Source organism: Streptomyces sp. NPDC101234 (assembly GCF_044767525.1).
In the GTDB taxonomy this organism is placed as follows: Bacteria; Actinomycetota; Actinomycetes; order Streptomycetales; family Streptomycetaceae; genus Streptomyces; species Streptomyces sasae.
The window spans coordinates 55896-277614 of sequence record NZ_JBIWOA010000013.1; the positions used below are offsets into that span (position 1 = coordinate 55896).

The window sequence follows — 221719 nt, forward strand, 5'->3', positions numbered from 1 at the left end:
CCGCTACGGCTTCCACACCCGTATCCACCACCGCGACTGGGACCCGGTGCCGCTGTCCCCGGTGGAGGCGGTGCCGAGGATCGCGCCCACCCCGCTGCTGATCGTGCACGGCGACAGCGACGGCTACTTCCCGGTCGACCATCCGCGGATGCTGGCCGCCGCCGCGGGCGACGGCGCCGAACTCTGGCTGGAGCCCGGCATGGGCCACGCCGAACACGCGGCGGACGAGGCGCTGCTGGCCAGGATCGGCGACTGGGCGGCCTCCAGGGCGGGCTAGCCTGACCCTGTACACAGCCGACTGATGAACTTCCGATTCTCTTGAGGAACCGCATGCCCAAGGTCACGGTGCGCTACTGGGCCGCCGCGAAGGCCGCGGCCGGCGTCGCCGAGGAGCCGTACGACGCGGACACCCTCGCCGAGGCGCTGGACGCGGTGCGCGCGCGACACCCCGGGGAACTGGCGCGCGTCCTGCGGCGATGCTCCTTCCTCGTCGACGGTGACCCCGTGGGGACGCGGGCGCATGAGACGGTACGGCTGGCCGAGGGCGGCACGGTCGAGGTGCTCCCGCCGTTCGCAGGAGGGTGAGCGAGAGCGATGACCAACCAGCCGTACGAGGGCTACGACCCGTACCAGCAGCAGCCCCAGCCGCAGCAGCAGCCGCAGTGGGGGTACGACGAGCAGCAGTACGCCACGCAGCAGTGGCAGGGGCAGACGTGGGAGACGCAGACCCACGCGCCGGTGCCGGCGGCCCCGCCGGCGTCGGCCGCCGAGCCGGCGTACACGGCGCAGCAGCAGTACGCGCAGCCGTCGGCACAGGCACAGGCACAGCAGCCGACGTACACCCCGCCCGCGCCTGCCCCTGCGCCCGCACCTTCGCCCTCCGCCGAGCCGGACGCGGGGTACGGTCCCGCGACCCTCGCGGGCAACGCGCGCATCACGGACGCGCAGCGGGCGCGCATCGAGGGCCGTTCGCCGATCATCGAGCCCGGCATGCAGCCGGCTCTGCTCACCGCCCTGCTGGGCCTGCTGCTCGCGGCGACGGCGCCCCTCTCCTCGTACGCCCTGGTCGTCCCTCTGGTGATCCTCCAGGCGGTGACGGCGGCGGGCTGGTTCCGGCTGAACGGCATGTGGCCGGCCCGCCAGGGCATCGCGCTCGCGTTCCTGGGCGGGCTGGCGGCGGACGTGGCGGTACTGGTCGCGGGCCGTGACCAGGCCCCGGCGGCGATCCTCGGCCCCCTGGGCATCTGGGTGCTCCTCACCCTCGTCCTCCAGCTCCGTTCGCACGCGGACCCCGACACCCGTATGTACGGCCTGATGGCCACGGTCGCGTCCTCCGCCCTGACGATCATCGCGACGGGCTACCTGGGCGCCGACCCCGACGCGGTGTCCGTCGGCGGCGCCGCGGTCGCGGTGGCGGTCCTGGCGAGGGCGCTTCCGCTGCCGACGCCGGCATCGGTGATCGTGTCCCTGCTGGCGGCCACCGGGGCGGGCATCGCGGTGGGCGGCATGACGGGGCTCGGTACGACGGGTGCGCTGATCGGGGCGGCGGCCGCGGCGTGCGCGCTCATCGGCCACCGGGTGGCGAGCTACGACTACCCGTCGAGGTTCGTCCACTTCACGGCAGGCGTGGCACTCCCCTTGGCGGCGGCGGCACCGCTGGTGTGGGTCCTGCACTGATTTCGCCCACCCACCCGACTCGGTTGGCGGAGGAGCGAGGCCGAGGCAGCGCGGACGACGCTTGCAAGGTGACCGCCAGACACTCCGGCCGCGCGGAGGCTCTGACCGCGGTCCGGGCAGTCAAACCCAGGGACGCGGGGCTTTCGAACGCGGGTCGGTGCCCGACCTAGGGCGCGTGGTTTCGAACGGGGGTCGGTGACCGACCCAGGGACGCGGGGTCTTCGAACGCGGGTCGGTGACCGACCCAGGGAGCGCGCGGGCTTCGAACGCGGGCTGGGCAGCTGGCCCAAGGGGCGCGGGGAACTGCGCGACCAGCCCCCAGGCCCGCACCGGCACGACCACCCGCAGCGCCCCCTTCCCCTTCCCCATCCCCCTGCCCACTGTCACAGCTGCTCGACAATCCCCCGTCGGCCCGCTCCCGCGGGGTTAGCGTGAGGGAACCGACGTGCCGAGCCGACCCGGGGGACCCCACCACATGCGCGCCCTGCGAATACTCCTGATCGTCGTCGTCGTTCTCGGCGTTCTCTTCGTGGTCGTCGACCGCGTCGCCGTGCACTTCGCCGAGGGCGAGGCCGCCGGCAAGCTGAAGACGACCGAGGGACTGGCGAGCGACCCCGACGTCTCCATCAACGGCTTTCCGTTCCTCACCCAGGTCGCGAGCGGCACCCTCGACGACGTCGAGGTCAGCATCAAGGACTACGACGCCACCACCGGGACCGCCGGCAAGACCATCCGCATCGACGACCTGCACGCCGACATGAAGGACGTCTCCTTCTCCGGCGACTACAGCTCCGCCACCGCCGAGTCCGCCACCGGCACCGCGCTCATCTCCTACGCCGAGCTGCTGAAGAACGCCAAGGCCGCGCCCACCGACATGGGCCTCGGCTTCACCGGCCAGGTCGTCGGTCTCGCCGACGGCGGCAACGGCAAGATCAAGGTCACCCTCGACGTCACCGTCCCCGGCGTCAGCGCCCACCAGAAGGTCCCTGTCCTCAGCACGGTCACCGTCAAGGACAACACCGTGCAGGTGCACGCCGACAACCTCCCCAAGCTCACCGGGGTCAGCCTCATCGAGAACCGGTTCCGGCAGGCCTCCGACTTCCGGCAGGCCATCGACCAGCTCCCCGGCGGTGTCCAGCTGGACAAGGTGGAGGCTGTGCCGAATGGTGTGGAGATCGCGGTGAAGGGTTCGAACGTCAAGCTGGCCGGGTAGTAAGCGCGACGGCGGCGGCTCCCAGGAGAGTCCGACAGGCGAGACGGCGACGTCCGTACCGTAGATGTGACGGCGGTGACAGTCGCCCGCCCGCCCCGGAACCACGCACTCGCCCCTCCTCCTATCTCGCAATCCGGACGATCGTGTCTCAACATGCGACATGCCGGTGACATGCCCGGTTATCCGTCCCTACGATCGAGCCCATGAAGCGACAGGCGGATCTCACGAAGCGGCGGGCAGTCGACCTGTGCCGCGTCGCCGCCATGCTCTGTCGCCCCTTCTGACGTGGAGGCCGCTGCCTCCGCATCCCCCTGCCCTCCCCTGTCGAGGGCATCCGTGCGCCGCGCCGCGCACGCACCCGCACTTCGCACGCCCCGCCGCAACTGCCCCGGAGGAGAAAGAGCATGAGCCGCAGCGACGTCCTGGTCGACGCCGACTGGGTCCAGGACAACCTGGACAACCCCGAGATCGCGATCGTCGAGGTGGACGAGGACACGTCCGCCTACGAGAAGAACCACATCCGCAACGCGATCCGCATCGACTGGACCAAGGACCTGCAGGACCCGGTCCGCCGCGACTTCATCGACCAGGACGGCTTCGAGAAGCTCCTGTCGGCGAAGGGCATCGCCAACGACACGCTGGTGATCCTCTACGGCGGCAACAACAACTGGTTCGCGTCGTACGCCTACTGGTACTTCAAGCTGTACGGCCACGAGAACGTCAAGCTCCTCGACGGCGGCCGCAAGAAGTGGGAGCTGGACGCCCGCGAGCTGGTCGAGGAGGTCCCGGACCGCACCGAGACCACCTACAAGGCCAAGCCGCAGAACACCGCGATCCGCGCCTTCCGTGACGACGTCGTCGCCGCGATCGGCTCGCAGAACCTCGTCGACGTGCGTTCGCCCGACGAGTTCTCCGGCAAGCTGCTCGCCCCGGCCCACCTGCCGCAGGAGCAGTCGCAGCGTCCGGGCCACGTCCCGTCCGCCCGCAACATCCCGTGGTCGAAGAACGCCAACGACGACGGCACGTTCAAGTCGGACGACGAGCTCAAGGAGCTCTACGCCGAGGAGCAGGTGGACCTCGCCAAGGACACCATCGCCTACTGCCGTATCGGCGAGCGCTCGGCCCTGACCTGGTTCGTCCTGCACGAGCTGCTCGGTGTCGAGAACGTCAAGAACTACGACGGCTCCTGGACCGAGTACGGCAGCCTCGTCGGCGTCCCGATCGAGCTCGGCGCCAACAAGTAAGACCCCCAGCAACACCCTCAGCCCGACCTTTCAAGACCCCATCCTCAGGAGTACGACATGTGTGGAGCGAAGGCCGGCGGCCCGGACCCCTCGACGATCAAGCCCGGTGAGACCACGATCCAGGGTCAGGTGACGAAGGACGGCGAGCCCGTGGTCGGCTACGTCCGCCTGCTCGACTCGACCGGCGAGTTCACCGCGGAGGTCCCCACCTCCGCCACCGGACAGTTCCGCTTCTACGCGGCGGAGGGCACCTGGACCGTCCGCGCCCTCGTCCCCGGCGCCACCGCCGACCGCACGGTCGTCGCCCAGCAGGGCGGCCTGGCCGAGGTCGCGATCGCGGTCTGAGACCAGCACATACGGCCAAGGGCCGCACCTCCGGTGAAAACACCGAAGGCGCGGCCCTTCGCCACATCCGGCCCGACCCCGCGCCGGACTCCGTCCGTCGGCCCCGGAGCGGGCCCGTCCGCCTTCTCCGGTGCCGCGCTCATTCCCCTGGGCCGACCTGCTCCGGACGCATGCCGGCAAGGCGCCGTCGCGTGGCCGCTTCTTGATGCGGCTCTCGCACTGCTTCGCAGGCTTCGGTCCGCTGCGCCGGACTCCGTCCGTCGGCCTTGCGGCGGGCCTGTCCGCTCTTCCCGGTGCCGCGCTCATTCCCCTGGGCCGACCTACCCTGGATGCATGCTGGCAAGGCGCCGTCGCGTGTACTTCGCCATGATGGGGATCTGTATCGGTCTCTTCGTCCTGGCGTGGGCAGTCGTACGCCTCTGGTCCGTCCCCGCCGCCGTGGGGATGTGTGTGGTGGCCATGGTCATCCCTCCGGTCGCCGCGATGGTCGCCAACCGCCGGGGGCCGGACGACCGCTGGTGGGACGATCCCTCCGGCGATCCGCAGTCCGACGAGTGGTGGGACGAGCTGGACGGGAAGAAACCCCCTCGGCCTTAGTGCCGGGCGCGGACGCGCTGCGTCAGGAAGAGGGCCGCGCGGTCCAGTGCCTCGTCGGCCTCGTCGAGGACACCCGCGAACGACTGGAACACATGCGGGACGTCGGCGGTGATGTCCAGGACGACGTCCACTCCGGCGGCCCTCGCGCGCGCGGCCATGCGCGTGGAGTCGTCCAGGAGCACCTCGTTCGTGCCGGCCTGCAGGAGCATCGGCGGGAAGCCGGTCAGGTCGGCGTGGACCGCCGGGCTGAGCAGGGGGTGGTCCGGGTCCTGCCCGCCGCGGTACATCCGCCCGGTGTGGGCCAGGGACTCCCGGGTGAAGTACGGGTCGATACCCGCCTTGGTGTCCATGCTCTCCCCGGTGCGCGTGGCGTCCAGGCCGGGCGAGAACGCCACGATCGCCGCGGGCATCGGCAGCCCCGCGTCGCGCGCGGCGAGGCAGGTGGTGACGGTGAGGCCGCCGCCCGCGGAGTCCCCGGCGAACGCGATGGACGAGGGGTCCGCGCCACTGTCGAGCAGCGCACGGTACGCGCCCACCGTGTCCTCGATCGCCGCCGGGAACGGGTGCTCCGGGGCGAGCCGGTACTCCAGCGAGTAGGCCCTGAACCCGGTCCTGGCCACGAGGTTGCCCGTCAGCGACAGCGCGGTCTCGGGGGAGCCGAACACATAGGCCCCGCCGTGGAAGTAGAGGAGCGTCCCGGGGCGCTCCCCGTCGGCCGGCTCGACGCACAGCGCGGGGCGCTCGCCCAGCGTCGTCGCCGAGGTGCGGATCCCCTCCGGGACGATCATCTCGGCCATCAGCGCCCTGAACCCGGCGCGGATCTCCCCGACCGACGGAGCGCCCACGGGCCTCGGCTGCCGCACCCTCGCGTCGATCATCGCGCGTTGTTCCCTGCTCATACCTGCTCCCCTCGCATGTACATGCCGCTACAGTATATGCCGTGGCATATAAATCGGGCGGTGACAGCGCCGACCTCCTGGGTTTCTTCCATGACCTCGTCCGTTGCGAGACGCGGCTCTACAACGCCCTGAACGATCGCCTGCGCGAGCGGCACGGCATTGTCACGTCGCAGTTCGAGTTCCTGCGTCACCTGCGTGACCACCCGGGCTCCCGGGTCGGTGACCTCGCCGCCGGGTTCGCCATCGGTATCGGGGCGACCAGCAAGAGCGTCGACCGCCTGGAGAAGCAGGGCTGGGTCGTCCGTCAGGCCAATCCGGCAGACCGCCGGTCCTCGCTGCTGGCGTTGACCGGCGAAGGCTCGGCCCTCGTCGACGCGGCGGAGGCCACCGTCACCGAACGGCTGGCCGAGCTGATGGGAGAGGCGCTGGGCGGGTCCGCGCCGGCCGTCGCGCTCGCTCTCGCGAAGCTCCGCTCCGTCCTGGAACGCGACGGGATCGGCACCCCGACGGGCTGACGCGGGTTGCCGGTCAGCCGGGCCGGACGAGCCGGGTCTCGTACGCGAAGACCACCGCCTGGACGCGGTCCCGCAGTTCCAGCTTGAGCAGGATGCGGCTGATGTGCGTCTTGACCGTCGCCTCGGCCAGATGGAGCGTCTCGGCGATCTCCGAGTTGGACAGACCCAGGCCCACCTGGGTGAGTACCTCGCGTTCGCGGGCGGTGATGCGGTCCAGCCGGTTGTCCCCGAACGCACCGTCGCCGGACCCGGTGGGCAGCCGGTGGGCGAAGTTCTCCAGCAGGAGCCGGGTGATCCGGGGGGCGACCACCGCGTCGCCGGCGGCCACGCAGCGGATCGCGGCCAGGAGTTCCTCGGGCAGCGCGTTCTTCAGCAGGAAGCCGGAGGCTCCGGCGCGCAGTCCGGCGAAGGCGTACTCGTCGAGGTCGAAGGTGGTCAGGATCAGCACCTTCGCCTCGGGGTACCGCGCCACGATCCGCCCGGTCGCCTCGATACCGTCCACGCCCGGCATCCGTACGTCCATCAGGACCACGTCGGGCCGCAGTTCACCGGTCAGCCGCACGGCCTCGGCGCCGTCACCGGCCTCGCCGACGGCCACCATGTCGTCCTGCGCCTCCAGCACCATGGAGAACGCCATGCGCAGCAGCGGCTCGTCGTCGACGAGGAGAACTCTGATCGTCATGGCTCACACTTCGTTTCCGGACAGGGCCAGTACGGCCCGTACCTGCCAGCCGCCGTCGTGGCGCGGCCCCGCCTCGAACTCGCCGCCGTACACCGCGGCCCGCTCCCGCATCCCGTGCAGCCCCTGTCCGCTGGTACCGTCCGGCAGTTCCGCCACGGGACCGTCGTCGGTGATGCGCACGGTGACGTGCTGCGTGGCGCAGCGCACCCGGACCTCGGCCCGGGTCCCCGGCGGGGTGTGCTTCAGGGTGTTCGTGAGCGCCTCCTGGACCAGCCGGTAGACGGTCAGCTGCGCCGGGACGGGGACGGCGGCGGGGTCGCCCGAGACGTCGAGGCGGGTGGGCAGCCCGGCCGCGCGGACCTGGTCGGCGAGCGGCTCCAACTGGGCGATGCCCGGCATCGGGTGGCGCAACGCGTCGGGCTCGTCGGCGCGCAGTACGCCGAGGAAGCGCCGCATGTCGGTGATCGCCTGCCGGCCGGTCGTCGACACCTGCCGCATCGCCGCGGTGGCCCGCTCCGGGTGCAGCTCCTGGGCGAAGACGGCGCCGTCGGCGAGCGCCACCATCACCGACAGGTTGTGCGTGACGATGTCGTGCATCTCCCGGGCGATCCGGGCACGTTCGCCGGCGACCGCCAGCTGGGACTGCTGGTCGCGTTCCCGCTCCAGCCGTACGGCCCGTTCCTCCAGGAAGGCCAGATGGGCGCGTCTGCTGCGCATGTTCATGCCGATGACGGACGCGGCCACCACCATCGCGGACAGTCCGACGAACGACTCGACGACCCGCTCCGGCGGAGCCCAGCGGACCGACGCGAGCAGCGCACCGGTCTCCAGGACGCCGACGGCGAGCCAGGTGTGCCGCTTGGACGCGTGCGCGGCCACCGTGTACAGCGCGATCAGCAGCGTCATGTCCGCCGGTGTGCGCAGGTTGAGGCACCACTGGACGAAGGCGACCGCCGACATCGCCAGGAACGCCACGAGCGGTGCCCGCCGCCGCCATACGAGCGGCAGTGCCAGCAGCGCGTTGAACAGCAGCGGTTGCCCCAGGAAGGGGTGCAGGACACGGTGCATCGCCCCCGTCAGCAGCGCGCAGACGGCCGCCGCGAACAGTGCGTCCACCGTCTGCGGCGACAGCCGTGCGCGCAGCCGCAGCCGGGCGCGGTCGGCGACGGCGCGCCACGACCGGGCCCGGACCCGTACGGCCTGGGGCAGGGCGTAGGTCATCGACGCGCCCCGGCCCCGACGGTCGCGGCCGCCATCAGGCGTCCCGCCGCCTGAGCGCCACCGCCGCTCCGGCCAGCGCGATCACCGCATACAGGCAGAACACTGCGAAACCGGTCCATGGCGCCAGCGTATTCGGCTCGGCGTGGACGTGGACGAGCCCCTGCCCCGCCGTGCTCGGCAGGTACTTGTTGATCGCGTCGTACCAGGAGGACGGCAGCGCCTCGGCGAGCACCGGAACCACCAGCAGCACACCGAACAGGGTGGCGATGCCGCCCGCGGTGTTCCGGATCAGCGCACCCAGCGCCACCCCGATCAGGCCCACGCCCGTCAGATACAGACCGGCACCGAACACCGCGCGCAGCACGCCCGGGTCGCCCAGCGAGGTCCCGAGATGCTGCCCGGACAGTGCGGCCTGCCCGACGAGGAAGGCGATCAGCGCGGCGGCCGTCATCAGCACCCAGGCGACGACCCCGTACACCAGCGCCTTGGCCCACAGCACCGGCAGCCGCCGCGGCACCGCGGACAGCGAGGCGCGGATCATCCCGGTGGCGTACTCGCCGCTGACCACCAGGACGCCCAGGACGCCGACGGCGAGCTGGGCCAGGAAGAAGCCGCGCAGGCTCGTCAGCGTCGGGTCGAAGTGCAGCCGCTCGTCCGGCGGCAGATGGGACCAGCGGTCGGCGGTGAAGTAGCTGAACAGATAGCCCAGGCCGATCATCGCGACCACCGCGGCCAGCAGTGTGAACAGCGTGGACCGCAGCGACCGCAGCTTGATCCACTCGGAGTGGATCACCTTCAGCTGGGTGACCTCGCCGCGCTCCGCCTCGGGGATCACCGTCGCCGTCACCGTCGTCATGCCGCACGCCCTTCCGTGCCCGCGCCGACGCCCTGCGCCGCGGGTGCCTGGTACTCCACGGCGTCCCGGGTCAGCTCCATGAACGCCTCCTCCAACGACGCCTGCTGCGGGGTCAGTTCGGCCAGGGCGATGCCCTCCTCGGCCGCGACCCGCCCGATCCACTCGCTGGTGATGCCGGTCACCAGCAGCACCCCCGGCTCCTGGGAGGATACGGTGACGTCCGGGCCCGCCAGCAGTTCGCGCAGCTTCTCCGCCTCCTTGGTGCGTACCCGCACCTGGTCCCCGGCGGCCTGTGCGGTGAACTCCGCGACCGACGTGTCCGCGATCAGCCGCCCGCGTCCGATGACGATCAGGTGCTCGGCGGTCAGTGCCATCTCCGACATGAGGTGTGAGGAGACCAGGACCGTACGCCCCTCGGCGGCCAGTCCCTTCAGCAGGTTGCGGATCCACAGGATGCCCTCGGGGTCCAGGCCGTTGACCGGCTCGTCGAGGATCACCGTGGCCGGGTCGCCGAGGAGCGCGCTGGCGATGCCGAGCCGCTGTCCCATGCCCAGCGAGAAGCCGCCGACGCGCTTCTTCGCCACCGCGCGCAGCCCGACGAGGTCGATCACCTCGTCCACGCGGCGCACCGAGATCCCGTGGGTGGCGGCGAGCGCGAGCAGGTGGTTGCGGGCACTGCGCCCGGTGTGGATGGCTCGGGCCTCCAGCATCGCCCCCACCTCGTGCAGCGGTGCCCGGTGGTCGGCGTAGCTCTTGCCGTTGACCACGGCACGGCCCGAGGTGGGCGTGTCCAGACCGAGAAGCATCCGCATCGTGGTGGACTTGCCGGCCCCGTTCGGCCCGAGGAAGCCGGTGACGGCGCCGGGCCGCACAGTGAAGCTGAGATCTTGCACGGCGGTGCGCTCACCGTAGCGTTTGGTGAGGGAGTGGGCCTCGATCATGAAGAGTCCTCGTCGGAACTAGACGGAAGTCGTCGGGGGCGTCCGTTCGCGACCGGACCTGCATCACGCTAGAACCGGGGCCCACCCGAATCGACAGCCCGTGGAGCGACGTTCCGACGCCCGCGTCTGCATCCGCGGGCTGAACGACGTACATCCGTCGATGTACGTGCCGACGGTGGGGCACAGGCCGTGAACCCCACCGGACACGCTGCTCGCGGTCTAGTACACGAGCGCCTGCGTCCCGTCCGCCATCGCCTCCTGTACGAACACCTGCGCACCCGCGATCCGGACGCCCTCGATGACGTCCTTCTCCGTGATGTCCCGGCGGGCCGCGCACTGTGTGCACAGCGTGAGCGTGCCGCCGGCCAGGATCGAGTCGACCAGGTCGGGCAGCGGGGCGGCATGCGGCAGCTCGAACTCGGCGGCCCGCCCCGGCAACGCGAACCACGCGGACTCGCCGGTCAGCCACATCGACACCTCGACGCCACTGGCCACGGCCACCGCCGCCACCGTGAACGCCTGCGAGCACCGCTCCGGGGCGTCCACGCCCGCCGTCACCTTGATCACGAGCTTCTTAGCCATGCGAGCAGCGTAATCCGACCGTCGGAGGCGCGGCGGTTCACGGCAGGTGCGCCGCGCGCTGGTGCTGGCGCAGCAACACGTTCGCGTCGGTGGCCGCGCTGTGGTCGTGGCCGGCGCGGGCGGTCTCCCGGCGGCCGTCCAGATCGCCGCACTCGACACAGCCGGGGACGGGCCGGGGCGGGCGGCTGAGGTCCTCCGGGTCCGGCGGCACGGCCCACGTACGGTCGTTCGCCGCGCGTACACCCGCGCTGATCCGCTCTCTGTCGGTAGCGGGGCGTAGCGTCGCCGGGTCGGCCTGCCACTCCCTGCCGCCGCCGACGGGGCGCAGTATCGCGTACGGCCCCGACTGGTCCTGGTACTCGCCGACCTGTTCGGTGGCGGTGTCGTAGAGCAGGGTTCCGGGCTCCATGGCATTCGCTCCTTTCGTCCAACATCTATACGAAATGCGAGAGTTGGACTACTCTGCGTGTCGAGGCTGCTACGAGGATGGCCCGGGGGCGGGGTAGGCACGCCGATGACGAGCGGTTCTTCCGCCATTGGCAGCGCTAATTCCACACATTCCACAGGGAATCAGGGAGGGGCGCGGTGCCGCAGAGGCGCGTGGTGACGGGGCGTAGTCAGGAGCCGAGGCAGCGGTTCGCGGAGGAGCTGCGGTTGCTGAGGGCGGAGCGGGGGGTGAGCTTAAAAGGACTGGCCGAGGAGCTGGGCTGGGACGCGTCCAACTTCGGGAAGATGGAGAGCGGGCGGAGCCTGGGCAGCCCGGAGATCGTGGAGGCGCTGGACCAGTTCTATGGGACGCCGGGGCTGTTGCTGGCGCTCTGGGAGCTGGCGGTTGGGGATCCGTCGCAGTTCAAGGAGCAGTATCGGCGGTACATGAGGTTGGAAGCGGAGGCGGTGAGCTTGTGGCACTACGCCGCGAGCTCACCGCCGGGTCTGCTTCAGACGGCCGGGTACGCCCGTGAGGCGCTCGCAGTGGGCTGGATCGACGGCGCCGAATTGGAGCAGCAGGTGGAGGCACGCGTCGGGCGTCGCCAATTGCTGGAGGGCGATGACTCGCCCATGTTCCGCGTCATCCTCTCCGAGGCTGTACTGCGTACGTCGTTGCGCGATCCGGTGGCTTGGCGGGAGCAGCTGGAGCACTTGGTGGAAGCCGCCGAGCGCCCGAACATCACGCTCCAAGTGCTGCCGTTCAGTGCCGGACCTCACGGCCTGATGAACACCTCCGTGAAGTTCCTGCGGTTGCCGGATGGCCGGACGGTCGCCTACACCGAGAACGATTTACGTGGTGAACTGGTCGAAGAAAACGCCTCAGTTGAGCTGCTACTGCGTAGGTACGATGCGATGCGCGACCTGGCGCTGCCACCGGCCGAATCGCGCAAGTTCATCCTGCGGATGTTGGAGGAAGTGCCGTGCGAGTCGTCGACCTGAGTGGCGTGACGTGGCGCAAGAGCAGCTACAGCAACACGAGCGGCGGCGACTGTGTCGAGGTCTCCGACGATCTCCTGGCCTCCGCCTCCTGGCGCAAGAGCAGCTATAGCAACTCCGACGGCGGCCAGTGCCTCGAAGTCGCCCCCGGCATCCCCTCCCTCGTCCCCGTCCGCGACAGCAAGGCCCCCGCCCGCGGGAACCTCCTCTTCGGCGCCTCCTCCTGGTCCGCGTTCGTCGCGGCGGTCAAGGCGGACGGCGTCTGAGCCGCCCCGTACGCCTCCGTCGCCACCCGCACGAACGACCGCAGCAGCGGATTCCCGTCCGCCTCCTTCTCCTTCCATGCCAGCACCACCCGGCTCGGTGGCATGTCATCGACCGGCACCACCGTGAGACCGTCCCCCGGGTCATGGTCGGCCAGGGTCATGCCGACCGTGCCGTTCCAGAGCACCATCTGCCGGCATTCCTGGACCGCGCGCACCACCGGCCCCTCCCGCTCCTCCCCGCCGTTCCAGTACGACTGCCAGAGGCGATCCGTGCCCGCGGGGAACCGGAACCACCGCCGGCCGGCGAGGTCGGCCAGCTTCAGGCTCTCCCGGCGGGCCAGCGGGTCGTCGGCGCGCAGCAGCGCCCCCATCGGGTCGGCCCGCAACTCCCGTACCACCAGCCCGGTTTCGTCGAACGGCGTGCGGGTGAGGGCGATGTCGACGAGCCCGGCGTGCACGCCGCACGTGGGGTCCGTCAGGTCGGTCTCGCGGATGCGGATCTCCACGCCCGGGTGGCGTTCGCGGTACGCGTGTGCCAGTCGCCTTACGCCCGGATCCGTGCTGTCGCCCAGGAGGCCGACCGTCAGAACAGCGGTGCCGGCCGCCCCGGCGACGCGTACGCGCAGCCTGTCGGCCTGGTCGAGGAGTGCGCGGGCCTCGTCCAGCAATACCGCTCCCACCGGGGTGAGTGCGACGCCGGCCGACGACCGTTCGAAGAGGGCGGCCCCGATCTCGGCCTCCAGGCCCTTGATCGCCCGGCTCAGCGGAGGCTGGCTCATATGGAGTCGCGCGGCGGCCCGGCCGAAGTGGAGTTCCTCGGCGACCGCCACGAAATAGCGCAGCGTGCGTAGCTCCATACAGCAACGATACCGATCGGGTATGGAGAGGGCGGAACAGGTCTTGGACAGCCGTACCGCCCCGGCCGTCGAATCGAAGCATGACGATTCACGACCACGACCATGGCAACGGCAACACGCCCGCTGTATCCGTCGTCGGGCCCGACGGCGGTGAGGTGCTGATGCTCGGCACCACCCGGATGCGCGTCCTGGAGGACGGCCGTACCACCGGCCACCGCCTCGGCCTCGCCGAGTCCGTGCTCGCACCGCACACCCCCGGCCCGCCGCAGCACCGGCACGCCCGGCACGACGAGGGCTTCTACGTCATCTCCGGCTCGGTGCGTTTCACGGTCGGGGAGGAGGAGTACGACGCCACGGCCGGGACGCTCGTCATGGTCCCGCCCGGCGTCCCGCACGCCTTCGCCAACGTCACCGACGAACCGGCCGTCATGCTCAGCACGTTCACGCCCGACCTGTATGTGCAGTACTTCCGCGACCTGCGGGGCATGTTCGCGACCGGCACGGCACCGACCCCGCAGGCCCACACCGAGGTGATGAGCCGGTACGGCACCGAACTCGCCACCTCATGAGCGTCGCCTACTGGATCGTGGCCGGCCTGCTCGCCCTCTTCTACCTCTACGCGGGCGGGATGAAGGCCGTACGGAGCCGGGAGCGGTTGCGACCGATGATGGCGTGGGTGGACGGCATGCGGATGGCGGCCGTGCGCGCGATCGGGGGTGTCGAGGTGCTGGGCGCGATCGGCCTGGTGCTGCCACGGCTGACCGGCATCGCGCCCTGGCTGGTCCCGGTCGCCGCGGTCGGCTTCACCGTTCTTCAAGTGGGCGCGATCGGAGTCCATGTGAGGATGGGAGACCGACAAGTCGCCCTCAATACAGTGCTGTTGCTCACGGCGGCGATGGTCGGCGGGCTCGCGGCGGTGTCCTGATTGTAATTAATCCCTGTACAACTCACTGAGTTGACCATGAGTCTCCTGTGGAGCGTGGATCAAGGAATCCACGCTCCCGTTGCCAACAGGGGGACGAATTGGACTCACCGGAAGCACCACCACCTGAAACACCACCTGGAAGACGGAAGAGTGGCCGTACCGCCGCACTGATCGCCACCGCCGCCGTGCTCGGCGTCGTCGCGGGCACCTGCGTCGGCTACCTCGTCCAGGCCGACCGCGAGCCCACCGCCCTGCCGTCGCTCTCCCAGTCGTCGATCGCGCAGGCGAAGGGCGCCGGTCCCGAGCCGCTGTCCGCCGCGCAGGACCGGCAGGTCAAGGTCGACGGCGATCTGCGCAAGCTGCTGCTGGAGAAGCCGAGTGGGGCGCGCAAGGAGCCGGTGCAAGTGGGCGACGACGGGTGGATGAACGTGGTCGAGTACGCGGAGACGTACCAGAACCCGGTCGGCGCCTTCCGCAGCCTGGTCGCGGGCGACGAGTTCCGCCGGACGGCCGTCACCGACTGGCGTGAGGGCAGCACGTACAGCGTCGAGATCGAGTTGACCCAGTACCGCCAGGACGAGTCGGGCGGCGAGGCCTCCGAGGCGGCGGGTTACGAGTACGACGCCCGGTCGGCGGACGGCCACGACACCCGGAGCTGGCCGATACCCGGTACGGGTGACGGCATGGCCTACGTCCACGAGCGGCCGGACACCTCCTACGACGTGAGCCTGTACTCGGCGGAGGCGCACGCGTGGCGCGGGGACATCGCCATGGACATCTGGGTCTACGACACGAAGCCGATCCCGAAGACGAAGGTGCTGGGTCTGGCGACGCGGCAGATGGAGCGGCTGTGAGCGAGAACCCCGAGAACCCCGAGCCGGCCGTGGTTGAGCTGCCCGCCTCCGAGCTGTCCGTCTCCGAAGCTCCCGTCTCCTCTGAGCCGGTCGTCTCTGAGCCGGTCGTCTCCGAGCCGGTCGTCAAGAAGCCGCGTGACCGCCGTCGTATCGCCACCGTCGTCGCCACCGGTGTCGCACTCGTCGCCGTCGTGGCCGGGGCCGCCTGGACCGTCGTCACCGTCCGCGGCGCGGACCGCGACGCCGGTGCGGCCACGTGGCGGCTGCCCGAGGCCGCCGCGGGCACGAAGACGGACAAGGCCACCGGCCTTCGGGGAATGCTGCTGCCGTACGGCAAGGACACGTACGGGCGGGGCCCGGACATGGCCCAGTTCGGGTCGGACGCGGAGCTGTCCGGCGCCCAGGCCGCCGCGCTGCAGAAGGAGTCGCTCAAGGACCTGCCGCGCTCGCAGCGGCGGGAGCTGGAGCGGCAGATCGACAGGAACCCGGTCAGGGGCGTGGCCATGCGCAGCTACGTGAACACGGCCGTGTCGCCCGGCGCCGAGTACACGATGCAGATCGAGCTGGCGCAGATGGAGAACCAGCGGACGGTCCGTTCCGTCGCGGCGGCCCAGAGGCAGCTCCTGGGCGCGCTGAAGGTGCTCCGGAAGGGGCCGGAGATCGAGGGCTACAAGGACTCGACCGCCTGCTTCCTGCCGGTGGCCGACTCGGCCGAGAAGCTCGACACGATGATCTGCACCGGCTATGTGGGCGACGTGCTGGTCACTGGCACGGCCATCGCGGCCAAGCCGCTGGACAAGAAGAGCGCGGCGGACATGCTCCGAGCCCAGCTCGACCGCATCAAGGACCCGGGGGCGGCCGTATGACCATGGACGTGAACCAGCCGAAGACCACCGACGGGCCCCCGGAGGGCGGGCCGCAGACGCCGGAGGCTGCGCCCCAGGCCTCCGGGACCGGCCCGCAGACGCCGGAGGGTGAATCGCAGGCCCCCGAGGTCGCGCCCCGGACGCCGGAGGTCGAGTCGCTGACCCCCGAGGCTGCGCCCCAGGCCTCCGGGACCGGCCCGCAGACGCCGGAGGGTGAATCGCAGGCCCCTGGGGCCGAGCCCCAGCTCCCCGAGGCCGGGCCGCAGATGCTGGACGCCGAGCCCCAGTTCTCCGAGGTCGGGCCGCAGATGTTGGACGCCGAGCCCCAGTTCTCCGAGGCCGGGCCGCAGATGTTGGACGCCGAGCCCCAGTTCTCCGAGGCCGGGCCGCAGATGCTGGACGCCGCGGTCCAGTTTCCCGAGGTCGCGCCTCAGGCCCCGGTGAAGGGCCGGCGTCTGCTGCGCGGCGCCCTGCGGTGGGTTTCCGCCGTTGCCGTCTTCGCCGTCGTCGGGTCCGGGACGGCCTACGGCATCACGCGGCTCGACCGCACCGACGTACCCGGCCTCGCCACCCACTCCGACGGCCGCTGGGACTACCCGATCCTCGTGAAGCCCCCGCTGCCCTCCGGCAGCCCGGGCCCGAACGACGACACCCGCAACCCGGCCGGCACCCACTACGCCGACCTGCGCAGACTCGTCCTCCCGGCTCCGAAGGGCGCCACCGTCGACGCGTCCCTCAAGGGGACGGACGGCTGGCTGCCGACCAAGACCTTCCTCGCCGAGTTCGCCACCGCGCACGACCGCGAGGAACTGGGCCAGAAGCTCGTCGACAACGGCCTGCGGCACATCGCGGCCCGCGGCTGGACCACGCCCGACGGCACCCGCACCCGGATCTATCTCCTCCAGTTCGGTACGGCCGCCGTCGCCGACGACATGCTCAACAAGCAGCTCATGAACCAGGCGATGCCGACCTACGCACTGCGCGACGGCGACTCGTACGAGCTCGACGGGCACTACCCCGACCAGGCCCGGATGGACGACGTCCTGCTCGCGCCGTACCGGGAGCTCCAGCCGTACGGCGCCGCGCAGGCCCGGCAGGCCTATCTGGCCACCGGCGACACCGTCGGCGTGGTCATCCAGTCCCGCAAGGGCGAGGCACTCGCCGTCCCCTTCCAGCAGACGGTGACCCTGCAGAGCGAACTGCTGAGCTGACCTCGCCAAGAGCCACGGGCCCCGGCCGCGTAAGCTGGGGCCCGGCTCTTGTACGTACGCCCACCCTCGCTCAAGGAGCACCCGTGGAAGCCTTCTTCGAAACCCTGCTGGTCCTGGTCTGCGTCGGCGTCATCGCGTTCGCCGGGCTCACCGTGAAGAAGCTGTACCAGGGCCAGCGCTGAACCGCATCGTCCAGTAGACCCGTCTAGGAAACCGCCGCCATGATCGAGATTCCGTCCGACCTGCACAAGGACCTGGTTCCGCTCGCCTTCCTGCTCGGCAGCTGGGCCGGCGCGGGCGTCCACGACTTCCCGGGCTCGGAGAAGTGCAACTTCGGCCAGGAGGTCACCTTCGGCCACGACGGCCGGGACTTCCTGGAGTACCACTCCCAGACCTGGGTGCTGGACAACGACGGCAACAAGGTCCGCCCGCTGGAGACCGAGCACGGCTTCTGGCGCATCGACGCCGCCCGCAAGGTCGAGGTCACGATGGTCCGCGACGACGGCGTGATCGAGATCTGGTACGGCGAGATGGCCGACAAGAAGCCGCAGATCGACCTGGTCACGGACGCCGTGGCCAGGACGGCAGCCTCCGCGCCGTACACCGGCGGCAAGCGGCTGTACGGGTACGTCAAGAGCGACCTGATGTGGGTGGGCGAGAAGCAGACCCCCGAGGTCGAGCTGCGTCCCTACATGTCGGCGCACCTGAAGAAGGTCGTCACCCCGGAGGACGTCGAGCGCTGGGCCAAGGCCCTTCCCGACGACATGCCGGACGACGGCATCGCGTTCTTCAAGTAGTTCCTAACTTTGGAAGTGGTTCTAGACTTTCGGTGTGGTGAGCACCGACTGGAAGAGCGACCTCAGGCAGCGCGGCTACCGGCTGACGCCGCAGCGGCAACTCGTGCTCGAAGCCGTGGACACCCTTGAGCACGCGACCCCCGACGACATCCTCGGCGAAGTGCGGAAGACGGCGTCGGGGGTCAATATCTCGACGGTCTACCGGACCCTGGAGCTCCTGGAGGAGCTGGGGCTGGTCAGCCACGCCCATCTGGGGCACGGGGCGCCGACGTACCATCTCGCCGACCGGCACCATCACATCCACCTGGTCTGCCGCGACTGCGAGAACGTGATCGAGGCGGATGTGGCGGTGGCCGCGGAGTTCACCGCCAAGCTGCGGCGGGAGTTCGGCTTCGAGACGGACATGAAACACTTCGCGATCTTCGGGCGTTGCAAGGACTGCGCGCCGAAGAGAGCCGCGGCGGCAACTGTCCAGACTTCAATTACCGAGTCGTAGGCTTATGTATATGAAGAGCCCTCTGCTGTCCCTGCCCGGTGCCGTCCCCGCCGAGGGCGTGGACGAAGGCGTCGCCGCGCACTACGGCGATCTGTTCCGCGAGCAGCGTGCCCTGGCCGGCGGCGCCGGTTTCGTCGACCTGTCCCACCGGGGCGTCGTCGCCGTCACCGGCGAGGACCGTCTCAGCTGGCTGCACCTCCTGCTCACCCAGCACGTCAGCGAGTTGCCCGTCGGCGAGGCCACCGAGGCGCTGATCCTCTCCGCGCACGGCCATATCGAGCACGCCCTGTACCTGGTCGACGACGGCACCACGGTCTGGGCCCATGTCGAGCCCGGCACCCAGGAGGCGCTGCTCGCCTACCTGGAGTCGATGAAGTTCTTCTACCGGGTGGAGGCCGCCGACCGGACCGCCGACTTCGCGGTCGTCCACCTGCCGGCCGGTTCGATCGCCGAGGTCCCGGACGGCGTCGTCGTACGCGAGACGGCGCACGGCCGTGATCTCTTCCTGCCCCGGGCCGACCTGGAGGCGTACGCCGAGAAGGCGGGCCCGGCGGCCGGGCTCCTGGCGTACGAGGCGCTGCGCGTCGAGCAGCACCGGCCCCGCCTCGGCTTCGAGACAGACCACCGCACCATCCCGCACGAGCTGGGCTGGATCGGCACCGCCGTGCATCTGCAGAAGGGCTGCTACCGGGGCCAGGAGACCGTGGCCCGGGTGCAGAACCTCGGCAAGCCGCCGCGCCGCCTGGTCTTCCTCCACCTCGACGGCAGCGAGGTGCACCTGCCGCCGCACGGCACGGAGATCCGGGTGGCCGACGAGGGCGAGGACGGCCGGCAGATCGGCTTCGTCACGACGTCGGTACGGCACTTCGAACTGGGGCCGGTCGCCCTGGCGTTGGTGAAGCGCAACGTACCCGTCGACGCCCGGCTGATGGCGGGGGAGACGGCGGCGGCCCAGGAAGCGATCGTCGAGCCCTAGGCGTTGTCCGCAGGTCTGTCGGAGGCCGTCGGATCCGGCAAGCACGCTGCGCGAGTTGCCGTTGCCAATCCATAATTGGCAACGGGCAGCGACCTTTGGGACACGGCGTGCACGTGTCCGGCCTCATCGAGCGGCGTGCCCCTGGGGGAGGAGCAGTGACACCGCAGGAGGAGTTCGCCGAGGCGCTGCGGGTGCGCCGGGAGGCCGCGAAACTCTCCCTCGCCGAACTGGCGGAACGGGTGCACTACAGCAAGAGCTACCTCAGCCGGGTCGAGAACGGGCTGCGGCCGCCCGGCCGGCTTCTCGCCGAGCGCTGTGACGCCGCGCTGCGGGCCGACGGCGCCCTGCTCGCCCTGCTCCCGGCCGGGCCCGAGAAGCAGGAGGCGCACGAGGGGCGTGAGGGGCGTGATGAGGCCGGCCGGTCCGGGCGTGTGGTCCCGCGACGCCCGCACCCCGACCTGATCCCGTCCCCGTCCGCCGGGCCGAGCGGCTACGGCGCCGAGTTCGACCAGCACATCCGGCGCGGCGACACCCGCCATCTGCTCGGCGAGATGTACGAGGCGGGCCGGCACTACCAGGCGGCCTACGAGACCGCGGGCGAGGACGAACTGGCCCGCTCCTACGCCGTGGTCCGCTCCGCCCGCCGCTGGTCGGACCCCGGGCAGGTCGACCGCGACCTGCTCTTCCGTATCGACGCCTGCCTGGCCGCGCTGGCGGACCGCGAGGATCCGCCCGCCGTCGAACTGCGGCTGCGGCTCACCGTCCACCGGGCCAAGAAGATCGCCATGGCCATCGGCGACGACACCGCGGTCACCGGCGCCGAACCCCGCACTGGTGCCCGGCTGGCCCGCCAGGCGCTGGCGGAGCTACGCGAGCGTGGCCGCCGGTCAGCCGGGCAGATCGGGGACGAGACCCGCTGCGAGGTGCTGACCGAGAGCCGCTGGGCCCTGTACGACTTCGCACCGGCCCGTGAACTGCTCGTCCTCTCCACCGAACTCCGCGACCTCGCCGTACGGTCCCACTCCGCCTACTTCCAGGGCGAGGCGCTGGTGGCCCTCGCCATCGACCAGCTGCGCACCGGCCGGGTGCCCGCCGCCGAGGCGACCGTCAGCCTCCACCGGGAGTTCGCCGCCCGGCACCGCAGCCGGCTCGCGCACTGGCAACAGGGCACGCTGGACGCCCTGATGAGTCTGTGGCGCGGGGAGTTCGGCGCCGCCGAGGGCTGGATCCTCGGGGAGGCCGGGAGGGTGGCGGGGGCGATGGAGTCCGGGCTCTCCATGCCCGCCGACACCCTCAGCCAGACCGTGCTCGGCCAGGAGTACTGGCTGCGCCACGAACAGGGCCGCCTGGCCGAGCTGTTCGCCTCCCCGCGCATGGCGGGCGTCCAGCGCCGGGGCTACTTCCCGGTGTGGCGGGCGGGCCTGGCGCTGGCCCTGTGCGAGACCGGACGGTACGAACAGGCCGTGGACCAGGTACGGGCGTTCGCCGCCGACGCCGACGGGTTCACCCGCTTCCCGCCGAGCGGCTGGGCGCTGCCCACCGCGGCGATCCTCGCCCAGGTCTGCGCCGACCTGACGGAGCGCACGGACCGCCGTGCGGAGATCTCGGCGTACCTCCCACCGCTGCGCGCCCTTCTCGACCCGCACGGCGACGAACTGGTGCTGGCCGGCTGGCCCACCGTGCTGCTCGGCCCCGCCGCCCGCTTCAGCGGACTGCTCGCCCTCGCCGCCGGCGAACCGGACACCGCGCTCGCGCACCTCGCCCGTGCCGGACGCCTGGTCCAGCGCTACCCGGCGCAGATGGCCCGGCTCCGCCTCGACGAGGCCCGTGTCCGGCTGCGTACCGGCTCGCCCGCCGCGCAGGACCTGGCCAGGACCGCGCTCGGCATCGCGGAGGAACTCGGCATGGCGGCCCTGGCCCGGGACTGCCGTGAGCTGCTCACATCTCCAGCAGGACGGTGAACGGCCCGTCGTTCGTCAGGGACACCCGCATCTGCGCCCCGAACCTCCCGGTCGCCACGGTCGCCCCCAGTGACCGCAGCTGCGCCACGACCTCCTCCACCAGCGGCTCGGCCACCTCGCCGGGGGCCGCCGCGTTCCAGGTCGGCCGCCGCCCCTTGCGCGCGTCGCCGTACAGCGTGAACTGGCTGATGACGAGCAGGGGCGCGTCGATGTCACTGCACGACTTCTCGTCCGCCAGCATGCGGATCGACCAGAGTTTCCTGGCGAGTTGGGCGGCCTTCTCCTTGGTGTCCGCATGGGTCACGCCGACCAGGACACACAGCCCCTCGCCCTCGATCGCGCCCACCGTCTCGCCGTCCACGACGACACTGGCGCCGTCCACCCGCTGTACCACCGCTCGCATGCGCACCATCATGCCCGGTGCGGATCCCCGGTACGGAACGGGCACAGCTCAGGCCGAACTTCTGTGTGGTGGCGCCGTTGCAGTCCCAGATCTGGAGGCGGGTGCCGTTGACGGTGGCGCCGCTGGGGGAGTCGAGGCAGCGTCCGGACTGGGGGTTGAGGAGGGAGCCGTCGGTCTGCTGGACCCATTTCTGGCCCCCGACCCCGTTGCAGTCCCACAGCTGTACGGCGGCGCCGTTGGTGCCCCTGTCGTCGGAGGCCACGTCGACCACGGAGATCCATGCGGTTGGCGAGTTCATGACATTCCGGCGACCGAATAAGGGTCCGTGCACGACAAGTCCCTTCAAGGCTGGAAGTGGCCCGGAACCTACGCACCATGTTCGAGTGCGTCAATATTTGTTTCCTTTTTTGGTGCAGACCACAGCGGGAGCGGGGACTGGAAAAGGAGGCCCATTATTGATCCTTAACATCCCAACTAGGGCCGTTCGGGGGCACTCGGTCACATTGCGGCCACTTGGGGTGGCACCATGCTTCCACACGCCGGTCGAGGGGACGGTAGAGGCGTATGAGCACACCGAGTACCGGGCGACTGAAGGTGCAGGGCACGCAGAGCGCGCAGAGCCTGCCCCGGCCGCCCGCACAGCGAGGCGAGGGCGTCCCGCTGCCCGCGGAACCCCCGGAGCACGATCTGACCCGCCTGAGCCTGCCGGAGCTGCGCGTCCTGCGCCGGGACGCCCAGCGCGACGAGGCCGACCTCAGTTACGTACGACGGCTGCTCCAGGGCCGTATCGACATCCTGCGCGCGGAACTGGCCCGCCGCTCCCCGGCGGGCGCGGCCTCCGTAGTGGACCGCCTCCCGGAGATCCTCACGGACGCCCCGGCCCGCCACCGCTCCTCGGCCCGCCATGTCACGCTGGGCACCCCGCACAACGAGGAGTACGGCCGCCTGGCCGCCGAGATGCTGGCAGAGGTGGAGCTGTCCGACCTGGAGGCCCGCACGGACACCGAACTGAACACGGCGATGGGCCGCCTGGTGCGCTACGAGCAGGAGGTGTCGGGCAGAAGGCAGCGCCTGCAACGCACGGCCGACGACTCCAGCGGAGAGATCGCGAGGCGCTACCGGGAGGGCGAAGCCCAGGTCGACGATCTGCTGATGTAAGGCTTGAGCGCCCCTTCAGGGGCGCGGGGAACTGCGCGACCAGCCCCCACCGGCCGGCACCCGAAAAATAGATCGGCACCACGGAATCAAACACATACCGTGCTGTCATGACCGACGCCGTCGAAGTCCGCCCCATAACCGAACCCGAGTTCGCAGACTGGCAGCGAGCCCTGATGACCGGCTTCCTCCGGCACCCCACGCTGACAGCCGACCAACTCGACGCCCGCCGAAGGCAGTTCGTCCCGGGCAGACTCCTCGGCGCCTTCGACGGCCCCCGCTGCGTCGCGACGTTCCGCTCCTTCACCCAGGAACTGACCGCGGTGGGCGGCGCCACCCTCCCCGCGGACGCCGTCTCGAACGTCACCGTCACCCCGACCCACCGCCGCCGCGGCCTGCTCACCCGCATGATGAGCCAGGACCTCGCCGCGGCGAAGGAGCGCGGGGACGTCGTCGCGACCCTGATCGCAGCCGAGTACCGGATCTACGGCCGCTACGGCTTCGGCCCCGCGACCACGCTGACCGAGTGGGCGATCGACGTTTCGCGCACCGGCCTGGACCCCCGCTGGTCGGGCCCAGGAGACGGCGGCCGGATCGACCTCGTCGACGGCGAGGACATCCGCAAGCTCGGCCCCGAACTGCACGAGCGCGTGCGCCGCGGTACGCCCGGCGCGGTCAGCCTCAGCGAGCTGTCGTGGCAGCTGCGGACGGGGGCGGTCCGCTTCGACTCCACATGGACCGAGCCGTACTTCGCGGTGTACCGGTCGGCGGCCGGCGAGGTCGAGGGCATCGCGTCCTACGATTCGGACGACAACTGGCACGACAAGCAGCCGCACAACACCGCCGACGTGCGCTGGCTGCTGGCCGCGACCCCGGCGGCGGAACGCGCGTTGTGGCACTACCTGTGCTCGATCGACTGGATCACCAAGGTGAAGAGCGGCTGGCGGTCGCCCGACGACCTGCTGCCGCACCACCTTCCCGACCCGCGGGCCGCGCGGATCACCACCCAGGCGGACTGGCTGTGGGTGCGGATCCTGGACGTCGTACGGGCCCTGGAGGCGCGGACGTACGACAGGGCGGGTTCGCTGGTGCTCGATGTGGTGGACCGGCAGGGGCTGGCCGGCGGCCGGTTCCGGCTGGACGCCTCCCCCGAAGGCGCGTCCTGCACCCCGACCACCGACACCCCTGAACTCACCCTGGACATCGCCGAGTTGGCGAGCGTCTGGCTCGGGGACCAGTCCGTGGCGCGGTTGCACGCCCTCGGACGGGTCCAGGAAGAGCGAGTGGGCGCCGCCCGGGAGGCCGACGCCCTGCTGCGCGCGTCCGGGCGTCCTTGGTGCCCGGACATCTTCTGAGACGGTCTCCTTCCTCCTGGTGACGGTGCCTGATTCACCTTGTTCAGTTGTCCGGCTGTGCTGTGGTGCTCGATGGTGCTCATCCGTAGCGAGCTGTGAAGTTGTGACTGTGCGGGTCCAGCCGTATTCGGTTGTCGGTGTTCAGTTGTGACTGTGCCGGTGTGCTGTGGGCTGGTCGTGCGCCTCGACGGCCGCCCTGAGTGACCGGGCTCCCGGCTCCCCTCCGGAAGGGAACCCGGTCGGCCAACCGCCGAGGAAGTTTGACCATGTTGTAAGAGTTGGTGACCAACTCCACTGTACTTATCTCCGCTTGGAAGCGACTCATAACCACCTTCCCGGGAACTGCCGGAAGATGGCGGGAAGTTGTACTGTTTGTCCGTGGACCCGGAACACGCCTCCGCCAATGGACGGGCGAGGTCACAGCGGCCCCAGGCGTCACATCGCGAGGTGGCCGACGAGCTGCGCATCCGGATCAGGTCCGGGGTGCTGCGGCCGGGCCAGCGCATGCCCACGCAGGCCAAGCTGGCCGACGAGTTCGGCGTCGAGCGGGGGGCCGTACGGCAGGCGCTGCGCATCCTGCAGTCGGAGCAGCTGCTCACCAACGTATCGAAGGGCAGTCCGGCAACGGTGGCCCCGGTTCCGGGCCCGGTGCGGTTCGCCGTGGGGCCGGAGGCGCCCCCGCAGCCCACGATGGTGGCGCTCACGCCCCGGATAGAGGCGGCCTTCGCCGCACCGCACGTGGAGATCGACGCGCTCTGCCTGACCTCGGTCTCCCTCAACCTCGCCCTCGGCGAGCCGCTGCGGCTCATCCATGCGGGGCGGCTGGAACCGGCCAAGATCGACGTCCGGGTGCTGCTGCCCAGCCGGAACATCGACCTCGCGTTCCCGACCGCGGTGGACGCGTCGGCGGAGGACGCGGTGCACAACCGCTGGCTGGCCCAGCGCAACGCGCAGGGCCAGGTGCTCCAGCACAACCTGCAGGCACTGCGCGCCACGCACGGCGTCGATGTGCAGGTGACCTTCCGGGCCCTGCCGTTCACCCCGCCGGTCAAGCTCTACCTGCTCAACGGGGTGGAAGCGCTGTTCGCGTACTACACGCTGGGGCGCCACGAGCGGGAGATCGGCCACGAGCATCTGCAGACGTACGACGCCGAGGGCACGCGGTCGATGCTCTTCGCCTTCGAGCGGGGCTCGGGGCTGCGGGACACCACGTTCGTGACGCAGTCCCGCCTGTGGTTCAACGCGCTCTGGGAGACGATCAGTTCGGAGCTGAAGCTCACGTCCTAGCCGCCGCCGGACCGGCGAGCACCAGGGCGAGCAGGACCGCGCCGGCCGCGCTGAACGCCGGACTCTTGGCCTTGATCCCCACGGTGAGCAAGAGCAGGCCGATAATGCCAGTGGCACCGTACTTCGACTGGACGATCTGTTCGAAGCCGACGACGAAGACGGCGGAGAGAAGAGTGAGGGCGGCGGGCATGGTGGTTCCCCCATCGTCGGGAAGCAAAGCTTCCACCAACTCGACCAAGTTGGCAACCAACTCTAGTTATGTTGTTCCCAGTTGGTTGTGACTTATAAACAACCTTCAAACAACTCCCGCCAAGTGGATCAGAGTTGTAGCGTTTGGTCGTGACTCAGGAGAACGTGGCAGTGAACGGCGGAAGCAGGCTCACGCACCAGGAGATCGCCGACACCCTGCGGGAACGCATCCGCGCGGGTGACCTCAAGGCGGGTGACCGGCTGCCCACCCAGGCCGAGTTGGCGGAGGAGTTCGGCGTGGAGCGCGGCGCCGTACGCCAGGCCCTGCGCGCACTCCAGGACGCCGGTCTCCTCACCAACGTCAGCAAGGGCAGCCCGCCGCGGATCGCCGAGCGCCCCGGCCCCACGCTCGACGAGCCCCAGCCGACCATGGTCGGCCTCGGCCCGCGTATGACGGAGGCGTTCGCCTGCCCGCATGTGCGCGTCGACGCCGCCTGCCTGACCGCCCAGAGCCTGCTCCCGGCGCTCGCCGAACCGCTGCGCATGATCCACGAGGGCCGGATCCGCCCCGAGCGCATCGACTTCCGGGTCCTGCTGCCCAGCCGGGAGATCAACCTCGCCTTCCCGGTGTCGGTCGAGGGCGACGGCGACGCGGTCCACAACCGCTGGCTGGCCATGCGCAACGCCCAGGGCCAGGTCCTGCAGTACAACCTCCAGGGCCTGCGCTCCACCCACCAGATCGAGGTGAACGTCACCTTCCGGGCACTGCCGTTCACCCCGCCGGTCAAGCTGTACCTGCTGAACGAGGCCGAGGCGCTGTTCGCGTACTACATGGTCACCCGCCGGGAGGAGCAGACGGACTCAGGCCCGCTCGACATGTACGACGCCGTCGGCTCCGAATCCCTCCTCTTCTCCTTCGAGAAACGGGCCGGGCACCGGGACGCCGCGTTCGTGGAGCAATCGCAGAAGTGGTTCAACGCCCTCTGGGAAACCATCACCACGGACCTGACACTCTCCTAGTGACTTCTGATACGACGCAGACTGAACAAGTGACGGAAGAGACGGCACACGAGACCGGGAAGCTGCGAGATCTGATCACCCGTGCCCAGGTGGTCCTGTGGGACTTCGACGGGCCGATCTGCCGGTTGTTCGCCCGGCACCCGGCGGCGCGGGTGGCGGACGAGCTGGTGGACTGGCTGGCGAGCCGGGGCCTGCGCGGCCTGGTCACCGACACCGAGCGGGACTCCCTCGACCCGCACCTGGTGCTGCGCGCCGTGGACCGCCGGCATCCCGGCAGTGACCTGGTCACCGAGTTGGAGGAACGTCTCACCAAGGAGGAGCTGCGGGCCACGTCGACGGCGATGCCCACGGCGTTCGCGGACATCCTCATCCAGACCTGGCGGGCGCGCGGCGTACGCATGGCGGTCACCACCAACAACTCCCCCCGGGTGGTCCGCGCCTACCTCGACGACCGGGGCCTGACCCCCTGCTTCGCCCCGCACATCTACGGCCGCACCCAGGACCTGCACCGCCTCAAGCCCGACCCGCACTGCCTCAACCGGGCCCTCAACGCGATGGGCGCCGCCCCCGACGCGGCCCTGATGATCGGCGACTCCCCCTCGGACCTCGAGGCGGCCCACTTGGCCGGGGTGCCGTTTCTGGGCTACGCGCGTAACGAACGGAAAGCCAAGCTTTTGACCGGGGTCGGTGCGGAGTGCGTCGTGGACTCGCTGGAGCCGCTGCTGGCACTGGTGCGGGACTAGCGCCAGCCGTCCGGTCACGCGCCCGCTGCCGGCGCCTGCGGACCCACGCCGTCATGGACACCAGCAAACCCGCTGTCCAGAAGACCAGTTGACTCAGATCGTCGATCTGCACACCGATTCCGAGCACCCGGATGGTCATGGCTTTCCACCCCCCTCGCCCCGCAGGTTCCAGTCAACCTCTCAAGTCCGACAGTTGACTGAGAAGTTGACTGCTCTTGTCAGGGATGCCCGGTCAACTAGATCCAGTAACGCCTAAGTTGACTGGCCAGTTGCCTGACTGGAAGTTGTTTGCCGAGGGCCCGCACGCGGTACGTACGACATGTGACCGAGCGGACGAAGGACGGCGGCGCGTTCCAGCGGGTCTCGGAGGAGCTCCGGGTCCGGCTCTCCGACGGCGGCTATCCGCTGAACTCCTTCCTGCCGTCCCAGGGGACGCTCGCGGAGGAGTTCGGGGTGTCCCGGGACACCGTGCAGCGGGCCTTGCGCGAACTGGGCAGCGAGGGGTGGATCGAGTCCGGCCGGGGCAAGCGTTCCAGGGTCGTCATGCGCCAGCACATACAGTCCTCGGCGCCCCGGGCCAGCCGGTCCCGGCATCATCCGATGACGCTGGGACCGCTGATCGGCGAGGCCTTCGAGCGGGACGAGGTCACCCTGGACATCGCCACCCTGACCTCGGAGAGCCTGGACGCCCACATCCGCATCCAGGCCGAACGGATCCGGGCGGGTGACATCTCGCCCCGGCGGATCCACCTGCGGATGCTCCTTCCGGCCGAGTCGCACCCCATGCCGTACCCCCGGGCGAGGGACGACAAGGACGACCCGCGCCTGCCGGAGCGGCTGCGCGCCATCACCGAGACGCACACCGCCTCCCTGCACACCGTCCTCGACCAGCTCCACACCGAGAAGCTGGTGCCGAACGTGAAGCTGGAGGTCCGCCGCACCGAGCTCACCCCGACCTTCAAGCTGTACGTCATCAACCACGACGAGGTGCTGCACGGCTTCTACGCGCCGATCGTGCGCAAGGTGATCCTGGCGGACGGCACGGAGGTGGAGGCCGTGGACGTCCTGGGCTTCGGAGCCACCCTCACCCACCACGTCCGCGACCACTCGGACCCGAAGTCGTCCGGTTCCGTCTTCGTCGCCAACGCGGCCAAATGGTTCGAGTCCGTCTGGAGCCTGCTCGCCTCCCAGCCGTAGCATTCGCGTGATCCGGAGGGGTCTTTGGTGCGCTAGAGTGCCGATCCATCTGAGCAACCGCTCGGTTGCATGCGTATGAGTGGATGGCTAAAGAGCCGGCCTCGGACGATCGTGCTGACGGGTGACCGCACAACTGAGCGACCATGCACCCGCCCGGGTCACTCAGCCACACCTTGAGTCGTGTCGTGTGTCACCTGGCAATACCGTTTCCCTTCCCAATCCACGCGATATTGCGCGCGTACCACCCCCGGAGCGACCAGTGGGTGCACCACCTGTCCCCCCTGGTGCCACCGGGAGAGACGCCGGCAGGCCTCTGCCCGACGACGAGTACGAGGCGTTCCTTGGGCATGCGGCGGAACGCGGGCTGGCGAGCAACGGCTTCCACAACCAGAACTATGTCCTCCCCCTGACGGAGCCGATGGCCCGGCTGCTGGGCCTGCAGTCCGGCACCGCCGTGACCGTCCGGGTGCGCAGGACCGACGCCCTCTCCGTGGTGATCCGGACCTGGGCCGACGAGGCGCAGATCCTGCGGGCGATCCAGGGTGTGCTGCCCAATGTGACCGAGTGCCTCTTCGAGGGGAACCGCTTCACCATCCACAGCTTTGTGGACGGAGTCCCGCTCTCCAGCGTCTGCGAGAACGGCAAGCCGGTCGACGCCGTCCTGCTGAAGGATCTGATGGCGCTGTTCGCCCGCATGACCCAGGTGCGCGGTGCTGCGCTCCCCACGCTGCCGTCGATGTGGCCGCGGAATCACACGGACAGCCAGGGGTTCCTGCGGACGCTCGCCCGGATGGCGGACCTCCAGATCCGCCAGGCCAACGAGGACGTGTTCGGCTGGCTGTTCGCCGCCCTGGGGATTCCCGAGGACGCGCTGCTGCGCTTCGCCGACCGGGTCCCCGCGCTGACCCGGCGCCCGTACAGCCTCCTCCACGCCGACCTGCACCGCGACAACCTGATCACCTCGCCGACCGGCGGACCGCTGCTCACCTGCGTGGACTGGGAGCTGGCCACCTTCGGCGACCCCCTGCACGACCTCGCCACCCACCTGGTCCGGATGCAGTACCCGGACGACCAGTGGGACGAGGTCGTCGAGGCGTGGGTGGGCGCCATGCGGACGGTACGGTCCACCGCCACCCATGGGGTGACCAAGGACCTGCGGCACTACGTGGACTTCGAGCGGGCCCAGTCGGTCTACCCGGATGTGATGCGGGCCGCGAAGCCCTTGCAGGAATCCTTCGACGAGAAGAACCTGCAGGAGGCGACGGCGGCCGTCCGCCGGGCACTGTCGGCGGGCGCCGAACCGCTGCGGCTGCACACGGTGCCGGGCGACCGCGAGATCGAGCAGGTCCTGTTCCGTTGGGCCGCCGCCACGCCGGTCGCCGGGCCCGGCCGGCGTCGCCGGATCGCCGAGGTGATCGAATGGCGGCAGGACCGGCGGGTACCCGAACACCCCGACTTCCCGCACCGCGCGGTGCGCGCCGCCCTGTTCCTGGAGGGCACCGCGCCGGCCCGCCAGGTGTTCAAGGGCACCGCTCACCTCAACTCCGTGATCCGGGTGCCGGACATCGACTTTCCCGTGGTGATCCGCCGCAAGGTGCCGCACGTCCGCCGGCTCGAACGCAGCTACCTCAGTGAGCACGCAGTGCTGCGGGCGATCGAGGGCTCCGGGGCGCCGGTGGCCGCGCCCCGCGTCCTGGCCCTGGGGGAGAGCCGCTCCCGCTACCTTTTCGCCTACTCCCGGGACCGTTTCGCCATCCACACCTACGAGGGCCGGACCGACCCGGACCACAAACCCGACCACCCCGTGCACGGTCTCCTCCCGCACGAGGCCGACGGGCTCGTCGACCAACTGGCCGCACTCACCGAGGTCGACCACACCCAGGTCGACCCTGCCGCCGGTGAACTGGGCTTCTACGGCTGGCTCATCGAGCAGCTCGTCAACCTGGTCGCTGCGCTCCCCAAGGAATCCCAGCAACTGGCCCGTTTCCTCGGCCTGCCCAACGCCCCTCGGCTGCGGGAGATCCTGGCCCGGCACCCGGTGAGCGATCGCCCCCCCGCCCTGCTGCACGGCGATCTCAACCCCTGGAACCTGGTCCGCAGGGACGACCGCCTCGCACTGACGATCATCGACTGGGAGATGGCCCTGGTCGGCGACCCCCTCTACGACCTGGTCCGGCACATGCATCTGACGCCGACCCGGCCGGAGATCCGCGACCGGATGTTCCGGCGCTGGGAGCGCCGGCTGGCGCCCAGGTTCACCCACGACTGGCAGCAGGACTGGCGGGTGTACCGCTGGATCGAGATCGTCCGCTCGGCCTATGTCGACCTGGACCGCCTGATCACCGGAGCGAGCCTGGACGCGCCCAACGTCCGCCGGGCCGTGGACTCGTACGCCATGACGCTGACGGCGGCCAAGGGTTCGCTGGGCCTCTCCACCCGTACGACCACGAACCCCCATCTTGCTCGTGCTCTGGCCTAGGAGGACCATGGCTGGACCGAATATCCGTTTGCCCATGGGCCGGTAGCGGCGACCGGGCAGCACGGCGCGGAGGGGGCGTGCATGTCCGGGGGGAACGGCGGTTCGGCGGGCGGTACCGGGCCGTCCTGGCGGCGGCGCTTTCAGGAGCGGGTCGAGCCGGTGGTGACTCGTGCTCTCCTGCTCGGCATCTTCGTCACCGGTCTGATGGCCCAGTTCGTGAAGCCGGTCGGTGACGCCCTGGAAGGCAAGGCCTATCTCGGCGGCGCGTTGCTGAGCCTGGTCGGCTATGTCCTGTACGACCAGGTGAAGGAGCTGACGTCGTCGGTCCGCGCCCCGGCCCGGGCGCTGGTGAACTCCAGTCAGCTGGACAGCTTCGTCAGCGAGGCCTTCGAGGCCCGAAGTGTTGAGATCAGCTTTCTGGGCTATACGGGCGAGACGCTCTACCACGCCTTGTTCCACCGTCTGGAAGACCTGTCCGACCGCCCCGGGCCCACCCGCAGAGTGTCGATCCGCATGCTGGTCCCGGATTTCGGGCAGCCGATGACAGTCCCCGCCAAGGTGGGGGACCTGGACATGCCCGTGGACGACGTCGACTTCCGTAAGCGTATGGAGCAGCGGTGCCGTGAATACGACGGCATACTCTCCGAACTCGCGGAACGGCTCACGGCCGGGGGCCGGGTGAGCGTCGAGTGCGAGTACCGCTTCTACCCCGGTATCCCGCGCGACAAGATCTGCATCTTCAACCGGCGACAGGTGCTGCACGGGCTGTACGACCTGTCCGCGCGGACGCGGCTGCACCACATGGGCGACGAGTACTACGACCCCAAGGGGTACCGGACCGACCTGAACGTGTGGTCCCGGGACGGTGCGGCCGAGGCGGCCGTGGCGACGTGGACCAAACACTTCGACGATCTGTGGCACCTCGCGAAACTCCCCCAGTGGCGGCAGGGCGTGTCGGCCTGAATGCCGCTGCGTAGGCTCGTCCCATGGGTGAGATGGGCCTGCGTGAGCGCAAGAAGCGGCGGATGTACGAGGACGTGTCGGACATCGCCGTACGGCTGTTCCTGGCGAAGGGGTTCGACGCGGTCCCGGTCGCCGAGGTGGCCGCCGCGGCCGGGATCTCCAAGCCGACGCTGTTCCGGTACTTCCCGGCCAAGGAGGACCTGGTCCTGTACCGGATCGCCGACCACGAGACGGAGGCCGCGCGACTGGTCGCGGGGGCCTCGGGCGCCGAGTCGCCGGTCGGTGTGCTGCGGGCGCGCTTCCTCGACGGACTCCGGCGCAGCGACCCGATCACAGGGCTCAACGACCATCCCGCGGTCCTCGCCTTCCACACCCTGCTCAACAGCACCCCGACCCTGGTCGCCCGGCAGTACGCCTATCTGGAGCGGTCGGAGGCCGCGCTGGCCGAGGCGCTCGGCTCCACCCTTGAGGCCAGGCTGGCCGCCGGCCAGATCATCGCCGTACAGCGGATCCTCGCGCAGGACAACTGGCGGCGGATCGCGGCCGGGGAGCGGGTCGAGGACGTACGGGAGGACGCCGTACGGGCGGCGGAGCGGGCGTTCGGGCGGCTGGAGCGGTCCCTGGCCGAAGACGGCTGAGCTGCGGCCGGGCTTCGAACGGAGTCCGCTGAGCTCCGGTAAAAAATTTAACCGGGTCACGTTTTTTCGTTTACGCTGTCTCCATGCAGCAGGAACTCGACCTCGAACGCGCCTACCACGACACCTGCCGGGCCGCCCTCGACCGCATGGTCGAAGGCGCCGCCGAACACGTCGTCACCGGCGAGGACGTCTCCGCCTCCGGCGCCGACGCCGAGGTGCTCGGGTACCAGCTGCGCAGCCACGCCAAGGAGATGCGCGAGCTGCCGGAGGGCCCGCTGTTCTTCGGCAAGCTGGACTTCGAGGCGGGAGAGCACGCCGGGCAGAGCTACCGCATCGGCCGGCTGCGGATCAGCGAGGAGCCGACCGCCCCGCCCCTCGTCGTCGACTGGCGGGCCCCCGTCTCCCGCGCCTTCTACCAGGCCGGCCCCGACGACCCCCAGGGAGTCGCGGTACGGCGCCGGTTCGGCTGGGCGCCCGGCAGCCGCGGCGACTCCGCCGACCTCACCGGCCTGGAGGACGAGCATCTGAGCAAGGGCGAGGCCGGGACCGGAGCACTGCTCACCCACGAGATCGAACGACCCCGCGTCGGCCCCATGCGGGACATCGCCGCCACCATCCAGCCCGACCAGGACGACCTGGTCCGGGCCGGCCTCGCCGACTCCGTCTGCGTCCAGGGCGCCCCCGGCACCGGCAAGACCGCCGTCGGCCTGCACCGCGCCGCGTACCTCCTCTACACCCACCCCCAGCGCATCCGCCGCTCCGGCCTCCTCATCCTCGGCCCCAACCGCACCTTCCTCTCCTACATCTCCGAGGTTCTCCCGGCCCTGGGCGAGACCGGCGTACGGCAGACCACCCTGCCGGAGGAGATCGGCCGCCACCCGGCCACCGGCACCGACTCCGACCGCACCGCCGCGCTCAAGCACGACCCCCGGATGGCCGAGGTCCTGCGCCGGGCGCTGTACTCCCGTGTCTCCACCGACGGCATCGACGCCCTCTCGCTCTCGGACGGCACCTACACCTGGCGGGTGCCCGCGGCCGTACTGGCCCGGATCGTGGAAGGGGTGCGGGACGAGGAACCGCCGTACGCCGTCGGGCGCGAGCGGGTGCGGGGGCGGGCGATGCGGGCCGTGCAGCTGCAGGCCGAACGCCGGGCCGGCCCGCAACCGGCCGCCTGGACCCGGCGCCTGGAACGTTCCCGTGCCATGAGCGCCTACCTCGACACCGTCTGGCCCAAGGTGCCCCCGGAGGAGGTGGTCGCCGAACTCCTCACGGACGCCGGGGTGCTGGCGCGGGCCGCCGAAGGCCTCCTGACCCCCGACGAACAGCGGGAGCTGCGCTGGCCCCGCCCGCCCCGCTCGTACAAGTCCGCCCGCTGGTCACCCGCCGACCTGGTCCTCCTCGACGAGGTCGCGGGGCTCGTCGAACACCCCGAGGGCTACGGCCATATCGTCGTCGACGAGGCCCAGGACCTCTCTCCCATGGAGTGCCGGGCGATCGCCCGCCGGGCCGTCTTCGGCTCGCTCACCGTCCTCGGCGACCTGGCCCAGGCCACCACGCCCTGGTCGGCGCGGAGCTGGGGCACGGTACTGCGGCACCTCGGCAAGCCGGACGCCGCCGTCGTCCCGCTCACCACCGGCTTCCGCGTCCCGGCCGCGGTCGTGGACCTGACCAACCGGCTGCTGCGGCACCTGGGCACGGACGTGCCCCCGGCCAAGTCCTACCGGGCCGACGGCGAGCTGACGATCAGCCCGACGCGGGACGTCCACGCCACGACGGTCGCCGCCGTACGGCGGGCCCTCGCACACGAGGGTTCGGTGGGGGTCGTGGCGGCGGACCCTGAGGTGACCGGGGTGCGCGCCGCCCTCGAGGCCGCCGGCATCGACCCGGCGGACCCGGACCGACTGGGCGCCCGGGTGGCGGTGGTCCCGGCGAGCATGGTCAAGGGCCTGGAGTACGACCACGTGGTGGCCGTGGAACCGGCGGCGGTGGCGGAGGCGGAGGAGCGCGGCCTGCACAGGCTGTACGTGGTTCTGACGAGAGCGGTGTCCAGGCTGGATGTGGTGCATGCGAGGCCGTTGCCCTTCTGAGGGACGGCGGCACCAACGCGCCCCCCAAGGGGTGCGGGGCTGTATTCGATGTGCGGCTACCGCCGCGTGGGCGCGACCAGCCACAACTCACCCGCAGCCGCGCTACTACCTCTCCTGGCACTCTCTTGCGATCCTGTCCCCGATGCTCCTCTTCCTAGACATCGACGGAACCCTCATCCCCTTCGGCGCCCCGGCCGGCCACCCCTACCCGGTCTACGGGACCGACCCCACCCCCTCGGCCCCCCTCCTCACCCGCATCGACCCCGCCCTCGGCCCCCGGCTGGAAGCCCTCCGCTGCGACCTCGTCTGGGCCACCACCTGGATGGACGACGCGAACGCCGTCGTCTCCCCCTGGCTGGGCCTGCCCCCGTTGCCCGTCGTGGAGTGGCCGGACGAGGACGGGCCGCCCTCGCTGCTGCACTGGAAGACCCGGGCGCTGGTGGCATGGGCGGGGGAGCGGCCGTTCGTCTGGATCGACGACGAGATCACCGAGGCGGACTCCGCCTGGGTGGCCATCCACCATCAGCACCCCGCCCTTCTCCACCGTGTCGACCACGAGTTCGGCCTGACGGACGCGGACTTCACGGCGCTGCAGGAGTGGCTGCGGGCGAACCGAGGGCCGCGGTGACGGTGTCGGCGGCAAATCCCCGGGATTGACGGGGAGTTGGGGCACCGGGATGATCGGCGGCGATCCGAGCGACGGAAGGACCGGCCCGTGTCCGTACCCCCTGCCGCCGAGGCGGTAGCGCTCCTCCATGAACTCGGCGCCGCCGGGATCGCCCATCCCGGAGGCACACTCCTCGCCCATCTCCTGCGAGTCCACGACCAGTTGGCGGCCTGGGACGCCCGTCCGGCCCTCCGGCTCGCGGGTCTGTGCCATGCCTGCTACGGCACCGACGGCTTCCCCACCGCACTGCTGGCCCCGGACCGCCGCGCCGAACTCACGGCGGTGATCGGCGCCGAGGCCGAAGCCGTCGTATACCTCTACGGGGCGTGCGACCGGAAGGCCACCTATCCGGTGCTCGCGGAGCCCGACGCCCCCGTCCACGACCGCTTCACCGGCCGCCCCCGCATCCCCGAGCCCCGACTCCGCCGGGACCTCGCCGAACTGACCGCCGCCAACGAACTCGACCTCGTCCGTATCGACCCGTCCTTCCGGGAACGGTGGGGACCCGGACTCCTCACCCTGTTCACCCGCTTCCGCCCCCTGCTGAGCCGGCCGGCCTGGTCGACCTGCCACGCCCTGCTCACGGAGGGCTGACGGCCGATCGCCGGGCCCGTCGGCGACGAGCCCTCAACTCGGCTCGGCGGGGGTGTCCGAGGGCGTCCCGGGCTTCCCGTGCAGGACCTCCCGGGCCTGGTCCGCGGCGCGCGCGATGCTCTCGGAGATGAAGTCGGTGAACCGGGCGATGTTCTCGAGGCGGCCGGCGGCCGGGGTGCCCGGACCGAGGACGGCCACACCCTGGCGTGCGGTGTCGGCGAGGTGGGCGGTGGCGCGGGCGCTGGCCATCGTCGACTGGTACATGACGTCGTCGTCGACGAGGTAGCGCTCACGACGGCGTTCGTCGCGTTCCCTGCGGATGAGCCCCTGGCTCTCGAGGAACGCCACCGCCTTGGAGACGGAGGCCGGGCTGACCTGGAGGCGCCGGACGAGTTCGGCGGCGGTGAGGCTGCCCGCGTCGGTGGTGTAGAGGCAGACCAGCACCCGGGCCGTCATCTTGGACAGGCCCGACGCCATGAAGATGGTGGTGAAGACCTCCTCGTACGCGTGCACGGCCTCGGCGTCGCGTCCGTGGGCCTGCGGGGGAGTGCCCGGGTCCCGGGGCGCGGCCTGCCTGCGGCGGTGGGTGCGGTGTTCGGTGGCGCGGTGGGCGAGGTCGGCGCGGTAGGCGGTGGGGCCGCCGTTGCGCATCACCTCGCGGGTGACGGTCGAGGTCGGGCGGTCGAGGCGGCGGGCGATCTCGGCGTAGGCGAGGTCGTCGGCCAGCCCCAGCGCGATCTGCTGACGCTCCTGCTGAGTGAGCCTGCCTCCCGGCATCGCGGTCTCCTCGGTCTCCTTCGGGGTGTGCGGTGCGTTCGAGTATAGCGTTCACTCTTCATTCATTGCAACGCGCGGGAGCAGGTTCTGTTGCGTTAGATTCAAAACCATTGCAACGATTATCGACGCTGACCTGCATATACATAGCTGCGGTGCAATGAATCCGTTGCTGAATCCATGAATGCAACGTAGCGTTTCTCTCGTCGGAAACGGCGGCCCGAAAGGGGACCGCCCTGTAGATGAAGGAGTGCGCGATGCAGAAGTTCGACACCCCCGCCCCGGTCTTTGTCGTCCTGGACATCCCCGCGGGACTCATCCGGTTCATCGCCGCCGACCGGGCCGACACCACCGTCGAGGTGCTGCCCTCGGACGCCGCCCGGAGCCGTGACGTGAAGGCGGCCGAGCGGATCGAGGTCGGCTACGACGACGGTGTGCTGCGGATCGGGGCCGCGGCGGCGAAGAACCGGATCCTCGGCGACTCCGGGTCGGTGGAGGTGACCGTCCAGCTGCCGGCCGGCTCGCGCGTCGAGGCGAAGGCGGCGCTCGCCGAACTCCGGGGCGTGGGACGGCTCGGTGACGTCGTCTTCGAGGGTGCGCAGGCCACGGTCAAGCTCGACGAGACCGACGGCGCCCGGCTCACCCTCCAGGCCGGCGACATCTCCGTCGGCCGGCTGGGCGGTCCTGCCGAGATCAGCACCCAGAAGGGCGACCTCGACATCACCGAGGCCGTGCGCGGCGCGGTCGTGCTGCGCACCCAGCACGGTGAGATCTCGGTCGGCGCCGCCCGCGGGGTCTCCGCCTCCCTGGACGCGGGCACCACCTACGGCCGTATCAACAACACCCTCAAGAACGACGGCACCCCCGCCCTCGACATCCGGGCGACCACCGCCTACGGCAACATCAGCGCCCACAGCCTGTGAGTCCGGGCGCGGCATGCACCGGACGGGGGGGGGGGGGGGGGGGGGGGCCGGGGGGGGGGGGGGGCGCCCCCCCCCGGGGGGGGGGGCCCCCCCCCGCCCCGTCCGTACGGTCTTGTTCGCCCTTCTCGGCGAACAGGTCGACCAGGCCCTGGGCCGTGTTGTCGGCGGAGTCGATCCGGTGCACCTCGGCGCCCTCGTACGTGGCGACCTCGGCGCTGCGCGGGAACATGGCCCGCTCGTACTCGGCGAGCGCGGCCTCGGTGTCGTCGGCGTGTGCGGCGAGCGCCTTGCCGAGTTCGGCGCCGTCGAGCATGGCCAGGTCGGCGCCCTCGCCGTTGGGGGCCTGGAGGTGGGCGGCGTCGCCGAGCAGGGTCACCCCCGGCACCCGACCGGCACCCCTCCGACAACCGACCGACACCCCACCGGCCCTCTCTCGGCCTGGCGGACCGTCACTCCGCGCGGTCCTCGGCGGTCGGTATCCCGTCTGTCCTGTCTTGGACAAGTCCGGGCATCGTGCCGCGTTGACCTCCGGGCAGGGGTTGCGCTCGCATCGTCAACGGGGTGTGGCCGCCCTTGTTGTGATGGATGGGGTTCCGCAGTTGTGGCGTCGAGGGCGGTCGGAGGGGGCTAGACGACCGCCGGCAGGACGGTCAGCGTTCCTGTGGTCGTGTCGATCGTCGCCTGGGTGCCGAGGGGGATCGTCGGGGGGTTGCTGCCGTGCCCGGCGGGGAGCCCGCCCAGGACCGGGACACCGAGCCCGGCGAGTCGGTCGCGCAGGATGTCGCGGATGCCCCAGCCACCCAGTGTCGGATCGCCGGCGTCGCGGTCGAAGCCGAGGAACTGGCCGAGGGCGACGCCGCGCAGGCCGTCGAGTGCCCGGGAGCGGATGAGCTGGGTCAGTGCGCGGTCGACCTCGCCCAGTCCGGTTCCTCTCTGGTGTTCGAGGAAGAGGACGGCCCCCCGGAGGCTGGGCAGGCCGGCTCCGGTCTCCGTGCGGATCGCGCTGAGGTTGCCGCCCATCAGGATGCCCGTCGCCGTGCCGTCCACGGTGACGTCCGCGGTGGCCTCGGACGGGTCGCGGTGGAGGGTGACGGGGTCGGTGGTCATCAGCGCGCGGCGCAGGGACTCGGCGGAGGCGGGCCCGGTGTAGGTGTCGTCGCGTTTGGCGAAGGGGCCGTGGAGTGTGGCCAGGCGGCATCGTGACCACAGGGCGAGGTGGAGGTGGGTGATGTCGCTGAAGCCGACGACCGGCTTCGGGTCGCGTGTGAGGGTGTCGGTGTCGAGGTCGTCGACGATGCGGTAGGTGCCTTTGCCGCCCATGGCGGCGATCACGGCGCGGACCCCCGGATCGCGGAACGCCTCGTTCAGGTCGGAGACGCGGTCCTCGTCGCGGCCGGCCATGTAGCCCCACTGGTCGAAGACGTGTTCGCCTAACTCGACCTGAAGGCCCCAGGAGGTGAGCAGGTCAACGCCCCGGGCGACTTCTTCCCGACTCGGCGGACAGGCGGGAGCGACGATCCGCACCCGATCCCCGGGCCGCAAGCGCGGCGCCCGCAACGACAACGGATTCTGGTGGTCATCCATCCGACGATTCTGCGTGCAGACACCCGTCTCTGGGCCGTCCGGGTATGGCGCGGCACACTTTTGCAAGCAGGTGCTTGCAATTGTTAGCGAGGGTGCTGCAAGGTGGAGGCATGGCATCGCTCAACGTCGGCAATCTCGGTGAGTATCTGCGCGAACAGCGGCGCAACGCGCAGCTGTCGCTCAGGCAGCTCGCCGACGCCGCCGGGGTGTCCAACCCGTACCTGAGCCAGATCGAGCGCGGGCTGCGCAAGCCGAGCGCGGAGGTGCTCCAGCAGGTCGCCAAGGCCCTGCGGATCTCCGCCGAGACGCTGTACGTCCGCGCCGGCATCCTCGACGCCGAGCGGGATCTGAACGAGGTCGAGACCCGCGCGGTCATCCTCGCCGACCCCACTCTCGACGAGCGGCAGAAGCAGGTGCTGCTGCAGATCTACGAGTCGTTCCGGAAAGAGAACGGCTTCGGGTCAGGCTCCGGCGAGGAGAACGCGGGCGACACGGACACCGCCGGCGCCAAGGACGACGCCGCCGACGACGACGGTGCTGCCGACAGCGGTGCCGACAGCGAGACCGATCCGCGGCGGACGGCCGGATGAGCCGGCCAAGCGCGCCGACCGCCGCGCCGCGGACCACAAAACCCTCAGCCGAAAGCGAATCCGGGAGGACCATCACCATGGCCATCACCGACGACCTGCGCAAGACCTTCAGCGACCCGACTCCGCTCTACTTCGCCGCCGGCACCGCCGACCTGGCCCTCCAGCAGGCCAAGAAGGTCCCCGGCCTGGTCGAGCAGCTGCGTACCGAGGCCCCCGCCCGCATCGAGGCCGTGCGCAACACCGACCCGAAGGCCGTGCAGGAGAAGGCCACCGCCCGCGCCAAGGAGGCCGGTGTCAAGGCCAAGGAGGCACAGGCCAACCTCCAGTCCAAGGTCAACGACTTCATCGTCTCCCTCGACGGCGACCTCAAGAAGCTCGGCGAGTCCGCCCAGGACTTCGCCCTGCGCGGGGTCGGAGTGGCCGCCGAGTACGCGGTCAAGGCCCGTGAGACCTACGAGAAGGTGGCCGAGCACGGCGAGCAGGCCGTGAAGACCTGGCGCGGTGATGCCGCCGACGAGATCGAGGACCTGGCCATCGCCGTCGAGGGCAAGCCCGAGCCGGTCGTGGTCAAGGACGAGGAGAAGAAGGCGGAGGAGCCGAAGGCCGCCGAGACCAGGCCGGTCGCCGTGAAGAAGGCCCCGGCCGCCAAGAAGACCCCGGCGCCGCGCAAGGCCGCCACGGTCAAGAAGACCACCCCGCCGGCCAAGTAACCGGCGGGGCGACGACGGCTACGGGCCGGGCACTCCTGGGGTGCCCGGCCCGTTGTCGGTGTAGCGGGAACGCCCGAGCGGGTACGGTGACCGCATAGGGACAAGCCGAGTCGGGTGGTGGACGTTGTGCTGATGCAGGGCTTCACGAGTTTCCTGGGGCTGCTCTACCTCGCCATGCTGGTGCTGGCCGTGGTGGCTCTGGTCATGGCCGCGCTCTTCCGCGACGACGCCTACCGGGCCGCCAGCAAGCAGAACAAGGGCTTCTGGCTGATCATCCTCGGCATCACCGTCGCGGTGAACCTCCTGGTCCCGATGCTCTTCCTGCAGCTCGCGGGCCTGGTCGCCACGATCGTCTTCTTCGTCGACGTCCGCCCCGCCCTCAGGCAGGTCTCGGGAGGCGGCTTCGGCCGCCGCCGCGGCCGGGGAAGCAGCAGCGACGGCCCGTACGGCCCGTACAACGGCGGCCGCTGACCTTCCAGGCCGCTGACCTTTCAGGACGCGCCCGCTGCCCCGCGCCCCCAAAGGGGCGCGGGGCGGTATTGATTTGCGGCTCCGCCGCGTGGGCGCGACCAGCCACGACCCACCCGCAGTCGGCCGACGGCAGCCCGCTCACGGCGAGCAGCCGCTCAAACCCCCCGATCCAGCAGCACAACAGCCACGTCGTCCGTCAGTTCGCCCCCATTGAGCTGCCGCACCTCGTTCACCGCCGCCCGCAGCAACGCCTCCCCGGTCAGCCCGGAGGCACGCTGGCGCCGCACCATCTCGACCATCCCCTCCTGACCGAGCCGCTCTCCGCCCGAGCCCACCCGGCCCTCGATCAGCCCGTCGGTGTAGAGCATCAGGCTCCACTCGGCGCCCAGCTCGACCTGCATCCGCGGCCACCGGGCACCCTTCAGCAGCCCGAGCGCCGGTCCGTTGTTGTCGTAAGGCAGCAGCTCGGCCGGCCGGTCCGGCCCGGCGACCAGCGGCGCCGGATGCCCGGCCAGGCACAGCCCGGCCGAGCGCCCGTCCGGCGCTATGTCGACCGTGCAGAGCGTCGCGAAGATCTCGTCGTCGGAGCGCTCGTGCTCCAGCACCTCCTGCAGCGTGCCCAGCAGCGCGTCCCCGCACAGCCCCGCCAGGGTCAGCGCACGCCAGGCGATCCGCAGCTCCACCCCGAGCGCGGCCTCGTCCGGCCCGTGCCCGCAGACGTCGCCGATCATCGCGTGCACGGTCCCGTCGGGCGTGCGCACGGTGTCGTAGAAGTCGCCGCCGAGCAGTGCCCGGGAGCGGCCGGGGCGGTAGCGCGCGGCGAAGCGCAGTGCCGAGCCGTCCAGCAGGGGCGTGGGCAGCAGGCCGCGCTCCAGGCGGCGGTTCTCCTGCGCCCGCATCCGCCCCTCCGCGAGCTTGCGCTCGGTCGTGAGGGAACGTTTGCGCTCGACGGCGTACCGGATGGCGCGGCTCAGCAGCCGGCCGTCCAGTTCGTCGCGGAAGAGGTAGTCCTGCGCGCCGACGCGCACGGCCTCGGTGCCGCGCTCGGCGTCACCGGAGGCGGTGAGCGCGAGCACGGCATGGCGGGGCGCGAGCTGGAGCACGTGCCGGAGCACGGCGAGCTCGTCGGTGCCGGCACCGTCGCCGGTGGCTGCGCTCGTGCGGCCCGGCGCCGGCAGCGCCAGGTCCAGCAGGATGCAGTGGACGTCGTCGGTCAGCAGCCGCTCGGCCTCGGTGAGGTTGCGGGCGGTGCGGACGCGGATCGAGGTGCCGGACGCGTCCTGCAACTCGGGCAGGACCGGCGAGCCGGCCGGATCGTCCTCGATCAACAGCAGGGTGAGAGTGGTGCCGCCGGTGTTCTGTGCGACGGCTTCCGTGCGGTTGGCCTCTTCCTTGAGGGGGCCGCCGCCCTGTGCGGGCATGGCGGCCGGCGCCTGACCACTCTCCACGACCGGGATCGCTCTCTGCCGCGGTACGGGTACGGGCATCGTGTTGGGTTCCTTCCCTCCCCCCGAGGGCATGGCGGGGCGAGGGACCTCGACCCACCCGACGGGGACCATAGCGGTACTGGCCACTTCAACGGAATGGTGTGAGCCACGTCGCCCTGTCTCAGGCCGGTGGCATATGCCGCATGCCGTACCGCAGTTGGGTAAGAAATGCGTCGGAGGGGGATGACGAAGGTCACGTGCCGCCGGAGTTTGAACGGGCGTTGGCGTGCACTGGGTCACATGACCCAGCTCACGAAAGGGACATCACACCCAAAAAGAAAGGTCAGGCGTCCGGGCGTACCACTCCGAGGATCGGCATCGAACCGGCGCCGCCGATCGACACCGTCCGCCCCGGGCGCGGGGCTTGGATGATCGCGCCGTCCCCGATGTACATCGCGACATGGCTGGCGTCGTCGAAGTAGATGATCAGGTCGCCGGGGCGCATGTCCTTGACGTCGATGTGCTGGAGCTGCTTCCACTGCTCTTCCGAGGTGCGCGGAATCGGCCGGCCGGCGCTCGCCCAGGCCTGCGAGGTCAGCCCCGAGCAGTCGTAGGAGTCCGGGCCCTCCGCGCCCCACACATACGGCTTGCCGAGCTGGGCCGTGGCGAACGCGACCGCCTTCTGGCCCGCCGCGGACGCCTTGCTGTGGATCTCGTCGAGTATCCCGGTGTCCAGCCAGGCGGTCTGTGCGTTGTAGGCGGCCTCCCGCTCCAGTTCGGCGAGGCGTTCCTTCTGCTTCTTCTCCAGCCGCGATTCGAGCTTCTCGGCGGCGGCGATCCGCTCCGTGATCTTCTTCTTCGCGGCGGCCTTCGCCTTGCGTCCCGCCTCCAGCTTGTTCCACTGGTCGGCCGCGTCCGCCGCGTACTGCTTCAAATCCTGCTGGGTCTGGGTCAGTTGCCCGATCAGGTCCTTGTAGGCCCGGCCGCCCTGGAGCGCCAGCCCGGCCCCGTCCAGGAACTGCGAGGGGTTGTCGCTCAGCAGCAGCTGGGCGGTGTCCGGCAGCCCGCCGGTGCGGTACTGGGCGGCGGCCGCCCGGCCCGCGCGCGCCTTCAGCCCGTCGAGCTTCTGCTGGCCCTCGACGATCTTCTTGGCCAGCTCGACGATCTGGGCGGACTGCTGCTGGGAGGCCTCCTGGGCGGCGTTGTACGCGTCGGTGGCGACGGCCGCGTCATGGTAGAGATCGTCCAGTTTCTCCCGTACGGCCTCAAGGTCCTTGTCGGCCGGGAGAGTCACGGAGGGGCTGGGGGAGGCCGAGGCGCCGGGAGCGGCCGAGGTGCTGGAGGACGGTGTGGGGCTCGGTGCCGCGAACGCCGTGCCGGGTGCCGCCAGTACGGTCACCGCGCAGACCACGGTCACCGCCACCATCAGGATCCGGCGCCCGCCCGGGTGGGCGGTGTGCTTGTCCGGTCCCATGACCCGACCCCCCAAAAAACTGATTAACCGTCAGTAACTTATGGCACGTGGAGGATCGTGCCACGTCGCGCCGCAAAGCGACAGAGGTAGCAACAGGTGGGTTCCTCCCCTGTTTCCCCCCGAGCATGACGATCTCCCCGCCTTTGTGACGTACGACTCACCGAGATCGTTCCATCCGCCTGCCATCAGGCAAGCGGCGCCAATGCCCCCCACGCCACCGTCACTTCTCCCTGCCGCCAGCGCACCGCCGAGTCCGTCACGGGCCAGTCGGCCGTCAGGTCCCGCACCGCCCGGATCCACCGCTGCCGGGCGCCGTACGACGCGTAGGGCGCGGCGGCCGCCCAGGCGCGGTCGAAGTCCCGCAGGAACGCGTGCACCGGCTCGCCCGGCACATTGCGGTGGATCAGCGCCTTCGGCAGCCGCTCCGCGAGGTCCGAGGGCCGCTCCAGCGACCCCAGCCGGGTGGCGAAGGTCACCGTCCGCGGCCCCTCCGCCCCGAGCGCCACCCACACATGACGCCGCCCGATCTCGTCACAGGTCCCCTCGACCAGCAGCCCGTCGGGCGCGAGCCGCGCGCACAGCCCCTCCCACACGCCGGCCACCTCGCGCTCGTCGTACTGCCGCAGCACGTTGGCCGCACGGATCAGCAACGGCCGTGCGGGCACGGGGATCTCGAACCCGCCGTGCCGGAAGGTGAGCCCGTCACGCTCGTAGGGCCTGGCCGCGACGACCCGGGCGGGCTCGATCTCGACCCCGACGACACGCGCGCGTGGAGCGACGGTACGCAGCCTGCCGAGCAGTTCGACGGCGGTCCAGGGCGCGGCCCCGTAACCGAGGTCGACGGCGACGGGATCGCCGGCGCGCCGCAGTTGGGCACCGTGGGTCGCGGCGATCCAGCGGTCCATACGGCGCAGCCGGTTGGGGTTGGTGGTCCCGCGCGTCACCGTTCCCACGGGGCGGGAGGCGCGGGCAGTCATGGATACGAGGGTAAGTGGGAGCGCCCCTTCAGGGGTGCGGGGCCGGGTCGATATGCGGCTACCGCCGCGTGGGCGCGACCATCCCCCACTCGCCCGCGCACAAAACACAAGCGCACCACCCCACGCATCCCACCATCGAACGGTTGAGCGAAATTCAGTAATGTGTCAGTAAAATCGACACCCTCCGGAATGGGAACCGGCCCCTCCGCTGTTCCACTCCTGGAGGACGCTCGACGCCCTCCCGACGGCATGCCCGCACCAAGGAGGACCGCCACGTGAGCCAGTACGCCAGCAGGCTCGGGCGCCGCTCCCCGTCGGCCGCCACCCGGCTCCTCCGCCCCCGCCGCCCCCGCCGGGTCGCCATGCTCTCCGTGCACACCTCACCGCTCCACCAGCCCGGCACCGGCGACGCCGGCGGCATGAACGTCTACATCGTGGAGCTCGCGCAGCGCCTCGCCGCGATCAACATCGAGGTCGAGATATTCACCCGGGCCACCTCCGGCGGCCTCCCGCACACCGTCGAACTCGCCCCCGGCGTCCTCGTCCGGCACGTCGACGCCGGCCCCTACGAGGGCCTCGCCAAGGAGGACCTCCCGGCCCAGCTGTGCGCCTTCACGCACGGCGTGATGCAGGCCTGGGCCGGCCACCGCCCCGGCTACTACGACCTCGTCCACTCGCACTACTGGCTCTCCGGCCACGTCGGCTGGCTCGCCGCCCAGCGCTGGGGCGTCCCCCTCGTGCACGCCATGCACACCATGGCCAAGGTCAAGAACGCCAGCCTCGCCGACGGCGACACCCCCGAACCCGCCGCCCGGGTCATCGGCGAGACCCAGATAGTGACCGCGGCCGACCGTCTCATCGCGAACACCTCCGAGGAGGCCGACGAGCTGGTACGGCACTACGCGGCCGATCCCGCCAAGGTCGCCGTCGTCCACCCCGGAGTGAACCTCGACCGGTTCCGCCCCGCCGACGGCCGCGCGGCCGCCCGCGCCCGCCTCGGCCTCCCGCAGGATGCCCTGATCCCGCTCTTCGCGGGCCGCATCCAGCCCCTGAAGGCCCCCGACGTGCTGCTCCGCGCCGTGGCCGTCCTCCTCGACGAGCGCCCCGAACTCCGCTCCCGGATCGTCGTGCCGATCGTCGGCGGCCCCAGCGGCAGCGGCCTCGCCAAGCCGGAGGGGCTGCAGAAGCTGGCCGCGCGGCTCGGCGTCGCGGACGTGGTCCGTTTCCGCCCGCCGGTCGGGCAGGAGCAGCTCGCGGACTGGTTCCGGGCGGCCTCCGTCCTGGTCATGCCCTCCTACAGCGAGTCCTTCGGACTGGTGGCGATAGAGGCCCAGGCGGCCGGGACGCCGGTGCTCGCGGCCGCCGTCGGCGGCCTCCCGGTGGCCGTCCGGGACGGTGAGACCGGCTTCCTGGTGCACGGTCACGACCCTGCCGACTACGCGCGCGTGCTGCGCTGTTTCGCCGACGACGCCACTCTGGCGGACCGTTTCGGCAGCGCCGCCGCCCGGCACGCCCAGTCCTTCGGCTGGGACACCGCGGCCGCCGCCACCGCCGACGTCTACATGGCCGCGAACCAGTCCCACCGCCGTCGCGTACGCTCCCCCCATGGGTGATGCTCCACAGGAACGGCAGGCCGCGCAGGTCATCGAGGGTGTCCTGAAGGACGCCGAGCTGGAGTGGGAGAGTCCCGAACCCGGCAACTACGTCGTACAGCTCCCCGGCACCCGCAAGCTGAAGACGACCGTCTCCCTCCTCGTCGGCCGCCACTCCCTCTCGCTCAACGCCTTCGTCGTCCGCCACCCCGACGAGAACGAACCGGCCGTCCACCGCTGGCTCCTGGAGCGCAACCTCAAGCTGTACGGCGTGGGTTACGCCGTCGACCGCCTCGGCGACGTGTACGTCACCGCCAGGCTTCCGCTCGCCTCCGTCACCCCCGACGAGATCGACCGCATCCTCGGCCAGGTCCTGGAGGCGGCCGACGGTGCCTTCAACACCCTCCTGGAGCTGGGCTTCGCCTCCGCGATCCGCAAGGAGTACGCGTGGCGGGTGTCCCGCGGGGAGTCGACCCGCAACCTGGATGCGTTCACGCATCTGATCGAGCGCTCGGCCGACTGACCCAGGTCCGTACCTGAGCCCGATTGACCTCTGCACGACCCTTTCGAGGCGGCGGGGTGCCGTGCCATGCTCACGCCAGACGCAGATCTGAACGTCGTTCACATCCATGAAGAGTCGCATGGAAGGACGCACGGAATGAGCACCGCGCACCAAGGCATGACCAACGGCACGGCCAACGGCATGACCAGACGGACCCTGCTCGCCGGCGCCACAGCGGTGGCCGCCGCCACCGTGACGGGCGGCACGGCCCACGCATCGGACGGGGTCCACGCATCCGACGGCCAGGTCCCCTCCCTCTGGCGGGAGTTCACCCGCACCCCCTTCACCCACCCGCAGATCCCGTACATCGGCAGGGCCGGCGCGGCACGCGTCCGCCGCCTCCCCGTGGTCGCCGACGTCCGCGCGTACGGCGCCGTGGCCGACGGAGTCACCGACTGCGCCCCCGCGATCAACCGTGCCATCGCCGCTGCCGCCAGGGCCGGCGGTGGCACGGTCACCATCCCGCCCGGCACCTTCCGCATCGACGGCCTGATCCAGCTCGGCCACGACAACGTGGTGCTGCGCGGCGCCGGCAGCGGCCGTACCACGCTCTACGCGACGAAGAACCTCACCGAACTGATCGGCCCGTACGGCTCCCGGTACGGCGGCACGAAGTCGGCGTGGTCCTGGGCGGGCGGGCTCATCTGGCTGGCGCCGAAGGCCCGTTGGGACTCCCTGACGGCCGCCATCAGGGCGCAGGCCTGGCCGTTCGAGGGCTGGACCGGCAACAAACGGGACGAGTGGGAGCAGTTGACGCCCGTCGCCCCCGCCCGCCAGGGCGACCGGACGGTCACGGTCGCCGACCCCTCCCGGCTGCGCCCCGGTTGCCTGGTCCTCCTCCGCGTGGACGACGACAGCGCCCACACCCTCCTCCAGCACATGTCCGGCGGCGGCCCGGGCCCGGCGTCGTACTACTGGGAGGACAAGACCAAGCTGCTGTCGTACGTGCCCTACGAATGGCCCGTCCGCGTCACGGCCGTCCACGGCCGCCGGGTGACCCTGGAGCGCCCGCTCCCGGTCGACCTGCGCCCCGAGTGGAACCCGCAGTTCACCACGCACGTAAGGGCGTTGACCGGATCCGGGGTGGAGGGCCTCACCCTCGACGTGATGGAGACCCCGCAGTCCCCGCACCTCCTCGACAAGGGCTACAACGGGGTCGTCCTGCAGTGCGCGTACGACTGCTGGGTGGACGACGTCACGGTCCGCAACGTCGACAACGGCTTCGGCCTGGTCGCCGCCTCCGCCTGCACCCTGCGCGGCACCCGGGTCGGCGGCCGGGGTGAACACCACCCGTACTTCTGCCGCGAGGGCTCGCACGACAACCTGATCGAGGACTTCACGATCGAACAGCGCACGGTCCCGGCCCCGTCCGACACCCAGCTGCACGGCATCAACGTCGAGGGACTGTCCTCCTACAACGTCTGGTCGCACGGCGAGATGCAGATGGGCACCTTCGACTCCCACCGCGGCCTGCCCTTCGCGAACGTCCGTACCGACATCACCGTGAACAACAACGGCCGCCACGGCGGCGACGCGAACGCGGGGCCGTTGTTCGGGGCGCGGTTCACGCACTGGAACGTCCGGGTGACCAACGGCCGCGCGGGCCTGATGCGCCTCGACGGCCTCGCCCCGTACTCCGCCACCGTCGGCCTCGACACGGTCACGGACTTCGACCAGATCGACGTACCGGACTTCACCGGCGACCTGCACTCCCGCCTGGAGCTGTACGGGACATGGGACGCGGTCCGGCCGCGGAACCTGTACGAGGCTCAGCGCGAGCTGCCGCTCCGGTAGCGCCCGGGGGTCACCCCGACCAGCCTCTTGAAGTGCCGGGTGAGGTGGGCCTGGTCGTAGAAGCCGGTGGCGGTGGCCGTCTCGCCGGGCGGTACACCGTCGAGCAGCAGCCGGCGGGCGCGGCCCACGCGGCGGGACATCAGGTACTGGTGCGGGGCGATGCCGTACGCGCCGCTGAACGCCCGTACCAGGTGGGCGGGGTGCGCGTGCAGCAGCCCGGCGGCCTCCTCCAGGGCGAGCCCGTCGGCGACGCGCTCGTCGAGGAGCTCGCGGAGGGCGGTGGCGAGGGCCGGGCCGGCCGGCCTCTCGGCCACGAGACGGGGGCGGAGCAGGCCCCGCAGCCGCTCGCCGATGAGGGTGAGCCGGCTCTCCGCCTCCAGCTCGTCTCCGGGGCGGGCGAGGGAGGAATGCAACTGGCCGACGCGCCGCCGCAGCAGCGGGTCGCGCAGGTCGGGCCCGTCGACGGCGGCACCGATGAGCTCGTCGCCGAGCAGGGCGCCGTCCAGATAGACCACCCGCTTGCGGAAGCCGTCCGCGGTGGCCGGGGAGCCGTTGTGCGGTACGTGCGGCGGCAGCAGGGACACGGTGTCGCCAGGGGTGCCGTGCTCGTGCCGGTCGAGGTCGTACCGTACGGCGCCGTCGTCCACGATGAGCAGCGTCCAGGCGTCATGGACGTGCATCGGGTAGGCGTACTCGGTGAAGTGCGCGTGGAAGACCTCTGCGACGCCCGGGACACGCGGCCGCCAGGCGGTGACATGCTGCGTGGCGGCCGGCGCGGCGTGCGGCCCGGCGCCCTGCGTGACGTGCTGCGGGACGTGCTGCCGGGGGGCCATGCAAAGAACGTACAAGACGGGGTCGTACCGCGGTCGGCAGTCTCATGGCATGAGCACTGAACCCCTCCGCTTCGATACGAAGATCGCCGTACTGCTCCGCGAGGACCTGGAGCCGTGGCAGCGTCTCAACGTGACAGCGTTCCTGGTCAGCGGACTGGGAGCGACCCTCCCCGAGGTGGTCGGGGAGCCGTACGAGGATGCCGACGGGGTGGCGTACCTGCCGATGTTCCGGCAGCCGGTGCTGGTCTTCGAAGGCACGAAGGAAGTGGTGCAGGCGGCCCACGCCCGGGCCCTGAGCCGCGCCCTGCCCCGGGCCGTCTTCACGGCGGACCTGTTCTCGACAGGCAACGACCGCGACAACCGCGCGGCGGTGCGCGCCGTACCCACGGCCCAGCTGGACCTGGTGGGGCTCGCGGTGTACGGGCCGCGGAACGGGGTGGACAAGGTACTGAAGGGGGCCCGGATGCATCCGTGACCTGCGCTGTCCGCCGACAGGAGGAATCCCGTCGGGTGACCGGGTGATCTGATAATCGCAATCGATGCGGTTCAGGCTGAATGTCGTATTTCAAACTCATGCGATACATCAGATTCTTCAGTGCGGCCGCAGCTGCGGCGGCGCTCGTCACGGGCCTGACGAGCGGACCGGCGAGCGCCGCGGAGCCGGACCGCATCGCCTGCAGCGGGACGGCGCTGGCCATCGCCATCAACACCGCGCAGAACGGCGAGACCCTCGAACTCCGCCGCGACTGCACGTACCACCTGACGGCGCCGTACACGGACAGCGACGGTCTGCCCGCCATCGGCAAGAACCTCACGATCCGGGGCAACGGCGCGACGATCGTCCGCGACGGGTCGAGCACCGCCCCGTTCCGGATCTTCGACGTCAACTCGGGCGGCAACCTGCGCCTGGAGAACCTCACCGTCCGGGGCGGGTATCTCAATTCCACCACCGCGGACGGCGCCGGGATCCGGGTCAACGGTGGTGGCGCACTCTCGCTGGTGAAGGTCGATGTACTCGACAACACCACCGGGGCGAACGGCGGCGGCATCGCGGTGGAGGCGAACGCCTCGGCGGCCATCAAAAACAGTTATGTGGCGTTCAACAACGCGAACAACGGCGGTGGGCTCTACACCGCGGGGGCTGTGACCATCGAGAACTCCGAGTTCGCCCGCAACCACGCCCGGACCTCCGGCGGCGGGATCTACCAGGCCGGCGGCACCACCTTCATCGGCGGGAGCGTGATCCGGCGCAACACGTCGGCCGGGACCACCCGCGGCGGCGGCATCTACATCGCCGGCGGCACAGTGGAGATCTGCGAGACCAAGATCGCGAACAACACCGACACGGGCAACAGGGGCGGCGGGATCTACAACAACGGGAACCTGCGGCTGGTGAGGTCCCAGGTCAGCGGCAACGTCGTCGGAGGCGCGAACGGCCTGGGCGGCGGCATCTTCAACACCTCCTCGGGTGTGCTCACCCTCAAGGGCAGCGAGGTCTTCCGCAACAGCGCGAACGGACCCGGCACCTCCGTGGGCGGCGGCATCTACAACGACGGCGGATCCGTCACCCTCGACCACAGCACCGTCAGCAACAACGCCTCCACGGCGGCGCCCGGCGGCGTCTTCACCAGTAACGCGGTCCTGGTGACGGACTCGAAGGTCGTCCACAACATCCCGACCAACTGCACCCCGAGCCCGGGCCTGGTGCCCGGCTGCACGGACTGAGACCGACGGACCGAGGCCCTACGGACGGTCCGGCCCCCTGCTCTCGGAAGACCGAGGGCAGGGGGCCGGACCCGACGACCGGGCTGGTCGGACGGCACGCAGGCCGGTCAGGCGGCACGCACCTCGGCGCCCTTCGCGGGAACGGCCGCCGGCCGCTGCACCGGCAGCCGCCGCATGAGGACGCCGTACCCGAGACCCGCCCCGGTCCCCACGACCGCGCACACCCCCCACAGCCACTCCGCCCCGAACCGGTCGATGACGACTCCGGACATCAGCGGCGCGACGAGCGCGGCGGCGGACCACGACAGCGTGTACATCCCCTGGTACCGCCCCCGCCCGTGCACCGGCGAGAGCCGGACCACCAGTCCGGTCTGTGTCGGGGCGTTGACGATCTCGGCGAGCGTCCACACGCACACGGTGAGCGCGAAGACCCCGACCGACCCGGCGAAGGCGGTGAGCCCGAAGCCGTACCCGGCCAGCAGGGACGAGACGACGAGCAACGACCGCGGATCCCGGTGCTCGATGACCCGGGTGACCGGGATCTGGAGCACCACGATGAGCACCCCGTTCACGGCGATGGCCATGCCGTAGTCGGCGGGCGTGAACCCGGCCTGTCCCATCGCCACCGGCAGCGCGACCGATCCCTGCTGGAAGATCAGGGCGACGAGGAAGGACAGCCCGACGACGGCCATGTACCGCCCGTCGCGGAGCACGCTCGCGAGACTGACGTCGTCCTCCTTCGCGACCTCCTTGGCGGCGCGTTCCGGCCGGGACTCGGGCAGCTTGAGGAAGACCAGGACCGCACAGACGGCGGTCATCCCGGCCTCGATGAGGAACCCGGCGCGGTAGCTGACCTCGGCGACGAACCCGGCCCCCATGGACGACACGGCGAACCCGAGGTTGATGGCCCAGTAGTTCAGCGAGAACGCCCGGACCCGGTCCTCGGGCCGCACGATGTCGGCCATCATCGCCTGTACGGCCGGCCGGGAGGCGTTGGAGGCCATGCCGACGAGGAAGGCGACGCCGGCGATGGCGACGGGATCGCTCACGAACCCGAGCAGCGCGACGGCCCCGGCGGTCGAGGACTGGGCGACGAGCAGAGTCGGCCGCCTCCCCAGCCGGTCCGCCATCACCCCGCCCGCCAACGACGACACGACCCCGCCCAGCCCGTGCAGGGAGGCGACGAGCCCGGCGTAGGACGCGCTGTAGCCGCGGTCCAGCGTCAGATACAGGGCCATGTACGTGGCGACGAAGGCGCCCAGGCGGTTGACGAGGGTGCTGGTCCACAGCCACCAGAACTCGCGGGGCAGACCGGAGACGGTCTCCCGGGCGGCGCGTCGCAGGGCGACGGACGGCATGGCTCCCCCAAGGCAAGGTGTAAGTGCTGCGTGGCTTGACCGGACCTTACTTACACGCCGCTCGCCTGAGCCACTCAATTAACAAATGCAGTCAACTGTCCGCCCCCTGGGACGGCCCCCGGGCGCCCGCCCTCTGCCCCGAATACGTGGATTACGCTCTGTCCCATGGCCGACGCACCGTACAAGCTGATCCTCCTCCGCCATGGCGAGAGCGAATGGAACGCGAAGAACCTGTTCACCGGCTGGGTGGACGTCAACCTCAACGAGAAGGGCGAGAAGGAGGCGGTCCGCGGCGGTGAGCTCCTGACGGACGCCGACCTTCTCCCCGACGTGGTCCACACGTCCCTCCAGAAGCGGGCGATCCGCACCGCCCAGCTGGCCCTGGAGGCCGCGGACCGCCACTGGATCCCGGTCCACCGCAGCTGGCGCCTGAACGAGCGCCACTACGGCGCGCTCCAGGGCAAGGACAAGGCGGCGACGCTGGCCGAGTTCGGCGAGGAGCAGTTCATGCTCTGGCGCCGCTCGTACGACACCCCGCCCCCGCCGCTGCCGGACGACTCCGAGTTCTCCCAGGCCGCGGACGCCCGCTACGCGACGATCCCGCCGGAGCTGCGCCCCCGCACGGAGTGCCTCAAGGACGTCGTCGTCCGCATGCTCCCGTACTGGTACGACGGCATCGTCCCCGACCTCCTGGCCGGCCGCACGGTCCTGGTCGCCGCCCACGGCAACAGCCTCCGTGCCCTGGTCAAGCACCTGGACGGCATCTCGGACGCCGACATCGCGGGCCTGAACATCCCGACGGGCATCCCCCTCTACTACGAGCTGGACGCCGACTTCAAGCCGGTCACCCCGGGCGGCCGCTACCTCGACCCCGACGCGGCCGCGGCAGCGATCGAGGCGGTCAAGAACCAGGGCAAGAAGAAGTAATTCTGCACGATCAAGCCCCTCACCTGCGGTTTCGCTGCGGGTGAGGGGCTTGTCGCCATCCCGGGGCCGTCCGCGGGCCGTCAGGTGCGCCGGCGCCAGCGGCGGACGCGGATGTCGAAGGCGATCAGGAGGGCCGTCGGGACGGCGATCTTGGCCGGGGCGTTGGCCCACGCCGACGCGTGGGACCATGAGTCCTCCAGTTGTGCTCTGTTCCACGCTGCCCCCTGCCACCTGGCTCCGCGCCGCCCCCTGGGTGCTGCTCCAGGTGTGGGTCGACGGCGGACGGGATGGGAGCTGGGGGAGTAGTGGGCCGAGGTGTGTCACCAACCGCCGTTGGTTCCGACGTGGAACCTCGCCAGCGCAAAGATGATCAGAAGGTCAAGTGTCATCATGGGGATGGCCCACAGCGGGTAGTACGGAACGAACATGAACTGGGTGATCAGGCTGATCGCTGCCGCCGCTGCACCAGCCCCGCGACCCCAGCTCTTGTTTGTCACGACCCCCATGCCGGCAATGACGAGCGCCAGTCCGACCACAATGTGGATCCAGCCCCAAGCGGTGAGGTCGAACCGATAGGCGTACTGGGACGACGCGGCGAACAAGCTGTCCCCTGCGATGCCGGCTGCCCCCATGAGAATGCTGAGCGGCCCGCTGAGCATCAGCACGGCCCCGGCGAACAGGGACGCGCCGCTGAGTCTTTCGCTGCTGTCCGGCCCCCCGTGCCCTCTCCGGGCCTCGTTCGACATCGCTGCCATGGCCGTTACCTTCCTGTGTAGCGCGCTCACCGACGCACAACGCCCATGCGACGCCAACCACGCTCCCCTGACAGGATCACCGCGATGCCTCGGCACCGCGACCGCAACCCGCCATGGGGGCGTGGACTCCGACCGCACTGGCCGGTGACCTTCGGTTACTGAAAACGGGCCCGCCAGACCCGGGGCAAGAAGAAGCAGCTTTCCTGATCATGCCTCTGAGCTGCGCTTCCGGCGCGGACCAGGGGTATTTTCACGGTCGGGGAGCCTGTCCGGCTGCGCTTGCGCGGGAGCGCCCCGCGGCGTGTGGCTGCGGGGCGCCCTGGGGGGTCAGTCGACCGGCTGCCCGTCGTGCGTACCGCCCTTGCAGAGGTTGCCGGGCTCATTGATCGCGGGCATTCCGCCGCCGTCCCTGCACTGCTTGGGGGTGACGTAGGACGTGGCACCCTGTGCGGTGGCGGTGGCGGCGCTGGTGAGTCCGAGTCCGGCGAGGGCTGCCGTGGCGATGACGGCGGCGAGGATTCGTCGAATGCGCATCTGGTTCCCCTTTCACGGATTGCCTCCATTGGGGCACTAGACAGCTTGATCTTCACCCATGTGGGTGGCACGCCATGTTGGGCCATTCGGGTGACATTGCTGCGGGTGCGGGGGCGGCTACGCGTCCCCTGACCTCTGCCCTGTCTCTTCCTGCTGGGGTATGCCGTCGTCGCCGTCACAACGCCCTGCGTTGTTGCCTGATCGGTTCTCCCACCCGGTGCAGGTGGGTCAGGGCCTCGCGGTAGGACTGGATCAGGCCGGTCTCGTGGTACGGCACCCCGATCTCGGCGCAGTACTCGCGCACGATGACCTGGGCCCGCCGCAGATGGGGCGTGGGCATGCTCGGGAACAGGTGGTGCTCTATCTGGTAGTTGAGCCCACCGAGCAGCACGTCGACGAACCCGCCGCCGCGCACGTTGCGGGAGGTCAGCACCTGGCGCCGCAGGAAGTCGGGCCGCTCGTCGCCGGTGAACGTCGGCATGCCCTTGTGGTTCGGGGCGAACGTGCAGCCGAGGTAGACGCCGAAGAGACACTGGTTCACGGCGAGGAACGCCACCGCCCTGCCCGGAGAGAGCACCAGGAAGAGGGCGGACAGGTAGCCCGCGATGTGCAGGAAGAGCAGGGCGCCCTCGATGAGCCGGTTCTTCATGGCCGGCGAGCGCAGCGCCCGTACCCCGGCGACGTGCAGGTTGAGGCCCTCCAGTGTCAGCAGGGGGACGAACAGGAACGCCTGGTGGCCGCCGATGAAGCGGGCCAGGCCGCGGCTGGAGCGGGCCTGTTCGGTGGACCACAGCAGGATGTCCGGGGCGACATCCGGGTCCAGTTCCTCGTGGTTGGGGTTGGCGTGGTGGCGGGTGTGCTTGTTCATCCACCAGCCGTAGCTCATGCCGATGCCGAGGTTGCCGTACAGCCTGCCCCCGATCTCACTCGGCCGGCCGCGCCGGAACACCTGACGGTGCGCCAGATCATGTGCCACCAGGGCCGTCTGGCCGAAGACCACGGCGAGACAGGCGGCGACCGCCAGTTGCCACCAGGTGTCACCGAGGGCGAAGAAGGCCACCCAGCCCGCCGCCAGCAGGGCGGTCACGAGGCCGAGACGCAGCGTGTAGTAACCGGGGCGCCGCTCCAACAGGCCCGCTTCGGCGATGCGTCGGGAGAGCTTGGCGAAATCACTGCCGGTACTGGAACCGGACCGGTGCGGACGGGCGGCGGCGGATGCCCTGGCCGCGATGGACGCGTCGGTGGAGAAGGTCATGCCGCCGAGTCTGCGGACTGCCGTCCGGCCGGGGCAGCCTGCCAGTCACCGTATGCCCATGGGGGCTGCCCCCATGTCGTTCCAGGGGGATGTCACCACCCCTGTGCCGTTGACCAGGCCCGGGACAGGATCCACGGCCATATCGACCTTCCCCCGCACGCCGTTTCCTGCGCATGCCGATGTGCCTTACGGGTGAATCGGACGCTCGTCGACCGGCGGCCGACGCGACAGCGGGAAGGCCATTCTGCAAACCGGACACGCCACGGGCAGGGAGAGCGCCCCTATGCCGAAGTTCCTCATCCAAGCCGCCTACACACCCGAGGGGACGAAGGGTCTGCTCAAGGAAGGTGCGAGCGGCCGCCGCGCCGCCGTCGACCATGTGGTCGCCGGCCTCGGCGGGACGGTCGAGGCCATGTACTTCTCCTTCGGAGAGGACGATTTCGTGTGCATTCTCGACTTCCCCGACCCGGTCTCCATGGCCGCTGTCAGCCTCAGCGTCAAGGCCAGCGGCGCGCTCCGCACCCGGGCCACCCCCCTCCTCACCCCCGACGAGATCGACGAAGCCGCCCGCCGGCAGGTCGACTTCCGCCCTCCCGGCGCGTAGGCCGGGACAGCCTGGCAGGGGGCGCGCCGGACGCATGCCGGTGGACCCCTCACGGCCGACCCCTCCCAGGGCCGACCCCTCACGGTCGACTCGTCACGCCGGCACGTGTCCTGGCCACCCGCCCCGTATTTCGCGCGACCTGCGCGAACCCCGCGACCTACGATCACCCGGTACGGCTGCCGGAGGGGGCGGGGAGGGGCGGGAATGCTCGACGGCATGGAGGACGGGACGACAGCGGCGACGCGGCTCGCGGAAGGTGCGCCGCTTCGGAGCACGCTGGATGTCACCGACCCCGGTGACTGGCTTCTGCTGGACGCAGGAGTGCGCGAGGTGGCCTGGTACCGGGACCGGTCCCGGTACCGGCCGTGGCTCATGCCGGAGTGGGAGCCTTCCGCCCCGCTGCCCGCCGACCTGACCCGGCTCGGCGAGTCCCGGCTCGCACTCGCCCTCTGCCACCGCGACGGGCGGATACGTCAGGAAGCGGTGCGCCGGTCCGCCGAACACCCCGGCCTGCTGCCGTTGGTCGTGATCCGCTGCGCCGACTGGGCCGTCCCGGTGCGCGAGAGCGCCCGGCAACTGCTGCGCGAGGCCCTGGACATGGACTCCGCCCCCGGCCTCGCACCGATCGTCCTCCGCGTCGGCCGCCGGGACAGAGGCGCTTTCGGCGTCGATCTGCTCGGCCGGGTGCTGCGCCGGGCGTCCCACGAGCGGCTTGCTGCGCTCTTCACCGACCCCGACCGCGTCGTCCGGCGGTTCGCGTACCGGCTGGCCGTCGAGGGCCGGCTGCTCGGTCCGGCCGAGCTGGCCCGCGCGGCCGCCAGGGACGAGGACAGCGTGGTCCAGGACCTGTGCGCCACGGCGGCGCTCACGGCTCTGGGAGACGAAGGGGCGTACGAGGAGGCGTACGAGGACGTGCTGCCTCTGCTGCTGTCCGCGCGCAGCCCGCGTACCCGCTCGGCCGGTGTCACCGGGCTGCGGCGGGCGGGGCGACCGGCGCAGGCGGAGCCGTTCCTCAGCGACCGGTCCGCGCTGGTGCGCGCATGCGCCCGGTATGTCGTACGGCAGCAGCAGGAAGGCGATCCGGCCGCCTGGTACCGGGACCGGTGCTCGGCACCGGACGCCCCGGAGCTGCCGCCCGGCGCGGTCATCGGGCTGGCCGAGTGCGGGAACCGCGCGGACGCCGGGCTGCTGAGGCCGCTGCTCGCGCACCCGGCGGCCGGAGTGCGGGCGCGGGCGGTGGCAGGGCTGCGGGTACTGGACCGCGTGGATACGACGCTGCTGCGGCCGCTGCTCGACGACCCCGCCGCCGGTGTCGTCCGCGAGACGGTGGTCGCCCTGCTGCCCTCGGCAACGCAACTGCCCGCCGACTGGCTGCTGGAGCGCACCGGCTCCGAGTGGCCGCGGCACGTCCGCGTCGGCGCGTTCCGGCTGCTCGACGCGCGCGGCGGCATCGTGGCGCTGCGGGCGGCGGTCGGTCTGCTGGCGGACCCGGACACAAAGCTGCGCACCTGGGCCGGCCTGTCCGTGCAGCGCTGGCATCCGTCGGCGGATGTGCGCGGCCATGAAGCGGAGGCGGGGGAACTGCTCGACCGGAGCCGACACCTCTTCAGCGACCATGTGCTGCGCCGGCGCAAGTGGGAGGCCGGGGCGGACCGCTGAGTACGCCTGGAGGCGACGGCGCGCTCCGCGCAGCGGACACGCCAATCTCGCGCCAGTTCGTACGACCGTCTGCCCGGCCGCTCGGCTGTCCGAGGTGTTCCGTTGCGCCGCACAGGCGACCTGTCCGTGCCACCTCGCTCCTCCGTTCGTATCGCGCGCATTGACTGCCCCGTGCCGCGCTACGGAGATTCACGCGATGCAGTCCCTTTCGCGGCGACCACACATGCCCGCGTATCCGGTGCCGTTCCGGCGCCGGAAGAGAAGGGAATCGGATGCGCGCACTGCGACGTCTCCTCTGGAGCGCACTTGCGTCGTCGCTCGTTCTGATCGGAGCAGCACCAGCCCCCGCCCAGGCCGACGAGCCCCACCCGCAGAACGGCAGCAAACACAACTGCCCGATCGAACACCGGACGGCCAGCACGACCAAGGCACCGCCGACGGGACTGCAGGACTACTACCACGGTGACTGGCGGCTCGGCCCCAGCTACCTCGGGACGACCGGGGTCATCGGACGGATGCTCCGGGGCTACCGCCCGCAGGACAGCACCTCGCAGTTCTGGTTCCTCGGCTGCTACTGGCAGACCGACCAGCAGAACCAGTCCGGCTGGTGGTACCCGGACAACAACGGCTTCGTCCTGCGCGACGGCCGTCCGGTCGAGGCACCGAAGACCCTCCGGGTGGGGCAGCGTGTCGACCTCTTCGGCAGCGGCAACGGCTTCTTCCTCGCACCGGAGGGCACGCCGTACACGAAGCGCGCTCTGCCGCCGACCAACCTGGACGAGTACGACCCGAAGAACCCTCCCTTCAACTACCACCTGTACCGCGTCGTCAAGCCGCTCACGGTCCAGGCCGGGCCCATCAGGCCCTGGTTCGGCCAGGAAGGCCTCGGCGAGCAGTTCGTGACCAGAACCAGGGTCTCCGCACTGGCCGCGCCGGGCGGGTATCTGAAGGAGATCGCCCCGCCGATGCAGCATCAGCAGTCGCAGCACCAGCATCAGCAGTCGCAGCACCAGCACCAGCAGCAGCAATCGGAGCACCAGCAGTCGGAGCACCAGCAGAAGCCGCAGCAGCAGTCGCAGCATCAGCAGAAGCCGCAGCAGCAGTCGCAGCACCAGCAGAAGCCGCAGCAGCAGTCGCAGCATCAGCAGAAGCCGCAGCAGCAGTCGCAGCACCAGCAGAAGCCGCAGCAGCAGCAGTCGGAGCACCAGCAGTCGCAGCACCAGCAGCAGCACCAGTGGGACCACCAGTCGGACCACCAGTGGGACCACCAGCGGTAGCACCAGTCGCCATACCAGGGGGGCGCACCGTGCAGCCCCTACCTGCCGCTTCGTGGTGGGTAGGGGGCCGTTCGCTTTTCCGGGACCGCCGTCATGCCCGGTGAGGTGGTCACGCCGCGGTCGGTGTTTGCCGGATCGGCAAACGGGGTCGTCCGACCGGGACGGGGTTTCGCATGATCGGTGGTGCGGCGGCGGCACCTGCGCTCGAAGCCGCGTCCGACGGATCCGCGGCCTTGAGGAGGGCGTATGGCACAGCATGCCGAGATCGGTCACCGGGTGGTTTCCTCCCCTGCGGGGCGGATCCATCTCGTCGAGCAGGGCGCCGGGCCGCTCGTGCTGCTCGTCCACGGATTCCCCGAGTGCTGGTACTCCTGGCGGTACCAGCTGCCCGCGCTCGCGGCGGCGGGGTACCGGGCGGTGGCCGTCGATGTGCGCGGGTACGGCCGTTCCTCCAGGCCGGCCGCGACGGACGCCTACCGGATGACCGAACTCGTCGAGGACAACGTGTCCGTCGTGCGTGCACTCGGCGAGGAGTCCGCGGTCGTCGTCGGGCACGACTGGGGCGCGACCATCGCCGCGAACTCCGCGCTGCTCAGGCCGGAGGTGTTCCGGGCCGTGGGGCTGCTGAGCGTGCCGTACGCCCCGCGCGGCGGGCCCAGGCCCGGTGACGTCTTCGCGCGGATGCGTGCCGGTGGCGGGGACGAGGAGTTCTACGTCCCGTACTTCCAGGAGCCGGGGCGCGCCGAGGCCGAGATCGAACCCGATGTACGAGGCTGGCTCGCGGGCTTCTACGCCGCGCTGTCCGGCGACACCATGCCCGGGCCGGGCGCTCCCGACCCGCACTTCGTGCGCGCGGGCGGGACCCTCCGGGAGCGGTTCCCCGCCGGGCGGGCACCCGCGTGGCTCGGCGAACGGGACCTCGACGTCTTCGCGGGGGAGTTCGAACGCACCGGGCTGACGGGCGCGCTCAACCGGTACCGGAACATGGACCGCGACTGGGAGGACCTCGCCGCCTACGACGGCGCCCCGATCACCCAGCCGTCCCTGTTCGCCGGCGGCAGCCTCGACGCCTCGACCACCTGGCTGGCCGACGCCATCGAGGCGTACCCGGTCACCCTGCCGGGCCTGGTCTCCTCCCACCTCCTCGACGGCTGCGGACACTGGATCCAGCAGGAGCGCCCGGACGAGGTCAACCGGCTGCTCGTCGACTGGCTCGCCGGCCTGCCCGGCTCCTGAGCGGAATCCTGAGCGGAAGCGCCCGTCCGGCCTCCGGGACCGTCACCAGATCGACAGGGGCACCTCGTGGATCTCATCGGCCGGATGGCCGGTGCGTTCGTGGACGCGCCTGACCGCCTCGGCCGACGGCGCCTCGGAGAGGCAGTAGACGTTGCCGGAGTCCGGGTCCGCCCAGGCCCGTTCGAAGTGCACGCCCTCGTCCTTCTCGACGGCGAGATCGGCCTCGTGGGCCTCCTGGAGCTGGTCGGCGGTGATGCCCTTCATCCCGTGGTGGACGTCCATGAACTGCGGCATGGCTGCCACCTCCTTCGCCTTGTCCGTCTCCCCTCCATGCTGCGCCCGCCGCCGCGGCACGGCATACGAAGGGCCCCGGACCGCAGTCCGGGGCCCTCTGCCGTAGCTGAGGTGTCCGCTCAGCCGCACTGGCAGGGGCTGCCCGACTGGCAGCCGCAGCCACAGCCCGAGCCGCACCCGCAGGCGCCGATGACCAGGAGGTTCTTGATCTCGGTGGGCTGCTCGGTCTCTCGTTCCTGGGTGGGGTCGGGTGTGGTGCTGGGGGATTCGGCCATGGATCCCTCCTAGAGGTCCCTAGATTCCCGGCCCCTGGATTCCCTAGAGGCAGGGCGTGGTGCCTTTGCCCATTCCATGCCCGTTTCGCTGGGCGCATCAACAGCGCACGACAGCGCACAGATGCGCTGCGAGCCTGCCCTGCACCTCGCGAGCCCCCTCGACCGCCGGAGGTGCTACGCCCCCTCGGCGCCCGTCACGGCTGGATGTCGGACTGCAGCTCGTCCGCGTGCTCACCGGTGACCAGGAAGACGACGCGCTTGGCGACGGCGACCGCGTGGTCGGCGTACCGCTCGTAGTAGCGGCCGAGCAGCGTCACGTCGACGGCGGTCTCGATGCCGTGCTTCCAGCGGTCGTCCAGCAGGTGCGAGAAGAGCGTGCGGTGCAGCAGGTCCATCTCGTCGTCGTCCTGCTCCAGCTGCAGCGCCAGGTCGACGTCCTTGGTGACGATGACCTCGGCGGCCTTGGCCATCAGGCGCTGCGCGAGCTGGCCCATCTCCAGGATGGTGGCCTCCAGGTCCCGCGGGACCGCGCGCGACGGGAAGCGGAGCCGGGCGAGCTTCGCGACGTGCTGGGCGAGGTCGCCGGAGCGCTCCAGGTCGGCGGACATCCGGAGCGAGGTGACGACGATCCGCAGGTCCGTCGCCACCGGCTGCTGGCGGGCGAGCAGGGCTATCGCGCGCGCCTCCAGGTCGTGGTGGAGTTCGTCGACCTTCTGGTCGTTCTCGATGACGCTCTCGGCAAGCTTCAGGTCGCTGTCGAGGATCGCCGTCGTGGCGCGCCCGATGGCCGAGCCGACCAGCCGGGCCATGTCGACCAGGCTGTCGCCGATCGAGTCGAGTTCCTCGTGGTACGCGTCCCGCATCAGGGTTCCCTCTCGTGCGTGTGTCCAGGGGTTTCGGGGGCCGGGGGCCGTGGCCGAAACCAGCTGCGAACCCCACGCTCCCACGTTCCGGTCCCAACGCGACCGTTTCTGCCACCCCAAATGAACCAATACTGGCTCCAAGGTGAACTCTGGGCGACGAGTGTTCGAGCTCGCACTCCCATGGCTGTGGGGATGTCGTACGCCCTGCTTAACCTGTTTGCATGGACGTGAACGCGGCGGTCGCCGCAGCGGCAGCGATCGCCGGGGTGCTTACCGGTGTCATCGCCATGCTGGCGTTCCGCTGGAGTGAACGCGACCAGAAGCGACCGACCAGGACTTCTCTGCACACCGACCCCGTACTGCCCCCGGGCGTGGACACCGTACTGAGCGTGCTGCGCTCCTCCGCGGTCGTCCTCGACGAGGCCGACGCCGTCGTCAAGGCGAGCTCGGCGGCGTACGCCCTCGGACTCGTGCGCGGCGGCAAACTCGCCATCGAGCCGATGCTCGGGATGGCCCGGGACACCCGGCGCGACGGCGAGATACGTCAGGTCGAGCTGGACCTGCCGCGGCGCGGCACCGGACGCGGAGAGGCCCTCGCCGTCTCCGCCCGGGTGGCGCCCCTCGGCTCCCGGCTCGTGCTCCTCCTCGTCGAGGACCTCACCGAGGCCCGCCGCATCGAGGCGGTACGACGTGATTTCGTGGCGAACGTGAGCCATGAGCTCAAGACCCCGGTCGGCGCACTCTCCCTTCTCTCCGAGGCCGTCATGGACGCCTCGGACGATCCGGAGGCCGTGCAGCGCTTCGCCGGTCGCATGCAGATAGAGGCCACGCGCCTGACCAACCTGGTCCAGGAGCTCATCGACCTGTCGAGAGTGCAGAACGACGACCCGCTGGAGGACGCCGAGCCCGTCCGGGTCGACGAACTGGTCGCCGAGGCGATCGACCGGTGCCGCCACCAGGCCGGCACCAAGCAGATCACCATGGCCGCCGGCGGCACCGCCGACCTGCACGTCTGGGGCAACCGCGGCCAGCTCGCCGCCGCCCTCGGCAACCTGGTCGAGAACGCCGTCAACTACTCCCCGGCCCGCACCCGGGTCGGGATAGCCGCCCGCCGGGTCAGCGCGCCCGGGGGCGACATGATCGAGCTCGCCGTGACCGACCAGGGCATCGGCATCACCGACAAGGACAAGGAGCGCATCTTCGAGCGCTTCTACCGCGTCGACCCGGCCCGTTCCCGGGCCACCGGTGGCACCGGCCTCGGCCTCGCCATCGTCAAGCACGTGGCCGCCTCGCACGGCGGGGAGGTCACGGTGTGGAGCGCCGAGAACCAGGGCTCCACGTTCACCCTCCGGCTGCCGGAGGCGGGCGCGGTACGCGACCGCGCGTCGCAGCACCCCGACCCCGACCTCGACGACGAGGCCGGCACCACCGAGTCATCCCCGTACGAACCGCTTCCCGCCCCGGAGGTCCTTCCGTGACCCGTGTGCTCGTCGTCGAGGACGAGGAGTCCTTCTCCGACGCCCTGTCGTACATGCTCCGCAAGGAGGGCTTCGAGGTCGCCGTGGCGGCCACGGGCCCCGACGGACTCGACGAGTTCGAGCGCAACGGCGCCGACCTCGTCCTCCTCGACCTGATGCTGCCGGGGCTGCCCGGTACCGAGGTCTGCCGCCAGCTGCGCGGCCGCTCCAACGTCCCCGTCATCATGGTGACGGCCAAGGACAGCGAGATCGACAAGGTCGTCGGGCTCGAAATAGGAGCTGACGACTACGTCACCAAGCCCTTCTCGTCCCGCGAACTGGTGGCCCGCATCCGCGCGGTGCTGCGCCGCCGCGGCGAGCCCGAGGAGGTCACCCCGGCCGCCCTCGAAGCGGGCCCGGTCCGCATGGACGTCGACCGCCACGTGGTCACCGTCTCCGGCTCCAAGGTCGACCTCCCCCTCAAGGAGTTCGACCTCCTGGAGATGCTGCTGCGCAACGCGGGTCGCGTCCTGACCCGTATGCAGCTCATCGACCGGGTCTGGGGCGCCGACTACGTCGGCGACACCAAGACCCTCGACGTCCACGTCAAGCGCCTGCGCGCAAAGATCGAACCGGACCCGGGCGCCCCGCGCTACCTGGTGACGGTGCGTGGTCTCGGCTACAAGTTTGAACCGTAAGTCGCTGACCGGCTACGATGAGCAACCCTCGCCGTCGGGTGGACGGAGAGGCTAAACGCCTGTGGAGTGTCGGTAAGACCCGGAGCGATCCGGGCGCGATGCCGTGAAGCAGGAATCCCCTTGAGGGTGCGCCAAAAGTTCGAGCCGTAAACGCTCGGCAACGCCAAGGGCGGGAACCGATGACCAAGGTTCCCGCCCTAGCTGTTTCAGGTGCTGCTCAGCCCGCGTTCGCCGACTGCGACGCCGAGTCGGTCGGGGTGGCCGAGGCGCTCGCGGACGTCTTGCCCTTCTTGCCGGTCTTACCGGTCTTGGCGCTCTCGCTCGCCGTGGCGCCGGCGGCCGGGGAGACGGAGACCGACGCGGAGGCCGAAGGCGACGGCACCGAGCTCGGGCCCCAGCCCGTGAAGTAGCTCTCGGCCGGCACGACGAACGCGCGCAGGCTCACGTCACCGGTCTTGCTGAAGGTGAACGTGATCTTCTGGGCGTTGCCGTCCTGGACCGCCTCACGGCTGCTGGCCAGCACCGCGGAGGCGTTGTCCTTGCCGCCGAGGATCAGCCGGCCGCCGGCCTGGATGGTCAGCGGCTGCGACTTGGTGGCGTGCAGCTCGGCGGTCTTGTTGGTACCGGCGACGACGATCGACTGGAGCGTCTCCGGCTCGGTGCCGGTGTTGAAGATGGTCGCGGTGACCACGGCGGGCCCGTCCGACGTGAGGTCGGGCTGCGTGATCACGGTCGCGTTCTGGACCTTGATGTCGCCGACACTCGTCGCCGCGCTGTCGGGCTTGATCTCCAGCGTCTGGGAGTCGTTGCCGGCGGCGCACGCGGAGAGCGAGGCGACGGAGAAGGCGATGGCGGAGGCGGCGAGGGCGCCGCGTCGAAGGCTGCTGCTCACGGCGGCGGCTACTCCTTGAACGCACGGACGACTACCTTATAAAGCCGCCCTAAGTGTCTGTCAGCGGCCTTAGGTTACCGAGCCGTTCCCGCACGGCCGCACCCGACCCTCCCCAAGCCCCTCGCTTCTCTCAAGCGGTGGGTGTCCGCAGGGGGCCGCAAGTGACTCTCCGGTCACTTTGAAGCGACGCCCGTCCGGCATTCAGATAACTCGTTCGCAACACCGCGCGCAAAATTTCCGTGAAGGAATGCGCGGCCACCAGGGAAATTGATCACGTACCGTTCGGTCGGACGCCTGTGATCAATTCCGGAAACGCCCCGGATCCGGTCCGGGCAACCGAACGGAGTAGCGGAAGTCGTACGCTTGGAACCGGACATATAGGGACGTTCATCCACTTGGGCGGGCGTCCGGATGTGTGTAACGTGCTCGTTTCACCTCGCCCGGAGAGCCGCTCCGACCTGCGAATACCTGGTTCCGGACGGCCCGTGCAGCACGTTCCTGTTGCTGTTGTCAAGCCCCGAGATATGCCCTGACCTGCGAAAACGCCATTCAGAACCGCCGGTTTCCGTGTTACCCTGGATAGCCACGGAAGGGGTACCTGTCACATGACGTTCAAGGTTGGCGACACCGTGGTCTATCCCCATCACGGGGCCGCGCTGATCGAGGCCATCGAAACTCGCCAGATCAAAGGCGTGGACAAGACCTACTTGGTGCTGAAGGTCGCCCAGGGTGACCTGACGGTACGTGTGCCAGCGGACAATGCGGAGTTCGTCGGCGTGCGTGATGTGGTCGGTCAGGACGGGCTGGACCGGGTCTTCGAGGTGCTGCGCGCACCGTACGCCGAGGAGCCCACGAACTGGTCCCGTCGTTACAAGGCAAACCTGGAGAAGCTCGCCTCCGGCGATGTCATCAAGGTCGCGGAAGTCGTGCGTGACCTGTGGCGTCGTGAGCGCGAGCGCGGACTCTCCGCCGGAGAGAAGCGCATGCTCGCCAAGGCCCGCCAGATCCTGGTGAGCGAGCTCGCCCTCGCGGAGAACACGAACGAGGACAAGGCCGAGGCCCTGCTCGACGAGGTCCTCGCGTCCTGACGCGGTCCAGCTCGGCACACTGAAACTCCGCACACCGATATGCCGCGGTGCCCGATGACACAGCAACTGTCGCCGGGCGCTGCGGCATGTTCGTACCCGGAATCCCGGAACGCGCGTATTGAGCCCGACGCGCATATCGGGCCCGGCCCGCTGTGCTCGGTCACTCGGAACCCCGCCCTGAACCCACCCCGGCGGAAACCCCCGATACTAGGCGTGCCGGGCCCGGGCTGCTGGCTCGACCGGTGTCACGGAAGGGTCCGGTCAAGGCGTCGCGCCCGGCACTTCCCAGGCCATACCCACGCCAGGCCCGCACACAAACCTGACAGGAACCGATGTCTGACGATTCGCGTCCTTCGCGTACGGAATCGCGTACCGCACTGCGCACGGCAGCCGTGATTCCCGCCGCCGGCCGGGGCGTACGCCTCGGTCCGGGCGCCCCCAAGGCGCTACGCGCGCTGAACGGCACGCCCATGCTCATCCACGCCGTACGCGCCCTGGCCGCCTCCCGCGCGGTCTCCCTGGTCGTCGTCGTGGCTCCGCCCGACGGCGCGCCCGAGGTCAAGTCCCTCCTCGACGCGCACGCGCTGCCCGACCGCACCGACTTCCTCGTCGTCCCCGGCGGCGAGTCCCGCCAGGAGTCGGTCAAGCTCGGCCTGGACGCGCTGCCCCCGGACTACGACATCGTTCTCGTCCATGACGCGGCCCGCCCCCTCGTCCCCGTCGACACCGTCGACGCCGTGATCCAGGCGGTCCGCGAGGGCGCCCCCGCGGTCGTCCCCGCCCTCCCCCTCGCCGACACGGTCAAGGAGGTCGAGCCGACGGCCACCCCCGGAGACCCGGAACCGGTGGTCGCGACCCCGGAGCGCGCCCGGCTGCGCGCCGTGCAGACCCCCCAGGGCTTCGACCGCACGACGCTGGTCCGCGCCCACGAGACGGTCACCGACAACGTCACCGACGACGCCAGCATGGTCGAACAGCTGGGTGAGCAGGTCGTGGTCGTCCCCGGCCACGAGGAGGCCTTCAAGGTCACCCGCCCCCTGGACCTGGTCCTCGCGGAGGCGGTCCTGGCCCGCAGGAGGCTCAACGATGGCTTCTGAGGTCGTACTGCCGCGGGTCGGTATCGGCACCGACATCCACGCCTTCGAAGAGGGCCGCGAGCTGTGGTGCGCCGGCCTCAAGTGGGAGGGCGAGGGCCCCGGCCTGGCCGGCCACTCCGACGCGGACGTCGTCGCCCACGCGGCCTGCAACGCGCTCTTCTCGGCGGCGGGACTCGGTGACCTGGGGCAGCACTTCGGCACGGGACGGCCCCAGTGGTCGGGCGCGTCGGGCGTGACCCTCCTGACGGAGGCGGCCCGGATCGTCCGCGACGCCGGTTTCACCATCGGGAACATCGCCGTACAGGTCGTAGGACCGCGCCCGAAGATCGGAAAGCGCCGGGACGAGGCGGAGAAGATCCTTTCGGACGCCGCCGGGGCTCCCGTGTCGGTCTCCGGGGCCACCACGGACGGCCTGGGTTTCCCGGGCAGGGGCGAAGGTCTGATGGCGGTGGCAACGGCGTTGGTCGTGAAGGCAGCGTGACCGGATTCCTTCAGGGGCGCGGGGCTGAATCGATGTGCGGCTCCGCCGCGTGGGCGCGACGGGCCACAGCGCACGCGCACCCGGCAACGGCGCTTCGCACGCCGGTGCCACGCACCACCCTCCGCCCACTACCCTAGGTCCCGTGACTATTCGCCTGTACGACACCAACGCCCGGCAGATCCGTGACTTCACCCCGCTCACCGCGGGCTGTGTCTCGATCTACCTCTGTGGTGCCACCGTGCAGGCGGCGCCCCACATCGGGCACATCCGGTCCGGCCTGAACTTCGACATCATGCGCCGCTGGTTCGAATACCGCGGCTATGCCGTGACGTTCATCCGCAACGTCACGGACATCGACGACAAGATCATCGCCAAGTCCGCCGAGCAGGGCCGCCCCTGGTGGGCGATCGGCTACCAGAACGAGCGCGCGTTCAACGACGGCTACTTCGCGCTCGGCTGCCTCCCGCCGACGTACGAGCCCCGCGCGACCGGGCACGTACCGGAGATGATCGAGATGATGCGCGGGCTCATCGAGCGCGGGCACGCCTACGAGTCCGACGGCAACGTCTACTTCGACGTGCGCTCCTACCCGGACTACCTCCAGCTCTCCAACCAGGAGCTGGACAACCTCCGCCAGCCGGAGGGCGAGGGCGAGACCGGCAAGCGGGACCAGCGGGACTTCGCGCTGTGGAAGGCCGTGAAACCGGGCGAGCCCAGCTGGGAGACGCCGTGGGGCCGCGGCCGCCCCGGCTGGCACCTGGAGTGCTCGGCGATGGCCCACAAGTACCTCGGCGAGTCGTTCGACATCCACGGCGGCGGCCTGGACCTGATCTTCCCGCACCACGAGAACGAGATCGCCCAGGCCAAGGCGTTCGGCGACGACTTCGCCCGGTACTGGGTGCACAACGCCTGGGTCACCATGAGCGGCGAGAAGATGTCGAAGTCCCTCGGGAACTCGGTCCTCGTCTCCGAGATGGTCAGGCACTGGCGCCCGATCGTGCTGCGCTACTACCTGGGCACCCCGCACTACCGCTCGATGATCGAGTACAGCGAGGAGTCGCTGCGCGAGGCCGAGTCGGCGTTCGCGCGCATCGAGGGCTTCGTGCAGCGCGTGGTCGAGCTGGCCGGGGGAGCCGTCGAGCCCTCGCCGGAGGTCCCGCCGGCGTTCGCCGAGGCGATGGACGACGACCTGGGCGTCCCGCAGGCCCTCGCCGTCGTGCACACCACGGTCCGGCAGGGCAACAGCGCGCTGGCCGCCGACGACAAGGAGGCGGCCGTCGCCCGCCTCGCCGAGGTCCGCGCCATGCTCGGCGTCCTCGGTCTCGACCCGCTCGATGCGCACTGGGCCGGTGGCGTCGAGAAGGGCGACAACCTGCACGGGGTCGTGGACAGCCTGGTACGGCTCGTCCTCGACCAGCGCGAGTCCGCCCGCGGCCGCAAGGACTGGGCGACCGCCGACGCCATCCGCGACCAGCTGAACCAGTCCGGCCTCGCGATCGAGGACAGCCCCTCCGGACCGCGCTGGACCCTCAAGTCCTAGTCGCCCCGGATCTGAAGATCAACTGTGCCGCCCGGCCCCCCGGGCGGCACACTGCATAAGACGCACGTACGAAACGAAGCTCACGGAGACGGGTAACTCATGGCAGCCAACAACCGCCGCATGTCCGGCAAGAAGGGCGCGCAGGTCGGCAGTGGCGGCCAGCGGCGCCGGGGCCTGGAGGGCAAGGGCCCGACCCCGCCCGCCGAGATGCGCAAGGGCCACAAGAAGAACCGCATCGCCACCGCCAAGGCCAAGCAGACCCAGCGCCGCCCGGTGGCACGCGGCCGCGGCGGCAAGGGCACGTCCGAGATGGTCGTCGGCCGCAACCCGGTGGTGGAAGCCCTCCGCGAGGGCGTCCCGGCCTCCACCCTCTACGTCCAGCAGTTCATCGACAACGACGAGCGGGTCCGCGAGGCGCTGCAGCTCGCCGCCGAGCGCGGTGGCATCAACCTCATGGAGGCCCCGCGCCCCGAGCTGGACCGTATGACGAACGGCCTCAACCACCAGGGCCTGGTCCTCCAGGTCCCGCCGTACGAGTACGCGCACCCCGAGGACCTGGCCGACGCGGCCGCCGACGACGGCGAGGACCCCCTCATCGTCGCCCTGGACGGGGTCACCGACCCGCGCAACCTCGGCGCGGTCGTCCGCTCGGTCTCCGCCTTCGGCGGCCACGGAGTCGTCGTCCCCGAGCGCCGCGCGGCCGGTATGACCGCCGGCGCCTGGAAGACGTCGGCCGGTACGGCGGCCCGCACGCCCGTCGCCCGCGCCACCAACCTGACCCGGGCCCTGGAGTCGTACAAGAAGGCCGGCATCGTGATCGTCGGCCTCGCGGCGGACGGCGAGCACGAGATCGGCGACCTGGAGGCCCTCGGCGGCCCGGTCGTCATCGTCGTCGGCAGCGAGGGCAAGGGCCTGTCCCGACTGGTCGGCGAGACCTGCGACTTCCGGGTCCGCATCCCGATGCCGGGCGGCGCCGAGTCGCTCAACGCCGGTGTGGCGGCGGGGATCGTGCTGTACGAGGCGGCGCGCCGCCGGGGCTGACGGCCGTGCGAGGCGGCGCGCCGCCGGGGCTGAACAAACGTCCGTAACCTCACCCGTGCGGGGTAATTCCGGCGTCCAGGGCATCCTTGACGGGGTCCGGACACATCCGGCCGGTCAAAGCAGTGTCCTAACTCCACGTCACTCGGTTAGATGAGTGTGGACACCAGAACACCCCGCACACCCACGGGGGACCGCTCGTCGGGATTCCGCTCCGGATTCGCCTCCGGTCCCGACGACGCTCCCGCGCTGAGCATGGTGAAGGTGCCGAGCGATCCGGCGCAGGTCATCGTCAACCACGCGAGCTTCCGCGTGCAGCTGGGCGTATCGACACGGCGTACCCAATCCCCCCGGGTCGTACGGCACATGAGCGCCACCGAGGACACCACGCGGATCCCGGTCGCCGGCCCGGCGGGCAGAGCGGGAGCGGCCGCCGGCCGCCGCCGCCCGGTCGTGTGGAGCGGCAGGTCCGCGCCCGACGACACCGGCGCCCACCGGCTGCTCCAGGCCGTCCGCGGCGGCAGCGTCCGGTACGCCGAGGAACCGGCCGAGCCGGCCGGCGCGACCCGGGTCATCCCCCGCGTCGGCGACGGCTACGACGTGCTGGACCAGACCGTCGAGACACCGATGGTCGGCCACCCACGCTCCCCGGCCTCGGGCGAGAACCGCCTCCTCCCGAACATGCGGACGGTCGGCAGCGCCTACGACGAACCGGCCTACGGCGAACCGGCCTACTCCGACGACCGGTTCGACGACTACGACCACGTCGACGAGGAGCTTCCCACCAGGCGGACCGGCGACGGCGACCCGGCCCGGCACGCCTACTACCCCGGCCGCCGGATGAACCTCGGCGTGGTCCTGCTCCCGCTCCGGATCTTCCTCGGTTTCATCTCCGTCTACGCCGGCATGGGCAAGCTGTGCGACCCCGTCTACTTCGACGGCGGCAAGCGCGGCTCCATGGTCACCTGGCTCAACACGCTGCACCCCTGGGAGGTCGCCGAGCCGCTGCGCCAGTTCGCCCTCCAGCACCCGGTCGGCTCCGGCCTGGTGATCGCCTTCTTCCAGGTGATCGTCGGCGTCCTGACCGTCCTCGGCTGCTGGCAGCGGGTCGCCGCGGTCGTCGGCGCGCTGCTGTCCGCCGCGCTCATCGTCACCGTCAGCTGGAAGACCGTCCCCGCCTACGACGCCCCCGACATCATCTATCTCGCCGCCTGGTCGCCGCTGATCATCGCCGGCGCCCCCGTCTACTCCGTCGACGGCCGGCTGGCGGGCAGCGCCTGGCGACGGCTCGGCCCCCGCGCCGACATCTGGGAGCTGCGCGCCTTCGTGCTCCGCCGAGGCGCCCTGGTCACGGCCGTCACCATCGGCCTCACCCTCCTCGTCGGCTCCCTCCTGGGCGGCGCGGTCCGCGACTCCAGCCGAGTGGTCGTCCCCGGCCCCGGCGAGGCGCCCCGCAACAACCTCCCCGGCTCCCCGCTCCCCGGCAAGCCGGTCAAGCGCCACGCCACGACTCCGTCGGCCCCCACCTCCCCCTCCGGGGGCGCCACGGCCGGCGCGAGCCCCTCCGGAGCGGCCACGACCCCGAGCGCCGGCCACACGGCGGGCAACACGACCACCACCCCCAGCGAGACCCAGGGCACGACAGGCCAGGCCCCGCCCCAGCACACCGCCCCGGCGCCCACCACAGCCGGCCCGACCTCCGGCGGCACCGCCACCGGCGGCGCCTCCTCGACGAGCGGCGGCACAAGCACCGGCACAGGCACCAGCGGCGGCACGTCGTCCTCCGGCCAGCCGGGCCTGGTGGGCGGTTTGCTGGGCTAGCGCGATCCGGCCGTACGACTTGAGGCCCCGCACCTGAAAAGGTGCGGGGCCTCAACGCGCCCCAAAGGGGAGCTGGGGGAGGAACTGCGCGACCGGCCACAACGCACCCGCAGCCGACGACGGTGGGCCGACTTTCAGCGCGCGGCCTACCTCCCCAGCGCCGCCAGCTCCTTCGCCGCCTCCGTCAGATCCTTCGCCGTGTCGATCGCCCGCCAGTACGCCCCCTGAGGGATCGGGAACCCGGCCAGCTGCCGGCTTCGCGCCAGGTGCGGAAACGTCGTCCGCTCGTGATCCCCCCGCTCCGGCAGCATCCCGGCGAACTCGGGGGAGAAGACGTACACACCCGCGTTGATCTCGAACGTCGACGGCGGCGCCTCGATGAAGTCCGTGATGTGGCCGAAGCCGTCCGTCTTCACCGCGCCCCAGGGAATCCGCGGCCGCGCCAGCGCCAGCGTCGCCACCGCGTCCCGCTCCGTGTGGAAGTCGGCCATGTCGCGCAGCGAGAACCGCGTCCAGATGTCGCCGTTCGTGGCGTACCAGGGCCGCTCGGGACGGGGCAGATGCGCGGCCGCGTACTTCAGACCGCCGCCCCGGCCCAGCGGCTCGGACTCCACCACCGTGGTGACGGAGAGGGGCAGGTCGGCCGTCGCCAGCCACTTCTGCAGGACCTCGGCGAGGTGGCCGCAGGAGACCACCACGTCCGTGACGCCCTCCTCGGCGAGCCAGGTCAACTGGTGGCCGATGATCGGCGTGCCCGTACCGGGGATCTCGACCATCGGCTTGGGCCGGTCGTCGGTGTACGGACGAAGCCGTGAGCCCTGGCCACCGGCCAGGACCACGGCTTGAGTGGGGCGCAACGCGGCGTTCGGATGGGTCATGCCCGAACTGTACGACGCGCCCCGGGGCCGGCTTCCCGCCGGACGGGTCCCCTTAAGGTCCCGTTACCTACTTCCCAACCGCCGTTCAGCTGTGTGCCGCGAGCACGCCGGACGCGAAGGACGTGTCACAGACCGGGCGGGCGAACGACTGGGCGCGGGAGGCGCCGTAGATGCGCACCGCGGCCTGGCCCAGCGCCCGGGCGATGGACGTGCAGTGCCGGGCGAGCGACGGGTGGCCGTTGACCGCCTGCTGGAGGTGGGTGAGGACCTGGCCCGGGTTCCGGTCCTGGAGCTCGGTCATCAGCTGGTCACGCAGTACGTCCTGCGGGGCCTGGGCGAGGGCCTTGGAGGAGACGTGCGCGTCGGTCACGTCGGTCGCGGTGAGCACCGAGCTCCGCGGGCTTCCCGTCCAGTTGACGCGGGTGACGGCGAGGGTCCCGGAGAGCACCAGGACGACGGGCAGGACGAGGGCGAGAGTGCGGCCGATCCGGCGGGCAGGGCCGCCCCGGTGGCCGCGTCGCGTCTGAGGGGTGGTGGAGTGCTTCACGCGTGTGAGGGTAGCGTGCGGTAATGATTTGGCGACATTTAGTCACCGGTTCGGGGGATGGAGAAGTGCCGTGTTTCGGGTACGGGGTTGACGCACACTGCTCGAAAACCACCCGCTTGCCGGGGTAAAACGGGGCAACGGAAAGGCCCCGCAGCAGGCTGCGGGGCCTTCGTCGTCAACCTGGGCAGATTCACCCTGGTCAGAGGTTTGTCACTGTGACGGCACCGAAGCCGTCGGTCTCTCGGCCGGAGATCTCTCAGTCGGAGAGACGCTCACCCGTGGACGTCGAGAACACGTGGATCTCGCCCGGCCGCGGCACGACGTGCAGCGTGGCACCCTTCTCCGGGACCGCGCGGCCGCTGACGCGGACGACCAGGTCCTTGAGGTCGTCGCCGACCTTGGCGCTGCCGTAGACGTAGCCGTCGGCGCCGAGCTCCTCCACGACGTTCACGGAGACCGCGAGACCGGCCGGGGCGTCCTCGGAGTCCTTGGACAGGGCGGACGCGGCCTCGCCGTTGTGCTCGACGACGTCGAAGTGCTCGGGACGGACACCGACGGTCACCGTACGGTCACCCTTGTCGGCGGCGGCCTGCAGCGCCTCACGGCTCACCGGCACCACGCTGTTGCCGAACTTCACACCGCCGTCGGTGATCGGGACCTCGACCAGGTTCATGGCCGGGGAGCCGATGAAGCCGGCGACGAAGAGGTTGGCGGGCCGGTCGTACATGTTGCGCGGCGAGTCGACCTGCTGCAGCAGACCGTCCTTGAGCACGGCCACGCGGTCGCCCATCGTCATGGCCTCGACCTGGTCGTGGGTGACGTAGACGGTGGTGATGCCGAGGCGGCGCTGCAGCGACGCGATCTGCGTACGGGTCGAGACCCGGAGCTTGGCGTCCAGGTTGGACAGCGGCTCGTCCATGAGGAAGACCTGCGGCTCACGCACGATGGCACGGCCCATCGCGACACGCTGACGCTGACCACCGGACAGCGCCTTCGGCTTGCGGTCCAGGTACTCGGTCAGGTCGAGGATCTTCGCGGCCTCCTCGACCTTCTGCCGGATCTCCGCCTTGTTGATGCCGGCGATCTTGAGCGCGAAGCCCATGTTGTCGGCGACGGTCATGTGCGGGTAGAGGGCGTAGTTCTGGAACACCATGGCGATGTCCCGGTCCTTGGGCGGCAGGTGCGTGACGTCGCGGTCACCGATGCGGATGGCGCCGCCGTTGACGTCCTCGAGCCCCGCGAGCATCCGGAGCGAGGTGGACTTGCCGCAACCCGACGGGCCGACCAGGACGAGGAACTCGCCGTCCTCGATCGCGATGTCGAGGCCGTCGACGGCGGGCTTGGTGGAACCCGGGTAGATCCGGGTCGCCTTGTCGAAAGTGACAGTGGCCATGGCTCAGAGGCCCCCTTCTACCGGCAGGAACGTGCCGGACGATCCGTTGTAGGAAGGTGGTGGTGTAGTCCACGAGAGTGAACTGGCTCTGGACGGTACCTGGCGTTCACCCCGTATGTCAGTACCTGGAGGGCTGTGAACTTCGCGGGAATTTTCCAGCGGGGGCAGAGCGCCTCTCTTTTGACCATGCCTCTGGCTTCCTGCTTCATCGCCCACTGCCGATCGAGCACAACTCTGGGAACTGCGCCTGACCGGTCTCACACGGACTCCACAGGCATTCCGGCCGACGGCCTGTCGGTCCGTACGGCATCAGCCGCCTATGCGGCGCCCAGCAACCGCAACCCCTCGTCCCGAAGGTTCACGGCGGCATTCACATCCCGGTCGTGCAGCGCACCGCAATAGACGGAAAGAACCGGTCCACGAGCGCTTGGTTCTCGCGCACGAGGCGGGTGGTCAGCTTGTCCAACAGGTCCCTGCGTACGTCATTGATCTGTGCGTACAGACGCGCGATCTAACCCCTCCCCGGATGATCCGATCTTCGGAACAGCACGTCAGGCCGACTGACGAACGGGTGCGCGGGTGGTTACGTGGAGTTTTGGATCGGTGGAGTGTGGAACTGCGTGGCTTGGGGAAACGGGGTCTGTGTACAGTGGTCCCGCCTTCGCGTTCGGCGTTGTAGTGCGCGGTGCCTCCTTAGCTCAGCTGGCCAGAGCAACGCTCTTGTAAAGCGTAGGTCGTCGGTTCGAATCCGACAGGGGGCTCCAACAAGATGGGCAACCCGCCCGCAGGGCCTGTGAGTTCGTGGTTTTCGGGTACGGTCGCGGTCCCGCGGCCGCGTCGCGACGGCGGTGCGCCTCGATGAGGGGCGGTCGCCTACCTGCACCGCCCCTGGTTCGTACGGGTGCGGCCGTGCGGCCTGCGACCTCTGTCCGCGATGGGACGACATGACGGCGAAGGCCGTCTCAGGTCTGCGCGCCATGATCGACGTGCACGTCGCAGCAGGGTGGAGGCCGCCTGGTGCGGTGCTAGTCGGCCCTGACCCAGGTGGCGCTGAAGTCGGTGCCGTCGCTGCTCAGCGCGCTGACGGTGTCCTTGTTCCGGCCCGCTCCGTTGACCATGGCGACCTGGGTCGGGTTGGCGTGCCCGGCACCGACTGGACCATGACCACCGTGGCGAGGGCGGCGGCGCTGTGCAGGCTGCTGGTTGCGTTGAGTGCCTCGGCCGGGCCGGCGGTGGCCGCGCTCGCGCTGCTCGGGGACGTCAGGCCGGTCGGCGCGGGTGCGGCGGCGAGGACGACGGAGGCGAGGGAGATGCACATGTGTCTTAACAAGGTGTGCTCCTTGGGAGGTTCGGAGGGTCCGGCGGCAGTCCGCTCCTGCCCGCTCGAACCTCTCCGGGAACTCCCTGGCAGTTGTGGAGGGGTGCGTCGGTGACGTCGTCGGGGTGGGCGCATCCGCAGGGCCGGGTCCGCGGAGCGGAGCAGGGGGGCGGTCTGACGTCAGTGTCGTCCGGCCACCCGGTCCGCGATTCTGGCCAGGCGGGAGGACTCGGTGCCGGGGTGGAGGCGTTCGCGTTGGTCGGCGGCGCGGTAGGTGGCGTACATGCCCTGGACGCCGAGCCAGCGGAAGGGTTCGGGTTCCCACTTGCGGACCTTGTGGTTGACCCAGGGAAGCTCGGTCAGGTCGGTGCGGCCGGCCTGGCCGGAGTCGAGCTGGACGAGGTCCCTGAGGGTGCGGGCGGCGAGGTTGGTGGTGGCGACGCCGGAGCCGACGTAGCCGCCCGCCCAGCCGAGGCCTGTGGAGCGGTCGAGGGTGACGGTCGCGCACCAGTCGCGCGGTACCCCGAGCACTCCTGACCAGGCGTGTTCGACGGCGACACCGGCCAGGGAGGGGAAGAAGCGTACGAGGATCTCGCGCAGGGCCTCGATGGTCGCCTGCTGGGTGCGGCCGTCGTTGTCGGTCCGGGATCCGAAGCGGTACGGCACGCCGCGTCCGCCGAGGGCGATCCGGCCGTCGGCCGTGCGCTGGGCGTACATGTAGGCGTGTGCCATGTCCCCGAGGGTTTCCAGGCCGTTCCAACCCACTGATTCCCACTGTGCCTCGGTGAGCGGTTCGGTGGCGATCATCGAGGAGTTCATCGGCAGCCAGGTGCGCTTCTGGCCCTTGAGGCTGGCGGTGAAACCCTCGGTGCAGCGCAGGATGTAGGGGGCGCGGACCGTGCCGTAGGGCGTGACGGCGTGCTTGGGCCGGATCTCGGTCACGGGTGTGGACTCGTGGATCTGCACCCCCAGTGCCTCCGCGGCCGCGGCCAGGCCCTTGACCAGTTTCACGGGGTGCAGGCGGGCGCCGTGCGGGGTCCAGGTGGAGCCGACGGCGTCGGCGACGCGGATCCGGTCGCGGGTCTCCCCGGCGCCGTACAGTTCGCGGTCCTGCTCGCCGTACGACAGTTCGTGCTCGTGGAAGGCCTTCAGGCGGGTCAGCTGTGCCGGGGTGGTGGCGATCTCCAGCACTCCGCCCTTGTGCAGGTCGGCGTCGATCTTCTCGGTCCTCGTGACCGAGATGACCTCGTCGACCGTCTCGTTCATGGCTTTCTGGAGGCGTACGGCGGCTTCGTGGCCGTGCAGTGCGGCGTACCGGTCGCGGCCGGCGATGCCGTTGTAGAGCCAGCCGCCGTTACGGCCGGAGGCGCCGTAGCCGCAGAACTTCTGCTCCAGGACGGTGACGCGGAGGAAGGGGGCGGCCTTCTTCAGGTAGTACGCGGTCCACAGGCCGGTGTAGCCGCCGCCGACGACCACCACGTCCGCAGTGGTGTCACCGGCGAGCGGCTCCCGTACCGCGGGGAGGCCGTCGTTCGCGTACCAGAAGGAGATGCCGCCGTTGACGACACTGCTTGCCGAGCTGCTCATGTCCGGACGTTAACCCTTGAGGGCGGCCAGTGTCTCCTTCGGATTCCATGCTTTTCCGCGCCCTCTGACCAGCGGAAAGCAGGCGAGGCCGATCCAGACGGAGACGAAATGTCCGAGGTCGGTGAAGGTGGGCGACTCGGTCAGCGGCAGGCCGTAGACCAGTAGGACGACCGCGATGTAGGTGTACCGCCAGGGTGTCGCGATCCGGTACGCGAGTACTCCGATCACTCCGGCCAGTGCGTAACTCACTCCGAAGTCCAGGGTGTCGGCCGCCGACTGCGGGGCGATGCCGTCATGGATCCCCTTCAGCAGCGCGCCCTCGCTGATCAGTGTCGCCAGTACGTGCGCGGCCACGCACACCGTCAGCCAGCGGACCGTGCCCAGCCAGCGTTCGGCGGGTGCGTGGAAGACGGTGTAGAGGAAGGCGTACGGCATCCAGTGCCCGCCGTCGATCCACATCGCGCTCGCGATCAGCACGCGTACGGGGTTGTCCGACAGTTCGTGGAGGTTGGTGGACCGCTGCCGCAGGAACTGCTGCTCGAACTCGGGTGACATGTAGTGCAGCGCGACGGTGGTCATGAAGAGAATCGCCAGCCAGATGTAGGTGCCGGGGGCGCTGTGGACGTACCACCGCACTCTGCTGCCGAGGCCCCGGAGAAATCCCATGAGGCGATTCATGCACGGCAGTAACGTCACATGTGTGATTGACATTCCGGATGAGCTGATCATCCGGCTTGTGCGATCGGGCGGCTTGTGTGATCGGGCGGGGTGGCGGGCATGCCGCTCGGCCGGCCGGCCGGCCCGCCCGTCGGCTGCGGCTCGGCCTCAGGTGACCGGCTCCGGTACCGGGGTCTTGGCGGGGGCGTCGTGTTTCGGTGGCTTCGCTGTCACCATCAGGCCCGCTACCAGGGTGGCCAGCAGCATCACGCCGACCGCCCACCAGATGGCGGCCGTGTAGCCGTGCACCACGGCCTGCGGGACGGCGGCGGCCTTCTGGGCGGGGTTGTGGAGGTGGGCGGTGAGGTAGGCGGCGCTGCTGGTGGTGGCGATGGTGTTGAGCAGGGCCGTACCGACGGAACCGCCCACCTGCTGGGAGGTGTTGACGGTGGCCGAGGTGACACCGGCGTCCTGCGGGGCGACGCCGGCGGTGGCGGTGGCGAACACCGGCATGAAGGTCAGGCCCATGCCGAGGCCCATCAGCAGCAGGGCGGGCAGGATCTCGGTGGGGTAGGAGGAGTGGACCGTGATCCGGGTCAGGAGCAGCAGCCCGCAGGCGGCGAGGAGCGTGCCCGGGACCATGAGCGGGCGCGGGGGCACGCGGTGCAGCAGCCGCGCGGATATCTGGGTGGAGCCGATGATGATCGCCACGGTCAGGGGCAGGAACCCGAGACCGGCCCTGACGGGGGAGTAGCCGAGGATGACCTGGAGGTAGTAGGTCAGGAAGAGGAACAGCCCGAACATGGCGACGGTCGCGAGGGCCATCGTCAGGAAGCTGCCCGCGCGGTTGCGGTCCTTGACGATGTGCAGGGGCAGCAGGGGGCTGGGGGCGCGGTTCTGCCACACGACGAACGCGGTGAGCAGGACGGCACCGGCCGCGAACAGCCCGAGGACGAGCGGGTCGCTCCAGCCGCGCGGCTGGGCCTCGCTGAAGCCGTAGACGATCGCGACGAGTCCGCCGCAGCCGAGCAGTGCGCCGGGTACGTCGAGCCGGGCGCCGGTGTGGCCGGGGCGGTCGTGCAGCAGCGCGGAGGCGCCGGCGACGGCGATGAACGCGATGGGCACGTTGACGTAGAGGCACCAGCGCCAGTTCAGGTACTCGGTGAGCAGACCGCCCACGATGAACCCGATCGCGGAGCCGCTGCCCGCGAGGGCGCCGTAGATGCCGAAGGCCTTGCCGCGCTCGCGCGGGTCGGTGAAGGTCGTGGTCAGCAGGGAGAGCGCGGAGGGCGCGAGGACGGCGGCGAAGACGCCCTGGAGGGCGCGGGCGCCGAAGAGCATGCCCGGGCTGTGGGCGGCGCCGCCGAACGCGGAGGCGGCGGCGAAGCCGACGAGCCCGATGACGAACGTGCGTTTGCGGCCGACCAGGTCGGCGATCCGGCCGCCGAGCAGGAGCAGTCCGCCGAAGGCGAGCGTGTAGGCGGTGACCACCCACTGCCGGTTGCCGTCGGACATGCCCAGGTCGCGCTGGGCGGAGGGCAGGGCGATGTTCACGATCGTCGCGTCCAGGACGACCATCAGCTGGGCGAGCGCGATGACCACCAGACTCCACCAGCGGTGCGGGTCGGCTCCGTCGGCGCCGTGGGACACACCGGTGGACACACCGGGGGAGTCACCCGATCGGGCGCGGCTCATCTGGTCAGAAGACCATGGATCGGGGCGTGTCGCATCCTGTGGTGTGCTGTTCCTGGTCATGGTTCGAGAACCACCTTTCCGGTTGCCGCCCGGTTCTCCAGGACGTGCCTTCCTCGTCCTCACTCATACGACGGATCCGGTCGGGCGGAATGTGACATCGGCGTGGTCGTGTCGGCTGTCGGCGCAGGTCGGGGGCGTTGTCAGTGGCGGCCTGCAAGATGGGGTCATGGCGAGGACAGCGGCCGGTGGGGCCGGCGGAGGCAAGGTGAAGGGCGCGCGGCGGCCGGAGGTGCGGCTGCCTGCACTGGAGCCCTGGGACGACGGCGCGCTGGAGCCGGACGGGGACTACGACGGGCTGGCGTTCCGGGAGGCGGACTTCGCCGGGCAGGACGGGGCGGGCGCCCGCTTCATGGACTGCGCGCTGACGGGCTGTGCCTTCGACGAGACGGGGCTGCGGCACGCGCGCGTGCTGGACTCGGTCCTCACCGGTATAAGGGGCGTCGGCACGGATCTGGCGGAGGCCACCCTGCGCGACGTCGAGCTCGTCGACGCCCGCCTCGGCGGCACGCAGTTGCACGGCGCCGTCCTGGAGCGTGTGGTGATCCGCGGCGGCAAGATCGACTACCTCAACCTGCGCACGGCGAAACTCAGGGACGTGGTCTTCGAGAGCTGTGTCCTGGTCGAACCGGACTTCGGCGACGCCGTGCTGGAGCGGGTGGAGTTCACCGACTGCACCCTGAAAGGCGCGGACTTCAACGGGGTGACGATGAAGGACGTCGATCTGCGCGGCGCTGCGGAACTGGACATCGCGAGAGGGGTGGAGCGGCTGGCCGGGGCGGTGATCAGCATGTCCCAACTGCTGGATCTGGCACCGGTGCTGGCGGTGCAGCTGGGGATCCGCGTGGAGGGATAGCGCCCCGTAGGGGCGCGGGGCTGTGTTGATATGCGGCTACCGCCGCGTGGGCGCGACCGGCCCCCACCGGCCCGCAGCCGCCAACCGGCCGAAGCACGCAGACCCCGGCGCTCAGGCCGGAGGCAGGGGCGGCGGCGTCGCCGTCTTCCTCAGGCCCAGCTGGTCGTCCGGATCCTGGAGCAGCGTCGGCTGGGCGGTCAGCATGCGGCGGACCACCGGCTCCGGCATCCGGATCACCACCGGCCGGGGCAGGGTCAGTTCCCGTACGGCGGTGCGGGTACGGCCGGGGCGCACCCGGTCGGCCACCCTCGCCACCACCCGCACGTCCAGCGTGAACTGCACCAGGACCGACGCGGACTTGGGCTTGTGCAGCGGCATCGAGCCGGAGGCGTTCGCCGCCATGTCGGCCGCGCCGCCGGTGCCACCCACGTTGCCCGTCAGCTGGTTGAGGCGGAACTCGTCGGCGTTGAGCAGCCCGGCGCCCGCCAGACCGCGCGCCGATCTGCCGTGGTCGGCGGAGCTCAGGCCGTCCGTCTGGGTGGGCCGGGGCGCGTCCAGGTGGCTCTGTCCCACCGTCTCGAAGGTCATCTTGTCGCCGACGCCCAGCACTCGCCCGTCCCGCAGCCGCGCGTGCAGGGACGCCCGCAGGTCCTGGCCCGCCGCTCCGGTGGCGTGCACCGGGGGCAGTTCCGCCCCGGCGGTGGTCAGCAGCGGCAGCGCCGCGATCAGCCACTCGGTGGAGACGGCCTCCTGCAGGGTGTACGCGGCGGCCTGCCCCTTGGTCCGGAAGCGGTCGCCGCCGCCGGCCTCCCGGACCGCGGAGTCGACCAGCTCCCGTACCCGCGGGGCCCCTTGGAAGCCGTTCACCTGCGCCTCCATCGGCAGCCGCACACCACCGGAGCGCCAGGTGCCGAGCGCGGCCGGGCGGTCGTCCTGCGGGCCGGGAGCCGCCGCGACCGGGGCGGGGCGCGGTGCGGCCAGCCGGCCGAGGGCGGCGAGGTCCTTGTCCAGGACGCGGTGGGTCAGTGCCTGGCGGCCCAGCGAGACCAGCGCCAGCCGGCGGCCGCCCCGGTGCAGTTCGAGGGTCGCCTCGATCGGCACCCGCATCCTGGACGACTTCGCGGTCTTCGCCTCGGCGACCGTCTTCATACCGAGCTGGCCGCGGCCGGCCGTGCCGGTGCGCTGCGAGCCGCCCGAACCCACCCCGAGCCCCGCCGCACCGCCCATGCTCTTGAGCTGCCCGGTCCCGCCGTCCGGTTTGCCGGAGCCGGCGAAGATCCCCTCCACGCCGGTGGTCACGCCCTTGTCGTGGGAGGCGGCCTGCTGGGCCACGGCCGCGGTGATGTACTCCATGTCCCGGCCGTCGTCCGCCGCGGCGTCGTAGCCGCCGTCGCCCAGGCGGTTGACCTTGAACACCGCCCAGTACGGGGTCCTGCGGCCGTCGAACAGTTCGACGGTGACCCCGCCGTCCATGGCGCCGGACAGCAGTCCGGTGCTGCCGTCGCGGTCCAGGACACGCAGCAGCCGCTGCACGTTGTCGTTGCGGTCCGCGAGTTGCTGCCGGGGCAGCAGGTCGTCGGCCAGGCTCTGTTGTCCGCTCTCCGTGAGACGGGTCCGCAGCCGGGCCAGCAGCGGCACGAAGTTCGGCAGGTTCTCGATCATGCCGAAGCCGAGCGGCAGCGCGCGGGCGAAGGACGGGCCGGTGCGCGGCGGCGCGGAGGTGGAGGAACCGGCGGTGTCCGTGCCGCGCGCCCGCTCCCCGGCCTCGCGTTCGGCACCCGTGCGGGAGCTTTCGGCCGGTCGTCGTCCCGGCCGGGACGACGGCGTCATCAGCCCCGGTTCGGGGTCGAGCTTCAGCTGTCTGCGGATCGCCGCCGGCAGTTGCGCCTCGGTCAGCCACACCGCCGCCTCGGCCGGCAGGGTGCGGGCGGCCGTCGTCACGTAGGGGCCGCCGCCGGTGACCTTGACCTCGGCGACCATGGTGACGAGCAGATCGCACTGGACGAGGTAGAGCGGCGCCTTCTTCGGGGTGTGGGCGTTGCGCTCGACCGTGCCGGACAGGGCCGCGGACCGGGTGTCGGCCTCGCTCGTGGTGCGGTTCCCGGAGAGGCCCTGGCCCAGGCGCCATTCGGCGCCGTTCTCCGAGCCGGTGGCGCCGAACTGCCAGGTGCTGGTGGTGCCCTGCCCCTCCTGCCCCGCGGCCTGGTGCCCGCCGAGCACGAAGGTCTCGGTGCCGGGACCGGCGCCCTTGTGCAGGAACTTGGGGTTGGCCAGCGTGAGCCGGGTGCCCACGGCCCCGTTGAGCGCGGCGAGCCGCCGCGGATGGCGAAGGTTCTTCACCACCCACCCGGAGGACGCGGCCTGCCGCAGCGAGGCCGTGATGGCCTGCGGCCCGAACCGCTCCTCGATCGCCAGCCGCGGCGCGAGCCCCTCCGTCTGCAGCGCGGGATCCTCGCGCACGCCCTTGTCGCGGGCGGCGGCCCGGGACAGCAGCTGGAAGGCGAGGTCCCGTACGGCCTGGCCGTCGCCGACCGTCTCCACCAGTTGCCAGTCCCGCAGCGGCTGCCCGACGGACGGCCGGGGCACCAGCGTGGCCAGGTCGCCGATGCCCTCGGCGGTGACGGCGTGCTCGGGCCGCGGGGCCTGTGCCCGCCGACGGTCGCGCACCGCGCCCTGCCGCTGCCTGCCCTCCTCGTCGAGGGTGAACTCCGTCGGGGTGACCAGCCGTACGTCCTGCTCCTCCAGGTGCAGGCCCGCCAGCGGGGTGGCCTCCGGCGCGTCCCGGCCCGGGGAGCCGGGGGTGAGGGCGCGGCCCAGCTTGCGTTGCCGGGAGGTCATGGTGACGTCGACGTCCAGGCGCAGGGCGGCTCCGAAGGTGGCGGCCTTCTCGGAGCCGTTGGTGAGGACGTCGGTGCGGGTGGTGGGGCCGGCCTGGTTGCGGCGGGTGCCGGAGCGGTGCCTCTCGTAGCGGGCCGAGCCGGTCAGGACGCCGGGGACGAGCCTGGCCTGACCGAGCACCAGGCCGCCGATCGACCGCGAACTGCTGCGCCCGCTCTGGGTGTTGCCGGTGACACCGGAGTGGCTGCGCACCAGCCAGTTGTCGGTGTCGCCGAGGTAGCCGGTCTCGCGGAGCTGCCCCCGGACCCGGAGCTGCACATCGTGCGCGTGCAGGGTGGTCTTGCGGCGCAGCCGGACCCGGATGCCGGTCGAGGTCAGCTGGTCCTTGTTGACGCGCAGATTGGTCTCGGACAGGGCGGCCATCAGCTCGCGGTGGTTGCGCCGCTGGAGGGCGGCCTCCTCCCTGCCCGGGGCCGAGGCCACCGCATCCGTACCGAAGGCGGGCAGATAGCCGGCCAGCCGGGGGTCGGTCGCGAACAGCTCCTGCACGGCCCGCACCATGGGGCCGGTGTCGAGCTGGCTGAGGGTGACGCTGGAGCCCATGGCGCCGAAGGGGAGGTGACGTTCGACGTCGACCTCGTTCCCGTGCTCGTCGGTCCGCTTGGGCTTCTCGATGAACTCCCCGGCCTCGACGCCCGGCGGCAGCGGCAGCCCGAACGACTGCGCCTCGTCCGCGCGCAGGGTCATCCACACCCGCATCGAGTGCCGGGCGACCCGGGTGCCGGGTCGCAGGACCATCTCGGCCGAGCGCGGCCCGGTGCCCTCCGCGGTGAACCGTACGGTCGCGAGGTAGAGCACCTTGTCGCCGCAGACCTCCGCGCCCTGGCGGCTGGACACGGTCTGCTCGGCCACGGTGAACCGCGCCTTGCGGGCCGCGGCGACCGGCATGGCCGTGGCCCGTACGACGGCGGCGGTCCCGGATGCTCCGACGCCGATGGCCGGGCCCAGGCCGCCGGTGACGGCCCGCCCCTTGCCCGCGCTCTCGGTGACCGTGTGCTGGGTCTGCTGATGGGTGCGCAGCTGGGTGCCGCCGGTGCCCCAGGCGGGGGACATGCCGGTGATCTCGGCGTGCATACGGTAGCTGCCCATGCTGCTGCCGTCCTTGGACGACAGGTCCTCGCCCGTGACACCGTCGCGCAGCAGCCGGGGCAGGTCCTCCAGCACGCTCGCCGTGGCGGTCGCCTCGTAGAGCCGGGCCCGGCCGGGTGCGCCGGGGGCGGTGAGCGAGGGGTGCAGGACGGCGGCGACCGTGTCGAAGAGCCCGCCGCCGCCCTGGTGCGGGGCGGCGGTGTCGGTCACCGCGACCGGGGCCATGGAGTCGGCGAGCGTGACGCGCCGGGCGGTGTCCGCCCCGACGGCCGGCGGCGCTGTGGGCGGCAGGGTGCCGGCCGGGACGAGGTGTTCGGTGGGCACCCGCTGGGTGAGGGTGCCCGAGCCGTGGAAGGTCTGCTCCCGCGGGGCGCCGTGCTTCTTGATCCGTACGCCGTAGCGCACCTTGCGCGGTGCCTCGACCGAGCCCTTGTCGCTGCGCAGCACCCGCGGTTCGGCCACGTTGCGCTGGCTGCGGGACTCCCGCGAGGACTGCCAGGGCTGCGCGTTCGCCATCCCGGCGCCGCCCAGCCACAGTCCGGGTACGACGGGCGCGAGCCCGAAGGCCATGCCGCCCAGGCCCTTGCTCGACGAGCCGCTCGCGGTGGTCGCGACGGTGGCGGCGGTGTTGTGCTGGACGTCGACCTTGGTGTCCTTGCCCTCGGCCTCGTCGACCGCGGCGAGCGGTGCTCCGTCCGGGTCCGGCACGGTCTTGGCGAGCAGGTTCCCGGGGTGGAAGACGGGCGGCCGGTCGTCGGGGGCGCGGGAGACGGTGACGGTGACGTCGAACCACTCCTTGCCGTCCCTGCCCTTGACCGCGAAGGCGCGGCCCTGCCCGTAGTACGCCTCGGGCCGGCCGGCCAGGTCGGCGGCGAGGGCGGCGACCTGGCCGTCGCCGTGTCCGACCACGGCGGCCACGGCGTTGCGCACGAACTCGTGCCCGGTCAGCCCGTACGCCGTGGACAGCCCGGCGGCCTGGAAGGCCATGAGGTACGGCGGCAGTACCAGCCCGGGGGCGGTGCGTTCCTCCTCGATGGGGGGCGGCGGTGCGGGCCGGTTCCGTCCGGCCGGCGGCCGGAAGACGGCCTTCCCCTTCCGGTTCTGCAGCGCCAGTGTGGTGGCCTCGTTCCCCGCGCTCCCCTGGAGGGCGAGGACAACGTTCTCCGCAGGCCCGGCGGGCCTTGCGGTGACCCGTGCCCGGGAGGTCTCCAAAGAGGCGTCTTTTCCGCTGTCGCCTGCCTGTCGCTGCGTCCGCACGCAGTCAACGTATGCACCGCCGGGCCGGGCGGACCGCCTTCCGTCCACTCCCGCCTCACTTGTCACTCCCGTCTCAGTGAGGAGTCAACTCCCGTACACCGAAAGGTCGTTCAGCGGTATCGGGGGCGGTCAGGAGACCCTCGGGAAGCGGGCCTGCAGCGTCCAGATCGCCGGGTTGTCCGCCAGCTCCTCGTGCATGTCGATCAGGTCGGCGATCAGGTCGTGCAGGAAGTCGCGGGCCTCCCGGCGCAGCTCGGAGTGGGAGAAGGTGAGGGGCGGTTCCTCGGCCGGCATCCAGTCCGCCTCGATGTCCACCCAGCCGAAGCGGCGCTCGAAGAGCATCCGGTCCGTGGACTCGGTGAAGTCGAGCTCCGCGTGCTGGGGACGGGAGGCCCTGGAGCCCGCTGGGTCGCGGTCCAGGCGTTCCGCGATGTCGCACAGCGCCCACGCGAAGTCGAGCACCGGCACCCATCCCCAGGCTGTGGACAGTTCCCGGTCCGCCTTGGTGTCCGCGAGGTAGACGTCCCCGCAGAACAGGTCGTGGCGCAGCGCGTGGACGTCCACCCGCCGGTAGTCGGTCTGGGGCGGGTCCGGGAAACGGTTGGAGAGGGCGTAGCCGATGTCGAGCACGTAGCCGATGGTGTCATGGCAGGAACCGCCTGCCCCATCGACCTCGGGGATGGGCCCCTGCCTCACTAGGATCGATCGCGTGTCCAGACCTGTACGCGTTTTCCCGGTCGCCGCAGGCGCGCTCGCACTCTCCCTCGCCCTCGCGCTCACCGCGTGCGACGGCGGGGTCCACGGCACCCCGGGCGGCGCGGGCCGCCACGACCCGTACTTCCCGAAGGCGGGCAACGGCGGCTACGACGTGAGCCACTACGGCCTCACCCTCGCCTACGACCCGGGCACCCGCCATCTCACCGGCACCGCCGTCATCACCGCCCGCGCCACCCAGGACCTGACCGCCTTCGACCTCGACCTGAAGGGGCTGGACGTCGGCGCGGTCACCGTGGAGGGCAAGGTCGCCCGCTGGAACCGCGCCGGCCAGGAGCTGGCGATCCGCCCGCACGACGACCTGAAGAAGGGCGAGACCTTCAGCACGACCGTGCGCTATTCGGGCACCCCGGAGACGATCACCGACCCCGACGGCTCCAAGGAGGGCTGGCTGCGCACCGCCGACGGTGCGCTGGCCCTCGGTGAACCCGTCGGCTCCATGGCCTGGTTCCCCGGCGACGACCACCCCTCCGACAAGGCGTCGTACGACATCACGGTCACCGTCCCCAAGGGCCTCCAGGTCGTCTCCAACGGCGAGTTGAAGAGCGAGACGACCGACGGCGACCGGACCGCCTTCGTCTGGCACAGCGCGGAGCCGATGGCGAGCTACCTCGCCACGGTCGCCATAGGCCACTACACGATCACCCGGTCCACCACCTCCGACGGCCTGCCGGTGTACGTCGCCGTGGACCAGACGCAGGTCGCCGCGAGCAAGAAGGTGCTCGCGAAGATCCCCGAGATCATCGAGTGGGAGCAGTACAACTTCGGCCCCTACCCCTTCTCCTCCACGGGCGCGGTCGTCAACCGGCCGGGCGACGCCGGGTACGCCCTGGAGACCCAGAACCGGCCCGTCTTCCCCGGCGTCCCGGACACCGACATCCTCGTCCACGAACTCGCCCACCAGTGGTACGGCGACTCCGTCACCCCGAAGACCTGGCGGGACATGTGGCTCAACGAGGGCTTCGCGACCTACGCCGAGTGGCTGTGGGACGAGGACCACGGCGGGCGGACCGCCCAGCAGACCTTCGACAAGTACTACGCCACCCCCAAGGACGACTCGACGCTCTGGGGGTTCCCGCCGGCGAACCCGCCGGGCGCCATGTACATCTCGGATCCGCCCGTCTACCACCGGGGCGCGATGGTCCTGCAGAAGATCCGCCAGACGGTCGGCGACGACCGGTTCTACGACATCATCCAGGGCTGGACCGCCGCCCACCGGCACGGCACCGCGGACACCGCCGAGTTCACCGCGTACGTGGAGAAGACGGCGCCGGGCAAGGACTTCAGCGGGATCTGGAAGAACTGGCTGTACGGGAACGGGAAGCCGGGCACTCCCTAGAGTGTTCCGGTGAAGTTACGAGGAGTGTTCATCGCACTGTTCCTGATGCCCCTCGTGTGGGGGGTGATCTCGCTGCTGCGAGCCGGCTCGGCCTACGGCATCCCGGACTGCCACGGCATCATCACGGGCCGGGACGGCGAGGATCACCCTGCTCCCATGAGGCGCAGCGACACGTGCACCCTGTACGACGACCTGCCCCGGGGCTCGACCGGTACGAGCACGTACGACCAGCTGAAGTCCGCCCAGGTGGGCAAGCGCCGCGCCCTCTACCGTCAGGGCCTGGCGCTGACGCTGTACGCGGCCACGGGCACCGGCCTCGTGTTCGCCACCACCTGGAAGCCTCGGAAGGCCGAGCGCCTGGAACTCACGGCCGGAGGCGTACGGGGCGGTGAGCACGGAGAGGCATGACCCGGATCGGGCGCGGCCCGCCGGCGCGTGCGGGCCATGCAGCTGGGCAGTCGCCGGTCACCGTCACGCCCGCTCAGTGCTGCTCGCCGGTCCCGTCCGTGTAGCGCGGCAGGTCATCGGTCGAGATGGTCCACTCCCCGATGGTGACGTCCTCGCCGTAGACGAAGTCCTTGCGGGTCGCGTAGCGCGGGCCGTCGGGGGTGGAGTGGATGTCGGTGAGGACGGCGCCGGTGGCGGTGCGGGGGTCGAAGATCGCGTAGACGGGGACGCCCATCAGGGGGTAGTCGCGCACTTTGCCGACCCAGTCGTTGTCCGGGTTGGAACAGGAGACGATTTCGACAGCGGCGATCAGCGTAAGTGGGTCGAAGGACCCGTCCCCCTCCATGTCCACCTCTGCGATCACCATGATGTCTGGACGGCGCATGATCCTTTCTGGCGCCACTTCCACATCGGGCTCGCCCGTGTGGGCCACGATCTCCTCAGGCATGACCTTCTCCAGGCGTTTCCGGAGACGCAGTGCGGTGAGCTCGTGCTGCCGGACAGGCGACATCATGTCGAGGACGATCCCTTCCCTGGTGATCTCGAACTTGCCGGGGAGGGTGCCGTCCGCGGAGTCCACGAAGTCGCGCATGGCCCGGTACAAGGGGGAGGCGTCCTGCCGTGCGTTGTCCGGCGCGATGGTCATGGCGCTCGCTCCTCGTCTGTGCCCAGGGGCAAGGATCGTCGCTCTCATGCTAGGCGGCCTCCGGGAGATCGGTTCGGCAGTCGCGGCAGCGGCCTGGAGCGGCGGCCCGGAAGGGGCGGTCGCAGCCGTCGCAGTTCTGGAACGGGTGTCTGGGCTGCGGGGCCGGTGCGGCTGGAGGCCGGAACGGGGGCGGCGGTGGAAGCTGTGCGGCCAGGCGGTGGGCCAGGAAGGCGGCCGACCGCCTCAAGCTCCCGCAGTGCGGCCGAGATACGGGTCCTGCCTTCCTTCAGGCGCTCCGCCAGCGTCTTGATGTCGACCCGGGCGCCGGTCGGCAGCGACTGGATGTGCACGCCGACCCCGACCGCGAGCCCCGACAGGTCGGGGTGCTGGGCGAGGTCGTTGCCGACCACCGTGAAGTGCGAGGTATGGCGGGTGTGCTCGTGGATGAGCCCGCCGCCGGACCCCCGGTTCGGGTGTTTCTCGGCGGCAACACGGGGCTGGGCGCACGAGGGCGCGCTAGGGTTTTCCGTATCCATCGGGAAGGCACTACTTCCTGGGTGGTCAGGCCCTCGCACTGGGATTGCCGTCCCGGCGGGGGCCGAAGTCTTTCTGCGGTTGTTGCGCTGAGCGTAGGGCACGCAACCCACCTCAAATCCAGCCCACTTGGGCATATTCACTCGCGGGAGTGACGCTGCGCGACGGGCGGGTGGGGTGGGGTTTGGTGGGGTTCTTTCTCCCGTCTCATCCCTTGGTTTTTGACGTCCCTTGCGACCGAAGCCCGGTTTCCCGGGCTACGGCGACACCCCGATCTCGGCCCACACCGTCTTGCGCGGCGCCAGCCCCGGGGCCACGCCCCACTTGTCGGCGAGCGCCTCCACGAGGACCAGGCCCCGGCCCGACTCGGCGTCCGGTGCGAGCGGCCGCGCGTGCGGCAGGCGGTCACCGCGGGTGTCCGTGACCTCGATCCGCAGCGTGTCCCCCACGACGTAGAGGAGAAGGCCGAAGTCACGCCCCGACACCCGCCCGTGCGTCGCCGCGTTCGCCGCCAGCTCGGCCACGATCTGCCGCGCCGGATCCAACGGCAGCCCCCAGGAGCGCAGTTGCTCGGCGGCCAGCAGCCGAGCCAGCCGCGCGCCCCGCGGTGTGGACGAGAGACGCAGGCTCATGTTGCGGACGGGGGCGGAGATTTCGTCGTTCACATCACTCAGCGTGGCCGCGCGTGCGTACCGTGAACAGTGACGGAGGCCTTACGTACGGTGACTGTCCGGTGCTTGTCCAGTGCTGTCTTGGCTGTCGGGAAAGAGGTGTGCGGGATGAGCGTGGACGGCGAGGTGGCCGAGCCGGGCTGGGAGGTCGACCCGGACGACGACTGGGGTGTGGCGGTCGTTGCGACGGTCGGCCGCCAACTGAAGCTGCGGCGAGAAGCGGTGGGGATGCGGGCCGCCGAGTTCGGGGAGGCGGTCGGTTACGGGGAGGACATGGTCTACAAGGTGGAGGGCGGCAAGCGGATCCCCCGGCAGGATTACCTGAACAGGGCGGACGAGGTTCTCGGCGCGGGTGGGCTGATCTCGGCGACTTGGGAGGACGTGAAGCGGGTCCGGTATCCGAAGAAGGTGCGGGAGCTTGCCAAGTTGGAGGGGCAGGCTGTTGAGATCGGGGTGTATGAGGTCGTCAGTATCAACGGCCTGTTGCAGACGCCCGAGCATGCGCGAGCGCTGTTCGAGGCTTGGCAGCCTGCCTATTCGGAGGATGACTTGGAACGCGTCCTGGCAGCGCGTATGGCCAGGCGATCCATCTTCGAGCGATCACCGGCCCCGGCGCTCGGCTTCGTCCTTGAGGAGGCAGCGCTTCGACGACGTGTCGGCGGCACAATGGTGTGGCGACAGCAGCTCGAACATCTGCTGGAGGTGGGTCGGTTGCGGAACGTCACCCTTCAGGTGATGCCGACGAACGGCGGGGCTCATCCCGGTCTGGGCGGCAGGGTCGAAATCTTGAAGTTCCCCGACGGGACGGCAGTCGGGCGTTCGGATGGTGCGTTCAACGGCAGAGCCACTTCTGATCCGAAACAGCTCCACATCCTTGAGCTGCGATATGGCACCATCCGGGCGCAAGCTCTGCCGCCCCAGGAGTCACTGGCCCTTATCGAGCACATGCTTGGAGAAACATGATCCGCAAGACCTCTGCCGGAATCTCTTCCGAGCTGGCGTGGTTCAAGAGCAGCTACAGCAGTGGGCCCGACGGCGACAGCTGCGTAGAAGTCGCCCTGGCGTGGTTCAAAAGCAGCTACAGCGACGGCCCCAACGGCGACTCCTGCCTCGAAATAGCCCCCACCCCCACCACCATCCACATCCGCGACTCAAAGTTCACGCCCGCCACCCCCGGCCCCCAACTCGCTCTCGCCCCCGCCGTCTGGGCGGCCTTCGTCCCTTACGCGTCTGCGGACTGAGCGCACGCCGGAGCCCCCGGCGTCACACCAGGGGCTCCCGCACAGCGCAGCGTGCCGCGTCCGTCAGACGTTGACGCCGAAGTCCTGGGCGATGCCGACCAGGCCGGACGCGTAGCCCTGGCCCACCGCGCGGAACTTCCACTCCGCGCCATTGCGGTACAGCTCGCCGAAGACCATCGCGGTCTCGGTGGCCGCGTCCTCGGAGAGGTCGTAGCGGGCGATCTCGGCGCCGCCGGCCTGGTTGACGATGCGGATGTAGGCGTTGCGGACCTGGCCGAAGTTCTGGCCGCGGTTCTCGGCGTCGTAGATCGAGACCGGGAAGACGATCTTGTCGATGTCGGCGGGCAGGGCCGCCAGGTTGACGTTGATCGCCTCGTCGTCGCCGGCGCCCTCGCCCGTGCGGTTGTCGCCGGTGTGGACGATCGAGTTGTCCGGGGTGTTCTTGTTGTTGAAGAAGACGAAGTGGGCGTCCGAGTAGACCTTGCCCTGCCCGTTGACCGCGATGGCCGAGGCGTCCAGGTCGAAGTCCGTGCCGGTGGTGGTGCGGACGTCCCAGCCGAGACCCACGGTGACGGCGGTCAGGCCCGGAGCCTCCTTGGTGAGCGAGACGTTGCCACCCTTGGACAGGCTTACAGCCATGGTCGGGAGTCCTTTCCCTTGTTCTGCGTACGGCCGTGCGGCGTACGGGCTCGAAGCTACAGCTACCCGTATGAACGCCACGAGGGGTACCGAAGGTTCCATCTTGCTTTACCTTCTTTACCGAACTGTGGATGAACACCGCCGGAGGACGATATTCGCGTGACGTGTGCCGGTCAGTCGCGCGACCATGGGGACATGTCCGGTCCTTACGTCATCCGCGGCTCCGTCTCACTCCCCGAGGCCGAGCTCAACTGGCGTTTCTCGCGGTCGTCCGGGCCCGGCGGGCAGCACGTCAACACCAGCGACTCCCAGGTGGAGCTGCGCTTCGACCTGGCGAACACCGAGGCACTGCCCGAGGTGTGGAAGGCGCGGGCGCTGGAGCGGCTGGCCGCCCGGCTCGTCGACGGGGTCGTCACCGTGCGCTCCTCCGAGCACCGCTCCCAGTGGCGCAACCGCGAGACCGCCGCCGTACGCCTCGCCGCGCTCCTCGCCGAGGCCACCGCACCCCCGCCCAAGCCCCGCAAACCGACCCGCATCCCGCGCGGGATCAACGAACGCCGGCTGCGGGAGAAGAAACAGCGCTCGGACACCAAACGCGGCCGCACCGGCCGCGACTGGTCCTAGAGGTCCAGCACCCCCACCGGCTGGTCCCCGCTGACCTCCCCGGTCTTGCGGAAGCCCAGGCGGAGGTAGAACTCCTCGGGGCCGTCCGGGCCGGCGTGCCAGGTGACGTACAGGTGCTTGCCGCCGCGGCGGCGGATCTCCTCGGCCACGGCCTCGACCGCGAACCGGCCGTAGCCCTTTCCCTGTTCCCCGGCGTCGATGTTGAGGCGCCACAGGCCGGAGCGGAACAGGGTGCCGTCGGCGCGCCAGTCGATGTCCAGGAAAGCCATCAGAAAGCCGACCGGCCGGTTCTCTTCGCCGTCGACGATCAGGCGCGGCCAGGCGACTCCGGGGGGACGGACGTACGCCTCGGCGAGGGAATGCGCGACCGGCTCGACGTTCTGTTCCTGACCGGGGCGGACGCGAATGGCGAGGGCCGCTTCCAAATTCCGGACGGTGACTTCTTCGAGGCGGGGCCGGGGCCGGGGTGTTGTCATCCGTGCACTTTAGAAGGGGCGTTCAGCAGGCGCCCACGGGATTTCCGTACGGACCGCGCGGTCTCATCCCAACTGCCGGTACCGGCCCCGGAAATACATCAGCGGTCCGCCCTCCGTGCTCGGCAGATGAGCGGTGAGGACCCGGCCGATGACGAGGGTGTGGTCGCCGGCCGTCACCCGCTGCTCGGTGCGGCACTCCAGGGTCGCGAGGGCGCCGCCGACGAGCGGGGCGCCGGTGGCCTCGCCGCGGGCGTAGGGGATGTCCTCGAAGAGCAGACGGTCGCTGATGCGACCCTTCATCGCGAAGCGGCCGGCGATGTGCCGCTGGCTCTCGGTGAGCACCGAGACCGCCCAGAGCGGCTGTTCGTCGAGCAGGTCGTCCATGCGCGCGCCGGTACGCAGGCTGACCAGCACCAACGGCGGGTCGAGCGACACCGACAGGAACGCCGTCGCGGTCATCCCGACGTCCTCGCCGGCCGGTGCCAGCGGGTCGTCCGGGTCGAGCGGCGGCTCCTGGGCGGTCACCAGGACCACACCGGCGGCCAGCCGGGACATGGCGGCCTTGAACGCTTCGTTGCTCACCCCCACAGCATGCCCGGTGGCTTCTGCGGCGGCGGGGGAGGGAGTCTTCAGCACGCCGGAAACGCTAATGTCGGTCCTTGTGCGACCGCATCGGCCATCGGCCCGAGCCGGGTCCTAGGACCAAGGGCGGGGAAGGGCCGTAACGTGCATCATGTGCACACGGCCGCAAAGGCTGTGTTCAGTAAACGCACAGGGAAAACGCAGAAACTCCACTCAATTGTTCACGTTCTCCTGTGACTTGAGTCACAAGGGGCATTAATTGTTGACCCTGTGTACCGAGTGGGCAGCGCGCTGTGATTCAGTGGCGGGGAAAAGTAGCGCCGAAGCAGACCCTTGATTCACTGCGAGGTCTCGGGGGGAGGGCGAGCATGGAGGCCGAGTCGGAGCCCTACGTCCGTCTTGCATCCCTTCGACAGCTGCACCAGGTCATGGCCGACATGAACACGGCCCGGAGCCTGGCGGACACCCTGCAGACGGTCGCCGACGGCGTGATCACCGCCCTCGGCTACGAGATGGCGTGCGTCAACCTCGTCCGCCCCACCGACGGCCACCTGGTCGTCGCCGCCTTCTCCGGGAACTCCGCCGCCGAGGCCCTGATCACCGGCCGGGTCGGCTCCCGTGAGTCCTGGGACCGGCGGCTGGCCATGGGCGAGCAGTGGGGCGACCTCGTCTTCATACCGCACACCGAGGGCTGGGTCCTCGACGACGACGACGTCCCGCAGTGGTACACCGACGGCCCCGCCCCTCGCTTCGAGGACGAGTGGCACCCCTCCGACCGGCTCTTCGCCCCGATGTACACGCCCGGCATATCGGGCAGCTCCTGCGGCGAACTGCTCGGCGTGATCTCCGTGGACCGCCCGCGCAACGGCCGCCACCCCGGGGCCTGGGGCCGCGAGGCCCTGCAGATGTACGCCTTCCAGGCCGCGATCGCCATCAGCAACGCACGTCTACGCGCGAATATGCAGCGGGCACTGGTCAGGCTGGAGCGCGAGCAGCAGGCCCTGCGCGCCAGCGAGGAATCCTTCCGGCAGGCCTTCGAGTACGCCCCCTCCGGCATGGCGATAGCCGAGATGGGCGGCGACCAGCACGGCCGAATACTGCGCACCAACGACGCCCTGTGCCGCCTCCTGGGCCGCCCCGCCTCCGCGATGCGCCGCTACTCCTTCTCCGACCTGGTCCACCCCGAGGACATCGGCACCCTGCTCCGCACCTCCGCGGAGGGCGGCCGCGCCGAACTCCGCCTCGGCCGCCGCGACGGCACCTACGTCTGGGTCTCGCTCCGCAACTCCGTCGTCGCCGACGCCGCCGACGGCCCCCGCTTCCTCCTCACCCACGTCGAGGACATAGAGGAACGCAAGCGCCGAGAGCTCCAGCTCGCCCACCGCGCCTCCCACGACTCCCTCACCGGCCTCCCGAACTCCGCCGAGCTCCGCTCCCGCCTCTCCTCCCGGCTCTGCACGCGCGCCGGCGGCCTGGAGTCCCTGGACGCGGCCTACGGCCACCCCGCCTACGACGTGAACGGTCACGGCTTCGACTTCGCGAGCGCAGCGGGTAGCTCGACGGGCAGCTCGTCGTACGACGGCTACGACCACCACGTGCACACCGTCGCCCCCGAGGAGGGCCGCGACGACGGCGCCAAGGGGCTCGCGGTGCTCTTCTGCGACCTCGACGGCTTCAAGTCCATCAACGACCGGTTCGGGCACAACGCGGGCGACGCCGTCCTCATCGAGGTCGCCCGGCGCCTGGGCCGGGCCGTGCGCGACGGCGACACCGTGGCCCGTCTCGGCGGCGACGAGTTCGTGATCCTCGCCGACGGCCTCGGCAAGGCCGACGCCCAGGACCTCGCCGTACGCCTGAGAAACGAGATCATCCAGCCGATCCGCGCCGAGGGCCGGGCCGTCCGGGTGGGCGCCAGCTTCGGCATCGGCTGGGCACACTGCGGCATGACCGCCGACGAAGTCCTGAAATCCGCTGACGAGCGGATGTACGTAGAGAAACGATCTCGTCCCAAAGCGCATCGCCGTGCCGGATGAGCCGCAGGTCACCGCGGGGATGCGGGCACTGATGCGGTGCGAGTCACCTGTTTGGCTCAGCAGGACCGGGTAGGCTCGACTCTCAATACTTGTATCGCATCCGCCCGCACCTGCTGAGGAGTACCAGGGATGACGCCCGGCGACAACGGCGCGAGCACGCCCGAGGACGACGACCCGTTCGGCTATCTGTACGCCGACGGTCAGGCCAGAGGGGCCCAGCCGCCGTCCGGCTCCGGCGGCTACGGCTACCCGAACGCGGTCAGCAGGGTGCGCCCGGTCGGCGAGCGTACGTACGGCGGACAGCAGCAGGCACCGCAGCCGCAGTACGGCGGCGGCCAGACCATCCCGCAGCAGCAGCCCGGCGGCTACGGCCAGCCTCCGAACGCGGCCTACCAGGCCCCGGAGACCTTCCCGGGCGGCGCGCCGACGTCCCGCGTGGCCCCGCAGAACCCCGGCCGCGGCCGGGGCCCGAACACCAAGGGCCTCCTGATCGGCGCCATCGCGGTCGTGGCCGCGGTCGTCATCGGCATCAGCGTCGCGATGATGAACGGCAACGGCGACGAGAACAAGGCAAACGGCGGCGCCTCCACCTCCCCGTCCACGTCCCAGAGCGCCTCCCCGTCCCCGTCGAGCAGTAGCTCGGTGTCGGCGTCCGGCGATATCGCGCCGGTCGACGCGAAGACCTTCCGCCTGGACGGCGGCGCGAGCACGGCCTCGGACGTCAAGGGCGCGAAGGCCCAGGGCGGCATCTACGTCACCAACTTCAGCCAGACCGGCGCCGGCGTCACCTGGACGGTCAACGGCATCCCGTCGGAGGGTCTCTACACCGTCTACGCGCACTACAGCGCCGTGCAGGACCAGGCCATGACGCTGTCCATCAACGGCAAGACGTTCGGCAGCAAGTTCCCCCTGGACAACTACACGGGCCAGAGCGACCCGACCAAGGCCTGGACGACCAGCTTCACGTATCCCACCCTCACCAAGGGCACCAACGTCATCTCCCTGTCCTGCCAGAGCGGCGACAGCTGCGACATCCTGCTGGACCAGATGTGGGTGAGGCAGGGCAAGCACACGAACAAGGACTAGGCGGCCGCAGGCCCACCGGTCACCGCGACCTGGCCGAGCAGTCTCTCGTACGCCGCCCGGTCGAACTCCCCGGCCGCCGGGGCCCGTACCGTTGCTGCCGACAGGGCCACCGCGCGGGACAGGCGGGCCGGCCAAGGGAGTTGTTCGACCAGGCTGGACAGGAGGCCGGCGACCGCTGAGTCGCCTGCGCCGGTCGGGTTGCCGTGTTCACGGGTGGGCGGGACCGCGTGCCAGCGGCCCTCCGGGGTGAGCGCCAGCAGGCCCTGCGGGCCCAGTGAGGCGACGACCGCCGTCGCCCCGCGTCGGCGGGCGTCCTGCGTGGCCCGTGACGGCTCGTGGGAGCCGGTGAGTTCGGCCAGTTCGTCGGCGTTCGGCTTGACCAGGTCGGGCCGGGCGGCAACGCCCCGGCGTAGTGGCTCCCCGCTGGTGTCCAGCAAGACCGGGACGCCCGCGGAACGGGCCGTCTTTATCAGTCCGGCGTACGCCCCCACCGGCACGCCCGGCGGCAGACTTCCGCACAGTGCCACGGCCGAGGCCCCCGCCAGCAGTTCCTCGTAGTGGTGCAGGAAGGTGCCCCATTCGGCGGGCGCTATCTGCGGGCCGGGCTCGTTCAACTGGGTCGTGTCACCCGTCAGTTCGTCCACGACGGCGATCGTGCGGCGGGTCGCCCCGGCGACCGGCAGCAGTGCGTCCCGTAGGCCCGGGGTGTCCGCGAGCCGCTCCCGTAGCGCCCGCCCGGTGGCCCCGCCCGCGAACCCGGTGACCGTCGTCTCGTGCCCGAGCGCGGCGAGCACCCGGGCCACGTTCACCCCCTTGCCGCCCGGCCGTTCGGCCACGTCGGAGACGCGGTGCGAGCTGTGCGGGCGCAGCGCGCCGACCCGGTAGGTGATGTCGAGAGCGGTGTTCAGGGTGACGGTGAGAATCACCGGGCGACCTCCCTCGCAGATGCCCGTGCCGTCCGACGGGGGCCTTGATCATGCCAAAGGGACGGCGACCCGGCCTAGGTCGCCGTCTCTCAAAGCATGGTCATGATCAGGGAAGTTCCGGTACGACCACCCACTCGCCCTTCCTCATCACGCCCTTCAGTGTGAAGTCCGCGTCCAGGACGAGCAGATCGGCGTCCTTGCCGGGCTCCAGGGAGCCGATGCGGTCGTAGAGGCCCAGCAGCCGGGCCGGGTTGGCGGACAGGGCGGCGACGGCGTGCTCGACGGGGAGCCGGTCGATGGTCACCGCCCGCTGGAGCGCGCGGTCCAGGGTCAGGGTCGACCCCGCGATGGAACCGCCCTCGACCAGCCGGGCGACCCCGTCCGTGACCTCGACCTCCAACGGGCCCAGCAGATAGCGGCCGTCGCCGCTGCCGGCCGCGTCCATCGCGTCGGTGATGAACGCGACCCGGTCCGGGCCCGCGTGATGGAACGCCAACTGAAGCGAGGCGGGGTGCAGATGGGTGCCGTCGTTGATCAGCTCGACCGTCACCCGCTCGTCCTCCAGGAGTGCGGCGATCGGGCCGGGCGCGCGGTGTCCGATCTGCGGCATCGCGTTGAAGAGGTGGGTGGCGACCGTGGCGCCCGCGTCGATCGCCTCGACCGTCTGCTCGTACGACGCGTCCGTGTGGCCGACGGCCGCGATCACGCCGTGTTCGGCGAGGAGCCGTACCGACTCGATGCCGCCGGGGAGTTCGGTGGCCAGCGTGACCATCCTCGCCTGCCCGCGCGCCGCGTCGAGCAGCTTGCGGACCTCCGCCGGGTCCGGGTGGCGCAGCAGAGCCTCCGAGTGGGCGCCCTTGCGGCACGGGGAGATGAACGGGCCCTCGAAGTGGACACCGGCGATCTCGCCCTGCTCGGCGAGCTCCGAAAGGAGGCCGGCCTGGCGGGCGAGGACGTCCATGTCGTCGGTGACGGTGGAGACGACGAGGGTGGTGGTGCCGTGCACGCGGTGCGTGTGGACGCCGGTGAGGACCTGTTCCGCGGTGCCGGAGCTGAAGGAGGCGCCGCCGCCGCCGTGGTTGTGGATGTCGACGAAGCCGGGCAGGAGCCAGTGGCCGGTGAGGTCGATGAGCTGGGCGTTCGCGGGGGCGTCGGCGGCGATTTTCGTTCCGTCGACGACCAGTCGTCCCTTGTCGACGACTCCGGTCGGGAGGACTACCCGGGCGCCGTCGAGGACCAGGCCGTGCGTCCCGGGGTGCGGGTGCGTTGTGGCTGGTCGCGCAGTTCCCCGCGCCCCTGAAGGGGCGCTGTCATCGCGCTCGTTGGCAGCCATCAGGGCGATACCTCCGGAGTAGTCGTCGTAGTCAACAGGTCCTGGGCGAGCAGGCCCGCCCCCAGACAACCGGCCGTGTCTCCCAGTGCGGCCGGGACGATCGTCGGCAGCTTCTGGAATGTCACCCGGCGCTCCACCGCTTCCCGCAGGGGCTGGAACAGAACAGTCCCCGCCTCCGCCAGGCCACCGCCGATGATCAGTACGCGGGGGTCCAGCAGGGTGACGGCCGTGACCAGCCCGTCCGCCAGGGCGGCCACCGCCTCTCCCCATATCCGTACGGCGTTCGGGTCGCCGGACGTGACGGCCTGCGCGCAGTCCGCCGCGTCCGCGTCCGGGTCGCCGCAGGCCTTCGCCCACGCCTCGCTCACCGCCGCCGCGGACGCGTACCGCTCCAGACAGCCGTGCTGCCCGCACGGACAGGGGGCACCCTGCGGTCGTACGACGACATGGCCGATCTCGCCCGCGAAGCCGTGCGCGCCCGACTCCACCCGGCCGTCCAGGCCGAAGCCGCCCGCGATACCCGTGCCGAGCGCCACGAAGAAGAAGCGGTCCGCTCCCCGGCCCGCGCCGAGCCGGCCCTCCGCCAGGCCGCCGGTGCGCACGTCGTGGCCGAGGGCGACCGGGATACCGAGGCGGTCGGAGAGGAGCGCGCGCAACGGGACGTCGCGCCAGCCGAGGTTGGCCGCGTAGACCGCGATACCGGCCGGCTCGTCCACGATTCCCGGGACCGCCACGCCGGCCGCCGACGCCGGCTCGCCGAGGTGCCGCTCGCCGTACACGAGCAACTCGGCGGCGAATTCGAGGATGGCGGCGACGACGGCGTCGGGGCCGCGGTCGCGGCCGGTCGCCCGGCGGTCCTGGTGGAGCAGCTCGCCGTCCGGCCCGACCAGTGCGGCCTTCATTCCGGTGCCGCCCACGTCCAGGGCGATGACATGTCTCACGGGAACAGTGTGGCCCGCCGACCCGCAAGAGGTCTAGTCCACTTACGTGGTGTAGACCTTATGGGTCCACATATTGAACGGCGAGACAGTTAGATCGAGGTAGTGCAAGTGCGGCGGCGTAAGGCAGGAATGATCGCGGTGGTGTCCACCCTGGGCATGACGGCGGTCCTCGGTGGCTGTGGGACGACCGGATCCTCGGACGTGACCCTCAGACTCGTCGCCGCCGACTACGGAGACTCCGCCGCCAACAGCTCCCAGAAGTACTGGGACAAGCTGGCCAAGGCGTACGAGGCCCAGCACTCCGGCGTGAAGGTCGACGTCACCGTCTACTCGTGGAACGACGTCGACCGCAAGGTCAAGGACATGGTCGCCGCCGGCAAGGCACCCGACCTGGCCCAGATCGGCGCGTACGCCGACTACGCGGCCGCCGGCAAGCTGTACGAGGCCGGCGACCTGCTCTCCATCCCGGTCCAGGCCGACTTCCCGTCCCAGCTCGCCGAGGCGGGCCAGTGGAACCACGCGCAGTACGGCATGCCTTTCGCCGCATCCACGCGCGTCCTCTTCTACAACAAGACCCTCTTCTCCCAGGCCGGCATCACCACCCCGCCCACCACCTGGAAGGACCTGGCCGCCGACGCGGAGGCGCTCAAGGCGCACGGGGTGAAGTACCCGTACGCCCTGCCCCTCGGCCCCGAGGAAGCGCAGGCGGAGACCATGCAGTGGCTGCTCAGCGGCGGCAGCGGCTACACCGACGACACCGGCTCGTACACGATCAACTCCACGCAGAACATCGACACCCTCACCTGGCTCAGGGACGAGCTGGTGGGCAAGGGGCTGACCGGCCCGACGGCGCCGGGCAGGCTCAACCGCGCGACGGCGTTCACCGCGTTCGCGAACGGCCAGGTCGGCATGGTCAACGGCCACCCGACCCTGATGAAGCAGGCCGAGGCGAAGGGCGTGAAGTTCGGCATGGTCGCGATGCCCGCCCGCGCCGGCCAGACGACCACCACCGCCTCCATGGGCGTCGCCGACTGGATGGCGGCGTTCAAGCAGAACGGCCACGCGGAGCAGGTGGGCGACTTCCTCGACTACGTCTACAGCGAGAAGAACGTGCTCGCCTTCTCCCGCGAGTACGGCCTGCTCCCCGTGACCACGTCGGCCTCCCAGGCGATGACCTACTCCACCCGGACGCAGGACGAACAGCTCCGCCCGTTCCTGGAGCAGCTGCCGACCTCCGCGCTGTACCCGGCGGGCAAGACCTCCTGGGCCGCCATCAGCGCCGACATCAAGGAGCAGATAGGTACGGCGGTCACCTCGACGGGCAGCCCGACCGCCGTCCTCACCCGGCTCCAGGCCGAGGCGTCGGCGGCCGACAGCCGTACGACGGGCTGAGCGCTACCGTTCTCGCCATGGACCGGCAAGAACTGGACGCGCGCGAGCAGGCCGTCCTCGCCCTCGAACGCCGGGGCTTTGCGAGCCCCGGCGCGAAGGAGCGGGCGATACGGGAAGAACTCGACCTGGCCCCCGTGCGCTACTACCAGCTCCTCAACGCGCTGCTCGACGACGAGCGGGCCCTCGCGCATGACCCGGTGACGGTGAACAGGCTGCGGCGGGTGCGGGAGGCCCGGCGCGGCGAGCGGTGAGGTTGGGGGTTTCCTCGCCCCCGCCGCCCCTACCCGTCCCATCACCAGGGGGCTGCGCCCCCTTCGACCCCCGCGGCGGTAGATGCGGACCTGCGGGCCGGTGGGGGCTGGTCGCGCAGTTCCCCGCGCCCCTTGCGGGGCGTTTGGATACTGTCGGCTGCATGGGAACCCACATCACGGAACCCCTCCCGACGCCTCGTACCGCGGCCGGTCGTGACGGCCTTGCCGCCCTTCTCGCACAGCCCCGCACCGCTCTCGTCGGCCTCGACTTCGACGGCACCCTCGCGCCGATCGTCGCCGACCCCGAGCAGGCACGGGCCCACCCGGACGCCGTACCGGCGCTCGCCGCCCTCGCGCCGAAGGTGGCCGCCGTGGCCGTCGTCACCGGCCGCCCGGCCGAGGTCGCCGTCCACCACGGCGGTTTCGCCGGCGTCCCCGGCCTGGAACACCTGGTCGTCCTCGGCCACTACGGCGCCGAACGCTGGGACGCGGCGACCGGCGAGATCACCTCCCCGCCACCCCATCCCGGCATCGCCGCCGCCCGCGCCGAACTCCCCGCCCTCCTCGACCGCGTCGGCGCCGCGCACGGCACCTGGATCGAGGAGAAGGGCTTCGCGGTGGCCGTCCACACCCGCCGGGCCGACGACCCCCAGGCCACCTTCGACTCCCTCCGCACCCCCCTGACCGACCTGGCCACCCGCCACACCCTGATCGTCGAACCGGGCCGCCTGGTCCTGGAACTGCGCCCCCCGGGCATGGACAAGGGGGTCGCCCTGCGCGAGTACGCGAGGGAGATCGGCGCGGGGGCGGTGCTCTACGCAGGCGACGACCTGGGCGACATCTCCGCCTTCGCCGCAGTGGAGAAGCTGAGGACGGAAGGCGTCCCGGGCCTGCTGGTATGCAGCGGCAGCGAGGAGGTCACAGAGCTCGCGGACCGGTCGGACCTGGTGGTGACCGGCCCGGAGGGAGTAGTACGACTGCTGAGAAGCCTCGCCGCATACAGCGCCCCGTAAGAAAGCGCCCCGTACAGAAGCGCCCCGTAAGGGGCGCTGGGGGTGCCCCCGGCCGAAGGCTGGGGGAGGAACTGCGCGACCAGCCCCCACCGGCCCGCACCTACCGATGGGAGCCGAAGGGGGTCGAAGGGGGCGCAGCCCCCTGGTGATGGGACGGGTAGGGGCGGCGGGGGCGAGAACTACCCGCCCAACGCCCCCAACTGCTCAAGGAACCAGGCCGCAGGGGGCAACGCGGTAGCCGCCGCGGCCAGCCGCTTGCACCGCTCCCCCCGCTCCCCCTCCGGCAAGGCCAGCGCCCGCGCCAACGCATCAGCCGTCCCCCCGATGTCATACGGGTTCACGACCACCGCATCCTCCCCCAACTCCTCGAACGCCCCCGCCTCCCGCGAGAGCACCAGCACACACCCCTCGTCCGACACCACCGGAATCTCTTTCGCCACCAGGTTCATGCCGTCCCGGATCGGGTTCACCAGCGCCACGTCGGCCAGCCGGTACGCCGCCAGCGACCGCGCGAAGTCGTCCTTGACATGCAGCACCACCGGCGTCCAACCCGCCGTCCCGTACGCCGAGTTGATGTCGTCGGCCACCCGCCGCACCTCGGCCGTGTAGTCGCGGTAGACGGCGAGGTCCTGCCGCGAGGGGTACGCGAACGCGACATGCACCACCCGCTCCCGCCACTCGGGGTGGTCGTCGAGCAGCTGCCGGTACGCCAGCAGCCCCCGCACGATGTTCTTCGACAGCTCGGTGCGGTCGACCCGGACGATCGTCCTGCGGCCTTCCCCGATCTCCTCCCGAAGAGCCGCCATCCGCTCGCCCACGTCCGGCTCGTGCGCCCGCTTCCGCAGGAAGTCCGCGTCGGCCCCCAGCCCGTGCACCCCGATCCGCGTCCCGCCGGACGACGGATCCGCGGCCGGAATCCCCGGCCCCAGCACCGCATGACAGCAGTCGACGAACGCGTCCGCCCACCGCCGGGTGAGGAAAGCGGCGTGATCGGCGCCGAGGATCCCGCTCAGCAGCTCCGCCGCGATGTCGTCGGGGAGGAGCCGGAAGTAGTCCGGCGGTGCCCAGGGGGTGTGCGAGAAATGGCCGATACGCAGATCCGGGCGCAGCCGGCGCAGCATCCGCGGTGCCAGCGCCAGGTGGTAGTCCTGGATGACGACGGCCGCCCCCTCGGCCGCCTCCTCGGCCAGCGCCTCGGCGAACGCCCGGTTGTAGGCCTGGTACGACGCCCACTGCCGCCGGAACTCCGCGTCGAAGACCGGCTCCAGCGGGGTCTGGTACAGCATGTGGTGGACGAACCAGAGCACCGAGTTCGCGATGCCGTTGTACGCGTCGGAGAACACGTCCGCGTCGATGTCGAGCATCCGGACCTGCTGGCCGCCGGTGTCCACCGCCGGCAGCCGGCCGCCCTCGGCGCGCCGCACCGCCTCCCGGTCCCCGTCGCTCAGCGCCGCGCACACCCACACCGCGTTCGCGTCCGGGCCGATCGCCGACAGACCGGAGACCAGCCCGCCGCCGCCCCGCTTGGCATGCAGCGCGCCGCCCGCGTCGTCGGGGCGCACCTCGTACGAAACCGGGCCGCGGTTGGACGCGACCAGCACCTCAGCACCGCCGGTGGAAGCCATACGCCTGAACCTAGCCCGGCCCGGAAACGCTCAAACGTACGGCTACGCCCGACCGGCGGCCGTATACGGAACGCCCGTCGAAGTCACGCCACCCGGCGCTCGGCGTACTCCGCGATCTCCACCATCGGCGGCCGTTCCTCCGTGTCCACGGAGTACGTGCGCGGTTCGAAGCCGTCCTCGCCCCGTTCGAACTGGGTGAGCGAGGGGCGGATCAGGTGGCCGCGGGCCAGCCGCAGCTGCGCCGTGCGGTAGATCGCGGCGGACATCCGGCCGAGGGCCTGGCCGTCCTGGTGGCGGTGTTTGCGGACACCCACGTCCACCTGCGCCAGCGCGTCCAGCCCCACCAGGTGCAGGGCATCGACCAGCATGCCCAGCTCGACCCCGTACCCCACCGGGAAGGGGAGCTGTTCCAGCAGGGAGCGGCGGGCCGCGTACTCGCCGCCCAGGGGCTGCACGAAACCGGCCAGCTGCGGCCAGTGCATGTTCAGCAGCGGACGGGCCATCAGCTCGGTGACCCGGCCGCCCTGCCCGGCCGCACCGGCCAGCGGGCGGTCGTACATCGCCTTGACCAGGTCCACGCCGGGGTCGGTCAGCAGCGGGCCGACGATCCCGGAGACGAAGTCGGAGGAGAAGTCCCTCAGATCCGCGTCGATGAAGCAGACGATGTCCCCGGTGGTGACCAGGAGGGAGCGCCAGAGGACCTCGCCCTTGCCGGGGACGGCGGGGATGCGCGGGAGGATCGTGTCGCGGTGGACGACCCGGGCGCCGGCCGCCGCGGCCACGGCCGCCGTGCGGTCCGTGGAGCCGGAGTCGACGACCACGATCTCGTCGACGAGCGGCGCCTGCTGCATCAGGTCGTGGCGGATGATCGCGACGATGTCGCCGACCGTCTCCTCCTCGTTGAGCGCGGGCAGCACGACGGAGACCGACTGCCCGGTGCGCTGCTTGGCGGCGAGTATCCGGTGCAGGGGGCGGTCGCTCACGGACCAGGAGCGGGTGGCCAGCCAGCGCTCGACTTCTTCCAGCACAGTCAGCGGCTCCTCACTGTCACGGTCACACTGCCAAGTGTGATCCATCTCGCGGTACGGACGACTCTCTCAACTGTCCTGGCCTTCGGTTACAGTCTTGAACAACGCCGATGACCATCGCATGTCGTGCGGTCACCGTGCGTTGACAACCGAATACAGCTCATCCAGAGGGGCAGAGGGATACGGCCCGATGAAGCCCCGGCAACCCTCCAGTCGGTACTCGTAGATCCGTCGTCGACCGCTCCGGTCACTGTCGATCGTCCGCGAGGCTCCCGGCTAGGGAAGGTGCCAAATCCGTCTCACGGCGAGATGCGTCGTGAGGAAGATGAGGAGAAAGGGCCTCGCCTCCATGGCTGCGCAGACTGTTGCCACCACCACCGACTCCACGACCGTCGACCTCGGTCCCGCCACGGCCCTGAGCTGCCGCGAGTGCGGTCACCGTGTGCCCCTCGGCCCGGTGTTCGCCTGCGAGGAGTGTTTCGGCCCGCTCGAGATCGCGTACGACTTCTCGGACTACGACACCGAGGAGCTGCGGAAGCAGATCGAGGCGGGACCCGCGAACATCTGGCGCTACGCGCCGCTGCTGCCCGTCCCCGCGGACGTGGCGACCAAGCCGAACATCAACCCCGGCTGGACCAAGCTCGTCAAGGCCGACAACCTGGCGCGGGAACTCGGTGTCACCGGCGGGCTGTACGTGAAGGACGACTCCGGCAACCCGACGCACTCCTTCAAGGACCGGGTCGTCGCCCAGGCCGTCGAGGCCGCGCGCGCCTTCGGCTACACCACGCTCTCCTGCTCCTCCACCGGCAACCTGGCCGGCGCGGTCGGCGCCGCCGCCGCCCGGGCCGGCTTCCGCTCCTGCGTGTTCATCCCGCACGACCTGGAGCAGGGCAAGATCGTCATGGCCGCGATCTACGGCGGCGAGCTCGTCGGCATCGAGGGCAACTACGACGACGTGAACCGCTTCTGCTCCGAGCTGATCGGCGACCCGGCCGGCGAGGGCTGGGGCTTCGTCAACGTCAACCTGCGGCCGTACTACGCGGAGGGCTCCAAGACCCTGGCGTACGAGATCTGCGAGCAGCTCGGCTGGCAGCTCCCGGACCAGCTGGTCATCCCGATCGCCTCCGGCTCGCAGCTCACCAAGGTCGACAAGGGTCTGCAGGAGCTGATCAAGCTCGGGCTCGTCGAGGACAAGCCGTACAAGATCTTCGGTGCGCAGGCGGAGGGGTGCTCGCCGGTGTCGGTGGCCTTCAAGGGGGGCCACGACGTGGTCCGTCCGCAGAAGCCGAACACCATCGCGAAGTCCCTCGCCATCGGCAATCCGGCCGACGGTCCCTATGTCCTCGACATCGCCCGTCGTACGGGTGGTGCGGTGGAGGACGTGACCGACGAGCAGGTCGTCGACGCGATCAAGCTGCTCGCACGGACCGAGGGGATCTTCGCGGAGACCGCCGGCGGTGTGACGGTCGGAGTCACCAAGAAGCTCATCGAGAACGGGCTCATCGACCCGGCGAAGTCGCTTGTCGTACTCAACACCGGTGATGGACTGAAGACGCTGGACGCTGTCGCGGAGACCGGGCTGACGGCGACTATTCGGCCCACTCTCGAGTCGTTCCGTGAGGCCGGGCTGGCCCAGTAGGCAGTCGTCATTCTGCGGGCCGGTCGGGGCTGGTCGCGCCCGCGCGGCGGTAGCCGCACATCGACTCAGTCCCGCGCCCTTGAAGGGGTGCTACAGCTACCGGAGGTTCAAACGTGAGTGTCACCGTTCGCATCCCCACCATCCTGCGCACCTACACCGGTGGCCAGGCCGAAGTCACCGCCGAAGGCGCGAACCTCGGTGAGGTCATCGCCGACCTGGAGCAGAACCACACGGGAATCGCCGCGCGTGTTCTCGACGACCAGGGCAAGCTGCGCCGGTTCGTCAACGTCTACGTGAATGACGACGATGTGCGATTCGAGCAGGGCCTGGAGACGGCCACCCCGGACGGTGCCGGCGTCTCCATCATCCCGGCCGTCGCCGGCGGCTGAGCCGCTGACCTGCCTGACGTGATGGCCGAATGACCGAACATTACCTTCGGTAACAGCCATCACCGATTGTTCATCGGATTGCCCCCTCCGTGAGAGAAGCGGAGGGGGCAATTCTGTGTGGTTGAGCGCGGTAGAGTTGGGGAACACGGTCCCGATCTCCGGGTCGCGGGCCCTGTTATTCGATACCGCTAGCCCGCCAAGAAGTAGCCAAAGTGTGCGGGTTATATGCGGCTTTTGCGGCTTTTATAGGGCCCGACTTGCCCTGAATTCGGCCGAATTCTCGCTACATTCCGGACCCTTCCCGTCCAGAATTCTCGTCCGATTGACCTGTTGCAGACGGCAGTTGGACAGATACATTCAGCCGCGGTCGACGCGTTCCGGCGCACGCCCCCAACCATTGGGGGGTGAGGTCTGACCCGGATCCGCGAAGTGTGGATCTGTGCAAGGGCCAGTAATAGGGGAGTTAGGCATGGCTCAGGGCACCGTCAAGTGGTTCAACGCGGAGAAGGGGTACGGCTTCATCGCGGTCGACGGTGGTGCGGATGTTTTCGTCCACTACAGCGCGATCCAGATGGACGGGTACCGCACCCTGGAAGAGGGTCAGCGAGTCGATTTCGAGATCTCGCAGGGCCAGAAGGGGCCGCAGGCGGACATGGTCCGCTTGGCGACCAGCTGAAGCACGCGCCGACTGACAGCGACGTTCTTCTGTATTTCTTCGAAGGGCTCGTGCCTCCTGGGGCACGAGCCCTTCGGCATGCCCGGCGGCAGCCCGCCGGCGGGCGCTCGGCGGCCCCTCGGCGGCCCTGACTCCAGGGGCCCGATCCCCGGGAGGCGCTTGCACTCGGCATGGGCGAGTGCTAATCATTGGCGTTAGCACTCTGAAGGTGAGAGTGACAAAGAAGGACCGGGTCGGTGAGGCCCGCAGGCCGGGTGGGGCAAAGGAACCCACGGGCCGGTGAGCCGTCCGTCGCGGGCGCGGGCGCGGTCCGAAGACTGACTCACCCCCAGTCCTGGAGGGACCACTTCACATGGCCAAGATCATCGCGTTCGACGAGGAGGCGCGGCGCGGCCTCGAGCGCGGCATGAACCAGCTCGCGGACGCCGTGAAGGTGACGCTCGGCCCCAAGGGCCGCAACGTCGTCCTCGAGAAGAAGTGGGGCGCCCCCACGATCACCAACGATGGTGTGTCCATCGCCAAGGAGATCGAGCTCGAGGACCCGTACGAGAAGATCGGCGCCGAGCTGGTCAAGGAAGTCGCCAAGAAGACGGACGACGTCGCCGGTGACGGTACGACCACCGCGACCGTTCTCGCCCAGGCCCTGGTCCGCGAGGGTCTGCGCAACGTGGCCGCCGGTGCCAACCCGATGGCCCTGAAGCGCGGTATCGAGAAGGCCGTCGAGGCCGTCTCCGGTGCCCTGCTGGAGCAGGCGAAGGATGTCGAGACCAAGGAGCAGATCGCTTCCACGGCCTCCATCTCCGCCGCCGACACCCAGATCGGCGAGCTCATCGCCGAGGCCATGGACAAGGTCGGCAAGGAAGGCGTCATCACCGTCGAGGAGTCCCAGACCTTCGGTCTGGAGCTGGAGCTCACCGAGGGTATGCGCTTCGACAAGGGCTACATCTCGGCGTACTTCGCCACCGACATGGAGCGTATGGAGGCGTCCCTCGACGACCCGTACATCCTGATCGCCAACTCGAAGATCGGCTCCGTCAAGGACCTGCTCCCGCTCCTGGAGAAGGTCATGCAGTCGGGCAAGCCGCTGCTGATCATCGCCGAGGACGTCGAGGGCGAGGCCCTGTCGACCCTGGTCGTCAACAAGATCCGCGGCACCTTCAAGTCCGTCGCCGTCAAGGCCCCGGGCTTCGGCGACCGCCGCAAGGCGATGCTGAACGACATCGCCATCCTCACCGGCGGCGAGGTCATCTCCGAGGAGGTCGGTCTCAAGCTGGAGAACACGACCCTCGACCTGCTGGGCAAGGCCCGCAAGGTGGTCATCACCAAGGACGAGACCACCATCGTCGACGGCGCCGGCTCCTCCGAGCAGGTGCAGGGCCGCGTGAACCAGATCCGCGCCGAGATCGAGAACAGCGACTCGGACTACGACCGCGAGAAGCTCCAGGAGCGCCTGGCCAAGCTCGCCGGTGGCGTCGCCGTCATCAAGGCCGGTGCCGCGACCGAGGTCGAGCTCAAGGAGCGCAAGCACCGCATCGAGGACGCCGTCCGCAACGCGAAGGCGGCCGTCGAGGAGGGCATCGTCGCCGGTGGCGGCGTGGCGCTCATCCAGGCCGCCGCGGTCTTCGAGAAGCTGGAGCTGGAGGGTGACGAGGCGACCGGCGCGCAGGCCGTGAAGCTCGCCCTGGAGGCCCCGCTGAAGCAGATCGCCGTCAACGCCGGCCTCGAAGGCGGCGTCGTGGTGGAGAAGGTCCGCAACCTCACCCCGGGTCACGGCCTCAACGCCGCGACCGGCGAGTACGTCGACCTGGTCGCCGAGGGCATCATCGACCCGGCGAAGGTGACCCGCTCTGCGCTGCAGAACGCCGCCTCCATCGCCGCGCTGTTCCTCACCACCGAGGCCGTCATCGCCGACAAGCCGGAGAAGGCCTCCGCGGCCGCTCCGGGCGGCATGCCGGGCGGTGACATGGACTTCTGATCCGGCAACGGATCGGCTCGTCCTTTCCGAGGGCGGCACCCCCTGCTACGGCGGGGGGTGCCGCCCTCGGGCGTTTCCCCGGCACGGGTCCGTGCGGCACGGGTCCGTGTCCGGTGTCACACGGCATCCGCGCGGAAGCGGGAATGCGCACCTCCGGGCAGTTCGTTGTGCACAGACGCGCACTCGATGCGCGTGCACATACCATCTGGTATTCGCCCCCGGACACACGCCCTACTTCACGAGGAGCCCCCCACGTGACCGTCACCACGCCCCCCGCCTCCCGCGCGGCCGAGATCCTCTCCCGTCCCATCGCCCTCAACGGGCTCACGGTCCCCAACCGGATCGTGATGGCGCCGATGACCCGCCAGTTCAGCCCCGGCGGTGTCCCCGGCGAGGACGTGGTCTCGTACTACTCGCGCCGGGCCGCAGCCGGTGTCGGTCTGATCGTCACCGAGGGGACGTACGTCGGCCACGACTCGGCCGGGCAGAGCAGTCGCATCCCGCGGTTCCACGGCGAGGAGCAGCTGGCGGCCTGGGCGAAGGTCGCCGAGGGCGTGCACGCGGCCGGCGGCACGATCGTCCCGCAGCTGTGGCACATCGGCATGGTCCGCAAGCAGGGCCAGCCGCCGTTCGCGGACGCCCCCGCCGTCGGCCCCTCCGGCATCCGCCTGGACGGGACCGAGGGCGAGGGCAAGGAGATGACCCGTCAGGACCTGGACGACGTCATCCGCGCGTTCGCCGAGGCCGCGGCCGACGCCGAGCGCATCGGCTTCGACGGTGTCGAGCTGCACGGTGCCCACGGCTACCTGCTCGACCAGTTCCTGTGGGCGGGCACCAACCGCCGCGCCGACGCGTACGGCGGCGACCCGGTCGCCCGCACGAAGTTCGCGGCGGAGATCGTGGCCGCCGTACGCGAGTCGGTGTCGCCGGAGTTCCCGGTCATCTTCCGTTACTCGCAGTGGAAGTCCGACAACTACGACGCCCGTCTCGCCGAGACCCCCGAGGAGCTGGAGGCGATCCTCACGCCGCTGGCCGCCGCCGGTGTCGACGTCTTCCACGCCTCGACCCGCCGCTACTGGCTCCCCGAGTTCGAGGGCTCCGACCTCAACCTGGCCGGCTGGACCAAGAAGCTCACCGGAAAGCCCACCATCACCGTCGGCTCGGTCGGCCTCGACGGCGACTTCATCAAGGGCTTCATGGGCGAGGGCTCCCCGGTCAAGAACATCGACGACCTCCTCGACAGCCTGGAGCGCGAGGAGTACGACATGGTGGCCGTCGGCCGCGCCCTCCTCCAGGACCCGGAGTGGGCGTCGAAGGTCCTCGCCGGCCGCACGGACGAACTGACGTCGTACGACGCGGCGGCCCTCAAGACCCTGAGCTGAGCACCTGCAGACGCTGAGCTGAGCACCTGCTCTCACACGAACGGCCGGGACGTCCTGCGTCCCGGCCGTTCGGGGTCTGCCGGCCGACGCCCGCCGCGGTCAGGCGACCGCGGGAGGGCGCCCGATTGATCAGGCGGTTCCTCACGACGACGTCGTCGTTCCGCGAGCCGGGCGCGGCGCGGGGCGCCCGGCCTGTGCGGTCGGCGCGGTCCGCGTTGCAGTGGTCGTAGGAGTTCGCACCCCCGCTGTATACCTGGTCAACCTGAGGGAAGAGCGGCCGGTGGCGGCCCAGCGCAGGGGGGTGCGAGCGGGAGCGCCTCAAGCCCTCGTCGTTACCGTCATCCCCATGAGCCACTCCTTCCGCCCGGCCACCCCCGCCGATCTCGACGCCGTCGTGTCCACTCTGACCAGTGCCTTCCTCCAGGACCCGGTGTGGGGCCCCGTCTTCCCCGACGAGCCCCGGCGGGCCGGGCAGATGACGCAGCTGTGGCGGATCTACGCCGCCTCCGCGCTGCGCTACCCGTGGACGTTCGTGACGCCGGGCGCGGAGGCGGTGGCCGTCTGGATCCCGCCGGGCGGTGTCGAGCTGACCGACGAGGAGGAGCGGGGGCGGGGCGAACTGATGAAGCGGGTCGCCGGGGCCGAGGTGGCGCGGGCGGTCGAGGAGACCGAGGCGGGCTTCGGGGCCGCCCACCCCGAGGAGCCCTTCTACCATCTGACCCTCCTCGCCACCCACGCCGACCACCGGGGCAAGGGGCTCGGCATGGCACTCCTGGCAGACACGCTGGCCCGGCTCGACGCCGTCGGCGCGAACGCGTATCTGGAGTCCACGAACCCCGCCAACGACCGCCGGTACGAGAGCGTGGGCTTCGTCCGGCGGGGCCGGCTCGTCACGCCGGGAGGCCAGACCGTGACCACGATGTGGCGCCCGGCCCGCTGACCGCCAGGTCTGTTTGCCAGGCCCGTCCGGCCGGTCGAGTCCTTCTGGCCGACCGCCCCGGCAGGCTTCTAATCTCACGAAGATGAGGATCCTGCATCTCTCCGACACCCACCTGGACCGCACCGACGCCCCGAACAAGCGCGGCGTCAACGCCACCGCGTCCCTGCGGCTGATGCTCGACGAACTCCGCCACCTCCAGGGCCTCGACGCGGTCGTCGTCACCGGCGACCTCGCGGACGACGGCGCCGTGGAGGCATACACGACCCTGCGCACGCTGATCGGCGCGTATGCGCAGGCCCGTGGCATCCCCGCCATCTACACCACAGGCAACCACGACGAACGCGAGGCCTTCGCCAAGGTGCTGGGCAGCGGGCATCTGGCCGCCGACGGCACCGACCGCGCGGAGCTGGTGTTCGGGCCGGAGGAGCGCGCCGCCGTCAGTTCGGTCGGCGGCCGGCGCTTCGTCACCCTGGACTCGCTCGTGCCCGGGAAGGTCTACGGCCGCCTGGGTACGGCCCAGTTGGAGTGGCTGCGCGAGGTGCTGCGCGGCCCGGCCGAGCGCGGCACGGTCCTCGCCTTCCACCACCCGCCCTTCGCCCTCGGCCTCTCGGCGACCCAGCAGGCCTTCGGGCTCCGTGACCCCGGCGACCTGGCGGCGGTGCTCCGGGGGAGCGACGTACGGGTGATCCTCGCCGGGCACTACCACCTCCAGCTCTTCGGCCTGCTGGAGTCGGTGCCGGTGTGGGTGACGCCCGGGGTCGTCAACCGGATCGACCTGACCGTGGCGGCCGGGGGAGAGCGGGCGGTGCGCGGCGCGTCGGCGTCGCTGGTGGAGCTGGACGGTCCGGCGAGCCCGATGTTCCACACCTTCCACGCGCGGGATCCGCAGGCCCACGAGACGGTCTACGAGATCGACGAGGAGCAGGCCCGGACGTTCGTCGCCGAGCACGGCTGAGGGACGCAACCGCTTCTCCGCTTCCAAGCGACCGCGTTGTCGCAGGTCAGCGCCGCCGTCCCGGAATTAACTTGCTTAACTCAATCAATCGACCTAAGGTTGCTTAAGTCAAGCAGTCAAGATCTCGCTCGTCGAGCCCGTCCGATGGAGGCCCGCTCCCATGTCCGACGCCCTCACCCGACCCGCCGCGGCGGGAACATCCGCCCCGCCGCGGCCGAACGCCGTGGTGGCGGTGCTGGCCCTGGCCGGGATCGTCGTCTCGCTGATGCAGACCCTGGTCATCCCGATCGTCCCGGAACTGCCCACCCTGCTGCACGCCTCGGCCTCGAACACCGTCTGGGCCGTCACCGCCACCCTGCTGGCCGCCGCGGTGGCCACCCCGGTCGTCGGCCGCCTCGGCGACATGATCGGCAAGCGGCGCATGCTCCTGACCAGCATCGTGCTCCTGGTCTCCGGCTCGGTCGTCTGCGCGCTGGCCGACTCCCTGGTCCCGATGATCATCGGCCGTACGCTCCAGGGTCTCGCGGCCGCCGTCGTCCCGCTCGGCATCAGCATCATGCGGGACGCGCTGCCCGCCGACCGGCTGGCCGGCTCGACCGCCCTGATGAGCGCCTCGCTCGGCGTCGGCGGCGCGCTCGGACTGCCCGCCGCGGCCTTCATCGCCGACAAGTGGGACTGGCACATCCTGTTCTGGACCTCGGCCGCCCTGGGCGCCGTCGCCTTCGTCCTGGTCCTCCTCATCGTGCCCGAGTCCAAGGTCCGCACCGGCGGCCGCTTCGACCTCGCCGGAGCGCTCGGCCTGTCCGCCGGTCTGGTCGCGCTGCTGCTCGCCGTCTCCAAGGGCGCCACCTGGGGCTGGACCTCCGGCACCACCCTCGGCCTGGGCACCGCCGCCGTCGTGATCCTGCTCGCCTGGGGCTTCTGGGAGCTGCGCTCCAGGCAGCCGCTGGTCGACCTCCGTACGACCGCCAAGCCGCAGGTCCTCTTCACCAACCTCGCCTCGATCGCCCTCGGCTTCTCGATGTTCGCGATGTCCCTGGTCCTGCCGCAGCTGCTCCAGCTGCCCGAGCAGACCGGCTACGGCCTCGGCAAGTCCATGCTCACCGTCGGCCTCGTCCTCGCCCCCCAGGGCCTGGTGATGATGGCGATGTCCGCCGCCTCCGCCAAGCTCACCCAGGCCAAGGGCCCCAAGATCACCCTGATGATCGGCGCGCTGATCGTCTCCGCCGGCTACGCCCTGAACATCGTCCTGATGTCCGAGGTCTGGCACCTCATCCTGGTCTCCTGCATCATCGGCGCCGGCGTCGGCTTCACCTACGGCGCCCTGCCCGCCCTGATCATGGGCGCGGTCGACCCGTCGGAGACGGCCGCGGCCAACAGCCTCAACACCCTGATGCGCTCCCTCGGCACCAGCTTCGCCAGCGCCATCGCCGGCGTCATCCTGTCGCAGATGACCACGGACTTCGGCGGCCACGCGCTCGCTTCGGAGAACGGCTTCAAGGTCGTCATGGCCATCGGTGCCGGGGCCGCGCTGCTCGCCTTCCTCGTCGCCACGTTCATCCCGCGCCAGAAGACGGCCGCGGGGGCCGCGGCGGACGACGACCGCGAGACCGAGACGGTCGGCGCGAAGGCGTAACCGGGCAGTTGGCCATCCGCCGGGCGGCTTTCACCCCATCGGGTGAGGGCCGCCCGGCACTTCCATGAACCCCCACCCGTTTCACGAGCAACCGGCAACCGAAGCGCCCCTTCAGGGGCGCGGGGCCGTGTCCGACATGCGGTTCCGCCGCGTGGGCGCGACCAGCCCCCACCCACCCACCCGCACCCGACCACCATGCGAACCACCCCGACGCGAAAGCGAGCGACGATGACGACGAACAACGCCCCGCAGTCGGCTGTCCCCTCCGACGGCCCTGTCGTACGGACGGTCACCGGCTCCGTACGCGGCCTACAGGAGAACGGCCTCGCGGTCTTCCGGGGCATACCGTTCGCCGAACCCCCCGTGGGAGAGCTGAGGTTCGCCGCGCCGCGCCCGGCGACGGCATGGGACGGCACGCGCGAGGCGTACGCCTTCGGCCCGCCGCCACCGCAGGACCTGGGTATCCAGGGACGCACGGGCGTACTGGAGGCCCTCGAGGGCGACGACTGGCTGACGGTGAACGTGTGGACACCCGCCCCGGACCCGTCCGCCCGCCGCCCGGTCATGGTGTGGATCTACGGCGGCGCGTACAAGCTGGGCCACTCCGGCAGTCCGGGTTACGACGCCCAGCGCATCGCCCGCGACGGCGACGTGGTCGTGGTCACCCTCAACTACCGCGTCGGCATGGAGGGTTTCGCCCAGATCGAGGGGGCGCCCGCGAACCGGGGCCTGCTGGACCAGGTGGCCGCGCTGGAGTGGGTGCGGGAGAACATCACGGCCTTCGGCGGTGACCCCGACCTGGTCACGGTCATGGGCGAGTCGGCGGGCGCCGGGTCGGTCTCCTCGCTGCTCGCCATGCCGAGGGCCCGGGGCCTGTTCCGGCGGGCGGTCGCCCAGAGCGTGCCCGGCACGTTCTTCTCCCTCGAACTCGCCGAGGACATCGGCAGGGCCCTCGCGGCCGAGGCCGGCCTGCGCCCCACGGTGGCCGACCTCGCGACGACCGACCCGCGCCGGCTGCCGGACGTCGGACAGGCGCTCGGCGCCAAGATGCTCCAGTACGTGGACCGTTGGGGCCGGATAGCGCCGACGGTCACCCCCTTCTCCCCGGTGGTCGACGGTGACGTCCTGCCCACCACCCCCTGGCAGGCGCTCGCCTCCGGCTCCGCACGGGACGTGGACCTCCTGGTGGGCCACAACCGCGACGAGTTCCGGCTCTTCCTGGTCATGGGCGGGATGTACGGCAGCATCACGGAGGAGCAGGCGACCGGCGCACTGCGTCTGTTCGCACCGGGCGGCGAGGCGGGGGAGCGGGCCTACCGCGCGGCCTTCCCGGAGGCATCGGCGGGCGAGCTGTACGAACGGGTGCAGACGGACTGGCTGTTCGCCATGCCGTCCCTGCGGCTGGCGGAGGCGCAGGTGGCAGGCGGCGGCCGGGCGCACCTGTACGAACTGACCTGGGGCGCCCCTGGCAGCGGCGGCGTGCTCGGTGCCTGCCACGGCCTGGACATCCCCCTCCTCTTCGGCACGTTCGAGGCGGACCTCGCCAACCTCCTCTGGGCGGGCGCGGGCGTCACCCCCGAGGCCGAGGCCCTGTCCACCCGCTTCCGCACGGCGTGGACGGCGTTCGCGAGGACGGGCGACCCGGGTTGGCCGGCGTACGACACGACGGACCGCAGCACGCAGGTCCTGGACACGACCCCGGCGGTCACGGCGTACCCGGAGGAGACGAGCAGGCAGCTGTGGGAGGGGTGCGACTTCGTGCCCTCGCCGCTGCTGCGCTGACCGGGCGGGGTTGGGAGACGGCGACCGGCGACGGCCCCCGGATCACCGGGGGCGCGCACTACTGTTTCCTGCGTGACAGACAAGGACATATCCATGCCCCGACTGGACGGACGGGTCGAACGGGGCAACAGGACGCGCCAGTTGGTGCTGGACCGGACCGTCGGGATCGCGTCCGTCGAAGGGCTGGAGGCGTTGTCCGTAGGGCGGTTGGCGATGGAGCTGGGGCTGAGCAAGAGCGGTGTGTTCGCGCTCTTCGGGTCCAAGGAGGAACTGCAACTCGCCACCGTGCGGGAGGCGGGACGCATCTTCACCGAGCGGGTGGTCCGCCCGGTGATGACGCACCCTGCGGGGGTCCTGCGGGTATGGCGGCTGTGTGAGGGGTGGCTCGAATACTCCCGGGGGCGGGTCTTCCCGGGTGGCTGCTTCTTCTACGAGGTCATCGCCGAGTTCGACGCCCGCCCGGGGCCGGTGCACGACGCCGTGGTCAGGGCCCAGCGCGACTGGTCGGCGTATGTGGAGCGCACTGTCGCGGAGGCGCGTGCCGCGGGCGAGCTGCACGAGGACACCGATGTACCCCAACTCGCCTTCGAGCTCATCGCGTTGATGGAGACGGCCAACGGGGTCGCTGTACTGCACGCCGAGGAGACCGCGTACCGGCGGGCCCGGGTCGGGATCGCGGCACGGCTGCGGGCGGCGGCGGTCGATTTGGTTCCTGTCCCCCAAGTCCCATGATTTCCACGGCGAATTGTGATGGCCTGAACCGCCCCAAACAACTAGCACGATCGTTCGCATAGTTTTAGGATCGGGCCATGACTGTCACGGGAGCGGACATCGTCGAGCTGGACCGGATCGCCGTGCGTGAGGCGGTTCGGGTGGTGGATCTGGCGGGCGGCCAGGACTGGGAGCGGGACACGCCGTGTGCGGGGTGGACGCTGCGCCGGCTCGTGGCGCACATGGCGGCCCAGCACCACGGCTTCGCGGCCGCCGCACGGGGTGCGGGGGAGGGCGCCGCCCACTGGCGCGAGCCGGAGGACATGAGCGAGCCGGTACGGCTGCACCGGGCGGCCGCGGCGCAGGTACTCGGCGCGTTCGGCGAACCGGGCGTGGATGGACGGGAGTTCGCGCTGCCGGAGCTGGGCGGGACGTTTTCCGGGCGGCAGGCGATCAGCTTCCACTTCGTCGACTACGTGGTGCACGCCTGGGACGTCGCCGCCACGCTCGGAGTGGCGGTGGAGCTACCGGACGACGTGCTCGGTGCGGCGCTCGCCGTCGCCCGGCTGGTCCCGGCCGATCCGGCGCGGCGGGGGCCGGGCTTCGCCTTCGCGCCCGCGAGGGAGGTGCCCGCGGGGGCCGGGCCGCTGGAGGAGACGCTGCGGCTGCTGGGCAGGGACCCGGAGTGGCGGCCGCCCCGCGGGTGAGGGCGCCCTAGAGGTTGCCGAGGGGCTCGATGTCCACGTGCACGGGAGTGCCCCAGACCCGGAGCACCTCGTAGTCGGTGAACTCGTGGACGAGCCGGTAGGCCATCGCCGGCCGGGATCCGCGCCGCTGGGCGGCGATGTACAGCTCGGCCTCGCGCCGGTCGCGACGGGGCGTGCCGCACAGCTCCCATTCCCGGCCGTTCCACGCCTCCGGCAGCCAGCGCTGCTGCGGCTGCGGCCGGTCGGCCCGCACCCCGTAACGCGACATGGAGGGACTGACGGTCTCTCCCGGAACGGGCCGGGGCCCACCCGCGTACTCAGACCGCCGCGCGGCCCGCCGCCGCGTCTCGCAGAGCAGACACAGATCAGGGGCGCTCTCGTCCACGGGCCCCTGCGGATGCTCCGCGCACCTGGTGGTGGGGGCGGCCGCGCTGACGCTCTCCTCCAGCAGATCGAGGGCGCGCCGCAGGTCGTCCTTCACCTCGTGCAGCTTGGCGTCGGGTGTGTCACCGGTCAGGGCCTCCCCGTGCTCGCCGATGACACGGAGGGCACGGCCCAGAGCGGTGAGCTGGGAGTGGTTCATGTGAACCAGGGTTGCACAGGGCGCTGACAACGCCGCTGGAGAGTGATGTCAGGTGCTGCGACCGACCTTGAGTACACAGACCGTGACGGTGTCGCCGTCCGGCCGATACGGCACCCGCCAAGTGCCGATGCGCAGTCGGTAGTACCCGGACGTTCCGAGCGCACGAGCCGACTCCGGGCGGGGTCTTCGGCAAGCGCACGAACGGCTGCGGCAGTCGCCTTGGCACCTACGGGATCGATTGCCCGGAGCCGCCGGAACTCGTTCATGGCGTGGTGTTCCCACACCACCGCGTGGATCACGAAGCGGCCTCGCGGCGGTCCTCTTCCTCCAGCTGTGCCATGAACGCGTCGTGCGCCATCGAGGGTCCGGAGCGACTCGCCTCACGCGCACGCGCTTCAGCAATGTCGGTTTCGTCCCGGAGCCTCTGCAGTTCCTCAAGCTCGCTTATGGGGATGAGAGCGGCGGCGGGCTTGCCGTACTCGGTGATCAGGATGTGCTCCTGCCCGTGCCGGACCCGGCCGACAAGCTGACCGAGCTGGTTCCGGGCTTCCACAAGCGGATACGTCTCCATGAAAAAAGTGTACACACCTGCAGGTGTGTACAGTCGGACTGCGGAAGCCGTCATACAGGTGTCCTCTCTCGCCGTTCGTTCATCGCGCCACGGATCTCCGCGACGCGGGACCGGACCTCGGACGGTGACAGGGGCGTATTGGGGCTGCTGGGGGCGCGTTCGCCCCGGCATGCGCCGCAGATACCGCCCGGCAGGGCCTCCGGGCGGCCCGGGGTGCCGCACTTCGCGCACTCCAGGATCCGGAGCGGCGGGCGGGCAGGCGGGCGTACCGGCTCGGGAGGGAGCTTGTCGGTGAGGCGTTTGCGGAGGAGGGCGGCCGGGTGGTGGACGGGGGAGGGGAGACCGCTGGTCAGTGCGTGGAGTACGTACTCGTCGCTCGCACCCCGCGCGAACCACTCCGTCAGCAGCGGGGCGAGGGCGGCGCAGTCGGCCTGGGAGAGGGAGAGGGCCGGGGCGGTGCGGCCGAGGGCGGCCAGGAGGATGTGGGCGCGGGAGCGGGTGGGGCGGTCGCGGGGCGCGTCGGGCGGCTGCTCCGGCTCCGGTACGTCGCCTCGCGTGAACGCCGCCCACCAGTCATCGTCGCGTGCGGTTCGGGACCACCACGAACGGGTGATCCATCGTCGGCTGCCGGAGTCGACCAGATGTTCCCGGCCTCGCCTCAAGTGCCCTGCCGTCTGGAGCCCGTTGAGGGCGGTGCGGAGGGCGCACTGCCCGTACGGGAGGTGCTTGGCCAGCGTCTTCACGGAGATGTCGGCGCCCTCGGGGAGCCGGTCTACGTATGCGGCGATGGCGGCTTCGCGGGGTGGGAGGTGAGCGAAGTCGTGGGCGGTGCGTCGGTGTTGGTCCGGCGCGGACCGCTTTCCGTAGCCTGAGTTGGCCATCGGGTGCGGGGAGACGTGCGCGGGCGGGAGGGCAGCACTAAGCTGGCTGTCAGCCATGGGATCGCTTGTTCCGATCTTGTTGGTCAAGCCCCCGCAGGTGTTGGTAGCGCCTGGCGGGGGCTGTTTCGTTCGTTGTGCGGGCACGCCAGTCGATCGTGACTGTGCGTGGCAAGCCGAACGCGTCAAGTCAACACGCGGGGTGGGAGGGTGGGTTGAGGCCCTCCACCCATTCCCTGAAAAGAGGGCTCGGAGCTGGCGACTTGAGCTTCGGGTGCCCGCCGGGCCTACGACGTGACGACCAGGATGTTGTCGCCCGGCTGCACTCTGCTGTAGAGCCAGACGGCGTCCTTCGTGTTGAGGCCGATCCAGGCGTTGGTGTTCTTGGCGCAGCCGAGGGCGCCGACGTAGATGCTGGTCCGGTTGGTGTCGCGGAGTTCGACGACGTATGGATCGGACATGTCGCAGGCGGCGTCGGGGAGCAGGGAGATGGGGTCCCGTTTGATGTTGAGTTTTGCCGTGACGGTCATGACGCCGGCGGAGAGAAGGGTCGGGGAGCCGGCGGCGATGGGCACGGTCCGGCCGTCGATCGTCAGGGTGTGCTTCTCGAAGTCGACCGTGCCGATGATCGCGGTCGGGACGGCGGAGACGGAGGGCGAGGGGGAGCCGGAGGCCGAGGGGGAGGGTGTAGGGGAGGTGAGATGCGGGGTGGCGGCCGGGGGGCGGTGGTCGGGGCCGGTGTCGGTGCCTGTGTTCAGGGTCAGAGCGACGGCCGCCAGGGCCAGCGCCGCCGCGCCGGTGCCGAGCGCGAGGGTCGTGCGACGGCGGCGGGTGCGGCGGACGGCCAGGCCGCGGATCCCGGCGCCCGGAACGGTCGGTGGGGCCTCGTTCTGAGCGGCCAGCTCCCGGAGAGCGCGGGTCAGTTCATCGGACACGGCCGCTCTCCTTCCGTACCGGCTCGTCGGCCTCGTCCGGGCCCAGGTACCGCGCCAGGGCCGCCCGGCCCCGGGACAGCCGGGCCTTGACCGTGCCCACGGGCGCGCCGGTCTCGGAGGCTACCTGCTCGACGCTCAGGTCGCACAGATGGTGCAGGACGATCGCCAACCGCTGTGCATGGGGCAATTGCCGCAACGCGGCCACCAGCGCCGTGTGTTCGGGGCCGGGCCCCGGCGTCGACTCGGGCGGGACGTGCTTCCGCATCAACTCCAGCCAGCGCCGGGTGCGCCGCCAGCGGCTGACCGCCAGCCGTACGGCGACCGTGCGGATCCACGCCTCGGGGGCGTTGTCGGCCAGGAAGGACTTGCGCCGGTCCCAGGCGCGTACGAACGCCTCCTGCACCACGTCCTGGGCCTCGCCGTGGTCACCGGTGAAGGCGTAGAGCTGCCCGGTCAGACGGGGGAACGCGGCCGCGTAGAACGCGTCGAACTCGTCCTCGGTCATGCCCTCCGCCGGAGTCTCTCGTTTCCCGTGCAACCCACCCGCCCCACCCGTGCGTACAGGTCCCGTGGGCCGCACACGCGGCGTACATCGAAGCACACGCGAACACGTGCGACCGAAGGAGAAGACGATGCGGACGGGCTCCGGGATCCCTCATGACTTCGACGCGTACGCGCGCGACCGCTGGCCCCAACTCCTCGTCACCGCACGGTTGCTGACCGGTGATCTGCCCGCCGCGCGGGAGCTGGCGCTCGGCACGCTGGCACGGGTGTACGCGCGCTGGGGGCGCGTCCCGCGCAACGACGTGGACTTCCATGTACGGCGCCGGCTCGTCCGGACCTGGCTGCTGCGGCGGCGATGGCCGGGCCGCCGCCGGCGTGCCGCCCGGCAACGGACCGTGCTGGTGCTGCGGCACTGGGAGGCCGTGCCCGACAAGCAGATCGCCCAGCTGCTCGGCACCTCCGTGGGCGCGGTGCGCCACCTCGAACGGCGGGGCATGAAGGCGGTCGGGGTCGACGCCCGGCGGCTGCGCGAGGTGTATGCCGCCTGGGCCGGTGAGGTGCCCGATTCACCCTTCCCGCGGGAGGCGGTGCGGACGCGGGGGCGGACGCTGCGGCGCCGGCGGACCGCGGTGCTCGCGGCCGGGTGCGCCGCGCTGCTGGTGCCGTCGGCCTTCTTCGCCGTCGGCCTCGGCGGCGGGACCGGCGGCGCCGAGGCGTCGTCCGGTACGGCGGCGGGGCGGACGGCCGGCACGGTGCGGATCGTGGCCCCCGGCGAGCGGGTGGACGCGGCACCCGGCGTTCAGCTGTGGCTGACGGCGGACGGCAGCCACTGGTCGACGCCCCGGGAGAGCGACTTCTTCAGCGGGGTGGCCGACGATCCGCACGGCGGCCCCGGCGTGTCCTCCCAGCACACGGAGCCGGTGCACGGCCGGTACCTCGTGTCCGGGGTGTACTACGGCGTCGACGGTGACCCGGGACGCGTCGAGCTGGACACCGGTCACAGCGAGATCGCCGCCAATGTGCTCACTCTGGCGGGCAGCCCCGGCTGGGGCGCCTGGTACGCGAGCGTGCCGGTGTCCGGGCGGGACGCCAAGGCGATCCTCGCGGGGAGCACGGAGAGCGGCGCGGGCGGCGTCAAGGTGTACGACAGCGCGGGCGCCGTCCTCGCACGGCTGCGGTTCGGGGGGTGGCGGGCATGAGCACACCCACGACGGAGTCCGCTTCGGAGCCCGCGAAGGCCCCCTCGCCGCCCACGAGTTCGCGCCGCATACCGCTGCGCACCCGCCTGCGCCGCAACCGGGGCCGTATCGCGCGCCGTCTGCTGGCCGCCCTCCTTGCCCTCCTCGCCCTGCTGTGCGGAGCGGTCGTCGTCGCGTACCAGCTCACCGTCATCCCCAAGCCGCACCCGGAGACCGTCGTCCAGAGCACCGTCTTCCTCGACGAGAAGGGCTCCTACCTGGGCCGCCGGGGTCCGGTCGACCGCCAGGACGTACCGCTGTCGCGGGTGCCGCGGTATGTGCAGGACGCCGTGATCGCCGCGGAGAACCGGTCCTTCCGCACCGACTCCGGTGTCTCCCCGAAGGCCGTCGCCCGCGCCGTGGCGGCGGCGCTGACCGGTGGCGAGCGGCAGGGCGGCTCCACCATCACCCAGCAGTACGTCAAGAACGCACTGCTCAGCCCTCAGCAGACGCTGTCCCGCAAGGCGCGCGAGGCACTGATCGCGGTCAAACTGGACCGCACCCGCACCAAGAACGAGATCCTCGCGGGCTACCTCAACACCGTGTACTTCGGCCGGGGCGCCGCCGGTATCCAGTCCGCCGCCCGCAACTACTTCGACGTCGACACGAAGGACCTCACGGTAGGGCAGGGCGCCGCGCTCGCGGCCATCATCAACCTCCCGTCCTACTACGAGAAGGCGGGCTCCGACCCGAAGGTGACCGCGACCCTCCAGAACCGCTGGACCTGGGTCCTCGACGCGATGGCGGCGAGCGGGGACATCACCGCGAAACAGCGTGCCGAGGCCCGCTTCCCCGCGTTCCGCTTCTATCCGCCGGGCGCGACCGAGGGCCAGCGGCAGTATCTGATCGACGTCGCCGCGAAGGAGGCCGCCGACCGGCTCGGCATCACCGAGGACCAACTGGCGCGCGGTGGCTACACGGTGAGGACCACCTTCGACCTCACCCTCCAGGACTCCGCGGTCGCACTGGTCAAGGGAAACAAGGCCACGGTCAAGGGGGTACAGCTGCACACCGCGATCGTCGGCATCAAGCCCGGCGACGGCGCGGTGCGCGTGCTCTACGGCGGCTCCGACTACGCCCGGCAGCCCTTCAACGACGCGGTGAGCGGGGCGGTGGAGGCGGGCAAGGCGTTGGATCCGCTGGCGAAGTTCCGGTTCGCCGGGCCGCTTGCGAAGCTGCCGAAGACGGCGGCACCGACACCGCTGAAGCTCACGTCGGCGTACGCGGCGGTCGCGGCCGACGGTATGTACGCGGCGCCGTACACCGTCACCCGCATCACCCGCGCCGGCCGGACCGTCTACTCCACCCACCCCGACCGCGAACGGGTCCTGCCCGAGGAGACGGCCCGCGTGGTCGCCGAGCCGGTCCCCGGCGGCTTCGCCGCCACGCCGGTCGCGGGCCCCGCGGCCAACCTGTTCACGGCGGGCGCGGGCGGCGGCATCACACGCCGCACGGTGTGGACGGTCGCCTACGACGACCGGCTGGCCCTGACGGTCTCCCTCTTCGCCGACAAACCCGGCAAGAAGAAGAACACGACGGTGCCCGCGCAGCTGCCGACATCTCCCGCGCCGACAGGGGTCGCCGAGCAGACGGCGAGTCAGCTGTGGGAGCGCTTGACGTGATCGACGAAGGCGGCCCAGGCGGAGGGGTGGAACGCGAGCGTCGGACCGTGGGGGGCGGTTTTGGAGTCGCGGACGGGGGTGAGGGCGGGGTGGTCGACGGCAACTTCGAGGCAGTCGCCGCCGCTGCCGCCGCTGTACGTCGATTTGCGCCAGCGGGCCACTTCGAGGCAGTTGTCGCCGCCAGCGCTGTAGCTGGACTTGTGCCATACGGCCGTGCTCAGGTCGTAGTCAGGGATGCTCCTCATGGCTGTAATCCTCGGCCAACGCCTCGACCAAAGCTAGGGACTTCCCTTGTGGGAGAGCGGAGGCCACGAGGAGGTCGAACACGAACCTCACTTCGGCGACGGTGGCTGGGTCGTCCTCCAGCCGCCGGTTGCGTACACCCTCGAAGTAGACCAGCGGAGGGGCGCCCGCGAACTCCATCAGCTTCAGCGCGCCCTGCAGTGCCGCGTGCCCGCCCGCACTGAACGGCAACACCTGCATGATGATCCGGCCTCGGCGAGCCAGAGTGGCGACGTGCTGCAGTGCCTCCGCCACGACCGCCCGGCCACCGGTCTCCCGACGCAACGCAGCCTCGTCAAGCACCGCCCACAACAACGGCTCTGTTGGATGGTCGAGCAGGCGGGTCCGCTCCATCCGGCCCTCCACCCACTCCTCGATGGTCTCCTTCGGTGTCGTCGGGCCGTATGCGCGGTTCACGGCCCGTGCGTACTCGGCCGTTTGGAGCAGCCCGGGGATCAGAAGCGGTGTGTACTCCCTGATCGCCGTTGCCTGAGCCTCTGCCTCGGCTACGTCCGCGAAGTGTTCCTCATACTTCGACTTGGCCGCCGCCATGCAGTTCCGCGTGAAGAAGCCCCCTGTCTCCAGGACTTCGTCCAGCAACCGCGCGTACTCCGGCTGCATCCGCCGCGTCCCCGCCTCCAACTGCCCGATGAACGAACCGCTCACGAACACCAGCTGACCCAACTCCGCCTGGCTCAGCCCCTTCCGCTCCCGCGCATGCCGTAACTCCGCCCCCAACAACGCGCGCGGAGATGACGACGGGTCCAGGTCCCTCGGTCCTGCCATGCGCACGCCCCTGTCCAACAGACGGTGTTGTTGGGATGTCGTATCTAGCCAGGTTAGAGGCGTCGCGAACACGCTGTGTGGCGAGTCGGAAACTCAGTGTGGAGGTGTAAGGCCTTGCAGTCGACCGAAGAAGTGGTGGAGTCGTTGCGGCTGGCTCTGAGGGGCGTCGGTGTCGTACTGCCGTCGCTCTGCGTCGATCCGGTGACCGGGGCGAGCGACGAGCGCTTCGCTCTGGTGGAGTTGGGGCGTTGCAACGTCCGGGTCGCGGAGCGGCTGGCCTCCGTGATCCGTGGGGAACGGCCGCCGTTCGGGACGTATGTGACCGACGTACGGGACGGGCGGATCGGCGAGGTGAGGGGGCATGAGGGCGGCCGTGTGCAGGTGCGGCCCCTTGCCGGCGGGCGGGAGTGGGACTGTCCGGTGGAGTCGCTGGAGCCGGCGCCTCCGGAGGAGGTGCTGCGCGCACAGGTGCGGCGGGCCAACAGGGCGCGGAGGCTGCCTTGTTGAGGGCGGCCGTGCCGGGCATGGCTGAGAACCGCCTGAGTTTCCCGCAATATTGCTGACAATTTTGTGAACCAGTGCTGCACTGGGGCCCGTTGTCACGAGCCGCCTACACGAGAGACGGAAGTGAAGCGAGTGAAGCGCAGAACTGTGGTCATGGGGCTCACCGCGGCCGCCGCGGTCCCGGCCGTCGGGTTCGCGACGGGCGCGCAGGCCGCGACCCGGGCGAAGGAGGGCACGGCGGGCACCGGCTCCGCCCTGGTCTTCGACCCGACCGCCTACACCGAGCTGACCACCAGCATCACCGACACCGAGGGCACCGCCCACGACGTCACGTACCACTTCTACAAGGTCACCAGTTACGTGGCGAACCCGGTGGACGTCACGTACCAGGGGCTCAACGTCAGTGTCCCGGTCTCCGTCGACGGGACCGCCGTCGACGCGACCCACGCACCGATCCTCATGGCCAACAACGTCGGCGGCTACATGCCCTCGTCGGTGGCGAGCGCGACCGGTGTCGGAGGTGGGGGCGGTGCCGGCGGGCCGGGCGGGCCGGGTGGACCGGGCGGGCCCGGCGGTGGGGACAGCGGGCCGAACCGTACGCAGCTGGCGCTGCTCGCCGGGTACGTCATCGTCGAGCCGGGCGCCCGCGGTCGTACCCTCGTCGACTCGTCCGGCGTCTACTACGGCTGCGCGCCCGCGGCGATCGTCGACCTCAAGGCGGCCGTGCGGTACGTGAAGTTCAACCGGGGGCTGATACCGGGCGACGCGGACCGGATCGTCACGGCCGGGACGAGCGCCGGTGGCGCGCTCTCCGCGCTGCTCGGCTCCTCCGGCGACAGCCCCCTGTACGCGGAGGAACTGGCGGCGCTCGGCGCGGCCGACACGAGCGACGCGGTGTTCGCCAGCGGCGACTGGTGCCCGATCACCGACCTCGAACACTCCGACATGTCCTACGAGTGGTGCTGGGGCGGCAACCCGCTCGCCGACGGTACGACGGTCGACGCGACCGTATCCGCCGACCTGAAGGCGCAGTTCACCGGCTATCTCGCCGGCCTGCGGCTGACCGCGCCCGGCTTCGGGCGGCTGACCGACCGCAACCTCGACGCGTACCTGCTGAAGACCCATCTGCAGCCGTCGGCCACCGCCTACCTGGCCGCCCTGTCGGACACCGACCGGGACACCTATCTGGCCGCGAACACCTTCATCACCTGGGACGGCACGAACGCCACTTTCTCCTGGGCGGACTTCCTCACCCACGTCGGCGCCCGCAAGAAGAGCGCACCCGCCTTCGACGCCTTCGACCTGTCGACCCCGGAGTGCAACGAGTTCGGCACCGGCACCACCGCCGTCCGCCACTTCACCCTCTACAGCCTGCGGCACGCGGAGGGCGACAGCGCGCGCCTCGACGGCGACATCCCGAAGAAGCTCGACCAGATGAACGCGATGTACCACGTGGCCGGGCAGGCCAACCCGAACCGCGCCAGGCACTGGTGGATCCGCCTCGGCACGAAGGACAGCGACACCTCGCTCACCGTCGCCGCCAACCTCGCCGCCAGGCTGAAGAACCTCGGCGACGACGTGGACATCAAGTACTACTGGGACGCCGGGCACGGCGCCGACGAAGACCCCGGGGACTTCATCACCTGGATCGGCGAAGTGACGAGCCGTCGCCGACAGAATCGCCGTCGAAGCTGAGGTACGTGGCCAGGAAGCCGACGGCGTAGCCGGTCAGCAGACCGCCCGCGTAGATCGCCGTCGCGAGGGCCGGGCCCCTGTTTCCCGTGAGGAGCGGGAACAGGGCCCAGCCCGACGGGCCGATCGCCGTCGCGCCCACCCGGTCGCCGAGCACCGCGAAGAACCCCACGAAGGCCCCGCCGGCCGCCCCGCCCGCGCAGGCGGTGAGGAAGGGGCGGCCCAACGGCAGGGACACCCCGTAGATCAGGGGTTCGCCCACACCCAGCAGGCCCGCCGGGAGCGCCGACTTGATCGTCGTACGGAGCGAGGTGTCGTGGCGGAGGCGGACGTAGACGGCGAGGGCGGCCCCGACCTGGCCCGCGCCCGCCATGGCGAGGAGGGGGAGCAGCACGGTGTAGCCCTGCTGCTGGATGAGGGTGGTGTGGATGGGGATCAGGGCCTGGTGGAGGCCGAGCATGACGAGGGGGAGGAAGAGCCCGCCGAGGACGAGCCCCGCGAGCGGTCCCGTGGTGACCAGGAGCCAGTTCGCGGCGGTGCCGATGGCGGTGGAGACGAGACCGGCGGCGTACATGAGGCCGTAGAGCGTGGCCAGTCCGGCGACCAGGACGGTGACGGTGGGGGTGAGGAGGACGTCGAGGGTGTCGGGGACCCGGCCTCGGCACCATCGCTCGACACGGACCGCGAGCAGCGCCGCCGCCAGTGCGCCCAGCACCCCGCCCTGGCCGGGGGAGAGCGCGACCCCGAAGGCGGTGACCTTCGCGACCCCCGGATAGACGACGATCGCCGCGACCGCACCGCCGAGCACCGGGGTCCCGCCGAACACCTTCGCCGTGTTGTAGCCGACGAAGACGCTGATCAGGGCCATGAAGCCGGAGGCGATGGCGGCGAGGGCCGGGGTGAGCCAGGGCAGCCAGCCGGCGTTGACGAGCAGCCCGCCCAGCCCGGCCAGGATTCCGCAGCCGATCAGGGCGGGGATGAGCGGGACGAAGACGTCGGCGATGCGGCGGAGGGCGGTCTTGAGGGGAGTCGCGTTGCGCCGGGACCGCTCCGCCCGCAACTCGGCCCCACGGGCGGCGAGCCGCTCGGCGGACAGCGCATCGGGGGAGAGCGGATCGGCGGGCAGCGGAGGGGCGGAGAACGGATCGGTGGGCAGCGCATCGGGGGACAGCAGCTGTTCGAACTCCGCGGTCACGGCCACCACGGCCCCGGGCCCGATGACGATCTGGAGGGTGTCCCCGTCGGTCACCACCCCGAGCACCCCCGGCACCGCCCGCACCGCCTCCTCGTCCACCGTCGACCGGTCGGCGATCCCCAGCCGGAGTCGGGTCATGCAGTGGGCGACGGAGGTGATGTTCGCGGGCCCGCCGAGCAGGGGCAGGAGCGCGGCGGCGGTGTCGTACGGCGATCTCTGCACTCCCCGAGCGTGCGGGTCAGCCGGCCGCGGCGGTGAGCGCCGCGCGCAGATGGCCGCGGGACTCCTCCAGAAGGCGGGCGGCGGAGGGTCCGTCGACTCCGGCGAGGACCACCAGGATGGCGTTCTTCACCTCGCCGCCGGTGGCGGTGAGAGCCGCCTCGATCTCCTCGTCCGACGCGCCCGTGGCGAGGGCGACGATGCGCCGGGAGCGGGCCCGGAGCTTGTCGTTCGACGCACGCACGTCGACCATCAGGTTCCCGTAGGTCTTGCCGAGCCGGATCATCGTGATCGTCGACAGCATGTTGAGGACGAGCTTCTGGGCGGTGCCGGCCTTGAGCCGGGTGGACCCGGTGAGCAGTTCGGGCCCGACGACCACCTCGATGCCGTGCTCGGCGGCGGCCGCGAGGGCGCTGCCCGCGTTGCAGGACAGGCCGACGGTCAGGGCGCCGAGGGCGCGGGCGTGCTCGACGGCGGCGACGGCGTAGGGGGTGCGGCCGGACGCGGAGACGCCGACGACGGTGTCAGCGGCACGGATCCCGAGTCCGTTCAGGTCCTTCCGGGCCAGTTCGGCCGAGTCCTCGGCGCCTTCCACCGACGTCACCATGGCCCGCGGCCCGCCCGCGATGACACCGACGACCTGCCCCGGGTCGGTGTTGAAGGTGGGCGGACACTCGGAGGCGTCCAGGATCCCGAGCCGCCCGGCCGTCCCGGCACCGGCGTAGACCAGCCGGCCGCCACGGGCCATACGGGCGGCGACGGCGTCGATGGCGGCGGAGATCTCGGGAAGCCGCAGAGCGACAGCGGCGGCGACTTCGGCGTCCTCGCCGTTCATCAGACGGGCGATGTCGAGGGTCGGGAGCGTGTCGATCTCGGCGAGCTCGGGCCGGAAGGCCTCGGTGGTGAGCGTCTCGAGTTCGGTGCGGAGGGTGCGGTGTTGTTCGGTGGTCATGGCAGGACAGCTCTTTCTGACTAACGCTAGGTCAACCAACCAGGGGCGCGGGGCTGTGCTGAATTTGCGGCTACCGCCGCGTGGGCGCGACAAGCCACAACCCACCCGCAGCCGCCACACAACCCGCACCTCTACGGTCTATCGGGGCAAATTCCGGTGCCGATGAGCCAACGCCTCATAAGACGCCGCCAACGCAGGAGCCGCCGCCTCATAAGTCCGCTGCGCCACCCCGACGAACAGGCAGTCCACGACCAGCAACTGCCCGGTCCGGGAGGACATCGCGGCCGGCCGCAACTCGCTCTCCCGCGCGGTCGAGGTCGTCAGCACATGATCCGCGTACTGCGTCACCGAGGAATCCGGCCGCCCGGTGATCGCCACGGTCGTGGCCCCCCGCTCGAACGCGACCCGCAACGGCTCTATGACATCCCCGGTGGACCCGGAGTGCGTGATCGCGATCGCCACGTCCCCGGCCCGCAACTGCACCGCGTTGGTGACCGCCAGATGCGGATCGCTGTGCGCGTGGGCTATCAGCCCTATCCGCAGCAGCTTCTGGGTGAGGTCCTGGGCGACCAGCCCGGACGCCCCGATGCCGTACACGTCCGTCCGCCGCGCCCCGGCGAGCGCGCTGACGGCCGCCCCCAACTGCGCCGTGTCGAGGCCGGCGGCCGTGTCCGCGAGGGTCTGCTGCTCGTCGTAGGCGAGTTTCGCGACGACGTCGGCGATCGGATCGTCGACGGCGATGTCGGTGGTGATGGCGGGCGCCCGCCCCGACTGCTGCTGCGCGGCGAGCCCGGCGAGGGCGAGCCGCAGGTCGCGGTAGCCGGGGTAGCCGAGCAGCCGGGCGGTGCGTACGACGGTCGCCTCGCTCGTGCCCGTGAGCTCCGCGAGGCCGGTGACCGTGAGGGCGGCGCAGCCGGCGGGGTCGCCCGCGACCGCCTCGGCGACGCGCTGCATCGAGCGGGTCATCGAGGGCGCGAGGGTACGCACCTTGGCCGCGAGGGCGGCCGGAGCCGGCGGCGCGCTCCTCCGCACGCCTCCCGAGCCTTTGCCGTCGCCGTGGCCGTTTCCGTTTCCGAAAATTTCCTTCATCTTCTCGGTCACCCTTGAAAGATATTTTCGGGTCGGTGTCCCGGTCAAGACCGCGCACAATGGGACCATGGACCCAAGCCCCTTGGAACAGGCGTTGCACGCCGCCCGCGCCCTCGTGCTCGCCGATCTGGTCGCGGGCGAGGTCGCCGAGGCGGATGTGGTCTCGCTGGTCGAGGACTCCGTCGTACAGCGCAGATGGTGGGTCCAGCAGTGGCCGGACGGGGCGGAGTACGTGGCGGGGCTGGTGGCCCAGGACGTACAGGACGCGCTGCTGGAGCGGTACGGCCGCTGGCCGCTGTGCCCGGTGTGCGAGGCCGGGGACCCGCACGCGCTGGATGTCGAACCGGAACTCGGCCCGGACCCGTACTGGGTGTGCCACAAGGCGGGCGTGAAGGTCGCCTCCGTCGGCTCCCTGGGCCTGGCCACCGGAGGCGGGATGTCGTCCTCGTGACCGTGTACATCGACCCACCGAACTGGCCGGGCCACGGCCGGATGTGGTCCCACCTGGTCAGCGACGTCTCCTACGCCGAACTGCACGTCTTCGCGGAGGAGTTGGCCGTCCCGCGCCGCGCCTTCGAACGCGACCACTACGACATCCCGTCGCACCGCTACGCGGACGCGGTGCGGGCCGGTGCCGTGGAGGTCAGCAGCCGTGAGGTGGTACGGCTGCTGCACGGGGCGGGACTGCGCAGACGCAAGAGCGACGTGGCGCGGTAACGCCTTCTACCGTCCCCGGAGTTCGAAGGCGATGCCTTCCTCGTCCTCGCTCACCTTGGTGAAGCCGGCGCGGGACAGGACCGCCTGGGAGGGCGTGTTGGCGGGGTCGGTGGTGGCGAACAGGGAGCGTACGTCGTCGCGGGCCAGGGCCCAGTCGGCCAGGGCGCGGAGCGCCTCCGTCGCGTAGCCGTTGCCGCGGGCGGCCTCCGTGAGGTCGTAGCCGATCTCCACCCGGCCCTCCTCGTCCGGGGCGGAGTGGAAGCCCATGCCGCCGATCGCCCGGCCGTCCGCCCGGCGGACCAGGGCGAAGACGCCGAACTCCGGCCGGTGCACGCCCCCTTCGTACGCCTTCAGCATGAAGCCGGCGGCGTCCCGGGTGCCCTCGTACGGGCCGCCGTCGATCCACTCGAAGCCGCCGTCGCCGCCGACGCGCAGGTCACGGGCCTCGGCCGGGCGGATGCCGACGAGGTCGAGACGTTCGGCGGGTATGACGAGGTTGTTGTACCAGCCCCAGTCGGTGACCGGGGCGCGGCCGGGCAGCTCGCCGCGGCCGGTGGCCCACAGCAGGGTCGGCCAGGCGGCCGGGCGCGGCTGGACGTGCGGGAAGATCCAGGTCAGGACGGACTCGGCGAGTTCCTCGGCGGGCCGGTAGCGGACGCCCAGGCCCTCCGTCACATCGTGGGTGTGCAGCAGTACTTCGGCGACGGCCATCGCGGCGAAGCCCGCGCGGTCGGCGCTCCCGAAGCGCTGGGGATGGAAGGCACGGACTCCCGGCGGGGTGGCGCGGAGGGTGGCCGCCAGAAGCGCTCCGGTCGCCTCGACCACGTCCAGCAGGCCGTGGTTGTCGGTGCCCTCGGCGAGGCTGACGCGCAGCGGGAGACGGCCGTCCAGGACCCGTCCGGCGAGGCGGGAGGAGTAGCCGATGAAGGACTCGGTGATGTGGAACGCCGTGGTGCGGCAGCTCCACTCCAGCCGTCCGGCCGTGACCCCCTCCCAGTCCCGGTCCGCCGCCGGTCGCAGTACTGCAAGAGAGCCCGCGACAGCCTGGTTCACATCATCCGCGTCTACCGGTCGCATGGGCGCACCCTAGGACGCCGGATCCGTCGCGGTCGACAGCATTTCCAGCTCCGCGGCGAGGTTGTAGCGGGCGGTCGGCTCCCACTCGGTGCGGCCGTGCGGAGTTCTGAACAGCTGGGGCAGCGCGAGGAGTTGCCGGAGGATCGCGGAACGGCCCTCGCGGAAGGCGTCGTTGGGCACGAAGTGGTACTCCTCGCGCACGGCGGCGGTGTAGGCGGCGTACGCGGACGGCGGGGCGGCGAGGATCGCGAGGTCGGCGTCGCACAGGACCTCGCCGTTGCGGTCGCCGTCGGCCGGGTCGTGGGTGACGGTGAGCCGGACCAGCCGGGCGACTTCCGCGGTGTTCTTCGCGGAGATCCCCGCCTCGGGGAGGGCGCGTTCGGCGAGGCGGGCCGAGCGCTCCTCGTTCGTCGAGCGGTCCGGAAGGTAGACGGCGTCATGGAACCAGGCGGCGAGCCGGACCAGTTCCGGGTCGGCCGCGTACTCCTCCAGTACGTCGATGTGGTCGAGGACCGCGGTGAGATGGGCGAGCGTGTGGTACCGGCGCTGGGGCTCCTGCCAGCGGCGCAGCAGTTCGTCCGCGTAGCGGTAGGGGTCGGGGCCGCTGGAGTCGTCGTCCCGCGCCATGAGGAGGGCGCGGCGCCAGCGGGAGCGGAGATCGTCGAGATCGGCCATGAGTTCATTCTCCCGCGCACCACCGACATCGCCCCTAGCGTGGCAGGCATGACTGCTGCTGACGCTGCACGCGACCCCCTGCTGCCCGGACGTCTCCTCACCGTCGAGCGCGATGCGCTGATCCCGCTCCTCCGCTCCAGGCCGGACGCGGACTTCGCGCTGCCCACCGCCGCGTGTCCGGGGTGGTCGGTGCGGGATGTGCTCGCGCACTGCTCGGCCGCGCTGATCCGGGTGGTGGAGAGCCGTTTCGAGCCGGGGGTGTTCTCGCCCGAGTCGAACGACCGGGACATCGCCGAGCGCGCCGACTGGGCGAACGCGCGGGTCGTGGACGAACTGGAGCGCGGGATGACCGAGGCCGGGGAGGTGATCGCGGGGCGTGCGGACGGGCTCCTGGACCGGATAGCCCTGGGGGAGTGGGTGCACGCCGGTGACGTCCGCGACACGCTCGGCGAGCCGGGGGCATACACGGGCGCGGGTCTGCCCCACGCGCTCTCGCTGCTGGCCCGGGTGACCCGCGAGCGAGGGCACCTGCGGTTGCAGGCCGATCTGGATGACGCGGACGAGCCGCTGCAGCTGGGCGTGTCGAGCGGGACACGGACACCGGCCCGTTTCCTCGGGGACGCGGCGACGCTCGTACGGCTGTACACCGGGCGGTCGGCCGACGGGGTGCCGTACGAGCTGACGGGGGCGGAGGTGAGGGAGCTGAATCTGTACGGGTGAGCGGCCGGGGGCGGTCTCGCGGCCTCGCACGGTCGGCACGTACCCTGGGATTGGACTAGACCTCCTGTAGCCGCTCCAGGGGAACACCGACGGAAGGGGTCCTATGAGCACGCGTGCAGTCCTGGAGGTGATCGCCCTCGACGCCGGGGACGCGGTCGCCGCCCAGGCCGGAGGCGCGGACCGCCTCGAACTGGTCACCGACATGGCGGCCGACGGCCTGACCCCGCCGACCCGGACCTTCACCGCGATCCGGGCCGCCGTCGACATCGACCTGCGCGTGATGCTGCGGCTGGCGGACGGGTTCGCGGCGGGCGACGTCGACCGCCTGGTGGGGGCGGCCGGGGAGCTGCGGGCGGCCGGGGCCGACCAGTTCGTGCTCGGATTCCTCGACGCGGCGGGCGGGGTGGACCTGACCGCGGTGGAGCGGGTGGTGGAGGTGCTGGAGGGCTGCCGCTGGACCTTCCACCGGGCCATCGACCGGGCCGCCGACCGGGACGCGCTGCGCAAGGAACTCGCCGACCTGCCGGGCCTGGACACCTACCTCACGGCGGGCGCCGCGGAGGGCGTGGACGAGGGCTTCCCCACGCTGCGGGCGGAGGCGCGCCGGGGCGGGGAGCCGGGGTACGGGCAGACGATCCTGGTGGGCGGAGGGCTACGGCTCGATCATGTGCCCGAGCTCCGGGCGGCGGGCATCGGCGCGTTCCACATCGGCGGCGCGGCGAGGCCGGGTGGCTGGGCCGGCCCGGTGTCGGCGGAGGCGGTACAGGAATGGCGCCAAGTCCTGGACCGACCGTGAGCGGTCCCGCCCAGGGGCGCTGGGGGTACCCCCGGCCGAAGGCCGGGGGAGGAACTGCGCGACAAGCCCCGATGCACCCGCACCCGGCGACGATCCGCACGGCACCCCACCGGCCGTGGTCACCCCCGCCGTCCCCGGTCCGGACAGCCGCCCGGGACCGGAGGGGCGACGCGGCCGACCGCGAACGGCCGCGTGCTTCTCCACCCCGGGTTCCACCCGTGGGTCCAGGCGTCGCGGGCCCTGCGACAGCAGGCTTGGGGGCATGACAACGACCGAGTGGATCACCGACATCGCTCTCATCCTCGTCGTCTTCCGGCAGCTGCGGGAAGGCCGGCTGGACCTCAGGACCTTCCTGATCCCGCTGGGGATCGTGGCCTACGTGGCCCACACGTACCTGGACTCCGTTCCCACCGGGGGCAACGACCTGATACTGGTCGGCACGCTCATGGGCGCGGGCGCCGTACTCGGCATCGCCGGCGGCGTCTACACCCGGGTCAGGACCGCGGGCGAGCACATCCTGATCAAGGCGGGCGCGGTCTCCGCGATCCTGTGGGTGCTCGGCATGGGCGCCCGGATGGGCTTCCAGCTGTGGACCGAGCACGGCGGCGCCGACGACGTCGCCCGGTTCAGCCTCGCCCACCACATCACCAGCGACCAGGCATGGGTGGCGGCCTTCGTCCTGATGGCGCTCACCGAGGTCGTCACCCGGCTGGCCACGATCTTCGTCCGTAGCCGGATGCTGACCGCCGGGCAGCCCGCCCCTGCCGCGAACCGTGTCGCGGTCCGACCGTGAGCTATGGTCTGGCCGTGCCCACCGCCGAGACCGCCTCCTCCCCCGGACAGGTCCCGCCCCCATCGGCCGCGCCCCGGCCGATCCCGGGCCAGGACCCCCGGGCGCAGTGGGCCCTGACCGTGGCGGTCATCGTCAGCGGGGCCCTGACGATCCAGCCGATGGGCGTCAGCGGGCGGGGGCTGGTGGTCGCGGTCCTGTTCGTACTGAACTGCGCGGCGCTGCTGGCCCGGGGCCTGCCCCTGGGCAAGGTCCCGCCGCGTGCCGCCGTCGCCTGGCTGGCGCTGGGCATTCTCGCGGCGGCCGCGCTGATCGGCGTCAGCCGCAGCGGAACGGCTTACCTCTTCGCCTTCTTCCTCTCCGGGCACATCGGATACCGGCTGCCGGCCAGACAGGCCCTCGTCCTGGCGCTGGCCTGCAGCCTGCTCTGCGGCGGCGTCCTGTACTTCCATGTCGGACCCGGTCACCACCTGCTGCCCTGGGCCGTCGGACTCACCACCGGCGCACCGGTCCTGATCGGGATGCTCAACCGCGTCCAGCACCAGGCCGTGGACGCCGCGCTGTCGGCGGCCGAGAGCGCGGAGCGCGCCGCCCGGGCCGAGGCGCAGGCCGCCGTGCTCACCGAACGCGCCCGGATCGCCCGGGACGTGCACGACGTCCTGGCACACACGCTGGCCGGGATCAACATGCAGCTGGAACTGGCCGACGCGCTGCTCGACACCGGCGACCTGGAGAAGGTCAGGGCGGTCAACGACAAGGCCCACAGCCTCGTCAAGGAGAGCCTGAAGCAGGCGCAGTGGACCGTCCACGCACTCCGCGAGGACTCGCTGCCGCTGGTGGAGACCCTCACCGCGATGCTGGAGTCGTCCGGCCACCGCGACGCCCTGACCGTCCGCGGCACCCCCGTGGAGGTACCGGCCCGGGTGACCCAGAACCTGCTGCGGATCGCCCAGGAATCCCTGACCAACGCCGCGCGGCACGCCCCGGGCGGTGCGGTGCGGGTGGAGCTGGCCTTCGCGGCCTCCTCGACGGCGCTGACGATCCGCAACCGGCACGCCACCCGTACGGTGAACGCGGGGGGCGGCAGCGGAATGGGGCTGATCGGAATGCGCGAACGCGTCGCCCTGCTGGGCGGCACCCTCACCGCCGGACCGGTCACCGAGGGACCGGACCAGGGCGGCTGGCAAGTGGAGGCAGTGATCCCGCGATGAGTGAACCCACCGAGAGCTCCCGGCCGTTGCGCGTGGTCGTCGCCGACGACCAGGCCGCCGTCCGCGAACCGCTCGCCGCGGTACTGGGTCTGGCCGAGGACATCGACGTCGTCGCGGCGGCCGCGGACGGCAACGGCGTACTGGACGCGGTCGCCGCCCATCCGGTGGACGTCGTGCTGATGGACCTGCGGATGCCCGTGCTCGACGGAATCGAGACCACCCGCAGGCTGAGCGACGAACACCCCGGGGTGGCCGTCGTCGTGCTCACCACGTTCGCCGACGACGACTCGATCCTGGCAGCCCTCAGCGCGGGCGCCCGCGGCTATCTGACGAAGAACGCCGGACGCCAGGACATCGTCCGCGCGATCCGCGCCGCCGCCGCGGGCCAGTCCGTCCTGGACCGCGAGGTCCAGGACCGGCTGCTGGCCACCGTCCGCGCCAGGCCGACGGCGTCCGGACAGCAGCTGCCCGCGGATCTCACGCCCCGCGAACGCGAAGTGCTCACCCTGATCGGCCAGGGTCTGCCCAACCGCGCGATCGCCGAGAAGCTCTTCGTGAGCGAGGCGACCGTCAAGACGCACATCAACAACCTCTTCGCCAAGGCCGACATCCGGGACCGGGCCGACGCCGTGCGCCGCGCCATCGCGGCCGGCCTGGCCTGACCTCCCGGCCCCGCGGGGCGGCCGCACAGCAGGTGGCGGCCGCCGTCCACGTCGAGCGTCCGGCCGGTGGCGAGACGGGCGCCGCCGGTGGCAAGGAAGAAGACCGGCCCGACGCACTCCACCTCGCCGGCATCCTCATCCGGACCCGCCGCCGGCCGAGGAGTGTCAGGGGATCGGTTCAGGTCAGCTGCGGCGGCAAGGGGGCCCCGTGAGTGACGATCAGGCCGGACACCGCTCGCGTCAGCGACACGTACAGCCGTCGTAGCCCGGTCCGTTCGTCCGGTTCGCCGTCGACCACCGCCTGGGGCTCGTCGAGGACCACGTAGTCGTACTCCAGGCCCTTGGCGAGCGAGGCCGGGACCAGGGTGAGGCGGGTTTCGGCCGTGGTCTCCTCGCCGGGGGCAAGGTAGCCGATCCCCGCATCCGTGAGCGCTTCGGCCAGCTCGGGTACGCGGGCGTCCGCCGCGATCAGGCCCGTCGAACCCTCGTTGCGCAGCAACTCCTCGCAGGCGGCGATCACTTCGGCGGTGTCCTCGGCCGTACGGACCTCGAAGAAGCCGGGGTTCTCACGGACCGAGGCGACCGGGGTGAGACCGGGGGCGATGTGGGGGAGGAGCCGGGAGGCGTAGGTGATGACGTCCGTCGGGACGCGGAAACCGGCCGTCAGTTCCTCGATCACACCGTCCGACTTGCCGAGGTGGGCCAGCGCCTCGTCCCAACTCCGCGTCGCCCAGGGCGTGGTGCCCTGCGCCAGGTCGCCGAGGACGGTCGCCGAACCGGTGGTGCAGCGGCGGCCGACCGCGCGGTACTGCATGGGGGACAGGTCCTGCGCCTCGTCGAGGACCACATGGCCGAGGGAGTGCGTGCGCTGGACGAGATCCGTCGTCTCGTCGATCAACACGGCGTCCGCGGCCGACCACTTGGCCGACTTCACGCTGCGCACCGGCTTCGCCCACACGATCGTCTTCTGCTCGTCCTCGTCGAGGATCCCGGCGGCGTGCTCCGCGAGGAAGTCCGCGTCCGTCAGCAGGCGCAGCACCAGCTTCGCCGGGTCGACCGGCGGCCAGACCTGCTTGACGACCGCCTTCACCGCCGCGTTGCGCGCCACCGAGTCCTGCACCCGGTCGTCCGGCGCCTCTCCCGAACGCTCCATCTGGACCAGCACGGCGTGTGCGATGCGCTGCGGCAGGGCCTCGCGCGCGGCGCCGTACCGGATGCCGCGGTCCAGCAACTCCCGGACGATGGCTTCCAGTTCGTACGCCGGGACGCGCCAGCGACGGGAGCCGCGGACCACCACGACCGGCTCGGTGGGCAGGGTGACATGCGCGTACACGGCCCTGCGCAGCACCTCCGCCATCCGTGCGTCGCCCTTGATGACCGCGGCCGGCGCGTCGTCGGTGCCGCGTACCTCGACGCCGGTCGCCACCAGGTCGTCCACCGTCGCCTGCTGCACGGTCAACTCGCCCAGCGCCGGCAGCACCTGCTCGATGTAGTGGAGGAAGGACCGGTTCGGGCCGATGACCAGGGTGCCGGTGCGGGCCAGCCGCTCCCGGTGGGCGTAGAGGAGGTAGGCCACCCGGTGCAGGCCGACCGCGGTCTTTCCGGTCCCCGGGCCACCCTGTACGCACACGGTCCCGCCGAGCCCGCTGCGCACGATCTCGTCCTGCTCGGGCTGGATGGTCGCCACGATGTCCCGCATCGGACCGACGCGCGGCCGCTCGATCTCCTGCTGGAGCAGCTTGCTGGTACGGGCCGCCTCCGCGGGGTCGGACAGGTGCTCGTCCTCGTACGCCGTGATGTCGCCGCGCGTGTACCCGAAGCGGCGGCGCAGCGCGATGTCCATCGGGTCCTTCTTGGACGCCCGGTAGAACGGCTGCGAGACCGGCGCCCGCCAGTCGATGACCATCGGGTCGCCGTCGTGGTCGTGCACATGTCGGCGCCCGATGTAGAAACGCTCCCCGTCCGCGCCCTCGGCCCGGTCGGCGCCGGGGGCGTGCAGGTAGTCGAGGCGGCCGAAGAAGAGAGGCGTGTCGCTGAGGTCGGCCAGCGCCTTGATGCGCTCGTCGATCTGGCGGGCCAGGACCTCGGCGTTGACCCAGTTCGCGGTGACGTTGCTGATGTCCAGCGACTCGACGTCCTCGCGCATGGCGCGCAGCGCGGAGCGGGAGGACGCGAGGTGGGAGCGCTCGCGGGAGAGGGGGTCGTCGGCGGGTGCGGTGTGCGGGTCCGTGAGCGGGTCGTGGGCGGGCGTGGACAAGGGGGTGCCTCCGAAGGCCTGCGGGTGGTCGGCGCTCAGGTGTGGATGGCGCACGGGTGGCGATCAGCCGACCGGTTTCCGTCCGGGCGGCGGCACTCCGGGGGGCGGAGGCGGGCAAGAGCGGAGAGTCTAGTGAGACGGGGCCGGGGAGGCCAATGGATTTTCCCCCGGTCGGCCGTCGGCCGGCTTCCGTGCCGTGCCCCCTAGGGGGAGTGTCACCCTGGAGGGCGGTCTGAGGTAGGGGGCAAGGTCCATCCGAGGGTGTACGGGCGGATGCCGGAAATTGGACCCGTGGACCGATGCCGTCCTTATGCCCGAAGTTCCACCATTGAGGCATGAGCGCAGCAACCATCACACCAGCCCCCAGCCGCCCCCCGGGCGCCACAGCCGTGGACGGCGTTCCCACCCACCGCCTGGGCGACGCCCTGCGTGCCGTCAAGGTCTTCGTCGGCGCGGCGATCAGTGTCGTCCTGCTCGGCGAATACGGCGAGGAAACAGGCATACGCCGTAAGTGACAGCATAGGGTCACCTGCGTGCCGAACCGGACGACGGTGACGTCCTCCCCTCTCTCTCTGTCCATCTCTCTCCCCCCGCCCGTCTCCCTCCGCCTGTCCAGCTCCCTCCTGGCGGTCTCTCTCTGCTCCTTCGCCGCCCTCTGCGTCCTGCTGCACGCCCCGATGGCCGATCTGCTGGTCTACCGGGCCGAGGGCGAGGCCGTGGTCCACGGCGGTGATCTGTACGGCTTCACGGTCACCGAGTGGCGGCTGCCGGCGACGTATCCGCCCTTCGCGGCGGTCCTGTTCGTCCCGACGACCTGGATCCCCGTCCCGGCCCTGAAGGTGGCGTTCCTCGCGGGCAACGCGCTCCTGCTCGCCTGTCTCGTCGCCCTCTCCGCCCGGCTGGCCGGGCGCCCGCTGCCCCTTGCGCCGCTGTGCGCGGCGACGGCCCTCGCCCTCTGGCTGGAGCCGGTCTTCCAGACACTCCTCTTCGGCCAGATCAACCTGGCGATCGCCTGCCTGGTCCTCTGGGACCTCACCCGTCCGCCCGGCGCCCCCGCCAAGGGTCTGGCCCTGGGCATCGCGACGGGCGTCAAACTCACCCCGGCGATCTTCATCGCGTATCTGTTCCTCACCGCACGCAGAAAGGAGGCAGGCGTTGCGACGGCGTCCTTCGTGGGCACGGTCCTGCTCGGTGCCCTTCTCCTCCCCCCGGCCTCCGTGGACTTCTGGACGCGGCGCCTGTTCGAGACGGGCCGGGTCGGCAAGGCGTGGATCGTCGACAACCAGTCGCTTCAGGGCCTGATCGCAAGGGCGCTGGGCGCGGAGGCACCGGGGCTCGCGTGGTCGCTCCCGGCGGCCGGGCTGGCGGCGGCGGGGCTGTGGCTGGCGACCCGCGCCCGCCATGTGCACGGTGACCGCCGGGGCATCCTGCTCACCGCGTTCACGGCCCTGCTGGTCTGCCCGATCAGCTGGTCCCACCACTGGGTCTGGTGCGTCCCGCTCCTGGCGGTCCTCCTGGCGGAGCGCCGCCCGGCCCTCGCCCTCACCACGGCGGCCCTCTTCACCGCCCGCACGATGTGGCTGCTGCCCCACGAGGGCGACCGTGACCTGCACCTGCCGTGGTGGCAGCAGCCCTTCGCGTCGCCGTACCCGCTGCTGGGGCTGGCGCTGCTGGCGGGCGCGGCCGTCGCCCTACGGCGGCACGGCCGAGCCCTGCGGGGCGGTGGGCCTCAGCCCTCCGCGAGGATCTCGTCGGCGTCCACGATCCGGTAGGCGTACCCCTGCTCCGCCAGGAAGCGCTGCCGGTGGGCGGCGAAGTCCTGGTCGATCGTGTCGCGGGCGACGACGGAGTAGAAGTGGGCCTGGTGGCCGTCCGCCTTGGGACGCAGCACCCGGCCGAGGCGCTGGGCCTCCTCCTGGCGGGAGCCGAAGGTACCCGAGACCTGGACGGCGACCGTGGCCTCCGGCAGGTCGATGGAGAAGTTGGCGACCTTCGACACGACCAGCACGCTGATCTCGCCCTCGCGGAAGGCGTCGAAGAGCTTCTCGCGCTGGGCGTTGGAGGTCTCGCCCTTGATGACAGGGGCGTTCAGGTGCTCGCCCAGCTCGTCGAGCTGGTCGATGTACTGGCCGATCACCAGGATCTGCTGGCCCGCGAAACGCTTCACGATCGCCTCCGTGACCTTCCGCTTGGTCGCGGTGGTCGCACAGAAGCGGTACTTCTCCTCGGTCTCGGCGGTGGCGTAGGCCAGCCGCTCCGAGTCCGTGAGGTTCACCCGAACCTCGACACAGTCGGCGGGTGCGATGTAGCCCTGCGCCTCGATCTCCTTCCACGGGGCGTCGAAACGCTTGGGCCCGATCAGGGAGAACACGTCCGATTCCCGGCCGTCCTCGCGTACGAGGGTGGCCGTCAGCCCCAGCCGCCGGCGCGCCTGGAGGTCGGCGGTGAACTTGAAGACAGGAGCCGGCAGCAGATGGACCTCGTCGTAGACGATCAGACCCCAGTCCCGGGAGTCGAAGAGTTCGAGGTGCGGGTAGACACCCTTCCGTTTGGTCGTCAGCACCTGGTACGTGGCGATCGTGACGGGCCGGATCTCCTTGCGCGTCCCGCTGTACTCACCGATCTCGTCCTCGGTGAGACTCGTCCGCTTCACCAGCTCGTGCTTCCACTGCCGCGCGGACACGGTGTTGGTGACGAGGATGAGCGTCGTCGACTTGGCCTGCGCCATGGACCCGGCGCCGACCAGCGTCTTCCCGGCCCCACAGGGCAGGACGACGACACCGGACCCGCCGTGCCAGAAGTTCTCCACGGCCTGCTTCTGGTACGGCCGCAGCGTCCAGCCGTCCTCGGCGAGCTCGATGGGGTGCGCCTCGCCGTCCACGTACCCGGCGAGGTCCTCGGCCGGCCAGCCCAGCTTCAGCAGGGTCTGCTTGATCTGCCCCCGCTCGGAGGGGTGCACGACGACGGTGTCGGGGTCGATCCGGGCGCCCACCAGCGGGATGATCCGCTTGGAGCGCAGGATCTCCTCGAGGACCGGGCGGTCGGTGGTCGTCAGCACCAGCCCGTGCGCCGGGTGCTTGCTGAGCGTCAGCCGCCCGTACCGGTCCATCGTCTCGGCGATGTCGACCAGCAGCGCGTGCGGCACCGGGTAGCGGCTGTACTCGACCAGGGCGTCCACGACCTGTTCGGCGTCGTGCCCGGCCGCCCGCGCGTTCCACAGCCCCAGCGGGGTCACCCGGTAGGTGTGGATGTGCTCGGGCGCCCGCTCCAGCTCCGCGAAGGGCGCGATGGCCCGACGGCAGTCGTCGGCCCGCTCATGGTCGACTTCCAGGAGCAGGGTCTTGTCGGACTGGACGATCAACGGACCATTCACGCGCGGCACCCTTTCCCTCCGGCCCATGAGGCCGTTCATGCGGCCATCGTCATGGACCAAAGTTCCAGTGTGCCTCATGCGCCAGCGATCACCTCGGTCCCCGAACGGACCCCGTCTGATCGTCCGGTGCAACCTCGGGCCCGTTTCGGGTGTCATGTCCGGTGGAGGCCGCGCAGCGCGCGTGGCCCGGCGAGGAGGCGTGCGGTGACGTCCATACGCATCTGGGGACCCGGCGCGGGGGCCGTGGTGGTGCTGGTGGCCGCCGGGGTGTGGGCGCGCGGGTCGAGCGCGGTGGACGCCGGTCTGTGGGCCGACGTGCGTCCCGCGATCGAGACCCGGCTCGTGACGCAGTCCGCCGGGAACGGGGCCGCGGAGAGCGAGCCCTCGCTCCGGTCGCGGTGGTTCTGCCGGGCGGAGGCGCTGGACCTCACGGAGAGCGGGGACCTGGTGCGGGCGGGCGTCGACACGCTCTGCCTTGAGTACGGGGTGCGCGGGGACGCGCTGATGGAGTGCAGCGGCGCGCAGATACCGCAGGTGATACGGCTGGAGCGGGACCGGACGAACGGCGGCTACCGCGTCGTCTCCCAGGAGGAGGCGCCGGACGACGACGCCGAATGGGACGAGGACCACTTCAGCCCCTACGCCGAGTCCCGCCTCAACCAGGAGATGGAGTCCGCCGGGCTGCAGGCCGCGGCCCGGACCCACTTCGGCCTGCCGGCCACCGCGCCCGTACGGAACTGCTAGTCCGCCGCACCCTCTTGTCCTTGCTCTCCTGCTTTTCCTGCTTCTCCTACTCCTCCGCGAGCTCCGCCACGCCCGTCACCCGGTGCAGGGGATAGGTGCGCACCTCGTCGGCCGTGTGGTCGTACGCCGTGACGAAGCCGCCCTCCACGCGGATCGGGGCGATGACGCGCTGGCTGGCGGTGCCCTCGGCGTTGACGTAGCCGATCCAGAGGGTGTCGCCGGTGAGGACGGCGGCCTGCATGGTGGCCAGGGTCTCGGCGGGGGTGGTGCGCGGGAGCTCGCCGCCGCTGACGGGGGCACCGGCGGGCTTGCGCGGGGCGGTGGCGGCCAGGTCGCCGGCGCGGATCGCGCGGATCGCGGCCGACAGGAGGGTGGAGTCCGGTGCCGGCGGGCCGTCCGGGACCGGTTCCGGGGCCGTGCGCGGCGGGGTGCGGTGGGCGTGGGCGCGGGTGATCAGGACGTCGCCCTCGGCGGACTCGGCCGCGGGGGCGTAGCCCATCGCGCGCAGTCCTTCGAGGAGCGTGTTGGGGTCGGCCTGGGTGGCCAGCACCGTCGGGGCCAGGCGGCGCAGGCGGAGGGCGGCGGCGCGCTTGTCGGCCATGATCTCGCCCAGGACCGTGTCGTCGTCGCAGCGGACGTACGCCGAGGCCGCCCCCACCCGCAGATGGCCGTGCTTGCGGGCCACGTCGTCGACCAGGTAGGCGAGCGGCTGCGGGACCGGGGTACGGGAGTGCGTGGTGAGGAAGGCGTGCAGGTCGGCGGCGGTGCGGCCGGCGTCCAGGGCGCGGCGGACCGAGGCCGGCGTGAACCGGTAGACCGTCGCGCCGCCCTTCGACTCGACGTCGGCCAGCACGCCCAGCGCGTCCGCCAGCGGGCGCCGCAGCGGGCCCGGGGCGACCGCCGTCAGGTCGGCCTGCAGAAGAACGTGGTCGAGGGGCTCGGGCAGGAGCGGGGCGAGGAGCCGGCCGGCGTTCGCGGTGGCGGTGGCCTGCTCGGGCGGCGAGAGGGGTTCGAGGACGGGGACGGGATGGTGGTGATGGTGCACGGGGAGCTTGTCACCGGGGCCGCCGGGCGGCGCGGGCGCCTTCCCCGCCGCCGGTGCGCCGAGCAGTGCCCTGCCGTGTGCCGACAGCGCCCCGCGTCCCGTCACGCCGATCAGCTCGGCCTCCGTCACGGTCCAGCGGGCCAGCCGGCCGCGCAGGTCGTCGTCCCGCTGCTGGGGGCCGCGCAGCGGGCGTTCCCAGCGCAGCCGGGCCAGCACCGACTCGGCGGCCGGGGCGGTGCCCTCCGGGAGCGCGGTGAGCAGGGTCAGCACCCGGTGCCGTACCTCCGGTGCGGCCGAGCGGTCGAGGCCGGGGCCGAGCGCCGACAGGGCGCGGTCCTTGGCGTCCCGGCCGCCGATCAGGCCGGAGGTGCGGGTCGCGGTGAGCCAGGCCTCCGCCAGCACGGTCCAGCGCTCGGCGGGCGGGCGGTCCAGCCACTCGTCGTAGGCGGGGGTGGCCGCGTAGCGTTCGTCGGCCTCGCCGTCGGAGGCGAGCAGCCCGGCCGCGTAGGCCAGCTCGACCCAGAAGGCGGCGATGGGCTCGGGCACGTCCAGGGCCACGGCCGTCCGCTTCAGGTCCCGGACGCTGAGTCCGCCGGCCCGCAGCACGGCCGGGCCGCCCTCGTCCCAGTCCTTCAGCAGCTCCTCGACGGTCGCCAGCGCGGTGTACGCCTGCCCGGCCGCCGTGGCGTCCACAACCTGTGGACGGTGGGCGGCCGCCGGCTCGACGGCGGGGGGCACGGGCTCCGGCTCGCGGTGGGCGCGGCCCTCGCGCAGATGCAGGGCGACCTCTCGGGGCAGCACCACCGTGCCCGGCGCGGTCGGCAGCAGCAGGCCGCGGTCCAGGAGCCAGCGCAGATGGGCGGCCGGCTCGGGGGTGACCTGACCGTACGGCGGCCCCCAGACCAGCCGGCCCAGGACCTCGAGGGACTCGGCGGGCGCGGCCGCGAGCAGCTTGGCCATCTTCTTGCGGTGGCCGAACAGCTTGCCGAGCGCGTCCACGGCCGACACCGAGTCATGCGTCGAGGGCAGCCCGGCCGCAGCGACGATCTCCTGGATCCGGCCGGGCGACATCCCCGAGGTCGCCTCCCGCACGGTCGGGCCGAGCCCGGTCGGGGACGGGTACTGCGGGGACGGCGCGAGCACCTCGCGCGCGGTCCGCACCAGCCGCAGCCGGTCGTCGTCGCCCCACACCAGCGCCTGGTCGCGGAGCGCGCCGAGGGCACGAGGCAGGGCCGCGGCGACCACCGGGTCCCCGGTGTCACCGGCCATCAGCCCCAGCAGTTCCCGGTACGACGCCGGGTCGCCCGCCACGGCCAGCGCCTCCGCGGTCTGCAGGGCGAACCGGTCCAGGCGTTCCAGGGCGCGCAGCACCGAGGCACGGGTACCGGCCCGGGTGGCCAGCTGGGTGAGATCGGTGGGGACGGGGGTGATGAGGTCGGGGCGGGCGCGCAGCAGTACGGCCAGGGAGGCGTCGTCTCTGGCGCGAAGCGCCTCCGCGAGGGAGCGCGGCGGAGTGGCCGGGTTGCTCATCCGACCCACGGTAGCGGGTGCGGGGCGGAGACCGGGATCACCAGGGTTCGGCAACCGCTCCGGCTCGCAACGCGCTGCCGGTCGGTGCGCGGGCCGACGTGAACGGCGGGCTGCGCTAACGTCGTCGGGACGGGGTATTGAACGCAGCGGCCCCGGAGGGGACTTCGTGGGTATCGAGAGCGATCAGGTCGTCTACGAGTATCTGAGCCGCGTCGGGGACATCGCGCACCAGCGCCAGCTGTCGTCGGCCGACCGGATGCGCCTGGTCTCCGGGCTGCGCAACGAGATCGACCGGCACCGGGCGAAGACGACCGTCGACAGCCCCGCCGCCGTACGGCGCATCCTGGACCGGCTGGGCACGCCCGACGAGGTCGTGGAGGCGGCGGGGGGTACGACGGACACCGTCCCGCAGCCGCCGGCCACGGTCCCCGTCCAACGGGAGGCGGGGAAACCGGCCGCACCGCCCGCCGGAGATCTGCGCGACGTCGTACCGAGCCCCCGGCACGGCGAGTCCGACGGCGGCGGTCCGGGGCAGCCCGACTGGTGGCGGGTGGACAGCAGCCCGTTCGGGGACGGCGACGGTGTGCCCGGGTTCGTGGGCGGGGTGGAGATCCCCGAACTGCTCAGGAAACCGCGGCTCCGTAAGGAGGCCGAGCCCGCGGCGGCGGAGGAGGCCGCGGCTCCCAAGGCTCCGGAGGCCGAGGCCGAGGCCGCCCCGCGGCGCAGGGTCCGTCTCCTTCCGCGCGCCGCCTCCGGCGCCGGCGGCTGGAGCAACCCGTTGCTGCTGCTCGCCGCGGCCGCGCTGGTCGTGGGCGCGGTGCTGGGCAACTGGTTCGCGTTGCTCCTCGGCTGGCTGACCGCGTACGGCTCCCGGCGGCTCACCCCGACGGAGACCAAGCTGGCGGTGATGTGGGTACCGGGGCTGTCCGTCGCGGCCGGGGTGGTCTGGCTGTGGGGGCGGAGCGACGGGCGCTGGGGCGCGCCGATCGCCCAGGGGCAGATGAGCGGTGCGGTGGGGGAGACATGGCCGTGGGTGGTGCGGGGCGCGGCGGTGGCATCGGCGCTCTATCTGGTGTGGCGGTCGCAGAGGACGCGCTAGGGGGAGCGGCGGCCGGCCGTCGGCGGCTGCGGGTCCGTCGTGGCCGTTCGCGCAGTTCCTCCCCCAGCCTTCGGCCGGGGGTACCCCCAGCGCCCCTGACGGGGCACGTCCTGCCCGGTGTCGGTAAGCGTCGCCCCCTGACCTCAGCCCCCATCCCCGGCCCCGGCCCCGCAGGGACCGGCACAATGGCGTATATGACTGATCACGCCCTGACCGTCGGTTTCGATCTCGACATGACTCTCATCGACTCGCGGCCCGGTATCCATGCCGCCTACACGGCGCTCGCCGAGCGGACCGGGACGTACATCGACGCCGATCTGGCGATCACCCGGCTGGGGCCGCCGCTCGCGGAGGAGCTGGTCCACTGGTTCCCGGACGAGCGGATCGCGGAGATCAGTGATCTGTATCGGGCCATGTATCCGGAGATCGCCATTGCCGCCACTCCTGCCATGCCCGGGGCGCGGGAGGCGATCGCCGCCGTGCGGGAGGCCGGGGGGAAGACGGTCGTGGTCACCGCCAAGTACGAGCCCAACGCCAAGCTGCACCTCAGCCACCTCGGCATAGTCCCCGACGCCGTCGTCGGGGATCTGTGGGCCGAGCAGAAGGCGGAGGCGCTGCGCGAGCACGGCGCGGGCGTGTACGTCGGCGACCATGTCGGGGACGTACGTGGGGCGCGTAGGGCGGGAGCCCTGTCGGTCGCCGTGGCCACCGGGCCGTGCGATGCCGATGAGCTGCGTGCGGCGGGCGCCGATGTGGTCCTCACGGACCTCACCGAGCTGCCCGCCTGGCTCGCCGCCTACCGCGAGGACGCCTCCCGGGCCTGACGGCGTCCCGCCGCGATCGACTGGAGCACGCCGGCGCCGGCGACGAGGAAGCCGACGCCCATGAGCATGCTCAGCAGGTACATGTAGGTCGGAAAAGGCTTCGCACCGAGGAACAGCGGTATCACGGTGACGAGTGTGGCCACCGTACCGATGAAGAAGACCACGGCACCGGCGCGGATCAGTCGGTCACCGGGCCCGGCGGAATTCGCTTGGGTTTTGTCACGCACTCGACCAGGGTAGTTCCCTGCCCGAAGGAACAACCGGGCGACGTCTTGTCACGCGCCCGAAGACCATTAGCCTTGGTACCGGCGGGTCATGGTCGACCCGCCCGAGTGCTATCAAGGCCCGTTCCAGAGCTGTTGCATTCAGAAGTTTTCCGAGCAGTTTCCGACGAGATACGAGGACGAGGACAGACGTGCCTACCGGCAAGGTCAAGTGGTTCAACAGTGAGAAGGGCTTCGGCTTTCTCTCCCGCGACGACGGCGGTGACGTCTTCGTCCATTCCTCGGTTCTCCCCGACGGGGTCGACGCACTCAAGCCGGGCCAGCGCGTGGAGTTCGGCGTCGTCGCCGGTCAGCGCGGTGACCAGGCGCTGTCGGTGGTCATTCTCGACCCCACTCCGTCGGTCGCCGCCGCCCAGCGCAAGAAGCCGGACGAACTGGCCTCCATCGTGCAGGACCTGACGACCCTGCTGGAAAACATCACGCCGATGCTGGAGCGCGGCCGCTACCCCGAGAAGACCGCCGGCAAGAAGATCGCCGGGCTGCTGCGAGCGGTCGCGGACCAGCTCGACGTGTAAATCCTTTATGGGAAATCCAGTGCGTGCGGGCCGAGGGGCGGAACGAGTCCCTCGGCCGCCGCGCGTGTGAGCAGTCCGCGTACCGCCGCGTAGCCGTCCTCGCCGAGTTCCGAGGTGAACTCGTTGACGTAGAGCCCGATGTGCTGGTCGGCGACGGCCGGGTCCATCTCCTGGGCGTGCGCCATGACATACGGCCGGGAGGCCTCGGGGTCGTCCCAGGCCGCGTGGACGGACGTACGGATCGAGTCGGCGAGGTGCGTGAGCCGCTCCGCGCCCAGCGAGCGCTTCGCGATGATCGCGCCGAGCGGGATCGGCAGGCCCGTCGTGCTCTCCCAGTGCTCGCCCATGTCGGCGAGCTTGTGCAGGCCGTAGTTCTGGTAAGTGAAGCGCGCCTCGTGGATCACGAGCCCCGCGTCGACCTTCCCGTCCCGCACGGCCGGCATGATCTCGTGGAAGGGCATGACCACGATCTCGCCCACTCCGCCCGGGAGGGTGTCCGCGGCCCAGAGGCGGAACAGCAGGTACGCCGTAGACCGCTCGCTCGGTACGGCGACCGTCCGGCCGGTGAGGTCCGTGCCGGCCTCCCGGGTCAGCACCAGCGGCCCGCAGCCCCGGCCCAGCGCACCCCCGCAGGGCAGCAGCGCGTACTCGTCGAGGACGTACGGCAGCACGGCGTACGACACCTTCAGCGCGTCCGACTCGCCGCGCTCGGCCATGCCGTTGGTGATGTCGATGTCCGCGAAGGTCACGTCCAGCGCGGGCGCGCCCGGGACCCGGCCGTGAGCGAGGGCGTCGAAGACGAAGGTGTCGTTCGGGCAGGGCGAGTAGGCGATACGCAGAGGGTCACTGGTCATGTGGGTTCCAACTCTCCAGGACGGGCGCGAGCTTCCCGAAGGCCTCGGTCAGGGCGGCCAGCGCGTCGCCGATGCGCCAGGCGGCGCGGTCGCGGGGGCCGACGGGATTGGAGACCGCGCGTATCTCCAGCACGGGCACCCCGTGCGCGGCGGCCGCCTCGGCCACCCCGAAGCCCTCCATGGCCTCGGCGAGGGCGTGCGGATGCCGGGCGCGCAGCTCGGCGGCGCGGGCGGCGGTTCCGGTCACCGTGGAGACGGTGAGTACTCCTCCGGAGTGAGCACCGGCCGTTTGGGCGGTCGCTCGTACGAGCGAATTCGGCGGACGGTGGCTGACGGTCCCGAAACCCAGCTCGGTGACCGGCACGAACCCGTCGGCCGTCTCGGCACCCAGGTCGGCCGCGGTGATCTCGTCGGCGACGACCAGGGAGCCGACCGGGGCCTCCGGCTGGAAACCGCCGGCGATCCCGGCGGAGACGACCAGCGTGTAGGGGCGGCCGTCCAGGGCGGCGGCCGTGAGCGCGGTCGCGGTGCCGGCGGCGGCGAGGGCCGGGCCGACCCCGGCGGCGAGGAGGTCGTATCCCCCGCGCGTACGCAGCAGGGTAGCCGCCGGCAGCGGCACCTCGGCCGCGTCGCCGAACGCCCGTGCCACCGCGTCCCGTTCGGCCGGGACCGCGGTGGCTACCAGGATGCGTACGGCGGACGTGGTCAGGCGTCCTTCTTGAGCTTGAACGACCACAGGCCCAGCACCGACTTGTCGCCCTCCTTGATGGAGACGAGGGTCTGGTTGCCGGAGGCGCCGTACTGGGCGTTGAAGAACACGCTGCCCGGGATGGTGCGGTAGGTCTTGCTGCTGGAGTCGGTGAGCGGCTGACCGTTCATCAGGATCGTCCAGCCGTTGTCCGCGATCTTCGGGTCGACGCCGAAGCGGACGGTGTCGTCCGGGTCCACCTTGATGGACTTGATCCCGGTGTCCTTCAGGCAACTGGTGAGGGAGGCCGTGTCCAGGGCCTTGCCGTCGTTGTAGCAGGTGGCTTCGGAGTTGACCGAGTTCGTGCCGACGGTGATCGTGGCGATCGGGGTCGGCTTGTCACAGGCCGACAGAACGAGCAGTCCGGCGGAAACGGCGCCGGCGGCGGCGACGACGCGGCGGCGTCGCGAGCGGGAGTGCAGCGTGGTCATGGCCGAAGGCTATCGGGCGCTCTCGGCCGTCTCCCCATGTGGGGTACGGCGTGCCCGGTTCGTTACGCCACTCGCGGGCGTGTGCGGGTGCCGTGCCGTGCGGAGGCCAGCAGACCGCGCAGGGTGGTCAGCCAGCCGGCGGCCACGATCGCGGCGGCCACCACCAGGCCCAGGGTGCCGTTCAGCGGCATCACGATGCCCACCGCGCCGCCGAACACCCACGCCACCTGGAGCATCGTCTCCGAGCGCGCGAACGCCGATGTGCGCACCAGCTCCGGCACGTCCCGCTGGATCAGCGCGTCCAGGCAGAGCTTGGCCAGCGCCTGCGCGAAACCGGCCACGGCGGCGAGGACGGCCACCAGGAACGCGCCGAAGAACAGGGCCGCGACGATCGCCGTACCCAGCACCACGGCGACCACCGTCACGATGATGATCTCCGGGGCACGGGAGCGCAGCCAGGACCCCACCGCCGTACCGAGGGCGTTGCCCGCGCCCGCCGCGACGCCCACTATCCCCAGCGACACCGCCGCGCTCTCGCCGGTCAGCGGGTGCTCCCGGAGCAGGAACGCCAGGAAGAAGATCAGGAAGCCGGAGAGGCAGCGCAGGGCCGCGTTGGCGCCGAGCGCGTGCGTGACGGCGGGTCCGACGGTCCGCAGCCCCGGCCGCTTCGCCTCCTTCGCCTCCTTCGTCTGCTTCCGGAGCGGGCCGTGCAGATGCTCCTCGTCGGCGGCGAGCAGCGCCACGTCCTCACCCTTGGCGGAGTCGACCTTCGGAGGCAGGGAGAAGGAGAGAAAGGTTCCGGCGACGAAGATCACGAAGGCGCCGTAGAGCGGCCAGGGGTCACCGATGGCATGCAGCCCGGCCCCGATCGGGGCGGCCACACCGGTGGCGAGCAGACCGGCGAGGGTGACCCGGGAGTTGGCCTTCACCAGCGAGAACCGGGGCGGCAGGAGGCGGGGCACGACGGCACTGCGCACCACCCCGTACGCCTTGGACGCGACCAGCACGCCGAGCGCGGCCGGATACAGCTCCAGGCCGCCGCCGGCCACCGCCCCGGAGACGACCAGCGCGAGCAGCGCACGGGCGAGCATGGAGGCGGCCATCGCGGCGCGGCGGCCGTGCGGGAGGCGGTCGAGAAGGGGGCCGATGACGGGGGCGAGGACGGTGAAGGGCGCCATGGTGATGGCGAGGTAGAGCGCGACGCGCCCCCGGGCCTCGTCGGTGGGCACGGAGAAGAACACGGTCGAGGCGAGCGCAACGGTGATCATCACGTCCCCCGCGCCGTTGACCGCGTGCAGCTCGATCAGCTTGCCGAGGCCGGACTCACCGGCGCCGTGCGCATGCGTGGCCTTGCGGATGCTCCGGGCGGTTCCGGTCACCGGGAGGTGCAGGGCACGCCCGACGGAGCGGACGGCACCGCGCATCCGGCCCGCACCGCCACCGACCCCGACGGCACGTTGGGGTGACCTCGCGGTTGCCACGTGCTTCATAGTGCCCTGAGTGCGCGGCCCCTAGTGCACTTTGTGGCCAAGCGAGTCCGAAGACCCCGCAAGACGCCCTCGCCTGCAGCGCCCCGTCAGGGGCGCTGGGGGTACCCCCGGCCGAAGGCTGGGGGAGGAACTGCGCGCTCAGCCCCCACTCACCCGCAGCCCGCGACGATGCGGTCCCCCCTGCGCGCACCGCCGTCGGCCCCGGGCCGCCGCCCAGGCACCGCGCCGGACTGTCCCCCACCACCGGCGACGGGGTAGCGTGCCTATCTCAGCCATACATAACGCACAATGGATGGCAGAGGTGCGCCCGAGCGCGATCGGACGCGGACGTCGATGCGGCCCACAGGTCCGCTCCGTCCGCCCCACCGCCGGAGGCAGCCGCACTCGTGAGACGGCGTAGGAGAGAAGCGATACCTGTGAGCGCAGCGACAACGCGAAGCCGCACCCCCGACCGTCTGTGCGCCGAGGCGGTCGACCTCGCCCGGGCCGCCGCCGAGGAGGCCGCAGCACCCGGAGTGGTGGGCGAGCACGCCGGCGTGGTGGCGGAGGGCGATCGCGTCGTCACGCACTTCTTCGCCTGCAAGGAACTCGGCTACCGCGGCTGGCGCTGGGCGGTGACGGTGGCCCGCGCCTCCCGCGCCAAGGTCGTGACGCTGGACGAGGTGGTCCTCCTCCCCGGCTCCGACGCCCTCCTCGCCCCCGAGTGGGTGCCCTGGAGCGAGCGGCTGCGCCCCGGCGACATGGGCCCTGGCGACCTGCTGCCCACCGAGGCCGAGGACCTCCGTCTGGAGCCCGGCTACAGCGGCGAGGACGAGCCGGCCGCGGACTCCCCGGTCTCGGCGGAGATGGAGGAGCTGGCGGAGGCGGAGGACGCCGAGGTCACCGCGGGCACCCCCGCCCATCTCCCCACGGTCCCCACCCGGGGCACGATCGCCTCGGTCGCCGAGGAACTCGGCATGCGCCGCGCCCGGGTGCTGTCCCGCTACGGCCTGCACACCGCCGCCGACCGCTGGGAGGAGTCGTTCGGCGCCAAGACCCCCATGGCCCAGGCGGCCCCCGCGACCTGCGTCAGCTGCGGCTTCCTGAGCCCCATCGGCGGCTCCCTCGGCCAGGCCTTCGGCGTCTGCGCCAACGAGTTCTCGCCGGCCGACGGCCGGGTGGTCTCCCTCTCCTACGGCTGCGGCGGCCACTCGGAGGCCGCGGTCATGCCGAAGCCTCCGGTGGTGGCGCCCCCGGTGGTCGACGAGACCCGCGTCGACCCCTTCCCGCTCCGGCCCGCCGCGGACTCCGGTTCGGTCCCGGCGGCCTCGGACGAGGAGACGGCGGAGCTGGGGCACTCGTAGCCGACGCCGTTTCACCCCGGGCCGCCCGCGAGGTGCGGAAGGCCCGCGGTGGCGTTTCTCCGGTGTGTCTTTCTCCTTGTGGTCCTTGGGGGCTTTCTCCCTGCATGTCCTTCGGGTCGGGATTGACGGCCCGCGGGCCCGGACCGATCAGCCCGAGGCCCGCGTTCCCGGATGCCGGGCGCGCCCCGTCCGGGTGAGCCGGGGGTTGGTGTGCGGGGTGGCTCGGCCCCTTCACCCTGACCGTCGAGCGGCCGGGCGGCACGGTCGCCGCGACCCACAGGCTCCCGGCCAAGGTCGGCGGCCTCCAGCAGAAGACCCCCCGGTGAGGCGGTACCTTCGTGCTCACGTCGACGAGGAGAGTGAACGTGAGCAAGTTCGTGCGGCCCGCCGCCGAGGGCGCCGACCCCTTCGGCACCGCCCGCCTGCGCCGCGGTGTCCTCGACGCCTGGGCCACCAGCCCCGCCCGCTTCCGTGAGGACGCCAACGCCGAGGAGGACCTGGTCCTCGGGGGGTACCGGGACCGGCTCGTCGTGGAGCTCGCGCAGAACGCGGCCGACGCGGCGGCGAGGGCCGGCGTAGCGGGCCGGTTCCGGCTCACCCTCCGCGACGGCGTCCTGTTCGCCGCCAACACCGGCGCCCCGCTGGACGCGGCCGGTGTCGAGTCCCTCTCCACCCTGCGCGCCTCCGCCAAGCGGGGGGACGACGAGGGGGCGGTGGGGCGGTTCGGTGTCGGCTTCGCCGCCGTGCTGGCGGTGACGGACGAGCCCGCGGTCGTGGGACGGCACGGCGGGGTCCGCTGGTCCCTGCCCGAGGCCCGGGAACTGGCCGAGGAGACCGCCCGGAACAGCCCCGGACTCGGCGACGAGATCCGCCGCCGGGACGGCCATGTGCCGCTGCTCCGGCTCCCGTTCGCGGCCGAGGGCACCGCCCCGGACCCGTACGACACGGTCGTGATCCTGCCGCTGCGGGACACGGCGGCCACCGACCTCGCCGAGCGCCTTCTCGACGCCGTGGACGACGCTCTCCTGCTCGCCCTGCCGGGCCTGGAGGAGGTCGTGATCGAGACGGCCGACGCCACCCGCACCCTGCGCCGCCGCGCCGACGGCGCGCTCACCGTCGTGGAGGACTCCCAGGAGGGCACGACCCGCTGGCGTACCGTCTCCGCGCACGGGTCGCTCACCCCCGACCTGCTCGCCGACCGCCCGGTCGAGGAGCGGCTGCGCCCGCACTGGTCGCTGACCTGGGCCGTGCCCACGGACTCGGCGGGCGCCCCCGACCGTCCGCGCACCGCCGCCGTCGTGCACGCCCCCACCCCCAGCGACGAGCCCCTCGGCGTCCCCGCCCTCCTCATCGCCTCCTTCCCCCTCGACACCACCCGCCGGCACGCGGCCCCCGGCCCGCTCACCGACTTCCTGGTGCAGCGCGCGGCCGACGCGTACGCCGAACTCCTCGCCGGCTGGCGGCCGGTGGGGGAGGGGATCATCCACCTCGTGCCCGGCCCGCTCGGCAAGGGCGAACTGGACGGCGCGCTGCGCCAGGCGATCCTGGAGCGGCTGCCGCGCACCGCGTTCCTGCCGCCCGCCGTCGACGCGACCGACGACTCCGACCTTCCCGAGGCACTGCGTCCGCGCGATGCCGAGATCGTCGAAGGGGCGGGCGCCGACACGGTCCGCGTCCTCGCCGAGGTCCTCCCGACCCTCCTGCCCGCCGGGCTGGAACGCCGCGTCGAGCTGCGCACGCTGTCCGTCGCCCGGCTCCCGCTCGCCGACGCCGTCGACCGGCTGGCCGGTCTCGAGAAGGACCCGGACTGGTGGTGGCGGCTCTACGACAGCCTCGCGGGCGTCGACCCGGAGCGGCTCTCCGGGCTGCCGGTGCCGCTGGCTGGGGGCACCTCCCAGGCTTTCGGCTCTGGGGGAGGCCGTACGGCCATCGGGCCCCGCCAGGTCCTCCTGCCCACCCCCGACGCGACCGTCATCGACCCCGAGGTCCTGGCCCGGCTCGGCCTCAAGGTCGCCCACGAGGACGCCGCCCACCCCCTCCTGGAGAAGCTCGGCGCTCTCCCCGCGTCCCCGCGCGCGGTGCTCACCACCCCGCAGGTGCGGGCCGCCGTGGCGGCCTCGCTCGACGACGAGGGGGGCGTGAACTGGGAGGAGGACGCCCCGGACGCCGAGGAGTTGGCGGACACGGTGCTGGCGCTGGTCCGGGACGCCGGCCTGGAACCCGGTGACGAGCCCTGGCTGGGTGCCCTCGCCCTGCCGGACGAGGACGGCGAGTTGGCCCCCGCGGGTGACCTGGTGCTGCCCGGCAGCGCGTTCGCCGGGGTGATCAGGGCGGGCGAACTGGCCTTCGTGGCCGCCGACCTGGCGGAGAAGTGGGGTGAGCAGCCGCTGGCCGCCTGCGGTGTGCTCGCCAACTTCGCGCTCGTCCGCGCCACCGACGTCGTGCTGGACCCGGACGAACTGGAGCCGCGCGAGGGCGACTTCGCCGAACCCGACGACGCGGGCCTGCTCGACGCCGTCGACGTCTGGTGCGAGGACATCCTCGACCGCTTCCCGGACACGCCCGTGCCGCCGGTCGCCACCGAGCTGATCGCCGTCCGCGACCTCGACCTGGTCGACGAGGACCGCTGGCCGGAGGCGCTCGCCCTCCTCGCCCAGCCCCCGCTCCGTGACGCCCTCACCCAGCCGGTCCGCATCCTGCTGCCGGACGGCACTCACGAGGTCGTACGGCCGTACACCGCCTGGTGGCTGCGCGGCCATCCGGTGCTCGACGGCCGCCGCCCCGCCGGACTGCTGGCCGCCGGCGGCGACCCGTTGCTGCGCGGTCTCTACGAGGAGGCCGACGCGACCGGCTTCGAGGACGAGCAGGTGCTGCGGGCGCTGGGCGTACGGACCTCGGTGGCGGCGCTGCTCGACGAGCCCGGCGGTGCCGCCGAGCTCCTCGACCGCCTCGCCGACCCGGACCGCCCGGTCACCTCCGGCCAACTGCACGCTCTGTACGGCGCCTTGGCCGACCTCGACCCCGAACAGGTCACGCTTCCCGACGACGTGCGGGCCGTGGTCGACGGCCGGGTCGAGATCGTGGACGCGGCGGACGCGGTGGTCGTGGACTCGCCGGACCTGCTGCCGTTCACGACCGGTGTGCCGTTGCTGCCCGTACGGCCGTTCCGGGCCGCCGAGTTGGCCGAGCTGTTCCAGGTGCGGCGGCTGAGCGAGTCCGTGACGGGTTCGGTCGACTCGGAGGGTGCGGAGCACGATGTCCCCGAGTCGGTGCACGTCCTGCTCGGCCCGCGCACCCCGGAAACGTACGTCGAGCACGAGGAGTTGGTGGTCGACGGCGTCGAGATCGACTGGCGGCTCACCGGGGACGGCGTCCTGCACGCGGCGACCCTGGAGGGCGTGGCCGCCGGTCTCGCCTGGGCTGCGGGCCAGTGGCCGCGCCGCTTCGAGGTGGCCGCGCTGCTGGAGGACCCGTCGAGGACGGAGGAGCTGGCGCGGGATCGCTGGTTCGACTGAACTTCACGGATCGCACACAACTTTCTGACGGCGTACAACCGTTCCCCTGCTCCCGGGGTCTGATCACGCGAGCCACAAGGCTCACCGATCACTTCCATGCAGGGGAACGCATGCGTATTCGTGCCACTGTGGCCGCCGTCTCCGGCGCCCTGGCTCTCTCCGCTTTCGCCATGCCGGCCGCGCAGGCCGCCGGCGGCTCCTCGTACACCCCCGCGGACCTGGCGAAGTTCGCCTCCGTCGCGCAGCATGCCGCGTCCGGCAGGTCCGCGTACACCGCGTCGACCGCCGCCGACACCGGCACGCCGTACACGCTGGACCTGTCCTTCTCCAGCGTGAAGATCAACAAGGGCAAGCCGATCGCGGCGGGCATCGGCGGCCATGTGTCGGTGCCGGTGACCTTCTCGGTGAAGCACGCCGCCGACGTGAACATCCACGCGGACGACTTCATCCTGGCCGTCGACCTCTACCGCGGTTCCTACGACGACCCGACCGGGATACTCCTCGGCAACGACCTGCCCACCTGCACGGACACCTCGACCACCACCGCCGACTGCAAGGGCACCATCGACATCTACCCGGGCGAGGAGCTGTCGAACGCCGACGCCACCACCTGGACGGTGGAGGGGGGCGCGCTCGCCCTGAACGGCCAGGACCCGACCGACCCCAACATCGACCTGAGCAAGATCGGCTTCGTCGACTACCCGTCCTTGACCACCGTCAAGCTCCAGCGCGTGTCCAGGCTGACGGTCAACGCCACCCCCGAGCCGGTCAAGAAGGGCAGGACCATCACGGTCACCGGCAAGCTGACCCGCGCCAACTGGGACACCAGCACGTACTCGGGCTACGCCAACCAGTCCGTGAAGCTCCAGTTCCGCAAGAAGGGCTCCAGCACCTACACCACGCTGAAGACCGTCAAGACGTCCTCCACGGGCACCCTGAAGACCACGACCAAGGCGACGGTGGACGGTTACTACCGCTACTCCTTCGCGGGCACGTCCACGACCCCGGCGGTCAGCGCCACGGGTGACTACGTCGACGTGAAGTAGTAGGCACAGCGGGTAGCCGCAAGGCCATGGAGACGTAATCCGGTCGTAAAAGAATCAAAATCTGGCCGGATTACGTCTCACCCGTACAACCACTTTCACTGCTCATGGATCTGATCGCGTGAGTCAACAGACTCCCTGATCACTTGGGCCCCGCGCCCACTGTTCTCCACCTGGGGAATCCATGCGTATTCGTGCCATTGTGGCCGCCGTCTCCGGCGCCCTGGCCCTCTCCGCCCTCGCAGTCCCGGCCGCCCAGGCCGCCGGCAGCGCGCCGAACGTCACCTTCTCCAACGTGAAGGTCAACAAGGGCAGCAGCATGGTCGTCGGCACAACCAAGGCGTCCTTCTCGGTCACCTACACCGTGACCCACGCGTCGACCCTGAAGGCGACCGACTTCGCCACCGGTCCGGCCATCTACCGCGGCACCTCGGTGACGAAGCCGAGCGACCTGTTCGTCTCCGACGAGCCGGGCACCTGCACCGCCGCGTCCACCACCGTCCTCAACTGCAAGGCCACCCTCGTCTTCACGGTCAACGGGGACTGGGACCTGACCAACTCCGAGGCGGGCTCCTGGAACGTCGGCGCCCTCGCGGTCGGCGACGGCGGCACGAAGTGGACCGGCGGCCTGGGCACCACCAAGGTGCTGCGCGCCGCGAAGCTCACGGCCGACGCCACCCCCGAGCCGGTCAAGAAGGGCAAGACCATCACGGTCTCCGGCTCCCTGACCCGCGCCAACTGGGACACCCACAAGTCCGGCGGCTACGCCGGCCAGTCCGTGAAGCTCCAGTTCCGCAAGAGCGGCTCCAGCACCTACACCACGCTGAAGACCATCACGTCCTCCTCCACGGGCGCCCTGAAGACGACGACCACCGCGACGGTCGACGGCTACTACCGCTACTCCTTCGCAGGCACCTCGACGTCCCCGGCGGTCAACGCGACGGGCGACTACGTCGACGTGCAGTAGTCGAAAACGCCCCTCAGGGGCAGCGCCCCTTCAGGGGCGCGGGGCTGGGTCGACATGCGACTACCGCCGCGTGGGCGCGCCCAGCCCCCACCGGGCCCGCGCAGTTCCCACCACCGCATCACACCGGGAATCTCCGCTCCACCCACTTCCACAGAAGCTCCAGCACAGCCGACGCCACCACGGCCACGCCGACGGCAGTCCACGGCATCGCCGCCCCCACCAGCTTCAGTGCGAAGAAGCTCTGCAGCGCGGGCACCACCAGCACGAACACGAACGCCACGCCCATCGACGCGACCAGGACCACCCGCCACCAGGTGTACGGGCGGGCGATGATCGCCAGGATCCACATCGAGACCAGGAACAGGGTCAGGGTCGCCGCGCTGGTCTCCGCGTCCAACGATCCCGTTCCCGCGTAGTGGTGACGGGCGATCAGATACGTCACGAAGGTCGCGGCCCCGGCCACCACCCCGCCCGGGATCGAATAGCGCATCACGCTGCGCACGAAGTGCGGTCTGGCCCGCTCCTTGTTGGGGGCGAGGGCGAGGAAGAACGCCGGGATGCCGATGGTCAGGGTCGACAGCAGCGTCAAGTGCCTGGGCAGGAACGGGTATTCCACCTGCCAGCAGACCACCAGCACCGCGAGCAGCACCGAGTAGACCGTCTTCACCAGGAACAGCGTGGCCACCCGGGTGATGTTGCCGATCACCCGGCGACCCTCGGCGACCACCGAGGGCAGCGTGGCGAAGCTGTTGTCGAGCAGGACGATCTGGGCCACCGCCCGGGTGGCCTCGGAGCCCGAGCCCATCGAGACACCGATGTCGGCGTCCTTCAGGGCGAGTACGTCGTTCACCCCGTCCCCGGTCATCGCGACCGTGTGCCCGCGCGACTGCAGCGCCCCGACCATGTCCCGCTTCTGCTGCGGGGTGACCCGTCCGAAGACCGTGCCCTCGTCCAGCGCCTCGGCCATCTCGCCGGGCTCGGTGGGCAGCCGGCGCGCGTCCACCGTGGTACCGCTGAGGCCGAGTTTCGCGGCCACGGCACCGACCGACACCGCGTTGTCGCCGGAGATCACCTTCGCCCGGACGTCCTGCTCGGCGAAGTAGCGGAGGGTGTCGCCGGCGTCGGGGCGCAGCCGCTGCTCCAGGACCACCAGGGCGGTGGCGCGGGCGTCCTCGGCCACCTTCGTGTGGTCGAGGTCCCGGGCGGCGCGGGCGAGCAGCAGCACCCGCAGTCCCTGCTCATTGAGGCGTACGGTTTCGGCCAATGCCGGGTCGTCGGCGCCGAGGAGCACGTCCGGCGCCCCCAGCAGCCAGGTGCTCAGCTCCCCGTCGCCCTCGCTGAAGGTCGCCCCACTGTACTTGCGGGCGGAGGAGAACGGCAGTGACTCCACGCACCGCCAGTCCACGCTGTCGGGATAGGCGTCGATGATCGCCTGGAGGGAGGCGTTGGGGCGCGGGTCGGACTCGCCGAGCGAGCCCAGCACCTTGCGTATGTACGTCTCGTCGACCCCGTCCAGCGGCCGTAGCTCCATGACGTCCATGCCGCCCTCGGTGAGCGTGCCGGTCTTGTCGAGGCAGACGGTGTCGACGCGGGCCAGGCCCTCGATCGCGGGGAGTTCCTGGACCAGGCACTGCCGGCGGCCGAGCCGGATCACGCCGATCGCGAAGGCGACGGAGGTGAGGAGCACCAGGCCCTCGGGGACCATCGGGACGATGCCGCCGACCGTGCGGGCGACGGCGTCCTTGAGGCCGTTGTTCTTCACCACGAGCTGGGTGGCGACCAGCCCGATCGCGGCCGGGAGCATCATCCAGGTCACGTACTTGAGGATGGTCGAGATGCCGGAGCGCAGCTCGGAGTGGACGAGGGTGAAGCGGGAGGCCTCCTCGGCGAGCTGGGCCGCATAGGCCTCCCGGCCCACTTTCGTCGCCGCGAACGCGCCGCCGCCGGCCACCACGAAGGAGCCCGACATCACCTGGTCTCCGGGGCGTTTGACGACCGGGTCGGCCTCACCGGTGAGCAGTGACTCGTCGACCTCCAGCCCGTCGGCCTCGGCACACACCCCGTCCACGACGATCTTGTCGCCGGGGCCGATCTCTATGAGGTCGTCGAGCACGATCTCGTTGGTGCTCACTTCGACGGCGGCCCCGTCCCGGCGCACGGTCGGCCGCGCCTCGCCGATCACCGCGAGCGAGTCCAGGGTCTGTTTCGCCCGCCACTCCTGCACGATGCCGATGCCCGTGTTGGCGAGGATCACGAACCCGAACAGGCTGTCCTGGATCGGTGCCACGAACAGCATGACCAGCCACAGCACACCGATGATCGCGTTGAACCGGGTGAAGACGTTCGCCCGCACGATCTCGCCGAGCGAGCGGCTGCTGCGCACCGGTACGTCGTTCACCTGGCCGCGTGCGATGCGCTGCGCGACTTCGGCCGACGTCAGGCCGGTTGTCCTGGCCGGTGCCGGGAGGGGTACCGGATGCACAGGGTCGAGCTCCGCGCCCGCGTCGATGTGCGTCATGCATTCGACGGTACGTGTGGATTTGCGTGTTCACCCGCTGGGTGGGCGGAAGATCCGACCAGGGGAGGAGCGATGTCGTGCGGTAGTTGTACGGGTGCGGCGCGGTGGGGGCTGGTCGCGCCCACGCGGCGGAGCCGCATATCGGACTCGGCCCCGCGCCCCTAAAGGGGCGCTTGCAGCTGTGCTCGTTTGATGGCCGCGTCCCGCTTCTTCACGTACCAGATGCCGATCAGGCCCAGGCCGGCGCCGGCCAGGCAGGTCCACACCCACCAGGCGTGGCCGTGGTCGGAGAACCAGCCGTAGAACGGGAGCTGGACCAGGAAGAGGACGAACCAGACGATCGTGCCGCCGATGATGGTCGGCACGACCGGGCCCTCCAGGGGTTCCGGTGCCTCGTGCTTGGGGGTCCACTTCGCCATGGCGCTCAGCTTACGCACCTCTGGGGTCTACGCGCGGAGATAGCGATCTAGAACTCATACGTTCATACTGAAACCGTTTGTGTCTGGCTACTTCTGCTCGTAGGAACCTACAATGTCAACCCCGGCTTCCACCAAGGCCCCCGCCCCCGAACAGCCGGGTGCGACCCCCGCGTACGGTGCGCTCGACCGTTACTTCAAGATCTCCGAGCGGGGCAGCACCCTGGCCCGTGAGGTGCGCGGCGGCTTCGCCACGTTCTTCGCGATGGCGTACATCATCGTGCTGAACCCGATCATCCTCGGCAGCGCGAAGGACATGTACGGCCACCAGCTCGACCACGGTCAGCTGGTCACCGCCACCGTGATCACCGCCGCCTTCACCACGCTGCTCATGGGTGTCATCGGCAACGTCCCGATCGCGCTCGCCGCCGGTCTCGGTGTGAACTCCGTGGTCGCGCTCCAGCTGGCGCCCCGGATGTCCTGGCCGGACGCCATGGGCATGGTGGTCCTGGCCGGCTTCATCGTGATGCTGCTGGTCGCCAGCGGGCTGCGCGAGCGCGTGATGAACGCCGTGCCCTACAGCCTGCGCAAGGCGATCTCGATCGGTATCGGCCTGTTCATCATGCTGATCGGTCTCGTGGACTCCGGCTTCGTCACCCGTATTCCGGACGCCGCCCAGACCACCGTCCCGCTCCAGCTCGGCGCCGACGGACATCTGAACGGCTGGCCGGTCCTGGTCTTCATCCTCGGTGCGCTGCTCACCCTCGCGCTGATCGTCCGCAAGGTCTCCGGCGCGATCCTCATCTCCATCGTCGCGATGACCGTCCTCTCGCTGATCATCAACGCCGTCGCCCATGTGACGACCTGGGGCCTGACCGTCCCGACGTGGCCGGGCAACCCGGTCTCCACCCCGGACTTCGGCCTGCTCGGCAAGGTCAGCCTGTTCGGCGGCTTCGGCAAGGTCGGCCTGCTGACCGGCATCCTCTTCGTCTTCACCGTCCTGCTGTCCTGCTTCTTCGACGCCATGGGCACGATCATGGGCGTCAGCGACGAGGCCAAGCTGACCGATGCCCAGGGCTACATGCCGGGCATCAACAAGGTCCTGTTCATCGACGGTGTCGCGGTCGCCGCGGGTGGCGCCAGCTCCTCCTCCGCCACCACCTGCTTCGTGGAGTCCACGGCCGGTGTCGGCGAGGGCGCCCGTACCGGCTTCGCCAACGTCGTCACCGGCGCGCTCTTCGCCGTGGCGCTGTTCCTCACCCCCGTCGCCACGATGGTCCCGTCCCAGGCGGCCACCCCCGCGCTGCTCGCGGTCGGCTTCCTGATCCTGGCCGGTTCGATCAAGGAGATCGACTGGGCGGACTACACCCTCGCGATCCCGGCCTTCGTGACCATGGTGATGATGCCGTTCACCTACTCGATCACGAACGGCATCGGCATGGGCTTCATCACCTTCGTGCTGCTCCGGCTGGCCGCGGGCCGGGCCAAGGAGATTCCGGTCGCGATGTACGTCGTCTCGGCGGTCTTCGCCTTCTACTACCTGATGCCGGCCCTGGGTCTCACCTGATCCCCAGGGGTCGGGTGGCCTCTGATCCCCAGGGGTCGGGTGGCCTCTGATCCCCAGGGGTCGGGTGGCCTCTGATCCCCAGGGGTCAGGTGGCCTCGTAGAACCTCTCCGTCTCCTCGACGGCGGCCGAGAACCGCTCGTCGAAGTCGTCCCGAATGAGCGTCCGGATCACATAGTCCTGGACGCTCATTCCCCTTTTCGCCGCGTGATGCCGGAGCCGGTCGAGCAGCTCTTTGTCTATCCGCAGGCTGAGCACACTGGTCCCCATGCATATGAGGGCGCCACATCCGCGCGTCCGGCGCGTCACTTTCCGGACTTGTCTCACTCGTACGGGTGACGATGAGGTTCAGTGGCCGAGGTCACGGGCATCCTGGCGTGTCCCGAGTGGTCCTTAGTTAGGGTAATGAGTTACTCTAAGGAACATGCCGGACCTTAGCCATGGCGACGACGCAGCCGCCGTGAACGACCTCCGCTCCGCCGTGATGCGACTCTCGCGACGGCTCAAGCACCAGCGGGTCGACGAGTCACTGAGCCCCACCGAGATGTCGGTGCTGGGCACCCTCTCCCGCTGCGGCCAGGCCACCCCTGGTGAGCTCGCCCGCAAGGAGCACGTCCAGCCGCCCTCGATGACCCGCATCGTGGCGCTGCTGGAGGCCAAGGGACTGGTCCGTCTGGAGCCGCACCCCGAGGACCGGCGCCAGAAGGTCGTCAGCAGAACCGAGCAGGCCGAGGCGATGCTCGAGGAGAGCCGCCGCAAGCGCAACGCGTTCCTGGCCGGCCTGGTCGACGGTCTCGACGAGGACGAGTGGGCGAAACTGCGCGCCGCCGCCCCCGTGCTGGAGAAGCTCGCACATCTGTAGAACCCCGCAACGAGGAGGCGAACCCACTTTGAGTACGGGATCCGGAGCACCTTCCGCCCCCGCACCGACCGCCCCTACTACCCCCACATCCCGCAAGTCGTCGATGTTCAGCTCGCTGAAGGTCAGGAACTACCGCCTGTTCTTCGCGGGCCAGGTCGTCTCGAACATCGGCACCTGGATGCAGCGCATCGCCCAGGACTGGCTCGTGCTCAGCCTCACCGGCTCCGCGACCGCCGTCGGCGTCACCACCGCCCTGCAGTTCCTGCCGATGCTGCTCTTCGGCCTCTACGGCGGAGTCCTGGTCGACCGGCTGAACAAGCGACGCGCACTCCTCGTCACCCAGACCTCGATGGCCCTCACCGGTATCGCGCTCGCGATGCTGACCCTCTCCGGCCATGTCCAGGTCTGGCACGTCTACCTCGCGGCCTTCGCCGTCGGCCTCGCCACGGTCGTCGACAACCCGGCCCGGCAGTCCTTCGTCTCCGAGATGGTCGGCCCGGACCAGCTGCAGAACGCGGTCAGCCTGAACTCCGCGAACTTCCAGTCCGCCCGCCTGGTCGGCCCCGCCGTCGCCGGTCTGATGATCACCGGCGTGGGCACCGGCTGGGCGTTCCTCTTCAACGGCCTGTCCTTCGTCGCCCCCATCGTCGGCCTGCTGCTGATGCGCGCGCGTGACCTGTACGTCGTCGAGCGCGCGCCGAGAGGCAAGGGCCAGCTGCGGGAGGGCCTGCACTATGTCGCCGGGCGCCCCGACCTCATCTGGACGATCGTCCTGATCGGGTTCGTCGGCACCTTCGGCTTCAACTTCCCCGTCTACCTCTCCGCCTTCGCCGACGACGTCTTCCACGCCGGCGCCGGCTCCTACAGCGCCTTCAACACGCTGATGGCGGTCGGCTCCCTGGTCGGCGCCCTGCTCGCGGCCAGACGCGGCACGGCCCGGATGCGGGTGATGATCGCGGCCGCGATCGCCTTCGGCGCCCTGGAGGTGGTGGCGGCCACCGCGCCCTCGCTGTGGCTCTTCGCCCTGTTCATGGTGCCGATCGGCATGTTCGGCATGACCGTCAACGTCACCGGCAACACCACCGTCCAGATGGGCACCGACCCGGCCATGCGCGGCCGGGTGATGTCCCTCTACATGATGGTGTTCATGGGCGGCTCGCCGATCGGCGCGCCCATCGCCGGCTGGATCACGGACGCGTACGGCGTCCGGGCGGGCCTCGCCGTCGGCGGCGCGATCGCCGCGGCCGCGGCGATCGGCATCGGCCTGGTCCTGGCCCGCGTCGGCAATCTGCGTGTGTCGGTCGGCTGGCACCGGGGGCACCCGCGGGTGCGGTTCGTACCGCGGGAGAGCGAGCGGATGGCCACCGTGGCGTAGCGGGCGCCGGGCGCCGGATGCCGGGTGGCGCCGGTCGGGTGTCGGTGGCGGGGTCCGCGTGTCGATCACGAGTGCGATGGCGGTCGTATGAGATGACTTCTCCCGTTGTGTCCATAGAGGACCTGTACGGGAAACAGGAGCATCCGCATGGCATCCATGGCATCACCGGTATCACCGGTACCGACCCGAGGACCCCGCTCCCGCGCACGGCGGATGACCGCTGTCGTGCTGGCCCTGGGCACGGTCGGCGCGCTCGCAGCCGCCGCGCCGTCCGTCGCCGCGGACGCGCCGCACAAGGCCGATCACGGCTTCGTGGAGCGCGACCTCGTCTCCGACATCCCGGGCAGGGCCGAGGTGCGGGACCAGAACCTCGTGAACCCCTGGGGCCTGGTCAACACGCCGAGAGGCGCGATCAGGGTCTCCAACAACGGATCCAACACGTCCACGGTGTACTCGGGAGCCCGGGCCGGGCAGCCGGTCAACGTCCTCTCTCCCGTCGCGCAGCTGCCCGACACCGCCGACCCGACCGGGGTCGTGCGCAACGACAGCAGCGCCTTCCGCTTCAGGGCCGTGTCCGGTCGCACCGGTCCCGCGCGGTACGTCTTCGCGGGGGAGGGCGGCGGCCTCTTCGCCTTCAACCAGGACGTGGACCCGACCAACGCCGTCCAGGTCGCGCAGGGGAGAGGCGACGCCGTCTACAAGGGCCTGACACTGGTCGACTGCCAGAAGCAGTGCGACAAGGGCACGGACTGCGGCAAGGGCGCCGAGCGGCTGCCGCGCCTCCTCGTCGCGAACTTCCGCGCCGCGCGCATCGACGCCTTCGGCCCCGACTTCAAACAGCTGAACCTGCCCGCCGGCGCGTTCCGGGACCCGAGGCTCCCCGCCCATTACGCGCCCTTCGACATCAAGAAGTTCGGCGAGGTCGTCTTCGTGACCTACGCCAAGCAGGACGCGGCCAAGCACGACGACGTCCCCGGCGCGGGCCACGGCTTCATCAACGTGTTCACCACCAAGGGGCGGCTGCTCGCGCGCTTCGCCAGCCGGGGCGTGCTCAACTCGCCCTGGGGCCTGGAGGAGGCGCCCAAGGGGTTCGGCAAGTTCGCGGGTGACCTGCTCGTCGGCAACTTCGGCGACGGCCGCATCAACGCCTTCGACCCGAGGAACGGCCGGTTCGAGGGAACCCTGAGGAACCGCAACGGGCAGCCGATCGTGATCGACGGCCTGTGGGGGCTGCAGCGGGGCACCGACCTGTCCGGCGGCCGGGACAGCATCTGGTTCTCCGCGGGCATCAACGGCGAGCAGGACGGGCTGCTCGGCACCCTGCGCGCCGCGCCCTGATCCGTCACCGCACCCCGGGTGCTCGCCGGGCGGTCACACCCGCCGGGCGAGCACCTGCCCCGGCCAGTCGTTCGACGCGGTGTAGGAGTCGGTGCGGGTGAAGCCGTTGCTCTCGTAGTAGCGGACCAGCTTGCCGTCGGCGCCCGCGTAGCAGTCCACCCGCAGCAGCGAGACCCCGGCCCGCCTGGTCTCCTCCGCCGCGAGCGCCAGCAGGGCGCTGCCGACTCCGTGCCCCTTGAAACGGCGGTCGGAGGCCAGCCAGTGGATGTACCGCTCGGGCTCACCGGGCGCCGGCAGGTGGGCCAGATAGGCGCCGGGCGCGTCGGTGAGGGTCAGCGTGGCGGCCGGCACCCCGTCGGCCTCGGCGATGTACGTCACGCCCTCGTCCATGTACCGGACGACCGACTCCACGGTCTTCTCGCGCTCCGACAGCGGTGTGGTCCCCCACTGCTCGGTCCGCCCCTGCCCCACCAGCCACTCCACGCTGCTGTCGAGCATGCCGAGCATCGCGGGAATGTCGTCGGGCCCGCCTTCTCTGATGGTGATCCGCATCTCCCCATGATGGCAGGGTGGTCGGCATGAGACTCTTCGCAGCCGTGCTGCCCCCGCCCGAGGTGGTCGCCGAACTCGCCGCAGAGGTCGACAAGTTGAAGCGGTTGCCGGATGCGGAGGGGCTGCGCTGGACCGGTCGCCCAGGCTGGCACTTCACGCTCGCGTTCTACGGCGAGGTCGAGGACGGGGTCGTACCGGACCTGTCGGACCGGCTGGCGCGGGCGGCCCACCGGACCGCTTCCTTCCCGCTGGCCGTCGTCGGTGGCGGGCAGTTCGGGCACGGCCGGGCCCTGTGGGCGGGCGCCGACGGCGACCTGGAGACCCTCCGGCTGCTGGCCGACCGCGCGGAGGCGGCGGCGCGCAAGGCGGGCGTACCGATGGGGGAGCACCGCCGCTACAAGGCCCACCTGACGGTGGCCCGCAGCCGGGACACGGTGGACGTACGGCCGTACGTCGAGCTGCTCGCCGAGTTCGCCAGCCGGACCTGGACGGTGGGGGAGCTGGCGCTGGTGCGGAGCAATCTCCCGACGTCGGGGGTGCGGGGGGAGCAGCCGCGCTACGAGGTGGTCGGCCGCTGGGGGCTCGGGGCGGCCGGTTAGGCTCGTTGCCGTGGACCCGAAGACCCGTAACCGGATCATGGCCGTTGTGCTGGTGCTGCTGTTCGTCGTCGTCGCGGTGGCTTCGGCGATGAAGTGACGGCGGCGGCGATGAGGTGACAGCGGCGATGAGGTGACGGCGGTGGGCCGGGGAACTGCGGCCGGTCGGATTTCGGCCGCGGGCCGTGGCCGGCTGGTCGCGCCCGCGGGGCGGTAGCCGCATATCGGCTACCGCCCCGCGCCCCTGACGGGGCGCTGCCCCTGATGTCGGCTACCAGGCGAAGGCCTCCGGGGAGGGGCCCGGGCCCGGGAAGATCTCGTCGAGGCCGGCCAGGAGCTCCTCGCTCAGCTCGACCTCCACCGCCCTCAGCGCCGACTCCAGTTGCTCGCCGGTGCGCGGGCCGACGATCGGGCCGGTGACGCCCGGACGGGTGAGCAGCCAGGCCAGGGCGGCCTCGCCGGGTTCCACCCCGTGCTTGTCCAGCAGGTCCTCGTAGGCCTGGATCTGGGCGCGGATGGCGGTGTTGGCGAGGGCGTCGGCGGCCCGTCCACCGGCCCGGCGGCCGCCCTCGACCTCCTTCTTGATCACACCGCCCAGCAGTCCGCCGTGCAGGGGCGACCAGGGGATGACCCCGAGGCCGTAGTCCTGGGCGGCCGGGATGACCTCCATCTCGGCGCGGCGCTCGGCGAGGTTGTAGAGGCACTGCTCGCTGACGAGCCCGATGGTGCCACCGCGCCGGGCGGCGATCTCGTTGGCCTGGGCGATCTTGTACCCGGGGAAGTTCGACGACCCGACGTAGAGGATCTTCCCCTGCTGTACGAGCACGTCGATGGCCTGCCAGATCTCCTCGAAGGGAGTCCGCCGGTCGATGTGGTGGAACTGGTAGACGTCGATGTAGTCGGTCTGCAGCCGCTTCAGGCTGGCGTCCACGGCCCGTCGGATGTTGAGGGCGGACAGCTTGTCGTGGTTGGGCCAGGGATCGCCGTCGCCGGCCATGTTGCCGTACACCTTGGTGGCGAGCACGACCTTGTCGCGGTGTGCGGGGCTCTTGGCGAACCAGTTGCCGATGATCTCCTCGGTCCGCCCCTTGTTCTCACCCCACCCGTACACGTTGGCGGTGTCGAAGAAGTTGATGCCGGCGTCCAGCGCCGCGTCCATGATCGCGTGACTGTCGGCCTCGTCGGTCTGGGGGCCGAAGTTCATGGTGCCGAGGACGAGTCGGCTGACCTTGAGTCCGGTACGTCCGAGCTGCGTGTACTTCATGGTCACCCAGCCAACGGCGTGGAGTGCGCTCTAGGCAAGACCGCGGGGCGGCTCGGCGAGCAGGTCGTCCATCACCTCGCACCGAACGGAGGGCAGGTGCTCGGCGACGGCCTCGCTCATCATGACCTCACCCTCGGGATCGACGTCCGGGCAGGCGGCGCGGGCGGCCTGCGGCGGACTGTACATGCCAGCCGGCCGGGCGGCGCGGGATTCAGCTGTGCGGGAGCGTCACGACGCGGGAGGTCCCGAGCACCCTGCCCCATGCGCCCAGCGCGGTGACGGTCACCCGCATGGGGTGAAGGGCCGGTTCGGAGACGAAGCTCCACACATCGCTGCCCGAGGGGATCGGGGGCGAGGCGCTGTACGTGCGGGGGCCGGACGGCTCGTCGACTCCGGTGCCTGGAAGGGCTGGTCGCGGGGGAACTCGTCGGTCTTGAGAGTGAGGCCGACAACTGTGCGGGTCAGGTCGATGTCGGTGCCGAAGTCGACCCTCGTCGTCGCTCTTGGCCATCGCGATCCTGTCTTCGAGGACGGTCATCCTGGCGCTCCTCCCCGGCTGCCCTCCGCACGAGTGCAGCCGCGCGGTTCAACGATACGCACGGTGACCGGGCAACAGCGGAATTCGGTCAGTCCGTTCCGGCCTCGTACGACTGTCCCACGTCCCACCCCTGCCACAACGCCTCCGCGAACGCCGCCGCGATCCGGTGTTCGCCGCTCGCGTTGGGATGCGTGCCGTCGTAGGTGTCGGAGTGGATGTCGTACGACTTCGGAGGCGAGGCCAGCAGGATCGGGGAGCGGGGTTCGTCCAGGTCGGCCACCGCCTTCGCCAGCAGCATGTTGAACTGCTCGACCTGTTCGGCGAACGGGGCGTCCGACGTGGCCCGGACGTTCGGGATCACCGGCAGCAGCACCATGCGGATACGCGGCCCGGCCTCCCGTGCCGCCGCGACGAAGGACCGTACGTTCTCCGCCGTCTGCTCCGCGTTCGTGTAGAAGCCCAGGTCGATCAGGCCGAGGGAGACCAGCAGGACATCGGCGCGGTGGACCCGTACCGCCTCCCCGATCAGCGGCACCATGTGCATCCAGCCCTCGCCCCAGCCGGCCAGGTGGGCACGCGGGAAGTCGGGGTCGGCGTAGGCGTACGACGTCGGGGCGTCGGCGAGCTTGTCGTACAGCGTCTCGCGCGGACCGACCAGTGTGAACGGGCCGCCGTACGTCGCGCACAGGTGCTGCCACATGCGGTAACGCCATGTGTGTTCACCCGTGCTGCCGATCGTCATCGAGTCCCCGACGGGCATGAACCTGAGCATCCGCTCATGATGGACGATCAGCGGGACGGGCGGGGTGTGAGTACCACCACGTCCCCCGCGGTGAAACACAGGGCGGGATGGCAGGCTTGGGCCCATGCGCCGACGATCGCCCGTCCTTCTCGCCGGGTTCCTGCTCACGGGAGTCCTTGCCTCCGCACCCGCCGCATCCGCTGCGGACGGCACCGGCGACCAAGGGTTCACGATCCAGGATCCGCGCATCACCGAGTCCAGCGGTCTCGCCGCCTCCCACCTCCATCCTGGCATCTACTGGACCCACAACGACAGCGGCGACGGTCCGTACATCTACGCCGTCGACAGCGCGACCGGAAAGACCGTCGCGAGGATCACGCTGAGCGGCGTCGGAACACCCCGTGACGTCGAGGCCATCTCCATCGGCCCCGACAACCAGATCTACGTCGGCGACATCGGCGACAACCTCGACGGCAGCTGGCCGTACGTCTGGATCTACAAGCTGCCCGAGCCCAAGAAGCTCGTCGACCAGACCGTCCGGGCCACCCAGTACGTCGTCAAGTACTCGAACGGCGCCCGCAACGCCGAGTCGCTCGTCGTCCACCCCAGGACCGGGCGGGTCTACATCATCGACAAGAAGGAGGACGGCGGGCATCTCTACGAGGGCCCGGCCACGCTCTCGGCCTCCGGCACCAACGTCTTCAAGCCCGTCGCCACCGTCGACCTCTGGGCCACCGACGCCGCCTTCTCGCCCGACGGCGGACAACTCGTCGTACGCGGCTACCTCGGCGGCATCTACTACGACTGGAACGGCGGCAGGATCAAGCGGGAGGGGCGGCTCGACGTGCCCCTGCAGAAGCAGGGCGAGTCGGTCAGCTACTCCACCGACGGGACCAAGCTGATGTACGGCAGCGAGGGGGTCGACAGCCCGGTGCAGGCCGAGGATGTGCCAGGGGGGACCGGGAGCAGCAAGTCGCCGTCCGGCAGCGGGAGTTCGGCGGCCGGTGGGGGCAGCGGCAGTCTTACGGCCGGCGGGACCGAGGTGGGCGCCGTCGCGGTCGGTGTCGCCGTGCTCGCCCTCTTCGGGCTGCGGCGGCTGCGGCGCGGCTCTACGCGCCGTCACTGATCCCTTCCCCCGTCACCCGTACGGGTCACCGGCGCGGCGGAGGTGCGTCGGCCCGGGCACGCTGGGAAGCGTCTCGCGGGACCGGGGCGGCAAGAGGCGATTCGGGTCCCGCCCCACTCGAACGGGAGTACCCATGCGCCGCAACGCCCTGCGCCGGACCGGGAACGTCTGCCTGCTCACGGCCGCCCTCGGCCTGACCGTCCCCGCGACCGCCGGCACCGCCGTGGCCGGGCAGCCCGCCCGAACGGTCCGGACCGCGGCCGCCGCCCTTCCCCAGGTCCGCACCGTCAGCCGGTCGCTCAATGGTCTCGTCGCCGGCCCCAGCGAGAACATCAACCTCACGGGCACCATCGACATCACCGTCATCACCCTTCCCGCCACCGCCGGCGGCGGCACCGCCCAGATCATCAGCAGCCTGGACGACGCCACCGGCACCGGCGCCACCAGCGGACGGAAGTACCTCTTCGTCGGCGCCCACCGGGACAACGTCACCTTCGCGTCGGGGGCGACCACGACCATTGACGTCACCCCGAACTTCCTGCTGGTCTCTCCCGCCGTGCCGCCCAACCCGGTCGTCCCGCCGCAGCAGATCAAGCCCGTCAGGGTGTCGGTCACCGTCACCTCCGCCGGCGTGATCGACTCCATCCTCGCCGTGCCCGTCGCGCCCACGACCTGACGCGAGGCGGACCGGAGCGTCGTACGTCTTGACGTGATGATGGTGTGTCAGTTTCCTGGGAGGTGCGCGGTGCATGGGAGCGCTCCCATCGGTTCCGGGGCCGCGCCTCCCTCCCGAGAGGAACAGGCACATGTTCCGCTTGCACCGTCTGGGAAGAGCGCTGTGCGCTGCCGCCGCCGCGCTTCTCCTGCCCCTCGCCGGTATCCACACCGCACACGCGGCGACGACCCCCGCCGGGACCGCCGCCGAGGCGGACGCCGGGACCGGCTACTGGCACACCAGCGGCCGGCAGATCCTGGACGCGGCCGGGCAGCCGGTCCGGATCGCCGGGATCAACTGGTTCGGCTTCGAGACCGCCAACTACGTGGTGCACGGCCTCTGGTCGCGCGACTACAAGAGCATGATCGACCAGATGAGGTCGCTGGGCTACAACACCATCCGGCTGCCCTACAGTGACGACATCTTCAAGAGCTCGACCGTCCCCAACAGCATCGACTTCAGCAACGGCAAGAACGCCGATCTGCAGGGGCTGAACTCGCTGCAGATCATGGACAGAATCGTGGCGTACGCAGGTCAGGACGGCCTCCGGGTCATCCTCGACCGGCACCGTCCGGACGCCGGTGGCCAGTCGGCGCTCTGGTACACGTCGGCGGTCCCCGAGTCGACGTGGATCGCCGACCTGAAGGCCCTGGCGGCGCGTTACGCCTCCGACCCGGTCGTCGTCGGCATCGACCTCCACAACGAGCCCCACGATCCCGCCTGTTGGGGCTGCGGCGACACTTCCGTCGACTGGCGGCTGGCCGCCCAGCGCGCGGGGAACGCCGTCCTGTCCGTCAACCCCGACCTGCTGGTCTTCGTCGAGGGCGTCCAGACGTACAACGGCGTCTCGGGCTGGTGGGGCGGCAACCTGATGGGCGTCGCCCAGTACCCGGTGCAACTGGACGTGGCGAACCGGGTGGTGTACTCCGCCCATGACTACGCCACCAGCGTGGCCCAGCAGAGCTGGTTCAGCGATCCGGCGTTCCCCGCCAACATGCCGGGGGTGTGGGACTCGTACTGGGGCTACATCTTCAAGCAGAACATCGCCCCGGTGTGGATCGGTGAGTTCGGAACGACGCTCGCCTCGACCGTGGACCAGAAGTGGCTGGCCGCGCTGGTGAGTTACCTCCGGCCCACGTCGGCGTACGGTGCCGACTCCTTCCAGTGGACCTTCTGGTCCTGGAACCCCAACTCCGGTGACACGGGCGGGATCCTGAAGGACGACTGGGTGACCGTGGACACGGTGAAGGACGGGTATCTGGCCGGCATCAAGGCGCCGTTGTTCCCGAGTACGGGAGGCGGAAGCGGTGGCGGTGGTGGCGGCGGTGGTTCGACGGCCGCCTGCTCGGCTTCCTACGCCGTCAGCAGCGACTGGGGGAGCGGCTTCAACGCCGATGTCACGGTCACCAACACCGGTACGGCCGCGATCGGTTCATGGCAGGTGACCTGGACCTGGAGCGGGTCGCAGCAGGTCACCAACATGTGGAACGCGTCGTACACGCAGAGCGGTGAGACGGTCGCCGCGGTGAACGCGGCGCACAACGGGACGATCCCGGTCGGCGGCTCGGCGAGCTTCGGGTTCGGGGGTGCGCCGGGCGGCGGTGCCGTGCCGAGTGTGAGCTGTACGGCGACCTGAGGCGGGATGCCCGGCGACGCGCTGTCACCTGCTTGGTGGAGCGTGGCGCCGGAAATGCACGGGTGTGCGTATGTGTGGGGTCAGGCTGTTCCCGATCGCACCGTGACCGCCGAAGGAGCCCAGCCATGTCCTACGTGCCCACCGACCTCCGCTACACCAACGACCACGAGTGGGTCCGCACCGAATCCGACGGCACCGCGTCCGTCGGTATCACCGACCACGCCCAGAAGAACCTCGGTGACATCGTCTTCTTCGAGCTGCCCGAGGTCGGCAAGCAGGTCGAGGCCGGATACCCCGTCGGCACGGTGGAGTCGGTCAAGGCGGCGTCCGAGCTGTACAGCCCGCTCACCGGGGAGGTCGTCGGGGTCAACCCCGACGTCGCCGACGACCCCGAGATGGCCAACTCCGAGCCGTACGACACGTGGCTGTTCAAGATCAGGCCCAAGAAGGGCGCGTCCCCCAACGGGCTGCTCGACGCCAAGGCGTACCAGAAGCTCATCGCAGAGGGCTGACAGCACGAGGGGTGCCCGGCGGTGATCCGCCGGGCACCCCTCACCGCCGTGGGGACGGGGCGGTCAGAGCTTCTCGATCACGTAGTCGATGCACTTCGTGAGCGCCTCGACGTCCGCCGGGTCGATCGCCGGGAACATGGCGACCCGGAGCTGGTTGCGGCCGAGCTTGCGGTACGGCTCGGTGTCGACGATGCCGTTGGCGCGCAGCACCTTGGCGACGGCGGCCGCGTCGATCTCGTCGGCGAAGTCGATCGTGCCGATGACCTGGGAGCGCTTGGCCGGGTCCGAGACGAACGGGGTGGCGTACTTCGACTCGTCCGCCCAGGTGTACAGGCGGGTCGAGGAGTCCTTGGTGCGGCCGGTGGAGAAGGCGAGGCCGCCCTGGCCGTTGAGCCACTCCAGCTGCTGGTTGAGCAGGAAGAGGGTGGCGAGGGCCGGGGTGTTGTACGTCTGGTTCTTGCGGGAGTTGTCGATCGCCGTGGGCAGGCTGAAGAACTCCGGGATGTGGCGGCCGGACGCGTGGACGCGCTCGGCGCGCTCGATCGCGGCCGGGGAGAAGACGCCGATCCACAGGCCGCCGTCGGAGGCGAAGGACTTCTGCGGGGCGAAGTAGTAGACGTCGGTCTCGGCGATGTCGACCGGCAGACCGCCGGCGCCGCTGGTCGCGTCCACGAGGACCAGCGAGCCCTCGTCGGCGCCCGCGACGCGCTTGATCGGCATGGCGACACCGGTCGAGGTCTCGTTGTGGGTGAAGGCGTAGACGTCGACGCCGGCCTCGGCCTGCGGCTCCGGGTGGGTGCCCGGGTCGGAGGCGATGACGGTGGGCTCGCCCAGCCAGGGGGCGAGCCCCGCGGCCTTGGCGAACTTGGACGAGAACTCGCCGAAGTTCAGGTGCTGCGACTTGTTGTCGATCAGACCGTGGGTGGCGACGTCCCAGAAGGCGGTGGAGCCGCCGTTGCCGAGGACGACCTCGTAGCCGTCCGGGAGGGAGAACAGGGAGCTGATGCCCTCGCGGACCTGGCCGACCAGGTTCTTGACGGGGGCCTGGCGGTGGGAGGTGCCCATCAGAGACGTGCCGGTCGCGGCGAGCGCCTCCAGCGCCTCGGTACGCACCTTGGAGGGGCCCGCGCCGAAGCGTCCGTCGGCGGGCTTGATGTCAGCGGGGATCTCGATGTCAGCCACGTGTCGGAGGGTAGCCGGTGGGTGAAACGGGACGGAACCGTGTCCGTTCGATGAGACGAGATCGCCAAGCCGTGGACTTGTGCGGTTGTACGACGGTATTGGCGCGACGGTGGAAAAGTATCGGTGACTGTGCGTGATCGGATGCATCCTGGACGCATGACGGAACTCTCGGGTCTAGAGGCGGAACTGCGGGGGACCGTCCGGGGCGAGGTCGGCTTCGACGTCACGTCCCGGGCGCTGGTCACGATGGACGCGTCCAACTACCGGCGGGTGCCGGCCGGGGTGGTGGCGCCCAGAGACGCCGACGACGTGGCGGCCGTACTGGAGGTGTGCCGGGCACGTGGTGTGCCGGTGGTGGCGCGCGGCGGGGGCACGTCGATCGCCGGGCAGGCGACGGGCACGGGCGTGGTGCTGGACTTCACCCGCCATATGAACCGCCTGGTCGGCCTGGACCCGGTGGCGCGTACGGCGGTGGTCCAGCCGGGTCTGGTCCTGGACCGCCTCCAGGAGGCCGCCGCCCCGCACGGCCTGCGCTTCGGCCCGGACCCCTCCACCCACGGCCGCTGCACGCTCGGCGGCATGATCGGCAACAACTCCTGCGGCTCCCACAGCGTGGCCTGGGGCACCACGGCGGACAGCGTCCGGGAGCTGGACGTGATCACCGCGAGGGGCCGCAGACTGCGGCTGGGGCAGGACTGGGCCGGGGCACCGGAAGGCTTGCGGGAGCTGGTGTCGGGAGACCTTGCCCGGCTGCGCACCGGCTTCCCGGACCTGCCCCGCCGTATCTCCGGGTACGCGCTGGACGCCCTGCTGCCGGAGCGGGGCGCCGACGTGGCCCGCTCGTTCTGCGGGAGCGAAGGGACGCTGGGGATCCTGACCGAGGCGACCGTGCGCCTCGTCGAGTCACCACGCGCGCGTGCGCTGGCGGTGCTGGGGTACGCCGACGAGAGCGCTGCCGCGGAGGCGGCGGCCGGCCTGCTCGCCTTCGGCCCGCTGACGGTGGAGGGCATGGCCGCCGACCTGGTGCCGTCCCCGGCCGGCCTGCCGCGCGGCGGGGCCTGGCTGTTCGTCGAGACGGGCGGGGAGTCGGCGGACGAGGCACGCGCGCGTGCGGACACGATCGTCCGCGCAGCCGACGCCCTGGACACCTCGGTGATCACCGGCCCGGCGGAGCAACGGGCCCTGTGGCGCATCCGCGAGGACGCGGCCGGTACGGCGACGAGGATGCCGGACGGCGCCGAGGCCTGGCCGGGCTGGGAGGACTGCGCGGTACCGCCGGCGCGGCTCGGCGTGTACCTTCGCGACTTCCGGGCGCTGCTGTCGGCCCACGGCCTGCGCGGCACCCCCTATGGCCACTTCGGCGACGGCTGCATCCACGTCCGCATCGACTTCGACCTGCTCGGCGAGGAGGGCGTGGCCCGCTTCCGGCGCTTCTCCGAGGAACTGGCGGAGCTGGTGGTGGCGCACGGCGGCTCCCTCTCCGGGGAGCACGGGGACGGCCTGGCGAGGGCCGAACTGCTGCCGAGGATGTACGGCGCGGAGCTGGTGGCGTTGTTCGAGCGGGCGAAGGCGGTGTGGGACCCCGACGATCTCCTCAACCCCGGTGTCCTGGTCGGACCGGCCCCCCTGGACGCGAACCTCCGCTTCTCCGTCCTGCCCCGCGAACCGGTGGACGTGGCCTTCGGCTACCCCTCCGACGGCGGCGACTTCTCGGCGGCGATCCGCCGCTGCGTGGGTGTGGCGAAGTGCCGTACGACCGAGGTCTCCGGCTCGTCCGTCATGTGCCCGTCCTTCCGGGCGACGGGCGAGGAGGAACACTCGACGCGCGGCCGGGCCCGGCTGCTGCACGAGATGCTGGGGGGCGAGGTGGTGACGGACGGCTGGCGCTCGACGGAGGTCCGGGACGCGCTGGACCTGTGCCTGTCCTGCAAGGGCTGCCGGTCCGACTGCCCGGTGGGGGTGGACATGGCGACCTACAAGGCGGAGTTCCTGCACCACCACTACGAGGGCCGGCGCCGCCCGGCCGCCCACTACAGCATGGGCCGGCTGCCGGTGTGGCTGCGCCTGGTGGCCCGCACCCGCACCGCGCCGGTCGTCAACGCGCTCGCCTCCGTACGGCCACTGGCCGCGCTGGCGAAACGCCTGGGCGGGATCGCGCCGGAGCGGGGGATTCCGCGCCTGGCGGCGGAGCCGTTCAGCCGCTGGGAGCGGCGGCGCGAGCGCAAGCGCCTGCGGGGGTGGGCGGCGGAGGTGCGGGCGGGACGGCGACCGGACTTCCCGTCGGGGATGGCCTTCCTGTGGCCGGACACGTTCACGGAGTACCTGTCACCGCAGGTGGGGCGGGCGGCCGTGCGGGTGCTGGAGGCGGCGGGAGTGGGGGTGATGGAGCTGCCGGCGCGGGGATGGAAGGCGCGTCGGTCGGAGGACGGTCGGCTGGAGGGCTTCGGCATGTCCGTGCTGAGCCCACGCCGGACCCGCGCCTGCTGCGGCCTCACCTACCTCTCGACGGGCCAACTGGACCGGGCCCGTGCGGTGTTGCGCGAGACGCTGGACCTGCTGGAGCCGTTCCTGTTGGAGCGTTCGGACCTGGGCCCGGACGTTGAGCTGGACGCGGACGATGAGCCGGAGCCGGAGCCGGAGCCGGACCCGGAGTCGGGGCTGGACCCGGAGTTGGACTCGGGCTCGGGCGACGAGTTCCCGTCCCCGCCGCCACCGTTCGTCGTCCTGGAGCCCAGCTGTGCCGCCGCCCTCCGCAGCGACCTGCCGGAGCTGCTTCCCGACGACCCCCGGGCCGCCCGTCTCGCCGCGCGGGTGCTCACCTTCGCGGAGGCGCTGGAACAGCTGGCCCCCGACTGGACCCCGCCTCGCCTGAACCGCCCGGTCACCGGCCAGACCCACTGCCACCAGCACGCGGTACTCGGCGACGCCCCCGACCGCCGCCTCCGCGAGGCGGCCGCCCTCACCGGGGACCTCTCGGGCGGCTGCTGCGGACTGGCGGGCAACTTCGGCTTCGAGAAGGGCCACTTCGAGGTGTCGAGAGCCTGCGCGGAGGAACAGCTGCTGCCGGCGGTACGGGAGGCGGCGCCGGGCACGGTGGTCCTCGCGGACGGCTTCTCCTGCCGGACCCAGCTGGAGCAGTTGGCGGGGGTGCCGGGGAGGCATCTGGCGGAGGTACTGGCGGAGGGGCTGGAGAACTAGGCGGAGTTCAGGGCGCGGTAGCGGTCGAGGGCCTCGCGGGCGTCCGGGACGAAGGAGTCCCGGGCGGCCAGGGCGGAGAGTTCGGGGTGCGTCACCCAGGCGTGCCAGGCGACCTCCGAGGGATCGGGCCGGACCGGGCCCGTGACGACGACCTCGTGCAGGCCCAGCCAGTAGGGGGAGATCACGCCCTCGCACAGGAACTTGAGCACGAAGCGCGGCCGGGTCACCACCCCCAGCTCCTCGGCCAGCTCCCGTGCGGCGGCCGCCTCGTACGACTCACCGGTGTCGACGGCTCCGCCGAGCATCCAGTTGAACTGCCCGGGGAAGAGCGGAGTGGCATCCGCCCTGCGGTGCACGAGGAACCGCCCGTCGGCGTCCCGGCACACGATCGTCGCTATCCGATGCAGCAGCCGGCCCCGAATCGCCTCCCCCCGCTCCACCACGCCCACCACTCGGTCCCGTTCGTCCACCTGGTCGACCAGTTCATCCATACCGACACGATGGCAGGAACGGCCGCGGCCGACAGAGCAGCTGATCGGCCGCCCACGGACCCCGGACCGCCTCCCTGCCGCCTGCCGCCCGCCGATCGCGCCGCCGAACGCCGATGCCGACTGTCCACCGCGAATGCCGTCTGTTTTATCGCCAGCACCGCCCGACGGCCGCCCGTGGCCGCCGCCAGGCTCGCCGCCCAGCCCGCCGTCGCCCGCGGACCGCCGTGGCCGACCGCCTCCGCGCCAAGTCGACCGCTCACCGCCGAAGCCGACCGCCGACCGACAGCTCCGCCGGCGACCACCTACTCCCGACACGCCCTCGGTGCCGTAGCGAAACGGTTCGGGAGCGTTGCGCGTCTGTTGTTCTTGATCGAGTCACCGGTCCGAAAGCCTTCCGAGCCCCGCCCGAGCCCTACCTGAGCCCTGCCTGAGCCTTCGCCCGAGAACTGTCCGGGCCCCCGAGACGTCCGCTCTCCCCCGGAGACGTCCGCCTCCCCGAGACACCGAGAACCCGAGGAGTCCCCGCCCATGACCCTAGATCTCCGCCTTCAGCCCGTGTCCCGTGCCGAGCATCTCGCCTTTGTCGGGTCTCGCCCCTCCGCCAGTCATATGCAGCTGCCGTCCTGGGGGGACGTGAAGCCCGACTGGCAGGCGGAGAGTCTGGGGTGGTTCGACGGGCAGGGGCGGATGGTCGGAGTGGGGCTGGTGCTGTTGCGGCCGGTGCCGAAGGTGAAGCGGTATCTCGCCTATCTGCCGGAGGGGCCGGTCATCGACTGGCACGACCCCGGCCTGGACCGCTGGCTCGATCCGCTGCTGGCGTATCTGAAGGGGCGCGGGGCGTTCTCCGTGAAGATGGGGCCGCCCGTCGTCGTACGACGGTGGAGCGCGGAGGCGGTCAAGGCGGCGATCGCCGACCCGGCCGCCCGGCGGCTGCGGGACGCCGAACCGACCTCGTACGAACCCCACGCCCTCGACCTCGCCGAACGGCTGCGCCGGGCCGGCTGGCGGCAGGCGGAGGCGGGCGGCGAGGAGGGGTTCGCGGTGGGGCAGCCCCGATATGTGTTCCAGGTGCCGTTCGCCGGACGGTCGCTGGACGACATCCAGCGCGGGCTCAACCAGCAGTGGCGGCGCAATGTGAAGAAGGCCGAGAAGGCCGGGGTCAAGGTCGTCCGCGGCGGCCACGAGGACCTGCCCGCCTTCTACACCCTGTACGCCGAGACCGCCGAACGCGACCGCTTCATCGCGCGCCCCCTCTCCTACTTCCAGCGCATGTGGACCGCGCTGACCGCGGAACACCCCGACCGGATGCGCCTCTACCTCGCCCACCACGAGGGCGACGTCCTCGCCGCCGCGACCATGCTCACCGTCGGCGAGCACGTCTGGTACTCCTACGGCGCCTCCACCGGCCGCAAGCGCGAGGTCCAGCCGAACAACGCCATGCAGTGGCGGATGATGTGCGACGCCCATGAACTCGGGGCCGCCGTCTATGACTTCCGGGGCATCACCGACACCCTGGAGGAGTCCAACCACCTGCTGGGGCTGCTCCGTTTCAAGGTGGGGACCGGCGGGGAGGCCGTCGAGTACCTCGGGGAGTGGGACTTCCCGCTCAACAAGCTGCTCCACAAGGCGTTCGACGTGTACATGGCCCGCCGCTGACCACGTACGGACCGGCCCGGGCGTTCAGTTTCCTCAGATCCATAAGGAGACTCTCAGGTTCATAAGAGGACTCTCAGGTTCGGCGTCGTTATACAGCTGTTACCTAGGTATTCACAGGACCTGTTTGCCGTTCGGAAGCCGACTTTGCCGTCCCTTGGGAATTGAGCCGTGTAAGTTCATCGGTGTCGGGCGGCGGGGATTGCCGAGGATGACGATCCGAAATCCACGTACGTTGCCCAAGAGAATTCTCGTACCACTTGCACTTGCACATCGAACTCTCAAGGAGTCGGAATGAGCCTCAAGAAGCTCGCCCCGCTGCCCCCCAAGCCCAACAAGCAGCTTCCCCCTCCGCCGCCGAAGCCGAAGAAGCGGGCCCCGAAGCCGGCCCCGAAGCCCATCCCGGGCCCGGGTCAGGACAACTGACGCAGTTGTGAAAAGGACCGACGGTTCGCCGTCGGTCCTTTTTCTCTCCTGAATTCCAGTAGAGCCGGCGCGGAAAACGGAGGTAGTGAGAAATGCGTGTGAAGGAGAGTGAGGGCGCGGAATACGAGTACGAAGTCGACGACTCGGAATACGAGGACGAAGACGACGACGAGTACACGCCCACCATCCCGGCCCGTACCGCCTTCCGCCGCTTCTGGCCACTGACCCGGGGCCTGCGCCACTGGCTGCTGATCGTCTGGGTGTGCACGGTGATCGCCGCGCTCGCCGAGACCGAGGCCATCCTGCTCTTCAGCGACCTCACGGACCACGCCCTGCAGAAGGGCTCGCTGAGCGCCTTCTGGAGCCCGGCCGGCAAATGGCTGGCCATCGCGATCGTCGGCGCGATCGTCGCGTACGCCGGCAACTCCCTCGCCGCCTGGACCACCGAACGCTTTGTGATGCGGCTGCGCGAGCACGTCTTCGACCACGTCCAGCAGCTGCCCCCGCACTTCTTCCAGCGCCACCGCCAGGGCGATCTGCTCTCCCGTCTCACCAGCGATGTCGACGCCATCGAGACCATGGTCGTCTCCGGGCTCGTCGGCGCCGCGTCCGCGCTGTTCAGCGCCATCTTCTACGCGGCCGCCGCGTTCTGGCTGCGCTGGGACCTGGCCCTCGCCACCTTCGTCCTGGCCCCGCTGTTCTGGCTGGCCGCCCGCCGCTTCTCCGGCTCCATCAAGGACGTGTCGAGGCAGGGCCGGGTCGCCGACGGCGCGATCACGTCCGTGGTCGAGGAGTCGCTCGGCAACATCGTGCTGACGCAGGCGTACGACCGCCGCGACGCCGAGCGCCGCCGGCTGGGCGAGGAGGCGAACGCCTGGTTCCGCGCCTCCGTCCGCTCCACCCGCCTCAATGAGGCCTACGAACAGCTCGTCCAGGTCATCGAGACCATCTGCGTCCTCGCGGTGATCGGCATCGGCGCCTGGGAGATCTCCACCGGCCGGATGACCCTCGGCCAGCTCCTCGCCTTCTCCGCCTTCCTCGGCTACCTCTACCCGCCCGTGCGCGGCCTCGCCCAGCTCGGCCTCACCGTCACCGCCGCCACCGCGGGCGCGGAACGGCTGATCGAGATCCTCGATGTGCAGCCCTCGGTCACCGACCCCCGGCGCGGCACCGGCACCGAAAGCGGCCGGCCCGACGGCACCGTGGAGCTCCGCGACGTCGGCTTCCGCTACCCCGGAGCCGACCGCACCGCTCTGGAGGGCCTCTCCTTCACCGTCAGCCCAGGCGAACTCGTGATCATCACCGGCCCCAGCGGCGCCGGCAAGTCCACCGTCTCCAAGATGCTGCTCCGCTTCTACGACCCGGACAGCGGCGAGGTCCTCCTCGACGGCGTCCCCCTCCGCGACTTCCCGCTGGCCCGGCTGCGCGAGTACATCACCCTGCTCCCGCAGGAGACCCTCGTCCTGCACGACACGGTCCGCGCCAACATCGCCTGCGGCCGCCCCGGCGCCAGCGACCAGGCCATCGAGGAGGCCGCGAAGGCCGCCGACGCCCACGACTTCATCGTCAGACTCCCCGAGGGCTACGACACCAAGGTCGACCCCAACTCCGCCCGGCTCTCCGGCGGCCAGCTCCAGCGCCTCGCCATCGCCCGTGCCATCCTGCGCGACGCACCCGTCCTCGTCCTTGACGAACCGACGACCGGCCTGGACGCGATGGCCGCCCGACGCGTCGTCAAGCCGCTGCGCCGCCTGATGACCGGCCGTACGACCATCATGATCACCCACGACCTCAACCTCGCTCCCGACGCCGACCGCATCCTCGTCGTCGACCGCGGCCGCATCGTCGAGACCGGCCGCCACGACGAACTCCTCGCCCGCGGCGGCGCCTACTCCCGGCTCCACCGTTCCCAGAACAACGCGATCATGGACACCGGCGAACTGCGCATGCCGCTGTTCATCGAGCAGAGCGCACCGGTGGAGGCCGTGGCGCAGGCGCCGTACGCGGAGACCTTGGCGGCCCCGGCGCAGGGCGTCGGCGGTGGGTACGGCTACCAGCAGCCGTACGGGAATGTGTACGACTACAACGCGTACGCGGCCGCCGGACTATGGCCCCAGCCCATGTACGACACGCACACGGATCCTGTGTACGCGGCGGACGTCCCCACCGTTCTTCCCGAGGCGCTCCCGACCAGCCTTCCCGATGGGCGGCCCTTGTTCCGTGATGAGGAGGCCTGGCCGGGGATCTGAGCCGAGAGTCGTCGAAGCCGGCCGACAGCCTGGATGCCGGGGTCTCAGCATCCAGGACAGCTCCATCAAGGGTTCACGCGCCTGTCGAAGTCCATTACCCTGGACTCGGTAGTACATCTCGATGAACGAGTCCTGAGCCGTCGAGCCGCCGAGCCCAGGAGCCGCAGCGCCGAACCCCTGGACCGCCCGTGACCACGCCCAGCACCTCACAGCCGACGCCCACACCGACACCCGCATCCGCACCTGTGTCCGCGCCCGCCGCTGCGGGTGCCCCGAGCCGGTTCGGCTCGTTCGGTCCCGTCGGCCTGGTGCTGGCCGGCGGGATCTCCGTGCAGTTCGGCGCCGCCCTCGCGGTCACCCTGATGCCCAGGGCGGGCGCGCTCGGCGTGGTCTGCCTGCGGCTGTTCGTGGCCGCAGTCGTCCTGCTCGTCGTCTGCCGGCCCCGGCTGCGCGGCCACTCCCGCACCGACTGGGGCACGGTGATCGTCTTCGGTGTCGCCATGGCCGCGATGAACGGCCTCTTCTACCAGGGCGTCGCCCGCATCCCGCTGGGCCCCGCCGTCACCCTGGAGGTACTGGGCCCGCTCACCCTGTCCGTACTGGCCTCCCGGCGCGCGATCAACGCGGTCTGGGCCGGGCTGGCCCTGGCCGGAGTCTTCCTCCTCGGCGGCGGAGGCTTCAGCGATCTCGACCCCATAGGTGTCGCCTTCGCCCTGGGGGCCGGCGCCATGTGGGCCGCCTACATAATCTTCAGCGCCCGCACCGGCCGCCGTTTCCCGCAGGCGGACGGGCTGGCGCTGGCCATGGGAGTCGCGGCACTGCTGTTCCTGCCGCTGGGCATCGCCGAGGCCGGCACCAAGCTTCTCGACCCGACCACCCTCGCCCTGGGCTCGGCGGTCGCGGTCCTCTCCTCGGTCCTGCCCTACACCCTCGAACTCATCGCCCTGCGCCGCCTTCCCGCCCACACCTTCGCCATCCTCATGAGCCTGGAACCGGCCATCGCCGCCACCGCCGGTTTCCTCGTCCTCGGCCAGGCGCTGACTGCCGCCGAGGCGGCCGCCATCACCCTGGTGATCGCGGCGAGCATCGGCGCGGTGCGCACCCAGGTGGGCCGCGGCCGCCGACCGGCGGGCGGCACCCGACCGGAGCCGGCGGCCGGTTCTCAGCCTGGGCCGGCGGCCGGTTCTCAGTCGGAGGGGAACGGCAGCGCGTCCTGATAGCCGTTCGACGGCCGCTGGATCTTCTTCACGGTCTGGGAGTCCAGCGCGACCGGCGCCGACCTCGTGCCCAGCCTCCCGCCGGGATGCCAGTTGCCCGTGACCGACACCCAGGTGTTGGCGGGCGGGACGCTGCTGCCGTAGATCCGCACCTTCACGGACTGCGCGTCCGCCGCGCAGCACGAGATGATGATCCGGGTCAGGTCCCAGCTCCCGCCCCCCGAGACGGGTGTGACCAGCCCGCTCATCTCCACGGTCCGCCCCTTGATCGCCAGTGAACGGTCCTGCTGCACCCGGGTGGTGAAGTCCGTGAGCGTGATGGGCAGCGGCGAGGTCCTGGGCAGCGGATCGAAACTGTCCTGCTCCGGCACGGCCTTGGCGGGCTGCCGGGCGGCGGTGTACGCGCCGAGCGCCGGCGGGGCGTAGAAGAGCAGACTCAGCGCCGGGAACAGCAGCAGCCAGGCGACCCGGGGGACGGCCGAGTGGTCGTGACCATGGTGCCCGCCCTGATCGTCATGTGGTCCGGCGCCATGTGCGGGGCCACCATGCTGCTCGTGCTCGTCCCCACGCCCCTTCCGGCCCTCCCGCGCGACCGCCTCCATGATGCCCAGCGCCAGCAGCACGAACCCGGACAGGATCAGCAGCGGACGCATCCCGGGCTTGACGTAGCGCAGGCACAGGTCGGTGAAGAGCGAGGCCTGCAGCAGGCCCAGGCCGCTGAGGACCAGCAGGGTCACCTGAAGCGGACGTCTCACAGCAGCACCCCTCCGACCAGCACACTGCACAGGACCGCGACGACCGTCGTGGCGGCCGAGAAGCGGGCCGCGAAGGCCCGGCCGAAGGTGCCCGCCTGCAACGCGATCAGCTTGAGGTCGACCATGGGCCCGACCACCATGAACGCCAGCCGGGCAGTGGGCGAGAACCCCGTGAGCGACGACGCCACGAACGCGTCCGCCTCCGAACACACCGCCAGGATGATCGCCAGCGCGGCCAGGAACAGCACCGACAGCCACGGCGAACCGGAGAACGTGTCGAGCACGGAGCGCGGCACGGCCACATTGAAGGTGGCCGCCGCCATGGCGCCGACCACCAGGAAACCGCCCGCCTGCAGGAAGTCGTGCTGGAAGGCGCGCCGGAACTCCGTCCAGCGGCTGTGCCCCGGCTGGTGCCCGGTGTGCCGTACGGCCGGCCGCAGCCACTCCTCCCGGCCCAGCCAGAGCCAGAGCCAGCCCATCACGGCGGCGGTGACCAGCGAGGCGAGCAGCCGGGCCAGCACCATGAAGGGGCTGCCCGGGAAGGCGATGGCGGTGGCGGTCAGCACGACCGGGTTGATGGCGGGCGCGGAGAGCAGGAACGAGAAGGCGGCGGCGGGCGCGACCCCGCGCCCGATCAGGCTGTTCGCCACCGGCACCGACGCGCACTCGCACCCCGGCAGCACGACCCCCGCGATCCCCGCGACCGGCACGGCCAGCGCGGGACGCTTCGGCAGCAGCCGGGTGAACACCCGCTCCGGCACGAACGCGTTGATCGCCCCCGACAGTGCCGTACCCAGCAGCAGAAACGGCGTCGCCTGCACGATCACCGCGAGACACACCGTCTGCCAGGCCTGCAGCGCGGCCTTGCTCACGCCCTGACCGACGAGGAAGAGAGCGAAACCGGGCACGATGGCGGCGGCGACCAGGAGAAGGGGCCAGAAGCGGGGGAGTTCGCGCGCCGGCGCGTCGTCGGCCGCCACGTCGTCGGCCACCGCGTGACCGGCTCCCGGGGGCTCTACGGCAACCGTCGCCTCTGTCCCCACGGCGAGTTCATCTGTCCTCCGTATGACCCGCACGCCCCACACATCACTCCATTGCCGGATGTTCGCATCGAACATAGGGCATGGTGGTGCCGGTGCTGCGGCGGGTTGACCCAAGGAACGCCCCAGAGGTCACCAAGGATCGCCCCAGGGAACGCCCACCACCAAGAGGCGGCTGCGGTGCGGCAAATTCATGCAAGCATGCTTGATTGTTTCTGGTGCCGCTGCCATGCTCCTCCCCATGTCCGATCCGACGCCCGTCATCGACGACCTGCGTGAGGAGAGTGCGGAACTCGACCGGCTCGTGGCCGAGTTGGGAGCCGAGCAGTGGGCTCTCGCCACCCCCGCGCCCCGCTGGACCGTCGCTCACCAGATCGCCCACCTCGCCTGGACCGACCACTCCTCGCTGCTGGCCGTGACCGACCAGGACGCCTTCGCCCGCGAGGTGGAGAAGGCGCTCACCGCACCTGGGGACTTCGTCGACAACGGGGCGGAGGACGGGGCCGTCAAGCCCCCGGCCCAGTTGCTCGCGGACTGGCGGGCCGGGCGCGACGCCCTGGCGCAGGCGCTGTACGCGGCGCCCACGCGGGCGCGTTTCCCCTGGTACGGACCCCCTATGTCGGTCGCCTCCATGGCCACCGCCCGGCTGATGGAGACCTGGGCGCACGGCCTGGACATCGCGGACGCGCTGGGCGTCACCCGTACCCCCACCGACCGGCTCCGGCACATCGCCCGACTCGGCGTCCGCACCCGCGACTTCTCCTTCGGGGTGCACGGACTGCCCGTGCCGTTCGAGGAGTTCCGCGTCGAACTGACCGCGCCGTCCGGCGAGCTGTGGACGTACGGGCCCGAGGACGCCGACGACCGTGTCACCGGCCCCGCCCTCGACTTCTGCCTCCTGGTCACCCAGCGCGCCCACCGCGACGACCTCGCGATCGAGACCGTCGGCCCCGAAGCCGACCGCTGGCTCGACATCGCCCAGGCCTTCGCGGGCCCGCCCGGCCCCGGCCGCGCCCCGAAGGGCGGCACCCCGTGACCCTCCGGATAGGCAACGCCTCCGGCTTCTACGGCGACCGCTTCGACGCGATGCGGGAGATGCTGGCCGGCGGCGAACTCGACGTCCTCACCGGCGACTACCTCGCCGAACTGACCATGCTGATCCTGGGCCGCGACCGCCTCAAGGACCCCGGCGCCGGATACGCCCGCACCTTCCTGCGGCAACTGGAGGACTGTCTGGGCCTGGCGCACGAGCGGTCCGTCAAGATCGTCACGAACGCCGGCGGCCTCAACCCGGCCGGACTCGCCGACGCCGTACGGAAGCTGGCCGACCGGCTCGGCATCCCGGTGCGCGTCGCCCATGTGGAGGGCGACGACCTCACCGCCGCCCACCCCGGCAGCCTCGCCGCCCACGCCTACCTCGGCGGCTTCGGCATCGCCGAGTGCCTGCGGGCGGGCGCCGACATCGTGGTCACCGGCCGGGTCACCGACGCCGCCCTGGTCACCGGACCCGCCGCCGCGCACTTCGGCTGGCAACCGGGGGAGTACGACCGGCTCGCGGGCGCCGTCGTCGCCGGCCATGTCCTGGAGTGCGGGACCCAGGCCACCGGCGGCAACTACGCGTTCTTCGCCGAAGCGGCGGCCGCCGGCCGGGACCTGCGGCGGCCCGGCTTCCCGCTCGCCGAACTCCACGAGGACGGCAGCTGCGTCATCACCAAGCACCCCGGTACCGGCGGCTTCGTCGACGTCGGCACGGTCACCGCCCAACTGCTGTACGAGACCGGCGGCGCCCGTTACGCCGGCCCGGATGTCACCGCCCGGCTGGACACCGTACGGCTGCGCCAGGACGGCACCGACCGGGTGCGGATCGAGGGCGTACGCGGCGAGGCCCCGCCCCCGACCCTCAAGGTCGGCCGCAACCGGCTCGGCGGCTTCCGCAACGAGGTCGTCTTCGTGCTCACCGGGCTCGACATCGAGGCGAAGGCCGCACTCGTACAAGAACAGCTGGGGGACGCGCTCGCACACGTCAAGTCGCGCCCGTCCGGAATCCGTTGGGAACTCGCCCGCACCGACCACCCCGACGCGGACACCGAGGAGACGGCCAGCGCGCTGCTCCGGCTCGTCGTAAGGGACCAGGACGAGCAGACCGTCGGCCGGGCGCTGAGCGGGGCCGCCGTGGAACTGGCGCTCGCCAGCTACCCGGGCTTCCATGTGCTCGCGCCACCCGGAAAGGGCGCGCCCTATGGGGTCTTCGAGGATGCGTATGTCCCCCAGGGGGAGGTACCGCATAGGGCGGTCCTCCACGACGGGCGACGGATCCCTGTGCCGCCGGCCCAGGACACCCTCGTACTCCAGGATCCGCCCGAACCGCCGCTGCCCGCACCGCTTCCGGCCGGTCCCACCCGGCGGGCGCCCCTCGGCCTCGTCGCCGGAGCCCGCAGCGGTGACAAGGGCGGGAACGCCAACGTCGGCGTCTGGGTGCGCTCCGACGAGGCCTGGCGCTGGCTCGCGCACACCCTGACCGTCGGCACCTTCCGCGAACTCGTCCCGGAGAGCCAGGAGCTGACCGTCACCCGGTACCTCCTTCCCGAGCTCCGCGCCCTCAACTTCACCGTCGAGGGCATCCTCGGCCGGGGCGTGGCCGCCCAGCACCGTTTCGACCCCCAGGCCAAGGCCCTCGGCGAATGGCTCCGCTCCCGCCACCTGGACATCCCGGAGGCCCTGCTGTGACGGTCATCGAGACCACGCTCGACACGAACACCCCCGACTTCCGGGCGAACCGCGACGCCATGCTCGCCAAGCTCACCGACCTGGAGGCCGAACACGCCAAGGCCCTCGCGGGCGGCGGCGAGAAGTACGTGGCACGGCACCGGGGGCGCGGCAAGCTCCTCGCCCGCGAGCGCATCGAACTCCTCCTCGACCCCGACACCCCGTTCCTGGAACTGTCGCCGCTGGCCGCCTGGGGCAGCGACTACGCGGTGGGCGCCTCGCTCGTCACCGGGATCGGGGTCGTCGAGGGCGTCGAGTGCCTGATCACCGCCAACGACCCGACCGTGCGCGGCGGCGCCAGCAACCCCTGGTCGCTGAAGAAGGCCCTGCGCGCCGACGACATCGCCCTCGCCAACCGGCTGCCCTGCATCAGCCTGGTCGAGTCCGGCGGCGCCGACCTGCCCTCCCAGAAGGAGATCTTCATCCCGGGCGGCGCCATCTTCCGCGACCTGACCCGGCTCTCGGCCGCCGGCATCCCCACCGTCGCCGTCGTCTTCGGCAACTCGACCGCGGGCGGCGCCTACATCCCCGGCATGTCCGATCACGTGATCATGGTCAAGGAGCGCGCGAAGGTCTTCCTCGGCGGACCGCCCCTGGTGAAGATGGCCACCGGCGAGGAGAGCGACGACGAGTCCCTGGGCGGCGCCGAGATGCACGCGCGCGTGTCCGGTCTCGCCGACTACTTCGCCGTCGACGAACCGGACGCGCTGCGGCAGGCGCGCCGCGTGGTCGCCCGCCTCAACCACCGCAAGGCGCACCGGGACCCGGGTCCGGCCGAGCCCCCCAAGTACTCCGCCGAGGAACTCCTCGGCATCGTCCCGGGCGACCTCAAGATCCCCTTCGACCCGCGCGAGGTGATCGCCCGGCTCGTCGACGCCTCCGACTTCGACGAGTTCAAGCCGCTGTACGGGACGAGTCTCGCCACCGGCTGGGCGAGCCTGCACGGCTACCCGGTCGGCATCCTGGCGAACGCACAGGGCGTGCTGTTCAGCCAGGAGTCCCAGAAGGCCGCCCAGTTCATCCAGCTCGCCAACCAGCGCGACATCCCCCTCCTCTTCCTGCACAACACCACCGGCTACATGGTCGGCAAGGAGTACGAGCAGGGCGGGATCATCAAACACGGCGCCATGATGATCAACGCGGTCAGCAACAGCCGCGTCCCCCACATCTCCGTCCTCATGGGCGCCTCCTACGGCGCAGGCCACTACGGCATGTGCGGGCGCGCCTACGACCCCCGTTTCCTGTTCGCCTGGCCCAGCGCCAAGTCGGCCGTCATGGGCCCGCAGCAGCTCGCCGGCGTCCTCTCGATCGTCGCACGCCAGTCGGCCGCCGCGAAGGGGCTGCCGTACGACGAGGAGGGCGACGCGGCCCTGCGCGCCATGGTCGAGCAGCAGATCGAGTCCGAGTCGCTGCCGATGTTCCTGTCCGGGCGGCTGTACGACGACGGCGTCATCGACCCGCGCGACACCCGCACCGTCCTCGGCCTTGCCCTGTCCGCCATCCACACCGCCCCCTACGAAGGCGCGCGGGGCGGCTTCGGCGTCTTCCGGATGTGAGGGATCAAGTGATTTCGACCCTGCTGGTCGCCAACCGCGGCGAGATCGCCCGCCGGATCTTCCGCACCTGCGCCGAACTCGGCATCAGGACCGTCGCCGTGCACTCGGACGCCGACGAGAACGCGCTGCACGCGCGCACGGCCGACACGGCGGTACGGCTGCCGGGCAACACCCCCGCCGAGACGTACCTGCGCGGCGACCTGGTGGTGAAGGCCGCCGTGGCCGCCGGCGCGGACGCCGTGCACCCCGGGTACGGCTTCCTCTCCGAGAACGCCGACTTCGCCCGCGCCGTCCTCGACGCCGGCCTGCTCTGGATCGGCCCGCCCCCCGCGGCGATCGAGGCGATGGCGTCCAAGACGCGCGCCAAGGAGCTGATGGGGATCGCGCCGCTCGGTGACGTCACCGAGGCGGACCTGCCGGTGCTGGTGAAGGCGGCCGCGGGCGGCGGAGGGCGCGGCATGCGCATCGTGCGCCGCCTCGACGAACTGGGCACCGCGCTGGAGGGCGCGCGCGCCGAGGCCGCCAGCGCCTTCGGCGACGGCGAGGTCTTCGTCGAGCCCTACATCGAGCGCGGCCGCCATGTGGAGGTGCAGATCCTCGCCGACACGCACGGCACGGTGTGGCCGCTGGGCACCCGCGACTGCTCGCTCCAGCGCAGGCACCAGAAGGTGATCGAGGAAGCGCCGGCACCCGGGCTCCCCGAAGGCCTCGTGAAGGAGCTGTACGCGCTGGCCGTGCGCGCCGCGCGCTCCGTCGCGTACGTCGGCGCGGGCACCGTCGAGTTCCTCGTCGCCGACGGCAGGGCCCACTTCCTGGAGATGAACACCCGCCTCCAGGTCGAACACCCCGTCACCGAGGCCGTGTCCGGCATCGACCTGGTCGCGGAACAGCTCCGCGTCGCCGAGGGCCACGCACTCCCGCTCGACGCACCACGCGCCCGCGGCCACGCCATCGAGGCCCGCCTCTACGCCGAGGACCCCGCCCGCGACTGGACCCCGCAGACCGGCACCCTGCACCGCCTCGCCGTACCCGACAGCGTCCGCCTGGACACCGGGTACACCGACGGCGACGAGATCGGCGTCCACTACGACGCGATGCTCGCGAAAGTCGTCGCGCACGCCCCCACACGCGCGGAAGCGCTGCGCAAGCTGGCGCACGCGCTCGAAAACACCACCCTGCACGGCCCCACCACCAACCGCGACCTCCTCGTCCGCTCCCTGCGCCACGAGGAGTTCACCGCGGCCCGCATGGACACCGGCTTCTACGAGCGCCACCTCACCGAGTTGACGGCGCCCGCCCCCGATCCGCACGCCCCCCTCGCGGCCGCCCTGGCCGACGCCCACGGCCGCTCCCGCTTCGGCGGCTGGCGCAACGTCTCCTCCCAGCCGCAGACGAAGCGCTACCTGATGGCGGGCGAGGAGCACGAGGTCCACTACCGGCACACCCGCGAAGGCCTCACCGCGGACGGCGTGCGGGTCGTGCACGCGGGCGCGCGTCTGGTCGTACTCGAAGTGGACGGCGTACGCCGGAAGTTCGAGGTGTCGACGTACGGCGACCAGGTCCACGTCAACAACACGGCCCTCACCGTCCTGCCCCGCTTCCCCGATGCCAAGGCTCAGTTGGCACCGGGTTCGCTGCTCGCACCGATGCCGGGGACGGTCGTACGGGTGGCGGAGGGGCTGGAGGAGGGGTCGGCCGTGGAGGCCGGCCAGCCCCTCCTCTGGCTGGAGGCGATGAAGATGCAGCACCAGATCACAGCGCCGGTGACGGGGACGCTGAGCGAGCTGCGGGTCGTGGTCGGACAGCAGGTAGACCCCGGCTCTCTACTGGCGGTAGTGCAAGCGCCCCGATAGGGGCGCTGGGGGTACCCCCGGCCGAAGGCTGGGGGAGGAACTGCGCGAGCAACCACGACGATCCCGCACCCGAAGGAGCCACCATGCCCCCTCAAATCGAATCCGACGAGCACAAGGCACTCCGCGCAGCGGTTGCCACCCTCGGCGCCAAATACGGCCGCGACTACATCACCCGAACCATCACCGAGGGCCGCCACCCCACCGAACTCTGGCAAGAGGCGGGCAAGCTCGGCTACCTCGGCGTCAACCTCCCGGAAGGGTACGGCGGCGGAGGCGGCGGAATCACCGAACTCTCCATCGTCCTCGAAGAACTCGGCGCCGCGGGCTCCCCGCTGCTCATGCTCGTGGTCTCACCGGCGATCTGCGGCACCGTGATCGCCCGCTTCGGCACCGAGCACCAGAAGCGGGCCTGGCTCCCCGGACTCTCCGACGGCTCACTCCTCATGGCCTTCGGCATCACCGAACCCGACGCCGGCTCCAACTCCCACCGCATCACCACCACCGCCCGCCGCGACCCGGACACCGGCGACTGGCTCCTCACCGGCCGCAAGGTCTTCATCTCCGGCGTCGACATGGCCGACGCGGTCCTGATCGTCGGCCGCACCGAAGACGCCCGCACCGGACGCCTCAAGCCCTGCCTGTTCATCGTCCCGACGGACGCCGAGGGCTTCCACAAGCGCCCGATCGACATGGAACTCCAGGCGGCCGAGAAGCAGTTCGAGCTGACCCTGGACGACGTACGGCTGCCCGCGGACGCACTCGTCGGCGACGAGGACGCGGGCCTGCTGCAACTCTTCGCCGGCCTCAACCCGGAACGGATCATGACGGCCGCCTTCGCGATCGGCATGGGCCGCCACGCGCTGTCCAAGGCGATCGAGTACGCGCGCGACCGTACCGTCTGGAAGACCCCCATCGGCGCCCACCAGGCCATCGCACACCCCCTCGCCCAGGCACACATCGACCTCGAACTCGCCCGCCTGATGATGCAGAAGGCGGCGCAGCTGTACGACGCCGGGGACGACGTCGGCGCAGGTGAGGCCGCCAACATGGCGAAGTACGCGGCGGGTGAGGCCTGCGTCAGGGCGGTCGACCAGGCCGTGCACACCCTCGGCGGCAACGGACTTACCCGTGAATTCGGGCTCGCGTCTTTGATAACAGCCGCACGTGTGGCTCGTATTGCTCCGGTGAGCAGGGAGATGATTCTCAACTACGTCTCCCACCAGACCCTGGGCCTGCCCAAGTCGTACTAGGCCGCCTTGGAGGAATCGTGTTCCGCAGCGCGTACGCAGACGTCCCGCCCGTAGAACTCCCCATCCACGAGGCGGTGCTGGGCCGGGCCGCCGAGTTCGGCGACACGCCCGCCCTGATCGACGGCACCGACGGCACCACCCTCACCTACGCACAACTGGACCGGTTCCACCGGCGGATCGCCGCCGCGTTCGCCGACGCGGGCGTCCGCAAGGGAGACGTCCTCGCCCTGCACAGCCCGAACACGGTCGCCTTCCCGACGGCGTTCTACGCGGCCACGCGCGCGGGCGCCTCCGTCACCACCGTGCACCCGCTCGCCACGCCCGAGGAGTTCGCCAAGCAGCTGAAGGACTCCGCGGCCCGCTGGATCGTCACCGTCTCACCGCTCCTGCAGACCGCCCGCCGGGCCGCCGAACTCGCGGGCGGCGTCGAGGAGATATTCGTCTGCGACAGCGCGACCGGACACCGGAGCCTGCTCGACATGCTCGGCTCCACCGCCCCCGAGCCGAAGGTCGACATCGACCCGGCCGAGGACGTCGCCGCGCTGCCGTACTCCTCCGGCACCACCGGCGTCCCCAAGGGCGTGATGCTCACCCACCGGCAGATCGCCACCAACCTCGCCCAACTGGACGTCTCCGTCCCCTCCGGCCCAGGCGACCGCATCCTCGCCGTCCTGCCGTTCTTCCACATCTACGGCCTCACCGCGCTCATGAACGCGCCCCTGCGCAAGGGCGCCACCGTCGTCGTACTGCCCCGCTTCGAGCTGGAGACCTTCCTCAAGGCGATCCAGACCCATCGCATCACCGGCCTGTGGGTCGCCCCGCCGATCGTCCTCGCCCTCGCCAAGCACCCGCTGGTCGAGCAGTACGACCTGTCCTCCCTGAAGTACGTCATGAGCGCCGCCGCGCCCCTGGACGCCCAGCTCGCCACGGCCGGCGGACAGCGCCTGGGCCTGCCGCCCGTCGCGCAGGGTTACGGCATGACGGAACTCTCGCCCGGCACCCACATCGTGCCCCTCGACGCCCTCGACCAGGCACCGCCCGGCACGGTCGGCAAGCTCATCGCAGGCACCGAGATGCGGATCGTGTCGCTCGACGACCCGCACAAGGACGTCGGCGTCGGTGAGCCCGGCGAGATCGCCATCCGCGGCCCCCAGGTCATGAAGGGCTACCTCGGCAAACCCGAGGCCACCGCCGACATGATCGACCCCGACGGCTGGCTGCACACCGGGGACGTCGGCCATGTCGACGCCGACGGCTGGCTCTTCGTCGTCGACCGCGTCAAGGAACTCATCAAGTACAAGGGCTTCCAGGTGGCCCCCGCCGAACTGGAGGCACTCCTGCTCACCCACCCGGGCATCGCCGACGCCGCGGTCATCGGCGCCTACAACGAGGACGGCAACGAGATCCCGCACGCCTTCGTCGTCCGCCGGTCCACCGCCGACGACACCGCCGAGCTCACCGAGAACGAGACCATGCTCTACGTCGCCGAACGCGTCGCACCCTACAAGCGCGTCCGCAAGGTCACCTTCATCGCCGGGGTCCCCCGCGCGGCCTCCGGGAAGATACTCCGCCGCGAACTGCGCGAACTCGCCAAGACCGGGGAACCCGAGGAGGGCCCATGACGTTGATCGGACACACCCGCGAGCGAGCCGTCACCACCCTCAGCCTCGACTCCGCCGACACCCGCAACGCCCTGTCCGCCGCCCTCGTCACCGAACTCGCCGAGGCCCTCACCGACTGTGCCAAGGACCCCGACGTCCGCGCGGTCGTCCTCACCCACACCGGTACGACCTTCAGCGCCGGCGCCGACCTGCGCGACCCGCCCCATCCCGACGCCCTCGTCCAGCTCCTGCGCCAGATCGTCGAACTGCCCAAGCCGGTCGTCGCCCGCGTCACCGGCCACGTCCGCGCGGGCGGCCTCGGCCTCCTCGCCGCCTGCGACATCGCCGCCGCCTCCACCGAGTCCACCTTCGCCTTCACGGAGGTGCGGATCGGAGTCGCCCCCGCGGTGATCTCCCTCCCCCTCCTCCCGCGCACCGACCCCCGCGCCCTCGCCCGCTACTACCTCACCGGCGAACGCTTCACCCCCGCCGAAGCCGTCCACCTGGGCCTGCTCACCACGACGGCCGACGATGTGGACAGCGCCCTCTCACCCATCCTCGACGGCATCCGCCGTTCCTCGCCCCAGGCCCTGGCCGAGACGAAACAGCTGCTCACAGCTAGGGTGCTGGAGACATTCGACCGGGACGCGGCCCACCTCACCGCGCTCTCGGCCCGGCTGTTCTCCTCCGACCAGGCCCGCGAGGGGATGACGGCCTTCCTCGAACGACGGGATGCGGCGTGGGTGGTGTGAACACGGGTATGAGCACGGCGGAACGCGCCCCGAAGCAGGACCGCAGCCGGGCCACCCGGCAACGGCTCCTGGAAGCCGCCGTGGCCTGCCTCGCGGAACACGGCTGGGCGGGCTCCACGGTCGCCGTCGTCGCCGAACGCGCCGGCGTCTCCAGGGGCGCCGCCCAGCACCACTTCCCGACCCGCGAGGACCTCTTCACCGCGGCCGTCGAATACGTCGCCGAGGAACGCTCCACGGCCCTGCGCGCCCTGTTCCCGCAGGGCGCGGGCGACGACCGCCGGGCCGTCGTCTCGGCCCTGGTCGACCTCTACACCGGCCCCCTCTTCCGCGCCGCCCTCCACCTCTGGGTGGCCGCCTCCAACGAGGACCAGCTCCGCCCCCGGGTCACCGAACTGGAAGCCCGGGTCGGCCGCGAGACCCACCGCATCGCCGTGGACCTCCTGGACGCCGACGAGACCCGCCCAGGCGCCCGAGAGACAGTCCAAGGCCTCCTGGACATGGCAAGAGGCCTGGGCCTGGCCAACCTGTTGACGGACGACAGGGGGAGGCGGGAGCGGGTGGTGGCGCAGTGGGCGCTGCTACTGGACGAGACCCTGGGCTGAAAAGCAGGGCCCGAACGGCCCCCTTTTCAGGGGCGCGGGGAACTGCGCGACCAGCCACACACCACCCGCAGTCGCCGATGTTGCTCAGCCACCCTTCTCAGTGGGCGATATCCGCATACCCTTCGATGTCCTGAGGACTCCTGGTCCCCGGCCCCACATACTCCGCCGAAGGGCGAACCAACCGCCCCGTCCGCTTCTGCTCAAGAATGTGCGCCGACCACCCGGCGGTCCTCGCACACGTGAACATCGACGTGAACATGTGCGCCGGCACCTCCGCGAAGTCCAGCATGATCGCGGCCCAGAACTCCACGTTGGTGGCGAGCACACGATCCGGCCGACGGTTGTGGAGCTCCTCCAGCGCCGCCTTCTCCAGCGCCTCCGCGATCTCGAACCGCGGCGCCCCCAGCTCCCGCGCAGTACGCCGCAGCACCCGTGCCCGCGGATCCTCGGCCCGGTACACCCGGTGCCCGAACCCCATCAGCCGCTCACCCCGGTCCAGGGCCTGCTTGACGTACCCGACCGCGTCCCCGGTCCGCTCGATCTCCTCGATCATCCCGAGCACCCGGGACGGCGCACCCCCGTGCAGCGGCCCCGACATGGCCCCCACCGCACCCGACAGCGCGGCGGCGACATCCGCACCGGTGGAGGCGATGACCCGGGCCGTGAACGTCGATGCGTTCATGCCGTGCTCGGCGGCAGAGGTCCAGTACGCGTCCACGGCGGCGACATGCTTCGGATCCGGCTCCCCCCGCCACCGGATCATGAACCGTTCGACCACCGAGTGCGCCTTGTCGATCTCCTGCTGCGGCACCATCGGCAGCCCCTGCCCGCGCGCGGACTGGGCGACGTACGACAGCGCCATGACCGCGGCCCGCGCCAGGTCCTCCCGGGCCTGGGCCGCGTCGATGTCGAGCAGCGGTTTCAGCCCCCACACCGGGGCGAGCATGGCGAGCGCGGACTGGACGTCCACCCGGATGTCACCCGAATGGACGGGGATCGGGAACGGCTCGGCCGGCGGCAGCCCGGGATTGAAGGCCCCGTCGACGAGCAGCCCCCACACGTTCCCGAACGAGACGTGGCCGACCAGATCCTCGATGTCGACGCCCCGGTACCGCAGGGCGCCCCCCTCCTTGTCCGGTTCGGCGATCTCCGTCTCGAACGCGACGACTCCTTCGAGCCCGGGTACGAAGTCGGACATGGGGCGGCTCCTCATGGGTGTAGGCGGAGGCAACAGCACCATAACTCCGAGTGCCATGGTTGGGGAGCCCAGCGGCACTCAGTGCCACACCCGATGCCGCACTCCGGTGCCGCACAGAGCGATACGGCAAGATGACCGCGTGACCGACCGCGACGCCGCCACCTCCGACGAACCCATCCTCGACCCCGCCGCGATGCGCGAGCACTACCGGGCCGAGGGCTTCGACGAGCACGAACTGGCCGCACACCCCATGGACCAGTTCACCCGCTGGTTCGAAGAGGCAGCGCGGGCGGCCGCCGACGGCATGATCTACGAACCCAACGCGATGGTCGTCTCCACCGCCGATGCCGAGGGCCGCCCCAGCTCACGCACGGTCCTGATGAAGCAGTACGACACCCAGGGCTTCGTCTTCTACACCAACTACGACTCCCGCAAGGCCCGGGACCTCGCCGCGAACCCGTATGTCTCGGTGCTCTTCCCCTGGCACCCCATCGGCCGCCAGGTCGTCGTCACCGGCACCGCCCGCCGCACCGGCCGCGACGAGACCGCCGCGTACTTCCGCACCCGCCCGCACGGCTCCCAGCTCGGCGCCTGGGCCAGCACCCAGTCCACGGTCATCTACTCCCGCGCCGAACTCGACGCGGCCTACGCCGAGCTCAACGCCCGCTACCCCGAGGGCGAACAGGTCCCGGTGCCTCCGCACTGGGGCGGCTTCCGCATCGCCCCCCAGACCGTCGAGTTCTGGCAGGGCCGCCAGAACCGCCTCCACGACCGCCTCCGCTACGTCGCCGACCCCGACGGCAGCTGGCACGTGGAACGCCTCAGCCCCTGACAGCCCCCACAAACGCAGACGACCCGCGAGCTCGGGTCCCTCCGCCTGGGCGAAGGAGCCGGCCGGACGTACCGGCGAGCTCGCGGGTCGGGTGACTGCGTTGGATTGGCCGGCTGCATGCGTCTGGCGCACGCCGGTCCGGCACCGCACATCGTGTGGTGGCGAGCCGTTAGCCCGCAGCCACCTCGCGCGTCCGGGTTTCACTCATTTACCCGATCACCTCCTTTCCTACGTAACCGCCACCCTAAGAAGCTGCGGGGAAGGACTCAACTGTTTTTCGGAGGTGTTTGCGGAGGCGCTTCTCGTTGGGCGCTGTAGCCGTACCCGTCGCCCCGCTGCAGAAGCCGCAGATTCCAGTGCGAAACGTTGAGACGGCCTTGGGGCGTGGTGAGGCTGTGCTGCCCCCTGGCCCGGACGGAAACACGCCCGGTCCAGGTACCCGCCCACTTGCCAGAGGGGACGACGGCACGGACGAGGTCCCCGGTGACGTACCCGAAGTGCTGCTTGGTGCGGGAGCGCCGCAGTCGCGGGAAGCCGTACCGGGCGGGTGTGGTGCGGACGTACGAGCCGCGTCCGGTGGCCTTCGCGACCAGGACCCGTTCGGGGAATCGTACGATCGCGTCTCCGCCCTCGTGATCGAGGTGTCCGACGGACAGCGCGTCGAGGGCGTGCGTCTTACCGAGGCCGGTGGCGGTGCGGTTGCTCATGGTGACAGGTCCGCGCCGGACACATCGGAGAAGCCGTGGTCGCTCAGTTCGGCCATGGTGCGTCCGTATCCGCAGCCGTAGTCCAGGACCCGGGCGGTCCGGCTCACTCCCGCCATCCAGGTGGCGTTCAGCGGATGGTGAACGTCTTCGTGGCCCCGATGCCGTCCCAGTACGCGATCTGAGTGTCGAGATCCGTCATGCAGGTGCAGCGTACGGCTCTTCAGGGCACTCTCCTGTGCCCCTTGATCCATTTCCGGGACCCCCTAGCGTTCGGGGCATGACAAAGCGCCGGGTGATTCTCAGTGGGTCCGTGTTCGAGGAGGAGATCGGGTATGCGCGGGCGGTGGTGGACGGGGACTGGGTGCATGTGTCGGGGACGACGGGGTTCGACTATGCGGCGATGACCATTTCCGAGGACGTGGTGGAGCAGGCCGAGCAGTGTCTGCGGAACATCGGGGACGCGCTGGCCGAGGCGGGGTGTGGGTTCGGGGATGTGGTGCGGGTGCGGTATCTGCTGCCCGTGCGGGAGGACTTCGAGCCGTGCTGGCCGGTGCTGCGGCGGGTGTTCGGGGAGGTGCGGCCGGCCGCGACGATGATGGTGTGCGGGCTGGCGGATCCTCGCATGAAGATCGAGATCGAGGTGTACGCGCGGCGGGCGCCGGGAGACGGCGCGTGACGGGTCTGCGGCTGGGATTGTGAACGACCGCTTGCAACGATTCCTTCAATCTTGTGGGAACACAGTGTGGGCTGCGTCACGTTCGAGTTGAATGAAGGGCAGTGAGTGAACCGACGCGCCGTGCGTGCGGACGCAGCCTGATGGGGGTCCAGGTGAGTGCTTCCCGGCGTAGTGGGGCCACGGACGAGCTGGGGCCCGACGGGCCCGAGCCGGAACCGGAGCGGGATGCTCCGGAGGACTCGGGCGGGTCCGATCTGCTCGCCGCGCTCCTCGACGGCATGGACGCGGCTCTGTGCGCCTTCGACGCGGACGGTTTCGTCACCCACTGGAACCGTGAGGCCGAGCGGATCCTCGGGTGGACGGCGGCCGAGGCGGTGGGGCGGCGCGGGTTCGCCGGGTGGGCGGTGCGCGAGGCGGACGCCGAGGAGATCGAGGGGCGGCTGATGGCCGCCATGCATGCGTCCGGGCGGCAGGTGCACGAGTTCGCGCTGCTCACGAAGAACGGCGGGCGGGTGCTCGTACGGACGCAGTCGGCCGCGGTGCGCGGTCCGGACGGGAAGCCGGCGGGTGTGTACTGCGCGTTCAGCGAGGTGCACGCGCAGATAGACCTGGAGCGGTCGATCGCGCTGAGCGAGGCGCTGTTCGAGGACGCGGCCTGGGGTGTCGTACTCGTGGACGCGGATCTGCGGCCCGCCGTGGTGAACGCGCACGCGGCCCGGGCGCTCGGTATCGGGCGTACGGCGGCGCTGGGGCGGCCGCTGGGCGAGTTGCTCGCGGTGGGCGTGGAGGACCTGGAGGGTGCGCTCACGCATGTGCTGGCGGAGGGTGCGCCGCCCGCGCCGGCGGAGATGTGGGTGAGCGTACGGACGGCGGAGGGCGAGCAGCGCCGGTGCTGGCGGTCGGGGTTCGTGCGGCTGGCGTCGCCGCTCGCGGAGGAGCCGGTGCCGCTCGGGGTCGGCTGGCTGTTCCAGGACGTCACGGAGGCCAAGCAGGGCGAGCAGGAGGCGGCTGTGCTGCGCTTCCGTGTCAACCAGCTGCATCGCGCCGCCCGTGCCGCCGCCGAGTGCGAGGATCCGGCGGAGGCCGCGACGGTCCATCTGGACTTCGCGTTGGCGGGGTTCGCCGATCATGCGGTGATCGACCGGGTGGTGGGCGGTTCCCGGGGTGACGGCGATGTCGGGCCGGTGCGGCTGGTGCGGATCGCGGCCACGCCCGCCGGTGCGCCGGGGCCGAGCCTGCTGACGGGCGCGGCGGGGCTGCCGGTGCGCTACGAGGAGGGGCATCCGGCGCTGCAGTGTGTGGAGCGGGCCGGGAGTGTGCGGGCGGACGCCGGGTCGGTGCCGCCGGACCGGGCGCGGGCGTGGGCGCTGGACCGGCAGTGGCCCGGCGACGCGGTGCACGCGATGTGCGCGGTGCTGCGCAGCCGGGGGCGGACGTTCGGCGTGGTGACGTTCCTGCGCGGGGCGGGCCGGAGCCGCTTCGAGCGGGTGGACGCGACGTACGCGGAGGACGTGGCCGTGCGTATCGCGACGGCGCTGGATCTGACGGGGCTCCTGAGAGAGCACTAGCGTCGCACTAGTGCTGGTAGAAGATGCGGTCCCGGTACTCCTCGAACACACGGGCGTTCCATTCGTGGCCGCCGTCGACGTTGCCGGAGCGCAGCAGCGGGGGTTCGACGCCGCGGTCGGCGAGGGTGGCCGCGGTGGTGGCCAGGACCGCCTGGAGCAGGGCGCTGGTGACGACCGTGGAGGCGGGTGCGAAGGGCGCCGGGATGGTGTCGAGGGTGAGTTCCGCGTCCCCGACGGCGATCTTCGAGTCGAGGACGACGTCGCAGTGGTCCTTGAGGTAGGTGCCGGAGGAGTGCCGGGAGGCGGTCTGCGTGGCGTAGGCCACGGAGGTCACGCCGATGACCTTGGCACCGCGTTCGCGGGCGCCGATGGCCATCTCCACGGGCATGGCGTTGCGGCCGGAGAGGGAGATGATCACGAGGGCGTCGCCGGTGCGCAGGGGTGAGGTGTCGAGGACCGCGGTGGCGAGTCCGTCGACGCGTTCGAGGCGGGAGCCGAGGGTGGCGGGCATGACGTCGACGCCGACGAGACCGGGGACGGCGAGCAGGTTCATGAGGGCGAGGCCGCCGGCGCGGTAGACGACGTCCTGGGCGGCGAGTGAGGAGTGGCCGGCGCCGAAGGCGAACAGCCGGCCGCCGGCCGTGACGGTGTCGGCGAGGAGGGTGCCGGCGACGGCGATGGCCTCGGCCTCCTCGTCACGGACCCGTTGCAGGAGGCCGATGGCGGCGTCGAAGAACAGGTCGGCGGGCGTGCCGTCGCTCATGCGTTGCCCCTTCGCAGCGTCAGCGGCAGCGCTTGTGTCAGCGTCTGCGTCGCGGATCACCCTCAGGTCTGGACCAGCATGGTGTCAATATGGCCGCACGCCGGCCGCACGCGTACCGCACTTCGGCTGCCCTCTTGAGGCTCCCTTTTGTCGGTGCGGCCCGGTTGTCGGTGGGATCCGGCAGAATTGGTTGCAGGGCCAGCGCACGCGGCCGGGCTTCCGGCAGAGGTAATCGAGGGGCACGTATGTCCGGACTGATCGACACCACGGAGATGTATCTCCGCACCATCCTCGAGCTTGAAGAGGAAGGCGTGGTGCCCATGCGCGCCCGTATCGCGGAGCGGCTCGACCAGAGTGGGCCGACGGTGAGCCAGACGGTGGCGCGGATGGAGCGGGACGGGCTGGTGTCCGTCGCCAGCGACCGCCATCTGGAGCTGACCGACGAGGGCCGCCGGCTGGCGACGCGCGTGATGCGCAAGCACCGGCTCGCCGAGTGTCTGCTGGTCGATGTGATCGGCCTGGAGTGGGAGCAGGTGCACGCCGAGGCGTGCCGCTGGGAGCACGTGATGAGCGAGGCGGTGGAGCGGCGGGTGCTGGAGCTGCTGCGTCACCCGACCGAGTCGCCGTACGGCAACCCGATCCCGGGCCTGGAGGAGCTGGGCGAGAAGGACGGCGCGGACCCGTTCCTCGACGAGGGCATGGTGTCGCTGGCCGACCTGGACCCGGGTGCGGACGGCAAGACCGTGGTCGTACGCCGGATCGGGGAGCCCATCCAGACCGATGCGCAGTTGATGTACACGCTGCGGCGGGCGGGCGTGCAGCCCGGTTCGGTGGTGAGCGTGACCGAGTCGGCCGGCGGGGTGCTGGTGGGCAGCGGTGGTGAGGCGGCCGAGCTGGAGGCGGACGTCGCCTCCCATGTGTTCGTCGCCAAGCGCTGAGCTCGCGGTGGCGTTCAACTTCCTTTGTATGCAGGGAAGTTGACGTTCCTCTTCGGCGTCCTGCCTCGGTGTGTCGAACGCGCCGAATCCAAGATTCAGTGCGCCGAATCGCAGCGCTCGAACGTTTCGCGTGCGAGGCTGTCGCGAGAGGCATATGACCTGAGGGGGCGGGGAGGATGTGCCGAAGACGTGGAAATGGACACGGGGGCGGACATGGGTTTGGCCCCGGCACCTTGCGGTGCCGGGGCCTGTCCTCCCCATCGCTGACCCGGAGCCCCGAGCTCCCAGGGTCATCCCCTCGGACCGTTTTTCCCCGAGCGGTCCGCCCCCCGCAGAACAAATCCCCCCGGCGGCGCCGATCATGCCTGAGCAGGGGTCACTCGAACGAGGGGTGTTGCCCGCAGGAGCCCTATTTTCGAATAGGTATTCGATAGTCTGCAGCGGTACCGAAACACCAGGAAGCGATACGAGGCGACACTAGGCACGCGGAGCTAGGGGGGTGCCAGGCCCATGGCACGGCGCATCGACGTGACAGGAGCCGGCGGCGTACACCTCGCCGCCTGGGAGTTCGCGGACCCGCCCAAGAAGGACGATCCAGCACGGCCGGGCGCCGACCGTGCCGACCCCGACCACTCGTCCCCCGGCGTGCTGTTACTGCACGGCCTGATGGGCCGCGCCTCGCACTGGGCGTCCACCGCCCGCTGGCTCTCCGAGCGGTACCGCGCCGTCGCCCTCGACCAGCGCGGCCACGGCCAGAGCGACAAGCCCCCGCAGGCCGCGTACACCCGTGAGGCGTATGTCGAGGACGCCGCGGCCGCCGTCGAGCAGCTGGGCCTCGCCCCGGCCGTGCTCGTCGGCCACGCAATGGGCGCGCTGACCGCCTGGCAGCTCGCCGCGAAGCGCCCCGAACTGGTCCGGGGTGTGATCATCTGCGATATGCGGGCCTCCGCGCTGGGCGCGGCCTCGCAGCGCGAGTGGGCCGACTGGTTCAAGTCCTGGCCCGTTCCCTTCGCCACGCTCGCCGACGTCCGCAAGTGGTTCGGCGAGGACGATCCCTGGGTGGAGCGGCCGAACCCCGCGCGCGGGGAGTTCTACGCCGAGGTGATGCACGAGAGCGGCGACGGCTGGCGGCCCGTGTTCGACCCCGACCGGATGCTGAAGTCCCGGGAGACCTGGGTGTACGACGCGCACTGGGAGGAGCTGGCGCAGGTGGAGTGCCCCGCGCTGGTCGTGCGTGGGGTGGACGGGGAGCTGGGACGGGCGGAGGCGCAGGAGATGGTCCGGGTGCTGCCCCGGGGGGAGTACGCCGAGGTGGCTGATGCCGGGCATCTGCTGCCCTATGACCGGCCGGAGGCCTGGCGGGCGGCTGTGGAGCCGTTTCTTGAGCGGGTGGGGGAGTGAGCAGCGCCTACTGGGCAGGGGATCAGGTGCGTCGGCGGCTGCGGGTCGTGTGTGGTTGCTCGCGCAGTTCCTCCCCCAGCCTTCGGCCGGGGGTACCCCCAGCGCCCCTGAAAGGGGCGCGGCAGTCACCCCTTGCTGACAGCCGAAAGGATCTCCGGCAAGTGGGCCGCCGTGCGCGGTGCCGCTGCGTGTAGGCCTGCCCATGTGATGCCCGCCCCGTAGGCCGCCCCCACCGGCAGCAGCACCCAGGTCCATTCCCCGCCCTCCGCGCTCACGTTCAAGGCGATCGTCAGGACGATCACGGGGGCGCACAGCAGGGCCGCCGAGACCATGCCGCCGAAGATCGCGATCCAGGCCAGGCCGGTCTGGCCCGCCGCGACGTTCCGGTGGCCCTCCTGGGGGATGGAGTAGGGGAAGCGGGCCGAGGTCCAGGCGCCGGTCGCCAGCATCGCGCCGAGGAGCGCGAAGGACAGGCCGAGCACCTCGGGCAGCCGGGGCCAGTCGCCCAGCATCGCCGTGGTCAGGACGGTCACCAGCGTCGCGTACGGCAGGGTGATGACCAGCAGGGCCAGCGCCCGTCCGCGCAGTTCGACGTAGGCGTCGCGGGCGGACGAGATGGTCATGGCCACCATCCAGAAGGCCGACGTGTCCTGCCCGAACTGGTTGTACATCTGGATGCCGAGCATCCCGGCGGCGAAGCACGCGAAGTAGATCGACCCGGTGCCCTGCAGGGCGTTGAAGACGGGCACGATCAGACCGATGGCCAGCGAGGTCACCCACGCGGCCTTGGTCTTGGGGTCGCGCCAGACGTAACGGAGGCTGCGCATCATCACCGTACCGGTACGTCCGGAGGGGAGCAGCCGGCCCAGACCGTCACTCGACGCCGGGCCCCGGCCGGCCGAGTCGGGCGCCTGGAGCGTGGAGCCGTCCGGCGCGGTCATCAGCCGGGTCAGCGTCCGCGCCCAGGCACCGACGAGCAGCGTCAACGCGGCGGCGCAGAGGGCGAGCTGAGCGACGGCCGTGCCGTACGACCCCTCGCTCGCCGAGTGCACCGCCGCGATCGCCGAAGCCGGCGGCAGCCACCGCACCACGTCGGCCACCGGCGCGAGCTCCCCGAGCCCGGCCGAACCCAGGCTCCGCGCCCCGAAGTTGACCAACTGCGCCCCGACGGCGATGACAAGGCCGCTCAGTACGGCCAGGTCTCGTCCCTTGCGACTGGTCAGCAGTCGTACGTTGGCGGCGGCGACCGCCCGTGCGAGGGCCACGCAGACCAGCAGCGCGAGGACGACGGCGACGACCGCGACGCCGTACCCGGCGGCCCCGTGCGCCACGGACACCGCACAGCCCACCAGCAGCAACAGCGTGAACAGCGGGCCGATGCCGACGAGCGAGGCGGCGAGGAGGGCCCGTACCAGCGGCCGGGGCCGCAGTGGGAACATCACCAGGCGGGTCGGGTCCAGGGTCTCGTCGCCGCTCGGGAAGAACAGCGGCATGAACGCCCATCCCAGCGCCAGTACGGCCGTCACCAGCACGGCCACCGCATCCGCGTGCGGGTGGCCGCGCAGCAGGACCAGACCCAGCAGCTGCAGTGCCCCGAACAGCAGCGCGACGACCGCCGACGCGACGAACGCGGCCCGCCGGCCACCGGACTGCCGCAGCCCGTTCCGCAGCAGCGACAGCTTCAGCCGTACGACGGTGGAGGTCACGTCCGTCATCGCGCCCCGCCGCCCAGCCAGTCCAGATCCGAGGCCGTGTCCCGCCCGCTCGCCCCGACCAGTTCCAGGAACGCCGCCTGGAGGGTGGTGTGCGCCCCGCGCACGTCCTCCAGCGTCCCCGTCGCGCGGATGCGTCCCGCCGCCATCACCGCCACCCAGTCGCACAGCGACTCGACGAGTTCCATGACGTGCGAGGAGAAGACGACGGTCGCCCCGGAGGCGGTGTAGCGCTCCAGCACGCCCCTGATGGTCTGCGCGGACACCGGGTCGACGCCCTCGAACGGCTCGTCCAGGAAGAGGACTTCGGGGTTGTGGAGGAGAGCGGCCGCGAGCCCGATCTTCTTGCGCATGCCGGTCGAGTAGTCGACGACGAGTTTGTGCTGGGCGCCGGCGAGATCGAGTACGTCGAGAAGCTGGGTGGCCCGCTTGTCGACCTCGGTGCCGGGCAGGCCGCGCAGCCGTCCCGAGTAGCCGAGCAGTTCACGGCCGGAGAGGCGCTCGAAGAGCCGTAGCCCTTCGGGGAGCACGCCGATGCGGGCCTTCACCGCGACCGGGTCCCGCCAGACGTCGTGGCCGACGACCTCGACGCTGCCCTGATCCGGCCGGAGCAGCCCGGTCACCATGGAGAGGGTGGTGGTCTTCCCGGCTCCGTTGGGCCCGACAAGGCCGACGAACTTCCCGGCGGGCAGCGACAGATCGACACCGGCGACGGCAACCTGCTGCCCGAACCGCTTCCAGAGACCACGAACACGAACGGCATCGGTCATGCCAGTCACCCTACGGGGGCGCCAGGTTCTCAAGCGTGCGGGTGGGCGGGGGCTGGGGCACGGGGGTTTCGCTTACCGGCGCCGGCAGGGTGCCGCTGTGGCCGACGTGAGTGCAGCGCCCCTTCAGGGGCGCTGGGGGTACCCCCGGCCGAAGGCTGGGGGAGGAACTGCGCGACCGGCCACACACAACCCGCGCTCGCCACGAAACCGAACCCGGCAGCCCAGTAGGCGGTTACCGATCCCTCCCGCACGCATAGGCCAGCGCCGAGATCAGCTCCTCCGCGTCCGGCAGCCACCGGTTCGCCGCGGTCGGCCGGCACGCCCACTGCACCGCCCCCTGCGACCCGTACCGCGTAGGCGGTGCGGGAACATACGCGCCCTCCCCCAGCGTCGTCAGGTCCAGCGACGCCGGTGACCAGCCCAGCTTCCGTACCAGCTCCGGCACCTTCACCGCTGCCCCCGGCAGCACGAAGAACTGCATCCGGCGGTCGGGCGTCAGCGTCACCGGCCCCAGCGCCAGCTCCATCCGCTCCATCCGGGCGAGCGCCAGGAAACCCGCCGTCTCCGGGACGGACAGCGCGTCGAAGGTACGTCCCGTCGGCAGCAGGATCGACGCCGTCGGCTGCTTCTGCCACATCCGGCGCACCACCGTCGCACTACCGGTCGCCTGCGATGCCCAGTCCGCGCGCGCCGCGTGCGCGCCGGGCGCCGCGCACGCGACCTCCCCGCAGGAGCAGCGCTGCACCCCCTCGACCGCTTCCAGCCAGGTGCCCGCGAAGACGTCCCAGTGGCGCTCTTCGGCGTAGCGTACGGCGGTCTCCAGCAGCGATTCCCCGCGCTGCTTCGGAATCTGAGCGGCTTCGGTGCCCACGATCGTCTCTTCCACGCTCAACACAACTCCCGCGTCCACCTGGAGTTACGGGCGTAGCGCGCGCGGGGGAGGAGCATCTTTTCCGCAACTGGGGCGCATGGGTGCACGTGTGGGGGCGCGCAGGAGGAACCGGGGCGTGAGCGGGTAGTCACAAGTGGGGGGTTGGCGGCGGTCGTGCCCGCAGTTCCGCCGCCTTTACCCGGCAATCCTCGCATGTCCCGCATTTTCGGTATGTCCGCTGGGCAGTGATCGTCAGGGCCGGATCTTTTCCCTACAGGGAGTTCGCAGGGGGTACGCCATGGCCGCAAGGCCTCTCGTCGCGCGGCAGCCGAACGAACGGTTGCAGGCGCTCATCCAGGAGGCGGGGTGCTCGAACGCCGGGCTCGCCCGCCGGGTCAACATGTGCGGCGCCGAGCACGGTCTCGATCTGCGGTACGACAAGACGTCCGTGGCCCGCTGGCTGCGCGGGCAGCAGCCGCGGGGCCGGGCGCCCGCGATCATCGCCGAGGCGCTCGGGCGCAAGCTGGGCCGTACGGTCACGATCGACGAGATCGGCATGGCCAACGGCAAGAACCTCGCGTCGGGCGTCGGTCTCCAGTTCTCGCCGACGGTGCTGGGGGCCATCGAGCAGGTCTGCGAGCTGTGGCGCAGCGACGTGGGGCGCCGGGACTTCCTGTCCGGCTCCTCGGTGGCCGCGTCCGCGCTGGTCGAGCCGAGCCGGGACTGGCTGATCTCCGCACCGGACGCGCAGGTCGCGCGGCAGGCGGGGCCGCGGGTCGGGCCGTCGGACGTCGCGGCCGTGAAGGCCATGACGCAGGCGCTGACGGACCTGGACCACCAGTTCGGCAGCGGGCATGTGCGCCCGGTCGTCGTGCACTACCTCAACAGTGTGGTCTCGGGGCTGCTGGCCGGCTCCTACCGGGAGTCTGTCGGGCGGGAGTTGTTCGCCGCGGTGGCCCGACTCACCGAACTTGCCGGGTACATGGCCGTCGACACCGGCCAACCCGGTCTCGCCCAGCGGTACTACATCCAGTCCCTGCGTCTTGCGCAGGCGGCCGGGGACCGCGGGTACGGCGGCTATGTGCTCGCCGCCTCCATGAGCCACCTGGCCGCGCAGCTCGGGAACCCGCGGGAGATCGCCCAGTTGGCGCGGGCGGCGCAGGAGGGGGCGCGCGGTCGGGTGACCCCGCGCGCGGAGGCCATGTTCTTCGCGGCCGAGGCCCGCGGCCACGCCCTGCTGGGCGATGCGCGGTCGGCGCAGCTGGCGTCCGGGCGGGCCGTGTCGGCGATGGAGGCGGCCGATCCGTCCTCCGGGGACGACCCGGCGTGGATCGCGCACTTCGACGAGGCCTATCTGGCCGACGAGTTGGCGCACTGCCACCGTGACCTGGGCCAGGCCGAGGCGGCCGCGCGGTGCGCCAGGCAGTCGCTGGACGGGCACCCGGAGACCAGGGCGCGGCGCCGGGCGATCGGTTATGTGCTCCTCGCCACAGCCCAGGTGCAGCAGCGTGAGATCGAACAGGCCTGCGCCACCGGTATGAAGGCGGTGGAGCTCCTGGAGACGGTCCGTTCCAACCGGGGCGCCGAGTACCTGGAGGACTTCCAGCAGCGCCTGGAGCCGTTCCGGGACGAACCGGTCGTCAGGGAGTTCGGCGCCCGGCTGGATCTGCAGGCGGCCGCATGAATTCATGCCCCGCGGATGCGTGAACGTGTGGCAAACCACACCTTGCCGCGCAGGAAGCGGCAATTACAGCGCACCGCGGGGCGGTTCTGTTACTGCTGCCACAGGGAACAAGATCGCGGCCTCGGCCGCGTGGCACCTTGCTGAGGGGACCCGGTAGCGTAAACCGACGATTCACAAGGTCCCCCATTAGTAGGAGTCCCGGTGACGCAGAGTGGACAGGGCGAGCCCGCACGCGAAGGCATCGTGCTGCCCTCCGACGGTGGCGAGCCGCTGCTGCCGGGCATGACGGGCGTTCCCGCGGCCATGTCGCAGCCGCCCGCCGCGGCCCCGGCGCCGGCCGCCGCACCCACGGAGGGCCAGGCCTGGGGACAGCCGTGGGGTCCCGGCCATCAGCAGGGCGCGCCGCAGACCCAGCCGGAGTGGCCGCAGGCGGCCGGCCAGGAGTGGAGCACCCCGGAGCAGCCGCCCGCCTGGAACGCCCAGTCCCACGCCGTCCAGTCCCACGACGCCCAGGCGCAGGCCGCCGGCCCGCTCCCGCCCGAGGGGGCGTCGGCACCGTCGTACGGCGGCTACGAGCAGTCGTACGGCTACGGCGCCCAGCCCCAGCAGCCGTACGGCGCCCCGCTGCCCCCGGCCGCCGGCCAGGACCACTACGGCGCCGCGGGCGCCGCGCTGCCGCCCGCCGTCCCGCACGGCAGCCACGGCGGGCATCCTGGCGCGCTGCCGGCCGCCGACGAGGGCGCGACCCAGTACATCCCGCCGGTGCCCGCCGCGCCGGTGGACGAGGGGGCCACGCAGTTCATCCCGCCGGTGGCAGCGGCCCCCGAGGGGGCCACCCAGCTGATCCCGCCGGTGGGTCCGGGCGCGCTGCCGCCGGAGAGCTCCCACGGGCAGACCGGCTACCCGGGCGGGCCGCCCGCGCAGCACTCCGACGCCGACGCCACCCAGTACATAGCCCCGTACCCGGCCGGCGGTCCGCAGGGCGGCGACCGGCAGCCGCCCGCCGAGTTCGACAACCTCTTCCGCAGCGGGCCCGGCGGTGAGCCCCCGGCCGCCTCCACCGCACAGCTGCCCCGCTTCCAGCAGCAGCCGCAGCCGTCCTACAGCCCGCCCCCGCCCGCGCCGTCGTACGAGCAGTACGGCGACGACGACGGCGGCCGGGGCGGCCGCGCGAAGTCGAAGGTGCCGCTGATCGCGGCCGTCGGCGTCGGTATCGTCGTCCTCGGGATCGGGGCCGGTGCCCTGTTCAGCGGGGGCGGCGGCAACTCGGACGACAGCAAGACGGTCGCGGCCTCGGCCTCCGCCACCGGCGGGGCCACGTCCGGCGCGGCCGACCCGGCGAAGGCGCAGGCCGCCGCCCTGGACAAGCTGCTCGCCGACAGCGGCAGCAGCCGGGCCTCGGTGATCGCCGCCGTGGCCAACGTGAAGCAGTGCAACAACCTGGACGGCTCCGCCTCCGACCTGCGCACCGCCGCCACCCAGCGCGCCTCGCTGGTCACCCAGCTGTCGAAGCTGTCCGTCGACAAGCTGCCGAACAACGCCGAGCTGACCGCCGCCCTCACCAAGGCCTGGCAGGCCTCCGCGAACGCCGACAACCACTACGCGGCCTGGGCCGACCAGGTGAGCGCGAAGCACGGCTGCCGCAAGGGCCAGGCCCGCTCCACCGGGCAGACCGCCGCCGGCAACCGTGAGAGCGGCACCGCCAGCAGTCAGAAGGTGAAGGCGGCCGCGCTGTGGAACACGATCGCGAGCAAGTACGGGCTGACCCAGCGGCAGCCGACCCAGCTCTGAGCACGGGCCGGCTGCGGGAACGAACGGGTCGGCCGGCAGGTCAGGTGAGGTCCGCGTTCTGAAGGATCTTCGTCATGTCGAGGGCGTTCTTGTTCGCGGACTGCAGCAGGCCGCCCTTGACGGTCTGGACGTTCACATCGGTGTTGACCAGCCGGGAGAAGCCGGCCGCGGCCAGCTTGCCCTGGTAGGGCCAGGACAGGGTGGGGGTGAGGCCGCCGGTGGAGACCTTCAGGCCGCCGTTGAGGGTGTGGCGCACACTGTCGGAGCTGACCTCGCCGTCGCCGATCTCGTCCAGGACTGCCGTCAGGACCTTGTAGGCGATCCAGGTGGTCTGCACCCCGGCGTCGGCCGGGTCGATCCGGTTGTCGCCGAAGGCCTCCTTGCTGATGACCTTCTTCATCTCGTCCCAGTGCGAGTCCGAGGCCACCGGGTACCAGCCGGTGATGTACGACCCCTCGTACGGGCCGGACGCACCGCCGGTCGAGTTGATCACCGTCTGGTCGACGCTGCCGATCTCGGCGGCCGTCTTCACCTTCGCGTAGTCGCTGCGGGCCCGCTGGAAGTTGTCCATGAAGGTGGCCGTGCGGTCCCCGAGCTCGGGCACCACGCAGCCGGTCTTCAGTGAGTTCGAGGTGGCGCTCTCCAGGGCCCTCTGCGACTGCTTGTCGTACTCGGTGAGGTCCTCGGCCGCGAGCTGGTCGATCGACTTGGCGTGGCCGCCCGCCCGCAGGCCCGAGTCGAGCAGCTGGGGCAGCTGGTCGCCGGCGATGCTGTCGGGCCGGACCAGGGTGACCGGGCCGCAGGAGCCGGCCAGCGCCTCCCCGAGCCCGCTCAGCAGGGTGAGCTGGCCGCCGTTGACCGGGAAGGAGACCGGGCTGGTGAACTCCTGGTTCGAGGCCCCGTAGCCGCCTATGTAGGGGATGGCCGCGCCCTCCAGCGGGGCGAAGTAGGAGTCGCCGAACTGGCTGTAGGAGCCGACCACGGCGACGACGTTCTCGTCGACCGCGCGCTGGGCGCAGCTCGCGGCGCCCACGCTGGTGTTGTGGTCGTTGCAGGTGAGCAGCTTGAGCTTGCGGCCGTGGATGCCGCCCTGAGAGTTGATCCAGCGTATGTAGGCGGACGCCATGGCGGGCATGCCGGGCTTGTTGGTGGCGCTGGTGTCCTGCGGTGCCCACGTCATGATCTTGATGGTGTCGTCCGTCGAGCTCGACAGTCCTGGTACGACGCCGCAGCCGGCGGCGAGTGAGGCACAGGCCGCCATGGCCACCGCTGACAGGGCGGTGGCTCTCACGGGTCGGTGGGCCGAAGTGGGGAAGGTGCTGCGCTTGGGTCGCCTGCCGGTCATGGACACGCACGATTCCGCCACATCTGAAACCCGGGAGTGACCCATGGTCAACGAGGAGTGACGTGGAGGTGAATTACGGGGGCCTCTCACAGGTTCGTGGCGAGGAACGTACGATCGATGACCGTGCAAGGTTCGGAGAACTCTTCCCGTCGCGGCCGTCGCTCCTCCACCATGGGCGACATGCCACTCAACGACATGCCATGGTGGCGCTGGCGCAGCAATGTGCGCTCCGCGCTGCACATGCTTTCCGACCAGGAGTTCCAGCGGAACGTCTGGCTGGTCGGCACGGACGGCTACGGTGATGTGACCGACGCCGTCTACCGGCTGGTCGAGGACACCTGGCTGGACAACTGGTCCGCCGAGAAATACGTCGGGACGATATTCCGCGACTCGCAGGAGGCGGCGCTCGTCGACACCGCCGTGCTGCGGGTGCTGCGGATCATGCACCAGGTCGGGCCGGACGCCCCCGTCTCCGCGTATCTCGACCACCAGGCGTGGCCGGACGCGGTCCGCGCGGCCCGGGACGCCCACATACGTCTCGCGACGAGCGACGGCGACGACCCGGAGGCGCCGCCGCGCAGCCTCGAGGTGCTGCGGATCATGACGCGGACGGCGTGAGCCCGAGGACGTCCGGGTAGGCCGTACCGGGTCAGCGCCGGTCCGGGCTGGTCCGCGCTGGTCCGCGTGGCGGACAGGAGCCGACGGGGGCGGCGGGGCATGAGACCCTGTGGTGCATGACCGATCAGTCCACCCGAGCCCAGGCCGCCCCGGCCGACCAGTACGTCCTCACCCTTTCCTGCCCGGACAAGCAGGGCATCGTGCACGCCGTGTCGAGCTATCTCTTCATGACCGGCTGCAACATCGAGGACAGCCAGCAGTTCGGGGACCACGACACGGGTCTGTTCTTCATGCGGGTGCACTTCTCGGCCGAGTCGCCGGTGACGGTCGACAAGCTGCGGGCGAGCTTCGCGGCGGTCGGTGACTCCTTCCGTATGGAGTGGCAGATCAACCGGGCGGACGACAAGATGCGCATCGTCCTCATGGTCAGCAAGTTCGGGCACTGCCTGAACGACCTGCTCTTCCGCGCCAGCATCGGCGCGCTGCCGGTGGAGATCGCGGCCGTTGTCTCCAACCACACCGACTTCGCCGAGCTGGTGGAGTCGTACCACATCCCCTTCCGCCATATCCCGGTGACGAAGGAGACGAAGGCCGACGCCGAGGCCCAACTGCTCGAACTCGTCCGCGAGGAGGACGTCGAGCTGGTGGTGCTGGCCCGCTATATGCAGGTTCTCTCGGACGACCTGTGCAAGCAGCTCAGCGGCCGGATCATCAACATCCACCACTCGTTCCTGCCGAGCTTCAAGGGCGCGAAGCCGTACCACCAGGCGCATGCGCGGGGCGTCAAGCTGATCGGCGCGACGGCGCACTACGTCACGGCGGACCTCGACGAGGGCCCGATCATCGAGCAGGAGGTCGAGCGGGTGGGCCACGACGTCACCCCGGACCAGCTGGTCGCGATCGGCCGCGATGTGGAGTGCCAGGCGCTGGCGCGGGCGGTGAAGTGGCACGCGGAGCGCCGCATCCTGCTCAACGGCCGACGGACGGTCGTCTTCGCCTAGTGGGCAGGGGAGTTCTGTCGTAGGGCGGCTGCGGGTGGTTCGTGGTTGTTCGCGCCCCCGAAAGCGGGGCGCAGCCCCGTCTTTTCCGGGGCGCGGGGAACTGCGCGAACGGCCCCCACGCTCCCGCACCCGCCGTCGAACCCGCACCACCCCGCCTCTCGGGCGAACTCGCCTACATCCGGCTCAGGCTCGCCGCCGCGAACAGCACATCCCTGATCGCGGCCCGGTCCCCGAGCTGCCCCGCGGCCGCCTCCTCCGGCGGTACATGTCCCGCGGCCAGCCTGCAGAACTCCACGTCGTCCAGCGCCACATGCGCCACCTCGTGGTCCGCCGAGCCCACCGCTCCCGGCGAGTCCAGCGGGATCAGCCACTCGCCGCCGCCGTTGCCCTCGATCTCCAGCCGCAGGCTTCGGCCGGGCCGTCCCGCAGGGACCAGGTGGGGGGTCTGCGCGGGCGCCGCCAGTCCGGCCCGTCGCCGCTCGGCCAGCACCGCGGGCAGCATCCGCGCCGCGAGGTCGATCATCCGGTGCAGGTGCCTGGGGGCCGGCGGCCCGTAGGGATAGTCCACGGCCTCCGCGATGTCCTCCGCGTGCACCCAGCACTCGAAGGCGCGGTCCAGCATCGCGTCGTGCAGGGGCAGCGCGAAGTCGCCGTACGACACCCCGAGCCGCCCGGCGCCGCCGCCGGTGAAGGAGACGGTCTGCACCAGCTGGTGGCTCTGCTCCCGCCAGGGAACCCGCACCGCACGGGTCGGCGGGAAGTGCGAGGCCTGCCAGAAGGCCTCGGTGCGGCCGGCCGGGCCCTGCGCGGGCGCGTCCCCGAGCGGATCGTCCAGGCCGAGGGCCACCGCCACCAGCCCGTCCACCGACAGCAGGTGGGCGATGACTCCGGCGACCGTCGTACGGCGGCTCGTCGGCGCCTGGCCGTCGAACCAGCGCAGCCGCACCGGCGCGTGCCACTCCGCGTCGCCGATGTCCTGGAGGAGCGCGTCCAGGCGGGCGGCCTCGGCGTCGTAGGGGGCCGCCCAGGCGGGGAGCGGGATCCGGGCCGGCCGGCGGTCCAGGCAGCTCTCCAGGACGCGGGTGCGCAGGCCCGGGTCGAGGTCGAGGCTCTCCGGCTGGTGCAGCAGGCCGACCGCCTCGCGCAGCCGCCGCGCCTCGTCCGCGCAGGCCCCGCAGTCGCCGAGGTGGACCTCGACGGCGAGGCTCTCCGCCGTCGAGCACGCGGCCAACGCCCACGCCCCGAGGAGCGACTTCAGGACGTCGTGCGGCAACTCCAGCGGTACGGGCGGCAGGTCGGCCGGTTCCGGCAGCGGCTGCCCGCCGTCCTCGACGGAGGCCCGGGGCAGCGGTATGCGCGGCGGCAGCCCGGAGCCGCCGGTGCCGTCGTGCGCCTCGAAGGCGTCGCTCACGCGCCACCCCCGTATCCCGGCGGTGTTCCGGCGTCGTGCGCGGTGGACAGCAGCTGCAGGCCCAGACGCAGCCTGCGGCGGGCCTCGTCCTCGGTGACGCCGAGGTCCACCGCGGTCTGCCGGTAGTCCCGGCGCTGGAAGTAGGCGAGCTCCAGGGCGGCGCGCAGCGGGGTCGGCATGGAGTGGACGATGTAGTCCGCGCGGGCGGCGACGGAGGCGCGCCGTACCTTGCGCTCCAGCTCCTCCGCGGCCTGGGCGGCCTCGGCGGAGCCGATGTCGCCCGCCGTGAGCGCGGCGGTCTCGGTGGCACGCAGGCGCTGCACGGCCAGCCGGTGGGTCAGCGCGGCGACCCAGGAGCGCAGCGGGCCCTGCCGGGGGTCGTAGGCGTCGGGATGCTCCCAGACGTGCGTGAAGACCTCGCGAGTTATGGAGTCGGCGGCGTGCTCGTCCCCGAGGACGCGGTGGGCGAGGCCGTGCACGAGCGAGGCGAAGCGGTCGTAGAGCTCACCGAGGGCGGCCGCCTCGCCGCGCGCGAGCCGCTGCTGCATCTTGCGGTCCCAGCGGGGCGGTACGTCCTTCTTCGCCATGCGGCCCCCTCCCCGTGCCCGTGTCCAGCGTGTCTCCACCGTCACCTCGAATGTAGTCGGCACGTCCGACGACGCACGCCCCTTTGTGGCAATGCGCGCCCCTCGACGCATCGCGGGTGGTAGAAGGCCCCCTCCTGGTGTTTCTCGTGTTCCCCTCCCGCTCCTGATCGAACAGGATCGGAGATGACCGAAACAAGACCCTTCCTGATCGTCGCTCGTTTGTCATTCGGGGTTTCGGGGAACCGCCGCTGGGCAGCCGCGCGAAAAGAAGCGTAGGAACTGGCTCCGTTTCCGGGCGGTTCCGGGAGATCCGGCGAGCGGAGGGCTGAGCCGTGGCTTTCAAGGTGACCGGCGTCGAACAGGGCGAGTGGGCTGTTCTCGGGGTGTCGGGCGAACTGGACCTGGTGACCTCGCCGGTGCTGCGCCAGCGGGTGCACGACGTGGTGGCCGAGGGGCATCACTGCCTGGTCCTCGACCTCTCCGACGTCTTCTTCTGCGACTCCAGCGGCGTCGGCGTCCTCATCGCCGCCCGCCGTCTCATCCGCTCCTGCCGGGGCCGGCTGCGGCTGATTCTGCCCGCCCAGGGTGCGAGTGACGGTTCTCACGTCAACCGGGTCCTCGGCGCCCTCGGCGTACGACGGCTGTTCGACGTGTACGGAGACATCGACAGCGCCACCGCCGACGAGGAGGACCCGCTGTCCGCCTGAGCGGGCCTCGGGAGCACATAGCCGATGACGGCGGCAGTGCCACGTTGTTGTCGCAGAATTCCCCCTGTCTTGGCACAACCGTCGTTTTCGTGCTCCGGGGCGGCCGCCCGCGTCGTACGCTCCCTGCTGGATGAACCCCCACGTCACGTAAGGCGGCCCGAACACACATGGTCAGCACCGAGTACGAGCGACGGATCGCCGCCCGGTTCGCAACCTTCGACCAGGACGGCAACGGCTGGATCGACCGCGGAGACTTCAACGCGGCGACCAAGGCCCTGCTCACCGAGTTCGGCACCCCCGCCCGCTCGGACCGGGGCCAGGCCCTGTACGCGGGCGCGGAGGCCTTCTGGCAGGGCATGGCCGGCATGGCGGACCGGGACGGCGACCAGCGCATCACCCGCGAGGAGTTCGTGAGCGGCGCGGTCAAGCGGCTGCACGACAACCCCGACCGGTTCGGCGAGATCGCCCGCCCCTTCCTGCACGCGGCCCTCGCCCTCGCGGACACCGCGGGCGACGGCACGGCGACCGTCGCCGACACCGCGCGCGTGCTGCGCGTCCTCGGGGTGCCCCCGGAGCTCGCGCAGACGATCGCGGCCGGCCTGGACGTCGACGGCGACGGCAAGGTCGCGGAGGCCGAGATCGTCCCGGCGTTCGCCCGCTACTTCACGATCCCGGACTAGGACTTCCCGGGAGCCTCCGGACCGGGACTCCCCGGGCGCCCCGAGAACCGCTCGCGCAGCCTGTACTTGAGCACCTTGCGCAGCGTCTCGTTGCGCGGAAGGGCGTCCACCACCTCCAGCCGCTCCGGCAGCTTGTGCACCGACAGCCCTTTCGCGCGCAGGTACGACACCACCTCCGGGAGCGTCAGCGCGGCGCTCCCCGGCGGCTGTTCGACCACCGCGCACACCAGCTCCCCGCGCTCCGCGTCCGGCAGCCCGACCACGGCTGCGTCGCCGACCGCCGGATGCGCGGCGAGCAGGTCCTCGATCTCCTTCGCGGAGATGTTCTCGCCCTTGCGGATGATCACGTCCTTGAGGCGTCCGGTGAGGACCAGGTGACCGGTTTCGGTCACCTGACCCAGGTCACCCGTCCGCAGGAACCCGTCCTCGTCGAAGGCCTCGGCGGTCTGCGCCGGATCCAGATATCCCTGGCACACCGCCTCCCCCCGCAGCCGCACCTCACCGCCCTCGGCTATCCGGATCTCCATCCCCTCCGGGGGCCTCCCCTCGGTCGTCGCCAGGTTCTCCGCCGTGTCGTCCGGCGCCCCCATGGTGATCATCGGCACCTCGGTCATGCCGTACCCGTGCGTCAGCTGCACGCCCATCTCCCGCACCACCGCGTGGTACACCTCGGGCGGCTTCGGTGCCCCGCCGCCCGCCAGCAGCCGCAGCGAGGGGATCACCGGAACCCCCGGCTGCCTGCGCTGCTCGGCCAGGAACATCGAGTAGAACGCCGTCGACCCGCCCGCCACCGTCACCCCGTGCCTGCGGTACTCCGGCAGCGCGTCCGGCAGCGCGAACTGCTCGAACATCACCGCCGGGAAGCCGTACAGCAGCAGCATCACCGTGTAGTCCGGGCCGGCGATGTGCGCGTACGGGAACGCCATCGAGCCCACGTCGTCCGCCGTGAGCCGCAGCGCG

The 221719-nt window shown here is 71.1% G+C and carries 213 protein-coding genes, 1 tRNA gene, 5 pseudogenes and 1 riboswitch (2 of these 220 only partly in view); of the genes and pseudogenes, 131 read left to right on the plus strand and 88 right to left on the minus strand.

What is annotated here, in order from left to right:
• The 8 genes from ACIRR9_RS23920 to ACIRR9_RS23955 form a co-directional block, all read left to right on the plus strand.
• Nucleotides 1–277: the end of an alpha/beta hydrolase gene (locus ACIRR9_RS23920; protein WP_403755199.1), read on the plus strand. It extends 560 nt beyond the left edge of the window; 277 of the gene's 837 nt are visible here — the last part of the coding sequence; its start codon lies beyond the left edge, outside the window; the stop codon is at nt 275–277.
• A 53-nt stretch (nt 278–330) separates the two neighbouring features.
• Nucleotides 331–585 (plus strand): MoaD/ThiS family protein, encoded by a 255-nt coding sequence (locus ACIRR9_RS23925; protein WP_123975988.1) that lies wholly within the window; start codon nt 331–333, stop codon nt 583–585.
• A gap of 9 nt (nt 586–594) precedes the next feature.
• Nucleotides 595–1677 carry a hypothetical protein gene (locus ACIRR9_RS23930; protein WP_403755202.1) on the plus strand — a complete coding sequence of 361 codons (1083 nt, stop codon included), beginning with the start codon at nt 595–597 and terminating at the stop codon, nt 1675–1677.
• 475 nt (nt 1678–2152) lie between these two features.
• Entirely contained in the window at nt 2153–2890 is a 738-nt protein-coding gene (locus tag ACIRR9_RS23935; RefSeq protein WP_403755205.1) for a DUF2993 domain-containing protein, read from the plus strand.
• Nucleotides 2891–3093: 203 nt separating this feature from the next.
• The gene (locus tag ACIRR9_RS23940) at nt 3094–3174 is read left to right on the plus strand and encodes an Ms5788A family Cys-rich leader peptide (protein ID WP_350751515.1); all 81 of its coding nucleotides are present in this window, start codon (nt 3094–3096) and stop codon (nt 3172–3174) included.
• Nucleotides 3175–3294: 120 nt separating this feature from the next.
• On the plus strand, nt 3295–4134 hold the full coding sequence (locus tag ACIRR9_RS23945) for a sulfurtransferase (protein WP_123975991.1): 840 nt from the start codon (nt 3295–3297) through the stop codon (nt 4132–4134).
• Between the two features lie 57 nt (nt 4135–4191).
• Nucleotides 4192–4479 carry a DUF1416 domain-containing protein gene (locus ACIRR9_RS23950; RefSeq protein ID WP_093501297.1) on the plus strand — a complete coding sequence of 96 codons (288 nt, stop codon included), beginning with the start codon at nt 4192–4194 and terminating at the stop codon, nt 4477–4479.
• A 333-nt stretch (nt 4480–4812) separates the two neighbouring features.
• Nucleotides 4813–5076 (plus strand): DUF3099 domain-containing protein, encoded by a 264-nt coding sequence (locus ACIRR9_RS23955; RefSeq protein ID WP_123975992.1) that lies wholly within the window; start codon nt 4813–4815, stop codon nt 5074–5076.
• Here ACIRR9_RS23955 and ACIRR9_RS23960 read toward each other — a convergent pair.
• Nucleotides 5073–5975, minus strand: a complete 903-nt coding sequence (locus ACIRR9_RS23960) for an alpha/beta hydrolase (RefSeq protein WP_403755210.1) — start codon at nt 5973–5975, stop codon at nt 5073–5075. The genes ACIRR9_RS23955 and ACIRR9_RS23960 overlap by 4 nt on opposite strands.
• Nucleotides 5976–6016: 41 nt before the next feature.
• Here ACIRR9_RS23960 and ACIRR9_RS23965 point away from each other — a divergent pair, with 41 nt between their 5' ends.
• Nucleotides 6017–6490: a MarR family winged helix-turn-helix transcriptional regulator gene (locus ACIRR9_RS23965; protein WP_403755213.1), complete on the plus strand. Its 474-nt coding sequence runs from the start codon at nt 6017–6019 to the stop codon at nt 6488–6490.
• A 13-nt stretch (nt 6491–6503) separates the two neighbouring features.
• Here ACIRR9_RS23965 and ACIRR9_RS23970 read toward each other — a convergent pair whose 3' ends face one another.
• The 6 genes from ACIRR9_RS23970 to ACIRR9_RS23995 form a co-directional block, all read right to left on the minus strand.
• A complete protein-coding gene (locus ACIRR9_RS23970) occupies nt 6504–7172 on the minus strand; it encodes a response regulator (RefSeq protein WP_403755216.1) in 669 nt (222 codons plus the stop codon).
• 3 nt (nt 7173–7175) lie between these two features.
• Nucleotides 7176–8393 (minus strand): sensor histidine kinase, encoded by a 1218-nt coding sequence (locus ACIRR9_RS23975; protein ID WP_403755222.1) that lies wholly within the window; start codon nt 8391–8393, stop codon nt 7176–7178.
• Nucleotides 8394–8427: 34 nt separating this feature from the next.
• Nucleotides 8428–9249 carry an ABC transporter permease subunit gene (locus tag ACIRR9_RS23980; protein ID WP_403755225.1) on the minus strand — a complete coding sequence of 274 codons (822 nt, stop codon included), beginning with the start codon at nt 9247–9249 and terminating at the stop codon, nt 8428–8430.
• Nucleotides 9246–10190, minus strand: coding sequence for an ABC transporter ATP-binding protein (locus ACIRR9_RS23985; RefSeq protein ID WP_316774333.1), 945 nt, complete (start codon nt 10188–10190; stop codon nt 9246–9248). Before ACIRR9_RS23985 ends, ACIRR9_RS23980 begins: the two co-directional genes overlap by 4 nt.
• Nucleotides 10191–10409: 219 nt before the next feature.
• A complete protein-coding gene (locus tag ACIRR9_RS23990; RefSeq protein WP_365350811.1) occupies nt 10410–10772 on the minus strand; it encodes a DsrE family protein in 363 nt (120 codons plus the stop codon).
• A gap of 37 nt (nt 10773–10809) precedes the next feature.
• Nucleotides 10810–11181, minus strand: coding sequence for a hypothetical protein (locus tag ACIRR9_RS23995; RefSeq protein ID WP_403755230.1), 372 nt, complete (start codon nt 11179–11181; stop codon nt 10810–10812).
• 176 nt (nt 11182–11357) lie between these two features.
• Here ACIRR9_RS23995 and ACIRR9_RS24000 point away from each other — a divergent pair, with 176 nt between their 5' ends.
• Nucleotides 11358–12200, plus strand: coding sequence for a helix-turn-helix domain-containing protein (locus tag ACIRR9_RS24000; RefSeq protein WP_403755233.1), 843 nt, complete (start codon nt 11358–11360; stop codon nt 12198–12200).
• Nucleotides 12182–12463, plus strand: coding sequence for a DUF397 domain-containing protein (locus tag ACIRR9_RS24005; RefSeq protein WP_403755236.1), 282 nt, complete (start codon nt 12182–12184; stop codon nt 12461–12463). Before ACIRR9_RS24000 ends, ACIRR9_RS24005 begins: the two co-directional genes overlap by 19 nt.
• A gap of 8 nt (nt 12464–12471) precedes the next feature.
• Here the strand turns inward: ACIRR9_RS24005 and ACIRR9_RS24010 are convergent.
• A pseudogene (locus tag ACIRR9_RS24010) lies at nt 12472–13320 on the minus strand (LysR family transcriptional regulator); the annotation flags it as partial.
• Nucleotides 13321–13400: 80 nt separating this feature from the next.
• Here ACIRR9_RS24010 and ACIRR9_RS24015 point away from each other — a divergent pair.
• The 9 genes from ACIRR9_RS24015 to ACIRR9_RS24055 all read left to right on the plus strand — a co-directional run bounded on the left by ACIRR9_RS24015 (nt 13401) and on the right by ACIRR9_RS24055 (nt 21406).
• Nucleotides 13401–13889 (plus strand): dimethylsulfonioproprionate lyase family protein, encoded by a 489-nt coding sequence (locus tag ACIRR9_RS24015; RefSeq protein ID WP_403755239.1) that lies wholly within the window; start codon nt 13401–13403, stop codon nt 13887–13889.
• Nucleotides 13886–14245 carry a DoxX family protein gene (locus ACIRR9_RS24020; RefSeq protein ID WP_403755242.1) on the plus strand — a complete coding sequence of 120 codons (360 nt, stop codon included), beginning with the start codon at nt 13886–13888 and terminating at the stop codon, nt 14243–14245. The genes ACIRR9_RS24015 and ACIRR9_RS24020 overlap by 4 nt, the downstream gene beginning before the upstream one ends.
• A 98-nt stretch (nt 14246–14343) precedes the next feature.
• Nucleotides 14344–15099, plus strand: a complete 756-nt coding sequence (locus tag ACIRR9_RS24025) for a hypothetical protein (protein WP_403755245.1) — start codon at nt 14344–14346, stop codon at nt 15097–15099.
• On the plus strand, nt 15096–15965 hold the full coding sequence (locus ACIRR9_RS24030; RefSeq protein ID WP_403755248.1) for a hypothetical protein: 870 nt from the start codon (nt 15096–15098) through the stop codon (nt 15963–15965). The genes ACIRR9_RS24025 and ACIRR9_RS24030 overlap by 4 nt, the downstream gene beginning before the upstream one ends.
• 392 nt (nt 15966–16357) lie before the next feature.
• Nucleotides 16358–17176, plus strand: coding sequence for a hypothetical protein (locus tag ACIRR9_RS24035; protein WP_403755719.1), 819 nt, complete (start codon nt 16358–16360; stop codon nt 17174–17176).
• 221 nt (nt 17177–17397) lie between these two features.
• A complete protein-coding gene (locus ACIRR9_RS24040; RefSeq protein WP_365350820.1) occupies nt 17398–17973 on the plus strand; it encodes an FABP family protein in 576 nt (191 codons plus the stop codon).
• A gap of 34 nt (nt 17974–18007) precedes the next feature.
• The gene (locus ACIRR9_RS24045; protein ID WP_384565442.1) at nt 18008–18469 is read left to right on the plus strand and encodes a Fur family transcriptional regulator; all 462 of its coding nucleotides are present in this window, start codon (nt 18008–18010) and stop codon (nt 18467–18469) included.
• A 10-nt stretch (nt 18470–18479) separates the two neighbouring features.
• Entirely contained in the window at nt 18480–19445 is a 966-nt protein-coding gene (locus ACIRR9_RS24050; RefSeq protein WP_403755252.1) for a YgfZ/GcvT domain-containing protein, read from the plus strand.
• A gap of 155 nt (nt 19446–19600) precedes the next feature.
• Nucleotides 19601–21406 (plus strand): helix-turn-helix domain-containing protein, encoded by a 1806-nt coding sequence (locus ACIRR9_RS24055; RefSeq protein ID WP_403755255.1) that lies wholly within the window; start codon nt 19601–19603, stop codon nt 21404–21406.
• Here the strand turns inward: ACIRR9_RS24055 and dtd are convergent.
• Together dtd and ACIRR9_RS24065 are read right to left on the minus strand one after the other, a co-directional pair.
• On the minus strand, nt 21384–21809 hold the full coding sequence (gene dtd, locus ACIRR9_RS24060; protein WP_403257222.1) for a D-aminoacyl-tRNA deacylase: 426 nt from the start codon (nt 21807–21809) through the stop codon (nt 21384–21386). The two genes, ACIRR9_RS24055 and dtd, sit on opposite strands and share 23 nt — an antisense overlap.
• 61 nt (nt 21810–21870) lie before the next feature.
• A pseudogene (locus tag ACIRR9_RS24065) lies at nt 21871–22107 on the minus strand (ricin-type beta-trefoil lectin domain protein); the annotation flags it as partial.
• Nucleotides 22108–22373: 266 nt separating this feature from the next.
• On the opposite strand from ACIRR9_RS24065, the gene ACIRR9_RS24070 reads away from it, so the two are divergent.
• The 3 genes from ACIRR9_RS24070 to ACIRR9_RS24080 all read left to right on the plus strand — a co-directional run bounded on the left by ACIRR9_RS24070 (nt 22374) and on the right by ACIRR9_RS24080 (nt 25606).
• The gene (locus ACIRR9_RS24070; protein ID WP_403755258.1) at nt 22374–22967 is read left to right on the plus strand and encodes an aerial mycelium formation protein; all 594 of its coding nucleotides are present in this window, start codon (nt 22374–22376) and stop codon (nt 22965–22967) included.
• 107 nt (nt 22968–23074) lie between these two features.
• Nucleotides 23075–24319 carry a GNAT family N-acetyltransferase gene (locus tag ACIRR9_RS24075; RefSeq protein WP_403755261.1) on the plus strand — a complete coding sequence of 415 codons (1245 nt, stop codon included), beginning with the start codon at nt 23075–23077 and terminating at the stop codon, nt 24317–24319.
• Nucleotides 24320–24691: 372 nt separating this feature from the next.
• On the plus strand, nt 24692–25606 hold the full coding sequence (locus tag ACIRR9_RS24080; RefSeq protein ID WP_403755264.1) for a winged helix-turn-helix domain-containing protein: 915 nt from the start codon (nt 24692–24694) through the stop codon (nt 25604–25606).
• On the opposite strand, the gene ACIRR9_RS24085 is transcribed toward ACIRR9_RS24080, so the two are convergent.
• Nucleotides 25596–25796 (minus strand): hypothetical protein, encoded by a 201-nt coding sequence (locus ACIRR9_RS24085; protein ID WP_365350828.1) that lies wholly within the window; start codon nt 25794–25796, stop codon nt 25596–25598. The genes ACIRR9_RS24080 and ACIRR9_RS24085 overlap by 11 nt on opposite strands.
• Before the next feature lie 143 nt (nt 25797–25939).
• On the opposite strand from ACIRR9_RS24085, the gene ACIRR9_RS24090 reads away from it, so the two are divergent.
• The 9 genes from ACIRR9_RS24090 (at nt 25940) to ACIRR9_RS24130 (ending at nt 36183) form a co-directional block, all read left to right on the plus strand.
• Entirely contained in the window at nt 25940–26815 is an 876-nt protein-coding gene (locus ACIRR9_RS24090) for a FadR/GntR family transcriptional regulator (protein WP_403755268.1), read from the plus strand.
• Nucleotides 26816–26844: 29 nt separating this feature from the next.
• Complete coding sequence (locus ACIRR9_RS24095; protein ID WP_316774294.1) at nt 26845–27558, plus strand: HAD family hydrolase; 714 nt, start codon at nt 26845–26847, stop codon at nt 27556–27558.
• 321 nt (nt 27559–27879) lie between these two features.
• Entirely contained in the window at nt 27880–28755 is an 876-nt protein-coding gene (locus tag ACIRR9_RS24100; protein WP_403755271.1) for a winged helix-turn-helix domain-containing protein, read from the plus strand.
• Between the two features lie 259 nt (nt 28756–29014).
• Nucleotides 29015–31234, plus strand: a complete 2220-nt coding sequence (locus tag ACIRR9_RS24105) for a phosphotransferase family protein (RefSeq protein WP_403755274.1) — start codon at nt 29015–29017, stop codon at nt 31232–31234.
• Nucleotides 31235–31315: 81 nt separating this feature from the next.
• Nucleotides 31316–32197, plus strand: coding sequence for a hypothetical protein (locus ACIRR9_RS24110; RefSeq protein WP_403755277.1), 882 nt, complete (start codon nt 31316–31318; stop codon nt 32195–32197).
• A 23-nt stretch (nt 32198–32220) separates the two neighbouring features.
• The gene (locus ACIRR9_RS24115) at nt 32221–32835 is read left to right on the plus strand and encodes a TetR/AcrR family transcriptional regulator (protein WP_403755280.1); all 615 of its coding nucleotides are present in this window, start codon (nt 32221–32223) and stop codon (nt 32833–32835) included.
• 83 nt (nt 32836–32918) lie between these two features.
• Entirely contained in the window at nt 32919–34922 is a 2004-nt protein-coding gene (locus tag ACIRR9_RS24120) for a HelD family protein (RefSeq protein ID WP_403755283.1), read from the plus strand.
• A 142-nt stretch (nt 34923–35064) separates the two neighbouring features.
• A complete protein-coding gene (locus ACIRR9_RS24125) occupies nt 35065–35550 on the plus strand; it encodes an HAD domain-containing protein (RefSeq protein WP_403755286.1) in 486 nt (161 codons plus the stop codon).
• A gap of 87 nt (nt 35551–35637) precedes the next feature.
• Nucleotides 35638–36183 carry a DUF6817 domain-containing protein gene (locus tag ACIRR9_RS24130; RefSeq protein ID WP_403755289.1) on the plus strand — a complete coding sequence of 182 codons (546 nt, stop codon included), beginning with the start codon at nt 35638–35640 and terminating at the stop codon, nt 36181–36183.
• A gap of 33 nt (nt 36184–36216) precedes the next feature.
• On the opposite strand, the gene ACIRR9_RS24135 is transcribed toward ACIRR9_RS24130, so the two are convergent.
• A complete protein-coding gene (locus tag ACIRR9_RS24135) occupies nt 36217–36960 on the minus strand; it encodes a helix-turn-helix domain-containing protein (RefSeq protein ID WP_403755292.1) in 744 nt (247 codons plus the stop codon).
• 254 nt (nt 36961–37214) lie between these two features.
• Between ACIRR9_RS24135 and ACIRR9_RS24140 the strand changes: the two genes are divergently transcribed.
• The gene (locus ACIRR9_RS24140) at nt 37215–37880 is read left to right on the plus strand and encodes a DUF4097 family beta strand repeat-containing protein (protein ID WP_403755295.1); all 666 of its coding nucleotides are present in this window, start codon (nt 37215–37217) and stop codon (nt 37878–37880) included.
• A 118-nt stretch (nt 37881–37998) separates the two neighbouring features.
• Here ACIRR9_RS24140 and ACIRR9_RS24145 read toward each other — a convergent pair.
• A pseudogene (locus tag ACIRR9_RS24145) lies at nt 37999–38268 on the minus strand (FAD-dependent monooxygenase); the annotation flags it as partial.
• A gap of 239 nt (nt 38269–38507) precedes the next feature.
• Nucleotides 38508–39464 carry an LD-carboxypeptidase gene (locus tag ACIRR9_RS24150; RefSeq protein ID WP_403755298.1) on the minus strand — a complete coding sequence of 319 codons (957 nt, stop codon included), beginning with the start codon at nt 39462–39464 and terminating at the stop codon, nt 38508–38510.
• Nucleotides 39465–39574: 110 nt separating this feature from the next.
• Between ACIRR9_RS24150 and ACIRR9_RS24155 the strand changes: the two genes are divergently transcribed.
• The 3 genes from ACIRR9_RS24155 to ACIRR9_RS24165 all read left to right on the plus strand — a co-directional run bounded on the left by ACIRR9_RS24155 (nt 39575) and on the right by ACIRR9_RS24165 (nt 41235).
• Nucleotides 39575–40054 (plus strand): helix-turn-helix domain-containing protein, encoded by a 480-nt coding sequence (locus ACIRR9_RS24155; RefSeq protein WP_403755301.1) that lies wholly within the window; start codon nt 39575–39577, stop codon nt 40052–40054.
• A 77-nt stretch (nt 40055–40131) separates the two neighbouring features.
• Nucleotides 40132–40764 carry a hypothetical protein gene (locus ACIRR9_RS24160; RefSeq protein ID WP_403755304.1) on the plus strand — a complete coding sequence of 211 codons (633 nt, stop codon included), beginning with the start codon at nt 40132–40134 and terminating at the stop codon, nt 40762–40764.
• 132 nt (nt 40765–40896) lie between these two features.
• On the plus strand, nt 40897–41235 hold the full coding sequence (locus tag ACIRR9_RS24165; RefSeq protein ID WP_384565585.1) for a DUF2516 family protein: 339 nt from the start codon (nt 40897–40899) through the stop codon (nt 41233–41235).
• Between the two features lie 155 nt (nt 41236–41390).
• Here ACIRR9_RS24165 and ACIRR9_RS24170 read toward each other — a convergent pair whose 3' ends face one another.
• The 3 genes from ACIRR9_RS24170 to ACIRR9_RS24180 form a co-directional block, all read right to left on the minus strand.
• Nucleotides 41391–42722 carry a PP2C family protein-serine/threonine phosphatase gene (locus tag ACIRR9_RS24170; protein WP_403755307.1) on the minus strand — a complete coding sequence of 444 codons (1332 nt, stop codon included), beginning with the start codon at nt 42720–42722 and terminating at the stop codon, nt 41391–41393.
• Nucleotides 42723–43005: 283 nt separating this feature from the next.
• The gene (locus ACIRR9_RS24175) at nt 43006–44136 is read right to left on the minus strand and encodes a C40 family peptidase (protein ID WP_403755310.1); all 1131 of its coding nucleotides are present in this window, start codon (nt 44134–44136) and stop codon (nt 43006–43008) included.
• 185 nt (nt 44137–44321) lie between these two features.
• The gene (locus ACIRR9_RS24180) at nt 44322–45113 is read right to left on the minus strand and encodes a class I SAM-dependent methyltransferase (protein ID WP_403755313.1); all 792 of its coding nucleotides are present in this window, start codon (nt 45111–45113) and stop codon (nt 44322–44324) included.
• 275 nt (nt 45114–45388) lie between these two features.
• Between ACIRR9_RS24180 and mshA the strand changes: the two genes are divergently transcribed.
• From mshA to ACIRR9_RS24195, 3 genes are all read left to right on the plus strand, one after another.
• Nucleotides 45389–46726: a D-inositol-3-phosphate glycosyltransferase gene (mshA, locus tag ACIRR9_RS24185; protein WP_403755316.1), complete on the plus strand. Its 1338-nt coding sequence runs from the start codon at nt 45389–45391 to the stop codon at nt 46724–46726.
• The gene (locus ACIRR9_RS24190) at nt 46719–47228 is read left to right on the plus strand and encodes a YbjN domain-containing protein (protein WP_403755319.1); all 510 of its coding nucleotides are present in this window, start codon (nt 46719–46721) and stop codon (nt 47226–47228) included. Before mshA ends, ACIRR9_RS24190 begins: the two co-directional genes overlap by 8 nt.
• A gap of 135 nt (nt 47229–47363) precedes the next feature.
• Entirely contained in the window at nt 47364–49061 is a 1698-nt protein-coding gene (locus ACIRR9_RS24195) for a glycosyl hydrolase family 28-related protein (RefSeq protein ID WP_403755322.1), read from the plus strand.
• On the opposite strand, the gene ACIRR9_RS24200 is transcribed toward ACIRR9_RS24195, so the two are convergent.
• The gene (locus ACIRR9_RS24200) at nt 49037–49894 is read right to left on the minus strand and encodes an AraC family transcriptional regulator (RefSeq protein WP_403755325.1); all 858 of its coding nucleotides are present in this window, start codon (nt 49892–49894) and stop codon (nt 49037–49039) included. The genes ACIRR9_RS24195 and ACIRR9_RS24200 overlap by 25 nt on opposite strands.
• 49 nt (nt 49895–49943) lie before the next feature.
• Between ACIRR9_RS24200 and ACIRR9_RS24205 the strand changes: the two genes are divergently transcribed.
• Together ACIRR9_RS24205 and ACIRR9_RS24210 are read left to right on the plus strand one after the other, a co-directional pair.
• The gene (locus ACIRR9_RS24205; RefSeq protein ID WP_384565523.1) at nt 49944–50369 is read left to right on the plus strand and encodes a DUF2000 family protein; all 426 of its coding nucleotides are present in this window, start codon (nt 49944–49946) and stop codon (nt 50367–50369) included.
• Between the two features lie 98 nt (nt 50370–50467).
• Nucleotides 50468–51619, plus strand: a complete 1152-nt coding sequence (locus ACIRR9_RS24210) for a hypothetical protein (RefSeq protein WP_403755329.1) — start codon at nt 50468–50470, stop codon at nt 51617–51619.
• A 107-nt stretch (nt 51620–51726) separates the two neighbouring features.
• Here ACIRR9_RS24210 and ACIRR9_RS24215 read toward each other — a convergent pair whose 3' ends face one another.
• A complete protein-coding gene (locus ACIRR9_RS24215; protein WP_403755332.1) occupies nt 51727–52977 on the minus strand; it encodes an MDR family MFS transporter in 1251 nt (416 codons plus the stop codon).
• A 165-nt stretch (nt 52978–53142) separates the two neighbouring features.
• Between ACIRR9_RS24215 and ACIRR9_RS24220 the strand changes: the two genes are divergently transcribed.
• Nucleotides 53143–53904: a phosphoglyceromutase gene (locus ACIRR9_RS24220; RefSeq protein ID WP_365350990.1), complete on the plus strand. Its 762-nt coding sequence runs from the start codon at nt 53143–53145 to the stop codon at nt 53902–53904.
• Nucleotides 53905–54224: 320 nt separating this feature from the next.
• Here the strand turns inward: ACIRR9_RS24220 and ACIRR9_RS24225 are convergent, their stop codons facing one another.
• From ACIRR9_RS24225 to ACIRR9_RS24235, 3 genes are all read right to left on the minus strand, one after another.
• On the minus strand, nt 54225–54659 hold the full coding sequence (locus ACIRR9_RS24225) for a hypothetical protein (protein ID WP_403755335.1): 435 nt from the start codon (nt 54657–54659) through the stop codon (nt 54225–54227).
• A 327-nt stretch (nt 54660–54986) separates the two neighbouring features.
• The gene (locus tag ACIRR9_RS24230; RefSeq protein WP_365350992.1) at nt 54987–55193 is read right to left on the minus strand and encodes a hypothetical protein; all 207 of its coding nucleotides are present in this window, start codon (nt 55191–55193) and stop codon (nt 54987–54989) included.
• A 175-nt stretch (nt 55194–55368) separates the two neighbouring features.
• Nucleotides 55369–56448 (minus strand): fatty acid desaturase family protein, encoded by a 1080-nt coding sequence (locus ACIRR9_RS24235; protein WP_403755338.1) that lies wholly within the window; start codon nt 56446–56448, stop codon nt 55369–55371.
• A gap of 283 nt (nt 56449–56731) precedes the next feature.
• Here ACIRR9_RS24235 and ACIRR9_RS24240 point away from each other — a divergent pair, with 283 nt between their 5' ends.
• The 4 genes from ACIRR9_RS24240 (at nt 56732) to ACIRR9_RS24255 (ending at nt 61224) form a co-directional block, all read left to right on the plus strand.
• Complete coding sequence (locus ACIRR9_RS24240) at nt 56732–57052, plus strand: GYD domain-containing protein (protein ID WP_316774248.1); 321 nt, start codon at nt 56732–56734, stop codon at nt 57050–57052.
• A gap of 204 nt (nt 57053–57256) precedes the next feature.
• Nucleotides 57257–58711 carry a hypothetical protein gene (locus tag ACIRR9_RS24245; RefSeq protein WP_403755341.1) on the plus strand — a complete coding sequence of 485 codons (1455 nt, stop codon included), beginning with the start codon at nt 57257–57259 and terminating at the stop codon, nt 58709–58711.
• Nucleotides 58712–58983: 272 nt separating this feature from the next.
• Nucleotides 58984–59988 carry a TNT domain-containing protein gene (locus tag ACIRR9_RS24250; RefSeq protein WP_403755344.1) on the plus strand — a complete coding sequence of 335 codons (1005 nt, stop codon included), beginning with the start codon at nt 58984–58986 and terminating at the stop codon, nt 59986–59988.
• Nucleotides 59989–60234: 246 nt separating this feature from the next.
• Nucleotides 60235–61224, plus strand: coding sequence for an alpha/beta fold hydrolase (locus ACIRR9_RS24255; protein ID WP_403755347.1), 990 nt, complete (start codon nt 60235–60237; stop codon nt 61222–61224).
• Nucleotides 61225–61266: 42 nt separating this feature from the next.
• On the opposite strand, the gene ACIRR9_RS24260 is transcribed toward ACIRR9_RS24255, so the two are convergent.
• The 3 genes from ACIRR9_RS24260 to phoU all read right to left on the minus strand — a co-directional run bounded on the left by ACIRR9_RS24260 (nt 61267) and on the right by phoU (nt 62656).
• The gene (locus ACIRR9_RS24260; protein WP_316774240.1) at nt 61267–61518 is read right to left on the minus strand and encodes an SCO4226 family nickel-binding protein; all 252 of its coding nucleotides are present in this window, start codon (nt 61516–61518) and stop codon (nt 61267–61269) included.
• A gap of 119 nt (nt 61519–61637) precedes the next feature.
• A complete protein-coding gene (locus ACIRR9_RS24265) occupies nt 61638–61793 on the minus strand; it encodes a hypothetical protein (RefSeq protein ID WP_403755350.1) in 156 nt (51 codons plus the stop codon).
• A gap of 194 nt (nt 61794–61987) precedes the next feature.
• Entirely contained in the window at nt 61988–62656 is a 669-nt protein-coding gene (phoU, locus tag ACIRR9_RS24270; RefSeq protein ID WP_403755353.1) for a phosphate signaling complex protein PhoU, read from the minus strand.
• Nucleotides 62657–62877: 221 nt separating this feature from the next.
• Between phoU and ACIRR9_RS24275 the strand changes: the two genes are divergently transcribed.
• Nucleotides 62878–64134, plus strand: coding sequence for a cell wall metabolism sensor histidine kinase WalK (locus tag ACIRR9_RS24275; protein WP_123976046.1), 1257 nt, complete (start codon nt 62878–62880; stop codon nt 64132–64134).
• On the plus strand, nt 64131–64811 hold the full coding sequence (locus tag ACIRR9_RS24280; protein ID WP_010358452.1) for a response regulator transcription factor: 681 nt from the start codon (nt 64131–64133) through the stop codon (nt 64809–64811). The genes ACIRR9_RS24275 and ACIRR9_RS24280 overlap by 4 nt, the downstream gene beginning before the upstream one ends.
• A 217-nt stretch (nt 64812–65028) precedes the next feature.
• Here the strand turns inward: ACIRR9_RS24280 and ACIRR9_RS24285 are convergent, their stop codons facing one another.
• On the minus strand, nt 65029–65703 hold the full coding sequence (locus ACIRR9_RS24285; RefSeq protein ID WP_403755357.1) for a DUF461 domain-containing protein: 675 nt from the start codon (nt 65701–65703) through the stop codon (nt 65029–65031).
• Nucleotides 65704–66308: 605 nt separating this feature from the next.
• On the opposite strand from ACIRR9_RS24285, the gene ACIRR9_RS24290 reads away from it, so the two are divergent.
• From ACIRR9_RS24290 to ACIRR9_RS24315, 6 genes are all read left to right on the plus strand, one after another.
• Nucleotides 66309–66791, plus strand: coding sequence for a CarD family transcriptional regulator (locus ACIRR9_RS24290; protein WP_003953493.1), 483 nt, complete (start codon nt 66309–66311; stop codon nt 66789–66791).
• Nucleotides 66792–67123: 332 nt separating this feature from the next.
• On the plus strand, nt 67124–67888 hold the full coding sequence (ispD, locus tag ACIRR9_RS24295; protein WP_403755360.1) for a 2-C-methyl-D-erythritol 4-phosphate cytidylyltransferase: 765 nt from the start codon (nt 67124–67126) through the stop codon (nt 67886–67888).
• Complete coding sequence (gene ispF / locus ACIRR9_RS24300; RefSeq protein WP_403755363.1) at nt 67878–68369, plus strand: 2-C-methyl-D-erythritol 2,4-cyclodiphosphate synthase; 492 nt, start codon at nt 67878–67880, stop codon at nt 68367–68369. Before ispD ends, ispF begins: the two co-directional genes overlap by 11 nt.
• Nucleotides 68370–68511: 142 nt before the next feature.
• The gene (gene cysS / locus ACIRR9_RS24305; RefSeq protein ID WP_403755366.1) at nt 68512–69909 is read left to right on the plus strand and encodes a cysteine--tRNA ligase; all 1398 of its coding nucleotides are present in this window, start codon (nt 68512–68514) and stop codon (nt 69907–69909) included.
• A gap of 99 nt (nt 69910–70008) precedes the next feature.
• Complete coding sequence (rlmB, locus tag ACIRR9_RS24310; protein WP_384565572.1) at nt 70009–70950, plus strand: 23S rRNA (guanosine(2251)-2'-O)-methyltransferase RlmB; 942 nt, start codon at nt 70009–70011, stop codon at nt 70948–70950.
• A 150-nt stretch (nt 70951–71100) separates the two neighbouring features.
• The gene (locus ACIRR9_RS24315) at nt 71101–72768 is read left to right on the plus strand and encodes a DoxX family membrane protein (protein ID WP_403755369.1); all 1668 of its coding nucleotides are present in this window, start codon (nt 71101–71103) and stop codon (nt 72766–72768) included.
• 146 nt (nt 72769–72914) lie between these two features.
• On the opposite strand, the gene ACIRR9_RS24320 is transcribed toward ACIRR9_RS24315, so the two are convergent.
• From ACIRR9_RS24320 to ACIRR9_RS24335, 4 genes and pseudogenes are all read right to left on the minus strand, one after another.
• Complete coding sequence (locus ACIRR9_RS24320) at nt 72915–73646, minus strand: NDP-sugar synthase (protein ID WP_403755371.1); 732 nt, start codon at nt 73644–73646, stop codon at nt 72915–72917.
• A gap of 85 nt (nt 73647–73731) precedes the next feature.
• Nucleotides 73732–74193 (minus strand): hypothetical protein, encoded by a 462-nt coding sequence (locus ACIRR9_RS24325; RefSeq protein WP_403755374.1) that lies wholly within the window; start codon nt 74191–74193, stop codon nt 73732–73734.
• A 256-nt stretch (nt 74194–74449) separates the two neighbouring features.
• Entirely contained in the window at nt 74450–75586 is a 1137-nt protein-coding gene (locus ACIRR9_RS24330) for an ABC transporter ATP-binding protein (protein ID WP_403755377.1), read from the minus strand.
• A 317-nt stretch (nt 75587–75903) separates the two neighbouring features.
• Nucleotides 75904–76097, minus strand: a pseudogene (locus tag ACIRR9_RS24335) (hypothetical protein); the annotation flags it as partial.
• Between the two features lie 176 nt (nt 76098–76273).
• Between ACIRR9_RS24335 and ACIRR9_RS24340 the strand changes: the two are divergent.
• A tRNA-Thr gene (locus ACIRR9_RS24340) sits at nt 76274–76350 on the plus strand.
• A 734-nt stretch (nt 76351–77084) separates the two neighbouring features.
• Here ACIRR9_RS24340 and ACIRR9_RS24345 read toward each other — a convergent pair.
• The 3 genes from ACIRR9_RS24345 to ACIRR9_RS24355 all read right to left on the minus strand — a co-directional run bounded on the left by ACIRR9_RS24345 (nt 77085) and on the right by ACIRR9_RS24355 (nt 80843).
• A complete protein-coding gene (locus ACIRR9_RS24345; RefSeq protein WP_403755380.1) occupies nt 77085–78491 on the minus strand; it encodes an NAD(P)/FAD-dependent oxidoreductase in 1407 nt (468 codons plus the stop codon).
• Nucleotides 78492–78500: 9 nt separating this feature from the next.
• On the minus strand, nt 78501–79157 hold the full coding sequence (locus ACIRR9_RS24350; RefSeq protein WP_365353006.1) for a rhomboid-like protein: 657 nt from the start codon (nt 79155–79157) through the stop codon (nt 78501–78503).
• A 159-nt stretch (nt 79158–79316) separates the two neighbouring features.
• Nucleotides 79317–80843: an MFS transporter gene (locus ACIRR9_RS24355; protein WP_403755383.1), complete on the minus strand. Its 1527-nt coding sequence runs from the start codon at nt 80841–80843 to the stop codon at nt 79317–79319.
• Nucleotides 80844–81069: 226 nt separating this feature from the next.
• Here ACIRR9_RS24355 and ACIRR9_RS24360 point away from each other — a divergent pair, with 226 nt between their 5' ends.
• The gene (locus ACIRR9_RS24360; protein ID WP_403755386.1) at nt 81070–81756 is read left to right on the plus strand and encodes a pentapeptide repeat-containing protein; all 687 of its coding nucleotides are present in this window, start codon (nt 81070–81072) and stop codon (nt 81754–81756) included.
• A gap of 111 nt (nt 81757–81867) precedes the next feature.
• Here ACIRR9_RS24360 and ACIRR9_RS24365 read toward each other — a convergent pair whose 3' ends face one another.
• Together ACIRR9_RS24365 and ACIRR9_RS24370 are read right to left on the minus strand one after the other, a co-directional pair.
• Nucleotides 81868–87000: a hypothetical protein gene (locus tag ACIRR9_RS24365; protein WP_403755389.1), complete on the minus strand. Its 5133-nt coding sequence runs from the start codon at nt 86998–87000 to the stop codon at nt 81868–81870.
• Between the two features lie 129 nt (nt 87001–87129).
• Complete coding sequence (locus ACIRR9_RS24370; protein ID WP_365345347.1) at nt 87130–87630, minus strand: hypothetical protein; 501 nt, start codon at nt 87628–87630, stop codon at nt 87130–87132.
• Between the two features lie 79 nt (nt 87631–87709).
• Here ACIRR9_RS24370 and ACIRR9_RS24375 point away from each other — a divergent pair, with 79 nt between their 5' ends.
• The gene (locus ACIRR9_RS24375; RefSeq protein WP_403755392.1) at nt 87710–89113 is read left to right on the plus strand and encodes a M1 family metallopeptidase; all 1404 of its coding nucleotides are present in this window, start codon (nt 87710–87712) and stop codon (nt 89111–89113) included.
• A 9-nt stretch (nt 89114–89122) separates the two neighbouring features.
• Nucleotides 89123–89521 (plus strand): hypothetical protein, encoded by a 399-nt coding sequence (locus ACIRR9_RS24380; protein WP_403755395.1) that lies wholly within the window; start codon nt 89123–89125, stop codon nt 89519–89521.
• A gap of 73 nt (nt 89522–89594) precedes the next feature.
• Here ACIRR9_RS24380 and ACIRR9_RS24385 read toward each other — a convergent pair whose 3' ends face one another.
• The 3 genes and pseudogenes from ACIRR9_RS24385 to ACIRR9_RS24395 all read right to left on the minus strand — a co-directional run bounded on the left by ACIRR9_RS24385 (nt 89595) and on the right by ACIRR9_RS24395 (nt 91372).
• A complete protein-coding gene (locus ACIRR9_RS24385) occupies nt 89595–90206 on the minus strand; it encodes a Uma2 family endonuclease (protein ID WP_403755398.1) in 612 nt (203 codons plus the stop codon).
• Nucleotides 90207–90255: 49 nt separating this feature from the next.
• Nucleotides 90256–90742, minus strand: a pseudogene (locus tag ACIRR9_RS24390) (hypothetical protein).
• Between the two features lie 255 nt (nt 90743–90997).
• Nucleotides 90998–91372: an ATP-binding protein gene (locus tag ACIRR9_RS24395; RefSeq protein ID WP_403755722.1), complete on the minus strand. Its 375-nt coding sequence runs from the start codon at nt 91370–91372 to the stop codon at nt 90998–91000.
• A gap of 147 nt (nt 91373–91519) precedes the next feature.
• Here ACIRR9_RS24395 and ACIRR9_RS24400 point away from each other — a divergent pair, with 147 nt between their 5' ends.
• Nucleotides 91520–92374 (plus strand): helix-turn-helix domain-containing protein, encoded by an 855-nt coding sequence (locus ACIRR9_RS24400; RefSeq protein WP_403755401.1) that lies wholly within the window; start codon nt 91520–91522, stop codon nt 92372–92374.
• Nucleotides 92371–92652 (plus strand): DUF397 domain-containing protein, encoded by a 282-nt coding sequence (locus tag ACIRR9_RS24405; protein ID WP_403755404.1) that lies wholly within the window; start codon nt 92371–92373, stop codon nt 92650–92652. Before ACIRR9_RS24400 ends, ACIRR9_RS24405 begins: the two co-directional genes overlap by 4 nt.
• Before the next feature lie 63 nt (nt 92653–92715).
• On the opposite strand, the gene ACIRR9_RS24410 is transcribed toward ACIRR9_RS24405, so the two are convergent.
• Entirely contained in the window at nt 92716–93291 is a 576-nt protein-coding gene (locus ACIRR9_RS24410) for a TerD family protein (protein ID WP_123976068.1), read from the minus strand.
• A 195-nt stretch (nt 93292–93486) separates the two neighbouring features.
• Here ACIRR9_RS24410 and arfB point away from each other — a divergent pair, with 195 nt between their 5' ends.
• Nucleotides 93487–93915 carry an alternative ribosome rescue aminoacyl-tRNA hydrolase ArfB gene (gene arfB / locus ACIRR9_RS24415; protein WP_403755408.1) on the plus strand — a complete coding sequence of 143 codons (429 nt, stop codon included), beginning with the start codon at nt 93487–93489 and terminating at the stop codon, nt 93913–93915.
• Here the strand turns inward: arfB and ACIRR9_RS24420 are convergent.
• Nucleotides 93912–94391 carry a GNAT family N-acetyltransferase gene (locus ACIRR9_RS24420; protein ID WP_403755411.1) on the minus strand — a complete coding sequence of 160 codons (480 nt, stop codon included), beginning with the start codon at nt 94389–94391 and terminating at the stop codon, nt 93912–93914. The two genes, arfB and ACIRR9_RS24420, sit on opposite strands and share 4 nt — an antisense overlap.
• A gap of 63 nt (nt 94392–94454) precedes the next feature.
• Complete coding sequence (locus ACIRR9_RS24425) at nt 94455–94973, minus strand: flavin reductase family protein (protein ID WP_403755414.1); 519 nt, start codon at nt 94971–94973, stop codon at nt 94455–94457.
• A 368-nt stretch (nt 94974–95341) separates the two neighbouring features.
• Between ACIRR9_RS24425 and cdgB the strand changes: the two genes are divergently transcribed.
• Nucleotides 95342–97006: a diguanylate cyclase CdgB gene (gene cdgB, locus ACIRR9_RS24430; protein WP_403755417.1), complete on the plus strand. Its 1665-nt coding sequence runs from the start codon at nt 95342–95344 to the stop codon at nt 97004–97006.
• Nucleotides 97007–97135: 129 nt separating this feature from the next.
• A complete protein-coding gene (locus ACIRR9_RS24435) occupies nt 97136–98092 on the plus strand; it encodes a carbohydrate-binding protein (protein ID WP_403755420.1) in 957 nt (318 codons plus the stop codon).
• On the opposite strand, the gene ACIRR9_RS24440 is transcribed toward ACIRR9_RS24435, so the two are convergent.
• The 3 genes from ACIRR9_RS24440 to ACIRR9_RS24450 form a co-directional block, all read right to left on the minus strand.
• Entirely contained in the window at nt 98089–99018 is a 930-nt protein-coding gene (locus ACIRR9_RS24440) for a 1-phosphofructokinase family hexose kinase (RefSeq protein WP_403755423.1), read from the minus strand. The genes ACIRR9_RS24435 and ACIRR9_RS24440 overlap by 4 nt on opposite strands.
• Nucleotides 99019–99124: 106 nt before the next feature.
• Nucleotides 99125–100351, minus strand: a complete 1227-nt coding sequence (nagA, locus tag ACIRR9_RS24445) for an N-acetylglucosamine-6-phosphate deacetylase (protein WP_403755426.1) — start codon at nt 100349–100351, stop codon at nt 99125–99127.
• The gene (locus tag ACIRR9_RS24450; protein WP_403755429.1) at nt 100351–101292 is read right to left on the minus strand and encodes an ROK family protein; all 942 of its coding nucleotides are present in this window, start codon (nt 101290–101292) and stop codon (nt 100351–100353) included. The genes nagA and ACIRR9_RS24450 overlap by 1 nt, the downstream gene beginning before the upstream one ends.
• Nucleotides 101293–101421: 129 nt before the next feature.
• On the opposite strand from ACIRR9_RS24450, the gene ACIRR9_RS24455 reads away from it, so the two are divergent.
• From ACIRR9_RS24455 to otsB, 3 genes are all read left to right on the plus strand, one after another.
• A complete protein-coding gene (locus ACIRR9_RS24455) occupies nt 101422–102684 on the plus strand; it encodes an extracellular solute-binding protein (RefSeq protein ID WP_403755725.1) in 1263 nt (420 codons plus the stop codon).
• A 17-nt stretch (nt 102685–102701) separates the two neighbouring features.
• Complete coding sequence (locus tag ACIRR9_RS24460; protein WP_385686471.1) at nt 102702–102935, plus strand: DUF3263 domain-containing protein; 234 nt, start codon at nt 102702–102704, stop codon at nt 102933–102935.
• Between the two features lie 161 nt (nt 102936–103096).
• On the plus strand, nt 103097–103948 hold the full coding sequence (gene otsB / locus ACIRR9_RS24465; RefSeq protein WP_403755432.1) for a trehalose-phosphatase: 852 nt from the start codon (nt 103097–103099) through the stop codon (nt 103946–103948).
• A 179-nt stretch (nt 103949–104127) separates the two neighbouring features.
• Here otsB and ACIRR9_RS24470 read toward each other — a convergent pair whose 3' ends face one another.
• On the minus strand, nt 104128–105573 hold the full coding sequence (locus tag ACIRR9_RS24470) for a trehalose-6-phosphate synthase (RefSeq protein ID WP_403755435.1): 1446 nt from the start codon (nt 105571–105573) through the stop codon (nt 104128–104130).
• Nucleotides 105574–105656: 83 nt separating this feature from the next.
• Nucleotides 105657–106601: a glucosyl-3-phosphoglycerate synthase gene (locus ACIRR9_RS24475; protein WP_365345376.1), complete on the minus strand. Its 945-nt coding sequence runs from the start codon at nt 106599–106601 to the stop codon at nt 105657–105659.
• Between the two features lie 157 nt (nt 106602–106758).
• Nucleotides 106759–106933, plus strand: a riboswitch (SAM riboswitch).
• Nucleotides 106934–106950: 17 nt separating this feature from the next.
• On the opposite strand from ACIRR9_RS24475, the gene thrC reads away from it, so the two are divergent.
• The 11 genes from thrC (at nt 106951) to ACIRR9_RS24530 (ending at nt 119393) form a co-directional block, all read left to right on the plus strand.
• Nucleotides 106951–108240, plus strand: a complete 1290-nt coding sequence (gene thrC / locus ACIRR9_RS24480) for a threonine synthase (protein ID WP_365345378.1) — start codon at nt 106951–106953, stop codon at nt 108238–108240.
• Between the two features lie 113 nt (nt 108241–108353).
• Nucleotides 108354–108629 carry a MoaD/ThiS family protein gene (locus ACIRR9_RS24485; protein WP_123976082.1) on the plus strand — a complete coding sequence of 92 codons (276 nt, stop codon included), beginning with the start codon at nt 108354–108356 and terminating at the stop codon, nt 108627–108629.
• Between the two features lie 469 nt (nt 108630–109098).
• Nucleotides 109099–109305: a cold-shock protein gene (locus tag ACIRR9_RS24490; protein WP_019057200.1), complete on the plus strand. Its 207-nt coding sequence runs from the start codon at nt 109099–109101 to the stop codon at nt 109303–109305.
• A 352-nt stretch (nt 109306–109657) separates the two neighbouring features.
• Nucleotides 109658–111280: a chaperonin GroEL gene (gene groL / locus ACIRR9_RS24495; RefSeq protein WP_403755440.1), complete on the plus strand. Its 1623-nt coding sequence runs from the start codon at nt 109658–109660 to the stop codon at nt 111278–111280.
• A 254-nt stretch (nt 111281–111534) separates the two neighbouring features.
• The gene (locus ACIRR9_RS24500) at nt 111535–112662 is read left to right on the plus strand and encodes an NADH:flavin oxidoreductase (RefSeq protein ID WP_403755443.1); all 1128 of its coding nucleotides are present in this window, start codon (nt 111535–111537) and stop codon (nt 112660–112662) included.
• Nucleotides 112663–113008: 346 nt separating this feature from the next.
• Nucleotides 113009–113602, plus strand: a complete 594-nt coding sequence (locus ACIRR9_RS24505; RefSeq protein WP_403755446.1) for a GNAT family N-acetyltransferase — start codon at nt 113009–113011, stop codon at nt 113600–113602.
• A gap of 82 nt (nt 113603–113684) precedes the next feature.
• Entirely contained in the window at nt 113685–114557 is an 873-nt protein-coding gene (locus ACIRR9_RS24510) for a metallophosphoesterase (RefSeq protein ID WP_403755449.1), read from the plus strand.
• Between the two features lie 160 nt (nt 114558–114717).
• Nucleotides 114718–116193, plus strand: coding sequence for an MFS transporter (locus tag ACIRR9_RS24515; protein ID WP_403755452.1), 1476 nt, complete (start codon nt 114718–114720; stop codon nt 116191–116193).
• 228 nt (nt 116194–116421) lie between these two features.
• Nucleotides 116422–117975, plus strand: a complete 1554-nt coding sequence (locus ACIRR9_RS24520) for a carboxylesterase/lipase family protein (RefSeq protein ID WP_403755454.1) — start codon at nt 116422–116424, stop codon at nt 117973–117975.
• An 87-nt stretch (nt 117976–118062) separates the two neighbouring features.
• On the plus strand, nt 118063–118707 hold the full coding sequence (locus ACIRR9_RS24525) for a TetR/AcrR family transcriptional regulator (protein WP_403755728.1): 645 nt from the start codon (nt 118063–118065) through the stop codon (nt 118705–118707).
• A 77-nt stretch (nt 118708–118784) separates the two neighbouring features.
• Nucleotides 118785–119393 carry a TIGR03086 family metal-binding protein gene (locus ACIRR9_RS24530; protein WP_403755457.1) on the plus strand — a complete coding sequence of 203 codons (609 nt, stop codon included), beginning with the start codon at nt 118785–118787 and terminating at the stop codon, nt 119391–119393.
• Nucleotides 119394–119400: 7 nt separating this feature from the next.
• On the opposite strand, the gene ACIRR9_RS24535 is transcribed toward ACIRR9_RS24530, so the two are convergent.
• From ACIRR9_RS24535 to ACIRR9_RS24560, 6 genes are all read right to left on the minus strand, one after another.
• Complete coding sequence (locus tag ACIRR9_RS24535) at nt 119401–119976, minus strand: hypothetical protein (protein WP_403755459.1); 576 nt, start codon at nt 119974–119976, stop codon at nt 119401–119403.
• 48 nt (nt 119977–120024) lie between these two features.
• Nucleotides 120025–120366, minus strand: coding sequence for a type II toxin-antitoxin system RelE/ParE family toxin (locus ACIRR9_RS24540; RefSeq protein WP_403755731.1), 342 nt, complete (start codon nt 120364–120366; stop codon nt 120025–120027).
• Complete coding sequence (locus ACIRR9_RS24545; protein WP_403755462.1) at nt 120272–120547, minus strand: type II toxin-antitoxin system Phd/YefM family antitoxin; 276 nt, start codon at nt 120545–120547, stop codon at nt 120272–120274. The genes ACIRR9_RS24540 and ACIRR9_RS24545 overlap by 95 nt, the downstream gene beginning before the upstream one ends.
• A gap of 50 nt (nt 120548–120597) precedes the next feature.
• Nucleotides 120598–121485: a hypothetical protein gene (locus ACIRR9_RS24550; protein ID WP_403755465.1), complete on the minus strand. Its 888-nt coding sequence runs from the start codon at nt 121483–121485 to the stop codon at nt 120598–120600.
• 227 nt (nt 121486–121712) lie between these two features.
• A complete protein-coding gene (locus ACIRR9_RS24555; protein WP_403755468.1) occupies nt 121713–122360 on the minus strand; it encodes a hypothetical protein in 648 nt (215 codons plus the stop codon).
• On the minus strand, nt 122350–122865 hold the full coding sequence (locus ACIRR9_RS24560; RefSeq protein WP_403755471.1) for a SigE family RNA polymerase sigma factor: 516 nt from the start codon (nt 122863–122865) through the stop codon (nt 122350–122352). The genes ACIRR9_RS24555 and ACIRR9_RS24560 overlap by 11 nt, the downstream gene beginning before the upstream one ends.
• A 127-nt stretch (nt 122866–122992) precedes the next feature.
• On the opposite strand from ACIRR9_RS24560, the gene ACIRR9_RS24565 reads away from it, so the two are divergent.
• The gene (locus ACIRR9_RS24565) at nt 122993–124063 is read left to right on the plus strand and encodes a sigma factor-like helix-turn-helix DNA-binding protein (protein WP_403755474.1); all 1071 of its coding nucleotides are present in this window, start codon (nt 122993–122995) and stop codon (nt 124061–124063) included.
• On the plus strand, nt 124060–125724 hold the full coding sequence (locus ACIRR9_RS24570; RefSeq protein ID WP_403755477.1) for a transglycosylase domain-containing protein: 1665 nt from the start codon (nt 124060–124062) through the stop codon (nt 125722–125724). Before ACIRR9_RS24565 ends, ACIRR9_RS24570 begins: the two co-directional genes overlap by 4 nt.
• Here the strand turns inward: ACIRR9_RS24570 and ACIRR9_RS24575 are convergent.
• Both ACIRR9_RS24575 and ACIRR9_RS24580 read right to left on the minus strand, forming a co-directional pair.
• Nucleotides 125700–125969 carry a DUF397 domain-containing protein gene (locus ACIRR9_RS24575; protein WP_403755480.1) on the minus strand — a complete coding sequence of 90 codons (270 nt, stop codon included), beginning with the start codon at nt 125967–125969 and terminating at the stop codon, nt 125700–125702. The genes ACIRR9_RS24570 and ACIRR9_RS24575 overlap by 25 nt on opposite strands.
• Nucleotides 125953–126792, minus strand: a complete 840-nt coding sequence (locus ACIRR9_RS24580; protein WP_403755734.1) for a helix-turn-helix domain-containing protein — start codon at nt 126790–126792, stop codon at nt 125953–125955. Before ACIRR9_RS24580 ends, ACIRR9_RS24575 begins: the two co-directional genes overlap by 17 nt.
• 114 nt (nt 126793–126906) lie before the next feature.
• Here ACIRR9_RS24580 and ACIRR9_RS24585 point away from each other — a divergent pair, with 114 nt between their 5' ends.
• A complete protein-coding gene (locus ACIRR9_RS24585) occupies nt 126907–127299 on the plus strand; it encodes a hypothetical protein (protein WP_403755483.1) in 393 nt (130 codons plus the stop codon).
• A 150-nt stretch (nt 127300–127449) separates the two neighbouring features.
• Nucleotides 127450–128991, plus strand: a complete 1542-nt coding sequence (locus tag ACIRR9_RS24590) for a subtype B tannase (protein WP_403755736.1) — start codon at nt 127450–127452, stop codon at nt 128989–128991.
• On the opposite strand, the gene ACIRR9_RS24595 is transcribed toward ACIRR9_RS24590, so the two are convergent.
• The 3 genes from ACIRR9_RS24595 to ACIRR9_RS24605 form a co-directional block, all read right to left on the minus strand.
• Nucleotides 128936–130405 (minus strand): PTS transporter subunit EIIC, encoded by a 1470-nt coding sequence (locus tag ACIRR9_RS24595; RefSeq protein WP_403755486.1) that lies wholly within the window; start codon nt 130403–130405, stop codon nt 128936–128938. The two genes, ACIRR9_RS24590 and ACIRR9_RS24595, sit on opposite strands and share 56 nt — an antisense overlap.
• 16 nt (nt 130406–130421) lie before the next feature.
• Complete coding sequence (gene murQ, locus ACIRR9_RS24600; protein WP_403755489.1) at nt 130422–131354, minus strand: N-acetylmuramic acid 6-phosphate etherase; 933 nt, start codon at nt 131352–131354, stop codon at nt 130422–130424.
• Nucleotides 131355–131492: 138 nt separating this feature from the next.
• Entirely contained in the window at nt 131493–132455 is a 963-nt protein-coding gene (locus ACIRR9_RS24605; protein WP_403755492.1) for a MurR/RpiR family transcriptional regulator, read from the minus strand.
• A gap of 55 nt (nt 132456–132510) precedes the next feature.
• Here ACIRR9_RS24605 and ACIRR9_RS24610 point away from each other — a divergent pair, with 55 nt between their 5' ends.
• Complete coding sequence (locus ACIRR9_RS24610; RefSeq protein WP_403755495.1) at nt 132511–132894, plus strand: hypothetical protein; 384 nt, start codon at nt 132511–132513, stop codon at nt 132892–132894.
• On the plus strand, nt 132891–133160 hold the full coding sequence (locus ACIRR9_RS24615) for a DUF4031 domain-containing protein (RefSeq protein ID WP_123976096.1): 270 nt from the start codon (nt 132891–132893) through the stop codon (nt 133158–133160). Before ACIRR9_RS24610 ends, ACIRR9_RS24615 begins: the two co-directional genes overlap by 4 nt.
• 6 nt (nt 133161–133166) lie before the next feature.
• On the opposite strand, the gene ACIRR9_RS24620 is transcribed toward ACIRR9_RS24615, so the two are convergent.
• A complete protein-coding gene (locus ACIRR9_RS24620) occupies nt 133167–134213 on the minus strand; it encodes a GNAT family N-acetyltransferase (RefSeq protein WP_403755739.1) in 1047 nt (348 codons plus the stop codon).
• Nucleotides 134214–134246: 33 nt separating this feature from the next.
• Nucleotides 134247–134912 (minus strand): hypothetical protein, encoded by a 666-nt coding sequence (locus tag ACIRR9_RS24625; RefSeq protein ID WP_403755499.1) that lies wholly within the window; start codon nt 134910–134912, stop codon nt 134247–134249.
• Nucleotides 134913–134960: 48 nt separating this feature from the next.
• On the opposite strand from ACIRR9_RS24625, the gene ACIRR9_RS24630 reads away from it, so the two are divergent.
• From ACIRR9_RS24630 to ACIRR9_RS24650, 5 genes are all read left to right on the plus strand, one after another.
• Nucleotides 134961–135632 carry a maleylpyruvate isomerase family mycothiol-dependent enzyme gene (locus tag ACIRR9_RS24630; RefSeq protein ID WP_403755502.1) on the plus strand — a complete coding sequence of 224 codons (672 nt, stop codon included), beginning with the start codon at nt 134961–134963 and terminating at the stop codon, nt 135630–135632.
• A 103-nt stretch (nt 135633–135735) separates the two neighbouring features.
• Nucleotides 135736–136428, plus strand: a complete 693-nt coding sequence (locus ACIRR9_RS24635; RefSeq protein WP_403755505.1) for a copper homeostasis protein CutC — start codon at nt 135736–135738, stop codon at nt 136426–136428.
• A 262-nt stretch (nt 136429–136690) separates the two neighbouring features.
• On the plus strand, nt 136691–137221 hold the full coding sequence (locus ACIRR9_RS24640) for a hypothetical protein (RefSeq protein ID WP_403755508.1): 531 nt from the start codon (nt 136691–136693) through the stop codon (nt 137219–137221).
• Nucleotides 137222–137379: 158 nt separating this feature from the next.
• Nucleotides 137380–138429 carry a sensor histidine kinase gene (locus tag ACIRR9_RS24645; protein ID WP_403755742.1) on the plus strand — a complete coding sequence of 350 codons (1050 nt, stop codon included), beginning with the start codon at nt 137380–137382 and terminating at the stop codon, nt 138427–138429.
• Complete coding sequence (locus ACIRR9_RS24650; protein ID WP_403755511.1) at nt 138426–139091, plus strand: response regulator; 666 nt, start codon at nt 138426–138428, stop codon at nt 139089–139091. Before ACIRR9_RS24645 ends, ACIRR9_RS24650 begins: the two co-directional genes overlap by 4 nt.
• A gap of 178 nt (nt 139092–139269) precedes the next feature.
• On the opposite strand, the gene ACIRR9_RS24655 is transcribed toward ACIRR9_RS24650, so the two are convergent.
• A complete protein-coding gene (locus ACIRR9_RS24655; protein ID WP_403755514.1) occupies nt 139270–141348 on the minus strand; it encodes a HelD family protein in 2079 nt (692 codons plus the stop codon).
• 335 nt (nt 141349–141683) lie between these two features.
• Between ACIRR9_RS24655 and ACIRR9_RS24660 the strand changes: the two genes are divergently transcribed.
• Both ACIRR9_RS24660 and ACIRR9_RS24665 read left to right on the plus strand, forming a co-directional pair.
• Complete coding sequence (locus tag ACIRR9_RS24660) at nt 141684–141863, plus strand: hypothetical protein (protein WP_403755517.1); 180 nt, start codon at nt 141684–141686, stop codon at nt 141861–141863.
• 162 nt (nt 141864–142025) lie between these two features.
• A complete protein-coding gene (locus tag ACIRR9_RS24665; protein WP_403755745.1) occupies nt 142026–143120 on the plus strand; it encodes a glycosyltransferase 87 family protein in 1095 nt (364 codons plus the stop codon).
• Here ACIRR9_RS24665 and ACIRR9_RS24670 read toward each other — a convergent pair.
• Complete coding sequence (locus tag ACIRR9_RS24670; RefSeq protein ID WP_403755520.1) at nt 143078–144721, minus strand: DNA repair helicase XPB; 1644 nt, start codon at nt 144719–144721, stop codon at nt 143078–143080. The genes ACIRR9_RS24665 and ACIRR9_RS24670 overlap by 43 nt on opposite strands.
• A gap of 204 nt (nt 144722–144925) precedes the next feature.
• Between ACIRR9_RS24670 and ACIRR9_RS24675 the strand changes: the two genes are divergently transcribed.
• Nucleotides 144926–145465: a hypothetical protein gene (locus ACIRR9_RS24675; protein WP_403755523.1), complete on the plus strand. Its 540-nt coding sequence runs from the start codon at nt 144926–144928 to the stop codon at nt 145463–145465.
• A 46-nt stretch (nt 145466–145511) separates the two neighbouring features.
• Here ACIRR9_RS24675 and ACIRR9_RS24680 read toward each other — a convergent pair whose 3' ends face one another.
• Nucleotides 145512–148040 carry a helicase-associated domain-containing protein gene (locus ACIRR9_RS24680; RefSeq protein WP_403755526.1) on the minus strand — a complete coding sequence of 843 codons (2529 nt, stop codon included), beginning with the start codon at nt 148038–148040 and terminating at the stop codon, nt 145512–145514.
• Between the two features lie 166 nt (nt 148041–148206).
• Here ACIRR9_RS24680 and ACIRR9_RS24685 point away from each other — a divergent pair, with 166 nt between their 5' ends.
• Together ACIRR9_RS24685 and ACIRR9_RS24690 are read left to right on the plus strand one after the other, a co-directional pair.
• Nucleotides 148207–149139, plus strand: a complete 933-nt coding sequence (locus tag ACIRR9_RS24685; RefSeq protein ID WP_403755528.1) for a hypothetical protein — start codon at nt 148207–148209, stop codon at nt 149137–149139.
• Nucleotides 149140–149333: 194 nt separating this feature from the next.
• A complete protein-coding gene (locus ACIRR9_RS24690; RefSeq protein WP_403755531.1) occupies nt 149334–149963 on the plus strand; it encodes an HAD family hydrolase in 630 nt (209 codons plus the stop codon).
• On the opposite strand, the gene ACIRR9_RS24695 is transcribed toward ACIRR9_RS24690, so the two are convergent.
• The gene (locus ACIRR9_RS24695; RefSeq protein WP_089101874.1) at nt 149936–150190 is read right to left on the minus strand and encodes a hypothetical protein; all 255 of its coding nucleotides are present in this window, start codon (nt 150188–150190) and stop codon (nt 149936–149938) included. The genes ACIRR9_RS24690 and ACIRR9_RS24695 overlap by 28 nt on opposite strands.
• A 188-nt stretch (nt 150191–150378) precedes the next feature.
• On the opposite strand from ACIRR9_RS24695, the gene ACIRR9_RS24700 reads away from it, so the two are divergent.
• Entirely contained in the window at nt 150379–150762 is a 384-nt protein-coding gene (locus ACIRR9_RS24700; RefSeq protein WP_132891678.1) for a cold-shock protein, read from the plus strand.
• 5 nt (nt 150763–150767) lie between these two features.
• On the opposite strand, the gene ACIRR9_RS24705 is transcribed toward ACIRR9_RS24700, so the two are convergent.
• From ACIRR9_RS24705 to ACIRR9_RS24720, 4 genes are all read right to left on the minus strand, one after another.
• Nucleotides 150768–151616 (minus strand): 1,4-dihydroxy-6-naphthoate synthase, encoded by an 849-nt coding sequence (locus ACIRR9_RS24705; RefSeq protein ID WP_403755534.1) that lies wholly within the window; start codon nt 151614–151616, stop codon nt 150768–150770.
• Complete coding sequence (locus ACIRR9_RS24710) at nt 151606–152352, minus strand: futalosine hydrolase (RefSeq protein WP_403755537.1); 747 nt, start codon at nt 152350–152352, stop codon at nt 151606–151608. Before ACIRR9_RS24710 ends, ACIRR9_RS24705 begins: the two co-directional genes overlap by 11 nt.
• A complete protein-coding gene (locus tag ACIRR9_RS24715) occupies nt 152322–152795 on the minus strand; it encodes a DUF2771 domain-containing protein (RefSeq protein ID WP_365345448.1) in 474 nt (157 codons plus the stop codon). Before ACIRR9_RS24715 ends, ACIRR9_RS24710 begins: the two co-directional genes overlap by 31 nt.
• 62 nt (nt 152796–152857) lie before the next feature.
• On the minus strand, nt 152858–154219 hold the full coding sequence (locus ACIRR9_RS24720) for an MFS transporter (RefSeq protein ID WP_403755747.1): 1362 nt from the start codon (nt 154217–154219) through the stop codon (nt 152858–152860).
• A 482-nt stretch (nt 154220–154701) separates the two neighbouring features.
• Here ACIRR9_RS24720 and ACIRR9_RS24725 point away from each other — a divergent pair, with 482 nt between their 5' ends.
• The 4 genes from ACIRR9_RS24725 (at nt 154702) to ACIRR9_RS24740 (ending at nt 161153) form a co-directional block, all read left to right on the plus strand.
• Entirely contained in the window at nt 154702–155628 is a 927-nt protein-coding gene (locus ACIRR9_RS24725) for a DUF3027 domain-containing protein (protein ID WP_365345450.1), read from the plus strand.
• 365 nt (nt 155629–155993) lie between these two features.
• On the plus strand, nt 155994–159143 hold the full coding sequence (locus ACIRR9_RS24730) for a sacsin N-terminal ATP-binding-like domain-containing protein (RefSeq protein WP_403755541.1): 3150 nt from the start codon (nt 155994–155996) through the stop codon (nt 159141–159143).
• 110 nt (nt 159144–159253) lie between these two features.
• On the plus strand, nt 159254–160189 hold the full coding sequence (locus tag ACIRR9_RS24735) for a hypothetical protein (protein WP_403755544.1): 936 nt from the start codon (nt 159254–159256) through the stop codon (nt 160187–160189).
• A gap of 181 nt (nt 160190–160370) precedes the next feature.
• A complete protein-coding gene (locus tag ACIRR9_RS24740; RefSeq protein ID WP_403755547.1) occupies nt 160371–161153 on the plus strand; it encodes a hypothetical protein in 783 nt (260 codons plus the stop codon).
• A 118-nt stretch (nt 161154–161271) separates the two neighbouring features.
• Here the strand turns inward: ACIRR9_RS24740 and ACIRR9_RS24745 are convergent, their stop codons facing one another.
• Nucleotides 161272–163671, minus strand: coding sequence for an HAD-IC family P-type ATPase (locus ACIRR9_RS24745; protein ID WP_403755550.1), 2400 nt, complete (start codon nt 163669–163671; stop codon nt 161272–161274).
• A 161-nt stretch (nt 163672–163832) separates the two neighbouring features.
• Complete coding sequence (locus tag ACIRR9_RS24750) at nt 163833–164090, minus strand: DUF2530 domain-containing protein (RefSeq protein WP_403755553.1); 258 nt, start codon at nt 164088–164090, stop codon at nt 163833–163835.
• 112 nt (nt 164091–164202) lie between these two features.
• On the opposite strand from ACIRR9_RS24750, the gene ACIRR9_RS24755 reads away from it, so the two are divergent.
• Entirely contained in the window at nt 164203–165654 is a 1452-nt protein-coding gene (locus ACIRR9_RS24755; RefSeq protein ID WP_384573441.1) for an NCS2 family permease, read from the plus strand.
• An 85-nt stretch (nt 165655–165739) separates the two neighbouring features.
• On the opposite strand, the gene ACIRR9_RS24760 is transcribed toward ACIRR9_RS24755, so the two are convergent.
• Nucleotides 165740–165922 carry a ribbon-helix-helix protein, CopG family gene (locus ACIRR9_RS24760; RefSeq protein ID WP_185149277.1) on the minus strand — a complete coding sequence of 61 codons (183 nt, stop codon included), beginning with the start codon at nt 165920–165922 and terminating at the stop codon, nt 165740–165742.
• A 154-nt stretch (nt 165923–166076) separates the two neighbouring features.
• Between ACIRR9_RS24760 and ACIRR9_RS24765 the strand changes: the two genes are divergently transcribed.
• The 3 genes from ACIRR9_RS24765 (at nt 166077) to ACIRR9_RS24775 (ending at nt 169227) form a co-directional block, all read left to right on the plus strand.
• A complete protein-coding gene (locus ACIRR9_RS24765; RefSeq protein WP_123976117.1) occupies nt 166077–166514 on the plus strand; it encodes a MarR family winged helix-turn-helix transcriptional regulator in 438 nt (145 codons plus the stop codon).
• A 103-nt stretch (nt 166515–166617) separates the two neighbouring features.
• Complete coding sequence (locus ACIRR9_RS24770; protein ID WP_403261182.1) at nt 166618–167889, plus strand: MFS transporter; 1272 nt, start codon at nt 166618–166620, stop codon at nt 167887–167889.
• A 213-nt stretch (nt 167890–168102) separates the two neighbouring features.
• Nucleotides 168103–169227 carry a TIGR03118 family protein gene (locus ACIRR9_RS24775; RefSeq protein WP_403755558.1) on the plus strand — a complete coding sequence of 375 codons (1125 nt, stop codon included), beginning with the start codon at nt 168103–168105 and terminating at the stop codon, nt 169225–169227.
• A gap of 33 nt (nt 169228–169260) precedes the next feature.
• Here the strand turns inward: ACIRR9_RS24775 and ACIRR9_RS24780 are convergent, their stop codons facing one another.
• Nucleotides 169261–169779 carry a GNAT family N-acetyltransferase gene (locus tag ACIRR9_RS24780; RefSeq protein ID WP_403755561.1) on the minus strand — a complete coding sequence of 173 codons (519 nt, stop codon included), beginning with the start codon at nt 169777–169779 and terminating at the stop codon, nt 169261–169263.
• Nucleotides 169780–169805: 26 nt separating this feature from the next.
• Between ACIRR9_RS24780 and thpR the strand changes: the two genes are divergently transcribed.
• Nucleotides 169806–170378: an RNA 2',3'-cyclic phosphodiesterase gene (thpR, locus tag ACIRR9_RS24785; protein WP_403755564.1), complete on the plus strand. Its 573-nt coding sequence runs from the start codon at nt 169806–169808 to the stop codon at nt 170376–170378.
• 268 nt (nt 170379–170646) lie between these two features.
• On the opposite strand, the gene ACIRR9_RS24790 is transcribed toward thpR, so the two are convergent.
• The 3 genes from ACIRR9_RS24790 to ACIRR9_RS24800 form a co-directional block, all read right to left on the minus strand.
• Complete coding sequence (locus ACIRR9_RS24790) at nt 170647–171639, minus strand: aldo/keto reductase (protein WP_403755567.1); 993 nt, start codon at nt 171637–171639, stop codon at nt 170647–170649.
• 30 nt (nt 171640–171669) lie between these two features.
• Nucleotides 171670–171825 (minus strand): hypothetical protein, encoded by a 156-nt coding sequence (locus tag ACIRR9_RS24795; protein ID WP_403755570.1) that lies wholly within the window; start codon nt 171823–171825, stop codon nt 171670–171672.
• 440 nt (nt 171826–172265) lie between these two features.
• The gene (locus ACIRR9_RS24800) at nt 172266–172949 is read right to left on the minus strand and encodes a GDSL-type esterase/lipase family protein (protein ID WP_403755573.1); all 684 of its coding nucleotides are present in this window, start codon (nt 172947–172949) and stop codon (nt 172266–172268) included.
• A 94-nt stretch (nt 172950–173043) separates the two neighbouring features.
• Between ACIRR9_RS24800 and ACIRR9_RS24805 the strand changes: the two genes are divergently transcribed.
• The 4 genes from ACIRR9_RS24805 (at nt 173044) to gcvH (ending at nt 176908) form a co-directional block, all read left to right on the plus strand.
• On the plus strand, nt 173044–174045 hold the full coding sequence (locus ACIRR9_RS24805; RefSeq protein ID WP_403755576.1) for a WD40 repeat domain-containing protein: 1002 nt from the start codon (nt 173044–173046) through the stop codon (nt 174043–174045).
• Between the two features lie 133 nt (nt 174046–174178).
• Nucleotides 174179–174721, plus strand: coding sequence for a hypothetical protein (locus ACIRR9_RS24810; RefSeq protein WP_403755579.1), 543 nt, complete (start codon nt 174179–174181; stop codon nt 174719–174721).
• A 130-nt stretch (nt 174722–174851) separates the two neighbouring features.
• Nucleotides 174852–176396, plus strand: coding sequence for a cellulase family glycosylhydrolase (locus ACIRR9_RS24815; RefSeq protein WP_403755582.1), 1545 nt, complete (start codon nt 174852–174854; stop codon nt 176394–176396).
• A 125-nt stretch (nt 176397–176521) separates the two neighbouring features.
• Nucleotides 176522–176908, plus strand: coding sequence for a glycine cleavage system protein GcvH (gcvH, locus tag ACIRR9_RS24820; RefSeq protein WP_403755585.1), 387 nt, complete (start codon nt 176522–176524; stop codon nt 176906–176908).
• Between the two features lie 63 nt (nt 176909–176971).
• On the opposite strand, the gene serC is transcribed toward gcvH, so the two are convergent.
• Nucleotides 176972–178090: a phosphoserine transaminase gene (gene serC / locus ACIRR9_RS24825; protein ID WP_403755588.1), complete on the minus strand. Its 1119-nt coding sequence runs from the start codon at nt 178088–178090 to the stop codon at nt 176972–176974.
• A 156-nt stretch (nt 178091–178246) separates the two neighbouring features.
• Here serC and ACIRR9_RS24830 point away from each other — a divergent pair, with 156 nt between their 5' ends.
• The gene (locus ACIRR9_RS24830) at nt 178247–181288 is read left to right on the plus strand and encodes an FAD-binding and (Fe-S)-binding domain-containing protein (RefSeq protein ID WP_403755591.1); all 3042 of its coding nucleotides are present in this window, start codon (nt 178247–178249) and stop codon (nt 181286–181288) included.
• On the opposite strand, the gene ACIRR9_RS24835 is transcribed toward ACIRR9_RS24830, so the two are convergent.
• A complete protein-coding gene (locus ACIRR9_RS24835; protein ID WP_403755593.1) occupies nt 181285–181779 on the minus strand; it encodes an NUDIX hydrolase in 495 nt (164 codons plus the stop codon). The two genes, ACIRR9_RS24830 and ACIRR9_RS24835, sit on opposite strands and share 4 nt — an antisense overlap.
• Before the next feature lie 528 nt (nt 181780–182307).
• Between ACIRR9_RS24835 and ACIRR9_RS24840 the strand changes: the two genes are divergently transcribed.
• From ACIRR9_RS24840 to ACIRR9_RS24855, 4 genes are all read left to right on the plus strand, one after another.
• Nucleotides 182308–183435, plus strand: coding sequence for a lipid II:glycine glycyltransferase FemX (locus tag ACIRR9_RS24840; protein ID WP_403755596.1), 1128 nt, complete (start codon nt 182308–182310; stop codon nt 183433–183435).
• A 291-nt stretch (nt 183436–183726) separates the two neighbouring features.
• Entirely contained in the window at nt 183727–183858 is a 132-nt protein-coding gene (locus ACIRR9_RS24845; protein WP_403755599.1) for a hypothetical protein, read from the plus strand.
• 92 nt (nt 183859–183950) lie between these two features.
• Nucleotides 183951–186107: an ABC transporter ATP-binding protein gene (locus ACIRR9_RS24850; RefSeq protein ID WP_403755602.1), complete on the plus strand. Its 2157-nt coding sequence runs from the start codon at nt 183951–183953 to the stop codon at nt 186105–186107.
• Between the two features lie 188 nt (nt 186108–186295).
• A complete protein-coding gene (locus ACIRR9_RS24855) occupies nt 186296–187324 on the plus strand; it encodes an EamA family transporter (protein WP_403755605.1) in 1029 nt (342 codons plus the stop codon).
• Here the strand turns inward: ACIRR9_RS24855 and ACIRR9_RS24860 are convergent.
• Both ACIRR9_RS24860 and ACIRR9_RS24865 read right to left on the minus strand, forming a co-directional pair.
• Complete coding sequence (locus tag ACIRR9_RS24860; RefSeq protein ID WP_403755608.1) at nt 187294–188079, minus strand: TIGR03943 family putative permease subunit; 786 nt, start codon at nt 188077–188079, stop codon at nt 187294–187296. The genes ACIRR9_RS24855 and ACIRR9_RS24860 overlap by 31 nt on opposite strands.
• Nucleotides 188076–189146, minus strand: a complete 1071-nt coding sequence (locus ACIRR9_RS24865) for a permease (protein WP_403755750.1) — start codon at nt 189144–189146, stop codon at nt 188076–188078. Before ACIRR9_RS24865 ends, ACIRR9_RS24860 begins: the two co-directional genes overlap by 4 nt.
• A gap of 214 nt (nt 189147–189360) precedes the next feature.
• Between ACIRR9_RS24865 and ACIRR9_RS24870 the strand changes: the two genes are divergently transcribed.
• The 8 genes from ACIRR9_RS24870 to ACIRR9_RS24905 all read left to right on the plus strand — a co-directional run bounded on the left by ACIRR9_RS24870 (nt 189361) and on the right by ACIRR9_RS24905 (nt 199499).
• Complete coding sequence (locus ACIRR9_RS24870) at nt 189361–190155, plus strand: TIGR03084 family metal-binding protein (protein ID WP_403755611.1); 795 nt, start codon at nt 189361–189363, stop codon at nt 190153–190155.
• Entirely contained in the window at nt 190152–191846 is a 1695-nt protein-coding gene (locus ACIRR9_RS24875) for an acyclic terpene utilization AtuA family protein (protein ID WP_403755614.1), read from the plus strand. Before ACIRR9_RS24870 ends, ACIRR9_RS24875 begins: the two co-directional genes overlap by 4 nt.
• Nucleotides 191843–193441: an acyl-CoA carboxylase subunit beta gene (locus ACIRR9_RS24880; protein WP_403755617.1), complete on the plus strand. Its 1599-nt coding sequence runs from the start codon at nt 191843–191845 to the stop codon at nt 193439–193441. The genes ACIRR9_RS24875 and ACIRR9_RS24880 overlap by 4 nt, the downstream gene beginning before the upstream one ends.
• Nucleotides 193442–193449: 8 nt before the next feature.
• On the plus strand, nt 193450–195294 hold the full coding sequence (locus tag ACIRR9_RS24885) for a biotin carboxylase N-terminal domain-containing protein (protein WP_403755620.1): 1845 nt from the start codon (nt 193450–193452) through the stop codon (nt 195292–195294).
• Between the two features lie 83 nt (nt 195295–195377).
• On the plus strand, nt 195378–196544 hold the full coding sequence (locus ACIRR9_RS24890) for an acyl-CoA dehydrogenase family protein (protein ID WP_403755623.1): 1167 nt from the start codon (nt 195378–195380) through the stop codon (nt 196542–196544).
• Between the two features lie 17 nt (nt 196545–196561).
• Entirely contained in the window at nt 196562–198166 is a 1605-nt protein-coding gene (locus ACIRR9_RS24895; protein ID WP_403755626.1) for a 4-coumarate--CoA ligase family protein, read from the plus strand.
• The gene (locus tag ACIRR9_RS24900) at nt 198163–198897 is read left to right on the plus strand and encodes an enoyl-CoA hydratase family protein (RefSeq protein ID WP_403755628.1); all 735 of its coding nucleotides are present in this window, start codon (nt 198163–198165) and stop codon (nt 198895–198897) included. The genes ACIRR9_RS24895 and ACIRR9_RS24900 overlap by 4 nt, the downstream gene beginning before the upstream one ends.
• An 8-nt stretch (nt 198898–198905) precedes the next feature.
• A complete protein-coding gene (locus ACIRR9_RS24905) occupies nt 198906–199499 on the plus strand; it encodes a TetR/AcrR family transcriptional regulator (RefSeq protein ID WP_403755630.1) in 594 nt (197 codons plus the stop codon).
• A 97-nt stretch (nt 199500–199596) separates the two neighbouring features.
• Here ACIRR9_RS24905 and ACIRR9_RS24910 read toward each other — a convergent pair whose 3' ends face one another.
• On the minus strand, nt 199597–200697 hold the full coding sequence (locus ACIRR9_RS24910) for a citrate synthase 2 (protein ID WP_403755633.1): 1101 nt from the start codon (nt 200695–200697) through the stop codon (nt 199597–199599).
• 139 nt (nt 200698–200836) lie between these two features.
• Here ACIRR9_RS24910 and pdxH point away from each other — a divergent pair, with 139 nt between their 5' ends.
• A complete protein-coding gene (gene pdxH, locus ACIRR9_RS24915) occupies nt 200837–201529 on the plus strand; it encodes a pyridoxamine 5'-phosphate oxidase (RefSeq protein WP_403755636.1) in 693 nt (230 codons plus the stop codon).
• Nucleotides 201530–201795: 266 nt separating this feature from the next.
• On the opposite strand, the gene ACIRR9_RS24920 is transcribed toward pdxH, so the two are convergent.
• Complete coding sequence (locus ACIRR9_RS24920; RefSeq protein WP_403755638.1) at nt 201796–202236, minus strand: hypothetical protein; 441 nt, start codon at nt 202234–202236, stop codon at nt 201796–201798.
• Nucleotides 202237–202513: 277 nt separating this feature from the next.
• On the opposite strand from ACIRR9_RS24920, the gene ACIRR9_RS24925 reads away from it, so the two are divergent.
• Together ACIRR9_RS24925 and ACIRR9_RS24930 are read left to right on the plus strand one after the other, a co-directional pair.
• On the plus strand, nt 202514–202912 hold the full coding sequence (locus ACIRR9_RS24925) for a RidA family protein (RefSeq protein ID WP_403755641.1): 399 nt from the start codon (nt 202514–202516) through the stop codon (nt 202910–202912).
• Between the two features lie 152 nt (nt 202913–203064).
• The gene (locus tag ACIRR9_RS24930) at nt 203065–204480 is read left to right on the plus strand and encodes a PAS domain-containing protein (protein ID WP_403755644.1); all 1416 of its coding nucleotides are present in this window, start codon (nt 203065–203067) and stop codon (nt 204478–204480) included.
• Nucleotides 204481–204487: 7 nt separating this feature from the next.
• Here the strand turns inward: ACIRR9_RS24930 and ACIRR9_RS24935 are convergent, their stop codons facing one another.
• Entirely contained in the window at nt 204488–205243 is a 756-nt protein-coding gene (locus tag ACIRR9_RS24935; protein WP_403755647.1) for an SIS domain-containing protein, read from the minus strand.
• Nucleotides 205244–205488: 245 nt separating this feature from the next.
• On the opposite strand from ACIRR9_RS24935, the gene ACIRR9_RS24940 reads away from it, so the two are divergent.
• Nucleotides 205489–206181, plus strand: coding sequence for a metal-dependent transcriptional regulator (locus ACIRR9_RS24940; RefSeq protein ID WP_123976148.1), 693 nt, complete (start codon nt 205489–205491; stop codon nt 206179–206181).
• Between the two features lie 510 nt (nt 206182–206691).
• Nucleotides 206692–207582 carry an alpha/beta fold hydrolase gene (locus tag ACIRR9_RS24945; RefSeq protein WP_403755650.1) on the plus strand — a complete coding sequence of 297 codons (891 nt, stop codon included), beginning with the start codon at nt 206692–206694 and terminating at the stop codon, nt 207580–207582.
• A gap of 125 nt (nt 207583–207707) precedes the next feature.
• On the opposite strand, the gene ACIRR9_RS24950 is transcribed toward ACIRR9_RS24945, so the two are convergent.
• The 3 genes from ACIRR9_RS24950 to ACIRR9_RS24960 form a co-directional block, all read right to left on the minus strand.
• Entirely contained in the window at nt 207708–209297 is a 1590-nt protein-coding gene (locus tag ACIRR9_RS24950; RefSeq protein WP_403755653.1) for a transporter, read from the minus strand.
• Complete coding sequence (locus ACIRR9_RS24955) at nt 209294–210064, minus strand: ABC transporter ATP-binding protein (RefSeq protein WP_123976151.1); 771 nt, start codon at nt 210062–210064, stop codon at nt 209294–209296. The genes ACIRR9_RS24950 and ACIRR9_RS24955 overlap by 4 nt, the downstream gene beginning before the upstream one ends.
• 232 nt (nt 210065–210296) lie before the next feature.
• A complete protein-coding gene (locus ACIRR9_RS24960) occupies nt 210297–210959 on the minus strand; it encodes a bifunctional DNA primase/polymerase (protein ID WP_403755656.1) in 663 nt (220 codons plus the stop codon).
• Between the two features lie 274 nt (nt 210960–211233).
• On the opposite strand from ACIRR9_RS24960, the gene ACIRR9_RS24965 reads away from it, so the two are divergent.
• The gene (locus tag ACIRR9_RS24965; RefSeq protein ID WP_123976153.1) at nt 211234–212619 is read left to right on the plus strand and encodes a transcriptional regulator; all 1386 of its coding nucleotides are present in this window, start codon (nt 211234–211236) and stop codon (nt 212617–212619) included.
• Nucleotides 212620–212820: 201 nt separating this feature from the next.
• On the plus strand, nt 212821–214410 hold the full coding sequence (locus tag ACIRR9_RS24970) for a hypothetical protein (protein WP_403755660.1): 1590 nt from the start codon (nt 212821–212823) through the stop codon (nt 214408–214410).
• Nucleotides 214411–214450: 40 nt separating this feature from the next.
• Here ACIRR9_RS24970 and ACIRR9_RS24975 read toward each other — a convergent pair whose 3' ends face one another.
• On the minus strand, nt 214451–215755 hold the full coding sequence (locus tag ACIRR9_RS24975) for an ABC transporter substrate-binding protein (RefSeq protein ID WP_403755663.1): 1305 nt from the start codon (nt 215753–215755) through the stop codon (nt 214451–214453).
• A 117-nt stretch (nt 215756–215872) separates the two neighbouring features.
• Here ACIRR9_RS24975 and ACIRR9_RS24980 point away from each other — a divergent pair, with 117 nt between their 5' ends.
• Both ACIRR9_RS24980 and purU read left to right on the plus strand, forming a co-directional pair.
• Nucleotides 215873–216373: a hypothetical protein gene (locus ACIRR9_RS24980; RefSeq protein ID WP_384573565.1), complete on the plus strand. Its 501-nt coding sequence runs from the start codon at nt 215873–215875 to the stop codon at nt 216371–216373.
• A 116-nt stretch (nt 216374–216489) separates the two neighbouring features.
• Complete coding sequence (gene purU / locus ACIRR9_RS24985; protein ID WP_123976157.1) at nt 216490–217374, plus strand: formyltetrahydrofolate deformylase; 885 nt, start codon at nt 216490–216492, stop codon at nt 217372–217374.
• 172 nt (nt 217375–217546) lie between these two features.
• On the opposite strand, the gene ACIRR9_RS24990 is transcribed toward purU, so the two are convergent.
• Entirely contained in the window at nt 217547–218785 is a 1239-nt protein-coding gene (locus tag ACIRR9_RS24990; protein WP_365348562.1) for a maleylpyruvate isomerase N-terminal domain-containing protein, read from the minus strand.
• Nucleotides 218782–219372, minus strand: coding sequence for a sigma-70 family RNA polymerase sigma factor (locus ACIRR9_RS24995; protein WP_365348564.1), 591 nt, complete (start codon nt 219370–219372; stop codon nt 218782–218784). Before ACIRR9_RS24995 ends, ACIRR9_RS24990 begins: the two co-directional genes overlap by 4 nt.
• A gap of 332 nt (nt 219373–219704) precedes the next feature.
• Between ACIRR9_RS24995 and ACIRR9_RS25000 the strand changes: the two genes are divergently transcribed.
• Nucleotides 219705–220079, plus strand: coding sequence for an STAS domain-containing protein (locus tag ACIRR9_RS25000; RefSeq protein WP_123976159.1), 375 nt, complete (start codon nt 219705–219707; stop codon nt 220077–220079).
• Between the two features lie 167 nt (nt 220080–220246).
• Nucleotides 220247–220759, plus strand: a complete 513-nt coding sequence (locus ACIRR9_RS25005; protein WP_403755668.1) for an EF-hand domain-containing protein — start codon at nt 220247–220249, stop codon at nt 220757–220759.
• On the opposite strand, the gene ACIRR9_RS25010 is transcribed toward ACIRR9_RS25005, so the two are convergent.
• Nucleotides 220756–221719, minus strand: the 3' portion of a protein-coding gene (locus ACIRR9_RS25010) for a class I adenylate-forming enzyme family protein (RefSeq protein ID WP_403755671.1). 656 nt of this gene lie beyond the right edge of the window; only the last 964 of its 1620 coding nucleotides appear in the window; the start codon falls outside the window, past its right edge — the gene reads right to left on this strand; its stop codon occupies nt 220756–220758. The genes ACIRR9_RS25005 and ACIRR9_RS25010 overlap by 4 nt on opposite strands.

What these genes read in the sequence shown, in the direction of transcription:
- ACIRR9_RS24925 (WP_403755641.1), top strand. Translation starts at nt 202,514, where the DNA reads ATGACAAAGCGCCGGGTGATTCTCAGTGGGTCCGTGTTCGAGGAGGAG.
- ACIRR9_RS24320 (WP_403755371.1), bottom strand. Translation starts at nt 73,646, where the DNA reads ATGACCCATCCGAACGCCGCGTTGCGCCCCACTCAAGCCGTGGTCCTG.
- ACIRR9_RS24360 (WP_403755386.1), top strand. Translation starts at nt 81,070, where the DNA reads ATGGCGAGGACAGCGGCCGGTGGGGCCGGCGGAGGCAAGGTGAAGGGC.
- ACIRR9_RS23925 (WP_123975988.1), top strand. Translation starts at nt 331, where the DNA reads ATGCCCAAGGTCACGGTGCGCTACTGGGCCGCCGCGAAGGCCGCGGCC.
- ACIRR9_RS24580 (WP_403755734.1), bottom strand. Translation starts at nt 126,792, where the DNA reads ATGGCAGGACCGAGGGACCTGGACCCGTCGTCATCTCCGCGCGCGTTG.
- ACIRR9_RS23950 (WP_093501297.1), top strand. Translation starts at nt 4,192, where the DNA reads ATGTGTGGAGCGAAGGCCGGCGGCCCGGACCCCTCGACGATCAAGCCC.
- thrC (WP_365345378.1), top strand. Translation starts at nt 106,951, where the DNA reads ATGGCTGCGCAGACTGTTGCCACCACCACCGACTCCACGACCGTCGAC.
- ACIRR9_RS23945 (WP_123975991.1), top strand. Translation starts at nt 3,295, where the DNA reads ATGAGCCGCAGCGACGTCCTGGTCGACGCCGACTGGGTCCAGGACAAC.
- ACIRR9_RS24510 (WP_403755449.1), top strand. Translation starts at nt 113,685, where the DNA reads ATGAGGATCCTGCATCTCTCCGACACCCACCTGGACCGCACCGACGCC.
- ACIRR9_RS24575 (WP_403755480.1), bottom strand. Translation starts at nt 125,969, where the DNA reads ATGAGGAGCATCCCTGACTACGACCTGAGCACGGCCGTATGGCACAAG.
- ACIRR9_RS24250 (WP_403755344.1), top strand. Translation starts at nt 58,984, where the DNA reads ATGCGCGCACTGCGACGTCTCCTCTGGAGCGCACTTGCGTCGTCGCTC.
- ACIRR9_RS24505 (WP_403755446.1), top strand. Translation starts at nt 113,009, where the DNA reads ATGAGCCACTCCTTCCGCCCGGCCACCCCCGCCGATCTCGACGCCGTC.
- groL (WP_403755440.1), top strand. Translation starts at nt 109,658, where the DNA reads ATGGCCAAGATCATCGCGTTCGACGAGGAGGCGCGGCGCGGCCTCGAG.
- ACIRR9_RS24900 (WP_403755628.1), top strand. Translation starts at nt 198,163, where the DNA reads ATGACGTTGATCGGACACACCCGCGAGCGAGCCGTCACCACCCTCAGC.
- ACIRR9_RS25005 (WP_403755668.1), top strand. Translation starts at nt 220,247, where the DNA reads ATGGTCAGCACCGAGTACGAGCGACGGATCGCCGCCCGGTTCGCAACC.
- ACIRR9_RS23935 (WP_403755205.1), top strand. Translation starts at nt 2,153, where the DNA reads ATGCGCGCCCTGCGAATACTCCTGATCGTCGTCGTCGTTCTCGGCGTT.
- ACIRR9_RS24530 (WP_403755457.1), top strand. Translation starts at nt 118,785, where the DNA reads ATGACTGTCACGGGAGCGGACATCGTCGAGCTGGACCGGATCGCCGTG.
- ACIRR9_RS24995 (WP_365348564.1), bottom strand. Translation starts at nt 219,372, where the DNA reads ATGGCGAAGAAGGACGTACCGCCCCGCTGGGACCGCAAGATGCAGCAG.
- ACIRR9_RS24330 (WP_403755377.1), bottom strand. Translation starts at nt 75,586, where the DNA reads ATGGCCACTGTCACTTTCGACAAGGCGACCCGGATCTACCCGGGTTCC.
- ACIRR9_RS24125 (WP_403755286.1), top strand. Translation starts at nt 35,065, where the DNA reads ATGCTCCTCTTCCTAGACATCGACGGAACCCTCATCCCCTTCGGCGCC.
- ACIRR9_RS24890 (WP_403755623.1), top strand. Translation starts at nt 195,378, where the DNA reads ATGCCCCCTCAAATCGAATCCGACGAGCACAAGGCACTCCGCGCAGCG.
- arfB (WP_403755408.1), top strand. Translation starts at nt 93,487, where the DNA reads ATGTCCGGTCCTTACGTCATCCGCGGCTCCGTCTCACTCCCCGAGGCC.
- ACIRR9_RS24245 (WP_403755341.1), top strand. Translation starts at nt 57,257, where the DNA reads ATGCTCGACGGCATGGAGGACGGGACGACAGCGGCGACGCGGCTCGCG.
- ACIRR9_RS24635 (WP_403755505.1), top strand. Translation starts at nt 135,736, where the DNA reads ATGAGCACGCGTGCAGTCCTGGAGGTGATCGCCCTCGACGCCGGGGAC.
- ACIRR9_RS24315 (WP_403755369.1), top strand. Translation starts at nt 71,101, where the DNA reads ATGAGTGTGGACACCAGAACACCCCGCACACCCACGGGGGACCGCTCG.
- ACIRR9_RS24805 (WP_403755576.1), top strand. Translation starts at nt 173,044, where the DNA reads ATGCGCCGACGATCGCCCGTCCTTCTCGCCGGGTTCCTGCTCACGGGA.
- ACIRR9_RS24945 (WP_403755650.1), top strand. Translation starts at nt 206,692, where the DNA reads ATGGCACGGCGCATCGACGTGACAGGAGCCGGCGGCGTACACCTCGCC.
- ACIRR9_RS24755 (WP_384573441.1), top strand. Translation starts at nt 164,203, where the DNA reads ATGTCAACCCCGGCTTCCACCAAGGCCCCCGCCCCCGAACAGCCGGGT.
- ACIRR9_RS24015 (WP_403755239.1), top strand. Translation starts at nt 13,401, where the DNA reads ATGACGATTCACGACCACGACCATGGCAACGGCAACACGCCCGCTGTA.
- ACIRR9_RS23940 (WP_350751515.1), top strand. Translation starts at nt 3,094, where the DNA reads ATGAAGCGACAGGCGGATCTCACGAAGCGGCGGGCAGTCGACCTGTGC.
- ACIRR9_RS24140 (WP_403755295.1), top strand. Translation starts at nt 37,215, where the DNA reads ATGCAGAAGTTCGACACCCCCGCCCCGGTCTTTGTCGTCCTGGACATC.
- ACIRR9_RS24565 (WP_403755474.1), top strand. Translation starts at nt 122,993, where the DNA reads ATGCGGACGGGCTCCGGGATCCCTCATGACTTCGACGCGTACGCGCGC.
- ACIRR9_RS24690 (WP_403755531.1), top strand. Translation starts at nt 149,334, where the DNA reads ATGACTGATCACGCCCTGACCGTCGGTTTCGATCTCGACATGACTCTC.
- ACIRR9_RS24705 (WP_403755534.1), bottom strand. Translation starts at nt 151,616, where the DNA reads ATGACCAGTGACCCTCTGCGTATCGCCTACTCGCCCTGCCCGAACGAC.
- ACIRR9_RS24850 (WP_403755602.1), top strand. Translation starts at nt 183,951, where the DNA reads ATGCGTGTGAAGGAGAGTGAGGGCGCGGAATACGAGTACGAAGTCGAC.
- ACIRR9_RS24220 (WP_365350990.1), top strand. Translation starts at nt 53,143, where the DNA reads ATGGCCGACGCACCGTACAAGCTGATCCTCCTCCGCCATGGCGAGAGC.
- ACIRR9_RS24645 (WP_403755742.1), top strand. Translation starts at nt 137,380, where the DNA reads ATGGGCGTCAGCGGGCGGGGGCTGGTGGTCGCGGTCCTGTTCGTACTG.
- ACIRR9_RS24400 (WP_403755401.1), top strand. Translation starts at nt 91,520, where the DNA reads ATGAGCGTGGACGGCGAGGTGGCCGAGCCGGGCTGGGAGGTCGACCCG.
- cdgB (WP_403755417.1), top strand. Translation starts at nt 95,342, where the DNA reads ATGGAGGCCGAGTCGGAGCCCTACGTCCGTCTTGCATCCCTTCGACAG.
- ACIRR9_RS24170 (WP_403755307.1), bottom strand. Translation starts at nt 42,722, where the DNA reads ATGCCCGTACCCGTACCGCGGCAGAGAGCGATCCCGGTCGTGGAGAGT.
- ACIRR9_RS24650 (WP_403755511.1), top strand. Translation starts at nt 138,426, where the DNA reads ATGAGTGAACCCACCGAGAGCTCCCGGCCGTTGCGCGTGGTCGTCGCC.
- ACIRR9_RS24775 (WP_403755558.1), top strand. Translation starts at nt 168,103, where the DNA reads ATGACCGCTGTCGTGCTGGCCCTGGGCACGGTCGGCGCGCTCGCAGCC.
- ACIRR9_RS24800 (WP_403755573.1), bottom strand. Translation starts at nt 172,949, where the DNA reads ATGCTCAGGTTCATGCCCGTCGGGGACTCGATGACGATCGGCAGCACG.
- ACIRR9_RS24625 (WP_403755499.1), bottom strand. Translation starts at nt 134,912, where the DNA reads ATGGCCGATCTCGACGATCTCCGCTCCCGCTGGCGCCGCGCCCTCCTC.
- ACIRR9_RS24420 (WP_403755411.1), bottom strand. Translation starts at nt 94,391, where the DNA reads ATGACAACACCCCGGCCCCGGCCCCGCCTCGAAGAAGTCACCGTCCGG.
- ACIRR9_RS24070 (WP_403755258.1), top strand. Translation starts at nt 22,374, where the DNA reads ATGAGCACACCGAGTACCGGGCGACTGAAGGTGCAGGGCACGCAGAGC.
- purU (WP_123976157.1), top strand. Translation starts at nt 216,490, where the DNA reads ATGACCGATCAGTCCACCCGAGCCCAGGCCGCCCCGGCCGACCAGTAC.
- ACIRR9_RS24265 (WP_403755350.1), bottom strand. Translation starts at nt 61,793, where the DNA reads ATGGCCGAATCCCCCAGCACCACACCCGACCCCACCCAGGAACGAGAG.
- ACIRR9_RS24385 (WP_403755398.1), bottom strand. Translation starts at nt 90,206, where the DNA reads ATGACCATCGCGCCGGACAACGCACGGCAGGACGCCTCCCCCTTGTAC.
- ACIRR9_RS24460 (WP_385686471.1), top strand. Translation starts at nt 102,702, where the DNA reads ATGGACCGGCAAGAACTGGACGCGCGCGAGCAGGCCGTCCTCGCCCTC.
- ACIRR9_RS23930 (WP_403755202.1), top strand. Translation starts at nt 595, where the DNA reads ATGACCAACCAGCCGTACGAGGGCTACGACCCGTACCAGCAGCAGCCC.
- ACIRR9_RS24935 (WP_403755647.1), bottom strand. Translation starts at nt 205,243, where the DNA reads ATGAGCGACGGCACGCCCGCCGACCTGTTCTTCGACGCCGCCATCGGC.
- ACIRR9_RS24515 (WP_403755452.1), top strand. Translation starts at nt 114,718, where the DNA reads ATGTCCGACGCCCTCACCCGACCCGCCGCGGCGGGAACATCCGCCCCG.
- ACIRR9_RS24720 (WP_403755747.1), bottom strand. Translation starts at nt 154,219, where the DNA reads ATGCGCGGTGCCGTCCGCTCCGTCGGGCGTGCCCTGCACCTCCCGGTG.
- ACIRR9_RS24290 (WP_003953493.1), top strand. Translation starts at nt 66,309, where the DNA reads ATGACGTTCAAGGTTGGCGACACCGTGGTCTATCCCCATCACGGGGCC.
- ACIRR9_RS24520 (WP_403755454.1), top strand. Translation starts at nt 116,422, where the DNA reads ATGACGACGAACAACGCCCCGCAGTCGGCTGTCCCCTCCGACGGCCCT.
- ACIRR9_RS23980 (WP_403755225.1), bottom strand. Translation starts at nt 9,249, where the DNA reads ATGACGACGGTGACGGCGACGGTGATCCCCGAGGCGGAGCGCGGCGAG.
- ACIRR9_RS24165 (WP_384565585.1), top strand. Translation starts at nt 40,897, where the DNA reads ATGCAGGGCTTCACGAGTTTCCTGGGGCTGCTCTACCTCGCCATGCTG.
- nagA (WP_403755426.1), bottom strand. Translation starts at nt 100,351, where the DNA reads ATGGCTGCCAACGAGCGCGATGACAGCGCCCCTTCAGGGGCGCGGGGA.
- ACIRR9_RS24195 (WP_403755322.1), top strand. Translation starts at nt 47,364, where the DNA reads ATGAGCACCGCGCACCAAGGCATGACCAACGGCACGGCCAACGGCATG.
- ACIRR9_RS24200 (WP_403755325.1), bottom strand. Translation starts at nt 49,894, where the DNA reads ATGGCCCCCCGGCAGCACGTCCCGCAGCACGTCACGCAGGGCGCCGGG.
- ACIRR9_RS24840 (WP_403755596.1), top strand. Translation starts at nt 182,308, where the DNA reads ATGACCCTAGATCTCCGCCTTCAGCCCGTGTCCCGTGCCGAGCATCTC.
- ispD (WP_403755360.1), top strand. Translation starts at nt 67,124, where the DNA reads ATGTCTGACGATTCGCGTCCTTCGCGTACGGAATCGCGTACCGCACTG.
- ACIRR9_RS23990 (WP_365350811.1), bottom strand. Translation starts at nt 10,772, where the DNA reads ATGGCTAAGAAGCTCGTGATCAAGGTGACGGCGGGCGTGGACGCCCCG.
- ACIRR9_RS24835 (WP_403755593.1), bottom strand. Translation starts at nt 181,779, where the DNA reads ATGGATGAACTGGTCGACCAGGTGGACGAACGGGACCGAGTGGTGGGC.
- ACIRR9_RS24955 (WP_123976151.1), bottom strand. Translation starts at nt 210,064, where the DNA reads ATGACCGATGCCGTTCGTGTTCGTGGTCTCTGGAAGCGGTTCGGGCAG.
- ACIRR9_RS23970 (WP_403755216.1), bottom strand. Translation starts at nt 7,172, where the DNA reads ATGACGATCAGAGTTCTCCTCGTCGACGACGAGCCGCTGCTGCGCATG.
- ACIRR9_RS24050 (WP_403755252.1), top strand. Translation starts at nt 18,480, where the DNA reads ATGAAGAGCCCTCTGCTGTCCCTGCCCGGTGCCGTCCCCGCCGAGGGC.
- ACIRR9_RS24155 (WP_403755301.1), top strand. Translation starts at nt 39,575, where the DNA reads ATGGCATCGCTCAACGTCGGCAATCTCGGTGAGTATCTGCGCGAACAG.
- ACIRR9_RS24345 (WP_403755380.1), bottom strand. Translation starts at nt 78,491, where the DNA reads ATGAGCAGCTCGGCAAGCAGTGTCGTCAACGGCGGCATCTCCTTCTGG.
- ACIRR9_RS24235 (WP_403755338.1), bottom strand. Translation starts at nt 56,448, where the DNA reads ATGACCTTCTCCACCGACGCGTCCATCGCGGCCAGGGCATCCGCCGCC.
- ACIRR9_RS24405 (WP_403755404.1), top strand. Translation starts at nt 92,371, where the DNA reads ATGATCCGCAAGACCTCTGCCGGAATCTCTTCCGAGCTGGCGTGGTTC.
- ACIRR9_RS24215 (WP_403755332.1), bottom strand. Translation starts at nt 52,977, where the DNA reads ATGCCGTCCGTCGCCCTGCGACGCGCCGCCCGGGAGACCGTCTCCGGT.
- ACIRR9_RS24410 (WP_123976068.1), bottom strand. Translation starts at nt 93,291, where the DNA reads ATGGCTGTAAGCCTGTCCAAGGGTGGCAACGTCTCGCTCACCAAGGAG.
- ACIRR9_RS24975 (WP_403755663.1), bottom strand. Translation starts at nt 215,755, where the DNA reads ATGACCGGCAGGCGACCCAAGCGCAGCACCTTCCCCACTTCGGCCCAC.
- ACIRR9_RS24205 (WP_384565523.1), top strand. Translation starts at nt 49,944, where the DNA reads ATGAGCACTGAACCCCTCCGCTTCGATACGAAGATCGCCGTACTGCTC.
- ACIRR9_RS24810 (WP_403755579.1), top strand. Translation starts at nt 174,179, where the DNA reads ATGCGCCGCAACGCCCTGCGCCGGACCGGGAACGTCTGCCTGCTCACG.
- ACIRR9_RS24085 (WP_365350828.1), bottom strand. Translation starts at nt 25,796, where the DNA reads ATGCCCGCCGCCCTCACTCTTCTCTCCGCCGTCTTCGTCGTCGGCTTC.
- ACIRR9_RS24255 (WP_403755347.1), top strand. Translation starts at nt 60,235, where the DNA reads ATGGCACAGCATGCCGAGATCGGTCACCGGGTGGTTTCCTCCCCTGCG.
- ACIRR9_RS24560 (WP_403755471.1), bottom strand. Translation starts at nt 122,865, where the DNA reads ATGACCGAGGACGAGTTCGACGCGTTCTACGCGGCCGCGTTCCCCCGT.
- ACIRR9_RS24830 (WP_403755591.1), top strand. Translation starts at nt 178,247, where the DNA reads ATGACGGAACTCTCGGGTCTAGAGGCGGAACTGCGGGGGACCGTCCGG.
- ACIRR9_RS24230 (WP_365350992.1), bottom strand. Translation starts at nt 55,193, where the DNA reads ATGCGCATTCGACGAATCCTCGCCGCCGTCATCGCCACGGCAGCCCTC.
- ACIRR9_RS24660 (WP_403755517.1), top strand. Translation starts at nt 141,684, where the DNA reads ATGAGCGCAGCAACCATCACACCAGCCCCCAGCCGCCCCCCGGGCGCC.
- ACIRR9_RS24910 (WP_403755633.1), bottom strand. Translation starts at nt 200,697, where the DNA reads ATGTCCGACTTCGTACCCGGGCTCGAAGGAGTCGTCGCGTTCGAGACG.
- ACIRR9_RS24355 (WP_403755383.1), bottom strand. Translation starts at nt 80,843, where the DNA reads ATGAGCCGCGCCCGATCGGGTGACTCCCCCGGTGTGTCCACCGGTGTG.
- ACIRR9_RS24260 (WP_316774240.1), bottom strand. Translation starts at nt 61,518, where the DNA reads ATGCCGCAGTTCATGGACGTCCACCACGGGATGAAGGGCATCACCGCC.
- ACIRR9_RS24770 (WP_403261182.1), top strand. Translation starts at nt 166,618, where the DNA reads ATGTTCAGCTCGCTGAAGGTCAGGAACTACCGCCTGTTCTTCGCGGGC.
- ACIRR9_RS24490 (WP_019057200.1), top strand. Translation starts at nt 109,099, where the DNA reads ATGGCTCAGGGCACCGTCAAGTGGTTCAACGCGGAGAAGGGGTACGGC.
- ACIRR9_RS23985 (WP_316774333.1), bottom strand. Translation starts at nt 10,190, where the DNA reads ATGATCGAGGCCCACTCCCTCACCAAACGCTACGGTGAGCGCACCGCC.
- ACIRR9_RS24455 (WP_403755725.1), top strand. Translation starts at nt 101,422, where the DNA reads ATGATCGCGGTGGTGTCCACCCTGGGCATGACGGCGGTCCTCGGTGGC.
- ACIRR9_RS24815 (WP_403755582.1), top strand. Translation starts at nt 174,852, where the DNA reads ATGTTCCGCTTGCACCGTCTGGGAAGAGCGCTGTGCGCTGCCGCCGCC.
- ACIRR9_RS24470 (WP_403755435.1), bottom strand. Translation starts at nt 105,573, where the DNA reads ATGGCTTCCACCGGCGGTGCTGAGGTGCTGGTCGCGTCCAACCGCGGC.
- ACIRR9_RS24765 (WP_123976117.1), top strand. Translation starts at nt 166,077, where the DNA reads ATGCCGGACCTTAGCCATGGCGACGACGCAGCCGCCGTGAACGACCTC.
- otsB (WP_403755432.1), top strand. Translation starts at nt 103,097, where the DNA reads ATGGGAACCCACATCACGGAACCCCTCCCGACGCCTCGTACCGCGGCC.
- ACIRR9_RS24715 (WP_365345448.1), bottom strand. Translation starts at nt 152,795, where the DNA reads ATGACCACGCTGCACTCCCGCTCGCGACGCCGCCGCGTCGTCGCCGCC.
- ACIRR9_RS24630 (WP_403755502.1), top strand. Translation starts at nt 134,961, where the DNA reads ATGACTGCTGCTGACGCTGCACGCGACCCCCTGCTGCCCGGACGTCTC.
- ACIRR9_RS24040 (WP_365350820.1), top strand. Translation starts at nt 17,398, where the DNA reads ATGATCGAGATTCCGTCCGACCTGCACAAGGACCTGGTTCCGCTCGCC.
- ACIRR9_RS24965 (WP_123976153.1), top strand. Translation starts at nt 211,234, where the DNA reads ATGGCCGCAAGGCCTCTCGTCGCGCGGCAGCCGAACGAACGGTTGCAG.
- gcvH (WP_403755585.1), top strand. Translation starts at nt 176,522, where the DNA reads ATGTCCTACGTGCCCACCGACCTCCGCTACACCAACGACCACGAGTGG.
- ispF (WP_403755363.1), top strand. Translation starts at nt 67,878, where the DNA reads ATGGCTTCTGAGGTCGTACTGCCGCGGGTCGGTATCGGCACCGACATC.
- ACIRR9_RS24920 (WP_403755638.1), bottom strand. Translation starts at nt 202,236, where the DNA reads ATGAGCAACCGCACCGCCACCGGCCTCGGTAAGACGCACGCCCTCGAC.
- ACIRR9_RS23955 (WP_123975992.1), top strand. Translation starts at nt 4,813, where the DNA reads ATGCTGGCAAGGCGCCGTCGCGTGTACTTCGCCATGATGGGGATCTGT.
- ACIRR9_RS24780 (WP_403755561.1), bottom strand. Translation starts at nt 169,779, where the DNA reads ATGCGGATCACCATCAGAGAAGGCGGGCCCGACGACATTCCCGCGATG.
- ACIRR9_RS24035 (WP_403755719.1), top strand. Translation starts at nt 16,358, where the DNA reads ATGCTGGACGCCGCGGTCCAGTTTCCCGAGGTCGCGCCTCAGGCCCCG.
- dtd (WP_403257222.1), bottom strand. Translation starts at nt 21,809, where the DNA reads ATGCGAGCGGTGGTACAGCGGGTGGACGGCGCCAGTGTCGTCGTGGAC.
- ACIRR9_RS24180 (WP_403755313.1), bottom strand. Translation starts at nt 45,113, where the DNA reads ATGACTGCCCGCGCCTCCCGCCCCGTGGGAACGGTGACGCGCGGGACC.
- ACIRR9_RS24950 (WP_403755653.1), bottom strand. Translation starts at nt 209,297, where the DNA reads ATGACGGACGTGACCTCCACCGTCGTACGGCTGAAGCTGTCGCTGCTG.
- ACIRR9_RS24680 (WP_403755526.1), bottom strand. Translation starts at nt 148,040, where the DNA reads ATGAGCAACCCGGCCACTCCGCCGCGCTCCCTCGCGGAGGCGCTTCGC.
- ACIRR9_RS24225 (WP_403755335.1), bottom strand. Translation starts at nt 54,659, where the DNA reads ATGGCAGCGATGTCGAACGAGGCCCGGAGAGGGCACGGGGGGCCGGAC.
- ACIRR9_RS24905 (WP_403755630.1), top strand. Translation starts at nt 198,906, where the DNA reads ATGAGCACGGCGGAACGCGCCCCGAAGCAGGACCGCAGCCGGGCCACC.
- ACIRR9_RS24870 (WP_403755611.1), top strand. Translation starts at nt 189,361, where the DNA reads ATGTCCGATCCGACGCCCGTCATCGACGACCTGCGTGAGGAGAGTGCG.
- ACIRR9_RS24610 (WP_403755495.1), top strand. Translation starts at nt 132,511, where the DNA reads ATGGACCCAAGCCCCTTGGAACAGGCGTTGCACGCCGCCCGCGCCCTC.
- ACIRR9_RS24845 (WP_403755599.1), top strand. Translation starts at nt 183,727, where the DNA reads ATGAGCCTCAAGAAGCTCGCCCCGCTGCCCCCCAAGCCCAACAAGCAG.
- ACIRR9_RS24590 (WP_403755736.1), top strand. Translation starts at nt 127,450, where the DNA reads ATGGGGCTCACCGCGGCCGCCGCGGTCCCGGCCGTCGGGTTCGCGACG.
- ACIRR9_RS24350 (WP_365353006.1), bottom strand. Translation starts at nt 79,157, where the DNA reads ATGGGATTTCTCCGGGGCCTCGGCAGCAGAGTGCGGTGGTACGTCCAC.
- murQ (WP_403755489.1), bottom strand. Translation starts at nt 131,354, where the DNA reads ATGACCACCGAACAACACCGCACCCTCCGCACCGAACTCGAGACGCTC.
- ACIRR9_RS24735 (WP_403755544.1), top strand. Translation starts at nt 159,254, where the DNA reads ATGCGTATTCGTGCCACTGTGGCCGCCGTCTCCGGCGCCCTGGCTCTC.
- ACIRR9_RS24640 (WP_403755508.1), top strand. Translation starts at nt 136,691, where the DNA reads ATGACAACGACCGAGTGGATCACCGACATCGCTCTCATCCTCGTCGTC.
- ACIRR9_RS24175 (WP_403755310.1), bottom strand. Translation starts at nt 44,136, where the DNA reads ATGGGACCGGACAAGCACACCGCCCACCCGGGCGGGCGCCGGATCCTG.
- ACIRR9_RS24435 (WP_403755420.1), top strand. Translation starts at nt 97,136, where the DNA reads ATGACGCCCGGCGACAACGGCGCGAGCACGCCCGAGGACGACGACCCG.
- ACIRR9_RS24150 (WP_403755298.1), bottom strand. Translation starts at nt 39,464, where the DNA reads ATGGATGACCACCAGAATCCGTTGTCGTTGCGGGCGCCGCGCTTGCGG.
- rlmB (WP_384565572.1), top strand. Translation starts at nt 70,009, where the DNA reads ATGGCAGCCAACAACCGCCGCATGTCCGGCAAGAAGGGCGCGCAGGTC.
- thpR (WP_403755564.1), top strand. Translation starts at nt 169,806, where the DNA reads ATGAGACTCTTCGCAGCCGTGCTGCCCCCGCCCGAGGTGGTCGCCGAA.
- ACIRR9_RS24115 (WP_403755280.1), top strand. Translation starts at nt 32,221, where the DNA reads ATGGGTGAGATGGGCCTGCGTGAGCGCAAGAAGCGGCGGATGTACGAG.
- ACIRR9_RS24535 (WP_403755459.1), bottom strand. Translation starts at nt 119,976, where the DNA reads ATGAACCACTCCCAGCTCACCGCTCTGGGCCGTGCCCTCCGTGTCATC.
- ACIRR9_RS24745 (WP_403755550.1), bottom strand. Translation starts at nt 163,671, where the DNA reads ATGACGCACATCGACGCGGGCGCGGAGCTCGACCCTGTGCATCCGGTA.
- ACIRR9_RS24240 (WP_316774248.1), top strand. Translation starts at nt 56,732, where the DNA reads ATGCCGAAGTTCCTCATCCAAGCCGCCTACACACCCGAGGGGACGAAG.
- ACIRR9_RS24760 (WP_185149277.1), bottom strand. Translation starts at nt 165,922, where the DNA reads ATGGGGACCAGTGTGCTCAGCCTGCGGATAGACAAAGAGCTGCTCGAC.
- ACIRR9_RS24570 (WP_403755477.1), top strand. Translation starts at nt 124,060, where the DNA reads ATGAGCACACCCACGACGGAGTCCGCTTCGGAGCCCGCGAAGGCCCCC.
- ACIRR9_RS24160 (WP_403755304.1), top strand. Translation starts at nt 40,132, where the DNA reads ATGGCCATCACCGACGACCTGCGCAAGACCTTCAGCGACCCGACTCCG.
- ACIRR9_RS24190 (WP_403755319.1), top strand. Translation starts at nt 46,719, where the DNA reads ATGGGTGATGCTCCACAGGAACGGCAGGCCGCGCAGGTCATCGAGGGT.
- ACIRR9_RS24980 (WP_384573565.1), top strand. Translation starts at nt 215,873, where the DNA reads ATGACCGTGCAAGGTTCGGAGAACTCTTCCCGTCGCGGCCGTCGCTCC.
- ACIRR9_RS24075 (WP_403755261.1), top strand. Translation starts at nt 23,075, where the DNA reads ATGACCGACGCCGTCGAAGTCCGCCCCATAACCGAACCCGAGTTCGCA.
- ACIRR9_RS24110 (WP_403755277.1), top strand. Translation starts at nt 31,316, where the DNA reads ATGTCCGGGGGGAACGGCGGTTCGGCGGGCGGTACCGGGCCGTCCTGG.
- ACIRR9_RS24940 (WP_123976148.1), top strand. Translation starts at nt 205,489, where the DNA reads ATGTCCGGACTGATCGACACCACGGAGATGTATCTCCGCACCATCCTC.
- ACIRR9_RS24210 (WP_403755329.1), top strand. Translation starts at nt 50,468, where the DNA reads ATGCGATACATCAGATTCTTCAGTGCGGCCGCAGCTGCGGCGGCGCTC.
- ACIRR9_RS24395 (WP_403755722.1), bottom strand. Translation starts at nt 91,372, where the DNA reads ATGAGCCTGCGTCTCTCGTCCACACCGCGGGGCGCGCGGCTGGCTCGG.
- ACIRR9_RS24550 (WP_403755465.1), bottom strand. Translation starts at nt 121,485, where the DNA reads ATGGCTGACAGCCAGCTTAGTGCTGCCCTCCCGCCCGCGCACGTCTCC.
- ACIRR9_RS23975 (WP_403755222.1), bottom strand. Translation starts at nt 8,393, where the DNA reads ATGACCTACGCCCTGCCCCAGGCCGTACGGGTCCGGGCCCGGTCGTGG.
- ACIRR9_RS24120 (WP_403755283.1), top strand. Translation starts at nt 32,919, where the DNA reads ATGCAGCAGGAACTCGACCTCGAACGCGCCTACCACGACACCTGCCGG.
- ACIRR9_RS23995 (WP_403755230.1), bottom strand. Translation starts at nt 11,181, where the DNA reads ATGGAGCCCGGAACCCTGCTCTACGACACCGCCACCGAACAGGTCGGC.
- ACIRR9_RS24020 (WP_403755242.1), top strand. Translation starts at nt 13,886, where the DNA reads ATGAGCGTCGCCTACTGGATCGTGGCCGGCCTGCTCGCCCTCTTCTAC.
- ACIRR9_RS24135 (WP_403755292.1), bottom strand. Translation starts at nt 36,960, where the DNA reads ATGCCGGGAGGCAGGCTCACTCAGCAGGAGCGTCAGCAGATCGCGCTG.
- ACIRR9_RS24790 (WP_403755567.1), bottom strand. Translation starts at nt 171,639, where the DNA reads ATGAAGTACACGCAGCTCGGACGTACCGGACTCAAGGTCAGCCGACTC.
- ACIRR9_RS24665 (WP_403755745.1), top strand. Translation starts at nt 142,026, where the DNA reads ATGGCCGATCTGCTGGTCTACCGGGCCGAGGGCGAGGCCGTGGTCCAC.
- ACIRR9_RS24795 (WP_403755570.1), bottom strand. Translation starts at nt 171,825, where the DNA reads ATGTACAGTCCGCCGCAGGCCGCCCGCGCCGCCTGCCCGGACGTCGAT.
- ACIRR9_RS24740 (WP_403755547.1), top strand. Translation starts at nt 160,371, where the DNA reads ATGCGTATTCGTGCCATTGTGGCCGCCGTCTCCGGCGCCCTGGCCCTC.
- ACIRR9_RS24750 (WP_403755553.1), bottom strand. Translation starts at nt 164,090, where the DNA reads ATGGCGAAGTGGACCCCCAAGCACGAGGCACCGGAACCCCTGGAGGGC.
- ACIRR9_RS24545 (WP_403755462.1), bottom strand. Translation starts at nt 120,547, where the DNA reads ATGGAGACGTATCCGCTTGTGGAAGCCCGGAACCAGCTCGGTCAGCTT.
- ACIRR9_RS24275 (WP_123976046.1), top strand. Translation starts at nt 62,878, where the DNA reads ATGGACGTGAACGCGGCGGTCGCCGCAGCGGCAGCGATCGCCGGGGTG.
- phoU (WP_403755353.1), bottom strand. Translation starts at nt 62,656, where the DNA reads ATGCGGGACGCGTACCACGAGGAACTCGACTCGATCGGCGACAGCCTG.
- ACIRR9_RS23960 (WP_403755210.1), bottom strand. Translation starts at nt 5,975, where the DNA reads ATGAGCAGGGAACAACGCGCGATGATCGACGCGAGGGTGCGGCAGCCG.